Source organism: Micrococcaceae bacterium Sec5.1 (assembly GCA_039636795.1).
Classification (GTDB): domain Bacteria; phylum Actinomycetota; class Actinomycetes; order Actinomycetales; family Micrococcaceae; genus Arthrobacter.
Map to the genome: position 1 here is coordinate 452,840 of CP143430.1, position 230,686 is coordinate 683,525.

Annotated in this window: 213 protein-coding genes and 2 pseudogenes (2 of these 215 cut by a window edge); 118 read left to right on the top strand and 97 right to left on the bottom strand. The window is 61.3% G+C overall.

The features are described 5' to 3' along the window. Positions 1-674 carry the 3' portion of a fasciclin domain-containing protein gene (locus tag VUN82_02290; GenBank protein ID XAS72710.1) on the top strand. It extends 13 nt beyond the left edge of the window, so 674 of the gene's 687 nt are visible here — the last part of the coding sequence; its start codon lies off the left edge, out of view; the stop codon is at positions 672-674. A gap of 71 nt (positions 675-745) precedes the next feature. On the opposite strand, the gene VUN82_02295 is transcribed toward VUN82_02290, so the two are convergent. From VUN82_02295 to purU, 13 genes are all read right to left on the bottom strand, one after another. Continuing rightward, positions 746-931 (bottom strand): hypothetical protein, encoded by a 186-nt coding sequence (locus VUN82_02295; protein ID XAS72711.1) that lies wholly within the window; start codon positions 929-931, stop codon positions 746-748. Positions 932-943: 12 nt separating this feature from the next. Next, a complete protein-coding gene (locus VUN82_02300) occupies positions 944-2,965 on the bottom strand; it encodes a BCCT family transporter (protein ID XAS72712.1) in 2,022 nt (673 codons plus the stop codon). Positions 2,966-3,447: 482 nt separating this feature from the next. Then, complete coding sequence (locus VUN82_02305) at positions 3,448-4,254, bottom strand: IclR family transcriptional regulator (protein ID XAS72713.1); 807 nt, start codon at positions 4,252-4,254, stop codon at positions 3,448-3,450. A 128-nt stretch (positions 4,255-4,382) separates the two neighbouring features. Then, positions 4,383-5,264 carry a formate dehydrogenase accessory sulfurtransferase FdhD gene (fdhD, locus tag VUN82_02310; GenBank protein ID XAS72714.1) on the bottom strand — a complete coding sequence of 294 codons (882 nt, stop codon included), beginning with the start codon at positions 5,262-5,264 and terminating at the stop codon, positions 4,383-4,385. Further along, positions 5,252-6,514, bottom strand: coding sequence for a molybdopterin molybdotransferase MoeA (locus VUN82_02315; GenBank protein XAS74583.1), 1,263 nt, complete (start codon positions 6,512-6,514; stop codon positions 5,252-5,254). The genes fdhD and VUN82_02315 overlap by 13 nt, the downstream gene beginning before the upstream one ends. Positions 6,515-6,603: 89 nt before the next feature. Then, positions 6,604-7,821, bottom strand: coding sequence for a formaldehyde dehydrogenase, glutathione-independent (gene fdhA, locus VUN82_02320; protein ID XAS72715.1), 1,218 nt, complete (start codon positions 7,819-7,821; stop codon positions 6,604-6,606). A gap of 162 nt (positions 7,822-7,983) precedes the next feature. Further along, a complete protein-coding gene (locus VUN82_02325) occupies positions 7,984-8,406 on the bottom strand; it encodes a heme-binding protein (protein ID XAS72716.1) in 423 nt (140 codons plus the stop codon). A 152-nt stretch (positions 8,407-8,558) separates the two neighbouring features. Continuing rightward, positions 8,559-10,877 carry an FdhF/YdeP family oxidoreductase gene (locus tag VUN82_02330; protein XAS72717.1) on the bottom strand — a complete coding sequence of 773 codons (2,319 nt, stop codon included), beginning with the start codon at positions 10,875-10,877 and terminating at the stop codon, positions 8,559-8,561. Continuing rightward, on the bottom strand, positions 10,832-11,671 hold the full coding sequence (locus tag VUN82_02335; GenBank protein ID XAS72718.1) for a methylenetetrahydrofolate reductase: 840 nt from the start codon (positions 11,669-11,671) through the stop codon (positions 10,832-10,834). Before VUN82_02335 ends, VUN82_02330 begins: the two co-directional genes overlap by 46 nt. 2 nt (positions 11,672-11,673) lie before the next feature. Continuing rightward, positions 11,674-12,564, bottom strand: coding sequence for a bifunctional 5,10-methylenetetrahydrofolate dehydrogenase/5,10-methenyltetrahydrofolate cyclohydrolase (locus VUN82_02340; protein ID XAS72719.1), 891 nt, complete (start codon positions 12,562-12,564; stop codon positions 11,674-11,676). After that, positions 12,561-13,187, bottom strand: coding sequence for a cyclodeaminase/cyclohydrolase family protein (locus tag VUN82_02345; protein XAS72720.1), 627 nt, complete (start codon positions 13,185-13,187; stop codon positions 12,561-12,563). The genes VUN82_02340 and VUN82_02345 overlap by 4 nt, the downstream gene beginning before the upstream one ends. Positions 13,188-13,324: 137 nt before the next feature. Continuing rightward, complete coding sequence (locus VUN82_02350) at positions 13,325-15,817, bottom strand: FAD-dependent oxidoreductase (protein ID XAS72721.1); 2,493 nt, start codon at positions 15,815-15,817, stop codon at positions 13,325-13,327. A 49-nt stretch (positions 15,818-15,866) separates the two neighbouring features. Further along, complete coding sequence (purU, locus tag VUN82_02355) at positions 15,867-16,781, bottom strand: formyltetrahydrofolate deformylase (GenBank protein ID XAS72722.1); 915 nt, start codon at positions 16,779-16,781, stop codon at positions 15,867-15,869. A gap of 120 nt (positions 16,782-16,901) precedes the next feature. Here purU and VUN82_02360 point away from each other — a divergent pair, with 120 nt between their 5' ends. The 4 genes from VUN82_02360 (at position 16,902) to VUN82_02375 (ending at position 20,437) form a co-directional block, all read left to right on the top strand. After that, positions 16,902-17,582, top strand: coding sequence for a GntR family transcriptional regulator (locus VUN82_02360; protein XAS72723.1), 681 nt, complete (start codon positions 16,902-16,904; stop codon positions 17,580-17,582). Positions 17,583-17,744: 162 nt separating this feature from the next. Continuing rightward, positions 17,745-18,659 carry a pyridoxal 5'-phosphate synthase lyase subunit PdxS gene (gene pdxS, locus VUN82_02365; protein XAS72724.1) on the top strand — a complete coding sequence of 305 codons (915 nt, stop codon included), beginning with the start codon at positions 17,745-17,747 and terminating at the stop codon, positions 18,657-18,659. 51 nt (positions 18,660-18,710) lie between these two features. Further along, positions 18,711-19,814: an S-(hydroxymethyl)mycothiol dehydrogenase gene (locus tag VUN82_02370; GenBank protein ID XAS72725.1), complete on the top strand. Its 1,104-nt coding sequence runs from the start codon at positions 18,711-18,713 to the stop codon at positions 19,812-19,814. Beyond that, entirely contained in the window at positions 19,814-20,437 is a 624-nt protein-coding gene (locus VUN82_02375; protein ID XAS72726.1) for an MBL fold metallo-hydrolase, read from the top strand. The genes VUN82_02370 and VUN82_02375 overlap by 1 nt, the downstream gene beginning before the upstream one ends. A gap of 7 nt (positions 20,438-20,444) precedes the next feature. Here the strand turns inward: VUN82_02375 and VUN82_02380 are convergent, their stop codons facing one another. Beyond that, the gene (locus tag VUN82_02380; GenBank protein ID XAS72727.1) at positions 20,445-21,737 is read right to left on the bottom strand and encodes a LuxR C-terminal-related transcriptional regulator; all 1,293 of its coding nucleotides are present in this window, start codon (positions 21,735-21,737) and stop codon (positions 20,445-20,447) included. A 148-nt stretch (positions 21,738-21,885) separates the two neighbouring features. Here VUN82_02380 and hxlB point away from each other — a divergent pair, with 148 nt between their 5' ends. Further along, positions 21,886-22,476: a 6-phospho-3-hexuloisomerase gene (gene hxlB, locus VUN82_02385; protein ID XAS72728.1), complete on the top strand. Its 591-nt coding sequence runs from the start codon at positions 21,886-21,888 to the stop codon at positions 22,474-22,476. Positions 22,477-22,563: 87 nt separating this feature from the next. Further along, entirely contained in the window at positions 22,564-23,187 is a 624-nt protein-coding gene (gene hxlA, locus VUN82_02390) for a 3-hexulose-6-phosphate synthase (GenBank protein ID XAS72729.1), read from the top strand. A 107-nt stretch (positions 23,188-23,294) separates the two neighbouring features. Here hxlA and VUN82_02395 read toward each other — a convergent pair whose 3' ends face one another. Continuing rightward, entirely contained in the window at positions 23,295-25,448 is a 2,154-nt protein-coding gene (locus VUN82_02395; protein ID XAS72730.1) for a glycogen debranching N-terminal domain-containing protein, read from the bottom strand. Positions 25,449-25,735: 287 nt separating this feature from the next. Here VUN82_02395 and VUN82_02400 point away from each other — a divergent pair, with 287 nt between their 5' ends. The 7 genes from VUN82_02400 (at position 25,736) to VUN82_02430 (ending at position 32,469) form a co-directional block, all read left to right on the top strand. Beyond that, positions 25,736-26,077: a hypothetical protein gene (locus VUN82_02400; protein XAS72731.1), complete on the top strand. Its 342-nt coding sequence runs from the start codon at positions 25,736-25,738 to the stop codon at positions 26,075-26,077. A 93-nt stretch (positions 26,078-26,170) separates the two neighbouring features. After that, a complete protein-coding gene (locus tag VUN82_02405) occupies positions 26,171-27,541 on the top strand; it encodes a deoxyribodipyrimidine photo-lyase (GenBank protein XAS72732.1) in 1,371 nt (456 codons plus the stop codon). A gap of 168 nt (positions 27,542-27,709) precedes the next feature. Further along, positions 27,710-29,209 carry a CoA-acylating methylmalonate-semialdehyde dehydrogenase gene (locus VUN82_02410; GenBank protein ID XAS74584.1) on the top strand — a complete coding sequence of 500 codons (1,500 nt, stop codon included), beginning with the start codon at positions 27,710-27,712 and terminating at the stop codon, positions 29,207-29,209. Beyond that, positions 29,209-30,279, top strand: coding sequence for an enoyl-CoA hydratase/isomerase family protein (locus VUN82_02415; GenBank protein XAS72733.1), 1,071 nt, complete (start codon positions 29,209-29,211; stop codon positions 30,277-30,279). Before VUN82_02410 ends, VUN82_02415 begins: the two co-directional genes overlap by 1 nt. Before the next feature lie 71 nt (positions 30,280-30,350). Next, the gene (mmsB, locus tag VUN82_02420) at positions 30,351-31,292 is read left to right on the top strand and encodes a 3-hydroxyisobutyrate dehydrogenase (protein ID XAS72734.1); all 942 of its coding nucleotides are present in this window, start codon (positions 30,351-30,353) and stop codon (positions 31,290-31,292) included. Between the two features lie 35 nt (positions 31,293-31,327). Then, positions 31,328-32,107 carry an enoyl-CoA hydratase gene (locus tag VUN82_02425; GenBank protein XAS72735.1) on the top strand — a complete coding sequence of 260 codons (780 nt, stop codon included), beginning with the start codon at positions 31,328-31,330 and terminating at the stop codon, positions 32,105-32,107. A gap of 65 nt (positions 32,108-32,172) precedes the next feature. Further along, entirely contained in the window at positions 32,173-32,469 is a 297-nt protein-coding gene (locus VUN82_02430; protein XAS72736.1) for a DUF4190 domain-containing protein, read from the top strand. A 482-nt stretch (positions 32,470-32,951) separates the two neighbouring features. Here the strand turns inward: VUN82_02430 and VUN82_02435 are convergent, their stop codons facing one another. From VUN82_02435 to VUN82_02445, 3 genes are read right to left on the bottom strand one after another with little or no spacing between them, the layout of a single operon-like run. After that, positions 32,952-33,983, bottom strand: a complete 1,032-nt coding sequence (locus VUN82_02435) for a hypothetical protein (protein XAS72737.1) — start codon at positions 33,981-33,983, stop codon at positions 32,952-32,954. 55 nt (positions 33,984-34,038) lie between these two features. Then, positions 34,039-34,548 carry a MarR family transcriptional regulator gene (locus tag VUN82_02440; protein XAS72738.1) on the bottom strand — a complete coding sequence of 170 codons (510 nt, stop codon included), beginning with the start codon at positions 34,546-34,548 and terminating at the stop codon, positions 34,039-34,041. A gap of 24 nt (positions 34,549-34,572) precedes the next feature. Beyond that, positions 34,573-36,291 carry an AMP-binding protein gene (locus VUN82_02445; GenBank protein XAS72739.1) on the bottom strand — a complete coding sequence of 573 codons (1,719 nt, stop codon included), beginning with the start codon at positions 36,289-36,291 and terminating at the stop codon, positions 34,573-34,575. Positions 36,292-36,427: 136 nt separating this feature from the next. Between VUN82_02445 and VUN82_02450 the strand changes: the two genes are divergently transcribed. After that, complete coding sequence (locus VUN82_02450) at positions 36,428-37,648, top strand: acyl-CoA dehydrogenase family protein (protein ID XAS72740.1); 1,221 nt, start codon at positions 36,428-36,430, stop codon at positions 37,646-37,648. A 78-nt stretch (positions 37,649-37,726) separates the two neighbouring features. Here VUN82_02450 and VUN82_02455 read toward each other — a convergent pair whose 3' ends face one another. The 15 genes from VUN82_02455 to VUN82_02525 form a co-directional block, all read right to left on the bottom strand. Beyond that, the gene (locus tag VUN82_02455) at positions 37,727-39,364 is read right to left on the bottom strand and encodes an APC family permease (protein XAS72741.1); all 1,638 of its coding nucleotides are present in this window, start codon (positions 39,362-39,364) and stop codon (positions 37,727-37,729) included. A gap of 405 nt (positions 39,365-39,769) precedes the next feature. After that, positions 39,770-41,410, bottom strand: a complete 1,641-nt coding sequence (locus tag VUN82_02460) for a GMC oxidoreductase (GenBank protein XAS72742.1) — start codon at positions 41,408-41,410, stop codon at positions 39,770-39,772. Continuing rightward, positions 41,411-42,922, bottom strand: coding sequence for an aldehyde dehydrogenase family protein (locus tag VUN82_02465; GenBank protein XAS72743.1), 1,512 nt, complete (start codon positions 42,920-42,922; stop codon positions 41,411-41,413). It abuts the gene before it with no gap. 121 nt (positions 42,923-43,043) lie between these two features. Continuing rightward, positions 43,044-43,766: an NAD(P)H-binding protein gene (locus VUN82_02470; protein XAS72744.1), complete on the bottom strand. Its 723-nt coding sequence runs from the start codon at positions 43,764-43,766 to the stop codon at positions 43,044-43,046. After that, the gene (locus tag VUN82_02475) at positions 43,745-44,488 is read right to left on the bottom strand and encodes an SDR family oxidoreductase (protein ID XAS72745.1); all 744 of its coding nucleotides are present in this window, start codon (positions 44,486-44,488) and stop codon (positions 43,745-43,747) included. Before VUN82_02475 ends, VUN82_02470 begins: the two co-directional genes overlap by 22 nt. 89 nt (positions 44,489-44,577) lie before the next feature. Beyond that, entirely contained in the window at positions 44,578-45,474 is an 897-nt protein-coding gene (locus VUN82_02480) for an RNA polymerase sigma-70 factor (protein XAS72746.1), read from the bottom strand. Between the two features lie 117 nt (positions 45,475-45,591). Then, entirely contained in the window at positions 45,592-47,325 is a 1,734-nt protein-coding gene (locus VUN82_02485; GenBank protein XAS72747.1) for an FAD-dependent oxidoreductase, read from the bottom strand. A gap of 240 nt (positions 47,326-47,565) precedes the next feature. Continuing rightward, positions 47,566-47,724 carry a hypothetical protein gene (locus VUN82_02490; GenBank protein XAS72748.1) on the bottom strand — a complete coding sequence of 53 codons (159 nt, stop codon included), beginning with the start codon at positions 47,722-47,724 and terminating at the stop codon, positions 47,566-47,568. A gap of 83 nt (positions 47,725-47,807) precedes the next feature. Next, positions 47,808-48,647 (bottom strand): sulfurtransferase, encoded by an 840-nt coding sequence (locus VUN82_02495; protein ID XAS72749.1) that lies wholly within the window; start codon positions 48,645-48,647, stop codon positions 47,808-47,810. 60 nt (positions 48,648-48,707) lie between these two features. Beyond that, positions 48,708-50,384: a sodium:solute symporter gene (locus VUN82_02500; protein ID XAS72750.1), complete on the bottom strand. Its 1,677-nt coding sequence runs from the start codon at positions 50,382-50,384 to the stop codon at positions 48,708-48,710. Continuing rightward, positions 50,381-50,674, bottom strand: a complete 294-nt coding sequence (locus VUN82_02505; GenBank protein XAS72751.1) for a DUF3311 domain-containing protein — start codon at positions 50,672-50,674, stop codon at positions 50,381-50,383. Before VUN82_02505 ends, VUN82_02500 begins: the two co-directional genes overlap by 4 nt. 815 nt (positions 50,675-51,489) lie before the next feature. Further along, a complete protein-coding gene (locus VUN82_02510; GenBank protein XAS72752.1) occupies positions 51,490-52,290 on the bottom strand; it encodes a peptidase M56 family protein in 801 nt (266 codons plus the stop codon). Beyond that, positions 52,287-52,895, bottom strand: coding sequence for an RNA polymerase sigma factor (locus tag VUN82_02515; GenBank protein ID XAS72753.1), 609 nt, complete (start codon positions 52,893-52,895; stop codon positions 52,287-52,289). The genes VUN82_02510 and VUN82_02515 overlap by 4 nt, the downstream gene beginning before the upstream one ends. A 136-nt stretch (positions 52,896-53,031) precedes the next feature. After that, positions 53,032-54,048 (bottom strand): CU044_5270 family protein, encoded by a 1,017-nt coding sequence (locus tag VUN82_02520; GenBank protein ID XAS72754.1) that lies wholly within the window; start codon positions 54,046-54,048, stop codon positions 53,032-53,034. Beyond that, on the bottom strand, positions 54,014-54,610 hold the full coding sequence (locus VUN82_02525; GenBank protein ID XAS72755.1) for a sigma-70 family RNA polymerase sigma factor: 597 nt from the start codon (positions 54,608-54,610) through the stop codon (positions 54,014-54,016). Before VUN82_02525 ends, VUN82_02520 begins: the two co-directional genes overlap by 35 nt. Positions 54,611-54,922: 312 nt before the next feature. Here VUN82_02525 and VUN82_02530 point away from each other — a divergent pair, with 312 nt between their 5' ends. Beyond that, a complete protein-coding gene (locus VUN82_02530) occupies positions 54,923-55,291 on the top strand; it encodes a nuclear transport factor 2 family protein (protein ID XAS72756.1) in 369 nt (122 codons plus the stop codon). 206 nt (positions 55,292-55,497) lie between these two features. Next, positions 55,498-55,653: a hypothetical protein gene (locus VUN82_02535; protein ID XAS72757.1), complete on the top strand. Its 156-nt coding sequence runs from the start codon at positions 55,498-55,500 to the stop codon at positions 55,651-55,653. A 41-nt stretch (positions 55,654-55,694) separates the two neighbouring features. Here VUN82_02535 and VUN82_02540 read toward each other — a convergent pair whose 3' ends face one another. From VUN82_02540 to eat, 9 genes are all read right to left on the bottom strand, one after another. Further along, positions 55,695-56,246, bottom strand: coding sequence for a hypothetical protein (locus VUN82_02540; protein ID XAS72758.1), 552 nt, complete (start codon positions 56,244-56,246; stop codon positions 55,695-55,697). Positions 56,247-56,356: 110 nt separating this feature from the next. Further along, a complete protein-coding gene (locus tag VUN82_02545) occupies positions 56,357-56,962 on the bottom strand; it encodes a TetR/AcrR family transcriptional regulator (protein XAS72759.1) in 606 nt (201 codons plus the stop codon). Positions 56,963-57,006: 44 nt separating this feature from the next. Further along, on the bottom strand, positions 57,007-57,765 hold the full coding sequence (locus VUN82_02550; GenBank protein XAS72760.1) for a MerR family transcriptional regulator: 759 nt from the start codon (positions 57,763-57,765) through the stop codon (positions 57,007-57,009). A gap of 91 nt (positions 57,766-57,856) precedes the next feature. Continuing rightward, positions 57,857-58,513 carry a PadR family transcriptional regulator gene (locus VUN82_02555; protein XAS72761.1) on the bottom strand — a complete coding sequence of 219 codons (657 nt, stop codon included), beginning with the start codon at positions 58,511-58,513 and terminating at the stop codon, positions 57,857-57,859. A gap of 143 nt (positions 58,514-58,656) precedes the next feature. After that, positions 58,657-59,439: a 3-oxoacyl-ACP reductase gene (locus VUN82_02560; protein XAS72762.1), complete on the bottom strand. Its 783-nt coding sequence runs from the start codon at positions 59,437-59,439 to the stop codon at positions 58,657-58,659. Positions 59,440-59,469: 30 nt separating this feature from the next. Beyond that, a complete protein-coding gene (locus VUN82_02565; protein XAS72763.1) occupies positions 59,470-60,840 on the bottom strand; it encodes an aldehyde dehydrogenase family protein in 1,371 nt (456 codons plus the stop codon). Next, a complete protein-coding gene (locus VUN82_02570; GenBank protein ID XAS72764.1) occupies positions 60,837-61,607 on the bottom strand; it encodes a gamma-glutamyl-gamma-aminobutyrate hydrolase family protein in 771 nt (256 codons plus the stop codon). The genes VUN82_02565 and VUN82_02570 overlap by 4 nt, the downstream gene beginning before the upstream one ends. Then, positions 61,588-62,970 (bottom strand): glutamine synthetase family protein, encoded by a 1,383-nt coding sequence (locus VUN82_02575; GenBank protein ID XAS72765.1) that lies wholly within the window; start codon positions 62,968-62,970, stop codon positions 61,588-61,590. Before VUN82_02575 ends, VUN82_02570 begins: the two co-directional genes overlap by 20 nt. A 44-nt stretch (positions 62,971-63,014) precedes the next feature. Continuing rightward, complete coding sequence (gene eat / locus VUN82_02580; protein ID XAS72766.1) at positions 63,015-64,445, bottom strand: ethanolamine permease; 1,431 nt, start codon at positions 64,443-64,445, stop codon at positions 63,015-63,017. A gap of 305 nt (positions 64,446-64,750) precedes the next feature. Here eat and VUN82_02585 point away from each other — a divergent pair, with 305 nt between their 5' ends. Together VUN82_02585 and nadE are read left to right on the top strand one after the other, a co-directional pair. Then, complete coding sequence (locus VUN82_02585; protein XAS72767.1) at positions 64,751-65,467, top strand: GntR family transcriptional regulator; 717 nt, start codon at positions 64,751-64,753, stop codon at positions 65,465-65,467. 229 nt (positions 65,468-65,696) lie between these two features. After that, a complete protein-coding gene (nadE, locus tag VUN82_02590) occupies positions 65,697-66,518 on the top strand; it encodes an ammonia-dependent NAD(+) synthetase (GenBank protein ID XAS72768.1) in 822 nt (273 codons plus the stop codon). Between the two features lie 563 nt (positions 66,519-67,081). On the opposite strand, the gene VUN82_02595 is transcribed toward nadE, so the two are convergent. Next, positions 67,082-68,098, bottom strand: a complete 1,017-nt coding sequence (locus VUN82_02595) for a LacI family DNA-binding transcriptional regulator (protein XAS72769.1) — start codon at positions 68,096-68,098, stop codon at positions 67,082-67,084. Between the two features lie 212 nt (positions 68,099-68,310). Between VUN82_02595 and VUN82_02600 the strand changes: the two genes are divergently transcribed. The 19 genes from VUN82_02600 (at position 68,311) to VUN82_02690 (ending at position 91,080) form a co-directional block, all read left to right on the top strand. Further along, a complete protein-coding gene (locus VUN82_02600) occupies positions 68,311-69,156 on the top strand; it encodes a sugar phosphate isomerase/epimerase family protein (protein ID XAS72770.1) in 846 nt (281 codons plus the stop codon). A gap of 51 nt (positions 69,157-69,207) precedes the next feature. Then, complete coding sequence (locus VUN82_02605; protein ID XAS72771.1) at positions 69,208-70,215, top strand: Gfo/Idh/MocA family oxidoreductase; 1,008 nt, start codon at positions 69,208-69,210, stop codon at positions 70,213-70,215. A gap of 244 nt (positions 70,216-70,459) precedes the next feature. After that, entirely contained in the window at positions 70,460-71,995 is a 1,536-nt protein-coding gene (locus VUN82_02610; GenBank protein XAS72772.1) for an ABC transporter substrate-binding protein, read from the top strand. A gap of 6 nt (positions 71,996-72,001) precedes the next feature. Next, the gene (locus VUN82_02615; GenBank protein XAS72773.1) at positions 72,002-72,943 is read left to right on the top strand and encodes an ABC transporter permease; all 942 of its coding nucleotides are present in this window, start codon (positions 72,002-72,004) and stop codon (positions 72,941-72,943) included. Then, entirely contained in the window at positions 72,940-74,844 is a 1,905-nt protein-coding gene (locus VUN82_02620) for a dipeptide/oligopeptide/nickel ABC transporter permease/ATP-binding protein (GenBank protein XAS72774.1), read from the top strand. The genes VUN82_02615 and VUN82_02620 overlap by 4 nt, the downstream gene beginning before the upstream one ends. Continuing rightward, on the top strand, positions 74,841-75,728 hold the full coding sequence (locus VUN82_02625; protein ID XAS72775.1) for an ATP-binding cassette domain-containing protein: 888 nt from the start codon (positions 74,841-74,843) through the stop codon (positions 75,726-75,728). The genes VUN82_02620 and VUN82_02625 overlap by 4 nt, the downstream gene beginning before the upstream one ends. Before the next feature lie 62 nt (positions 75,729-75,790). Then, a complete protein-coding gene (locus VUN82_02630) occupies positions 75,791-76,651 on the top strand; it encodes a sugar phosphate isomerase/epimerase (protein XAS72776.1) in 861 nt (286 codons plus the stop codon). A 25-nt stretch (positions 76,652-76,676) separates the two neighbouring features. Then, positions 76,677-77,843 (top strand): Gfo/Idh/MocA family oxidoreductase, encoded by a 1,167-nt coding sequence (locus VUN82_02635; protein ID XAS72777.1) that lies wholly within the window; start codon positions 76,677-76,679, stop codon positions 77,841-77,843. A gap of 76 nt (positions 77,844-77,919) precedes the next feature. Continuing rightward, complete coding sequence (locus VUN82_02640) at positions 77,920-78,966, top strand: LacI family DNA-binding transcriptional regulator (protein ID XAS72778.1); 1,047 nt, start codon at positions 77,920-77,922, stop codon at positions 78,964-78,966. A 91-nt stretch (positions 78,967-79,057) separates the two neighbouring features. Continuing rightward, positions 79,058-80,464 carry a glucuronate isomerase gene (uxaC, locus tag VUN82_02645; GenBank protein XAS72779.1) on the top strand — a complete coding sequence of 469 codons (1,407 nt, stop codon included), beginning with the start codon at positions 79,058-79,060 and terminating at the stop codon, positions 80,462-80,464. Further along, entirely contained in the window at positions 80,461-81,825 is a 1,365-nt protein-coding gene (locus VUN82_02650) for a mannitol dehydrogenase family protein (protein XAS72780.1), read from the top strand. The genes uxaC and VUN82_02650 overlap by 4 nt, the downstream gene beginning before the upstream one ends. A 137-nt stretch (positions 81,826-81,962) precedes the next feature. Next, positions 81,963-83,192, top strand: a complete 1,230-nt coding sequence (gene manD / locus VUN82_02655) for a D-mannonate dehydratase ManD (protein XAS72781.1) — start codon at positions 81,963-81,965, stop codon at positions 83,190-83,192. A gap of 69 nt (positions 83,193-83,261) precedes the next feature. Next, positions 83,262-83,711, top strand: coding sequence for a gluconokinase (locus VUN82_02660; protein ID XAS72782.1), 450 nt, complete (start codon positions 83,262-83,264; stop codon positions 83,709-83,711). 322 nt (positions 83,712-84,033) lie between these two features. Beyond that, entirely contained in the window at positions 84,034-85,158 is a 1,125-nt protein-coding gene (chvE, locus tag VUN82_02665; protein XAS72783.1) for a multiple monosaccharide ABC transporter substrate-binding protein, read from the top strand. Between the two features lie 114 nt (positions 85,159-85,272). Beyond that, entirely contained in the window at positions 85,273-86,802 is a 1,530-nt protein-coding gene (gene mmsA, locus VUN82_02670; protein ID XAS72784.1) for a multiple monosaccharide ABC transporter ATP-binding protein, read from the top strand. Positions 86,803-86,807: 5 nt separating this feature from the next. Continuing rightward, on the top strand, positions 86,808-88,091 hold the full coding sequence (mmsB, locus tag VUN82_02675; GenBank protein XAS72785.1) for a multiple monosaccharide ABC transporter permease: 1,284 nt from the start codon (positions 86,808-86,810) through the stop codon (positions 88,089-88,091). A 158-nt stretch (positions 88,092-88,249) separates the two neighbouring features. After that, complete coding sequence (locus VUN82_02680) at positions 88,250-89,293, top strand: LacI family DNA-binding transcriptional regulator (GenBank protein ID XAS72786.1); 1,044 nt, start codon at positions 88,250-88,252, stop codon at positions 89,291-89,293. A 5-nt stretch (positions 89,294-89,298) separates the two neighbouring features. Then, positions 89,299-89,883, top strand: a complete 585-nt coding sequence (pyrE, locus tag VUN82_02685; GenBank protein XAS72787.1) for an orotate phosphoribosyltransferase — start codon at positions 89,299-89,301, stop codon at positions 89,881-89,883. Positions 89,884-89,943: 60 nt separating this feature from the next. Beyond that, entirely contained in the window at positions 89,944-91,080 is a 1,137-nt protein-coding gene (locus tag VUN82_02690) for an alpha/beta fold hydrolase (GenBank protein XAS72788.1), read from the top strand. A 38-nt stretch (positions 91,081-91,118) separates the two neighbouring features. Here VUN82_02690 and VUN82_02695 read toward each other — a convergent pair whose 3' ends face one another. Continuing rightward, complete coding sequence (locus VUN82_02695; protein XAS72789.1) at positions 91,119-91,856, bottom strand: tyrosine-protein phosphatase; 738 nt, start codon at positions 91,854-91,856, stop codon at positions 91,119-91,121. 17 nt (positions 91,857-91,873) lie between these two features. Further along, complete coding sequence (locus VUN82_02700; GenBank protein XAS72790.1) at positions 91,874-92,704, bottom strand: HAD-IIA family hydrolase; 831 nt, start codon at positions 92,702-92,704, stop codon at positions 91,874-91,876. Between the two features lie 116 nt (positions 92,705-92,820). Here VUN82_02700 and VUN82_02705 point away from each other — a divergent pair, with 116 nt between their 5' ends. From VUN82_02705 to VUN82_02740, 8 genes are all read left to right on the top strand, one after another. Beyond that, positions 92,821-93,348, top strand: a complete 528-nt coding sequence (locus VUN82_02705; GenBank protein XAS72791.1) for a PadR family transcriptional regulator — start codon at positions 92,821-92,823, stop codon at positions 93,346-93,348. Continuing rightward, positions 93,345-94,049, top strand: coding sequence for an ABC transporter ATP-binding protein (locus VUN82_02710; GenBank protein XAS72792.1), 705 nt, complete (start codon positions 93,345-93,347; stop codon positions 94,047-94,049). Before VUN82_02705 ends, VUN82_02710 begins: the two co-directional genes overlap by 4 nt. Continuing rightward, positions 94,046-96,265, top strand: coding sequence for an FtsX-like permease family protein (locus tag VUN82_02715; protein XAS72793.1), 2,220 nt, complete (start codon positions 94,046-94,048; stop codon positions 96,263-96,265). Before VUN82_02710 ends, VUN82_02715 begins: the two co-directional genes overlap by 4 nt. Positions 96,266-96,522: 257 nt before the next feature. Continuing rightward, complete coding sequence (locus tag VUN82_02720; protein ID XAS72794.1) at positions 96,523-97,806, top strand: hypothetical protein; 1,284 nt, start codon at positions 96,523-96,525, stop codon at positions 97,804-97,806. Positions 97,807-97,851: 45 nt separating this feature from the next. Then, positions 97,852-98,577 (top strand): TrmH family RNA methyltransferase, encoded by a 726-nt coding sequence (locus VUN82_02725; GenBank protein XAS72795.1) that lies wholly within the window; start codon positions 97,852-97,854, stop codon positions 98,575-98,577. Between the two features lie 113 nt (positions 98,578-98,690). Next, positions 98,691-99,644, top strand: a complete 954-nt coding sequence (locus tag VUN82_02730; GenBank protein XAS72796.1) for a hypothetical protein — start codon at positions 98,691-98,693, stop codon at positions 99,642-99,644. 178 nt (positions 99,645-99,822) lie between these two features. After that, on the top strand, positions 99,823-100,842 hold the full coding sequence (fbaA, locus tag VUN82_02735; GenBank protein XAS72797.1) for a class II fructose-bisphosphate aldolase: 1,020 nt from the start codon (positions 99,823-99,825) through the stop codon (positions 100,840-100,842). Then, on the top strand, positions 100,842-101,264 hold the full coding sequence (locus VUN82_02740) for a DUF3151 domain-containing protein (protein XAS72798.1): 423 nt from the start codon (positions 100,842-100,844) through the stop codon (positions 101,262-101,264). Before fbaA ends, VUN82_02740 begins: the two co-directional genes overlap by 1 nt. 95 nt (positions 101,265-101,359) lie before the next feature. Here the strand turns inward: VUN82_02740 and VUN82_02745 are convergent, their stop codons facing one another. Next, complete coding sequence (locus VUN82_02745) at positions 101,360-101,992, bottom strand: uracil-DNA glycosylase (protein ID XAS72799.1); 633 nt, start codon at positions 101,990-101,992, stop codon at positions 101,360-101,362. Positions 101,993-102,216: 224 nt separating this feature from the next. Between VUN82_02745 and VUN82_02750 the strand changes: the two genes are divergently transcribed. The 7 genes from VUN82_02750 (at position 102,217) to VUN82_02780 (ending at position 107,309) form a co-directional block, all read left to right on the top strand. Next, complete coding sequence (locus VUN82_02750) at positions 102,217-102,555, top strand: hypothetical protein (protein ID XAS72800.1); 339 nt, start codon at positions 102,217-102,219, stop codon at positions 102,553-102,555. 189 nt (positions 102,556-102,744) lie between these two features. Beyond that, positions 102,745-103,359, top strand: coding sequence for a SipW-dependent-type signal peptide-containing protein (locus VUN82_02755; GenBank protein ID XAS72801.1), 615 nt, complete (start codon positions 102,745-102,747; stop codon positions 103,357-103,359). A gap of 3 nt (positions 103,360-103,362) precedes the next feature. Next, positions 103,363-104,022 (top strand): SipW-dependent-type signal peptide-containing protein, encoded by a 660-nt coding sequence (locus VUN82_02760; protein ID XAS72802.1) that lies wholly within the window; start codon positions 103,363-103,365, stop codon positions 104,020-104,022. Further along, positions 104,019-104,594, top strand: a complete 576-nt coding sequence (locus VUN82_02765) for a signal peptidase I (GenBank protein ID XAS72803.1) — start codon at positions 104,019-104,021, stop codon at positions 104,592-104,594. Before VUN82_02760 ends, VUN82_02765 begins: the two co-directional genes overlap by 4 nt. Continuing rightward, complete coding sequence (locus tag VUN82_02770; protein XAS72804.1) at positions 104,581-105,279, top strand: hypothetical protein; 699 nt, start codon at positions 104,581-104,583, stop codon at positions 105,277-105,279. Before VUN82_02765 ends, VUN82_02770 begins: the two co-directional genes overlap by 14 nt. Next, positions 105,276-105,794, top strand: a complete 519-nt coding sequence (locus tag VUN82_02775; GenBank protein ID XAS72805.1) for a hypothetical protein — start codon at positions 105,276-105,278, stop codon at positions 105,792-105,794. Before VUN82_02770 ends, VUN82_02775 begins: the two co-directional genes overlap by 4 nt. A gap of 225 nt (positions 105,795-106,019) precedes the next feature. Then, on the top strand, positions 106,020-107,309 hold the full coding sequence (locus VUN82_02780; protein ID XAS72806.1) for an adenylosuccinate synthase: 1,290 nt from the start codon (positions 106,020-106,022) through the stop codon (positions 107,307-107,309). A 103-nt stretch (positions 107,310-107,412) separates the two neighbouring features. Here the strand turns inward: VUN82_02780 and VUN82_02785 are convergent, their stop codons facing one another. Further along, positions 107,413-108,654: an MFS transporter gene (locus tag VUN82_02785; GenBank protein XAS72807.1), complete on the bottom strand. Its 1,242-nt coding sequence runs from the start codon at positions 108,652-108,654 to the stop codon at positions 107,413-107,415. 97 nt (positions 108,655-108,751) lie between these two features. Between VUN82_02785 and VUN82_02790 the strand changes: the two genes are divergently transcribed. Further along, positions 108,752-109,327 carry a TetR/AcrR family transcriptional regulator gene (locus VUN82_02790; GenBank protein XAS72808.1) on the top strand — a complete coding sequence of 192 codons (576 nt, stop codon included), beginning with the start codon at positions 108,752-108,754 and terminating at the stop codon, positions 109,325-109,327. 28 nt (positions 109,328-109,355) lie between these two features. After that, on the top strand, positions 109,356-110,285 hold the full coding sequence (locus VUN82_02795) for an NADP-dependent oxidoreductase (protein ID XAS72809.1): 930 nt from the start codon (positions 109,356-109,358) through the stop codon (positions 110,283-110,285). 70 nt (positions 110,286-110,355) lie between these two features. On the opposite strand, the gene VUN82_02800 is transcribed toward VUN82_02795, so the two are convergent. From VUN82_02800 to VUN82_02810, 3 genes are all read right to left on the bottom strand, one after another. Further along, complete coding sequence (locus tag VUN82_02800) at positions 110,356-110,733, bottom strand: hypothetical protein (protein XAS72810.1); 378 nt, start codon at positions 110,731-110,733, stop codon at positions 110,356-110,358. Next, a complete protein-coding gene (locus VUN82_02805) occupies positions 110,733-111,326 on the bottom strand; it encodes a hypothetical protein (GenBank protein XAS72811.1) in 594 nt (197 codons plus the stop codon). The genes VUN82_02800 and VUN82_02805 overlap by 1 nt, the downstream gene beginning before the upstream one ends. 218 nt (positions 111,327-111,544) lie before the next feature. Beyond that, positions 111,545-112,573, bottom strand: a complete 1,029-nt coding sequence (locus VUN82_02810; protein XAS74585.1) for a LacI family DNA-binding transcriptional regulator — start codon at positions 112,571-112,573, stop codon at positions 111,545-111,547. A gap of 332 nt (positions 112,574-112,905) precedes the next feature. On the opposite strand from VUN82_02810, the gene VUN82_02815 reads away from it, so the two are divergent. The 8 genes from VUN82_02815 to VUN82_02850 all read left to right on the top strand — a co-directional run bounded on the left by VUN82_02815 (position 112,906) and on the right by VUN82_02850 (position 121,521). After that, entirely contained in the window at positions 112,906-114,282 is a 1,377-nt protein-coding gene (locus VUN82_02815) for an MFS transporter (GenBank protein XAS72812.1), read from the top strand. A gap of 10 nt (positions 114,283-114,292) precedes the next feature. Further along, positions 114,293-114,799, top strand: a complete 507-nt coding sequence (locus VUN82_02820; protein ID XAS72813.1) for a universal stress protein — start codon at positions 114,293-114,295, stop codon at positions 114,797-114,799. Positions 114,800-114,905: 106 nt separating this feature from the next. Next, positions 114,906-116,321: an NAD(P)H-quinone dehydrogenase gene (locus VUN82_02825; protein ID XAS72814.1), complete on the top strand. Its 1,416-nt coding sequence runs from the start codon at positions 114,906-114,908 to the stop codon at positions 116,319-116,321. A gap of 276 nt (positions 116,322-116,597) precedes the next feature. After that, positions 116,598-118,088: an amino acid permease gene (locus tag VUN82_02830; GenBank protein ID XAS74586.1), complete on the top strand. Its 1,491-nt coding sequence runs from the start codon at positions 116,598-116,600 to the stop codon at positions 118,086-118,088. Between the two features lie 137 nt (positions 118,089-118,225). After that, entirely contained in the window at positions 118,226-119,464 is a 1,239-nt protein-coding gene (locus VUN82_02835) for an ROK family protein (GenBank protein XAS72815.1), read from the top strand. Beyond that, positions 119,461-119,679, top strand: coding sequence for a hypothetical protein (locus tag VUN82_02840; GenBank protein ID XAS72816.1), 219 nt, complete (start codon positions 119,461-119,463; stop codon positions 119,677-119,679). Before VUN82_02835 ends, VUN82_02840 begins: the two co-directional genes overlap by 4 nt. A gap of 208 nt (positions 119,680-119,887) precedes the next feature. Continuing rightward, positions 119,888-120,262 carry a MarR family transcriptional regulator gene (locus VUN82_02845; protein XAS74587.1) on the top strand — a complete coding sequence of 125 codons (375 nt, stop codon included), beginning with the start codon at positions 119,888-119,890 and terminating at the stop codon, positions 120,260-120,262. Beyond that, on the top strand, positions 120,259-121,521 hold the full coding sequence (locus tag VUN82_02850; GenBank protein ID XAS72817.1) for an MFS transporter: 1,263 nt from the start codon (positions 120,259-120,261) through the stop codon (positions 121,519-121,521). Before VUN82_02845 ends, VUN82_02850 begins: the two co-directional genes overlap by 4 nt. Positions 121,522-121,523: 2 nt before the next feature. On the opposite strand, the gene VUN82_02855 is transcribed toward VUN82_02850, so the two are convergent. The 5 genes from VUN82_02855 to VUN82_02875 all read right to left on the bottom strand — a co-directional run bounded on the left by VUN82_02855 (position 121,524) and on the right by VUN82_02875 (position 127,265). After that, positions 121,524-122,873 carry an MFS transporter gene (locus VUN82_02855; protein ID XAS72818.1) on the bottom strand — a complete coding sequence of 450 codons (1,350 nt, stop codon included), beginning with the start codon at positions 122,871-122,873 and terminating at the stop codon, positions 121,524-121,526. A 350-nt stretch (positions 122,874-123,223) separates the two neighbouring features. Beyond that, complete coding sequence (locus VUN82_02860; GenBank protein XAS72819.1) at positions 123,224-124,183, bottom strand: carbohydrate kinase; 960 nt, start codon at positions 124,181-124,183, stop codon at positions 123,224-123,226. A gap of 113 nt (positions 124,184-124,296) precedes the next feature. Then, entirely contained in the window at positions 124,297-125,091 is a 795-nt protein-coding gene (locus VUN82_02865) for an ATP-binding cassette domain-containing protein (protein XAS72820.1), read from the bottom strand. Beyond that, positions 125,088-126,134, bottom strand: a complete 1,047-nt coding sequence (locus tag VUN82_02870; GenBank protein ID XAS72821.1) for an ABC transporter permease — start codon at positions 126,132-126,134, stop codon at positions 125,088-125,090. The genes VUN82_02865 and VUN82_02870 overlap by 4 nt, the downstream gene beginning before the upstream one ends. An 18-nt stretch (positions 126,135-126,152) precedes the next feature. Further along, positions 126,153-127,265 carry a substrate-binding domain-containing protein gene (locus tag VUN82_02875; protein ID XAS72822.1) on the bottom strand — a complete coding sequence of 371 codons (1,113 nt, stop codon included), beginning with the start codon at positions 127,263-127,265 and terminating at the stop codon, positions 126,153-126,155. A gap of 177 nt (positions 127,266-127,442) precedes the next feature. Between VUN82_02875 and VUN82_02880 the strand changes: the two genes are divergently transcribed. The 5 genes from VUN82_02880 to VUN82_02900 all read left to right on the top strand — a co-directional run bounded on the left by VUN82_02880 (position 127,443) and on the right by VUN82_02900 (position 132,095). Further along, complete coding sequence (locus tag VUN82_02880) at positions 127,443-128,441, top strand: LacI family DNA-binding transcriptional regulator (GenBank protein XAS72823.1); 999 nt, start codon at positions 127,443-127,445, stop codon at positions 128,439-128,441. A gap of 39 nt (positions 128,442-128,480) precedes the next feature. Further along, positions 128,481-128,774 carry a putative quinol monooxygenase gene (locus VUN82_02885; GenBank protein XAS72824.1) on the top strand — a complete coding sequence of 98 codons (294 nt, stop codon included), beginning with the start codon at positions 128,481-128,483 and terminating at the stop codon, positions 128,772-128,774. 30 nt (positions 128,775-128,804) lie between these two features. Next, positions 128,805-129,890, top strand: a complete 1,086-nt coding sequence (locus tag VUN82_02890; protein XAS72825.1) for a phosphatase domain-containing protein — start codon at positions 128,805-128,807, stop codon at positions 129,888-129,890. Between the two features lie 146 nt (positions 129,891-130,036). Next, positions 130,037-131,005 carry an alpha/beta hydrolase gene (locus tag VUN82_02895; protein XAS72826.1) on the top strand — a complete coding sequence of 323 codons (969 nt, stop codon included), beginning with the start codon at positions 130,037-130,039 and terminating at the stop codon, positions 131,003-131,005. 91 nt (positions 131,006-131,096) lie between these two features. Further along, complete coding sequence (locus VUN82_02900; protein XAS72827.1) at positions 131,097-132,095, top strand: helix-turn-helix domain-containing protein; 999 nt, start codon at positions 131,097-131,099, stop codon at positions 132,093-132,095. Between the two features lie 87 nt (positions 132,096-132,182). Here VUN82_02900 and VUN82_02905 read toward each other — a convergent pair whose 3' ends face one another. The 3 genes from VUN82_02905 to VUN82_02915 form a co-directional block, all read right to left on the bottom strand. After that, positions 132,183-132,614, bottom strand: coding sequence for an SRPBCC family protein (locus VUN82_02905; protein ID XAS72828.1), 432 nt, complete (start codon positions 132,612-132,614; stop codon positions 132,183-132,185). Then, positions 132,611-133,075, bottom strand: a complete 465-nt coding sequence (locus tag VUN82_02910; GenBank protein XAS72829.1) for a hypothetical protein — start codon at positions 133,073-133,075, stop codon at positions 132,611-132,613. The genes VUN82_02905 and VUN82_02910 overlap by 4 nt, the downstream gene beginning before the upstream one ends. 68 nt (positions 133,076-133,143) lie before the next feature. Next, positions 133,144-134,241, bottom strand: a complete 1,098-nt coding sequence (locus tag VUN82_02915) for a LacI family DNA-binding transcriptional regulator (GenBank protein XAS72830.1) — start codon at positions 134,239-134,241, stop codon at positions 133,144-133,146. A 180-nt stretch (positions 134,242-134,421) separates the two neighbouring features. Here VUN82_02915 and VUN82_02920 point away from each other — a divergent pair, with 180 nt between their 5' ends. The 6 genes and pseudogenes from VUN82_02920 (at position 134,422) to VUN82_02945 (ending at position 139,754) form a co-directional block, all read left to right on the top strand. Next, the gene (locus VUN82_02920; protein ID XAS72831.1) at positions 134,422-135,288 is read left to right on the top strand and encodes an ABC transporter substrate-binding protein; all 867 of its coding nucleotides are present in this window, start codon (positions 134,422-134,424) and stop codon (positions 135,286-135,288) included. 110 nt (positions 135,289-135,398) lie between these two features. Further along, positions 135,399-136,187, top strand: coding sequence for an amino acid ABC transporter permease (locus VUN82_02925; GenBank protein XAS72832.1), 789 nt, complete (start codon positions 135,399-135,401; stop codon positions 136,185-136,187). Between the two features lie 44 nt (positions 136,188-136,231). Next, entirely contained in the window at positions 136,232-137,017 is a 786-nt protein-coding gene (locus VUN82_02930) for an amino acid ABC transporter ATP-binding protein (GenBank protein ID XAS74588.1), read from the top strand. Further along, positions 137,017-138,060 (top strand): Gfo/Idh/MocA family oxidoreductase, encoded by a 1,044-nt coding sequence (locus VUN82_02935; protein XAS72833.1) that lies wholly within the window; start codon positions 137,017-137,019, stop codon positions 138,058-138,060. The genes VUN82_02930 and VUN82_02935 overlap by 1 nt, the downstream gene beginning before the upstream one ends. Positions 138,061-138,107: 47 nt before the next feature. Next, the gene (locus VUN82_02940) at positions 138,108-139,220 is read left to right on the top strand and encodes an FAD-binding oxidoreductase (protein XAS72834.1); all 1,113 of its coding nucleotides are present in this window, start codon (positions 138,108-138,110) and stop codon (positions 139,218-139,220) included. A gap of 93 nt (positions 139,221-139,313) precedes the next feature. Beyond that, positions 139,314-139,754: pseudogene (locus VUN82_02945) on the top strand (DUF1801 domain-containing protein). Positions 139,755-140,105: 351 nt separating this feature from the next. Here the strand turns inward: VUN82_02945 and VUN82_02950 are convergent. Continuing rightward, entirely contained in the window at positions 140,106-141,578 is a 1,473-nt protein-coding gene (locus tag VUN82_02950; GenBank protein XAS72835.1) for an ornithine decarboxylase, read from the bottom strand. A gap of 89 nt (positions 141,579-141,667) precedes the next feature. Here VUN82_02950 and VUN82_02955 point away from each other — a divergent pair, with 89 nt between their 5' ends. After that, positions 141,668-143,113, top strand: coding sequence for a M20/M25/M40 family metallo-hydrolase (locus tag VUN82_02955; GenBank protein XAS72836.1), 1,446 nt, complete (start codon positions 141,668-141,670; stop codon positions 143,111-143,113). 108 nt (positions 143,114-143,221) lie between these two features. Here the strand turns inward: VUN82_02955 and VUN82_02960 are convergent. Continuing rightward, a pseudogene (locus tag VUN82_02960) lies at positions 143,222-143,555 on the bottom strand (recombinase family protein). 206 nt (positions 143,556-143,761) lie between these two features. Here VUN82_02960 and VUN82_02965 point away from each other — a divergent pair. Next, positions 143,762-144,283: a hypothetical protein gene (locus VUN82_02965; protein ID XAS72837.1), complete on the top strand. Its 522-nt coding sequence runs from the start codon at positions 143,762-143,764 to the stop codon at positions 144,281-144,283. Beyond that, positions 144,280-144,681, top strand: coding sequence for a DUF6228 family protein (locus VUN82_02970; GenBank protein XAS72838.1), 402 nt, complete (start codon positions 144,280-144,282; stop codon positions 144,679-144,681). The genes VUN82_02965 and VUN82_02970 overlap by 4 nt, the downstream gene beginning before the upstream one ends. Positions 144,682-144,747: 66 nt before the next feature. On the opposite strand, the gene VUN82_02975 is transcribed toward VUN82_02970, so the two are convergent. From VUN82_02975 to VUN82_03025, 11 genes are all read right to left on the bottom strand, one after another. Then, positions 144,748-145,032: a hypothetical protein gene (locus tag VUN82_02975; GenBank protein ID XAS72839.1), complete on the bottom strand. Its 285-nt coding sequence runs from the start codon at positions 145,030-145,032 to the stop codon at positions 144,748-144,750. Positions 145,033-145,897: 865 nt separating this feature from the next. After that, positions 145,898-146,353: a hypothetical protein gene (locus VUN82_02980; GenBank protein XAS72840.1), complete on the bottom strand. Its 456-nt coding sequence runs from the start codon at positions 146,351-146,353 to the stop codon at positions 145,898-145,900. Between the two features lie 84 nt (positions 146,354-146,437). After that, entirely contained in the window at positions 146,438-146,929 is a 492-nt protein-coding gene (locus tag VUN82_02985) for an ankyrin repeat domain-containing protein (GenBank protein ID XAS72841.1), read from the bottom strand. A 209-nt stretch (positions 146,930-147,138) separates the two neighbouring features. Then, positions 147,139-147,321, bottom strand: a complete 183-nt coding sequence (locus tag VUN82_02990; GenBank protein ID XAS72842.1) for a hypothetical protein — start codon at positions 147,319-147,321, stop codon at positions 147,139-147,141. 176 nt (positions 147,322-147,497) lie between these two features. Next, positions 147,498-147,866, bottom strand: a complete 369-nt coding sequence (locus tag VUN82_02995; GenBank protein XAS72843.1) for an Imm10 family immunity protein — start codon at positions 147,864-147,866, stop codon at positions 147,498-147,500. 1,022 nt (positions 147,867-148,888) lie between these two features. Beyond that, positions 148,889-149,152 carry a hypothetical protein gene (locus VUN82_03000; GenBank protein ID XAS72844.1) on the bottom strand — a complete coding sequence of 88 codons (264 nt, stop codon included), beginning with the start codon at positions 149,150-149,152 and terminating at the stop codon, positions 148,889-148,891. Between the two features lie 95 nt (positions 149,153-149,247). Further along, positions 149,248-149,943: a hypothetical protein gene (locus tag VUN82_03005; GenBank protein ID XAS72845.1), complete on the bottom strand. Its 696-nt coding sequence runs from the start codon at positions 149,941-149,943 to the stop codon at positions 149,248-149,250. A 235-nt stretch (positions 149,944-150,178) separates the two neighbouring features. Next, on the bottom strand, positions 150,179-150,397 hold the full coding sequence (locus VUN82_03010) for a hypothetical protein (protein XAS72846.1): 219 nt from the start codon (positions 150,395-150,397) through the stop codon (positions 150,179-150,181). Positions 150,398-150,651: 254 nt separating this feature from the next. After that, positions 150,652-150,993, bottom strand: coding sequence for a hypothetical protein (locus VUN82_03015; GenBank protein XAS72847.1), 342 nt, complete (start codon positions 150,991-150,993; stop codon positions 150,652-150,654). A gap of 215 nt (positions 150,994-151,208) precedes the next feature. Further along, positions 151,209-151,601 carry an ankyrin repeat domain-containing protein gene (locus VUN82_03020; protein ID XAS72848.1) on the bottom strand — a complete coding sequence of 131 codons (393 nt, stop codon included), beginning with the start codon at positions 151,599-151,601 and terminating at the stop codon, positions 151,209-151,211. A gap of 281 nt (positions 151,602-151,882) precedes the next feature. After that, positions 151,883-152,908, bottom strand: a complete 1,026-nt coding sequence (locus tag VUN82_03025) for a DUF695 domain-containing protein (GenBank protein ID XAS72849.1) — start codon at positions 152,906-152,908, stop codon at positions 151,883-151,885. A 190-nt stretch (positions 152,909-153,098) separates the two neighbouring features. Here VUN82_03025 and VUN82_03030 point away from each other — a divergent pair, with 190 nt between their 5' ends. Beyond that, positions 153,099-153,557 carry a hypothetical protein gene (locus VUN82_03030; protein ID XAS72850.1) on the top strand — a complete coding sequence of 153 codons (459 nt, stop codon included), beginning with the start codon at positions 153,099-153,101 and terminating at the stop codon, positions 153,555-153,557. A 283-nt stretch (positions 153,558-153,840) separates the two neighbouring features. Then, a complete protein-coding gene (locus VUN82_03035; protein ID XAS72851.1) occupies positions 153,841-154,269 on the top strand; it encodes a DUF6188 family protein in 429 nt (142 codons plus the stop codon). Between the two features lie 46 nt (positions 154,270-154,315). On the opposite strand, the gene VUN82_03040 is transcribed toward VUN82_03035, so the two are convergent. Continuing rightward, a complete protein-coding gene (locus VUN82_03040; protein ID XAS72852.1) occupies positions 154,316-154,534 on the bottom strand; it encodes a hypothetical protein in 219 nt (72 codons plus the stop codon). Positions 154,535-154,963: 429 nt separating this feature from the next. On the opposite strand from VUN82_03040, the gene VUN82_03045 reads away from it, so the two are divergent. From VUN82_03045 to VUN82_03055, 3 genes are read left to right on the top strand one after another with little or no spacing between them, the layout of a single operon-like run. Then, entirely contained in the window at positions 154,964-155,518 is a 555-nt protein-coding gene (locus tag VUN82_03045) for a sigma-70 family RNA polymerase sigma factor (protein ID XAS72853.1), read from the top strand. Next, complete coding sequence (locus tag VUN82_03050) at positions 155,515-156,357, top strand: hypothetical protein (GenBank protein ID XAS72854.1); 843 nt, start codon at positions 155,515-155,517, stop codon at positions 156,355-156,357. The genes VUN82_03045 and VUN82_03050 overlap by 4 nt, the downstream gene beginning before the upstream one ends. Positions 156,358-156,366: 9 nt before the next feature. After that, a complete protein-coding gene (locus VUN82_03055) occupies positions 156,367-156,792 on the top strand; it encodes a CoA-binding protein (protein XAS72855.1) in 426 nt (141 codons plus the stop codon). Positions 156,793-156,836: 44 nt separating this feature from the next. Here the strand turns inward: VUN82_03055 and VUN82_03060 are convergent, their stop codons facing one another. Further along, positions 156,837-157,166, bottom strand: a complete 330-nt coding sequence (locus VUN82_03060; protein ID XAS72856.1) for a hypothetical protein — start codon at positions 157,164-157,166, stop codon at positions 156,837-156,839. Between the two features lie 43 nt (positions 157,167-157,209). On the opposite strand from VUN82_03060, the gene VUN82_03065 reads away from it, so the two are divergent. The 6 genes from VUN82_03065 to VUN82_03090 all read left to right on the top strand — a co-directional run bounded on the left by VUN82_03065 (position 157,210) and on the right by VUN82_03090 (position 162,564). Continuing rightward, entirely contained in the window at positions 157,210-157,782 is a 573-nt protein-coding gene (locus VUN82_03065) for a polysaccharide deacetylase family protein (protein ID XAS72857.1), read from the top strand. A 126-nt stretch (positions 157,783-157,908) separates the two neighbouring features. Further along, positions 157,909-158,319 carry an MmcQ/YjbR family DNA-binding protein gene (locus VUN82_03070; protein ID XAS72858.1) on the top strand — a complete coding sequence of 137 codons (411 nt, stop codon included), beginning with the start codon at positions 157,909-157,911 and terminating at the stop codon, positions 158,317-158,319. 117 nt (positions 158,320-158,436) lie between these two features. Beyond that, the gene (locus VUN82_03075) at positions 158,437-159,063 is read left to right on the top strand and encodes a hypothetical protein (protein ID XAS72859.1); all 627 of its coding nucleotides are present in this window, start codon (positions 158,437-158,439) and stop codon (positions 159,061-159,063) included. Between the two features lie 176 nt (positions 159,064-159,239). Next, on the top strand, positions 159,240-160,649 hold the full coding sequence (gene ngcE / locus VUN82_03080) for an N-acetylglucosamine/diacetylchitobiose ABC transporter substrate-binding protein (GenBank protein ID XAS72860.1): 1,410 nt from the start codon (positions 159,240-159,242) through the stop codon (positions 160,647-160,649). Next, on the top strand, positions 160,646-161,671 hold the full coding sequence (locus tag VUN82_03085; GenBank protein XAS72861.1) for a sugar ABC transporter permease: 1,026 nt from the start codon (positions 160,646-160,648) through the stop codon (positions 161,669-161,671). The genes ngcE and VUN82_03085 overlap by 4 nt, the downstream gene beginning before the upstream one ends. After that, positions 161,671-162,564, top strand: coding sequence for a carbohydrate ABC transporter permease (locus VUN82_03090; GenBank protein XAS72862.1), 894 nt, complete (start codon positions 161,671-161,673; stop codon positions 162,562-162,564). Before VUN82_03085 ends, VUN82_03090 begins: the two co-directional genes overlap by 1 nt. Positions 162,565-162,643: 79 nt before the next feature. Here the strand turns inward: VUN82_03090 and VUN82_03095 are convergent, their stop codons facing one another. The 6 genes from VUN82_03095 to VUN82_03120 form a co-directional block, all read right to left on the bottom strand. Continuing rightward, positions 162,644-163,168: a flavin reductase family protein gene (locus VUN82_03095; GenBank protein XAS72863.1), complete on the bottom strand. Its 525-nt coding sequence runs from the start codon at positions 163,166-163,168 to the stop codon at positions 162,644-162,646. Position 163,169: 1 nt separating this feature from the next. Next, complete coding sequence (locus VUN82_03100) at positions 163,170-163,541, bottom strand: cupin domain-containing protein (protein XAS72864.1); 372 nt, start codon at positions 163,539-163,541, stop codon at positions 163,170-163,172. 2 nt (positions 163,542-163,543) lie between these two features. Beyond that, positions 163,544-165,031, bottom strand: a complete 1,488-nt coding sequence (locus VUN82_03105) for a 4-hydroxyphenylacetate 3-hydroxylase N-terminal domain-containing protein (protein XAS72865.1) — start codon at positions 165,029-165,031, stop codon at positions 163,544-163,546. After that, complete coding sequence (locus VUN82_03110) at positions 165,028-165,714, bottom strand: DUF2848 family protein (protein ID XAS72866.1); 687 nt, start codon at positions 165,712-165,714, stop codon at positions 165,028-165,030. The genes VUN82_03105 and VUN82_03110 overlap by 4 nt, the downstream gene beginning before the upstream one ends. Before the next feature lie 71 nt (positions 165,715-165,785). Then, positions 165,786-166,580 carry a carbon-nitrogen family hydrolase gene (locus VUN82_03115; GenBank protein ID XAS72867.1) on the bottom strand — a complete coding sequence of 265 codons (795 nt, stop codon included), beginning with the start codon at positions 166,578-166,580 and terminating at the stop codon, positions 165,786-165,788. Positions 166,581-166,670: 90 nt separating this feature from the next. Beyond that, on the bottom strand, positions 166,671-168,014 hold the full coding sequence (locus VUN82_03120) for an MFS transporter (protein ID XAS72868.1): 1,344 nt from the start codon (positions 168,012-168,014) through the stop codon (positions 166,671-166,673). Between the two features lie 219 nt (positions 168,015-168,233). Here VUN82_03120 and VUN82_03125 point away from each other — a divergent pair, with 219 nt between their 5' ends. Beyond that, entirely contained in the window at positions 168,234-168,875 is a 642-nt protein-coding gene (locus tag VUN82_03125) for a GntR family transcriptional regulator (GenBank protein ID XAS72869.1), read from the top strand. 19 nt (positions 168,876-168,894) lie between these two features. Here VUN82_03125 and VUN82_03130 read toward each other — a convergent pair whose 3' ends face one another. Beyond that, complete coding sequence (locus VUN82_03130) at positions 168,895-169,188, bottom strand: DUF503 domain-containing protein (protein XAS72870.1); 294 nt, start codon at positions 169,186-169,188, stop codon at positions 168,895-168,897. Between the two features lie 129 nt (positions 169,189-169,317). On the opposite strand from VUN82_03130, the gene VUN82_03135 reads away from it, so the two are divergent. The 4 genes from VUN82_03135 to VUN82_03150 are packed head-to-tail and all read left to right on the top strand — an operon-like array spanning position 169,318 to position 172,946. Beyond that, entirely contained in the window at positions 169,318-169,752 is a 435-nt protein-coding gene (locus VUN82_03135) for a hypothetical protein (protein ID XAS72871.1), read from the top strand. A 34-nt stretch (positions 169,753-169,786) separates the two neighbouring features. Continuing rightward, on the top strand, positions 169,787-170,965 hold the full coding sequence (locus VUN82_03140) for a GGDEF domain-containing protein (GenBank protein XAS72872.1): 1,179 nt from the start codon (positions 169,787-169,789) through the stop codon (positions 170,963-170,965). Further along, positions 170,962-171,465: a hypothetical protein gene (locus VUN82_03145; protein ID XAS72873.1), complete on the top strand. Its 504-nt coding sequence runs from the start codon at positions 170,962-170,964 to the stop codon at positions 171,463-171,465. The genes VUN82_03140 and VUN82_03145 overlap by 4 nt, the downstream gene beginning before the upstream one ends. After that, positions 171,462-172,946: a bifunctional diguanylate cyclase/phosphodiesterase gene (locus VUN82_03150; protein XAS72874.1), complete on the top strand. Its 1,485-nt coding sequence runs from the start codon at positions 171,462-171,464 to the stop codon at positions 172,944-172,946. Before VUN82_03145 ends, VUN82_03150 begins: the two co-directional genes overlap by 4 nt. Positions 172,947-173,030: 84 nt before the next feature. Here the strand turns inward: VUN82_03150 and purL are convergent, their stop codons facing one another. From purL to purS, 3 genes are read right to left on the bottom strand one after another with little or no spacing between them, the layout of a single operon-like run. Continuing rightward, positions 173,031-175,340, bottom strand: coding sequence for a phosphoribosylformylglycinamidine synthase subunit PurL (gene purL / locus VUN82_03155; GenBank protein XAS72875.1), 2,310 nt, complete (start codon positions 175,338-175,340; stop codon positions 173,031-173,033). Beyond that, positions 175,337-176,110 (bottom strand): phosphoribosylformylglycinamidine synthase subunit PurQ, encoded by a 774-nt coding sequence (gene purQ, locus VUN82_03160; protein XAS72876.1) that lies wholly within the window; start codon positions 176,108-176,110, stop codon positions 175,337-175,339. Before purQ ends, purL begins: the two co-directional genes overlap by 4 nt. A gap of 1 nt (position 176,111) precedes the next feature. Continuing rightward, positions 176,112-176,363 carry a phosphoribosylformylglycinamidine synthase subunit PurS gene (gene purS / locus VUN82_03165; GenBank protein ID XAS72877.1) on the bottom strand — a complete coding sequence of 84 codons (252 nt, stop codon included), beginning with the start codon at positions 176,361-176,363 and terminating at the stop codon, positions 176,112-176,114. 256 nt (positions 176,364-176,619) lie between these two features. Between purS and VUN82_03170 the strand changes: the two genes are divergently transcribed. Together VUN82_03170 and VUN82_03175 are read left to right on the top strand one after the other, a co-directional pair. Continuing rightward, on the top strand, positions 176,620-176,805 hold the full coding sequence (locus tag VUN82_03170) for a hypothetical protein (GenBank protein XAS72878.1): 186 nt from the start codon (positions 176,620-176,622) through the stop codon (positions 176,803-176,805). A 126-nt stretch (positions 176,806-176,931) separates the two neighbouring features. After that, a complete protein-coding gene (locus tag VUN82_03175; GenBank protein ID XAS72879.1) occupies positions 176,932-177,222 on the top strand; it encodes a DUF1540 domain-containing protein in 291 nt (96 codons plus the stop codon). Positions 177,223-177,323: 101 nt separating this feature from the next. Here the strand turns inward: VUN82_03175 and VUN82_03180 are convergent, their stop codons facing one another. Continuing rightward, the gene (locus VUN82_03180; GenBank protein XAS72880.1) at positions 177,324-178,262 is read right to left on the bottom strand and encodes a phosphoglycerate dehydrogenase; all 939 of its coding nucleotides are present in this window, start codon (positions 178,260-178,262) and stop codon (positions 177,324-177,326) included. A 109-nt stretch (positions 178,263-178,371) separates the two neighbouring features. Here VUN82_03180 and VUN82_03185 point away from each other — a divergent pair, with 109 nt between their 5' ends. Both VUN82_03185 and VUN82_03190 read left to right on the top strand, forming a co-directional pair. Then, the gene (locus VUN82_03185) at positions 178,372-181,398 is read left to right on the top strand and encodes an exo-alpha-sialidase (protein ID XAS72881.1); all 3,027 of its coding nucleotides are present in this window, start codon (positions 178,372-178,374) and stop codon (positions 181,396-181,398) included. Positions 181,399-181,721: 323 nt separating this feature from the next. Next, a complete protein-coding gene (locus VUN82_03190; GenBank protein ID XAS74589.1) occupies positions 181,722-184,832 on the top strand; it encodes a S8 family serine peptidase in 3,111 nt (1,036 codons plus the stop codon). A 71-nt stretch (positions 184,833-184,903) separates the two neighbouring features. On the opposite strand, the gene VUN82_03195 is transcribed toward VUN82_03190, so the two are convergent. The 4 genes from VUN82_03195 to VUN82_03210 all read right to left on the bottom strand — a co-directional run bounded on the left by VUN82_03195 (position 184,904) and on the right by VUN82_03210 (position 187,190). Continuing rightward, on the bottom strand, positions 184,904-185,293 hold the full coding sequence (locus VUN82_03195) for a serine protease inhibitor (protein ID XAS72882.1): 390 nt from the start codon (positions 185,291-185,293) through the stop codon (positions 184,904-184,906). Positions 185,294-185,373: 80 nt separating this feature from the next. Next, complete coding sequence (locus VUN82_03200) at positions 185,374-186,240, bottom strand: 3-methyladenine DNA glycosylase (GenBank protein ID XAS74590.1); 867 nt, start codon at positions 186,238-186,240, stop codon at positions 185,374-185,376. A 34-nt stretch (positions 186,241-186,274) separates the two neighbouring features. After that, positions 186,275-186,901 (bottom strand): SSI family serine proteinase inhibitor, encoded by a 627-nt coding sequence (locus tag VUN82_03205; protein XAS72883.1) that lies wholly within the window; start codon positions 186,899-186,901, stop codon positions 186,275-186,277. Between the two features lie 22 nt (positions 186,902-186,923). Beyond that, positions 186,924-187,190: a helix-turn-helix transcriptional regulator gene (locus tag VUN82_03210; GenBank protein ID XAS72884.1), complete on the bottom strand. Its 267-nt coding sequence runs from the start codon at positions 187,188-187,190 to the stop codon at positions 186,924-186,926. Between the two features lie 66 nt (positions 187,191-187,256). On the opposite strand from VUN82_03210, the gene map reads away from it, so the two are divergent. Further along, a complete protein-coding gene (map, locus tag VUN82_03215) occupies positions 187,257-188,027 on the top strand; it encodes a type I methionyl aminopeptidase (protein XAS72885.1) in 771 nt (256 codons plus the stop codon). Between the two features lie 71 nt (positions 188,028-188,098). Here the strand turns inward: map and VUN82_03220 are convergent, their stop codons facing one another. Then, on the bottom strand, positions 188,099-188,587 hold the full coding sequence (locus VUN82_03220) for a MarR family transcriptional regulator (GenBank protein ID XAS72886.1): 489 nt from the start codon (positions 188,585-188,587) through the stop codon (positions 188,099-188,101). An 86-nt stretch (positions 188,588-188,673) separates the two neighbouring features. Between VUN82_03220 and VUN82_03225 the strand changes: the two genes are divergently transcribed. Then, positions 188,674-188,898, top strand: coding sequence for a hypothetical protein (locus tag VUN82_03225; protein XAS72887.1), 225 nt, complete (start codon positions 188,674-188,676; stop codon positions 188,896-188,898). 517 nt (positions 188,899-189,415) lie between these two features. On the opposite strand, the gene VUN82_03230 is transcribed toward VUN82_03225, so the two are convergent. Continuing rightward, positions 189,416-191,194, bottom strand: coding sequence for a hypothetical protein (locus VUN82_03230; GenBank protein XAS72888.1), 1,779 nt, complete (start codon positions 191,192-191,194; stop codon positions 189,416-189,418). Between the two features lie 1,761 nt (positions 191,195-192,955). Here VUN82_03230 and VUN82_03235 point away from each other — a divergent pair. Beyond that, positions 192,956-193,729, top strand: a complete 774-nt coding sequence (locus VUN82_03235) for an IclR family transcriptional regulator (GenBank protein ID XAS72889.1) — start codon at positions 192,956-192,958, stop codon at positions 193,727-193,729. Here VUN82_03235 and VUN82_03240 read toward each other — a convergent pair. Genes VUN82_03240 through VUN82_03255 form a run of 4 tightly spaced genes read right to left on the bottom strand, consistent with a single transcriptional unit; the run spans position 193,726 to position 197,401 of the window. Beyond that, complete coding sequence (locus tag VUN82_03240; GenBank protein XAS72890.1) at positions 193,726-194,664, bottom strand: SMP-30/gluconolactonase/LRE family protein; 939 nt, start codon at positions 194,662-194,664, stop codon at positions 193,726-193,728. The two genes, VUN82_03235 and VUN82_03240, sit on opposite strands and share 4 nt — an antisense overlap. 35 nt (positions 194,665-194,699) lie before the next feature. Further along, positions 194,700-195,716: an alcohol dehydrogenase catalytic domain-containing protein gene (locus VUN82_03245; GenBank protein XAS72891.1), complete on the bottom strand. Its 1,017-nt coding sequence runs from the start codon at positions 195,714-195,716 to the stop codon at positions 194,700-194,702. Positions 195,717-195,718: 2 nt separating this feature from the next. Continuing rightward, positions 195,719-196,579, bottom strand: a complete 861-nt coding sequence (locus VUN82_03250) for a fumarylacetoacetate hydrolase family protein (protein XAS72892.1) — start codon at positions 196,577-196,579, stop codon at positions 195,719-195,721. 48 nt (positions 196,580-196,627) lie between these two features. After that, the gene (locus VUN82_03255) at positions 196,628-197,401 is read right to left on the bottom strand and encodes an IclR family transcriptional regulator (GenBank protein XAS72893.1); all 774 of its coding nucleotides are present in this window, start codon (positions 197,399-197,401) and stop codon (positions 196,628-196,630) included. 166 nt (positions 197,402-197,567) lie between these two features. Between VUN82_03255 and VUN82_03260 the strand changes: the two genes are divergently transcribed. The 9 genes from VUN82_03260 (at position 197,568) to VUN82_03300 (ending at position 209,494) form a co-directional block, all read left to right on the top strand. Beyond that, positions 197,568-199,283 carry an IlvD/Edd family dehydratase gene (locus VUN82_03260; GenBank protein XAS72894.1) on the top strand — a complete coding sequence of 572 codons (1,716 nt, stop codon included), beginning with the start codon at positions 197,568-197,570 and terminating at the stop codon, positions 199,281-199,283. 40 nt (positions 199,284-199,323) lie between these two features. After that, positions 199,324-202,125 (top strand): FAD-binding and (Fe-S)-binding domain-containing protein, encoded by a 2,802-nt coding sequence (locus VUN82_03265; protein ID XAS74591.1) that lies wholly within the window; start codon positions 199,324-199,326, stop codon positions 202,123-202,125. A 38-nt stretch (positions 202,126-202,163) separates the two neighbouring features. Continuing rightward, the gene (locus VUN82_03270; GenBank protein XAS72895.1) at positions 202,164-202,841 is read left to right on the top strand and encodes an SDR family NAD(P)-dependent oxidoreductase; all 678 of its coding nucleotides are present in this window, start codon (positions 202,164-202,166) and stop codon (positions 202,839-202,841) included. A 522-nt stretch (positions 202,842-203,363) separates the two neighbouring features. After that, positions 203,364-204,326 carry a sugar ABC transporter permease gene (locus VUN82_03275; protein ID XAS72896.1) on the top strand — a complete coding sequence of 321 codons (963 nt, stop codon included), beginning with the start codon at positions 203,364-203,366 and terminating at the stop codon, positions 204,324-204,326. Further along, positions 204,323-205,150 carry a carbohydrate ABC transporter permease gene (locus VUN82_03280; GenBank protein ID XAS72897.1) on the top strand — a complete coding sequence of 276 codons (828 nt, stop codon included), beginning with the start codon at positions 204,323-204,325 and terminating at the stop codon, positions 205,148-205,150. Before VUN82_03275 ends, VUN82_03280 begins: the two co-directional genes overlap by 4 nt. A gap of 103 nt (positions 205,151-205,253) precedes the next feature. Then, positions 205,254-206,534 carry an extracellular solute-binding protein gene (locus VUN82_03285; GenBank protein ID XAS72898.1) on the top strand — a complete coding sequence of 427 codons (1,281 nt, stop codon included), beginning with the start codon at positions 205,254-205,256 and terminating at the stop codon, positions 206,532-206,534. Positions 206,535-206,719: 185 nt separating this feature from the next. Then, positions 206,720-207,862: a serine hydrolase domain-containing protein gene (locus tag VUN82_03290; GenBank protein XAS72899.1), complete on the top strand. Its 1,143-nt coding sequence runs from the start codon at positions 206,720-206,722 to the stop codon at positions 207,860-207,862. A gap of 142 nt (positions 207,863-208,004) precedes the next feature. Continuing rightward, entirely contained in the window at positions 208,005-208,994 is a 990-nt protein-coding gene (locus tag VUN82_03295; GenBank protein XAS72900.1) for an alpha/beta hydrolase fold domain-containing protein, read from the top strand. Beyond that, entirely contained in the window at positions 208,991-209,494 is a 504-nt protein-coding gene (locus VUN82_03300) for a LacI family DNA-binding transcriptional regulator (GenBank protein ID XAS72901.1), read from the top strand. The genes VUN82_03295 and VUN82_03300 overlap by 4 nt, the downstream gene beginning before the upstream one ends. A 444-nt stretch (positions 209,495-209,938) precedes the next feature. Here VUN82_03300 and VUN82_03305 read toward each other — a convergent pair whose 3' ends face one another. From VUN82_03305 to VUN82_03315, 3 genes are all read right to left on the bottom strand, one after another. Further along, positions 209,939-212,254: a hypothetical protein gene (locus VUN82_03305; protein XAS72902.1), complete on the bottom strand. Its 2,316-nt coding sequence runs from the start codon at positions 212,252-212,254 to the stop codon at positions 209,939-209,941. A gap of 202 nt (positions 212,255-212,456) precedes the next feature. Continuing rightward, positions 212,457-213,641 carry a glycoside hydrolase family 43 protein gene (locus tag VUN82_03310; protein XAS72903.1) on the bottom strand — a complete coding sequence of 395 codons (1,185 nt, stop codon included), beginning with the start codon at positions 213,639-213,641 and terminating at the stop codon, positions 212,457-212,459. A gap of 56 nt (positions 213,642-213,697) precedes the next feature. After that, positions 213,698-216,544, bottom strand: a complete 2,847-nt coding sequence (locus VUN82_03315) for a family 78 glycoside hydrolase catalytic domain (GenBank protein XAS72904.1) — start codon at positions 216,542-216,544, stop codon at positions 213,698-213,700. A gap of 465 nt (positions 216,545-217,009) precedes the next feature. Between VUN82_03315 and VUN82_03320 the strand changes: the two genes are divergently transcribed. The 9 genes from VUN82_03320 to VUN82_03360 all read left to right on the top strand — a co-directional run. Beyond that, positions 217,010-219,424 (top strand): glycoside hydrolase family 3 N-terminal domain-containing protein, encoded by a 2,415-nt coding sequence (locus VUN82_03320; protein ID XAS72905.1) that lies wholly within the window; start codon positions 217,010-217,012, stop codon positions 219,422-219,424. A gap of 89 nt (positions 219,425-219,513) precedes the next feature. Next, positions 219,514-220,578: a family 43 glycosylhydrolase gene (locus VUN82_03325; GenBank protein ID XAS72906.1), complete on the top strand. Its 1,065-nt coding sequence runs from the start codon at positions 219,514-219,516 to the stop codon at positions 220,576-220,578. A gap of 232 nt (positions 220,579-220,810) precedes the next feature. Further along, positions 220,811-221,938, top strand: a complete 1,128-nt coding sequence (locus VUN82_03330) for a serine hydrolase domain-containing protein (GenBank protein ID XAS72907.1) — start codon at positions 220,811-220,813, stop codon at positions 221,936-221,938. Positions 221,939-222,048: 110 nt separating this feature from the next. Further along, on the top strand, positions 222,049-222,924 hold the full coding sequence (locus VUN82_03335; protein XAS72908.1) for a 3-hydroxyacyl-CoA dehydrogenase NAD-binding domain-containing protein: 876 nt from the start codon (positions 222,049-222,051) through the stop codon (positions 222,922-222,924). 108 nt (positions 222,925-223,032) lie between these two features. Beyond that, positions 223,033-225,852 (top strand): family 78 glycoside hydrolase catalytic domain, encoded by a 2,820-nt coding sequence (locus VUN82_03340; GenBank protein XAS72909.1) that lies wholly within the window; start codon positions 223,033-223,035, stop codon positions 225,850-225,852. Positions 225,853-225,939: 87 nt separating this feature from the next. Further along, complete coding sequence (locus tag VUN82_03345) at positions 225,940-226,035, top strand: DUF5605 domain-containing protein (protein XAS72910.1); 96 nt, start codon at positions 225,940-225,942, stop codon at positions 226,033-226,035. Between the two features lie 98 nt (positions 226,036-226,133). After that, entirely contained in the window at positions 226,134-227,423 is a 1,290-nt protein-coding gene (locus VUN82_03350; protein ID XAS72911.1) for an MFS transporter, read from the top strand. Positions 227,424-227,845: 422 nt separating this feature from the next. Further along, entirely contained in the window at positions 227,846-229,096 is a 1,251-nt protein-coding gene (locus tag VUN82_03355; protein XAS72912.1) for a serine hydrolase domain-containing protein, read from the top strand. Positions 229,097-229,455: 359 nt separating this feature from the next. Beyond that, positions 229,456-230,686, top strand: partial view of a hypothetical protein gene (locus VUN82_03360; GenBank protein XAS72913.1) — the 5' portion only. It continues 533 nt past the right edge of the window; the window shows 1,231 of its 1,764 coding nt (coding positions 1-1,231); its start codon is at positions 229,456-229,458; its stop codon lies off the right edge, out of view.

The following is a 230,686-nucleotide window of genomic DNA, read 5'->3' on the forward strand; positions in this document are numbered from 1 at the left end:
AGCGCCCCGCCCTCGCCTTCGTTGGCCTCACTGCAGCCGCCCTTCTCGGACTCACGGCTTGTGGTGGTTCAAGCAGCTCCAGCACGCCTCCGTCGTCGGCGTCGTCGTCCCCTGCGCCGGAGATGACGTCCGCGGCACCGTCGCCGTCGGCTTCTGCCATGACCAGCGCCGCCATGGATCCCGCCCGTGATCTTGTTGGCCCCGGCTGTGCCGGTTACGCCGCCCAGGTTCCGGATGGTGCCGGCTCGGTAGTGGGAATGGCGCAGGACCCGGTTGCCGTTGCCGCTTCGAACAACCCGCTCCTGAAGACTTTGACTGCCGCTGTTTCGGGCAAGCTCAACCCGAAAGTGGACCTGGTCTCCACCCTCAACGGCAGCGAATTCACTGTCTTTGCACCTGTTGACGATGCTTTCGCAAAGATCGACCCCGCAACCATTGAGACTCTCAAGACGGACGATGCCCTGCTGAGCAAGATCCTCACTTACCACGTAGTCCCTGGCCAGCTGAGCCCGGACCAGATCGTCGGTACGCACAAAACAGTCCAGGGCGGCGAAGTGACCGTTGGCGGCAGCAAAGATGCACTCACAGTTGATGGCGCCAACGTGATTTGCGGCGGCGTCCACACGGCCAACGCAACGGTTTACCTGATCGACTCCGTGCTGATGCCCAAGTAACCTGCCAGTCCGCAAACAAAAAAGCAGGCGCCGGGATCCCGGCGCCTGCTTTTTGTGTTGGAAATTAGTAGTCAGCGCTTGCCCAAGTCGCTATTTACGTAGGAGCCCTGGACGGTGGCGGTGCTTCCACAAGTGCAACCACCGTCAACCTGGAGCTTGACCGTTACCGGTTTCGTTGCATCCAAGGTGAAGCTCACGGTGTCTCCGGAATCAGTGGAGACACGGAGAGTGCTTTCTTGTTCATGGGTCTGAGTCATGGCTGGGATACCTTACTTGTCGGTTGGGTCGGTCCGGGGAGACTGAACCCTGGGGATGCTTCCGGTCGGAGTTCCGCCGGGACAGTCGGAGTCAGGGCAGTCCTCCGCACACTCGTGCCTGGTCACCAGGTCAAATTGAACGCCCCGATGTTGTTCCACGCCCGTACGAATCGCGCGTTCAACAACGGATGTCGCCAAGCGCTTATGGAGTGACCGGGGATCACGGCGCAGGTCCTTCGTGAGGGCGAAACAGAGCAGCAGCATGACGATGACGAACGGTAGCGCGGCAACAATCGTGACTCTTTGAAGTCCGGCCAAAGCCTCGGATGGTTCGTCGCCGCCAGCCAGGAGCATGACCGCTGCTACTGCACCGGTAAGGCTTCCCCAGAAGATCACTACTCCACGCCGGGGGTGTTCTGCTCCGTTGGAGCTGAGCGATCCCATGACAATGGAGGCTGCGTCTGCACCAGTGATGAAGAAGATTGCCACCAGCACCATGGCCAGCACGATCACCGCTGCTGTGGCCCAGCCGGGCATGCCAAGGTTCTTGACGAGATCGAAGAGTGCGCCGTCGAAATTGACGGAGGGCACACCGTTGGTCATGGTCACCAAACCGGGTGTGCCGGCCTTGTCAGCTTCCTGCTGGACGTGGAAGGCAGCTCCACCGAAGATGCCGAACCAGATAACGCTGACGATGCTTGGCACCAGCAGAACGCCGGTGACGAACTGACGGATGGTTCGGCCGCGGCTGATGCGTGCAATGAACATGCCGACGAAGGGCGTCCAGGAGATCCACCAGGCCCAGTAGAAAATGGTCCAGCTGGTCATCCAGCTACGCAGTGCTTCGTCGCCGACCGCCTCTGTCCGGGACGACATTTCTGCCAGGTCCCGGGCGTAGTCGCCGATGGCTGAAGGGATCAGGTTGAGGATGAACAAGGTGGGGCCGGCAATAAACACGATGAGTGCCAGGACGACTGCCAGCACCATGTTGATGTTGGAAAGCCACTGGATGCCGCGGCTGATGCCGGAGACTGCTGACGCGACGAAGCAGAAGGTGAGGATGGCTACGATCACCACGAGTACCGGGGTGCCGATCTCACCCACCCAGCCGTTGGAGGTCATGCCGCTGCCGATCTGAAGGGCACCGAGGCCCAGGGAGGCGGCGGTGCCGAACAGGGTGGCAAAGATGGCCAGGATGTTGATGAATTTCCCGAGCGGGCCTTCCACCATCCTGATGCCGAACAGCGCCGTGAACGCTGCGGAGACCAGCTGCCTGCGACCCAAACGGTAGGTGCCGTAGGCCATGGCGATGCCCACTACTGCGTACATGGCCCATGGGTGCAGGGTCCAGTGGAAGATCGAGGTGGCCATGGCCGTCTGGATGGCAGCAGGGGTGCGGCCGTCCACAGTGCCCGGTGGTGGCGAGATGTAGTGGTAGAGCGGCTCAGCCACGCCATAGAACATGAGCCCGATGCCCATGCCGGCGGCGAACATCATCGCTACCCAGGAGACGGTACGGAATTCCGGCTTCTCGCCGTCCTTGCCAAGCGGGATGTTGCCGAACTTGCCCAGGGCGAGCCAGAGGACGAAGACGACGAACAAGGAGGCAAGAACCATGAAGAGCCAGCCGGTGTATTCCATGACCCAGTTCAGGGCGCCTTTGGAAGTTTCGGAAAGGCTGTCCCGGCCGACGAAGCCCCAGACCACGAAGGCGACGGCGATGGCGCCCGTGATTCCGAAGGTGACTTTATCCAGCGTAAGTTTCTGGTTCCGGCGGGCAGTAACTGCCTGCTCGGTCCTGGCATGGCGCAGTTCTTCAAGGATCTGTGCGTATTCCTCAGTATCCGGCAGTGTTTCTGCGCCTCCGTCCTCATCGTCGAGGACTGCGGGGTTGGTTTCCTCCGGGGAGACGCTGATGACGTCCCCGGAGTTTTCCAGGCGGTTGGTTCTATGTGATGAAGGAGTGTCGGCCAGGTTATCCGTGGCGGGCACTTCCTCGGGAGTTAGAGGCTTTAGATCACTATTTATAGCCATGAGCGGGTCCTTTGCTCGGCGAGTCATGGGCTTGGGTTTATACATGGCCCTGGAGGGTGGGAGCGGGTAGAGGGTTGGGGGCTTCGTCCGACTCCATGACCATCATTTGTGGAGCAGTATCAAGTCGGAGCGCCTGCCCCGAATCGAGCTCACTGATGGGGCAGGCCTTGTGCATGGTGCACCTCTTTTGGTCGGCGAACGGGATTTGTGGCGCTTAGGCTTAGTCGCCTTCTTGCGTCTCGCAAGGATCAACAGTTCTCGCGTTATGCAACAGAGTGCGCCCCGTCACAGGTCAATGTCAAGGTGTTTCTTTTCCACTTCAGGCATCTTGACACTCGCCCCGAGGCGCCTCAGGCAGTTGCGCATAGTGGTTACTGTTGCGTAAAAAGCGACATTCAAGGCGAAAAATGGGCACGCTAAGCGACGCCAGCTAGCTGTACTTAAAGGCGTGGATTACGCGGGCGGGCCCGGCGGGCATACACCTAGCGGCGTCGGTAGCCCATCTTGGCGCTGATGGCCAGGCCAGCCTCGCGGAGGGCCTCTATGAGCCCTGGCTGCTCCTCGGGAGCAAAACGGAAGGCAGGGCCGGAGATACTTACTGCGGCGATGACACTGCCCATGTGGTTGAAGATAGGCACGGCCACGGCCGTCAGACCGATTTCGAACTCTTCATGGACCACCGCGTAGCCGTTCCGCGCGACGTCGAGCAGCTGCTTCTCCAGCTCCCCGCGGTTGGTGATGGTTCGGGGTGTGCGGGCTGGGAGTCCGACGGTCTTAAGGACTTGGTTCCGTTCGTCAGCTGTCAGCGCGGCCAGGAGCACTTTGCCGCTGGACGTGGCATGCAGTGGCGTCAGGCTGCCCACCCAGTCGTAGGTGGCAAGCGTTGAGGGGCCCATGGCTTGATCCACGTTGACGGCATAGTTGGATCGAAGCACAGCAAGGTTGACAGTTTCCTTGAACTCAGCCGCGAGCGCTTCCAGTACTTCCCTTGCCTCGCGCACCACGCTCAGCCTGCCGGGGATGGATGTTGCCAGCCGGAGAATGCCGAAACCCAGCTGGTACTTGCCCCTCTCATTGTTCTGCCGGACAAGGTCGCGGTTAACCAGCGAGCCCACAAGCCTGGACACCGTGGATTTATGGACGCCCATCTCGTCAGCAATTTCACTGACACCGGCGTCGCCTTCGCGGGCGAGGATTTCCAGGATTTGGAGTGCGCGGTCCACCGACTGGACGCCTCCGCCCTGGGCGTCTGCGTCCTTCTCGATGTCCGGATTGTTAGCTGGGGCCATGATGCCTCGTGTCGTTGTCCCAAGCAGGTGGTCCGGGCCGTAAAGCCCTGCCTGGCCTGCTCCTCGTCTTTCCTCATCCTAGTCCGACACGGACACGGGCCCTGCACATAAACCCGCAGAAGGGGCGGTCAGATCCCGACCAAAGCCTCCTCCCTGGCCACCTTGCGGGGGCGGACCAGTCTGTCACGTCCGGCGTAGACGTTGAGGCTGTGTCCGCGGCTGAAGCCAACCAGTGTCACGCCGGTCTTAGTGGCGAGGTCGGCGGCAAGGCTGGACGGCGCGCTCACTGCGGAAAGGACAGGTATGCCGGCGAGGGCCGCCTTCTGGACAAGCTCGAACGATGCCCGCCCTGAAACCTGCAGGACCAATCCCGTCAGTGGCAGCAGATCCTGGCGCAAAGCCCAGCCCACCACTTTGTCCACGGCGTTGTGGCGGCCCACGTCCTCCCGCAGACAGAGGAGTTCCGGCGTTGCGCCGTCCACCCTGAAGAGCCCGGCCGCGTGGACGCCACCGGTCCTGTCGAACACTGCCTGGGCTTCCCGGAGGCGTTCGGGCAGTTCGGCCAAGATGTCAACGGGAACCCGCAGCCCGTCCTGGGCGGGGTCGAAGTGGAGGGTCTTGCGGACGGCCTCGATGGAGTCCGTCCCACAGATGCCGCATGAGCTGGAGGTGTACACGTGGCGCATGGTGTCCGGCATTTGTACGTCTGAGCGAAGCTGGGCCTCCACCACATTGAACGTCTGCGTCCCGTCCTTCTCGCCGGCGCAAAAACGCAGGGAGATCAGCTCGGACTGGCTGCGGATGATGCCTTCGGACACCAGGAACCCGGCCACCAGGTCAAAGTCGTCTCCCGGAGTCCTCATGGTCACGGCGAAGGAGCGGCCGCCGATCCTGATTTCCAGGGGCTCTTCGGCGGCCAGGACGTCTTCCTTGAACCGCACCGGATATTCGGTACCTGTCCCGTCGAGATGGAAGCGGTGGATCTTCCGGCGCTGTGTCATCCGTGCCATGGTGCGTACCTTCCTGGCTGGTGTGGGAATTCGTTGGTTGCTTGCGACTGCGACCAAGCGCTTGACCAGGCGCTGGTCCAGGGCAGCGGCATGACCGGGACGGGTTCGCCTGCCTCCACTCCGTCAGGGGGAACGGCCATGAAGCCGTCGGCCCAAGCCAGCCCGCGCATCATGCCGGGGCCTGTATGTGAAGCAGGAAACGCGAGGCCGTGGACAAAGGTGCACGGAATGAGTTGTGTCCGGCCTGGGCCCGGATCAATGTCCGCCCCGGACGTAAGGTGGCCGGCTGTTTGGAAAGGACGGTTTTGGAGGGCAGCCAGCAGTGGCTCACCAATGGTCATGAGGGCCATCATGGCGGCCAGGGGGTTGCCTGGTAGGCCGATGATGAAGTGGCCGTCCGGAAGTTCAGCCAGTACCGCAGGATGCCCCGGGCGCATAGCGACGCCGTCCAGCAGTAAGCGCCCACCGAGCGCGGCCACTGCAGTGCGGAAGTGGTCGGTTCCGGATTTCCCAGTGCCGCCGGTGGTGATCGTGACATCGGGGCGCTCACCTCCGGGCGGGCCCGCAAGTGCCGATAGCCACTCATCGTACGAGTCGCCAATCCGTTGCTGGCTGCCTGGGATTCCGCCCAGCTGGGAAATCACGGCACCCAGTTGCGGGCCGAAGGTGTCGCGCACCTGCCCCGCTGCCGGCACACCCGAGGTCACCACCTCGGAACCGGTAAGTACGACGGCGACCCGCGGCTTGCGTTGTACCTGCAGTTCGTCGTGGCCTGCTACGGCAGCAAGGGCAATGTGGGCAGGGTTGAGGAGTGTGCCGGCGGGTACGAGGACGTCGCCGGCTCGGGCTTCTTCACCGGCTGGCCGTATGTGGCGGCCGGGGAGCGTCTCGCCGGATTTCACATCTGGTTTCAGTGAGAGCTGCAGCCCGTATCCGGCGTCGAGGACCTGTCCGCTCTCTTTCCGAAGTACCGCTACGGCACCCTCAGGGACCAGGCCTCCGGTGGCAATGACGCTGGCTTCTCCCGGCGATAGCGGCAGCCCCGCCGTCGTGATCTTCCACGGTCCTCTGCCATGAATGGCCCAGCCATCCATGGCAGAGGACGCGTAGTGCGGAAGGTCCTGCTGCGCCGTCACTTCAGTGGTCAGCATGTATCCGATCGCGTCCGCCAAGGGTACAGACGCAGACGCAAGCGGAACAGCGCAATCGAAGGCCATCTGCCGGGCTTCAGACCACGTCGGGGCAGGCATCCGCTCGCACGGCACATGGGACGTTGGCGACGTGCCGTCGATGATTTCCTGTGCGAGCATGGATGCCCCCTTCCTGGTGTTTTTGTGTATTAAGCCTTCACGTAGCCGTTCGGGTTCAGTACGAACTTTGTTGCCGCTCCGGCGTCGAATTCGGCGTAGCCGCGGGGAGCGTCCTCAAGCGGGATGGCTTGGGCATTGACTGCCTTGGCGATCTGGACCTTGTCGTGGAGGATGGCCATCATCAATTGGCGGTTGTACTTCATCACCGGGCATTGGCCCGTGGTGAAGGACAAGGACTTTGCCCAGCCGGTGCCCAGCGAGAGCGACAGGGAACCGTGCTTGGCTGCTTCATCGATTCCGCCCGGATCGCCGGTGACGTAGAGGCCCGGGATGCCCAGGGAACCACCGGCTGCGGTGATGTCCATGAGGGAGTTCAGCACGGTGGCCGGAGCCTCGTGCGAGGCGTCCCGTCCGTGGCCGCGGGCTTCGAAGCCAACGGCGTCCACGCCGCAATCCACTTCCGGCACCCCGAGGATCTGCAGGATCTGCTCCTTCGGGTCTCCGTTGGAGACATTGACGGTTTCGCAGCCGAACGAGCGCGCTTGTGCCAGTCGGTCCTCGTTCATGTCGCCCACAATCACGACGGCGGCGCCAAGCAACTGGGCGCCGACGGCGGCAGCGAGACCCACAGGGCCGGCACCGGCGACGTACACCGTGGACCCTACGCCAACCCCGGCAGTAACGGCGCCGTGGAATCCGGTGGGGAAGATGTCCGAGAGCATGGTCAGGTCCATGATCTTTTCCAGGGCCTGGTCGCGGTCCGGGAAGCGCAGCAGGTTCCAGTCGGCGTAGGGAACCAGCACGTACTCGGCCTGTCCACCCACCCAACCGCCCATGTCCACATAGCCGTAAGCGCTGCCGGGGCGGTCAGGGTTGACGTTGAGGCAGATGCCGGTCTTCTGCTCTTTGCAGTTCCGGCAGCGGCCACAGGAAATGTTGAACGGCACCGAGACGATGTCGCCCACTTTGATGAACTCGACGTCGGGACCCACCTCCACCACCTCGCCGGTGATTTCGTGGCCGAGGACCAGGTCCTGCGGGGCTGTGGTGCGGCCACGGACCATGTGCTGATCGGAACCGCAGATGTTGGTTGTTACAGTGCGGAGGATCGCGCCATGCGGTACCTTCCGGCCGACGTTGGCCGGGTTGACGCCCGGTCCGTCCTTGAGTTCGAACGTCGGGTAGTCAGTGTTGATGATTTCGACTACGCCGGGTTCCTTGTAGGCGACTGCTCGGTTTCCAGACATGGACACTCCTCCTGGGGCGGGTTGTGGTACGGAAATTGGATCTGTCCAATTGCCCGAGAGCGGTGCTTCGATGAGGAAATACCTCCCCAGGTTTCAGGCCACCGAAGCACCATTCACGGGCAATTGGACAGTCTTGCCTAGTGTTTTTGACTAATGTTTTGGCTAAAGCCCAGCCGCGCCCTGGAGCTGGACTGCTGCTCCTGCGGATGCGATCGTGTGGTCGTTCTCCACAGTGCTGCCGCTGACGCCGATCGCACCGATCACAGTGCCGTCCTCGCTGCGCAGGGGGATGCCTCCCGGGAAGGTGATGAGTCCTCCGTTGGACACCTCGATGTTGTAGAGGGGTCCTCCAGGCTGCGAAAGCTCGCCGATTGCCCCCGTTGGCATGTCGAAGAAGCGGGCAGTGCGTGCCTTCTTGATGGAAATATCGATGCTGCCCAGCCATGCCCCGTCCATGCGGGTGAAGGCCTTGAGGTTGCCGCCGGCATCCACTACGGCGATGTTCATGGCGGTCGCGGTTTCGCTGGCAGCGTCGCGGGCTGCGGCAAGCACGGCATCTGCTTGGACTTGGGTGATGTCAGACATTGTTTCTCCGTTGATTGATGTCTTCTTGACGAGATGGCCCACTGGAGGGTTCGGAAGTCTGGTTACGCGTTGGCCATCTGATATCTCTGCGCAACTAGGAAAGATATATCAGTCACATACTATGGCACGCATCACACTGTGTCCAGAGCCTTTTAAGCCCGTTCGAGCCTGATGATGACGGATTTGGACGTCGGTGTGCCGCTGGTATCGGCTACAGAGTCCAGTGGTACAAGGACGTTTGTTTCCGGGTAGTAGGCAGCGGCGCACCCCTTTGGAGTGGAGTACGCGACGATGCGGAAGTCTTCTGCCCGGCGCTCGGTTCCCTGGAATTCAGAAACCAGGTGGACCATGTCACCGTCGGCAAAGCCCAGCTCGGCGATGTCGGACGCGTTGATGAGGACTACCCGCCGGCCGCCGTGGATGCCGCGATAGCGGTCGTCCTTGCCGTAGATGGTGGTGTTGTACTGGTCGTGTGAGCGCAGTGTTTGGAGCACCAGCCGGTCGGGCGGGACCTTGATGTATTCAAGCTCGTTGCCTGTGAAGTGTGCTTTGCCTGACGCGGTGTCGAACTTCCTGGCATCGCGGGGCGGGTGCGGCAGCACGAAGCCGCCCGGGTGCTGGATCCGCTCTTCGAAGTTCTCGAAGCCATCGAAGACGGCCTCGATGTGTTTGCGGATCAGTGAGTAGTCATCACGCATGGACAGCCACGCGGCCTTGGGGGCGTTGGGCAGGCGCACGTCGCCGTCGGTGAAGAGCCGGTGGGCAAGATTGCAGACAATGGCAACTTCCGAGTGGAGGTGCTCGCTCGCGGGCTTGAGGCGCCCGCGGGAGGCATGGACCGCGCTCATGGAGTCCTCCACCGTGACCCTCTGGTCACCGGTCCGCTGGGTGTCTTTCTCGGTGCGTCCGAGGGTGGGAAGAATCAACGCCCGACGACCCGTGGACAGGTGCGAGTGGTTCAGCTTGGTGGAGATCTGGACGCTCAATCCTGTGTTGGCCAGCGCTTGTTCCGTGACCTCCGAATCAGGGGCGGCCCGAACAAAGTTTCCGCCCATCCCCATGAAGAAGCGGACCTTTCCGTCCCTCATGGCACGGATGGCGGCAACAGTGTCGTAGCCGTGCTCCCGTGGTGAGAGGAACGCGAACTCGTTGTCCAGGCGGTCGTGGAATTTCTCCGGCATCTTCTCGAAGATGCCCATGGTGCGGTCGCCCTGGACATTTGAGTGGCCCCGCACCGGGCAAACTCCTGCGCCGGGCTTGCCGATGTTCCCCTGAAGCAGCAGGACGTTAACGACGTCGCGGAGGGTGGGTACCGAATGTTTGTGCTGGGTCAATCCCATGGCCCAGCACACGATGGTGGCGTTGGAGGCCAGGAGCCGTTCGCCTGTGGAGCGGATTTGCTCCAGGGTGAGGCCTGTTGCTTCCACGATGTCGTCCCACTGCACTTTTTCCAGGAAATGCAGGTATTCGTCGATGCCCACGGTGTGGTCCTCGATGAACCGGTGGTCCAGCACGGTTTCCAGGCCCGGGGTTTTGCGACCCGCGGCTTCGGCCTCCACAAGGTACTTACCCAGGCCCTGGAAGAGGGCTTGATCGCCGCCGGCACGGATCTGCAGGAAGTCATCCGTCAGCTGGGTCCCTTGAATCATGCCAGCCACGTGCTGGGGGTTTTCAAAGTGCAGGAGCCCGGCTTCGGGAAGGGGATTGACGGACACGATGACCGCGCCGTTCTTCTTGGCCTTCTCCAGGGCGCTGAGCATGCGCGGATGGTTGGTACCTGGATTCTGCCCGGCTACGAAGATCAGTGACGCCGTCTCCAAGTCGGTCAGGCTTACCGAACCCTTGCCGATGCCGATGGTTTCCACCAGCGCCGAGCCCGAGGACTCGTGGCACATGTTGGAGCAGTCCGGAAGGTTGTTGGTGCCAAGGCCGCGCACCAGGAGCTGGTACACGAAGGCTGCCTCGTTGGAGGTTCGGCCGGATGTATAGAAAACGGCCTGATCGGGATGGTCCATGCCCCGGAGTTCCTCGGCCATGAGGTCATAGGCCTTGTCCCATTCGATGGGCGTGTAGTGGGTGGCGCCTTCATCGAGGAACATCGGGTGGGTCAGCCGGCCTTGCTGGCCCAGCCAGTAGTCATCGCGCGTCTTCAATTCAGCTACGGAGTGCTGGGCAAAGAACTCAGGCGTGACGCGGCGCTTGGTAGCTTCCTCGGCGACGGCCTTGGCCCCGTTCTCGCAGAACTCTGCTGCATTGCGCTTCTCGTGCTCCGGCCAAGCGCAGCCCATGCAGTCGAATCCATCGATCTGGTTCACTGCCAGCAGCGTTTGCACGCTGCGCACCGGACCCATTTGTTCCAGGGAGATCTTCAGTGCGTTGGCAACGGCTGGAATGCCGACGGCCTTTGTCTTGGGTTTGGTGACGGTCAGCTTTGACTCGTCGATGTTTTCACGGGGGGCTTTGGAAGCCATGCGATCTTCCCTTCAAATCTGGGTAGGCGGCTGAGGTCGTTGAAGCTGTAGACGTGGATGCCGGCAAACAGCGGATGGCCGTCGAGGGCCTGATGAACGTCCCGGATCAGGCCGGAGCTGTCGTAGCGCAGCACGTCACCACCGCGCAGGAGTGCCTTGGCCATTCCTGTGCCGCGGGCCAGCTTGAGTGAGCGTCCCACGCCCAATCGTGCACCCATGGCCAGCAGCTTCTGCACGGAGACCGGCCCGGGAACGCCCACCCACACGGGAATCCGGGAACCGACCCGGTGCAGCTCCTGCAGGTAGGAGCTGATGGATTCAGCCGAAAAGCACATTTGCGTGACCATGGAGGACGCCATGGGTGACTTGCCGGCCAGGCTGCTCTGTAACTGTTCTGCGCTCAGTTGTGGGTGGCCTTCCGGGTAACCGGCGATGCCAAGGGAGAAATCTTCCGAGAAAGCCTTGATGTCCTCCATCAGATGGCCACTCCAGGAATACGGACCTGCAGGCGCACTGCGGTCCCCGGCAATGAGGAAAAGCTCCCGGACACCCTCATCGCGCAATTGATGCAGGAACAGGTGCAGCTCTGCCTGGCTGGCGATGCTCCGCGCTGCCAGGTGCGGGACCACGTGGTAGCCCAGCCGGGCAAGCTCAATCGACGCAGCAACCGTCCTGGCCGGACCGTGGTGCGGCAGGCAGGTCACGCTGACCTTCCCCGGCGCCTCATAAGCGGGAGGCAGTTGCCGGGCAAGGTCAGCGGAGGGACTGACCTCCAGGCGGATCGGCGTTTCCATGGTTAACCAGCGGTTCGCGAAACCAAGGCCGGCTTCTCCAAAAGCTGTGTTTGTGCCCGGGCTGCTTCTGCGGTGTGAAGCAGCAGCAATGCGGTGGTGACTGAGCCCACGCCGCCGGGCACCGGCGTCAGGGCAGCGGCCACTCCGGTGACGCTGGCCTCGTCCACATCTCCCACGAGGGTACCGTCGGGCCGGACGTTCGTACCGACGTCGATCACTACCGACGCCGGCGAAACGTGGCTGCCCGTCAGCAGTCCGGTCCGCCCCGCGGCAACAACCACGACGTCGGCGGGCCGGGTATAGCGCTCAAGGGCCCCTGATTTGGAGTGGCAGATGGTGACAGTGGCGTCCTTTGCGAGCAGCAGCAGGGACAGCGGCTTTCCCACCACAGCGGAACGCCCGACGACGGCGACGTTGCGTCCGGCGAGCGGAACCTGGAAATGCTCGAGGAGTTCCACCACGGCCTGTGCGGTCGCAGGGGCGAAGGCGGGCTGACCCACAGCGAGGCGGCCAAGGCTGAGCGGGTTGGCGCCGTCAATGTCCTTTTCCGGAGCGATAAGGCCCACGAGCCCGTCCGTTCGAACGCCCGCGGGAAGCGGAGTTTGAAGAATAATCCCGTTGACGGACGGTTCCGCACTGAGATCTTTCAACACACTCGCCAGCACCTGTTCCGTGGCGTCATGCCCAAGGTCCAGGATGCGGCAGCCTATTCCGGCGCGCTCCGCGGCGCGCTCAATGGACCGGACGTACCAGTGCGTGGACTCGTCGTCGGTTGCCACCACCACGGCCAAGGAGGGGCGCTGGCCCTCATATTCAAGGAGGCGGGACTCATCCTGCGCACGCTGCTGGATGAGGGCGGCCAACCCCTTTCCGGAAAGCACTTCAGTACTCACGCGAGGATCCTTTCGCGGACGCGCTTGACGAGGGAATCGGCCGCGAGGACCACCTTCTCCTCAAGGCCGTCGGTCTGTTCTGCCAAGCGCGAGCGGGCGTCGCCGTCTTTAATGGCCACCACATTGATGTCGATGTTGACACGGGCGGTTGTGGCGGCGGCACGGGCAGCATCTGCTGCTGCCGCGACGTCGCTGATGACATTGGGGTTGGCCATGTCAAAGAGTTCCGTGGCGAGTTCCACCACCTCACCGGCAAGCTTTATCAGCTGAGCCGGTGTATGGGCCGCCTGGACCAGGGCATCCTGGATGCCGGCAGCGCGCATGGCCTTGAGTTCCTCGGTCCCGGACGGGAGTTTGTACGAATCAATAACTCGTTGGAAGGCGTGCTCATCGGCGTCCGCGAGGCGCAGCGCTTCGACAATCAAATGGTCGGCAGCGCTGGTGATGCGGGCAACGGGTTCTGCGTGCTGCGCATACTTTTCACCCGTGGTGTACCTGGCCACCATGGCCACCAAGGCGGCGCCCTGGGCAGCGTGAAGGGCGGCTGCTGCACCTCCGCCGGGGGTGGGCTGCCGTGAAGCGAGCCGGGCAAGGTAGTCGTTGATGGTTTCTGAACTGATCATGTGTCTTCCTGGGCTGGTTGACGAAAAGAGGCTGGCTGACGAAGCGAGGCTGGGGTTGAACGGGTAAGACAGCGGCCCGGACCCCGTTGCGAGGGGATGAGTCCGGGCCGCTGGCCTACTGAAGCGTCCGTCAGGCCTTAGCCGCGGAGCCTGCTCATGGTGGGGTCGTACAGCGGGTCCTGGGTGACTGTCGCCTGGATGCGGCGTCCGAAGTACTCGATCTCTACGGAATCACCAATCGAAACAGCGGCAGGGAGGTAGGCGTAGGCAATGGGCTTCTTCACCGAATAGCCGTAAGCGGCGCTGGTGACGTAGCCAACTGCCTGGTCCTTGTAGAACACAGGTTCCTTGCCCAGCACCAGGCTGCGGCCGTCGTCGACCGTCAAGCAGCGCAAGCGCCGCGCGGAGCTTTCCTCAGTGCGACCCTCAAGGGCGGCCTTGCCGACAAAGTTTTCCTTGGTCATCTTTACGGCGAAACCAAGGCCTGCTTCGAAGGGGTCGTGCTCCGTGGTCATATCGGTGCCCCATGAGCGGTAGCCCTTTTCCAGGCGCAGCGAGCTGAAGGCGGCGCGCCCGGCAGCGATGACGCCGAACGGCTGGCCGGCCTTCCACAATGCATCCCACAGACGCTGTCCATTATCGGCGCTCGTGTAGAGCTCCCAGCCGAGTTCGCCCACGTAGGACAGCCGCATTGCGGTGACGGTGACGCCGCCGATGGTGACCTTCTTGGAACGGAAGTACTTCAGGCCGTCGTTGGAGAAGTCATCGCTGCTGACCGTGCTGATCAGATCACGGGCAAGCGGGCCCCACAAGCCGATGCAGCAGGTGCCACCGGTAGTGTCGCGGACCTGCACCCAGTCGCTGGCCGTACCGTTTTCGGTCTGGTGGCGGGCAGCCCGCTCGAAGTAGGCGGTGTCGATGTTGCCGTTCGCACCCAGCTGGAACGTGTCCTCGCTGAGGCGTGCAACGGTAATGTCGCTTCGGATTCCGCCAGCATGGTCCAGCAGGAGGGTGTAGGTTACGGCGCCGGGCTTCTTGGCCAGGTCTCCCGTGGTGAGTTCCTGCAGCAGTTTCAGGGCGCCCGGGCCGCTGACTTCAAGGCGCTTGAGCGGGGTCATGTCATACATCGCCACGGCCGTGCGCGTCTTCCAGGCCTCCGCCGCAGCAATGGGTGAGCTGAACATTCCGGACCAGGCGTCGCGTGCCGGCGGCTGCCACTCGTCCGGCATTTCCTTCAGCAGTTCCGCGTTGGCTTCGAACCAGTAGGGACGTTCCCATCCTGCGCCTTCCAGGAAGTAGCCTCCCAGCTGCTTATGGCGGGCGTGGAACGGGCTGACGCGAAGGTTGCGGGGGGAGAGCTTGGGCTGGAGCGGGTGCATCACGTCGTAGATTTCCACGAAGTTCTGCTGGGACGTTTCGCTGACATATTCAGGGGTCAGCTGGACCTCTTCGAAGCGGTGGATGTCGCAGTCACCAAGATCAATTTCGGACTTGCCCGTGGTCAGTAGTTCGGCCACGGCGCGGGCGATGCCAGCAGAGTGGGTGACCCAGACGGCCTCGGCAACGAAGAACCCGTCCACTTCCTTGGACTCGCCCACCAATGAGCCGCCGTCCGGGGTGAAGGAGAAGATGCCGTTGAAGCCATCCTCGATTTCGCTTTCCCGCAGTGCCGGCAGGATCTGCTTGGTGGCTTCCCATGCGGGCAGGAAGTCTTCCAAGGTGAAGTCCAGGCGCGAAGGCATGTTGTGTTCGGTGATGCTGCTCGGCTCGTAGCTTCCCAGTTCATCGAGGTCCACAGGCATGGGGCGGTGGGCGTAGGAGCCGATGCCGTAGCGCTCGCCGTGCTCGCGGTAGTAGAGGTCCTGGTCCTGGTGGCGCAGGATGGGCAGCTGGGCGCCGTTGGGCAGTTCGTTCTTGCCCTTCTGGGCGGGAACCGGGGTGGTCTTGACGTACTGGTGGGCCAGCGGGAGGAGCGGAACGGACATCCCGATCAGCTCGCCCACTTTGGCGCCCCAGAAGCCGGCGCAGGAGACCACAATGTCGGCGGGGATTACGCCGTCGGCGGTCTCGACGCCGGTCACGCGGCGGTTGGACTGCTCGATTCCGGTCACCTCGGTGTTGCCGACGTACTTCACGCCGGCGGCTTCGGTGCGCTTGATGAGCAACTGCACGGCGCGGGCTGCAAGTGCCAGGCCATCGGTGGGGACGTGGAGGCCACCAAGGATGTCTTCCTCGTTGATCAGGGGGTAGAGCTCCTTGCATTCCTCGCGGGAGAGGATCTTGCCGTCGATGCCCCACGACTGGGCGTAGCCGAGCTTGCGCTTGAGGTCAGCCAGGCGGGTCTCGGTAGTGGCAACTTCAAGGCCCCCCACCTGGTTGAAACAGCTCTGACCATCTTCGGTGAGGGAGAGCAGCTTTTCCACCGTGTACTTGGCGAACAGTGCCATGGACTTGGAAGGGTTCGTCTGGAAGACCAGGCCCGGGGCGTGGGACGTGGATCCTCCGGGCATGTTCAGCGGCCCCTGATCCAGGACGGTGATGTTGTTCCAACCGCGGGTGACCAGTTCGTCGGCGAGGTTGGTGCCGACAATCCCAGCGCCGATGATGACAATGCGAGGCGTCGATGTCATGAAAGTTTCTCCTGCTGAAGTTCGTGTGTGGACTGGTGGGATGGGTGGCTTAGCGGAAAACCACTGTGCTGGTCTGATCCAACAGCACGCGGTGTTCACAGTGCCAGCGGACAGCCCGGGACAACGCCAGGGCTTCGGCATCCTGGCCCACTGTTGAGAGTGCGTTGGGGCCGTAGCTGTGGTCCACGCGGATGACTTCCTGCTCGATGATCGGGCCCTCGTCAAGGTCTGCCGTCACGTAGTGCGCGGTTGCTCCAACGAGCTTCACGCCGCGGTCATAGGCCTGGTGGTAGGGGCGGGCGCCCTTGAAACCGGGCAGGAACGAGTGGTGGATGTTGATGGCCCGGCCCTCGAGGGAGCGGCACAGGTTGTCCGAGAGTACCTGCATGTAGCGGGCGAGCACCACCAGGTCAGCCTTGTATTCATCCACGAGTTCCAAGAGCTTTTGCTCCGCCTCGGCCTTGGTGTCAGGGGTGACAGGGACGTAGATGAAAGGCAGTCCGGCTGCCTCGGCCATGGCGCGGTGGGTCTCGTGGTTGGAAACGACAGCTACGAGGTCTCCGCCCAGGCTGCCGCCGCGCCAGCGGAAGATGAGATCGTTGAGGCAGTGTCCAAACTTGGACACCATGACCAGCACGCGCTTCTTGGTCTTGTCATGGAAGCTGAATTTCATGTCGAAGCGGTCAGCGATTGCACTGAACTCTTCCTCAAGCCGGTCCGCCGAGTATTCGGGGGAGCCGGAAAAGGCGGTGCGAAGGTGCAGCGTCTGGCGGATGCCGTCGTCGAACTGCTGGTGTTCGTCAATGTTGAAGCCGCGCTCAAACAGGAAGGTTGTGACCGCCTGCACGATTCCGGCGCGTTCGACGCACGACAATGTGAGTACGAACTTCTGTGCTTGCTCGTCATTGAGCGCTGCTGGCTGGGGCAGGGTGCTTGTTGGTGAGTCTGTCGCCACGAGGGTCATGTCTCCTCCTTTAGATATATTCTTGGGTCCCGTACTGATATATTAGGATTGGGAATCAGCGTATACTGGTCTCAAGGACAGGTCAATAGGTTTTCGGGAACTGCGGAAAGGGCTGGCACTGTGGCATTTGGAACTCTGGCAATCTCGGACGATACCAGCAGGAAATCCTTGGCCGACGTCGCGTATGAGCGTTTGCGCGACCGGCTCCTGATGCTGGACATCAAACCCGGGGACCTCCTCAACGATGACCAGTTGGCGAAGGATCTGGGGATCGGGCGCACTCCGGTGCGCGAAGCCTTGAAGCGGTTGGAACTGGACCGCCTGGTGGTCACCTATCCGCGCCGTGGAACATTTGCCACCCGCGTTGACGTGACGGACCTGGCCTTTATTTCAGAGATCCGCACGCAACTCGAGCCACTGGCTGCAGCACGCGCGGCACGGGTGGCTTCTCCGGCCACGAGGGAGCATCTGCGGAACGTCATGAAGGAGGTGGAGGCCTTTGATGTGGCCGCCGCCTCGGTTGTGGAGACCCTGCGACTGGATGCCAGCGTCCATCAGGGCATCTATGCGGCCGCGGCAAATCCTCATCTCGAGGACGTCCTGATCCGCTATGACAACCTGGCAACCCGAATTTGGTGCATGGTCCTGGATAGGCTGCCGGACCTTGAGCATCACGTGCGCGAACACCTGGACCTCCTGCGCGCGGTCATTGACGGTGATGAGGAAAAAGCGGCGGAGTTGGCAAAGGCCCACGTCACAGGCTTTGAGCACGCCGTCCGCACGGCCCTCTTCGCCGCGTAGTAATTGCCTCGCGGGAATTCTGGGATTGACTCCCCGCTTCGGCGATTGCATACTGAAACCAACTAATATATCACCCGGATATCAGTCTCCTGGCTCTTCGCCCGGCGTGCAGTACCGGGCGCTTGTGATGAAATCGCAGGCTTCAGTCCCTTGGAGTATCACGTGACCTTTACACCACGCCCTTTCGAACACATCACGCTTACTGGCTCCGGCCGTGTAAAGCGGGGCATGGCGGAGATGCTCAAGGGCGGCGTCATCATGGACGTCGTTAACGTCGAGCAGGCCCGAATCGCCGAGGACGCCGGTGCCGTCGCCGTCATGGCACTCGAGCGCGTACCCGCCGATATCCGCGCCCAGGGTGGCGTGTCCCGCATGTCAGATCCGGACATGATCGATGCGATCATCGCCGCCGTGTCCATCCCGGTCATGGCCAAGGCCCGCATCGGCCACTTCGTCGAAGCCCAGGTCCTGCAGTCCCTCGGCGTGGACTACATCGACGAGTCCGAGGTCCTGACCCCGGCCGACTACGTGAACCACATCGACAAGTGGAACTTCACCGTTCCCTTCGTCTGCGGCGCCACCAACCTCGGTGAGGCCCTGCGCCGCATCAACGAAGGCGCGGCGATGATCCGTTCCAAGGGCGAAGCCGGCACCGGCGATGTTTCCAACGCCACAGGCCACATGCGCAAGATCCGTTCCGAAATCGCCAAACTCGCAGCCCTTCCCGAAGACGAGCTGTATGTCGCGGCCAAGGAGCTGCAGGCCCCGTACGAGCTGGTCAAGGAAGTTGCCGCCACGGGCAAGCTCCCGGTGGTGCTGTTCACCGCTGGTGGCATCGCAACCCCGGCAGATGCTGCGATGATGATGCAGCTTGGCGCTGATGGCGTGTTCGTTGGTTCGGGTATCTTCAAGTCCGGCAACCCCGCAGAGCGCGCTGCCGCCGTCGTGAAGGCAACCGCCTATTACGATGATCCCGATGTCATAGCGAAGGTCTCCCGCGGACTGGGCGAAGCGATGGTCGGCATCAACGTCGATGAAATCCCGCAGCCCCACCGCCTCGCCGAGCGCGGCTGGTAAGTTTCGTAGGACGCCCACCGTTCCGTTTTGCGACTGAGAAAGGAACCGATCGTGGTTCACAAAGTAAAAGCTGTCATCGCCAAGGAAAAGAACGCTCCGGTCACTTTGGAAACCATCCTCGTGCCGGATCCAGGGCCGGGTGAGGCGTTGGTGGATATCCTCACCTGCGGGGTGTGCCACACCGATCTGCACTACCAGCAGGGTGGTATTTCCGACGATTTCCCGTTCCTTCTCGGCCACGAAGCCACAGGCGTGGTCAGCGCGGTGGGCCCGGATGTCACGGAAGTCGCCCCCGGCGACAGGGTCATCCTGAACTGGCGTGCGGTGTGCGGTCAATGCCGTGCCTGCGCAAAGGGCCAGCCGCAGTACTGCTTCAACACCCACAACGCCACCCAGAAGATGACGCTGGAAGATGGCACTGAGCTTTCGCCGGCACTGGGAATCGGTGCCTTCGCCGAGAAGACCCTCGTGGCTGCGGGTCAATGCACCAAGGTGGACGACTCGGTGGATCCCGCCGCAGTAGGTTTGCTGGGATGCGGCGTGATGGCGGGCATCGGTGCGGCGATCAATACCGGTGAGGTCAAGCGTGGCGAGTCCGTGGCCGTCATCGGGTGCGGCGGCGTCGGCATTGCCGCGATTGCCGGTGCCAAGCTGGCCGGTGCCACCACCATCATTGCCGTGGACATCGATGCAAACAAGGTGGACATGGCCAAGTCCCTGGGAGCCACCCACGGAGTGAACTCCAGCCTCGAGGATCCGATAGAAGCTATCCGGGCCCTGACGGGAGGCAACGGCGCCGACCTGGTGATTGACGCCGTCGGACGTCCCGAAACGTACAAGCAGGCTTTCTACGCCCGCGATCTCGCAGGCCGCGTTGTCCTGGTTGGCGTTCCTTCGCCCACCGCCACACTGGAGCTGCCGCTGCTGGATGTCTTCGGCCGCGGCGGATCCTTGAAGTCCTCCTGGTACGGCGACTGCCTGCCTTCCCGCGACTTCCCGATGCTGGTGGAGCACTACAAGCAAGGCAACCTGAACCTGGACGCCCTCGTGACAGAACGCATCACCATCGACCAGGTGGAGGAAGCCTTCGCCCGGATGCAGGAAGGCAAAGTCCTTCGCTCCGTGGTGGAAATCGAGCCGGCGGTGGCGCTCTGATGGCCGTCACCGTACAGAACCGGGTCACCTCCGGAACGTTTTCGCTCGACGGCGGCACCTGGGACGTGGACAACAACGTCTGGATTGTTGGTGACGAGCAGGAATGCGTCATCATCGATGCCCCGCACGATGCCCAGGCCATCATCGAGCAGGTGCAGGGCCGCAAAGTCCTGGCCATCCTGCTGACCCACGCCCACAACGACCATATTGGTGCCGTGCGGGAGGTTGCTGACGCCGTTCAAGCACCCATCTACCTGCATCCCGAGGACTTGGTGTTGTGGGAGCAGGTCTATCCGGACACCACACCGGACAAGTACCTCAGCGACGGCGACGTTTTCACCGTTGCGGGAGCCGAATTGCGGGCCATCCACACGCCGGGCCACTCGCCCGGATCCACGTGCTTCCTGCTTGAGGAACAGGACACGGTCTTCACGGGAGACACCCTGTTCAACGGTGGTCCGGGAGCAACCGGGCGATCCTACAGCGATTACCCCACCATCCTGACATCCATCCGGGAACGGCTCCTGACACTGCCGGCCAACACGTTGGTGCGCACCGGGCATGGGGACAACACCACCATCGGAGCCGAGCGCGAGACGCTCGCCCTTCTAAAGCAGGACTAGAGTTCGGCTACCTGAGTCCCGCACTGTGCGCCAAAGCGATGGCCTCAGTGCGGGACCGGACGTCGAGCTTCCGGAAGAGGTTCCGGATATGAAATTTCACAGTATTTTCGCTGACGTTGAGTTCAGCTGCGATGGCCCGGTTACGTTGTCCGGCCGCCAATAATTGAAGGACTTCCAGCTCCCTTGCCGCGAGGCCCCACGCCGCGACATCCCCTGCTGGCGCTGATGGCGGATCCAGCGGCAGCACCACCGAGATGTCGGCTCCCCAGCCCTGCATGACGTCCAGGCTCATCCTGCCGTTAACGGCCTGCACGCGTTGGCGCAAGCGTTCAATGTTCGGGGCTTCGGGGGATAGCTCGCCCCGGCCATCGTCACGAACATTGATGAGCAGGTTCTCGCCGTCGCAGTCCCACTGTGCCCGGACACGATGCACGTCGGGTTGCTCGGCGATGGCCAGGACGAGGCCTCGAACCACAGCGCGGGCGGCGTGGGCTACTTCGCCCGGCAATGCCCTGCCGTTCGCAGGCGGTTCAATGAACTGGATATCGATGTTGCTGAAGTGCATCAGCGGCCGAAGGTCCTCGCGAAGCCTTTCGAACGCCGTGCTGACCGGTTCCTCCACAAGATCGCTGGTGCGGTCGTTCAAAGTGCGCAGGCTGATCAGGGCCTTGACGGTCATGTCGGTCACGGCTGTACGGGCCGCGTGGTCGTCCAGGGAGTTGGATCTCAAGGCCGCGAGCACAGTTTCCAAGGTGGTGGAGTGCTGATCCACCAACTCGGCAGTTACGCGGATCCGCTCCGCTGATGCGGCGCGGGACTCCAGAAGGTACGACGGCGGCGCGTCAGAGACCTTCTCCTGGATACGCGCCGCTGTGAGCCGCCAAAGGTAGGAGAGGACACGCTCCGCATCTTCTGCCAAGCCTGCTGCAGGATCCGTGAGGACCAGGAGGGCGTTACTCGGTGCGTAGCCCAAGGCCAGTACATCCCGCTCCGTCCCCCCGACAACAGCCTTGCCCCGCCACGGTCCCTCGTCTGGAATCGCGGCACGTACACGGTCCAGTTCCGGAATGGAAACCCTGCTGACAATGCTTTCCTCGCCCGCCTTCTTTTGCGGCCGGCCCGTGCAGTCCTCGGTGAAAATCACCAAGGCGCTGGACTTGATGAACGGGGCCAGCGCACCACGCAGGCTCTCTGCAATACGCATCAGGGGTGCCTGCGCTATTTCCGCGACGGCGTCCAGAAGCTGCCACTGAAGGGCCCCGGTATCCGGGCGGCGTTTGCTATCGATCAGCTGGCTCATGGATGCAGCCTAAACGAAGATGAGTCACGTTAACTACCCAAAAGGGTGGTATGAACTGCTCGTTTTCGGCGTTCCCCCTACCCGAACTAGCCGGAAGACTTATCTATAGGCCCGAAAGGCTTGAGCACCTATCCACGAAGGAGTGAATGTGAACGTCACCGCAGAAACAGCAACTGCCACGAGTGCGGATGTAGCCGGCAATGTATCCCTGATCCTCGGCGAAGTCGCTGACACTACCTCGGGCATTGACTACGCTCAGTTGGCCCATCTTGCGGACAGGATCAAGGGGGCAGGCCGCGTATTCCTTGCAGGAGCCGGGCGCAGCGGCCTGGTCCTCAGGATGGCGGCCATGAGGCTGATGCACCTGGGACTGACGGTCCACGTCGCCGGTGACACCACCACCCCAGCCATCAGTTCCGGAGACCTCCTGGTGGTCGCGTCCGGTTCAGGCACGACGTCCGGTGTGGTCAAAGCTGCCCAAACCGCACTTGAAGCAGGCGCACAGGTTGCTGCCATCACCACCAATGCCTCCTCGCCCTTGGCGGGGCTGGCCGACGCTTTGGTGGTTATCCCGGCTGCCCAAAAGACGGATCACGGTTCCAACATTTCGCGCCAGTATTCCGGCAGCCTCTTCGAGCAGGCGCTGTTCCTCGCTACAGAGTCGGTTTTCCAGACACTCTGGGATGCCGCCGACGAACCCGCTGAACAGCTCTGGCTGCGTCACGCCAACCTCGAATAGGCCCCCACTGACTTAGCTGCGCAGTTGAGCTAGCCGCTTGGGGCCGACTCCAACTCACTAACAACCCACAAAGAAAGTAAGAACACTATGAAACTTCAAGTCGCACTGGACCTCCTCACCACCGAGGCCGCCCTGGAACTGGCCGGCAAAGTAGCCGAGCACGTTGACATCATCGAGCTGGGCACCCCGCTGATCAAGGCAGAGGGCCTCTCCGCAGTGACCGCGATCAAGGAAGCACACCCCACCAAGATCGTCTTCGCCGACATGAAGACGATGGACGCTGGAGAACTCGAAGCCGACATCGCCTTCAAGGCCGGCGCCGACCTCGTCTCAGTGCTCGGAACGGCAGACGACTCCACCATTGCAGGTGCCGTCAAGGCAGCCCAGACCCACAACAAGGGCATCGTGGTGGACCTGATCGGCGTTGCTGACAAGGTTTCCCGTGCAAAGGAAGCCCGCGCTCTCGGGGCCAAGTTCATCGAGTTCCACGCTGGCCTGGACGAGCAAGCCCAGCCTGGCTTCGACCTCCGCGGTCTCCTTAACGCCGGTGAAGAAGCCCGTGTACCGTTCTCGGTTGCAGGTGGCGTCAACCTGTCCACCATCCAGGCCGTGCAGTTGGCCGGTGCCGACGTAGCCGTGGCCGGCAGCGCCATCTACAGTGCCCTTGATCCGGAACTGGCTGCCAAGGAACTCAAAGCCGCTATCCAGTAAGGCCTGTTACTACCTCACTCAACCCGCTGGATGCCGCGGCCCGGAGAGTACCCTTTCAAAGGTACTTTCCGGGCTGCTCGCTTTTTTGGGACTCCCTTATTTGAGGCCTACTTTTCCGGGCTTGGAAGGTGCGCCTGTTCCAATAGCTCCGTGAGCCAGGGTCGTTGCGCATGGTGGAACGTCAACCCCTCCGGCAGGCCTTGGACCGAGGGTTTGGAACCGCTGATGTCGATGGTGATTCGGCCGCTTCCCATAGGGGCGTTGCCGATGTGGAGGTCTCCGAAGGACGGCGGCAAAACGGGGTCCAGCCAGACGCCGCCCAACGAAATGTGCGTGTCGTAGCGCATGAGGCCCATGACCAGTTGAATGGGCGTTGTGGCGGCCCATGCTTGGGGTGAGCAGGCAGTTGGATAGGGAACCGGTTCGCTGAACTGTTTCCGGTCGAAGCCGCAGAAGAGTTCCGGGAGCCGGCCACCTGAATACTCGGCGGCTTCCAGCAACGCTGTGGCAATCCGTTGTGCTTCTTCCACAAAGCCGTACCGCAGCAGCCCTTGGACAATCAACGCATTGTCGTGCGGCCAGACTGAGCCGTTGTGGTAGCTGGCCGGGTTGTAGGCGCCCATGTTGCTGGCCAACGTCCGGATTCCCCATCCACTGAACATTTCCGGGGACATCAGGTGCTCCACCACAGAGGGGGCCTTGTCCTCATCCATCAATCCAAACCACATGGTGTGGCCCATGTTGGAGGCGCATGCGTCAACAGGCCTCTTGTCGCGGTCCAACGCGACGGCGTAATAGCCCTTGTCCGGAAGCCAAAACTCTTCGTTGAACTTTTGTTTGAGGCGATCCGCGCGTTCCTGAAGCTCCGCGGCCAAGGTGAGGTCGCCGGCGTCGTACGCTATCCAGGCCCGGGACGTATAGGCGCCGTGCACGTACGCCTGGACTTCGCACAGCGCCAAGGGCGGTTCGGCAAGGGTGCCATCGGCAAAGTTGATGCCGTCCCAGGAGTCCTTCCATCCTTGGTTGATGAGCCCGTGCTCATTGGGGCGACCGTACTCCACAAAGCCATCGCCGTCCCGGTCGCCGTAATCGCGGATCCACTCAAGGGCGCGGTCCGCATTGGGAAGCAGGGCCGCAATGGTTTCCTTGCCGAAACCCCAGCGGCTGACCGATCCCAGGACAACCACGAAGAGCGGGGTGGCATCAACGCTGCCGTAGTAAGTGGACTTTCCGCCGAGAGCGAGGCCGCTGGAGACATCGAGCCTCACCTCATGCAGGATCTTGCCTGGTTCTTCCTCGCTGACCGGATCCACCACTGTTCCCTGGCGGTCGGCCAACGTTCGGAGCGTCCCCAAAGCGAGGGAGGGGTCAACGGCCAACGCCATCTCGGATGCCCAGAGGGAGTCGCGGCCGAACAACGTCATGAACCATGGGGCGCCGGCGGCCACAACCACCCTGTCCGGATGGTCCGGATCCTGGATCCTGAGGGCACCGAGGTCCTCGTAGCTGCGCCGCAGGGTCCGCTCAATGGATCGATTGCCAATATGCAGGACGGGGATCTTGTCCACCCAATCTTGCCGACGCCGATCGCTGGGCGACATTTCCCCGCGTGCTGGATGGACGAAGGGTGCCACGACGCCATCTGCGGTTGGCAAAACACTGACCCGAGTGCTCCATTCCCCGAAAGGTGGAATCGTGGTCCTGAAGCCCAATGCCTTTGCTCCCGCACCCGCACCTTCGGCCTGGATGACGACGCTTTTTCGGAAACCCTCCCACCGGCCACGGATTTCCAGGGAATTCCCCTCAGGAAGCCGGGTTTCGGTCCAGTGACGGGTGATCCTGGCCTCCTTCACTTCAAAGAGGTCCGCGAAGTCAGACTCGACCGTCAGCAGGATCCGGCAATCAGCTGCCTTGGTGGAGTAGTTCCGGACTGTGATCTTCTCCAGGATTCCGGCTCCGACCTCGCGCAGGCGCTCCACCAGCAGCGGACTGTCCGCATATCCATCCGAACGGGGCACCCGGCAGGCAAAGAGCGCCCGGTAAGGTTCCTTCGTCTCCGCGGCCAGTGGCTCAAGTGGTTGTCCGTTGACCGTCAATTCCCATTTGGACAGGATCCGGGTGTCCAAATGGAAGACTCCCTGCGGTAGCTCCGGACGGATGTCTCCGTTGGCAGCGGAAATGCAGAATGATGAGCCTTCCACCAGCGTGACCGTGCCGGAGCCAAGGGGCCCGGCGGCAGTATCGGCGTTCCATCCAGCCACGTCTGTGCCTCCAATCAGGGCGGAACGATGGCCCGCACAAGCGGTTTTGCTCGGCTTGTCTGGGAGTCGGCTCGGCCGTATGTGTAGACGTATCCGAAGCTACGCCGATGCGGCAGTGGGCACCAGAGGCAGGAAGGTTCGTTTAGCAGGGACGCCACGCCGATGCAATCCAGAGTTCACCTACTTTCCAGTACAGGCGAAGCTCAAGAGGACTATAGTGGGGGAACAGGACATTCGCTGATGCAGCCCGGCGGCCCGTTTTTACTTCCGCCACCGGAGGCCCCGCAATGACCGACACCCAAATCAGTAGTTTTCTGAGTGACTGTGTGGTGTTTGATGATGACACCGAGGAGGGGCTGGATTTTGACACCCTCTACGGCCTTTACATCAGTTGGTGCGTCCTCGGACGCAAAGTGCCCATTCCTGATTCCGCTTTCAGGACCGCCCTTGAACTTGAAGGATTGCGCGCCAGGAAAGATCATGGCCAGCGCGTCTACCCCGGCCTGAACATGGTGGGCGCCGCAGCCAGGGACTACGTGATGAACAGTGTCCCTGTCTGGACTGAAACCGACAACAGGGTACCCGTAGTGACCCAGTTAAGTGAGGACTCGGTTCCTTCCTTGAGGTAACCCCCTTTGAGTTCCCGAATTTGAGCACAGCTGATGCCCTTAGGATGCATTCCTGGGGGCATCAGCCATACACGAGCTCGGAAGAGGGTAATAGTGAAGCCGGCCATCGTCTGGTTCCGTGACGACCTGAGGGTCAGGGACAACCCTGCCCTGTGTGCCGCCGTCGATGATGGCGCGGCGGTTGCGCTCTACATCCTGGACGAAGAATCGCCCGGCATCCGCGCCCACGGCGGTGCCGCAAGCTGGTGGCTGCACCACTCGTTGAGAGCGCTGCGGGACGAGCTCGCAGCACTTGGAGTGCCGCTTCTGCTGCATCGGGGACCGGCCGCCCCGGTCGTTCAGGAAATCACGACGGCGATCGACGCGGGCGCGCTGTTCTGGAACCGCCGGTACGGCCCGGCGGAGCGGACGGTCGACGCCGGGATCAAGGCGTGGGCTCGTGACGCCGGTATTCATGTGGAGAGTTTTCAGGCGTCCCTGCTTCATGAGCCGTGGGAAGTCACCACCAAGACGGGCGGCCAGTACAAGGTTTTCACCCCTTTCTGGCGGACCGTTTCAGCGCGGGACTTCCGGGACCCGTTGGCTGTGCCGGAAGAAGGGCGAGGCTACGCTGGCCAACTCCCTGCGCTCGATTCGCTGGAGTCATGGCACCTGCTGCCCACCACCCCGGACTGGTCCGCAGGGTTGCGGGAGGCGTGGACGCCAGGATCGGTTGCCGGCCACCAACGGCTCAAGGAATTCGTGGCGGATGGACTCACCAATTACGACGAAGGCCGAAATCGCCCGGATATCGATGGCAGCAGTTGCCTCTCGCCGTATCTGCGGTGGGGTGAGCTCAGCCCGTTCGAGGTTTGGCAGGCGCTGGCTACCAACAGATCGGAAAGCACAAGTATTTTCGCTTCAGAACTCGGTTGGCGCGAATTCTGTTGGCACCAGTACTTCCACAACGCGGATCTCGCCACAGCGAACCTGTGCAAGGAGTTTGACCGCTTCCCCTGGGCGTGGCCGGATAGTGATGGTCACGAGTCTGCAGCCTGGGAGCTCCGCGCCTGGCAGCGGGGCTCCACCGGATTCCCCTTGGTGGACGCCGGGCAGCGGCAACTCTGGCAGACGGGGTGGATGCACAACCGCGTGAGGATGATCGCGGCGAGCTTCCTGGTGAAGAACCTTGGCATCCACTGGCAACTCGGCGAGCAGTGGTTCTGGGACACCCTGGTGGATGCTGACCCGGCCTCAAACCCTGCCAACTGGCAATGGGTGGCAGGCTCGGGGGCAGACGCTTCGCCGTTCTTCCGGATCTTCAATCCAGAAGCCCAACGCATCAAATTCGATCCCCACGGCAAGTACATAGCGCGCTGGATCCAAGAGTTCGGCACGCCGGATTACCCGGAAGAAATCGTGGATCTCAAGACCACCCGGCAGGATGCGCTGGACGCCTACAAGGGACTCAAAGAGGTTTACTAGCTAGTGCCCGCTGTCGAATAGGGCCGGAAAAACCTCCTCTGGAAATTAGTAGGAAGTCCGAGTATATTCGGTTCAGAGATGACTTGGCTCACAGTCGCTGAGGCGTTCCTGCCGAATACTGGAACCAGCCGCACGGCAGTCATTCACGATGCAAAGGAGCATTCCACCATGGTGCGCGAGCTTTCACACTACGTAGACGGCCAAAGGATCGATGGCACATCCGGTCGGTTCAGCGATGTCTACGATCCATGCACGGGCGAAGTGCAGGCGCGGCTTCCGCTGGCCAGCGCGGACGAGGTCCGCAACGCGATTGCAAATGCAGAAAAGGGCCAGCTCGAATGGGCGGCCATGAACCCACAGCGCAGGGGACGCATCCTGCTGAAGTTTGTGGACCTGGTCAACGAGAACATGGACGAGCTCGCCAAGCTCCTGTCCTCCGAACACGGCAAAACGTTTGCCGACGCCAAGGGCGACATCCAGCGCGGCATCGAGGTAGTCGAATTCTCCGCAGGGGCGCCGCACCTGCTCAAGGGTGAGTTCTCGGACAACGCGGGGCAGGGCATTGACGTGCATTCCCTGCGCCAACCGCTGGGCGTGGTTGCGGGCATTACGCCGTTCAACTTCCCGGCCATGATCCCCCTCTGGAAGTCTGGACCAGCGCTCGCAGCCGGCAACGCCTTCATCCTCAAGCCCTCCGAACGGGATCCCTCTGTTCCGCTTCGGCTCGCAGAGTTGTACAGCGAAGCCGGCGTTCCCAACGGCGTCTTCAACGTGATCAACGGTGACAAAGAAGCAGTGGATGCGCTGCTCGAAGATCCGCGCGTCAAGGCCATTGGCTTTGTTGGCTCCACGCCGATCGCGCAATACATCTACGCCACGGCTGCGGCGCACGGGAAGCGTGCCCAGTGCTTCGGCGGGGCGAAGAACCACATGGTGATTATGCCCGACGCCGATCTGGACATGGCTGCCGACGCCCTGATTGGTGCCGGCTACGGTTCCGCAGGCGAACGTTGCATGGCGATTTCCGTTGCAGTCCCGGTGGGCCAGGAAACAGCAGATGCCTTGGTGGCCAAGCTGACCGAGCGCGTCAAGGACCTCAAGGTTGGGCATAGCCTGGACAAGGACGCTGACTTTGGTCCCGTGGTTGCTGCCTCCGCGAAGGAACGGATCGAAGGCTACATCCAGTCCGGCGTTGACGAAGGCGCAACCCTTGTCACCGACGGCCGCGGGCTCACTGTGGACGGCTATGAGGGCGGCTTCTGGGTTGGGCCCACGCTCTTCGACAACGTCACGAAGGACATGAAGATCTACAAGGAAGAGATCTTCGGCCCGGTCCTCAGCGTGCTGCGCGCGGCTGACTATGACGAAGCGCTCAGGCTCTGCAGCGAGCACGAGTTTGGCAACGGCGTCGCAATTTTCACCCGCGACGGCGACTCCGCCCGCGACTTCGCCAGCCGGGTCGAAGTGGGCATGGTGGGCATCAACGTCCCCATTCCCGTGCCGATCGCGTATTACACGTTTGGCGGCTGGAAGGCCTCCGGCTTCGGCGACCTCAACCAGCACGGCGCCGACGCCTTCCGCTTCTACACCAAGACCAAGACCGTGACGTCGCGGTGGCCCTCCGGCATTCGACAGGGCGCCAGCTTCATCATGCCGGCAGGCAGCTGATGGGGGCTTTGGACACAGAAGACGTTCTTTTCCAGCGCCGCGGCCATCTTGGCATCGTGACGCTCAACCGGCCCCAGGCAGTCAACGCCCTCAGCGCGGGAATGGTGAAAGCCATGCTCCAGCAGTTGACTGCCTGGGCTGACGACGACGCCGTGGCAACCGTCCTGGTGCGCGGCGCCGGCGACCGTGGGCTGTGCGCCGGCGGGGACATCGTGGCCATCTATAAGGACATGTTGCAGGGCGGAACGGAAACGGCGGAGTTCTGGGCCGACGAGTACCGGCTGAACTCGCTCATTGCCCGTTACCCCAAGCCCTATGTCGCCTTCATGGACGGGTTGGTGCTGGGCGGCGGCGTTGGGGTTTCGGCGCACGGCTCGGTGCGCATCGTTACTGAGCGGACGCGCACCGGCATGCCTGAGACCACCATTGGGTTCGTGCCCGACGTCGGCGGCACCCTTTTGCTGTCCCGCTCACCCGGGGAGACGGGAACCCATGCGGCCCTGACCGGCGCCCACCTCACGGGGGCAGATGCCCTGTTCCTCGGCCTGGCGGATCACTTTGTGCCGTCCGAAAGCCTGCCCGCACTGGCGGAAGCGTTGGAAAGCTCGACGGCGGAGGTCGCCGTCGAGCGCTTTGCCCAAGCAGCGCCGGACTCGGCCCTGGCCGCCCAGCAGGAGTGGATCAACGCGGCCTATGCGCATGACGACGCTGAGGAGATCGTGCACAGTTTGCGCTCGCTGGGGGATTCTTCGCCCGACGCCGCTTCCGCGGCCGACACCATTGAGGCGAAGTCGCCCACATCTGTGAAGGTCACTTTGGCATCCTTGCGACGCGTCCGTGGGATGTCGCTGGAGGAAGCGCTGGACCAGGAGTACCGGGTGGGATTGCGCTGCCTGGCCGGGCCCGATTTTCGGGAGGGGATCCGCGCACAGGTAGTGGATAAGGATCGGAACCCGCAATGGAAGCCCCCCACGTTGGCCGAGGTACGCGAGTCCGACGTCGAGGGCTACTTTGCGCCGGTCGGTGAGCGGGAGTTGGGGCTCGCCGCTTTGGGTGCTGACGCTACGTGACACTCCGCTTGCACAGCCAGATTGTCCAGGAAGTTGCCCAGCCAGTTTGTTAGCCAGTTGAAGGAGACGACATGACAGAGAACGCAGCCGTGCCAGATATCCAAGCCCCGGCAACGGGACTCATCGCTTTCCTCGGACTCGGCCATATGGGCGGACCCATGGCGGCCAACCTGATCAAAGCCGGGCACGACGTGATCGGCTATGACCCCGTGCCGGCCGCCGTTGAGGCAGCCAAGGACCACGGGATTCCCATGGCGTCCACGGCGCAGGAAGCCGTGGACGGCGCGGCCGTGGTGTTGACCATGTTGCCCAGCGGCAAGCACGTGCTGGAGGCGTACCGCGGTGTTGACGGGCCCGGGCTGTTGTCGGTTGCCGCGCCGAACACGTTGTTCCTGGATTGCTCCACGATCAATGTTGACGAGGCCCGGGAGGCCGCTATCATTGCTTTGGAAGCGGGCCACCGTTCCGTGGACGCCCCGGTTTCCGGTGGCGTTGTGGGTGCCGAGGCCGGCACCCTGACCTTTATGGTGGGCGCATTGCCGGAGGACTTTGAGACCGTCAAACCCATCCTGGAACTCATGGGCAAGAGGATCGTGCACTGCGGGGATCACGGTGCCGGGCAAGCAGCCAAGGTTTGCAACAACATGATCCTGGGTGTGTCCATGATTGCTGTCGCCGAAGCCTTCGTGCTCGGGGAGAAACTTGGACTGACGCACCAGGCACTGTTCGACGTCGCTTCCAACGCTTCCGGGCAGTGTTGGGCCCTGACCACCAACTGTCCTGTTCCCGGTCCCGTGCCTACAAGCCCGGCCAACCGCGACTACCAGCCGGGCTTTGCGGGAGCACTGATGGCCAAGGATCTTCGGCTGGCCGTCAATGCGTTGGAAAGCACAGGAGTTGCAGCGGAGCTGGGACCGTTGGCATCCCGGATCTACGATGCCTACGCCGCCGGCGAGGGCGCCGGACGTGACTTCTCGGGCATCATCACGGACATTCGCGATAAGTCTGTGTGAGAGTTCTGTACATGACGTTGGGTGAGAGGGAGAGCATGACGGAGCAGTACGGGAACATCCTGGTGGAACGCCGGGGCCGCGTGGGTTTGGTGACGTTGAACCGGCCGCAGGCGTTGAACGCGCTGAACACGGCACTCATGAACGAACTTGTGGACGCCGTGACAGCGATGGACACCGATCCTGACATCGGCGCAGTGGTCATCACAGGATCCGCCAAGGCGTTCGCGGCAGGCGCCGACATCAAGGAGATGTCCTCCAAGAGCTACATGGAAATGTATGCGGCGGACTGGTTCCGTCGCTGGGAGGACCTGACCAGGCTCCGCATCCCCGTCATTGCCGCGGTCTCCGGCTTTGCCCTGGGCGGGGGCTGCGAATTGGCGATGATGGCGGACTTCATCATTGCCGGGGACAACGCCAAATTCGGCCAACCGGAAATCAACCTGGGTGTCATTCCGGGAATGGGCGGCTCCCAGCGGCTCACACGTGCCGTTGGCAAGGCCAAAGCGATGGACATGGTCCTTACGGGCCGTTTCATGGACGCCGAGGAAGCTGAACGCTCCGGACTTGTCTCCCGGATTGTCCCCGCAGCCGAAGTGATTGACGAGGCAGTGAAAGCCGCCGAGGTCATCGCTTCCAAATCCAAGCCCGCAGCCATGGTGGCCAAGGAAGCCGTCAACGCCGCGTTTGAAATGGGTCTGGCACAGGGCGTGCTTTTCGAACGGCGCGTGTTCCACTCGCTTTTCGCCACTGAGGACCAGAAGGAAGGCATGGCCGCGTTCAGCGAGAAGCGGCAGCCCGAGTTCAAACACCGGTAGTTGATTGGCCACGTTTTGGGATGCGCGAGGATAGACTCGTTGGCACCGACAAATGGGGAGAGAACATGTCAACGGAGATCGTTCAAACCGGCCAAACGGAAGCATCCGCCCAACCGATCAACCGCCAGGCCATCGTGGCGGCAGCGATGGCAGTGCTGGCCCTTGTTGGTCTGTTCTTCGCGGGGATGGCCGTCATCGCAATCTTCGTTGTGGGCGCAGGTCACGTGGCCCTCAACCAGATCCAGCAACGTGGAGAACGCGGACGTCCCTTCGCGATTGGTGCCCTGGTTGTTGGCTATGGCATCGGCCTGCTGTCCTTGGGCTCAGCCCTCATTTTCTCGTTTACCTCCGGTATTCACTAAGGCTTTCTCCGTCACGACCCGCTAGTTGCCCCCTCTTAAAGAAGGGATAGCCAGGCAACGAGGTGGGGGACGCGATGACGGCTCGGTTCTGCAATAACGATGACTGCTTGCAAGGCTGGCACTGGACACAGCTTGGGGAGTTTCCTGAGCCATGCCCGGAGAAGGTTGAGGACGAGCCGCTTGCTGTGGCTTCGGACAGCACGACGCCGGCCGGGCAGTCAGACTGACTATCCGGCCGGCGTCGTTATTTTCTTGGGCTATGTGGCCCATTCAGCAGATTGTCCGGCTCCTTTCCGCGTGCATCGGGTCCGGCCAGTTGCCGACGAAGTCGGGCCAAAAGCCGATATCCCGGCTGGCGGATACCCTTGCGTGGTTGCGGACGGGAATCTGGATCTTGCGAAGCATGAGTGCCTCCTGACTGATGAATATGCCTGCGGCGGTTGTCGCAGGTCGTGGTGCCTGCCAAAGCAGGAACCACCGCATCAGTCAGGTCGGGACCCTGGATCGTACGAAGGTTGTGGTGCTGCGCTTCGTTGCGGGTCCATGACAGGTCCAGCTCGAGGCGGGGGCAACGGTGAGAGGACGTCCGGAATGTCGGATGCTCCCGGGGCCGAGGCGCTTGAGCCCCGGGCTCCTGATGAGCCCGCAGCGCTTGGCGTCAAGGCTGGATGAAGGGGCGGGTCCGGAACGGGATTCACGGGACTGGGCATTGCCGCGGGCGGAATGCCCACAGGATCATGGATTGAAAAGGGCAGGGGCAGGCTGATGCCTCCGAGCAGAGGTGCCCCGGCTTGCGTGGATTGGAGTACGACGGCGAGGGGCAGCGTGGGAGCGCCTGCGGGCGAGGTAGTGGCGTCCCGGAGGGTCGGCACCGCAGGCGGGGCGACGTCTAGCGGGGTTGGTAACTGGTTTGGCACCGAACCCGGCAGCGGGTTTGGAACCGGGCCGGGCAGTGGAGGAAGCGGAGGGCCGGGCAGCCCGGGCAACTCCGGCACGTCGGGTAGGCCAGGCAGCGCGGGCACTGGAAGCGCGGGCACTGGGAGTATGTCAGGTACTTCGGGCAGGAGGCCGGGGACATCCTCCACTGGAAGTAGCCCCTGTACCTCGGGAACTTGGCCGACGAGCGGGATTTCGGGGACGGCCACCGACGGGAGTACAGGAACGGCGGGAACACTTGGGATCGCTGGTGCGGCGGGTAGCGCGGGAACTGCCGGAGCAGCAGGTAGTGCGGGAACTTCGGGAACCGCCGCGAGCGGGTCCAGCGTGGAAGCCACTGAGCCCACAGTGTCAGCCACGGACTTAAGGGACGGCGCCAGCGACGTCTTCGAAGTCTGCGTGACCGCCGCGGTACCGCCCGGCAGCGGAGGAATGACAGGCCCAATGTCCGTCGCTGCCGAGGAAGGCCCGGCCAGCCACATCATCCATGCGGTGGACCCCAGCACAGCCAGGAGGAAAGCGCGAAGAAGTGCGCTGCGGCGCTGTCCTCTTCGGCGTTGTCCCGGGTCCTTGGCCATGGCTCCCCCCAACTGCGGCAATGGAACTTTAGGATACGCTCGCGAGCGCCGTGAGTCACTCCTCCGTGAAGTCACCGGCATCCCGGCGGAAGGTGCCCAGGACGCGGATAAGGTGATCGACGTCGTCGTCTCCGAAGCCCGAGTTGCCGAAAACCTCAGAGTTGAGGGCCGCCGTCGCCTTCTTCGCGAGAGTGCGGCCTTCGGCGGTGAGTTCGATCAGCGTGGTCCGCCCGTCCGTTGGGTGCGGGGAACGGGCCACCAGGCCGGCTTTTTCCAAACGGTCGACGGCGTTGGTCACCGAGGTGGGGTGTACCTGCAGGAGCGCACTCGCCTTGTTCATGGGGAGCGCGCCGCTGCGGGCGAAACTCAGCAGCGCGAGGAGTTCGTAGCGTGCGAAGGTCAGTCCGAACGGTTTGAGGACGGTTTCGATGCGCGCAAGCAGGATCTGCTGTGTGCGCATGATCGCGGTAATGGCAGCCATGGGCGCGGCAACATCGCCCCAACCATGCCGTTCCCAGTTGCGTTGGGCGTCGGCGATGGGGTCGCGGGGGAGTGGGGTGCCCATGGGCCTCCTTCGGTGCTCGGGTGGCTAGTCTTTCAGATTCGGGAACTCTTCCTCGGTGTACTCCAGGCCGAGACCCGCCGGCAGGGGTCCGCTACCATGCCGGGCCACTTCTGTGCCGCGTAGTTCCACACGCCTGATCTTGCCCGAAATGGTCTTCGGAAGTTCGCCGAATTCGAGTCGCCTGATCCGTTTGAAGGGCGCCAAATGCTCGCGGCAGTATCGCAGGATGTCCTCGGCAACAGCGGGTCCGGGTTCGTAGCCGGCGGCGAGCACTACAAACGCTTTCGGCACCGACAGTTTCACGGGATCCGGTGAAGGCACGACGGCGGCCTCCGCCACTGCGGGGTGTTCGATGAGTACGCTTTCGAGTTCGAAAGGCGACAACCGGTAGTCGGAGGATTTGAAGACGTCGTCGTCCCGGCCCACATAAGTGATGACCCCTTCGGCGTCCCGGCTGGCCATGTCTCCGGTGTGGTAGTAACCGTCGCGGAACGCTTCTGCTGTTTTCGCTTCGTCGCCGAAGTAGCTCTTCATGAGCCCCACTGGGCGGGGGTCCAAGCGCAGGCAGAGTTCGCCGTCGTCGGATTCCTTCCCGGTGAGGGGATCGACCAAGACGACGTCGTAACCAGGCAGCGGCCTGCCCATGGAACCGATCTTCACCGGCTGCGCGGGGGTGTTTGCGATCTGGACGGTGGATTCGGTCTGGCCGAAACCGTCGCGGATGGTCACGCCCCACGCTTCCTCCACCTGGCCGATGACCTCGGCGTTCAGCGGTTCGCCGGCGGACACCACTTTCTGCGGCGGCGAGGTCAACTGTGTGAGGTCCGCCTGGATGAGCATGCGCCAGACAGTGGGGGGTGCACAGAAACTTGTGACTCCTTCGCGGCCCATTTGGTCCATGAGGGCGGCCGCATTGAAGCGTTCGTAGTTGTAGATGAAGACGCAGGCCTCGGCGATCCAAGGGGTGAAAACGTTGGACCAGGCGTGCTTGGCCCAGCCGGGAGAGGCGACGTTGAGGTGGACATCGCCGGGTTCAAGGCCGATCCAGTACATCGTGGACAGGTGGCCCACGGGGTAGGACGTGTGGGTGTGCTCCACGAGCTTGGCGCGCGAGGTGGTGCCGGACGTGAAGTAGAGCAGCATCGTCTCGTCCGCTTTGGTGGGGGCGTCAGGCGTGAACTCCTGCGGTGCGGAGAAGGAATCTCCATACTGTTTGGCTTCCGCGTTGGTGCGTTCCCCGCCGATCTCGATCAGCGTGTAATCGCCCTCCACAGCGGTGAACTTCCCGATGTTGGCGCTACCCACGGCCACCCAGTTGGCACCGCCGCGTTCCACGCGGTCCTGCAGATCGCGGGCACCCATAAGGGTGGTGGTGGGGATCATGACGATGCCCAGCTTTATGCCGGCCAGCATGAGCTCCCAGAGCTCTACTTGGTTGCCCAGCATGATGATCATGTGGTCCCCGCGCTTGACGCCCTCGTTGCGCAGCCAGTTGGCAAGTTGCGAGGACCGCTGCGAAAGGTCCGCAAACGTGCGCCGGGTGGAACTGCCGTCCTGCTCAACGATGACCAGTGCCGGCTTGTTTCCCCGTTCCGGATCGGCAGCGATCTGGTCGAACCAATCCAGGGCGAAGTTGAACTCGTCAAAATGTGGCCATTCGAATTCGCTGTGCGCCTGCTTGTAGTCCTCGCGCAGTTCCAGCAGCCGGTCCCGCGCCGCACGGAAGTCTTCTGTGACTGTCATAGTCCGCCTTTCGCTGGGGAATACTGCCTCGGCGCCGTCGCCGGAGCATCCCGCCTAGTGGTCCACATCACCTTGCAATATACTAGGACATCCAAGGGTTTGGAAGAGCCTGCGTTGGACATGACGAAGGGGTCAAATGCTCGACGAAAAAGCAGCTGCCGGCACCGTTACCAGCGGCGAACCGATACAGAAAGTCCTCCCTCCTTATCCGGAGGCGGACCTGATGCACGTGGTGGACCTGCTTCCTGCGGGGGAGCGTGAGCGGTACGCGGACGTGCGGGAGTTCCTCCAAACGCGGATCCGTGCCGCCAGCATCGAATACTGGAACCGCGAAGAGTTCCCGTTCGGGCTCCTGGCCGAGATGGCCAAATATGGACTCGGCGGGCTCCAGACCGACGGCTCCTCCAAGCTGTTCAAGGGCCTCATGTACACCGAGATTGCCCGGGCCGACGTGTCGCTTTCCGCACTGGTCGGCATCCACAACGAGCTCATTGTCGGCATGATCCACGAACTCGGCTCTCCCGAACAGAAGCGGAAATGGCTTCCAGGGCTGGAGGCCTTCACCCAGTTGGGCGCCTTCGCGCTCACGGAACCGGATCACGGTTCGGACATCGCCGGAGGACTCTCGACGACGGCGCGACGCGACGGCGACGAATGGGTCATCAACGGTGCCAAGCGCTGGATTGGGGCAGGCACGATTGCTGACTTCGCCTTGGTGTGGGCGCGCGACGTGTCCGATCATCAGATCAAGGGGTTCATTGTGGAGTCGGACCGGGCAGGCTACTCGGCCACAAAGATCACCAACAAGATCGGCCTCCGCATCATGCAGAATGCGGACATCACGCTGGACGACGTTCGGATTCCTGCGGATAACCTGCTGCCCGGCGCCACAGCGTTCTCGCGGGCCAATGACCTGTTGCGGGATTCGCGGGCCTGGGTGGGTTGGCAGGCTGCGGGCATCCAGCTCGCGGCCTTTGATATCGCCCGCTCCTACGCCCTGGAACGCAAGCAGTTTGGCAAGGAATTGGCCAGATTTCAGCTCATCCAGCAGCAACTGGCCGACATTCTGGGCAACGCCAACGCCTCACTGTCCTTGATGGTGGAACTGGCGCGCATCCAGCAGGCCGGGAAGCTGGAAATGGTGCAGGCCGCCATGTGCAAGGCGACCACAACGCGCTTGGCGCGTTCGTCGGTGGCCATGGGCCGATCCCTGATGGGTGGAAACGGCATCACCACGGATTACGAGATGGGCAAGCTCTTCGGCGACGCCGAAATCCTGTACACCTACGAGGGCAGCTACGAGATCAACTCCATGATCGTGGCCAGGGCGGTAACGGGAAAGTCAGCGTTCGTCTAAGCCGAAAACGAGAGCATCTCTTCGCCCATGGAACGCTGGCGAAGAGATGCTCTCGTTGGTGTGACTCTGAAGTAACGGCTAGGAACTTTGGGTTAGGACGTGGACAGGCTCCGATGCGGCTTGCTCAGGGGCTCCGGGTTCATGGGACGCTGACCCCGGCGAGGCTGGCTCCGGGGAGGGGGCCGCAGCGGCGTGCTCGGCCAGGACCCCTGTCCGGTGCCTGATACGGAGGCGGTAGAGGAGCGTTCCGCCGATGACTACGGCAGCAACGAACATGACGCCGCCCCACTGCAGGTACCACTCGAAGGGCGGTACTGAGTTGTAAATCTCCGGCCGTGGCCAAATCAGGTTCAGCGTCATCGCGCCGCCCCAGAGCACTGCGAGGATGTTCACGGGCAGCCCCCATTTACCGAGACTGAATCCTGGTTCTGAACCGTCGTCCTTCAGCGGCCACTTCTTGAGGAACCGGCGCCGCAGCATCGGCACCGTGACCAGCAGGTAGGAGAGGTAGATCAGGACGATGCTGATGCTGGAAAGGATGGTGAAGATAGCTGGCTGGGAGATGTTGACGATCAACGGAATCACAGCGACTACACCGATAACGATTGCAGCCACTGTCGGGGTTTTGCGGGTGGGATGCACTTTGCTGAGCTGGCGGCTGAAGGGAAGGTTGTTGTCCCTGGCCATGGCGAACATCATCCGGATAGCTGCTGCATGGACGGCCAGTGTGCAGACCACGACGGCCACCACGATGCAAACCAGGAAGGCTTTGCCGAAGGGGCCGCCCAGCACGGAAAGCACAATGTACTGAAGCCCGCCATCGGCAGCTCCAAGCTTGGGATCGGAAAGATCGGGCGCGGCCAGGATGCCGCCCAGGAGGAGCAGTCCTCCCAAGAGGAAGGACGCCGTAACGGCACGCAGGATGGCCTTGGGGGCAGTGCGCTTGGGGTCCTTGGTTTCCTCGCCCAGGGAACTGGCGGTATCGAACCCGTACATGACGTAGCCGGAGGCCATGGCAGCAATCATGAACACCCCGAAGAAGCCCAGAGGATGTCCTTCGCCGAAACCGGCCGTGTCCAGGAGGACTTCCGGTCCCCGCACGGAATGCCAAATCAGCGCAGCGATCAGCAGGACGGCCGCAACCAGTTCCACAAATACGCCAACGCTGTTGATCATGGTCATGAGCTTCACGCCGAAAGCGTTGATGAGCGTGGAAATGCCGATCATGATGCTGGCAAGGATGACGCCGTTGACGGCGAAGTCGTAAGGCCCTGTTCCATCGCCCACCAGTTGGAAGCCACTCCAGATCTGCGGCAAGGTGATTTGAAGGGCCAAGGCAACGGAACCCAGAGCCATGATCGAGGAAATGAGGAGTAACCAGCCTGCCAGCCAGGCCCACGTTCCGGTGGAGAGTCGTTTAGCCCAGTTGTAGACCGATCCAGCCACTGGGTAGCGGCCAGCAAGTTCCGCAAAGCACAGAGCGACCATTAGCTGGCCGACGAAGACGATTGGCCATGACCACGCATAGGCCGGACCGGCCGTGGAAAAGCCGAAGTAAAAGAGTTGAAAAACGCCGGTGAGGATAGAGATGTAACTGACGCCGGCGGCGAAGCTGGCGAACTTGCCGATGCTGCGGTCAAGGGTTTGGGCGTAGCCAAACTCGTCCATGCCACTGGCATCGCTCTTGCGGGGTCCTAATTTGCTGGGTTCTGACATTCGAACTCCTAACTCAGACGTGCACCGAATGGTGATGACCTGCGGCCGCCATTGGTCGCAGTCGAAATCAAAAGGCCGGGCACCACTGTGTGCCTCCGGCTGTTCCCCATTGTTGTAACGGGGCTGGCTGGGCCTTCGATGTGGTCGAAGGCCCAGGCCACGCCCGCCAAGCCGCAACCGAATAGGTGTGGCGTGGGTCATAAGAAGAGGTTAGTTCAGATTGAACAGGCGTTCAAGACTTGCGCATGAACAAATGTTCAAGAATAATGCGGGCGTCCTTTTCGGGCTTTGCGCTCGCGGGCCGGAAACGTGGGCCGGGAAACGTGGGGATGGAAACGTGTGCGCTGAAACGCCGGTGGGGCGCTGGGTGCGCCATCCACCGGTGTTTCAGCGCCAATCACCTGCTCAGGCGGGGGTCAAGCTGAAGTCCGCCTCCGCCGTCGTGGTTTCATCCGTCCGGCTTGCCTTGATGAGGTCTGCGCACCGCTCACCAATCATCATGACGGTGATGTTGGGGTTCACGGTGACGTGTTCCGGCATGACGGAGGCGTCGGCAACGCGCAGGCCGGTGACGCCCTTGACCCGCAGATCGGGATCCAGTGGTGACATGTCGTCCTCTACTGGTCCCATGCGGACGGTGCCGACCGGGTGGTAGACGGTGTTGTGCGTTTTGCGGATGTAATCCTGCAGTTCCTCGTCCGTCTGTGCCTCGATCCCAGGGGAGAGCTCCCGGCCGGCCCATTCAGCCATGGCCGGCTGAGCGGCGATTTCCCGGGCCTTGCGGATGCCGGCCACCATGACGCGCATGTCGTGGCCCTCTGGATCCGTGAAGTAGCGGGGGTCAACCATCGGCTTGTCGCGGAAGTCCCGGCTGCGAAGCCGGACGGTCCCGCGGGAACGGGCGTGGGTGACGTTCGGCGTGAGGCTGAAGCCATTCTCCGTGGTGGGGTAGCCGTACCGAAGGGTGTTCATGTCGAACGGGACAGAGCCGTAATGCATCATCAGGTCCGGGCGATCCAAACCCTCTTCGGTGGGAGTAAAGATGCCAATCTCCCACCACTGGGTGGAGGTCTGCACCATCGGCTGCTTGGCCTCGAACTGCACCACGCCTTCCGGGTGGTCCTGCAGGTGTTCGCCGACGCCGGGGGAGTCGACCACCACGTCGATGCCGTGTGCGGCGAGATGCGCGGCCGGGCCGATGCCGGAGAGCATGAGGAGCTTGGGGGAGTCGATGGCGCCGGTGGACAGGATGACTTCGCGCTGCGCTGTGAGACGGTGGGTCCGGCCGAAAGCTGAGTCAACGACGTCGACGCCGGTGCAGCGCTTGTCCGCATCGAACACCAGCTGGCGGGCACGCAGGCCAGTCAGCAGTGTGAAGTTTTCACGTTCGATGATGGGGTGGATGTAGGAGACCGAGCTGGAGGAACGCGTGCCGTCCGAACGGCGATTGATCTGGAAGAAGTTGGCCCCGTTAATCACTGTGTTGCCGTCATTGAACTTTGCGCGGGGGATGCCGGCCTGCTCGCAGGCGTCAAGGAGCGCGACGCCGGTGGGATCCGTCGGTGGCACGTTCATCAGGTGCACAGGCCCCGAGTCGCCATGGTGGGGAGCATCCGAGCCGGCGTCCTCGTTGGTTTCGAGGCGTTGGTACAACGGCCAGGCGGCAGCAGCGTTCCAGCCGGTGGCGCCGTACTTTGACTCCCACTCGTCCAGGTCTTCGCGAGGAGCCCAGAAAGCGATGCAGGAGTTGTGGCTGGAGCAGCCACCCATGACCTTGGCGCGGGCGTGGCGCATGAAGGAGTTGCCGTTCTCCTGCGGTTCCACCGGGTAGTCCCAGTCGTACCCCGACTCCAGCAGTTCCATCCAGCGGTCAAGCTGCAGGATCTCGGGGAGGCCGCGGTCATCCGGACCGGCTTCAACCAGCGCCACGGTAACGGAAGGATCCTCGCTCAGACGGGCCGCTACAGCGGCCCCGGCAGAGCCGCCGCCGATGACCACGTAGTCGAACCCTCGGTCATTGAGGTTCTCGATGTTGTCGGTGTGCATCTATTTCTCCTTGCTGCGCTCAGCGAACCAGCCGGTTACCTGCGGGTTGGTGTTCTGGTAAATGTGCTTGGCTTCCTGGTATTCAGCGAGTCCGGTGGGACCGAGCTCGCGGCCGACGCCGGACTGGCCAAAGCCGCCCCATTCGGCCTGCGGAAGGTAGGGGTGGTAGTCGTTGATCCAAACGGTGCCGTGCCGCAACCGGCCTGCTACCCGCTGCGCCTTGCCTGCATCCTGGGTCCAGACGGCGCCCGCCAGTCCGTAGATGGTGTCGTTCGCAGTGGCGACGGCTTCGTCTTCCGTGCGGAAGGTTTCCACAGTTACTACAGGGCCGAAGGCTTCGTCGATGACAACCGACATTCCCCGTTGGACGCGGTCCAGGATAGTCGGCTGGTAGTAGAAACCGGCGTCGTACTTCTCCCCTTCAGGCGCCGCGCCGCCACAACGCAGGCGTGCGCCCTCCGCCACGCCACGCTGGACGTAGGCATCGACCTTCTCGCGGTGGGCTGCGGAAATCAGCGGTCCGGTTTCGGCGGACTCATCGAACGGGCCGCCGAGGCGGATGTCCTGTGCCCTGCGGACCAGCTCGTCGACGAAGCGTTCGGCGATGGATTCCTCCACCACCAGCCGCGCCCCAGCGGAGCAGACCTGGCCTGAGTGCACAAAAGCGCCGTTCAGCGCATTGTCGACGGCGGCGTCGAAGTCAGCGTCCGCAAACACAACGTTGGGGTTCTTGCCGCCGAGCTCCAGGGCTATCTTTTTTACAGTGCCAGCGGCGGCCGCGGCAATGCGCTTGCCGGTTTCCAGGCCACCCGTAAAGGAGACCAAATCAATGTCAGGGTGCTCCGAAAGGGGTGCGCCCGCTTTGGCGCCCGGGCCCGTCACGAGGTTGGCGACGCCGTCCGGCAGACCGAGGTCCTTGAGCAACTGCATGGCCAGGATTGCCGTGGACGGGGTCAACTCGGCGGGCTTGAGGACGAAGGTGCAGCCAGCGGCCAGGGCGGGAGCGATCTTCCACGCAGCCTGCAGCAGCGGGTAGTTCCACGGCGTAATCAAGCCGCAGACGCCAACGGGCTCGTAGACAACTTTGCTGACGACGGCGTTGTCCCCGGCGTCGACTACCCGGCCCGCCGACTGCCCGGCGAGCCTTCCGAAGTATTCGAAGCAGGCAGCGATGTCGTCGATGTCGATGCGGCTTTCGATGATCCGCTTGCCGGTGTCCAGCGATTCGGCGCGAGCGAATTTCTCCCGGCGTTCGCGCAGTTCAGCGGCGACCTTCAGCAGGAACGCGCCGCGATCGGGCGCCGGTACAGAGGACCAGACGCCGGAGTCGAAGGCTGCACGAGCGGCAGAAATGGCGCGCTCGGCATCTTCGCGGCAAGCCTCGGACACCGTGGCGACCAGTTCGCCGTCGGCCGGGTTGTGGATTTGGCGGACCGCACCGGACGCAGCCGGCTCCCACGAGCCGTTGATGAAAAGCGTGGATGCGGAATCGGAGAATGTGGCTTGGGTCATACTGTGTAGATTAGTGGATCTTGAACATCTGTTCAAGGGTAATTATGAACAAATGTTCAAAGTGGTGCTGGCTGGCCTGGTGCGGAGCGTCCCTGTAAAGGACACCCCGCACACTGTCCGGCTACTGCTGGTTCAGCCACTCCTCAAAGCGGGTGTTATAGATGGTCGCTTCGCTGCCGGGAAGCAGCTCGCCATTCTGGAGCATGGCGTTGAAGTAGCGCGCGCTAGGGTCAGTGACAACCTCGCGGGGGTCGCCACGGAAGCTGAGGCCCTTGCGGATGAGCTCGTCGAGACCGAACTGCTCGGGACCGGCGACCTCAACGATGGCGTTTTGTGGACTTCCGACGGCGGTGCGTGCAACTGCGGTGGCCACGTCCTCAGCGGCCATTGGCTGGATCCGGGCGGGCGACAGACGAACAATGTTTCCCTCGGTCGCGGCCTGGGCGATGCTCTTGACGAACTCGAAGAACTGCGTCGCATGAACAATCGAATAGGGGACGCCCGATTCCTTGATGAGCTTCTCCTGAGCGATTTTCGCCCGGAAGTAGCCGCTCTCCAACAGTCGCTCGGTGCCCACGACCGACAGAGCGACATGGTGCCCGACGCCGGCCTCCTTCTCCGCGGCGAGCTGGTTGCGGGTGGAGGTTGTAAAGAAATCGAGCACAGCCGCATCTTCAAACGAGGGCGAGTTCGACACATCGACTACGGTGTCCGCTCCCTGCAAGACATCCGCGAGGCCCTCGCCCGTGAGCGTGTTCACGCCTGAGTCAGGGGAAGCGGCAACTGCTTCGTGTCCATGTTCGCGGAACTTGCTAGGCCGTGCTAGGACGTCACGTTCAGCCACTCTTTGAGGGTGATGTCCCCGATCCGGGATTCACCCACGGGAACGATGCTCGTCTCTTCGATCGGTATGCCGAAGTAGCCGGCCTGGGTGTCAACAACCACTGGGCGGGGATCATTGTGGGCCTCGAGAACCCGGGCTACGAATTCGTTAATTCCTGCGCGCTCAGGGCCTGCCATTTCCAGGACGCCGTCGATCGCTGGCGAGACGGCCGTCTCCGCCAGGATGCGGGCAACGTCGGCAGCAGCCATCGGCTGCATCAGGTAATTTGTCGCATAAATCGACCCATCGCGCATTCCTGCATTGGCGATGATCGGGATGAACTCGAAGAATTGAGTTGCCCGCAGAATGGTGTACGGCACTCCACCATCTCTAACAGCCTTCTCCTGCGCGGCTTTTCCGGCGAAGTAGCCGACGTCGATACGGTCAGTTCCAACGACCGACAGAGCCACGTGATGCTGCACGCCCGCCCTATTCCCGGCAGCGAGAAGATTGCGGGATGAAGTGGAGAAGAAGGGAACGACTACCTTCTCGTCGAAATCGGACGTGTTCGTCAAGTCGACAACGACGTCCGCCCCCACCATCGCCTCATCCAATCCATGGCCGGTCACGGAATCCACCCCGGTGGAAGGGGACGCCGCTTTCGCCTCATGACCCTGACTGCTGAGGATCTCCACAACTTGCTTGCCGATCAGGCCAGTGCCGCCGATTACAACGATCTTCATGATGATCTTTCCCTCCGATGTTGGCGTAGCGGAATGTAGGGCCATTCCGTCCACCAGCTATGACCGGATACCGGATCAATCTGTGACAGTCAGCCCCCAACCCTCGTCACGCCGGAGAGTTTGTCTGGATTCATCGTCCACAACAGCCGATCAATACCATCGGCAGACGCAGTGAGGGTCACCACCGCAAACACCACCCCGTCCCGGGCCAGGCGTGCGGAGGGCCGGCCGTTGGCCATGAAAGCCTGGGTATCGACACCAAGCCAGAACCGCGACGCGAACGCCTGATAGTACTTCGCGACCCGTTCCCGTCCGACAACAGGGAACTTCGAAGCCCGAACCTTCCCACCGCCGTCGGAGTAACTGACGACGTCGGCGGCGAACAGCGCCTCCAGCGCGGCCAGGTTGCCGGTTCGCGCAGCAGCCAGGAATGCCTCCAGCAGATTCCGCTGCTCGCTCACGCTTACCTCAGCACGTTTCTCCTCAGCAAGGCGTTTGCGTGCGCGGCTGACCAGCTGGCGGGCATTGCCTTCTGTCTGCTGAATGACCTCGGCGATCTGCTCATATGGGTAGTCGAATGCCTGCCGCAGCACGTAGGCTGCACGTTCGGTTGGCGACAACTTTTCCAGTATCAGCAACACCGCAAACTCGAGCGCTTCACCACGCAAGGCGCCCAGTTCGGGGTCGGCGCTTGTGTCCACCGGCTCGGGCAGCCAGGGACCCACATACGTCTCACGACGGACACGTGCCGACTGCCCGACATTGATGGCGAGACGGGTGGCGGTAGTCGCCAGGAATGCCGGCGCATGCCGAACCAGGCTGCGATCGCATGTCTGCCATCGGACCCACGTCTCCTGGACGATGTCTTCGGCCTCGCTGACACTTCCGAGCATGCGGTAGGCGATCCCGAACAATCGAGGACGGACTTCCGCGAAAATAGTCGATGCCGTTTCCAATTCGGCCGCTGACCCCGTGTCGGCATCCATGCGCCCAATGTTACTGCTCGAAGGATTGGACGCTGGCCGTGGAAGCCTGAGCCTGGGTGACCTACGACGGCGGGCGAATCTGGCCGCGTATTGGTATTCCAATTCTTACCCCCCCACTCACTCGACGAGTTTGTCAGCGGTCATGACCGGTCGACGCATGTGCTTCGCAATCTCGTGCGATACAGGCGCGATGGCTTCGTGCTCGATGCCACGAGCAGGAGACCAGACAAGATTCACCTGCAAGCTTGAATCAAGATCCGGATAGTCGCTGCGGTTATGACAGCCTCGTGTTTCACGGCGTTCACGGGCAGCTTCGAGCGTCGCACGGGCGGCAAGAGCGGCTGCCTTCAAGTCGAAAGCGTGTGCAAGATCCTGATATCCGGCAATGTCGGGATGCACGCCCACGTCGATGATGCGGGCCTCAATGTCGTCGAGCTCGGCCAAGCCCTGCTTAAGACCTTCTTCGTTACGCACAACACCCGCATGCTCGGTCATGGTGTCTCGGATGGCCCGCTGAAGTACGCGGACGTTCTCACGTCTCTTGGCGTTGAGCAGCTTATCTATCTCTTTCCGAGCTTCATCCACCGCTTCCGCTGACCGCACGTGTGCAGTTAGGGAGTCTGAATACTCAGCGGCGGCATTGCCGACGATCCTACCGAAGACCAGTAGCTCGATCAGCGAGTTGCCTCCCAATCGGTTGGCGCCATGCAGGCCGCTTGAGGCCTCCCCGATTGCGTAGAGACCCGCGACATCCGTGCTGTGATCGTCGGGACGGACCCAGACGCCGCCCATGGAGTAATGCGCTGTTGGTGCGATTTCCATTGGCGTCGTCGTGATATCGAGCATCTGCAATTCGAGCATGGTCTGATAAACACGCGGTAGGCGACGCATGATCGTCTCCCGAGGCAGGTGCGAAACGTCCAGCCACACACCACCATTGGGCGTGCCGCGGCCCTCTTGAATCTCCGTATAACAAGCCAAAGCCACCCGATCTCTGGTGGAGAGCTCCATGCGCTCTGGATCGTATTTGGCCATGAATCGTTCACCGAGGGCGTTGGTGAGGATACCGCCTTCGCCGCGCGCGGCTTCCGAGATGAGCGTTCCTGCAGCATTCTCTGGCTCAAGAATGCCTGAAGGGTGGAACTGGACCAGCTCGGGGTCGCGGATGCGGCCGCCTGCGAGCACTGCCAGGCGGAAGGAATCACCAGTGTTCTCGTCCCGCCGGCTGGACGTGCGTCGCCAGATGCGGGTATGCCCTCCGGCAGCGAGCACCACGGCGTCGGCATGGATCCGATAGCGCGTCCCGTCCGAGAGCCGGAAGCCATAGGCGCCGAAGACCCGGCCCTCGGTGACGAGGATGCGCGTGATGTAAACATCGTCCAATATCGGAACGTCGAGCTCGACGGCGCGATTGACAAGCGTGCGCTGAATTTCAAGCCCCGTATAGTCGCCGCTGAAAGCCGTCCGGCGGAACGTATGAGCACCGAAGAAACGCTGGCTGATCCGCCCGTCTTCCTCGCGGGCGAACGGCATGCCGTAACGTTCCAGGTCGCTGATTCCCTGCGCGGCACCTTTGGTGACAATCTCCACGATCTCAGGGTTCGCAAGATCGTAGCTCTCCAGGATTGTGTCGGCGGCGTGCTGCTGCCAACTGTCATCCGCATCCATTGTGCCGAGAGCGGCGTTGATGCCTCCCGCCGCGAGCGAAGTGTGCGCGTCGCTTCTGGGCCTTTTGCCGACAGCGAGCACATCGACACCCAGCTCGGCCAGTTCGATCGCGGCGCGGAGTCCGGCACCTCCCGTGCCAATGACGAGCACCGACGTCGACACGAGCAGTTCCTGAGACTTCATCGCTACATTCCATTCACTCGGGATATCTGAAGTTGAGATTCCTCGAGGAGCGCGCCGGTATGTCATCTTGGATTTCATTGGCGCAACAAGTCCTCCGGTCTCGTCACCAACTAAGACCGGACAGCCCTCAAATTTGTGACAGAAGAAACGACGGCCAAGGCCGCGCGTACCCGCGCGAATGGTATTGGTCGATCAGGGCGGGCACTCCGGAACACCGTATCCCGCAATTGCGCAGCGGCGTCAGCTGTCCTCGGCCCGTGCTGCCCTCTTCAACTCAGCGATCCTCAGCCGTAAGAAGATGATGGCCAAGACCAGGGCGTACACCGCCAGGACGGACACCGCGATCACAAAGACCGCGTAAAGGATCCCGAGGATTCCGAAGGCTGGACTTAAATTCACTACTACCCCCAATAGTTGTTGAGCCCCAATGCTACGCAAGCCACCAGCGATTCCCACGGAGGCTGGAAGGCGTGGGTCCGTTGTCAGCCAAGCTCGGCTCGGCGGTGAGGCTCGGCTCCGTACTCTGACCAACCGCCTGGGTAGAGTCGGCCGCGGCCGAGTCCTGCATACTCCAGGGCGAGAAGGTTGTGGCAGGCCGTGACGCCCGATCCACAGTAAGAGATGACGGCACTCGCGTCTTCAATCCCAACCTTCGCAAACGCTCGTCGGACCTCGGCGATCGGGCGCAGGCGTCCATCAGGGGCCAGGTTTCCACGGCACGGGACGTTCACTGCGCCGGGGATGTGCCCGGCTTGGGGATCGGTGGGCAGCTGGAGGCTTCCGTCGAAGCGGTCGGCATTGCGGGCGTCGACGATCATCCCGGCAACCCCTGCCCTGATGTCCTCAAGCTGGGCGAGATGCGTCTCCGGCCACGGAGACGGCGTGAAGGTCGCGGGCGTCGGCGTCACGGGCTTCATCTCCAGCGGTCCCGTCCACGCGGCAATCCCGCCGTCGAGCAATGCCGCCCGATGCCCGAGCGCACGCAGCATCCACACGAGCCGCGCGGCGATGACTCCTCCGGCGTCGTCATAGGCGACGACGGTCGTGTCGTCACCTATTCCCAAGGAGGACATTCCCTGTGCGAACACCTCATAGTCGGGAAGCGGGTTCAGCCCGTGTGGTCCCGAACTCCCAGACAGCCATGAATCCAGGTCCACAAACACCGCATCCGGAAGGTGCCCGCCGTCGTAGGCTGCACGGCCCGACGCGCCGTCGAGGTACCACCGAACATCAGCGGTAACAACGTTGCTTCGGTGCGCCGTAAGCCAGGCGGCATCAACAAAGGGCAGAAGGTCCTCTTGGGTTATCAGACTGTCATCCATACAGTGCAGGCTAAAGGATGTGTCCATTATTCGAGCAAAAACGTCTCATTATGCGGAACCTTAGCTGAGCGGGTATTCGCGCTGGAGCTTGGCGACTTTGGGGTCGTTCTCGTCCGCTCCGTAGTCGGAGTTTCGCGTAATGTCCTTTCCGTCGGGGAGCTTCATCGCACGGAAGAGCAGCGACAGGATAACGGCAACTATCAGGTTGATCGCGAAGGCCACTACGGCGATGTAGACCTGCACGTTGGTGCCGGGGATGGCGGCGATGGAGCCACCGAAATTGGCCTTTGTCACCGGATTCACCACGTTGTAAGCTGCAACGGTTCCGTAGATGATTCCGGCTACCCAGCCTCCGAAGAGCGCCCAGCGATGGAACCAGCGGGTGTAGAGTCCTGCCACGATCGCCGGGAATGTCTGCAGGATCCAGATACCGCCGAGAAGCTGCATGTTGATTGCGGCAGACTGGTCCATCGCGATGACGAAGATCAGTGCTCCGAACTTCACCACGAGCGACGCGATCTTGGAGACCCTCGCTTCCTGCCGCGGGTCGGCGTCGGGCTTTATCAGGTCGCGGTAGATGTTGCGGGTAAACAAGTTGGCAGCTGCGATCGACATGATGGCTGCTGGAACCAGGGCGCCGATCGCGATGGCGGCCAAGGCGATCCCTGCAAACCATGCGGGGAAGTTGTCCAAGAACAACTGCGGAACCACTAGTTGCGGATTTACGGCACCGTTGAGGTCAACGGGCTTGGTGCCGGCAGCGATGGCTGCGTAGCCCAGGAGGGCAAGGAATCCCAGCATCAGCGAGTACAACGGAAGCACTGCCGCATTCTTGCGGATCGTGTTCCTGCTCTTGGTCGCCAGGACCCCCGTCACCGAGTGCGGGTACATGAACAGCGCCATCGCCGAGCCAAGAGCGAGTGTCCAATACGCCGAGTAGCTGGCAGCGCCTGGGATAAAGATGCCAGCCGGTTTGCCTGTAGCGGGACTAGCGGCGTCGAGTTTCGTCTGGGCGGCGCCAAAGATGTTGTCCCAGCCCCCGAACTTGATCGGCATATAGATCACCGCGACGATGACGGCCAGATAGATCAAAAGATCCTTCACGACGGCGATAAGCGCCGGGGCCCGCAGGCCCGAGGTGTACGTGTAGGCGGCCAGGACCACGAAAGCGATGATCAGCGGCAAGTCTGTCAACAGTGCATTCTCGGCGCTGCCGAGGCCTAGCACCGTGAGCACGGCTTTGATGCCAACCAATTGCAGCGCGATGTACGGCATGGTCGCGACAATGCCGGTAAGTGCCACGGCAACGGTCAGCGCCCTGCTGCCATAGCGCCCGCCAACGAAGTCCGCCGGCGTGACGAACCCGTGCCGGTGCGAGACCGACCACAGCCGGCCCATCAACAGGAATACGATCGGGTAAAGCACGATCGTATATGGCACCGCGAAGAAGCCGCTCACTGCTCCCGTTGCCCACATTGCCGCCGGGACTGCCACGAACGTGTAGGCCGTGTAGAGGTCGCCACCGAGGAGGAACCACGTCACCCACGTTCCAAAACCACGGCCACCCAGCCCCCATTCATCGAGGCTGTGCAAACCGGTCTCTCTGTCCGCACGCCACCGTGCAGCGAAGAAACCCAAAACCGCCACGAGAATAAAGAGAGCGACAACGATGGCGAGCGCGATACCGTTGACGGGACGATCGCCTGTGGTCTCTACCGGTACGGCGAGCGCGTTCATTGTTCCTGCTCCTCGGCTTGTTCCTGCGAGCGTGTGCCCCGGACGGCTGCGCGGCGGCGGCGGTCCTCCTTGGTAACCAGCCAGTAGGAGACCCCGACCAGGCCCGCGGTGATCGGGACCCAGAGCATTTGGTACCAGTAGAAGAACGGCATACCGGCCAGCCGTGGCTTATCCATTGCGTACGCTGGGACGAACAAGGGAACCAGGACGGAGATAGCTAGCAGGATTCCGGCCACAATATACGGACCGGGCCTTGCTGGCCCGCGAGTCGGCAGATCGGGAGTTGACATCGACGCCTCCTTATAGAGACGGCCCCCGGATCGGGATGGGCTTCCCGGGGTGTGCCGGTGGCCTGATGGGCGCTAAACATACCCATAAACACAGAATAGATTCTGGACTAATTCTTTGATAGATAAGGCTCCTTATTTTCGTCTGTCCACTGCGGAAAAACGCGGCTCCCGGCCGTTGAGTTCAGTCCTTGGGGAGGTGGCGCGGGATTTATTGGTAGTCCAATACGTAGGGGCTGATTCAGTGAAAGGGAAGTTCTGACCCCTGGGGGAAAGACAGCACTCCCTGTGCGGGGGTTATGGTGAACCATTCGTCGCCCTGCTTGGTGGCGAAAATGATGACTCTTTCAGCAGTGTCCAGTGGGTCGCCATCAGGGTAGGACCCTCCTGCCGTGCAGGTCGGGGGTGTAGAGGTGATGCGCACGTTCCCGTGTCCGGGATTCCCTTTGAGTAACTGCTCGACTTCCACAATGTGGGTGGTGGCCTCCTGACCATAAATTGTGGTCCCTCCTGCCCGTCTTACAGACTTTCCGATGAGCACCAGGCCGGCTTTGTCGTATTGGTCCTGAGGGGTCGCAAACCTGACCCAGTCCACGCACGCAAAGGGTCCACCACTTGGAACGGGGCTACTGGTAGAACCAGGGATTGAGCCAGTGGCCTTCGTCGTGGGCTCAGTAGTTACCGGATCGCCCGCCAACTTGTTGCCGCACGATGTCAGCAGCATGGTGAGAAATAGGGGCAGGATCAGGCATCGCCATAACCGAACGGGTTTCATTGTGCTCCCTCAAAGGTGGATGCTGACCGAGCGACTAATCGGTTCATCCGGGCGGGCCGCTTCGCGTTGGGTAGGAGGGTATTCCTCCGCCGGAGCCGGAGGCCATGAAGACGCCGATTTGGGTTTCTCCATCGCTTTGGAAGACGGGGATCTCGCGCGGAGGGCGAGCGGTGTTGAAGTTCTTGATGGCGTCTTCAGGACTGCTCGGCATGGGACCGTCGTATAGGTCGCTGGCGTAGGCATAACCGGATTGCCCGTTGGTGGCCATCACAGCGATCAAGTCGGGGCTTCCGTTCTCCTGGCTTTCGACGCCGTAGGTTTCGCCCTTCGCATTGATGCCCAGCGGTGTTCGTTCCTGCTTCACATACTCGGCGGTGAGCTGCCAGCGGGCCTCGGGGTCGGCCTTGATCGTGATGCTGTCCTGGCCGGGAGTGAGTGCAATGGTGTAGCCGCTCCAGCCCACCCGGTCGCTTGCGGCATCCACATCTGAGCAGCTGCTCGAGGCACCGTCGGGAAACTCAAACCGGCCAGGGGTCAGGCACCTAAGTTCGATTTGAATCCCCGTGGTTCCCTCGGGCGGAGTGCCCAGCTCAACGGTTGCTGTGCCGGCGTAGGTTGTGGTCACAGGTGAAGCCAAGGGGGTCACTTTCTCGCTTCCAGGGATGAAGAAGAGTCCTGCTGCCGCCGCTCCAATGCCAAGCAGTCCCGCACCGGCCAGAGCGCCGGTACCAAGCCACACCCTGGTGCGCCTCCGCTTCGCAGACAGCGTTTCCTTCTTGACCTGGGAGACGAGTTCCGCCCGCAGGGCGTCACTGAAGTGATCGTCGACGTGGAGCTGCTTCATGGCCGTTCTCCTTCCAAGACCGGGGTTGGAGCCGTGGGCGTGTTTGTTGATGCATCACCGTTGAGGGCTGCTCTGAGCCGCTGGCGGGCTCGGTGCATCCTTGATTTCGCTGCAGCAGGGGTCAGATGCAGGACAGTGGCGGCGGCAACGATGGTGTGCTCCTCGAAAACGACCAGCGTGACCAGGTGCAGATCCTCAGGCGTCAGTGTCGCAAGAGCCTGGGCAAGGTCATGGTCAAGGTTGTCCTGGTAAGAGCGGTAAGAATCTGCCGTTGGGTCCGTCAGGTCGCCGCTGCGGGGAAGGGCTTTCAGGAGGCGTTGGTAGCGCAACGCCGTCCGGGCGCTGTTACGTGACATGTTCGTCGTCGTGACCAGCAACCACGGAAGGACCGATCCTTCCACGACCCGGACCTGCTTTCGCCGCCGCCAGAGCTCCAGAAAGGAGGCAGCCATGATGTCTTCAGCCTCGTGGTGATTCCCGCAGAGCCGGTACGCATGGCGGAAGACCCGGTCCCGATGCAGGTCATACAAGGCGCCAAAGGCATCGCCATGGCCCAGAAGACTCTGGTGCCACAACCCCTCTTCGCTGTCTGTGTTGTTCCCCATGCCCTTTAGTGTCCGGCAATGCCCAAAAGGTTTCACCGAATCAGAAAAAGTTAAAGAAGACCGGCACACGGTGCCGGTCTTCTTCTCTTGTTACTCTCGTCTCGCTGCCATCATCCATGAGGGAACAGGCGGAGCGTTACGGTGCGGTCTCCGAAATGGTCGTTTCGATCGCGGTCCAAGTCGTAGCTGTTCCCGCAGGGATAGATCCCCGGGGTTCGGTCAGCACTTCACGTTCGCCGATCAACAGACCTGTCTTGGGGTCGATGATGATGTCTTGACGGCGGTTGGAAGCTGTCTCCACTCGCCCGATGGCGATGCCTTTTCTTCCATCGAGCGTGGCCTGCTCGTCGGTGACGGTCACCCCTGGGATGAGCGCTGCAGACTTGTACAGTGCAGCGCGGAGATCGGCAGGGACTATGCCCGTCCTGAGCAGGTCGGCGATGAACACCAGCGCCTCGCCATCCTTGGACTGGCCCTTGCGGTTTGTTTGCCGCTGGATTTCAGCCAGGAGGGCGTTTGGATCGCGTGGGAAGGTGGCCAGGGCATCCTGCGAGGGAAAGCTGGACTGCTCAGATGGGGTGCCGTAGAAGCCTCCGTTATTGCCCCGGAGCACGTACGCTTCGGCAGGTTCCATACTGGAGGCGTATTCTTTCGATTTCTCATCAAAATACGTTGTGGGGATTCTTCCTGATCTTTCCCAGACCCACTCCTCCTCGCGGTTGGCTGGGATGTACATGGCGCTCTTTTCAGTGTCCAGCCACTCATACTCGCTGCCATCCGCCGTAACCGCGGCACTACCCCACATATTGGTGCTTTGGATCTTCAAGTACTGTCCAGGGCCCGGTACAAGGTCTGCTGTCTGGATGGTTGTCTCGGCAGCGGCGTTGAGCACCTCCGCGGCCTGCGCGGTGGCTGCTCCCCGCAGTGGGCCGGGCCCAAAGACGTCGCCACCGACCAGGAGGCCAGCGACTAAAGCCGTTGCCGCTGAAACAAGCCCCCACCTCATTGCCATGCGGCGACGCGGGTTCTTCTGAAGCTTTACCGCGTGGGGATCAATACCTTGCAGTAACTTGGTCCGACCCCTGTCGATAGCCGCATCGGTGGCAATGGGAGTCCTGTCACGCATTTCGCGCAGGAGTGATAGCTCGTCCATGCTCAATCTCCTCTTCATCCATGTTCAGCAGGCCGGCGGCACCTCGAATGATGCGCCGCGCCCTGTTAAGCCGTGACCGGACAGTGCCAACGGGAACGCCGGTTGCCAGTGCCATGCCCTCGTAAGTCAGGTCAGCCCACGCATAGAGCAGCAAGCATTCCCGATCTGCTGTCGAAAGCGTCCTGATCGCTGCGGCCAGATTGGAAGACTTCACGGCTGCGTCCAGCCGCTCAGCCACACGATCGGCACCGTCCTCGTAGCTGTCTCTGCCTGCAGCTTTCGCGAAGGCTCTTAGCCGCCTTGCTTCAGTACGGTGATGCCGGCGGAGAAGATTGGTCGCGATGCCGAATAGCCATGGCCTGGCATCATCCCACTCGTCATCAAAAGCCTCCCGGCTTTCATAGGCGACCAAGAACGTTTGCGACATGACGTCTTCAGCTACTGAGTCACCTGCCCGGGTAGCCGCGTAGCGGTACACCGCCCGCGAATACTTGTCATAAAGCGCAGCGAAGGCCTGCGGGTCCTTGCTGGATCGGCGAATCAAGTCGCTATCGGTAGTCACAAACTGTATTGCCCCTTGGCAGGAAAAGAGTTCACGGCAGTCTAGGTCGAAACCGCACCATCGCCGGACGACTCGATAAGTGGCACGGCAAAAACCCGATAAGTGGCAAGGAAAAATGACCGTTTCTTGATTAGTTCTCGGCACGTCCCCCAACAACGGCTCCAGCAGCCCTTCTTGTTGTGACTTTCGGCATTAAATGACTCTTTTTCAACGCGTGCTTGCCCCCATCCCGCCACCCTAGCCACTTTGAGTGCGTCCGTTGCCGGCAACTGACAGTTCCCAACACCAGCCATTGACTGACACACTCAATGAATGCTCACTCAGGACGAGGTGCTCAAAGCTGCTGTAGAAAGGGCCGACGCCCTTGCGCGACGTGACGGAGAATCTTTGATTCGTCTGCTGCACCCCAAGTTTTGCTGGATCTCGCATCAAGGCGAGCGATTCGACCGCGATACCTACGTTCGATCAAACATCGGCGGTCAGAACAATTGGCACTCGCAAACCCTCGAACAGCCCACGATCACGATCTTCTGTACAACAGCTGTCTTGACCTGCATCGCTTCTGACGATGTATCCACAGCCGCCGGCCGGAGGCAATATCGCATGCCCATGACCCAAGTCTGGATCCGGGAAGAGGGCAGTACGCTACTGGTCGCCGGACATGCAGGTCCGCTTCTCTAGCCACGCCCAGGGTTAACTATGTTCCGGGTGTAAACGGCATCTTCATCGAGCTCCGGATATGCGCCAAAAAAGGACGGTGCTGGGACGAACATCTGTTGAAGGTTCCTGTTCCACTCGATAACCCAGTGTGGTACGAATGAGACGAGGGCAAGCAACCCCCTTGCAACTTAGGGTTTGTCAGAATATTTGGAAAGGTAAGGACTGAAATGCTCATACTCGGAGTTGTTCTACTAATCCTTGGTTATATCTTCAACATTGGAATCCTGATAACTATTGGGTGGATTGTGGCTGTTATCGGCCTCATCCTCTTGGTGCTCGGTGCAATCGGACGCCCTCTTGCCGGAAGACGGTACTGGTACTAATCGCGGCCCGAGGCGCTACAGGGCATCCAGCCCCGTTCCCACTACTCGACGACGGACATGGGTAAGCCGCCCCCATGTACCGACGGCGTGATGCTGTCGAGCTGCCAGCCATCCGCGGATGCCCGGAACATCGCCGTCTGCGGCAGCGAGTAGCCTGACGGGACGTTGCTTGGCCCATTCGCTGTCGAGGCCTGGTGTTGCTCTGTGAATTCCTTGAAATGGACGCTCGCTTCCGAGCCGGCCACTTCGATTGACTCCACCGTGATCGTCGTCGAAAAGTCCGTGTACCAGAAACCCATCGACTTGAAGCCGGCCTTTGACCTCGCCACCACCGGAAGGTCCCTCGCGCGCTTCGCCCGGTAGGCCGCCGTCGACTGCGCGTCGCTGAGATGCGGCTCCGGGGGAACGTCCAGGGCAGTGCCGTTGCGGTCCTCAACGGCAGTCTGGATGATGGCCGAAAGCTCAGAGGACGACGGGCTGGGCACAGCTGCTGCGGGAGACCCGACCGTGCGCGGCCCGGCAACAGGCTGGCATCCGGAAAGGGCAAACCCAAGCAGCACCGCGGTAGCCGCCAACGAGCGTCGATAAGTCATCGTGGTCCCCTTGCCGGATGTCCTCACAGCCTGCCCGGAAGGCCCCAGCCAGTCAACTAGAGCCGGATGGCGGGCGTTAGAAGGTCCAGACGGCGTTGGCCGGCTTTCAATCAATGCCGGTCGGCGTGACGCGAAGGAGCGAAAGCGATCTGCTCCGTGCGGGCAATGCCTCGCTCGATGGCAGCCTTGTCTATACCCAGGAGCGTGGTGAGCCACATGCCGTTTTGCACGACGACGATGTCTGCTGCGCGCTCCTTACTCTCATCGGCGGAAAGCTCGGGTTTGGCATTCCCTATGAGTGTGGCTAGCCCGTCCAGATACCGGTCGAACGCCGCAGCGTTGATCCGTGCGAAGTCCTCATGCGCCTGGGCGAGAGCCCACAGGTGGAGGCGGAGGGACAGGTACGGCGTGGTCAGGAGATCGGGGTCCGCAACGCGCCGAAGTGACTCCCGAAGCTGCTCCTCAGGGGTTGAGGCCGGCTCCGGCTCCACAAGCATGAGGTCGTGCTCTTCAATCCGGTGAAGTACCGCACGGATCAAGCTCGACTTGTCTTCGTAGTAGTAGTTCACGAGCCCCAAGGCGACGCCGGCTTCACGCGCCACGGCCCGCATATTGATGCCCGAAATGCCGTGGCGGGACAGCAGTTCCAGGGCCGCTTCGAGAATGCGAGTCTGCCGGTCAACCTGTTCGCTGGACTTTACGGTGCTAGTACCCATTCGGCCAGACTATTGCCAAACCCCGGTCAACGCATCCCGGCTGCCTACAGGTTCTCCTCCGCGTAAACCCGCAGGGCATCCCGAACGAACGTGGCTCCTGACTCCCCGCCATAGTTCGCGGCAAATCGGGGGTCCGCAACGTACATCTCGCCGAGGCCTGTGACATAACCCTTCACGTCTCCGCCAGGTGCCGCCGTCGGGGTTCCAGGGATTCCGCGGAGCCATTCGACGTGGCGCCTTGCCAGTTCCTGTGCTTCAGCGCTGTCGGGTGCAATTCCGGACGTGGCGGCGGAGATCCAGTCGCTCCCGAGTTTGCGGGAGCGTTCCTTCCATTGCTGTTTTTCTTCGGCGCTCATACCGCGCCACCAAGCGTCACTTGTGGCGTAAGCGTCCTTGCCCCAGCGCTCCTCTACCTCGTCCTTGTACTGCGTGTGGTCGAAGCCATCAAACATGTCCTGTGCCATGTACTTTCCATCCCCTTTCAATGTGTCAATTGTTTGCCGGACCGACGCGATTTGCCGCGCCAGTCGGTCCTGCTCTTGCCCAAGCCATTCCAAGTGGCCGCTCAACGCCTTGACGGTATCGGTCTCCCGGGCAAGCACGTCGGCAATTGCAGGCAAACCCAGTCCAAGCTCCCTGAGCAGGAGGATCCGCTGGAGCTGCACCAAGGCCGGACCGTCGTAATAGCGGTAGCCGTTATGACCGGTCCGGCTTGGCTTGAGCAGCCCAATGTCGTCGTAGTGACGCAGCGTGCGGCTGGTGGTCCCTGCCATCTTGGCGATTTCCTGGATCGACCAGTCCATGAGTCCTCCGTCCTGGCCCTCTCGTTCCTGGCTTGTCCTTTGACAGTAATGGTTGACGTTACGTCAAGGTCAAGGGGGTGGATTGGAGGAATCAGTCGGCCAGGATCAGGTACAGCGCACGGCGGGTTTCATCGAGTTTCTCGATTGCTGCCCGGCGTTGTTCGTCGGTTGCCGCGGCGCGGAACTGGTGGACAACGCCCATGAGCTTCCCGATGCTCTGGTGGAACTCCTGCATGTTTCCGTCGGCCTCGGTGTTCCAGGCATTGGCGAGCTCTTCCTCATGCTCGGCAACGTAGGCGCGGCCGTCGTCCGTCAACGTGAATTCTGTCCGACGTCCCTCGCCCACGGCTGTGATGAGCTCTTCATCAACCAGCTGCTGCAACGTGGGGTAGACAGATCCGGGGCTGGGCCGCCATGTTCCGGACGTCTTTTCCGCAATCGTTCTGATCAGCCCATAGCCGTTGGATGGCGACTCGGCCAGCAAGGAAAGGATGGCTGCCCTGACGTCGCCGCGGTTTGCCCGGCGCCCGCCACCGGGACCGAAGCCCCTGGGCCCGAAGCCGCCCGGGCCAAAGCCGCCGGGCCCGAAACCAGTCCCGAAACCGCCGGGTCCAAAGCCGGGTCCGCCGTGTCCGTGGGGACCGCGGCGCCCCTTGCCCCGATTGAAGCGGCCTCTTCCCTGGCTGTGTTCGGGAACGCCGGAGCCATGCTCCGGGAAGGTGTTGTCGTGTTCGTGGATGCCCTTCATGACAGCATCGCCCTTTCGGTTTAAGTGTTCGCCGAAGGAGTATCGGCGATAGTTAACGATATATCGGTAACTATCGCGACGTCAAGAGGCTTAAACGCGAAAGCTGCCCCCGCCCAAAGAGGGCAGGGGCAGCCGGAGAGATGCTACGAGAGAGGAGTGACGTAAGCGCCCGAGATGCCGCCATCCACCAGGAATGTGGAGGCCGTGATGAAGGAAGCGTCATCGCTGGCAAGGAACGCGACGGCTGCAGCCAGCTCTTCCGGTTCCGCGAAGCGGCCCAGAGGAACATGCACCAAGCGGCGTGCTGCCTTCTCAGGATCCTTCGCGAAGAGTTCCTTCAGCAGGGGAGTGTTCACCGGTCCCGGGCAGAGGGCGTTGATGCGGATGCCCTGCCGCGCAAACTCGACGCCGAGTTCCCGGCTCATGGACAGGACGCCGCCCTTCGAGGCGCTGTAGGAAATCTGGGATGTTGCGGCTCCCATGACAGCCACGAACGACGCCGTGTTGATGATGGACCCCTTGCCCTGCTCCTGCATGTAAGGAATGGCGTACTTGCAGCAGTAGTAAACGGACGTCAGGTTCACTTCCTGCACCCGGCGCCAGGCGTCGATTCCGGTATCCAGGATCGAAGCGTCGTCGGCAGGAGAAATGCCCGCGTTGTTGAAGGCGATGTCAACGCTGCCGTACGTCTCCTTGGTCTGGGCGTAGAGGTTGCGGACTTCTTCTTCACTGGTCACGTCCACCTTGACGAACAGGCCGCCTACTTCGCTGGCGGCGGCAATCCCGGAGGTAGGTTCGATGTCGGCGATCACGACATTGGCGCCTTCGGCTGCCATTCGGCGTGCTGTGGCCAGACCGATCCCACTGGCACCGCCGGTGATGACTGCGCTGCGGCCGGCGAGACGGTTGGAAACTACTGCTTGCATTGGTGCTCTCCTTTGAAAAAGTGGAAAAGATCAGGCGGACTGAGTGGAAATGAAGACGTTCTTGACTTCGCTGAAGGCGTCAAGGGCGTCCGGGCCGAGCTCACGGCCGAGGCCGGACTGCTTGAAGCCGCCAAACGGGGTGGAGTACCGGACGGACGAATGGGAGTTCACGGAGAGGTTGCCCGATTCGACTCCCCGGGCAACGCGGAGTGCCCGGTCCACTTTGGACGTCCAGATGGAGCCGGACAAGCCGTACTCGGTGTTGTTGGCGATGCGTATAGCGTCTGCTTCGTCGTCGAATGGCACCACGGCAACGACCGGACCGAAGATTTCGTCGGTGAAGGACGGCGCCTTCAGATCCGGTGTGAGCACTGTGGGTGGGAACCAGAAGCCCGGTCCTTCCGGCGCCTTCCCCTGGAAGGCGACCGGGGCGCCGTCGGGCACGAAAGCGGAAACCGTGTCCAGCTGCTGGGCTGAAATCAGCGGACCCATGGTGGTAGCCGGATCTGCGGGGTTTCCGACACGCATGCCGAGGACCTCTGGTTCCAACAGTTCCAGGAAGCGTTCGTAGACGCTGCGCTGCACGAGGATCCTGGAGCGTGCGCAGCAGTCCTGCCCGGCGTTGTCGAAAGCACCGCCGGGGGCGGCGGCCGCAGCCATCTCAAGATCGGCGTCGTCGAAAATGATGTTGGCGCTCTTGCCTCCCAGTTCCAGCGTCACGCGTTTCACCTGGTCAGCGCAGCCTGCCATGATCTGCTTGCCAACGCCGGTTGAGCCGGTGAAGACCACCTTCCTGACCGCCGGATGCGTGACGAACCGCTGGCCCACCACGGAACCCTTGCCCGGAATCACTTGGAAGACGCCCTCAGGAAGGCCCGCTTCCAGAGCCAATTCACCAAGGCGGATCGCGGTCAGCGGTGTCACCTCCGCCGGTTTGAGCACCACGGTATTGCCGGCGGCCAGTGCGGGGGCGAATCCCCATCCTGCAATGGGCATCGGGAAGTTCCAGGGAACAATGATGCCAACAACGCCCAGCGGCTCGTGGAAGGTCATGTTGACGCCGCCTGCCACGGGAATTTGGCGGCCGAAATGACGTTCCGGGGCGGCGGAGTAATAATTGAGGACGTCGCGGACGTTGCCCGCTTCCCATCGGGCGTTTCCAATGGTGTGGCCCGCGTTGCGCACCTCGAGTTGCGCGAGGTTCTCCAGATCATTGTCGACGGCGGCAGCGAACCGTCGCAGCAGCAACGCCCGGTCCGCGGGGGCAACGGCCCGCCACGTTTCGTAGGCAGCGGCTGCCTGGGCAATGGCGGCGTCTGTTTCGGCCACGCCAGCGAGCGGAACGGTCTGGATGACCTCCTCGGTGGCCGGATTGATCACATCAAACACTGTTGCTGTCATGCGGGGGACATCGCTTTCATGGTTGCGGTCTGGACTGAGCGGTAGCCGGCGGCAGCCTCCACAAAGCCGCGGAACAGCCGGAGATCATGGGGGTTGTGTTCCGGATGGAACTGGACGCCAAGAACCCAGCCGCCCTCCGTGGTTTCAATGGCCTGCACCAGGCCATCGCCGGAGCGGGCTGTCACGCGCAGGGTTTCAGGCACGTCGTCCATGGCCTGGTGGTGGTAGCACGGCGAAGTGGCGGAATCACCCAGGAGGTGGTGGATGAGGCTGCCCGGCGTGGTGTCGAATGCCGCCTCACCATAGACCCCAGGTGCTGGCTGACTGTTGCTGCCGGGAAGGACGTCCGGGATGTGCTGGATCAGCGTCCCGCCCAAAACCACATTGAGGAGCTGCGCCCCCCGGCAGATCGCGAACAGCGGAAGCCCGCGTTCAAGCGCGGCGCGGATGAGCGCTGAGTCATGCTTGTCCCGCAGTGGTTGGGGCTTGGTGGTGGGATGCGGTGCCTGACCGTACAGGGAAGGATCGACGTCGGGACCTCCCACCACGATCAAGCCATCCACCAGGTCCAGCACGGATTCGTCGGTGCCCAGCGGAGGCAGCAGGATAGGTGTTGCTCCGGCTGCGACCACCGCCTCCACGTACGATCCGGGGAGAATCGCCGCCGTCGTATTCCACACTCCCCAGGAGGCGTCCTGAAGGTAACTGGTGAGCGCGATTCTGGGCTTGTACGGTTGCCCGTAGGATTTAGAGACGTTCGAAGCCACGGACCCGCTCCCAATCTGTGATGGCACTGTCGTAGGCGGTGAGCTCCACGTTGGCGGCGTGGACGTAGTGGTCCACTACGTCGTCGCCGAAAGCCTTGCGCGCAATACTGCTCTCGGCCAGGAGGTCCCGCGCGTCCCGCAAGGTTGTGGGCAGCCGTTCCGCGTCGGACTCGTAGGCATTGCCCTTGGTGATTGCCGGCAACTGGAGATCGTTCTCGATGCCATGGATGACAGCGGCGATCATTGCAGCCACGGCCAGGTAGGGGTTCACGTCGCCGCCGCCCACACGGTTCTCAGTGCGGAGGCCGCGGCCGTGGCCCACCACGCGGAGTGCGCAGCTGCGGTTGTCCAAACCCCAGGCGATCGCTGTTGGCGCGAAGCTGCCCTCCACGAAGCGTTTGTAGGAATTGATGTTGGGTGCCAGGAAATAGGCGAGTTCGCGCAGCGCCGCGAGTTGACCGGCCACGAACCGTTCCATCAGGGGGCTGAAGCCGTGTTCGCCGTCGCCCGCCAGCACGGGGTTCCCGTCCAGGTCGGTGAGGCTGAAGTGGATGTGGCAGGAGTTGCCTTCACGTTCGTTGAACTTGGACATGAACGTGATACTCTTGCCGTGCTGGTCCGCGATTTCCTTGGCGCCGTTCTTGTAGAACGTGTGCTTATCGCAGGCGGCGAGGGCTTCATCGAAGCGGAACGTGATTTCCTGCTGGCCGAGGTTGCACTCGCCCTTGGACGACTCGACCACCAGGCCTGCGGCTTCCATGTTGTTGCGGATGGAGCGGATCACTGGTTCCAAACGGGCCGTGGCAAGGAGCGAGTAGTCCACGTTGTACTGCGTCGACGGCGCGAGGCCCGTGTAGTTCTTCTGCCAGGCCTGGTTGTAGGAGTCATCGAACATCAGGAACTCCAGCTCGGTCCCTGCGTGGGCACGGTAGCCCAGCTTTTCGAGCCGCTCGATCTGGGCTTTCAGGATCTGCCGCGGTGATGCGGCTACCGGCGTCCTGTCCGTCCAGAGGACATCGCACTGCACAATGGCTGTGCCTTCGAGCCAAGGGACTCTCCGTAGGGTTGAAATGTCCGGCATCATTACCATGTCGCCGTACCCGGTCTCCCAGGACGACATCGCGTAACCGTCCACGGTTTGCATTTCGACATCCACGGCCAGCAGGTAGTTACAGCCCTCTGCGCCGTGGTCCAGAACGTCTTCGAGGAAGGAGCGTGCACCACAACGCTTACCCTGGAGGCGACCCAGTGCATCGGTGATGGCGACAATGACGGTATCAATTTCGCCGCTAGCTACGGATTCGCGCAGTTCGTCGACGGTGAGCTGCCGGTTCCGGCTGGACTCTTGGATGTGGGAATTCATGATGTCTCCGCAGTGTAGTTGTGGATGTCAGGTTCTGCTGGCTGTTATTTCAGCTCGGCCTCGGCCATGGCGAGTTGGGCGAACTCTTCTTCGGGTGCGCCCGCCACGATCCGGTGCCGGCTGTAGAGCCAGTAGTAAAGGAGGGCAGCGGCAAAAATCGCTGCCGTAATGGAAGCGGCAAAGACGTCGACGACGAACGTCGCCACGACTGCCACCGCGGACAGGACCAAGGCAATCGACGTCGTGACGATCCCGCCCGGCGTCCTGTAGCCGCGTTCCAGGTTGGGTTCCTTCTTGCGAAGGACGATGTGCGAGAGGTTCAGCAGGACGTAGGAAACTGTGGCGCCGAAGACTGCGATGTTGATGAGCAAAGCACCATCCTGCGTTAGGGCAGCCAGTAGGAAGCCGATGGTTCCCGGGACGATCAATGCCCAGTACGGGGTGCGCCGGGCGCCGGTCAGTGACAGCCAACGGGGCAGGTATCCCGCCCGGGACAGGGCAAACAGCTGCCGTGAGTAGGCGTAAATGATGGAGAAGAAGCTGGCTACCAGTCCGGCCAGGCCGGCGTAATTGATGAAGTCGGCCAGGAAAGTGTTGCCACCGTAGGCAATGCGTAGTGCCTCAGGGAGCGGGTTGTCGGATCCGCTCATGGCTTGCGAGCCGGCTGCCCCCGGGACCAGGACCAGCATGAGGGCGCCAAAGATGACCAGGATGATGACGGCCACAATGATTCCCCGGGGCATGTCCCGCTTGGGGTTGGACGTTTCCTCGGCCGCGAGGGGGACGCCCTCCACTGCCAGGAAGAACCAGATCCCGTAGACGAGCGCCGCCAGGATGCCGCCGATACCCATGGGCAGGAAGGCGCTGGAGCCGGCGGAACCATCGGGAACAATATCGAACAAGCGGGCGGAATCGAACTTGGGAAGCAGGCCGACGACGGCGGCGGCCAGGGCGATGGTTGCCACCGCGGTGATGGCGAACATGATCTTCAGGGCTTCGCCGACTCCGCGGATGTGGATGCCGATGAAGATGACGTACGTGACCAGGTAGACCGGCCACGAGTTGGTGAGGCCAAAGAGGCCAAGCGCTTCAACATAGCCGCCGATGAACGTGGCAATAGCTGCCGGGGCCACCGCGTATTCGATGAGGACCGCCATACCTGTCGCGAATCCACCGAGGGGTCCCAGAGCCCGGCGGGCGAACGCATAGCCAGCCCCCGCCGTCGGGAGCGTTGATGAGAGTTCAGCGAGCCCGAAAACCATGCAGGTGTACATAATGGCCATGAGCAGGAAGGCGATCAGCAGGCCGCCCCAACCTCCTTGGGCCAGGCCCAGGTTCCAGCCCGCGAAATCGCCGGAGATCACATAGGCCACCCCGAGCCCTGCGAGGAGAACCCATCCGGCGGCACCCCGTTTGAGGCGCCGGTGCTGCAAATACTCATCCTCGCCGCCGGGCGGCTGGTGCACTGTTTCCATGCGTGTTCCTATCGTCTGAGGAATGCTTCTGGGAAGAGTCGAGCGGGGGATCCTTCAGATCCTAAAGGACTGTTTTCAGTCCAAAGTGTGCTTCAAAGTCTGGATCGTGATTCGCCACGAGTCAAGACTTTTCTGAAAAACCTGATGACTTGGATCACAATTGAGGGCGTGTCCAATGGTTTTTTTGATGACCTTTACTGGTTGGCGTGGGTAGCATGGAGGCAGCAGCGCCCTGTGAACGGCCTCACTGATCGGTGAATGACCTCACTGATGGGCGCAGCCCGCATTCCGTGGAAGGAGATGCCGTGCCGGACTCACCGTTTGGCCCGTCGTTCTCGATGCTGCGCCCAGTCAGGGGCGGCAACGCGTTCGAAGAGACCATCGAACACATCCTGCAGACCATCAAGCTGGGGATCTTCGCTCCCGCCGAAAAACTGCCGCCTGAACGCGAACTGGCCGAACAATTAGGTGTCAGCCGCGCCACGCTTCGGGATGCGTTGGGGGAGTTGCAGAGCGCCGGCTATTTGGAAGTCCAGCGCGGCCGGTACGGCGGTACGTATGTCTCCACAACGGCAGTCCAGCGCCAGCCGGACCAAGGGCCGCTCGACCCCGCCGAGGTGGAGGACGTCCTGCTCTTCAGGTCCATCATCGAGCCTGCCGCTGCTTCTTTGGCCGCCAAAGCGGACCTATCCGCGGCTGCCCGGAGGCACCTGCAGGTTTGCCTCTCCGAAGTGAGCGCTTCCCCCGCCGTGGGCTACCGACCCCGCGATGCCCGGTTCCATATCGCCGTCGCCGAATTGTCCGGCTCCGCAAGCTTGGTGGGCGCCGTGGCCGAAACACGATCCAGGCTCAACGAACTCCTGGACCGGATCCCCTTGCTCAGCACCAACCTCGAGCACGCCAACGAACAACACGCCGAGATCGCCGAGGCTATCCTGCGCGGCGATGCCCCCGCCGCCGAACGGGCCACCATCGAACACCTGGAGGGAACGGCTTCACTGCTGCGCGGCTTCCTCGCCTGACGTTCTCTCACGTCCTGCTGCTTTTTGGCGATCGTTCTCTCACGTCCTGCTGCTTTTTGAGCATTGTTCTCTCACGTCCTGCTGCTTTTTGAGCATTGTTCTCTCGGGTCCTGCGGGTTCTTGGGGATTGTTCCTTCAGGTCCATGCCGCCGCGGCCGAATCACAGCGAGGCCGAATCACGGCGCAATATGGTTGAGCCTTTGTCATGGGGCTGACTAGTGTTGGACACATGCGCGAACTCCAGGCCAAGATCATCGAGGAAATGGGCGTCCAGCCCCGGATCAATCCCCAAGAGGAGGTCCGCAAACGGGTCACGTTCCTGAAAGAATATGTAAAAGCCACGGGCACGAACGGTTTTGTGCTCGGCATCTCCGGTGGGCTTGATTCCACTCTTGCCGGCCGGTTGGCGCAGCTGGCAGTCGAGGAACTGGAAGCTGAAGGCGTTAACGCGAACTTCGTCGCGATGCGTCTCCCCTACGGCATCCAGCACGACGAAGACGACGCCCAAGCCGCCTTGGACTTCATCAAGGCCAAAAACGAGCGGACCTTCAACATCTCCCGCGCAGTGGACGGATTCGAGGAAGAGTTCGAGAAAGCCACCGGCGCTGAAATCTCCGACTTCCACAAGGGCAACACCAAGGCCCGCGCACGCATGGTTGCCCAGTATGCACTGGCCGGCGAACACAATTACTTGGTCATCGGCACAGACCACGGCGCCGAGTCCGTCACAGGTTTCTTCACCAAATATGGCGACGGCGGTGCGGACATCCTGCCGCTGTTCGGCCTGAACAAGCGCCAGAACCGCGAACTTTTGGCCGAACTTGGCGCTTCCGCACGGCTTTGGCAGAAGGTGCCCACGGCTGACCTCCTGGACGACAAGCCGGGCCGCACCGACGAAGACGAGCTCGGAGTCACGTACGACCAAATCGACGACTACCTTGAAGGCCGCGAAGTTCCCGAGGGCGTCGCGGAAATCATCGAGCAGAAGTACCTCCGTACGCGCCACAAGCGCACGGTGCCGGTCACCCTCTTCGATACCTGGTGGAAATAACTCCCGGATCCTCTCGCGCATCCAAGGGTTTTTTGGCGATCGTTCTCTCACGTCCAACGGGATTTTGGCGATCGTTCTCTCATGTCCAAACGGCTTTTGGCCATCGGTCTCTCACCTCCCACAGGCTTCGACGCCCATCGCGGTGACCCTGGCCTACTCCGCTTAGTACTCGAAGAAGTCCTCTACTTTTGTTTGGTGGCAAGAAGACGTTGGCTTCACCCAGGAACTCGACCTCAACCTTCACCGCTCGTTTTCGGCCAGGGCCTTCTCATCCCAGGCCTACTACTCGCAGTGAGTGCCGACGTCGGACTTTACCGACGGCGGCCATCCCGCCGTCGAGCAGGACGTAACGAGCAACCGCCCGAAACGGGCAGGGCGTGAGAGAGCAACCGCCCGAAACGGGCAGGACGTGAGAGAGCAACCGCCCGAAACGGGCAGGACGTGAGAGAGCAACCGCCCGAAACGGGCAGGACGTGAGAGAGCAACCGCCCGAAACGGGCAGGACGTGAGAGCGCAACCGCCCGAAACCGGCAGGACGTGAGAGAGCAACCGCTGGGCAGGACCTAGGCCGAGACCGGACCCGTGGAGCCGCGGACCGTGAGGTGGGTGGGCATGACTGAGCGGCTGCGGTTACCGCCCCCCGCCAACGGGTTCAGCTGGGCCAGCAGCATGGACACGGACACGCGGCCTGCTTGCTCAATGGGTGAGCTCATGGTGGTGAGCGGGGGATTGCAGAAATCAGCCCCGAAGATATCGTCACAGCCCACTATGCTCATATCTTCGGGCACGCGCAGGCCGCGCTCGCGAAGCCGCTGCAGCATGCCGATCGCTATGAGGTCGTTGAACACAATGCAGGCAGTCACTCCACTGTGGACTGCCGCATCGGCAGCTGCGGCGCCAGATTGCGTCTTCGGCGCAAAAGGGCCGAGGCTGCGAACGTCCACCCCACGGTCCCCGGCGGCTTCGGACAATGCCACCCAGCGTCGGGCGCTCGATTGCGAGACTGCAGGTCCGGCTACGTAGGCCACGGATGTGTGCCCCAGCGAAATAAGGTGATCCAACGCCTGCGGCATGGCCGATGGAGTATCGATGATGACTGCAGGAACGCCGCCGACGTCCCGGTTCACCGTGACCATGGGCATCTTGGCGGCGGCAGCGGCGAGTGACTCGTCATTCAAGCGGGAGGCTGCAACGATCACGCCGTCAGCACTCTTGCGCAGCTGCTCGAGGGTGCTGGCCTCCACTTCGTCGGATTCCTCGGTGTCCACCAGTAACTGTGTGTACCCGGCAGCCTTGAGTTGCAACTGCGTGCCGCGAATGAGATCGAAGTAGAACGGGTTGGTGATATCCGGCACCAGCACGCCCACTGCTCCGGTCCGGCCTGAGCTCAGCGCCTTTGCCTGGGAGTTTGGCGTGTAGTTAAGTTCGACGGCGGCAGCTTGGATCCGCTGCCGGGTGCGGATATTGACGCGGTCCGGATTCGTGAGTGCCCGGGAGACAGTGGACGCCGCGACTCCGCAGAGGGCGGCAATGTCATGGATGGTGGCGGGCCGGTTTGATGCCACGGGTTGCGTCGCCATGGGTGTTCCTCTCTGAACAACGGGTCATCCGGCTGTGATTGCTGCCACACCGTTTATCAAGAATGCCACAGCATGGCAGATTATGGCAATCGGTTGTCATGAGGATGCCAAGTTGGCTAAACTCAGGGGACAACACCGCCTGTGAACTATGTCACCGCACCCCTGCGGCGGCGTCAGGAACAAGCCGCCACAGGCACTATCTAGGAGATTTCGTGACTCAACCCAATGCCGTGTGGAGCCTGTCCGGCTTCGGTGATGAGATAGACCCCGATCCCGCAGTCCAGGCCGCTGTACTCCTGGCCCTGGGCGCCAGCCACATCGAAGTCCGCAGCGCCTGGGACGTCAACGTGTCCGAACTCGAAAAGGAAGCAGTAGAGCGACTCAAGGGGATTTTTGACGAAAAAGGCCTCAAAATCTCAGCTGTTGCCAGCCCCATAGGCAAGGTGGACGTCAGCCTTCCCGTGGAGCATGAGGTCAACCGGCTCCGCCAGATCATCTCCGTGGCCAAGGGCCTTGACGCCAAGTACGTCCGGATCTTCTCCTTCTACCGCGCGGAAGGCCAGAGCCAGGAAGAAATCCGGGATGACGTAATAGAACGCATGAGGGCATTGGCCGCAGAGGCTGAAGCCAGTGGAATCGTCCTGCTCCACGAAAACGAAAAAGGCATCTACGGCGATACGCCCGAGCGGGTCCTGGACATCATGGAGACTGTGGCCTCCCCGGCACTCCGCGCGGCGTGGGATAACGCCAACTTCGTACAGGTAGGCGTCAAGCCCTACACCGAGGGCTATGCCATGCTGCGTCCGTACCTTGAGTACTTGCAGGTAAAGGATGCCCTGGCCGATACGGGTGAAGTGGTTCCTGCCGGGCAGGGCGACGGCGAACTTGATGCCACCATTGCCGCACTCCAGGCCGACGGCTTCACAGGCTTCGCCTCCCTGGAGCCGCACCTCGACAACGCACACGAGCTGGGCGGGTACTCCGGACCCGTAGCCTTCGGCATCGCCGCGCGGGCTTTCGCAGCCCTGGCAGCCAGGAATGGCGTCGACCTGGTCTGACCGCCGGATCGACCGCCAGCCCACCAGCACCATCCTTCAAAGGAGCAGGAAATGCCTACAGCGGCAGTCATCGGTTGCGGTGACATCTCAACGATCCACTTTTCGGCGCTCTCAACCTTGGACGACGTCCAACTGGTGGCGGTATGCGACACCGATCCGGAGCGGTTGCAAGCGGCGGCAGCCGCCCACAGCGTGCCGGGGTACACGGACTACCTGGACATGCTGGAGAAGGCGCGTCCCGACGTCGTACATATTTGTACCCCACACCACCTCCATGCGTCACTGGCAGCCGACTGCCTGGAGCGCGGCGTCAATGTAATCGTCGAGAAGCCCCTCGCGCACACGCTTGAAGAGGGAAAGCGGCTCATTGAAGCGGCTGAACGGAGCAAGGCGAAGATCGCCGTCTGCTTCCAGAACCGCTACAACGTGACATCGCAGGCAATGCGGAAAATGCTCGACGGCGGTGGGCTGGGTCGGGTAATCGGCGCATCGGCCACTGTTATGTGGCATAGGAACGGCGACTACTACCGTGATCGGCCTTGGCGCGGCACCTGGCTGGAGGGCGGGGGTGGCTTGATGATGAACCAGGCAATCCATACCGTCGATTTGCTCCAGTGGTTGGTGGGCGATGTTGCCAAGGTGGAAGGCCGGGCGTCGACCCGATCTCTGGGCGGCGTGATTGAGGTGGAAGACACGGCGGAGTTTGTTGCCGAGCACGTGAACGGTGCCCGCAGCGTCTTCTATGCAACTTTGGCTAATGCGGTCAATGCGCCCGTAGCGCTGGACATCGTGACCGAAAAGGCGACGCTCAGCCTGCGCGGGGACCTCACTGTGACTTACGACGACGGCACCGTGGATGTCATCCCGGAGCGGGTGGCGGAAACGGGCGGCAGGTCCTATTGGGGCGTCTCGCATGAGCTCCTGATCAAGGACTTTTACGCCGGACTCGAGAACGACGGACCTTTCTGGATAAGTCCTGCAGAGGCAGGAAAGTCGCTCCGGATCGTCAAGGACATCTATGCACAGAGCTATCCGGACCAGTTGGAGCGGGTGAGCTGAACGCAGCAGTGCCTGCCGGCGATTTCGGCCGGGAGCCATTGGGGGTTTCCGGCCGATTTCGTCTCCAATTCAGGGAACCCCGCCCAGCATCCTGGCAACTTGGCAACATTTTCAGAAACTTTTGACAATCGGTTGCCAAGCTCGGATTACTTCCGTAATGTAAGTCCCACACCCACAAAAATGTGGTTCACACCACACCCTTCGTTCTGATTCGCATCAGGCCAAGATTCAGTAGGAGCCGACAATGAAGTTAGGTCCAAAGGCGGCAGCAGCCGCCCTCGTACTCAGCGCCTCCCTAGCGCTCACCGCATGTGGCGGCGGAGGCGCCGGAGCCGGTTCAAACGCTGGTGGCGGAAAGACTGTCACAGCCTTGACGCTGGGCACGCTCCGTGACATTACTTCGTGGGATCCTGCCCAGGCTCACGTCGGCCACGCACTGCAGCCCTATCAAGCAGCCTATGACTCCCTGATCCTGCGCGAACCGGATGGCAAGCTCAGCCCCATGCTGGCCACGGCGTGGAAGTACAACACCACCAACACCAAGCTCACCGTGGACCTCCGGAAGGACGTCACGTTCAGCGACGGCGCCAAGTTCGACGCCACAGCAGCCAAGGCCAACCTTGACCACTTCAAGAAGGCCAACGGCCCGCAGATGGCCCAGCTCGGATCCGTATCGGACATCGCCGTGGTGGACGAGGACACCATCGACATCAACCTCAGCGCTCCAGAGCCGGCCTTGGAGTACTTCCTGAGCCAGGCCGCCGGCCTGATGGGCAGCCCCGCAGCGCTCGGCACTGATGCGATCAAGACCGTACCGGTTGGTTCGGGACCCTACGTGATGGACAAAGCGGCATCGGTGAAAGACTCCCAGACGGTCTTCACTGCCCGCGAGGGATACTGGAACAAGGACCTGCAGAAGTACAAGAAGCTCACCCTGAAGATCCTCACAGATCCAACGGCCCGCACCAATGCCCTGGTTTCCGGCCAGATTGATGCCACGCTCCTGGATCCCAAGAACGGCAAGCAGGCAGAGGGTGCCAAGATGAAGCTGGAAACCAACCAGGTTGACTGGTCCGGTTTGCTCCTTCTGGACCGGGACGGCACTAAGAACCCCGCACTTGCCAACGTCAAGGTCCGTCAGGCCATCAACTATGCGTTCGACCGCAAGACCATTCTGGACCAGGTCATGCTGGGCCAGGGAACGCCCACTTCGCAGCCGTTCGGCAAGGAAAGTGGCGCCTGGACGGAGGAGCTGGAGAACTACTACAGCTACGATCCCGCCAAGGCCAAGCAACTGTTGAAGGACTCCGGTTTCGAGGGCAAGGTAACCCTTGACGTTCCCACCCTGCCTGGAGCTGAAACCCTTATCTCAGTCATGCAGCAACAACTCGCAGACGTTGGGATCACCCTGAAACCGGGCGCCGCCATCACCAACACGTTCACCGCGGACGTCGCGGCACAGAAGTACCAGGCGCTCTTCTTCAACCTCTTCCAGGGTGAGCCCACAGTTGCGATCGACCAGATCGTCTCCACCAAGGCGTTGTACAACCCCTTCAAGAACACCACACCCGAGCTTGAGGCGAAGATCCAGGCTGTGCGCACCGGTGGCGACGAGGCCGGCAAGCTGGCCCAGGAAGTCAACAAGTATGTTGTGGAACAGGCATGGTTCGCCCCGCTCTTCCGCGTGAACCAGATGTACTACCACAACGACAAAGTGAACGTCACCCCGCAAGTACAGCAGGCCGTTCCGTCCATCTATAACTACTCGCCCGCCAAGTAGGAACCCATGATCAAGTTCATTGCGAAAAGGCTGGGCAGCGGACTGGTGGTGTTGTTCGTAGTCTCGGCTCTCACCTTCATCCTGCTGTACACCTCCAGCGGAAGCATCGCCCAAAATATCCTGGGTGACCAAGCCACACCTGAACAGGTGGCCATGAAGGAACAGGAGCTCGGTCTCGACCAGCCACTTGCAACGCGCTATTTCGCCTGGTTGGGCGATGCCTTGAGCGGAAACCTTGGAACCTCGTGGTTCACGTCGGAGCCGGTGGCCAACTCCTTGGCCACTCGGATCCCGGTGACCATGACCATGGTTTTCTCCGCAATGATCCTGATCGCCATCTGCGCAGCTCTGATCGGTGTTGCTGCAGCCGTCAAGCGCGGCTGGGTGGACAGGGCAGTCCAGGTGGGCGCCATCATCGGCGACTCCATCCCCGGATACGTGATCGGCGTGTTCCTTGTGACTATCCTTGCCATCCAGCTGGGCCTCTTCCCGGCCACCAGCACTATCTCGCCCGAGGTGGGACCTGAGGCCTGGGTGTACTCCATGACACTTCCGGTCATCGCCCTGCTCATCAACGGTGTGACCGGCGGGGCACAGCAAATCCGCAGTGCCGTGATCAAGCAGCTCGAGCGTGACTACGTCCGCACATTGCGCAGCCGGGGCATTGGAGAGCGTGAAATCCTCTTCAAGCATGTGCTCCGCAGCGCCGCTCCGGCAGGCCTCACAGTATTGAGCCTGCAACTGATCGGCATGCTGGGAGGCGTGGTGATCATCGAGCAGATCTTCGCCCTCCCCGGAATGGGTCCCCTCGCAGTTACTGCAACAGGCCAGTCCGATCTTCCCGTAGTCATGGGAGTGGTGATGTACACCGTAGTGGTGGTCATCGTGGTGAACCTCCTGGTGGACATTCTCAATGGCTGGCTCAACCCGAAAGTACGTGTGTCATGAGCGATTCCGTAGATTCAGCGGCAATTTCCGCAAGTCCCGACTCCATGGGTGTGGCAGCGAAGGTCCCCGATGGACAAAGCGGTACCGTGGTCCGTTCCGGCGTGATGCGCCGCCTCATCAGGAACCCCCTGGGTATCGCTTCGCTGGTCATCCTGGGCAGCATCGCCTTGTTGGCTATTTTCGCCCCGGTCCTGGCTCCCTTTGAGGAGAACTTCGCCAACATCTCCAAGACGTTGGCCGCTCCGGACTCGGTGAATATCCTGGGTACCGACAGCGCCGGACGCGATACCTGGAGCCGCCTGCTCTTCGGCTCCCAGCTCACCCTGGTGTCCGCCCTGCTGTGCGCAGGTGTGGCCATCGCCATCGGACTCCCCGCGGGCCTGATCGCCGGCTACTACGCAGGCAAGTTCGAAGCGGTCTCCAACTGGGTAGTGAGCATCCTGATGAGCCTGCCCGGCCTGATCGTTTTGCTTACCATCCGCGCAGCCTTCGGCCCGTCCGTGTGGATTTCCATGATCGCGTTCGGCGTCCTCATCAGCCCGTCCTACTTCCGGTTGACACGCACAGCAGTCCAGTCTGTCCGCAACGAGCTCTACGTCGATGCCGCGCGTGTCTCCGGCCTTTCGGACATGAGCATCATCGCCCGCCATATCTTCTCCGTGGTCCGCGCACCCATCATCATCCAGACCGCAGCAATCGCGGGCGTGGCCATCGCCATCCAGTCCGGCCTTGAATTCCTGGGACTTGGGGATCCCACCAAGGCAACCTGGGGCGTCATGCTCTCGGAAGGCTTCAAGAACGTCTATCTGACGCCGACCCTGCTTCTCTGGCCGGCACTTGCCATGGCACTCACCATCGGTGGACTCGTCCTGCTTGGCAACGCCATCCGCGACGCCCTGGAAGACGGCGAAAAGATCAAGCACCGCAAGAAGAAGGTCGCCAAAGCTGAACGTAATGCTGCAGAACGCACGACGGCGGAACCCGCCAAGGCGCGCCAGTCACGTAAGTCCGTGGCCGCCGTCGAGACCGGAACCGAACACCACCTGGTCAAGGTGACCAACCTCGGCGTCGGATATCCGCAGGCTGATGGTTCCATCAAAAAAGTAGTGGACGACGTCTCGTTCCACGTGGACCGCGGCGAAATCCTGGGCATCGTGGGTGAATCGGGTTCGGGCAAGTCCCAGACCGCGTTCTCCATCCTGGGCCTGCTGCCGGACAACGCCAGGATCGTGGGCGGCTCCATCCAGTTCGACGGCAACTACACCGTTGCCCCGGGCGAGGACCGCGTCAGCCAGGAGCGGTTGTCCAAGCTGCGCGGCAAGAGGATCTCCTACATTCCACAGGAACCCATGAGCAACCTGGACCCGGCCTTCACCATTGGCTACCAGCTGGTCACGCCCATGGTCCGTGTCTTGGGAATCTCGAAGTCCGAAGCCCGCCAGCGTGCGCTCAAGCTGCTCACCGACGTCGGTATTGCCAACCCGGAACTAACCTTCAACGCTTACCCGCATGAAGTTTCCGGTGGCATGGCCCAGCGCGTGCTCATCGCCGGTGCCATCAGCTGCGAACCGGACTTGGTGATTGCTGACGAACCCACCACGGCGCTGGACGTCACCGTCCAAGCGGATGTGCTGGACCTGCTGCGCGAGCTTCAGCAGCGACTGAACATCGGCGTGATCCTGGTGACCCACAACTTCGGCGTCGTCGCCGATCTCTGCGACCGTGTTGTGGTCATGCAGAACGGCCGGCTTGTTGAAGAAGGAACCGTCCGGGATATCCTCCGAAACCCGAAAGAGCCGTACACCCAGACCCTTCTTGGGTCCATGCTCGAAGGAAAGACCCCCATGACGATGCTGGTATCCAAGCCTGGATCAGCAGCACAGAAGGAGCCGGTGGCATGAGCATCTCAGTTACATCACCGCAAAGCGCCCCGTTGCTGTCCGTGGAGAACCTGGTGGTCGAGTACCCCAGCAAGAGGTTCCGGGCCAAGCCCTTCCGGGCGCTGACGGACATCAACATCACCATCGGCCAAGGCGAAACCCTTGGCCTGGTGGGGGAGTCCGGCTCGGGCAAGACCACCTTGGGCAGGGCCGTTCTGGGCCTCGCCCCCGTCACTTCCGGAAAGGTGATTTTCGAAGGCAACGACATCAGCAACGCCTCGCGCAAGGAACGCCGGACGCTGAGCCGGGACCTCCAAGTGGTGTTCCAGGACCCCTACACGTCGCTGAACCCTGCCTTGGAAATCGGCGACATCCTGGCTGAACCGCTGGGCGTGCAAGGAATGGAATCGGCAGCGGCCAAGAAGCGCGTCAAGGAACTGCTGGACCAGGTGGGCCTGCCGTCGGACGCGATCCACCGACTACCCCGTGAGTTCAGTGGCGGCCAGCGCCAGCGTGTTGCGATTGCCCGGGCTTTGGCGCTGTCACCCAAACTCATTGTCTGCGACGAACCGGTCAGTGCTTTGGACCTCTCCACCCAGGCCCGCGTTCTGGACCTCTTCCTGCAGATCCAGAAGGACACCGGGGTTTCGTACCTGTTCGTCTCCCACGACCTCGACGTCGTGCGGCACATCAGCCACCGCGTAGCCGTGATGTACCACGGCGAAATCGTGGAGCAAGGCCCCGCCGAGGTGGTCACCCGCGATCCCGATCACCCCTACACCCAGCGACTGTTGCTCGCCTCGCCCGTGCCCGATCCTGACCGCCAGGAACAACGGCGGGCAGACCGCCATCGTTTGCTCGCAAACCAACACAGCCAAATCGAACAGCAAGGTGCCGTGGCCTGAACGGCCAGGCATCCCATGACACATCCAGGGCCCGGAAGGGCCCGGAAACCCCGGAGGAAAAAGTGGCCACAATAGGCGTCCAAGCCATGATGCTGAAGGACAGTTTTGCTGATGTGGGAGCATTCGAAACGCTCCGCAAGGTCAGTGCGATCGGCTATAACGCCGTCGAAATTTCCCAGATCCCCATGACTGCGGAGAACGTGGGCGAGCTGGACCGCTCCCGCACGGAGCTGGGCATGGACATTGCCGCGCTTTCGGTCAATATTGAAGGCCGCAAGGGCATGCCCGTGGAATCACTGGCAGACGACTTCGACAAGATCGTGGACGATGCCAAGCGCCTGGATACCTCGTTGCTGCGCATTGGCATGCTTCCGTTCGGGGCAATGAAGTCTTTGGATTCGGTGGTTGAATTCGCCAAGCAAGCCAACGGCTACGCCGAACGGCTGCAGGAACAAGGCATCAGCCTTTACTACCACAACCACCACATTGAGTTCGCGAAGTTCGACGGCAAATACATGCTGGATATCATCGCCGAAAACTCCCCGGCCATGGGTATGGAGATTGATGTCCACTGGGTGCAGCGCGGCGGCCTGGATCCCGTCCGCACCCTCCAAAAGTACGCCGGCAAGACTGCCATGGTGCACCTCAAGGACTACAGGATCGGCCAGATGCCGGAATCGTCCTTCGGGCTTCTGGAGAAGGGCGACTTCCCCGGGTTCATGGCGGAGTTCCGGAATGTGGTGCAGTTCGCCGAAGTAGGCGAAGGCAACCTGGACTTCCCATCCATCATCCCTGCCGCCATGGCCGCTGGGGCCCGGTATCTCCTGGTGGAGCAGGACGAACTGTATGGACGGACCGTCTGGGATGCACTCCAGACCTCGTACGACAACCTGGTGGCCATGGGCCACGCCGACCTTTTCTAGATTTTCAATACAGGAGATTGCATTCATGAGCACGAAAGTACGCCTCGGCATCATCGGCCTGGGCCAGCAAGGCGGCGCCTACGCCAAGTTCATCACCGACGGCTTGGTCCCGAATATGGAGATCGGCGCCATTTGCGACGTCGATCCTGCCAAGAAGGAACTTGCCGCATCCCAGTACCCGGATGTCCCGTTCTACGACGACTACATAGCCCTGCTGGAAAGCGGTTCGGTTGATGCTGTTATCACCTGCGTGCCGCACTTCCTGCACCCTGAGATGGGCATCGAATCACTCAAGCGAGACATCCATGCGCTGGTGGAGAAGCCTGCCGGGGTCTACACCAAGCAGGTCAAGGAGCTGAACGAGTTCGCCGCTTCGAAGCCTGAGCTCTCCTTCGGCATCATGTTCAACCAGCGCAACAACCCGCTCTACAAGAAGCTCAAGGAAATCGTCGATAACGGCGAGATTGGCAAGATCCGCCGCTCCAACTGGATCATCACCAACTGGTGGCGGCCGCAGGGTTACTACAACTCCAGCGAGTGGCGGGCTACGTGGGGCGGCGAGGGTGGCGGCGTTCTGGTCAACCAGGCGCCGCACCAGCTGGATCTGTGGCAGTGGATCTGTGGCGTCCCGCAGTCCGTCTACTCCAAGGTGGCGTACGGCTTCCGCCGCGACATCGCCGTCGAGGATGAGGTCACCGCAGTGGTCGACTATGGCGACGGCGCGACGGGCGTTTTCGTGACGGCCACCCACGACATCGTGGGAACCGACAGATTCGAAATCCTGGGTGACCAGGGCAAGATCGTGGTGGAGGACAGCAAGGTGGCCACAGTCACCCGGCTGGTCAAGCCGGAGCGGGAAATCAGCGATTCCATGGGCATGGATGATGTCCGCAAGCTCTTTATGGGCCAGCTGAACCGCGAGGAGTTGTACAGCAGCGAGGTTATCGAGTTCGAGTCTGCGTGGGGCGGCCAGCACGCCGGGGTCCTGGAGAACTTTGCGGCCAACATTCTGGATGGCACTCCTCTGCTTGCTCCGGGTTCCGACGGAATCAACGGCGTCCGCCTGGCCAATGCCATCCACCTCTCCAGCTGGACCGGCAAGGAGGTCTCGCTGGACTTTGACGAGGATGAATTCCTCCGGGAACTCAACAAGCGCATCGCTGAAGAGGGCAAGTTCCCCGAGCGTTCTTAACCAGGCCGGGCCGGTTGCCACGATTAATGAATGGCAACCGGCCTGATTTTGTTGCCAAAAGGTCTACGATGGAGCGGTGACCGACGTGACGAACTCCGGAGCAGCCACTACCCCCACCAAACGCGGCCGGGGGGAGAAGTCCTCACCCACCATCTACGACATCGCCAAGCTTGCAGGCGTCAACCCCTCCACGGTGTCCCGTGCCTTGAGCAAGCCCGGGAGGGTGAGTGCCAAGACGCAGAAGATCATCGAGGATGCAGCCGAGCAACTGAATTACCAGGTGAACCCGTTCGCCCGCGCGCTTCCAACGGGAAGGACGCAGACCATTGGGTTGATCGTTGCAGATATCACCAATCCGACCTTCTTTGACATCATCCGCGGCGCTGAAACCACTGGCTCGGCCCGTGATTACACCCTGGTCCTGGCTGAATCCGCAGAGTCGCCAGAGACGGAAGTCACGGCAGGACGTCGCCTGCTGAATACTGTGGACGGCCTCATCCTGGCCAGCCCCCGCATGGATGACGACCACATCCGCGCGCTGGCTGAGGACAAGCCGGTAGTCGTTATCAACCGCGAGGTCCAGGGCGTCCCATGTGTGGTGCCGGACGTCAACAAGGGCATCAGCCAAGCGGTCAGAAGTCTCGCTGCCAATGGCCATGAGAACCTCGCCTACGTTGCGGGTCCAAAGCAGTCCTGGATGACGGCTCGCCGCTGGGAGGGCGTTAAAGCGGCATGCGATTGGTCAAAGCTGGGTGCAGTCCGCCTGGAATCGTCCAAACCCACGGTCGACGGCGGCCGGCAGGTAGCGCGCGACGTCCTGGAAAGCGGAGCGACCGCGGTCATCACGTACAACGACCTCCTTGCCATCGGTTTGATGCAGGAACTCCAAGCCGGTGGGATGCGGGTTCCAGACCAGATCAGCATCGTGGGCTTTGACGATATCTTCGGCGCGGACTTCACTACTCCAGCCTTAACCACAGTGCGCTCACCCCTTGGGGAGTGCGGAACCCGTGCAGTCACCATTCTGTTGGACATGCTGCAAGGCCACGATGCCCCCAGCGAAGCCGTGAGCGTGGAGACCGAGCTCGTGGTGCGAGGGTCCAGCGGAAGGCTGCTGAGCTAGTCCTCGGTGTTCAGGCAAGGGCTGTTGCACTGAATTGGCAATTTTTGGCAACCGGTTGACAAGATGGCAAGCTGAACCGCAAGATTGACCTATGTCACAGTCCATCGCAGCACACCCTGACAGGCTCCTGCCCGCAGATCCCGGGACGCGCAGCATCGCGCGATCCTTGCTGGAGCGCGTCCAGGACCTGCCCATCATTTCTCCGCACGGCCACGTTGACGCGGCTGTTATTGAACAGAACACGCCGTTCCCTGATCCTGCAGCGCTCCTGGTCAGCCCGGACCACTACGTCACCCGCCTGATCCACGCCAATGGTGTTCCGATGGATCAGTTGCTGACAGGTACGGCGTCCGCCCCCGAATCACGGGAGATCTGGAGGCGGTTCGTTCAGGCCTGGCCGCTGTTCGAGGGCACGGCCTCCGGGTACTGGCTAAGCACCCAGTTCCACGATGTGTTCAAACTCGGTGCAGACCTCAGTGAGATGCCGGCTGACGCCAGTTATGACGCCATCGCCGCGAAGCTGGTAGAGCCGGACTTCCGTCCTCGCCAGCTTTTCAAGGACTTCAACATTGAGGTCCTGGCCACCACGGATGATCCCCTGGACAACCTTTCCAGCCACAAGGCCCTCACCAATGACCCCAGCTTCAACGGCCGCGTGCTCCCCACGTTCCGACCGGATGCCTATCTGAATGCGGCGCATCCCAGCTGGAACGCCAACGTTGACCGTTTGATCGAAACTGCGGCCGACGGCGCAACAGGTTACGCCGGCTACATCGCGGCCCTGGAAAACCGCCGTCGCTACTTTGTGGAGCATGGCGCAGTATCGGCGGACCACGGCGTGCGCACCCCGGCCACCCTCAAACTGGATGCTGCCGAGGCGGAAGCGCTCTTTGAACGTGCCCGCACAGGCAAGGCCACCGTGCAGGATCGGGATGCGTTCGAGGCCCACATGATGTACCAAATGGCGCGCATGTCAGTGGAAGACGGACTGGTCATGACCATCCACCCTGGCTCGTACCGCAATCACCACGGGCCCACGTTTAACAAGTTCGGCCCAGACACCGGTCACGATATTCCGTTCGCAGTGAACTACACCGAGGCCATCCGTCCGTTGCTGCAGGATTTCGGCACGGCCAAGGATTTCCACCTGGTGCTCTTCACTCTCGATGAGACTGTTTTCTCCCGTGAACTCGCGCCGTTGGCTGGTTTCTACCCGTCCGTCTTCATCGGTGCGCCGTGGTGGTTCCTCGATGCCCCGGATGCCATGTTGCGCTTCCGTTCTGCAGTTACAGAAACCGCCGGTTTCTCGCGGTCCTCCGGCTTCATCGATGACACCCGCGCGTTCTGCTCCATTCCCGCACGGCACGATGCCTCCCGCAGGATCGAAGCGTCCTTCCTCGCGCGCCTTGTAGCCGAGCACCGCGTGACTGAAGACCGCGCGCACGAGCTGATTCTCGACGTCGTTGATTCCTCGCCACGCAGGGTGTTCAAACTATGAGCGTGGATGGGCTCCCTCGATTGAACCGCGAGGTCAAAGCAGTGGAAAAGGCTCCCGTGCGCATTGTGCACCTCGGACTCGGGGCCTTTCACCGTTCGCACCAGGCCTGGTACACGCAGCATGCTGGCGACGCAGGGGATTGGGGCATCGCCTCCTTCACGGGGCGTCGTCCGGATGCCGCAGCAGTTCTGGCGGAACAGGACGGCCTTTTTACCGTGGTGGAACGATCCGATGCAGGGGATTCCTTCGAGGTTGTAGTCAGCGTTGTAGAAGCCATCGATGGCGCCAACGTTGGACGATTGACCGAACTCGTCGCAGCACCGCAAACCGCTGTGATAACTCTGACCATCACGGAAGCAGCATATGCGCACGGCGCGGATGACCTGCCGCGGCTGGTGGCGGGGCAGCAACCCACGACGCCGTTGGGACGCTTGGTCCTTGGCCTCGGCGCCCGCAGGGACGCCGACGCCGGACCCCTCGCAGTGGTTTCCTGCGACAACCTCTCGGACAACGGAAACGTGGCCCGTGCGGGTGTAGCGGAAATCGCCCTGGGCTTCGACGCCGGACTTGCCGACTGGATCGAGCGCAACGTCAGCTTTGTCAGCACCTCGGTGGACCGCATCACGCCCCGAACCACAGCCGACGATGTTGCTCTGGTCAGTGAACAGTGCGGGTACCGGGACGAAGCTCCGGTAGTCACTGAACCGTTCCACAACTGGGTGCTGAGCGGACAATTCCCCTCAGGGCGTCCACGTTGGGAAGACGCCGGAGCCGTTTTTGTGGATGACATCGAACCTTACGAAAACCGCAAACTTTGGCTCCTTAATGGCGCGCATTCCATCCTGGCTTATGCCGGGCAGTTGCGCGGCCACACCACAGTGGCGCAGGCCTTGGGTGACGCCGTATGCCGTGAAGCTGTTGAGGAATTCTGGGACGAAGCTGCCAGGCACCTTTCCGGCGAGGAACTCCGCATCCCCGAATACCGGACTGCCTTGCTTGATCGCTTTGGGAACTCCCGGATCGCACACCATCTGGCCCAGATCGCCGTGGACGGCAGCACCAAGCTCCGAATGCGTGCACTGCCGGTGTTTCGTGCGGAGCGGGCCGCAGGGCGAAGCGGCACTGCCGCGGCGAGAATGATCGCGGTGTGGTCCGCCTACGCCGCCGTCAATCCTGAGCTGCAGGATCCCAAGGCTTCAGCCATTGCAGCTGCCAACGGGCTCTCTGGGAGTGCGCGGGTCGCAGCGTTGCTGGGGCTTTTGGATCCGGACCTTGCCACCGAACCAGGAGTGGCAGAGCTGGTGCAGGAGCTGAGCTCGGATTGGGCCACTGCCCGTGCCGGGACAGGAACTGCAGCGTAGGGTTTTCCAATCCGCCATGGCAACCGATTGCCAAAAATTGCAAACAATTCTAGACTCAATTTCAGTACCTGTGGTGAACATCGCATCGAGGCGAGTAGGAACCCTTTCAACCCAGCCCAATCCCGAAAGGAAAAGCTGTGAAAATCATTGCCGCTGAAGTCTTCGTGACCAGCCCCTCCCGGAACTTCGTCACCCTGCGCATCACTACGGAGGACGGGGTGACTGGCATTGGTGACGCGACGCTCAACGGCCGGGAACTCGCCGTCGCCGCGTACCTTAAGGAGCATGTGGCGCAGCTGTTGATCGGGAAGGATCCGCACCGCATCGAAGACACGTGGCAGTTCCTGTACCGCAGCTCGTACTGGCGCCGTGGGCCCGTGACCATGGCCGCGATTGCCGCCGTGGACATGGCGCTGTGGGACATCAAAGGCAAAGTTGCCGGCATGCCCGTCTACCAGTTGCTCGGTGGTGCATCCCGCAACGGGCTGCGTGCCTACGGCCACGCTTCGGGTTCGGACATTCCCTCGCTGTTCGACTCCGTTCGTGAGCACTTGGAACTGGGCTACAAGTCCATCCGAATCCAGACCGCGGTCCCAGGCATCAAGGCCGTCTATGGAGTTGCCGCCCAGGCCCAGGCATCCGGCGAACGCTACGACTATGAGCCTGCCGGCCGCGGCAACTTCCCGCTGGAAGAAGACTGGGACACCCGCGCCTACCTGCGGCACCTGCCTACGGTTTTCGAAGCGGTGCGCAATGAGTTCGGCCCGGAAATTCCGCTGCTTCACGATGGCCACCACCGTATGACGCCCATTCAGGCCGCCAAGCTTGGCAAGGCGCTGGAGCCCTATGACCTGTTCTGGTTGGAGGACTGCACCCCGGCCGAGAACCAGGAAGGCCTGCGCCTGGTCCGTCAGCACACCACCACGCCTTTGGCCATCGGCGAAATCTTCAACACGGTGTGGGATTACCAGACCCTCATCAAGGAACAGTTGATCGACTACGTCCGCGCAGCCTCCACGCACTTCGGCGGCATCTCCCCGCTGAAGAAGGTCATGGACTTCGCCGCCCAGTACCAGATCAAGTCAGGCTTCCACGGGCCCACGGACATCTCCCCGGTGGGCTTCGCCGCCCAGCTGCACGTTGGCCTGGCCATCCACAACTACGGCATCCAGGAATACATGCAGCACTCGGACAAGACCAACGAGGTCTTCCAGCAGTCCATGACGTTCAAGGACGGCTACCTGCACCCGGGGGACGAGCCCGGTATCGGCGTCGAGTTCAACGAGGAAGCAGCAGCCGCCTTCCCGTACCAGCAGGCTTACCTGCCCTACAACCGCCTCGTGGACGGAACCGTTCATGACTGGTGATTCCGGTTTTGCGGCCAACGCCCATCCGCACATTGTGGTGATGGGCGTGGCCGGCTGCGGCAAAGCACCGTGGGCGCAGCCGTCGCTGAGCGGCTCGGAGCCGAATTCCTCGACGGCGATTCGCTGCACCCTCAGCGGAACATCGACAAGATGGCCTCAGGTACTCCTCTCAATGACGAGGACCGCGCACCCTGGCTGGCCGAGATCGGGAGGCGATTCATGGCGTCGAACTCTGCTCTTGTCATAGCGTGCAGCGCGCTCAAGCGAGCCTATCGCGACATCATCCGCAGCGCCGATCCATCCGTGGTGTTCGTCCACCTGCAGGGCACACGTGAGTTGCTGAATGAGCGCATGAACGCCCGGCCCGGCCACTTCATGCCCGCGTCCTTGCTGGATTCGCAACTCGCAACGCTTGAGCCATTGCAATCCGATGAAGCCGGCTTGGTAGTGGACATCGATCAGCCCGTGGAGAAGATCGTGGATGACGCGTTCTCAGCACTCGAAGGAGCACTGTCCTAGCTCGCTGCATTGGAACGCCCGGCACTGCCCACAAGGCGGTGCCGGGCTCTTCTTTTTGGTGACGAAAGCATGAAATGGGAAAGTGTGAACGCTAACAACGTTGTAAATCAAGACTTCCGGACGAGGTTCCCACCTGCAATCATTTTGTGATCCAATCCACTTGACCGACGGTATTGTTAGCGTTCACAATGGCAGTCGTATCACCTTGAAGTAGCCTGTGCCGCCCCCAGCGCACAGGCCAACCCAGCTTCACCGTGCCGGACGCGCAGATGCTCCGGCTGCATCAGAGTTCGCGGCAAAGCTGCCGCGGAAGGAGAGCATCGTGAGATTAAAGAAACTCCTGGGCGCCGTAGCGGTTGTCCTTACCTTGACCGTGGGAGCCACGGGCTGCGGTAGCCGCGGAGGAGCTGCAGAATCCAGCAGCACCGCCAAGCCCAGCGATTCGCTGGTCGGCATTTCGATGCCGACTCAGACGTCCGAGCGTTGGATTGCCGATGGCGCCAACGTTGAGAAGTCCTTGAAGGACCTTGGTTACAAGACTGACCTTCAGTTCGCCAACGATGACATCCCTACGCAGGTTTCCCAGATTGAGAACATGCTGACCAAGGGCGCCAAGGCCCTGATCATCGCAGCAATTGATGGCACCACGCTGACCGACGTCCTGGCCAAGGCCAAGGAACAGAACGTCAAGGTCATCGCCTACGACCGCCTCATCAACGGAACCCCGAACGTTGATTACTACACCACCTTCGACAACTACACCGTGGGTGTCCAGCAGGCTACGTCACTGCTCACCGGCCTTGGCCTGGTGGACGCAAGTGGCAAGAAGGTTGATGGCAAGGGCCCGTTCAACGTGGAGCTCTTCGCCGGAAGCCCAGATGACAACAACGCCAACTTCTTCTGGACTGGCGCCATGGACACCCTCAAGCCGTACCTGGATGCAGGCACGCTGAAGGTTCCCAGTGGCCAGACCAAGTTCGAGCAGGCAGCGATCCTGCGCTGGCAGGCACCCGTTGCCCAGAAGCGCATGGAAGACATCCTCACCTCGGCTTACAGCTCCGGCACCAAGCTGGACGGCGTGCTCTCCCCGTATGACGGCCTTTCCATCGGCATCATCTCGGCGCTGACCAGCACCGGTGGCTACTCCACCGGAAAGCTGCCGGTAGTTACCGGCCAGGACGCCGAAAAGGGCTCCGTGAAGTCCATCATCGCCGGCGAGCAGTACTCCACGATCTTCAAAGACACCCGCCAGCTCGGCGCGCAGGCCGTGAAGATGGTTGACGCCGTGCTCAAGGGTACGGAACCGGAAACCAACGACACCAAGACCTACAACAACAAGGTCAAGGTTGTTCCGGCCTTCCTCCTGAAGTCCGTCATCATCACCAAGGACAACTACAAGAAGGAACTCATCGACTCGGGCTACTACAAGGAATCCGACGTCAAGTAAGCATTTCCTTCGGGTTGTGGTCCCGCTTCTGAAGCGGGGCGGGGCCACAACCCACCATGAGCCGGCCGAATCCCCGGCCAGGCAAAGTTTCCAACCAGTCAGTGGGAATTGACGATGAACGTACCCATTCTTCAAATGCGAGGAATAACCAAGACCTTCCCCGGGGTCAAGGCCCTTCAGGACGTCACCCTGGATGTAAACCGCGGCGAAGTCCACGCTATCTGTGGAGAGAACGGCGCCGGGAAATCCACCCTGATGAAGGTGTTGTCCGGGGTGTACCCGCACAACTCCTTTGACGGCGACATTCTTTTTGAGAACGAACCCTGCGAATTCAACAGCATCTCGGACAGCGAGAAGCGCGGGATCGTGATCATCCACCAGGAACTGGCCCTTAGCCCGTACCTTTCCATCGCAGAGAACATTTACCTCGGCAACGAACTGGCAAACAACGGCTGGGTGGATTGGCGGAAAACCAACCTCGAAGCCGCCAAGCTGCTTGCCCGCGTAGGTCTGAGCGAAAACCCCGTCACACCCATCCAGCACATCAGTGTTGGCAAGCAGCAGCTGGTGGAGATTGCCAAGGCGCTCTCCAAAGAGGTGAAGCTCCTCATCCTGGACGAGCCAACCGCTGCGCTGAACGATGAAGACTCGGACCACCTGCTGGACCTCATCCTGCACCTCAAGGGCCAGGGCGTCACCAGCATCATCATCAGCCACAAACTCAACGAGATCCGCAAGGTGGCCGATGCCGTCACCATCATCCGCGATGGCAAGTCCATCGAGACCCTGCGGCTGGACCAGGGCCAGATCACCCAGGAACGCATCATCCGCGGAATGGTGGGACGTGACCTTGAAAGCCTCTATCCGGACCGGACTCCGAACATCGGCGAGGAAGTCCTCCGCATTGAAGACTGGACCGTTCAGCATCCCCAGGACCACAGCCGCACCGTGGTGCACAATGCCAACATGAATGTCCGCAAGGGCGAAGTAGTGGGCTTGGCGGGCCTTATGGGCGCGGGCCGCACCGAGTTGGCCATGAGCGTTTTCGGCCGGACGTACGGACGCGCCGTTTCGGGCAAGGTCTATAAGTACGGCGAAGAGATCAACACTTCCACCGTTTCGGACGCGATCGATCACGGCATTGCCTACGCCACCGAGGACCGCAAGCACTATGGCCTGAACCTGATCGAGGACATCAAACGGAACATCTCCATGGCAGCGCTGAACAAGCTGGCCAAACGCGGATGGGTTGATGGCAACAAAGAAACCACCGTTGCCAACCACTACCGGAAGAGCATGAACATCAAGGCGCCGTCCGTTGCAGCCATCACCGGCAAGCTTTCCGGCGGTAATCAGCAGAAAGTGGTGCTGAGCAAGTGGATGTTCTCGGATCCGGACGTGCTGATCCTGGACGAACCAACCCGCGGTATCGACGTCGGCGCAAAGTTCGAGATCTACACGATCATCAATGAACTCGCGGCCGCCGGGAAAGCCGTAATCGTGATCTCCTCGGAGCTGCCTGAGCTCCTGGGCATTTGCGACAGGATCTACACGCTGTCCGCAGGGCACATCACCGGCGAGGTCCCCATCGCCGAGGCCACCCAGGAAACCCTCATGCACTTCATGACTCAAGAGAAGGAATAGCCAACATGTCCGCCCTACGAGAATCCCTTGGCTTCCTCACAAGCCGCCTCCGCCAGGTTGGCATCTTCGTCGCCCTGATCCTGATCGTTATCCTCTTCCAGGTCCTGACCAATGGCATCCTGCTTGAACCGCAGAACGTCAGCAACCTGGTGGTCCAGAACAGTTACATCCTGATCCTCGCCATAGGCATGGTGATGGTCATCATCGCCGGCCACATCGACCTCTCCGTCGGATCCATCGCCGGGTTCATCGGTGCTGTTGCCGGTGTGATGATCGTGCACTGGGGCTGGGCATGGTGGCTCGCCATCCCGGCTTGCCTCCTGGTAGGTGCCTTGGTGGGTGCCTGGCAGGGTTACTGGATTGCCTATGTGGGCATTCCCGCCTTCATCGTCACCCTGGCCGGCATGCTCATCTTCCGCGGCCTTACGCTCATCACCCTTAAGAACCAGCAGATCACCCCGTTCCCCAACGAGTTGCGGGCCCTCGGTGGAGGCTTCCTCCCCGATATCTCCGGCGGCACATCCGTACTTGAATGGTTGACGGTCATCCTGGGCGTTGGCGGCACCGCAGCAATCCTCTTCCAGGCCATCAAGGAACGCCGGGTTCGCCGCAAGTTCAACCTTGAGAATGAGCCGATGGCATGGTTTGCCGTCAAGAACGGCTTCATTGCCGTACTGATGCTCATCATCACGTTCCTGCTGGCCAGCTACCGAGGAACCCCGATTGTGCTGATCGTCCTGGCAGTCCTCGTGATCCTGTACTCGGCATTGATGAACAACAGCATTTTTGGGCGCCACACCTACGCCATTGGTGGCAACCTCCATGCAGCAGAGCTTTCCGGCATCAAGACCAAGAAGGTGACTTTCCGGCTGTTCGTCAACATGGGCGTCCTCGCCGCGTTGGCCGGCCTTGTGTTCACGGCACGACTGAACTCCGCCCAGCCTGCTGGCGGTACCGGCTTTGAACTGGACTCCATTGCTGCCGCATTCATCGGTGGCGCGGCCGTCCAAGGTGGTATCGGTACCGTTGCGGGAGCAATGATCGGTGGCCTCATCATGGGTGTCCTGAACAACGGTATGTCCATCCTTGGCTTGGGAACTGACTACCAGCAGCTCATCAAGGGCCTGGTTCTGCTCCTTGCGGTCGGCTTCGACATCTTCAACAAGAACCGGACCGGTGCTGGTGGAGGGTCCTCAATCAGCCGCCGCTTTAAGTGGAAGACAACGCCTCCGGCAACCGAATCTGCGCCACATGCCAAGACTGAACCTGTGCGGGTCGACGCCAAGTAGCAAATAACCCTTGGGATTGGCCTGCATCCTGCTCCCAGCTGAGCTGACCTGCTCGGTGTGAAGAGCCGGATGCGGGCCAATCCTGCCCAAGCCCGCCATACGAATCCATAAAGTGAGGTGCGATGTCTCCCGGTGCACCATCAAGCAGGCCACCCGTTATGGGGGATGTAGCCAAGTTGGCCGGGGTCTCGCACCAGACCGTTTCCCGTGTCTTGAACAACCACCCCAACGTCAGCGGGAAGACCAAGGAACGCGTGGAATCGGCCATCGCCAGCCTTGGCTACCGGCGTAACACCGCAGCCCGCAGCCTGGTGACGCGGCGCTCCCGGACCATAGGCGTGCTGGCCTGCGAAACTGGCCAGTACGGACCCGCGAATACGTTGCTGGGAGTCGAACAGGCAGGCCGGGAAGCAGGCTATTTCGTCAGCATCGCCAACCTCCGCGAAGTAACGGGCGACAGCATCAACGACGCCATCACCCATTTTCGCAACCAGTCCGTGGAGGGGGTGGTCATCCTTGTCCCGCATCCGGATGTCCTGGCAGCCCTCCGCGACGTCGCCGTCCCGTTTCCCATGGTGGCCGTGGGCGCCGGAACCGGGAACCAACTGACGGGTGCTTCACTGAACCAGCGGTTGGGAGCGCGGTTGGCGGTGGAACATCTCATCGGGCTCGGACACCGCCACATCGGACACATTTCCGGTCCGCCCCACTGGATCGACGCGGCTGAGCGCATCAAGGGATGGCAGGAGGCACTCGGCAACGCCGGCTTGGAGGCCGACGTTCTCCTCCAAGGGGGATGGGACGCCGCCTCGGGATACGAAGCAGGCCTGGCGCTCATTGAACAGCGCAAACCAGACGATCAGCGCAAACCAGACGATCAGCCCACTATCACCGCCGTCTTCGTCGCGAACGACCAAATGGCGGTGGGAGTCCTTCGCGCCCTGCAGGAAGCTGGGTTGCGAGTTCCGGAAGACATCAGCGTGGTGGGATACGACGATCAGCCTGAAGCTGCGTTCTTCCTGCCGCCACTGACCACCATCAAACAGGACTTTGAAGAACTCGGCCGCCGTTGCATGTCCGCGGTACTCCATCAGTTGGAAAACGAGCCAGGCAGTGAGGAACAGATCGTCAATCCCAAGTTGGTTGTCCGTTCCACCACCGCGGCACCTGCGCTTCGCCCGGCTCCGTCCCCACTAAACTAGAAGCCATGACTTCCACCAGTACCCCCGCAGCAGACACTGCAACTGCCCGTGCCCGCCTTCTCGAGCTCATCAGAGAGTTGGCGGTGGTCCGCGGAAAGGTGATCCTCTCCAGCGGCAAGGAAGCTGACTACTACATTGACCTCCGCCGCATCACCCTGCATCACGAGGCCTCCAAGCTGGTGGGCCAGGTCATGTTGGCAATGATCGACGACGCCGGGATCCCGGTTGAGTGCGCTGGCGGACTCACCATGGGTGCCGACCCCGTAGGTACGGCTGTCATGCACGCCGCTGCTGACGCCGGGCGCGCCGTGGACGCCTTCGTGGTCCGTAAGGCCCAGAAGTCGTACGGCATGGGCCGCCAGGTGGAAGGTCCCTCGGTTGAGGGCCGCAATGTGGTTGTCCTCGAGGACACGTCCACCACCGGCGGGTCCGCACTGACCGCCGTCGAGGGTGTCCGTAAGGCCGGCGGCAATGTGGTTGCCGTCGCCGTCATCGTGGACCGAGACACCGGCGCCAAAGAGAAGATCGAAGCCGAAACCGGCGTGCCCTACCTCTTTGCCTTCGGCAAGGACGAATTGGGCCTCAACTAGGGAGTTTGCAGGCAAACTACGGGGCTGTAAGGCAGTGCCCGCGAAGCCTATGCTAGCTGCGTGGACGTTCAAGTAGGGAAGCTCCAGGCTCCGCCGGAGGTGAACGAAAACCTCCCGGGCCGAGGCTCTGCCATGCCCGGATCCGGATCAGGGGATGCGGCCGATCTGGCAGACTGGGCGCGGATCCTGCCCCAGGTTTCCCGGATAAAGCGGATATCGCGCCGCGACTTCCTTGTCACTGCAGGGGTTTCCGTGGCGCTGGCCGGAGACATGCTGTTTACCCGGCGCGTGCAGGCGGAACGGCGGGCCACCAAGATCCTGCGCGTCCCGGACTCCTACTCGGATCTCTACTTTCCGAAGGCCAGCTGGATCCTGTTTCCCGGGTATAAAACCAGTTGGGAAGAGGCACAGTGGATCCTGAACTCACTGCGCCCTGCCCTGCACCAGCGCGGCCGCCTAGCCGCCGTCGGGTATTCCAACCTTGGCCTGGATGTTGATGAGGTGGTCCGCGAACTCGTTCTGCATGTGCGCGAATTGGGGCTGGAGAAGCTGTATTTCTACGGCCACAGCTTCGGTGGGATGCTCGCCACGCAAGTTGCCGCCCGTCTGCTGGAGCTGCATGGTGTGGAGACCCAGCTGATCGTCCTGGATTCCAGTCCCTTCAGCCGCGCTGATGTGCTGGATCAGAGCTGGTTCGACGGCGTGGTGTTCCTTTATGAGAATGGCTTCCGCATCCCTTCAGTCCTGCGTGGCGGCTATGAACTGGGGGAGCGGGTGGCGCACAAGGACGAACGCACTTGGCGGCAAATCCTGGACCAAAGCCTGGAGCAGCTCTCGCCCATCGCCCCCTCCAGCGTGCTGATCCAGACGGAGTCTGCGTACATTTACCACTTCGATGGCTTGCGTCTCGCCGGCAAAATCGGCTCGGCCAAAATGGCGTTCCTGGGCAACTCCGAGGACAAGACCGTCAACTACGAGTCTGCTCGGGCGGCGTGGAGCAAGGTCTTCGCGGCGAACATGAAGCTCCCGGTGCTTAGTACGGAGGGTGCCCGGCCCGCCCATGCCAGCCCGCAGTGGAGTGCCGACATTTATCGGCCCCTGTTGGAGCGCGTCCAGAATGAGCTGGAACCGCTGCCGCCTGCACCTGAGGAGCCGTCGTACCAGGAGCCGAATGGACGGGTTATCCGGCCGGCATAGGTTTTGTTGCGGCTTCCACTGCATCACCCCGCAGCGGTTCAGCCCCGCAGCGCTTCAACCTCGACGGCGGTTAGACCGGCCTCGCGCAGGAAGCTGCGAGCATCCCCGAATTCCCGCGCGAAGCCCACCAGGAAATGCCGGATCGCGGCTTCCGGGCTTTGCAGGATCATGAGGTCAGGGCTGAAATACTGCGCGGGCGTGGACGGGACGTGGAGCCGCCATGTCTCGGCCATGACCTGAAGCAGGTTCGGAAGGCTGCGCGTGGTGGCCGTGTAATCCTTCACCACGGCCTCGTCCGATTCGCCCGCGGCCATGAGCGCGATCGCCGACACTACTCCAGTCCGGTCCTTGCCCAGCGAACAATGAACCAGGGTGCGTTTGCCTTCCGCGACAGGACGCAGGGCATCGGCTACCCAATCGGGTCTGACGCGGATCCAGCCCAAATACAGGTTCCCCAGATCCTCCGGAGTCTCCACTGCCTGCAGAGACCCCGCCACCGTGTTGGGATCCAACGGATTGTGGATGAGCTCGACGGCGGGTCCGACGACGGCGGTACTCCCGCCACCGCCGTCGGGCTTGGACGCGTTCGAAGGAGAGGGGCCGCCCGGAACCAGCCACGGAACCAAAGACCGCTCGAGCTCGTTGCGCAGGTCCATGATGGCCTGGATGCCATGCTCCGCCAGGAACCCCGACGTCGCGGCAGCATCCAGACCAAACGGCTGGCTCCCCCTCAGTATCCGGCCACCGGCCAGAGGACGGAGGTTGAGCACAGCCATGACGGGACTCCTTTGGCTTAGATCTGGCTCTTGAGGTCGGCCACGGAGCTCAGGATCTGGTTGGGTCGGAACGGGAAGGACACGATTTCCTCGCGCTGGGTGATGCCGCTGAGCACCAGAACCGTGTGAAGGCCGGCTTCCATACCTGCCACGATGTCCGTGTCCATGCGGTCGCCAATCATGGCCGTGGTCTCCGAGTGGGCGTCGATCTGGTTCATGGCCGAGCGGAACATCATGGGGTTCGGCTTGCCCACGATGTACGGTTCGCGGCCCGTGGCCTTGGTGATCATTGCCGCGATTGCGCCCGTTGCCGGCATGGGGCCGTCCTTGGAAGGGCCAGTGGCATCAGGGTTGGTTGCGATGAAACGGGCGCCGGCAAGGATGTGCCGGACCGCCATGGTGATCGCTTCGAAAGAGTAAGTGCGGGTTTCGCCGAGAACCACGAAGTCAGGTTCCGTGTCCGTGAGGATGAAGCCGGCTTCGTGCAATGCAGTGGTGAGGCCGGCCTCGCCAATGGTGTAAGCGCGGTTGCCGGAATCAGAGGATTGGACCTGGTCCTTGAGGAACTGGGCTGTGGCCAGCGCGGACGTCCAGATGTTCTCTTCCGGAACTTCAAGACCGGAGGCCCGGAGGCGGGCTGCGAGGTCGCGCGGGGTAAAGATGGAATTGTTGGTCAGGACAAGGAAGCGCTTGGACGTATCCACCCAGCGCTGGATGAGCTCGGCTGCACCCGGGATCGCCTGGTTTTCATGAACCAGCACGCCGTCCATGTCCGTGAGCCAGCATTCGATTTCGTGGCCGTTCCGGTAAACCGATGCGGACGTGTGGGGCGTGGATTCTTCTGCCATATTTGCCTCCGGCTGGGATTGGTCATGCACTGCCTCCCAGTCTTTCATTATTCGCAGCTGGAGACATCCCGTGGTCTCGATGGCGTTAACTATAAACTCAGTGTATAGATGGAGCTGTGAACAACTCACTCACCCTTCTGGGCCTTTTGAATCGCGAGCCCAGCTACGGCTACGACCTCAAGCACTCTTACGACCGATACTTCGGAGCAGGCAAGGCGCTGGCCTACGGACAGGTGTATTCCACGCTGGCGCGGATGGTCCGTGATGAGTTGATCCGGGCTTTGGGCGAAGAGACCGGGGGAGGTCCTGATCGAAAAAAGTATGCGATTACCGACGCCGGAGAGGCCACGGTGCGCGATTGGCTCTTCACTCCCGACATTCCCTCGGAATCCCTGCAGAGCAACCTCTTTGCGAAAACCGTCATCGCACTGCTGCTGGATGACGACGCCGAGCGGCTCCTTGACGTGCAGCGCAGGCAACACATGGCCCGGATGCGGGAACTGACGCGCGCGAAGAAGGAAGCAGGCCTGCTGCAGGTACTGATGTGTGACCACGGTCTGTTCCACATCGAAGCGGACTTGAGATGGATCGACCTCACGGCCGCCCGCCTGTCCCAACTCAAAAAGGAGCTTCAGAGCGCATGAGCATCCAAACACCCATCCTCAGTGCCCGCGGGTTGCACCACTCCTTTGGCCCGACGGAGGCGCTCCGGGGAATAGACCTGGATGTCCATGTGGGGGAAGTGCTGGCCGTCATGGGGCCATCCGGATCCGGGAAGTCCACGCTGCTGCACTGTCTGGCCGGGGTCCTCGTGCCCGACCGCGGGACGGTGACGTACAACCCCGTTGACGAAGTGCCCTTGCACCTCAACGAACTCAAGGAGACCAAGCGGGCCCGGCTGCGGCTGACGGACTTTGGATTCGTCTTTCAATTCGGGCAGTTGCTGCCCGAACTCAGTGCGGTCGATAACGTCAGCATCCCGTTGCTGCTTAAGGGGATCAAACGACCTGAAGCGCTGGAGCGATCCAGAGACATGCTGCAACGTCTTGGCTTGGACGGACTGGGCGAAAAGCTGCCTGGCGAATTGTCTGGTGGTCAAGCCCAACGTGTCGCTGTTGGCCGTGCCTTGGTGACGTCCCCTGCGGTGTTGTTCGCAGATGAACCCACTGGCTCGTTGGACTCCCTCGCCTCGGAAAACGTACTGACCTTGATGCTCGATCTTGTCCGCGAAGCCGACACGACCGTGGTGATGATCACCCACGATGCCCGAACCGCTGCCTATGCCGATCGGGAAGTCATTGTGCGCGATGGTGCTCTGGGCGCCGGATACCGGGTGTCCACGTGAACTGGGGACTTTTCCGCCTGGCTGTGGCCGGCAGCCGCTCCGCCTATGGCAGGTTGACTGGAATCGCTGGAGGAGTCGCCGTCGGGGTCTGTCTTTTGTCGTTGCTCTGGGGTGGCGCCAACGGATTGCAAGCCCGGGACGACCGTGGCGCCTGGCTGCGCGAAACGGGGCATCCGTCCGTATCGGATTCGATCGATGCTTCGGGCGTTGCAGCTCCTATCCCCTTGACTCAGGAAACAGTGCTCATGCGGAGCAATGGGCTGGAGATCTTCCGGGACCAACTCATTGAGCGCCGCGATTTCGCTGCATTTCCCTCGACGACCGTGAGCATCCCGGGAATTGGTAGCCCGCCGGAATTCGGGAGCTATTACGCCTCGCCAGCGCTACAACGCCTGATCGAATCGACGCCCCGGGATCAGCTCGGAGACCGGTTTGGGGAGTTTGCCGGCGTGATCAACGACGCTGCCCTGCCGGGGCCCGATTCCCTGGTGGTCATCACGGGGGCCTCGGAGGCAGAGCTTCGAAAGAGCGGAAACGCCTCGTTGGTTTCGGACTTCACCAGCAACCCGTACGGAGGCAGCGCCGCCTCCTACACCACGGTGCTCCTTGTCGGAGCCATAGCAGTGTTCTTTCCGGTGTTGCTGTTGATCAGCATCGTCACAGATTTAGGAGCAGCGCAGCGACGCGAACGGTTTGCGACCCTGCGACTCATTGGGGCGTCACCCGGCACGGTCTCCCGCATTGCCGCCGTCGAAATTGCCATCCCCAGCCTGATCGGTGCCGCGATAGGCCTTGCCCTGGCGGTGATGTTGACGCCTGCCGCTGCCGAGATACCAATCAACGGCACCAGAATGTTTGACGCTGATCTGCACACAGGATGGCCGGCCAATGTTGCGGTGGTGGCTGTAGTCGTGGTGGCGTCTGCACTCGTCGCCGCCATTCGGACCGCACGCGCAGATGTTGGGCCTCTAGGGGTGACGAGGGTGGTTCACGAGAAGAAGCCAACAATTTGGCGAACAGTGCCGATGGTTATGGGGCTCGCCTTCATGACTTTGGCGGTTGTTCTCATCCGTGTTTTGAATTTTCGGCTGCCATGGCTTGAGTCCCCGCTCTTGGTGGTCGGATTCATGCTGGTTCTTGCAGGCATCGTTGTGATCGGCCCGTGGCTGACTCGAATGGTGAGCCGGATGGGCCAGCGACAGGCACGAAGCGCGGCCGCAATCGTTGCCGCAAGCCGTATTCAAAAGACTCCGGCGGCTACTTTCCGGTCCGTATCGGGGCTTGTGATTGCAGTGTTTGTTGTCTCGGTTTTCGCCGGCGCATCCAGCATCCTGGAATCCACCGAGAGTCCACAGCCGCGCCCCGGGTTGATGCAGCCCACCAGCCTCCACGCAACTGTGGGGTCTGGAGAAACACAGGTCGGGGTAGGGAAAGCGGCTTTAGCTGCGAAGGAATTGCCCGGAATTCTCAGCGCCACCATTGGCTATGGCTCGGCTGTGCTTTCGGACCGGGGCGCCGGACCCGAGCTCTACTTCCGGGCCTCAGAAGCTCGGGCCTTGGGGTTCGAGGACATTCCAGCAGCAGAAACGGTTGCTGTGGACAGCGCCTTCCTCTACTTCTGGACAGCTCAGCCGCTGGCCTTGACAGCGGCTCCCGATGGAATCCTGGAGGGTCTTGTTCCGGTTGTCATGGTGGTGGACACGGATGGCACTCCTGAGGCCATGGACCGGGCCAGGACAGCGTTGAGCCGCTCGGGCGTCACGGCCACGCCGGCGTCCTCCCCGTCCGACTTTCACTTGCAATCATCCAAACGCCTGATCCAAGGGCTTGCCGTGCTTGCATACCTCGGCATGTTCGTTGCAGTCGCCATCGCCGGGCTTTCCCTCGCTGTGGGGACGGCCTCGGCCATCCTGGACCGGCAAAGGGTTCTTGGGCTTATGCGCCTTATGGGGATGCCAGCATCAGTTCTGCGTCGAATCATTGCCCGGGAGGCTGCAGTTCCCCTCCTGAGCGTGCTGCTGCTTTCGATCGGCCTCGGATTCCTCACGGCCTGGCTCATGGTCACGGCAATTAACGACGCATACCAACTCTCGTGGCCGGAGCCCGGATATTTCATTGCCTTGGCGCTGAGCCTGCTCCTGGCGCTCAGCGCTGTCATCGCCACCTTTGGCCTGATCCGGCGAACTACTTCCGTTACGGCTACACGCTTCGAATAAAAAGGCGGTTCGAAGGGAGACATCCCATGGTGTGCCTCCGTGGGTAGTTCTGCCCATGCGGATATTCGGCTTTGACTTGCGTCGGGCGGCTCAGCCTCGACTACGCTTGTCCCGGCGCAGGCGTGCCACCACCGTGGGTCGGGGGATCGACATGGTGGATTTTTTGTGTCGCCGCACTTCAGCAGGTCCCCAGCACTGGATCGACAACCGGATATCCCCAGATACGCCGGTACTCAACACGTTTGAAAGGGCCTGTCATGAGCAACAACAATGGAGCGCCGCAGCCTCCGTACAATCCCGACGGCGTGCCGCAGCCCCGCTACGACACCGGCCAGGAGCAGTATCGGCAGTATCAGCCGGGCCAGACGCAGTCTATGTATCAGCCGGAAGCGCAGTACCAGCCGGAAGGGCAGTACCATCCGGAAGCGCAGGGGCAGGAGGGCCAAACTCAGGCTCTCCCCACACAGCCGGAAGTGACCCAGGCTTTCCCCGCGCAACAATTGCCGACCCAGCAGGGTTACCCTGACGGCGAGTTCGCCGAAACGGTCCACCGCTACCCACAGACGCAGCAGGGTCAGCCCGGTTTCACCTCACCGGGCAGCGGCTACCCCGGCCAGCCTGGTTACCCCGGTCAACCTGGTTACCCTGGCCAGCCCGGCGGACCCAGCCAGGGCCCGGGTGACCACAACAAAAAGGCGCTGTTCCTGATCCTCGGCGGGGTCGCCGTCGTCGTGATCATTGCGCTGGTAGTCGTGTTCGCATGGTTGATTCCTTCGGTGACCAAGCCTGTGGCCGTAGAGAGTCCCGTGCCTTCGGCCAGTGCCTCCGACGAAGGCTCTGATGCAGCGTCCGAACCGTCCGCAGAGCCGTCTACGGAGCCGTCTGGCAATGCAACGGCCTCCTCCGAGATTCCGGAGGGTGCTATCCCGCTCCCCAGCGTGTGGGAAGAATTCGCCGGCCCAACCAATGTCCCGGCCGACGGCGATCCGCTGTTCAGCAAGTGGGTCACGGGCGAATCTTCCTTCCAGTACCTGGCCGAGTGGACCCATGACGAATCCTTCGGGATAACCAAGGACCCCACCACGGGTGAAGAAATCCAGAAGAAGGCCCAAGGCACCGTGGAGGCGGACGGCGACGGCATTGCCCTCGCGTATGCGTTCTTCGCCGAGTCCGACGAAGGCAAGTTCGGCAAGGATCCGAAAGAGATCAAGGCCGCGATCGAGGACATCGAGGCCCGGTACAAGGGCATGACCGCCACGGAACTGCCCCAGAACCTGGTGGGCCACAAGTGCACCTCGGACTTCAAGACCTCGATGCCAGAAATCCGCGAGTTCCGCCGGGGCGCAGCAGTGGTCATTGGCTTCACCTGCACCAACGCGCGTGGCGAAGAAATCCAGGCAGTCAACCTGTTCTCGGTGACCCCGTGGGGAACGCCGCAGATGCTCGGCGTTAGCGGGCACAAGACCTACTGGGATGCCCACCCCGGCCTGATGGAGCAGCTCGCCAACTCGTACCGCATCAACAAGTGGAAGATGGTCTAGGCGCCCGGGCAAAGAGGCCAGGACGGGCAGGGCTAAAGTTGAGGGGTGACTGACCTTCCCCCCAACACAGCCCTGCCCACCCCTGCCCCCACGTCAGCAGAAGCTGACGGAACGGCGGAAGTTGACGGGACCACGGCAGAAGGCGGGGCTGAAGCAAAGCCGGAGGTCGGCGTCGGGCCTTGGGAAGGCGAGTGGCCGGTAGGCGAGCACTGGGACCCGGACCTGCTCAGGGACGGCGACCGCCGCAACGTGGTGGACCAGTACAGGTATTGGAAGCACGACGCGATCGTCGCAGACCTGGATTCCAAGCGGCACGAATTCCATATCGCCATCGAGAACTGGCAGCACGACCTCAACATCGGAACGGTTGTGCGCACAGCGAATGCGTTCCTCGCCAAAGAGGTCCATATCATCGGTCGACGGCGGTGGAACCGTCGCGGGGCTATGGTCACCGACCGCTACCAGCACGTCCGCCACCACCCCACTGTTGAGGAGTTTGTTCAGTGGGCGCAGGGGGAGGGGCTGGCCGTGATCGGCATCGATATCTTCCCGGATTCCGTGCCGCTGGAGACCTACGACCTCCCGGAAAAGTGCGTCCTGGTCTTCGGGCAGGAAGGCCCAGGCCTAACACCCGAGGTGCACGAGGCCGCTGTTGCTACGTTGTCCATTGAGCAGTTCGGCTCCACGCGTTCCATGAATGCTGCCTCCGCTGCGGCGATCGCGATGCACGCATGGGTTCGCCGGCACGTGTTCCAGCAGCCGGTCGCCTAGTCTCTCCGCCGAGGTGGCATTTAAACCCCATGTTTGTCTGCAACATCGGGTTTAAATGCCAACTCGCGCATGCTCCAACGGGAGGCCCTGTGGATAACTCCCAAGGCGGTCCGGTGAACAGGTCAGAATGGGGAATGCGCAGGACAAGTCTTCCGGAGTATCTGACCACGGGTTCGTTTTCCTTGCGCGCATCGGACAAAGCCGGAGTGCCCAGAAAGCGGGCAGCCGCAAAGGACTTGGTCACAGTCTCCCGTGGAATTAGGGTGCCGGTCGCGTCTGATGCTTCCGGCGCTTCGGCATTGCGCGCTTACACGGATTTGGATGATTCCTCCATCCTCGTCTCGCTCTCGGCCGCACGGATTTGGGGTGTGCCGTTGCCGTCCAGCCGTAGCGGAGATTGGCGCATTCACTTGGCGCGGCGGCGGGGGTTCAGCTTTCCCCGGAGAGTCAACGTGTCCGGACACCTCCTTACTTTCCTTCCGGAGGAGACGATTGAGTACGACGGCGTTAGGGTCACCTCGCCCGCACGAACGTGGTTGGACTTGGCGTCGATGATGACCATGGAAGACCTCGTTGCAGCAGGCGACGCCCTTGTGTGTTCCCACGATCCTCGGTTTCCAGTTCCGAAAGAAGCCCTATGCACCATTGACGAGTTGAGGGAGATTACCGATCGCCACCCTGGAATGCGTGGTGTGAGTACTGCCCGGGCTGCCCTGGACCTGATTCGTGTTGGTGCCGATTCCGCTCCGGAAACGTATATGCGACTGGCCCTGGTCAACGCCAACCTGCCAGAACCCGCGCTCAACCTCGTCGTCCCAGATTCTTTGGGACGCCCTGCCCTATGGCCCGACGCAGGATACGAGGACTGGAAGGTTTCCCTGCAGTACGACGGCCGGCACCATGGCGACGGTCAACAGCACCTGCGGGACATCGAGCGGCAAGAGAAGTCCCTTGCCCTGGGCTGGCTGGAAGTCCGGATTTCCAAGCACGACCTCCAAGGCGAGCGGCCCGGCGTCGTACATAAAGTCCGTCGTGCGCTCCAAAGCCGGGGGTGGACGCCGAGGTGACATTTGAAACCGATGTTGTGCAGCAACATGGGTGTTAAATGCCAACCCGGCGGAAGTGTTAAGAGCTCCAGTGACCCGAAACACGGCGTCCCGGCGGATATCGCTAGGATGGGAGCTAGCCGTAAGCGGTCTACTCCAGGGTTACCAACCCACAGACGAATTCAGCATAGGAGTCACCATGCCCATTGCAACCCCAGAGATTTACTCCGAGATGATCGACCGCGCAAAGGTTGGCGGATTCGCTTTCCCCGCGGTCAACGTGACGTCGTCGCAGACTCTGAACGCTGCGATCCGCGGTTTCGCCGAGGCCGAATCCGACGGCATCATCCAGGTTTCCACCGGTGGCGCAGCCTACTGGTCCGGCGCTTCGGTCAAGGACATGGTTGCCGGTTCGCTCGGTTTCGCCGCGTTCGCCCGCGAAGTTGCCAAGAACTACAACGTCAACATCGCCCTGCACACGGACCACTGCCCGCAGGACAAGCTGGCGGACTTCGTCCTTCCGCTGCTCTCTGCTTCCGAGGAAGCCGTCAAGGCCGGCAAGGACCCGATCTTCAACTCGCACATGTGGGACGGTTCGCACGAGACCCTCTCCGAGAACCTGCGCATCGGCCGCGAGCTGCTTGAGCGGGCAGCTGCTGCGAAGATCATCCTCGAAGTCGAAATCGGCACCGTTGGTGGCGAGGAAGACGGCGTTGAGAACGAAATCAACGAGAAGCTCTACACCACCACCGACGACGCTCTCGCTACCATCGAGGCCCTGGGTGCCGGCGAAAACGGCCGTTACCTCACCGCCCTGACCTTCGGCAACGTGCACGGCGTGTACAAGCCGGGCAACGTCAAGCTCCGCCCGGAACTGCTCAAGCAGATCCAGTCCGAGGTTGGCGCCAAGATCGGCAAGGATAACCCGTTCGATCTCGTGTTCCACGGCGGTTCGGGCTCCTCCGAGCAGGAAATCGCTGACGCCGTTTCCTACGGTGTCATCAAGATGAACATCGACACCGACACCCAGTACGCGTTCACCCGCCCGGTTGCCGGGCACATGTTCTCCAACTACGACGGCGTGCTGAAGGTCGACGGCGAAATGGGCAACAAGAAGACTTACGACCCCCGCGTCTGGGGCGCTTCCGCCGAAGCCGGCATGGCCGCGCGCATCGTCGAGGCAGCCCAGCAGCTCGGATCGGTCGGCAAGACTTTCTAATGTCCGACGAATTCCGGAAGAACCTGATGGGGCCGGAGCCCACGCTCCTGCCCGCCGAAACCGAGGTCTACCAGCACCTGGCTCTCGGCAAGGAAGCGCTGGACCTCGTGGAGAAGAACCCCACGTCGTCTCTTCTCTGGGCAATCCTCGCCGAGGAAGCCTGGGCCGAGGGCCGGACCATCGACTCCTACGCCTACGCCCGCGTGGGCTACCACCGGGGACTGGACTCACTGCGCCGCAACGGATGGCGCGGTGTGGGACCGATCCCGTGGGAGCACGAGCCCAACCAGGGCTTCCTGCGCGCGCTCTACGCACTGGGTCGTGCCGCCGCTGCCATCGGCGAACCCGAAGAGCCCGAGCGGATCGAGAAGTTCCTGAACGACTCAGACCCGAAGGCCAAGGCAGCGATCGAGGCCAGCTAAAGCCTGCGCTGCTAAAGCAAACGACGACGGCGGCCCTCACCAAAAGGTGGGGGCCGCCGTCGTTTGCTCGTTGCGGACTGCAACGAAGGGGGAGACTAAGCCTTGCGCGGGATGCCCGTGCGCGCCATTGCCTCGGCATAGGCGCCGTGGATGGCGTCCAGGTATTCCTGCTGGCGCGCGGGTGTGCCTGCGAAGGAGCGGCCACCCAGGGAACGGACCTTGAAGGTCTTGAAACCGCGGCGGGCGATGCTGGCAGGAGCGGCCTTCATCAATTGGTCAGCAAGGCGGTGTGCTTCATTGCCGTGTGCCACAAGGGCGGAGGTGCGCGGCAGGATCGCGAGCAAGCGCAGGAGCGGCTTCAGGCCTTCGGTGATGTTGGCCGGCGTCAGCTTGCCCGGTTCCTCGTTGGGCTCGATCCACGGGTACGCGTTCCACGGCATCATGAGCTCCGGGCGGAGACCCAGCTGCCACTGCATGCCGAGCATGCGGGTGGCTGCTTCTTCGTCACCCGGGTTGATGAAACCTTCGCCGGAGTTGGTGCGCTGATTGGAGAAAAGGCTGACGATGCGGCAGTCATCCATGCTGTGGGCGGGGTCGATGTAGAGGACCTCGCTGCCCGGCTTCTGCTCCTTGATGGAGTCGCACAGCTCGTTGACCTCGGCGATGTGCGGTTCGTAGCGGCGGTTCCAGAGGATTTCTTCGGGTGATTCAGTCGCCAGTTCTTGCATCAGGGGTTTGGTCTCCTAGGTGTTACTGCGCGCACCTTTCCAAGGGGCCGCGGGCATGCCGCTGCCGAACCTCAAAGGGTGCTGTTGGGGGCTAACTAACCTTACCGGACTATGGGCGCTGCAGCACCCTGTTTCGGCGCGCCCCCAAATGAGACGCGGCGTGTTGCCCGGCATCGTGGCGGACGTCTCCACGGTGGGGCGCGAATTCCGGCATGATTTGCGATATGGAGAGACGAGAATCATCCGCTGCCGCTATTTCCGCTTTCGAAGACTTGGGGGCCGATCTGGCCTCGGTGGGTGTGGTGATGGGCAAGATGTTCGGTGCCAGCTCACTGTTGCTGAACAAGAAGGCTCTGGCCTGCCTGAACGGGGACAAGGTTGCCTTCAAATTGGGTAAGGACACACCGGAACATGCGCGAGCCCTGGCCCTCCCTGGCGCTGAACTGTTCGATCCCTCGGGAATGAACCGCCCGTTCAAAGACTGGGTGGAGCTCCCGTTGTCCTCACAGTCACAGTGGCCTACCTTCGCCGAAGCGGCGCTGCAATCCGCCGCAGGCAAGTAAAGCACCTTCCGTGCTTCGCGCCGGCGTCGAGCCTGAACATTAACCCATTTGTGCAGGTCAAAGCCGTTGACTTTGATTTGCGCAGATGATGAATTGGGCTATTGGTTTTGGGGAACCTGTTCTGGAACCCCCGAATCCAGGCATCGGTCTTAGACAGCATCGTTCGCATCATCTACCTCGGGGGTAAACGTGGTTGCATCAACAGAAGCGTCACCAGAATCAGGGCAGCGTCCCGGCAAAGCTCCAAAAGTCCGCGCAATCCTGGCAGGTGGCCTGGTCCTCGGAGTGGGTGCGGCGATCACCTTGGCCGCATGGAACAGCTCCGAGTTTGCCAAAGGCACCTTCACAGCAGGCTCCTTCAATCTCCAGGGAAGCATCAACGGAACCACGTTTACTGATAATCCGGTGGACTCACCGGCCACGTTGGCGTTCACTACCAACCCCACAAACCTTTCGCCGGGCGACGTCGTAGCCGCTCCGTTCGCTGTCAGGTTGGACGCGGCGTCAAGCTACGACGCCACGGTGACCATCTCCACGCAAGGATCCACGGGGTCCGTGGCAGGCCTGACGTACGAGCTCACACAGACTGATGCTTTTGGTTGCACGGAAGCTGTCACGGACACGTTGGTGGCGGCCGGGCAAACGCTGGGGACGACGCCGACAAGCATCACCTTTCCCTTGACTCAAGGAGCCGGCACTGACCCCGGAGCCCCCGTAAACCTTTGCTTCGCGGTGACCGCCGGGGCAGTTGTCCAAGCCCAAACCGGGTCCACCACGTGGGAATTCGCCGCACAGTCGCAGTGATCCATGGGTCATCGACGAGCAAAAACCAAGCGCGGTGTAGTTTTCCTTCGGTTCCGTGCGCTCCTCGCAGGGGCATTGGCACTGGGGCTCGGCGGCTCCGTCACCCTCGCTTCCTGGACTGACAGCGACTTCGCCAGGGGGTCATTCGGAACCAGTTTTTTCCAGACTGAATCCAATGTCACCAAGCCCTATGACGCCTCGGGTGCCTGGAGCACCAACGACGTTTCACCCGGCGCCACGTTGGTGTTCGATGCTAGCGCCATGAGCCCGGGCACCGTGTTATATGCGCCGTTTGCCATCAGGACCAAGGCAACATCCGTTGCCGGCGAGGTGGTGCTCGGGATTCCCGTGGTGACCAGCAGCGGAACCGGGGTCTCAGATCTTGGTGCTGCCCTGCGGTATCGGGTAGTCCGATCGGCTACATGCCAGATGTCGTCGTTCGCGGGGAGCCCGAATTTTGTTGTGGGAAGCGATGGCGTTAAGCCCTTGACCGTGGGCCAGGCCGTCGGCGTCGTAAATCCGCTGGCGGCGGCCACGGCGACCCTGCCGGGGGCAGCAACGGAATTCTGCTTTGAAGTGTCGCTTCCGGCAGGGGCAAACAATGCGCTGCAGGGCCAGACGGCAACCGCGACCTGGCAGTTCACTGCCACCTCAAGCTCATGAGCACGCCCAGGATACGGAGTGGCCAGTTTCAGCGCCGCCTGCGGGAGACGCTGCTGAACATTGCTGCCGCGGGCGGCGCTGTCTGCCTCATCGCCGTCATTCTTGCGGTCGCATTCAACATCACCTTGATCCTGTTCAAAACCGGCTCCATGTCGCCCACCATCCCGGCAGGTTCGCTGGCCGTGGTTCGCGAGATTCCGGCGGCGGACATGAAGGTAGGCGATGTCGTCACCGTGGACCGACCAGGAAAGCTGCCCATCACGCACAGGATCCAGAGCATTGGACCCGCGGAGGGGACTGCCCGGACCATCACGATGAAAGGAGACGCCAACGCCGAGGCTGATCCGGCGCCCTACGTTGTGGAGCGGGTCCGGATTGTGCTCTGGTCCGTCCCCGGTCTTGCGTATCCCTTGGCCGCTGCCGCAAACCCGGTGGTGTTGGGGGCAACTACTGTGTGCGTAGCGGCGTTGGTGAGCTGGGTGCTCTGGCCCCGAAACGGATCCCGAAACGGGCCCGGAAACGGATCCGGGCGCCGCCAGCGTCGCAAAAGAGGGCAACATGCTGCTGCCTAGGTTGGGGGCCTTGGCCGGGCTGCTCGCTCTCTTTTTGTTGGGTGCCTTGTTGGGTGCCGTTCCGGCCCGCGCGGAAGAAGGACCTGCCGGTTGGTTGGAGCTCGACGCCGGTCCGGCCGGGGAGGTTCATCGTCTCACCCCTGGCGGGAGGGCGGATTGGGCGGTGGACGTGCACGCACGGGGCGAGGGCGCCGGTTTGTTGGAAGTGTGGATCCAGCCGACCGAAACTGCAGGTCCGGATAGTGAATCCAGGGGACTCCGGGACTTCCTCAGCGTGCAATTAAGGTCCTGTGAGCAGCCATGGGATGGCACCTTGTGCGCGAGCGGTGAACGGACGTTGCTTGAGCCCTCGGATCTAAACGTTGCCGAGGGCTTGAAGATCGACCTCATGAAGGACGGCAGCACCTGGTCCAACGGATCGTACGTCCTTGTGAGCGCGGCGCTCGCGGAGGACGTTCCCGCAGAGTTCCAGGGGAGTCGCACACAAATTGTGATCGGTGTCCATGGTTCGGGCGACGCGGCTGGAGATCCCAGCCCCGGTGCCGTCACCGCACGTCCGGGCGGGCCGCCGTCGTCGATTGGCTTGGCGGATACCGGCGCCAGGCTTGGTGGCGTCGCGATGCTGGGCGTGCTGGCGGTCGCCGCAGGGTTCGCTCTTGCCCGTTGGCGGGGTGCGCAGGCATGAAGAAGCGGATCGGCTGGTTGGGCTGCGTAGCGATGGCATTCGCCCTGCTCATCTCCGCCTCAAGCCCGCCAGAGGTGACCGAGGCTTCCTGGCAGCGGAGCGAATTCGGCGCGGGTAGCTTCGGGACGATCACGATTCCGCCTGCAACCCTCAATGGCGCCTGCCAGTACAACGCTGGGTTTCTCGGCACAGACGCTAACATCCGGGTCTTTTGGAAGCCGCCCGTCACGTACCCAAGGCTGACGGACGCCGTGATTGATGTTCACCTGCTCACGGCAGGATCTGTGGTGACCACACTCCAGGGATATCCAGGAACTGCGAATACCACCGGGTCATCATCCGCTGGCTACACCACAGAGATTCCGGCTACGCTTCTTGGTGGCGTTTTGGGGTTCAACACGCAGTTCCAAGTGGATATCTACATCACCGCGGCCGGGTGGAAGTCCATGCCTGTGTCGGTCAAGGCCAACGCGGGCTCGGTTGCCGGCCTCGGAGGGTCCTGCACCAATCTCTGAATCGTCATCCCGGGTACTCCAAAACTTCGACAAAACGTCCTTGGAAGGCTCCTTGACACCAGAGTTTGAGGCCCCATCGGCTAAACTTGGCTGGTAAGAGCCCCGAACTCTTGCGTACGCTGCCGTCCGCGGCAGGCTGCACCGGTAAGTCGGGGCATTCTCATGTACGGCGTCGAGTCCTGGCCATCCGGCCTGGTCTCGCCCGAAAGAATGGGGGAGGATCCCATGCCCGCTATCGTGATCGTCGGAGCCCAGTGGGGCGACGAAGGCAAAGGCAAAGCTACCGATCTGCTCGGTGGCCGTGTTGACTACGTGGTTAAGCCCAATGGCGGCAACAACGCCGGGCACACCGTGGTGGTTGGCGGTGAGAAGTATGAGCTGAAGCTCCTTCCCGCGGGCATTCTGAGCCCCAACGCAATTCCCATTATTGGCAACGGCTGCGTGGTGAACCTCGAGGCACTCTTCCAGGAAATCGACGGCCTTGAGGCCCGTGGCGCGGACACGTCCCGCCTGCGCGTTTCGGCCAATGCGCACCTTGTCGCCCCGTACCACCAGGTCCTGGATAAGGTCACGGAGCGCTTCCTCGGCAGCCGCGCCATCGGCACCACCGGACGCGGCATTGGCCCCGCCTACATGGACAAGGTGGCCCGCCTGGGCATCCGCGTCCAGGACGTCTTCGATGAATCGATCCTCCGCCAGAAGGTGGAGGGTTCGCTGCGCCAGAAGAACGAACTCCTGGTCAAGGTCTACAACCGCCGCGACATCGTGGTGGACGAGATCGTGGACTACTTCCTCTCCTTCGCTGAGCGACTGCGGCCGCTGGTTATCGACAGCACGCTGGAGCTGAACAACGCGTTGGACGAGGGCAAGGTTGTGCTCATGGAAGGCGGCCAGGCAACGTTCCTGGACGTTGACCACGGCACGTACCCGTTCGTCACCTCATCCAACCCGACGGCGGGTGGCGCGTCCGTCGGCTCGGGTATTGGCCCCACGCGTATTTCCCGTTCCATCGGCATCATCAAGGCTTACACCACACGTGTTGGCGCCGGTCCGTTCCCCACTGAACTGTTCGACGAAATGGGTATGTACCTGCAGAAGACCGGTGGCGAGTTCGGTGTAAACACCGGCCGTCCCCGCCGTTGCGGTTGGTACGACGCCGTCCTGGCCCGCCACGCTTCCCGCGTCAACGGCTTCACGGACTACTTCGTGACCAAGCTGGACGTCCTCACGGGCATCGAGCAGATCCCGGTCTGCGTTGCCTACGATGTGGATGGCGTCCGTCACGACGAAATGCCCATGACGCAGACCGAGTTCCACCACGCGGTGCCGATCTTCGAGTACTTCGACGGCTGGACCGAGGACATCACTGCGGCTCGCACCCTGGAGGACCTCCCGGAGAACGCCCGCAACTACGTGCTGGCCCTGGAAAAACTCTCCGGCACGCGCTTCTCGGCCATCGGCGTCGGCCCCGACCGGGACCAGACGATCGTGGTACACGACCTGATCAACGACTAAGTTTTACCGCAATTTACGACGACGGCGGGTCACCCCCGGTTCCATGTGGAACCTACGGGTGGCCCGCCGTTTTGGTCACGCCGTTTTGGTCACGCCGTTTTGGTCACGGGAGGACTGCGACCGCCTTCTGCGCAGCATCCGATCTCAACCTAGCTGCCTGGATGACGATGCCCACTGCGGCAGAAGCCATAATGACCACTCCGTAGGCCTGCAGTGTGGGCACAAGTCCCCAGATGGGCGCGAGTAGGCCAGCAATGATGACCGGCACGCTGAACGCCAGATACGCCGCCGTATAGATGGCGGAGAAGACTCCCGCGCGTTGATGGGGCTGGATATGGGGTGCGATCAGGCGAAGTTGCCCTCCAAAGGAGCCGCCGAATCCGAGACCGCCAAGTACGGCGCCGATCCAGACGGCGGCAAGCCATTTTTCACTGACTCCCAGGAGGACCGCCACTATCCCCACCAGGATGAGGGACACTCCAACAAGGGAGCCATGCCGGGCAGGGTGCCGGGCGAACAAGAGCCCTGCAATGGCGGCGGAGAATGGACCCAGAAATGCGGAGAAACCTGCCACGAGGCCCCCATCCAGTGCAAAGTGCAGCCGGAGCAGTGGTGGGAAGAGCCCAAGGAAGAAAGCAGGGAACATCCAGCCCGCAATGTGAACCGGGATGCCCGCTGCGAATTCTCGTCGGATGCCAGCTGGAAGACTGAGCCGGGGTGTGAGGGATCGAGCTGCCCCGGGGCGTTTTGGCGTTGTTTCTGCTGTAAAGCTGACAAAAACGATGGCCAGGATCATGACGCCCGTGAGAATGGCGAAAATGAGCAGGTTGGCGTCCGCTGTGAACTGAACTGCGGCGCCCGTTACGAGGGCTCCGATGCCAAGACCCCCAGCCACCGACGCACCCGCAAGGCCGCCAGCGAGTTTCTTAAGGTGTGACGGTGCTTGCTCGGCGATGGCTGCGTTGAAGGCGCTTGTTGCAATGCCGGTGGCGATTCCTTGCAGGGCCCGCGCGATGATCATCCAGGTAATGGTGGATGCAACCATGAACGCGATCATGGAAATCAGCTCGGTGTACAGGGCAATCAGCATGACTGGGCGCCTGCCCAGGTGATCCGAAAGTGAGCCTCCCACCAGCAGCGCTGCCAACAGGCCTATTGCGTAGATGGCGAAGGCGAGGCTAAGGGTGGCCGCCGAAAAGCCCCACTCCTGCTGCCGGAGCGAGAGCAAAGGCGTGGGTGCCCCTGCCGCGAAAAAGAATGCGGCGAAGACCACGGCTAACCCGGGAAAAGCCGCTTTGGCCGGGAACGTGCGGGGTGGTCGGGATGGTGACAAGGTACTGGACAAGTGAAGCTCCTTAGACAGAACGGTCTAATCCCAGTTAGACAGGTCGGTTCAATAAAGTCAAGAAATTTTAGACAGATCTGTCTGATATGCTTGATGCATGGCCTCCACCAAACTTCCGGCTCGTCAGCGGCTCCTCGATGCTGCAGACAAGTTGTTTTATGCCGAAGGTGTCCACACTGTTGGCATTGACCGCCTAATCGAAGAGGCAGGCGTAGCCAAGGGCTCGCTCTTCTACAACTTTTCGGGCAAGGAAGATCTCGTTGCCGCCTACCTGGAGGGTCGCGACCATCAACGGCGCGAACGCATTGCGAGGTTCCAGCAGGGTTTGGAGGATCCTGTCGACAAGCTCTTGGCCATCTTTGATGCCCTGCAGGAAACGGTCTCTTCTCCCGGATGGAGGGGATGTCCCTTCGCCAATGCCAGCGCAGAGGCACTTCCCGGAAGTGTGGAGGCCGAGGCGCTCCGGGCCTTCCGGGGCTGGCTTTCAAATGCGATGCTTTACCTCTGTGAAGAAGCAGGCTTTGTCGAACCGGCAGGCGTGGCCGCCCGGCTTCGGCTGCTCTACGACGGAGCTGTATCGAATTCAAATCTCGATGCGCAACCAGAAGCTGTGGGCTGGGCTAAAGAGCTGGCCGCGAAAGTTCTGCACGACTCACCTCGCGCGTCGGAATAGCCTCGCGGGGAGGGCAGTTGTCGTAAGCATGAAGGCAATTACCTATAGCGAGTATGGAAACCCGGACGTCCTTGAGCTGACCGAGCAGCCAATGCCGAAAGTTGGCCCGGGCATGGTCCTGGTGAAGGTGAAGGCGGCTTCGGTAAATCCTGTCGACTGGAAGATTATGGCCGGTTACCTGGACTCCTTCATGGATCTGCAGTTCCCGGCCATTCCGGGGTGGGATGTGGCGGGAGTGGTGGAGTCTGTGGGAATCGACGCCCCGCATTTCAAGCCCGGCGACGAAGTTATCTCCTATGGCCGCAAGGACTATGTTCACGGCGGAAGTTTTGCTGAATACATTGCGCTCCCGGAGCGGCTTCTTGCCAGGAAGCCGACCTCCCTGGATTGGAACCAGTCGGCCGGGCTTCCTTTGGCCGGTCTCACGGCTTTCCAGGTGCTCAATCGTCTAGGGCTCAAGGCGGGCGAGACGGTTTTGATCCATGGCGGTTCTGGCGGTGTCGGATCCCTCGGCGTTCAGATCGCCGTGGCGCTCGGCGCACGGGTCATCGCGACCGCGTCGGAAAGGAACCACCAATTCCTCAAGTCCCTCGGGGCCGAAGCGGTGGCATATGGTGAGGGGCTGTCCGATCGCGTGCGTGCGCTGAGTCCTACTGGGGTGGACGTTGTGGCGGACTTTGCAGGCGGAAACCTTGAGGCGACGCTGAAGGTCCTGTCCGACGGAGGTCGGCATGCGTCCATTGCGGACAGTGAGGTGGAGTCGCACGGCGGAACCTGGATGTGGGTGAACCCCGTTGGTGCCGAACTGCAGCAGCTCGCTGACCTGGTGGACGAACACAAGATCCGGGTAGAGGTGGCGGAGGCACTTCCCTTGGCTAAAGCAGCGGATGCCTTCCGGCTCAACATGGAAGGGCACACGCGCGGAAAGGTTGTGCTCACGGTGGACAGCGGGGCTTGATCAGTCTGGGCCGCACAGTCCAGAATCTGTGCCCGGACTGTGCGGCCCTGCGGCTGTCAAACCACTCGGGCTAAGCGGTTGCTTCGGGCCCGTCCTTATGGAAGCGTCCGTACCGTTGAAGGAACACATACATGGCTGCGAAGGTCAGAAGACCCAGAAGGGGGCCTGCCCAGAAGGCAATTGGCGTGCCGTGGATCAGAACCGCCGCGCCACCGAAGACAGCCGCGACAATGCCCGCTCCTGGATTGGCCGTAGCCAGTTTCCCCTGAATGTCGCGGCCAAGTTGCCGATAACGAATAGCCTGGAGCACCGCAAAGAGGATAAAGGCCGCCACCATGATCAACGACCATGGCGGGTCAGTCATCGCCACGACGCTGATGGTTATCCCGAACAAGCCTGACAGCGCCAGCCAGTAATTACGTACCGTTGAATCAGTTTTCGTGCTCATCAGCACCCCCTGTTGAAATCAATCACGGATCCGGCGATGGCCATGGCAGCCGAGCAGCCCAAGGCGGCCATGGGGCCGAAGAAGCCCATCGCACCACAGAAGGCCGCGTTTGTACCCCACCAAGCCCATAGGGCAGCCCATGCAGACGGGCACTGCGGAAACATCGGCTTCATGGCCATTGAACCCTTGCCGCCACCGATCATCCTCGGCTCAGCTTTACTGAGCTTGGCGACCTTGGCATTATTCTGACCATCCACCACTTCAAGGTTCAGGTACCCGGAATCAGTCAGCGACACCAGTGCCTCCAAGACGTCGGTGGGCACGGACGCCGCGAGGAATTGTTGCTGCAAGCCGCCGTCGAAACGGCTGTCCGACGACAAGTACCGCGTGAGCTCCTTCGAACCCCGAATTAATTCCAGCCGCTTCGCGAAGCCTGAAGGGTCTGTAAGGCGGGCTTGCTCCAGCCGCTTCATCGCCTCGGCCTTCTGCGCATTCGTCGGTTCCAATAAAATCGCGCCTTCGCTACTGCCCACGATAGTGCGATTCCCCGCAGCGTTGGCCGGAGTCACCGAAGCGAAAACAACAGCAATCACGGCAATGAGCGTCGTCAGGAGTCGTAAACTCCTGGACCAATGTGACACGTGAACCATCAAATCCCCCAAATCTAACGCTGGCCCATTAGTCGGGCCAGTCACTGAAGCCTCCTACCGAAACACCAACCCCCTCGGCTCGGCTAAAAGTATGACCAGAATCGAGAGACCGCAAGTCAAGAGCTGTGCGCCAAATGCTCTGACGTTGTCAACTAAGCCCGTTACAGAGATGGTCGGCCGGGTGGGACAGGCACTTTGCCGGCGCTGCCGCGTTCAGTTAGTTCGGGCCTGAGGAGCTTCTGAAGCGTGGCCGGCTCGTTGCCACGAAGCAGCCGAATCAGATAGCTGACCGCTTGCTTGGCCAACTCACTATGGTTTGGAGAAAAACTCGTCAAATTGGGATGGCTCGTCCGCGCGCCATCATCGCTGCTGTTCAGGCCTACCAATGACAAATCCCGTGGAATGCGGAGTCCATGTTCAGCCGCTGCGGCTATGAAACCGGGAACCGCAGGCTCATTGAACGTCAGGAGGGCGGTCATCCGCGGCGCCTTTTTCCGGATCTCCTCAAAAGCATTCCAACCGTCATTAAATGTTGGAGACACTGTGAATACAGGCATTCGGACGCCCCTTGCCTCGGCTGCCTCCAGCACTGCATCCCGCATTCGCACCATCGGTCCCTGACCGGCATCCAGTTCTTCCTGGGACCTCGTCAAGAAGGCTAATTCTGTGTGTCCAAGTCCCAGAACATAGTCGAGCGCCATGTTTCCGGCAGCGTCGAAGTCCGCGTCAACGAAAGCCTGCGGCTGTAGGCCGCCCGTGCGTCCGATTGTGGTGAAGGGAAGATGGGAATCCAGCAGGAACGACACCCGCTCGTCGACAGTTCTGACCTCCATCAGCACCACGCCCTCGACGATTCCCTGGTTGACCACCTTGTGCAGTTCATCCACATCATTCGCACTGTAAGGCCACAGCAGGAGGTGGTAGCCCTCGCTGCGGGCCTGCTCGGAAGCCGCTTGGATGTACTCAAAATCGGTGAGGTTAAAACCAACCTCACCGATGGGAAAGCTCAAGGCGATGATTCCGGTGCGTTTGCCGGCCAGACCCTGCGCCAAAGCGTTGGGTGTGTAATGAAGGTCCTTCATTGCCTGCAGCACCTGTTGGCGTGTCTCATCAGATATAGGGCGTGTGCCGCTCAAAACGTAGGAGACCGTGCTCCTGGATACACCAGCAAGACGGGCAACGTCCGCCATTGTGGCCAAGTGTGTCTCCTCCGGATCCGCAGTGGGCAAACGCTGCCGGAGTCCTGCCTCCGACCATGTCATCTTGCCCAAAACAGCATATCGCTGGACGATCTGGATGCTGTGCAGGGAAAGCGCCTGGGGGAGCCGACAGGAAACTACCAGGGGCGCGCCGCGTCCCGTCCCAAGGGCGTCACACTGCGTGTGACTGTTGACACCCTTTTGGATTGTCCTTACTGTTTGGGTTGACGCGCGTCGACGAAGCGCGTCGACGCCCTAGGCAACGTTGCCGTTTGGGTCCGGCGAATGGTCTCCGGGCCCTTGAGAGTGAGAAGGAATCGCGTATGAGTTCGACCAACGAGCAGTCCAGCGTGCAACAAATGGCAGTCGGCCGGCGGAAGCCGCTGATGAACATGCGGCAGATCCTGCTGATGAACGTCGGATTCTTCGGAATCCAGTACAGCTTCGGGATGCAGCAGACCGCCATAAACCCGGTTTACGAGTTCCTCGGTGCCAACCCCGCCGACCTGCCCATCCTCAACCTCGCCGGGCCGATCACCGGCCTCCTTATCCAGCCCCTCATCGGAGCCCTGTCCGACCGTACCTGGAGTCCGCGGTGGGGCCGCCGCAAGCCGTTCTTCCTGCTCGGGGCCATCGGCTGCAGCCTCTGTCTATTCCTGTTCCCCTTTGTCACCGCGGTCTGGCTGGCGGTGCTGCTGCTCTGGATTCTGGACGCAAGCAACAACACGGCGATGGAACCCTATCGAGCCTTCATAGCCGACAAGCTCCCTCCCTCGCAGCTGGGTAAGGGCTTCCTCGCCCAGGCATTCTTCACCGGCCTTGGCATCACCTTGGCCAACATTTCCCTGTTCGTCTTCCAGCAATTCATCCAAGGGGCCACCGAGGCCGGCATTCCGTACTGGGTAGTTGGCTCGTTTATGCTCGGTGCCGTTTGTTCGATCGGCACTGTACTCGTCTCGGTGCTGACCACGCCGGAGATAGCGCCATCCAAGGAAGAGCTCACAGCACTGCGCGCCAAGAAGGGCGGCTTCGTCCCCGCAGTGAAGGAGATCGGCGAGGCGATCCGCGAAATGCCATTCCAGCTGCGCAAACTCGCCGTCGTGTACCTGTTCCAGTGGTACGGAATGGTCTGCTACTGGCAGTTCGTGGCCCTGTCCATAGCCAAGTCAGCGTTCCCTGAGAATCTGGAGGGCAAGGAGGACGCGGTCGCTTGGACCGGCCTCGTTAACGGCTGGTACAACATCATCACGTTCAGTGTTGCTTTCGCCCTGGTCGCCTTCGCGCGGCGCCGGGGCGCCAAGATGGTTCACTGCGTCTGCCTTTTGCTGGCCGCGGTCGGGCTGACGATCTTCCCATTCATCGATAACAAGTACCTGCTTTTCATCCCGATCATCGGCCTTGGCATCGCCTGGGCCTCCATCATGGGAGTGCCCTACATTATGGCCGTCCGGATGATTCCCTCAACCCGTTACGGCGTCTACATGGGCATCATCAACATGATGATCGTAGTACCCATGCTCATCCAGTCCGTGACCTTCGGCTGGATATATGAACACCTCTTGGGAGCAAACCCAAACAACGCCATCGTGTTCGCCGGCGTGCTCCTCGGCCTGGCTGCGCTCGCCATGCTTTGGATCAAGGAACCCCCCACTATTCGCGACGTCGATGAAGTCAACTACGCGCCGTCGGCCGGACACTGAGGAGATAACCATGGCTATGAAGGACTACCGCACCATCGTCGTCGGGACGGATGGATCCGGGCTCGCCGGCCCCGTTGTCGCACGAGCCGCCTGGCTTGCAGTGCGGGACGACGCCGATCTGGTCATCGTCTGTGCATACGCCCGTGTTCCCCGTCGGGCCGAGGCAATCAACGTGCACACTCTTGGTGGCGATCCACGCAGCGGGCAGGTCCTCGGCCGCGAGTCGGCCGCCCTTGCCGTGGAGAGTGCCATGGCCACGGCCAGGGAAGAGGGCGCAACGGTCTCCGCCACCCTCCTGGTAGATGGCGAACCGGCCACCGCACTCATGACTACTGCTCAGGATCGGTCTGCTGACCTCATCGTCCTCGGGGCCATCCATGATCGCTCGCTGGCAGATCGTCTGCTCGGTACGGTGGCCACCGAGGTTGTGAAAAGGGCAACGTGCGATGTCCTGGTGGTTCGCCCAATGGATGACGATGGCGATCTTGAAGTGCCTGAGGACTCGACGGTGACATGAAAAATATGAATTACCGTGCTTAGTAATTTTCGAATCCTAATTCCGCAGTCACTAACCAGGTGAATCCGTTATGATTCACGCTGCGTCCACGAGAATTGAAGTTTTTATGACTACGCAACCTGTCATGAGTTCACCCCGTATTGCAATTCTCGGTGGAGGACCAGGTGGTTATGAAGCTGCTATGGTGGCTGCCTCCCTCGGCGCAATAGTCACCGTCATCGAACGCGCCGGCCTGGGTGGGGCGGCCGTACTCACAGACGTGGTTCCCTCCAAGACGCTGATTGCAACAGCAGACCTGATAACGCGCGTCGGAGAGGCTGAAGAGCTGGGGGTTAAATTCGACGTCGAAGGTAGTGCGTGCACTCCCACGCTGCGTGCGGACCTCAAGCACATCAACCACCGAGTGCTTTCACTGGCCCGCCAGCAGTCGGCTGACATCCGAAAGGGCCTTGAAAGCATGGGTGTCCGTGTTCTCATGGGTTCCGGCAAGCTTTTGGACAACCACACCATCGAAGTATGCGGAACGGACGGCATCGAAACTGTTGAAGCCGATGCCATCCTCCTTGCAGTCGGCGCCCATCCTCGAGAATTGTCCACCGCCCGTCCAGACGGTGAGCGCATCCTCAACTGGTCCCAGCTGTACAACCTTGAGGAACTGCCGGAAGAACTCATCGTGGTCGGCTCTGGTGTGACCGGCGCCGAGTTTGCCTCCGCCTACAACGGGCTGGGATCCAACGTGACCCTTATTTCCAGCGGGCAGCGTGTCCTGCCAAGGTCGGACAGTGACGCTGCAGAAGTTCTGGAAGGCGTCTTTGAGCGCCGTGGAGTCAAGGTACTCGCAAGGTCCCGAGCTGAGGCCGTGGAGCGTATCGGGGATGGGGTGGCCGTGGTGTTGGACGATGGCACCAAAGTAACAGGGAGCCACTGTCTGGTATGCGTCGGATCCATACCAAACACCAGTGGCATCGGGTTGGAAATGGCCGGAGTGGACCTGACAGAAAGCGGTCATATCAAGGTGGACGGCGTTTCCCGGACCACTGCCCCGAATATCTACGCGGCCGGTGACTGCACTGGAGTTTTCGCCTTGGCGTCAGTGGCCGCAATGCAGGGGCGCATCGCGATAGCTCACATCCTGGGAGACGGAGTAACCCCGCTCAAACTCCACCACGTGGCCTCTAACATCTTCACATCTCCCGAGATCGCCACAGTCGGTGTGACAGAGGAAGAAGTGGAAGCTGACAAATACCAGGGTGACGTCGTCAAGCTCCCGCTGAGCAGCAACGCCCGTGCGAAAATGCGCAACCACAAGGACGGTTTCATCAAGATTATCGCCCGCAAGGGATCAGGCACCGTGATCGGGGGAGTCGTCGTGGGACCGAACGCCTCTGAGTTGATCTTCCCGATCGCAGTTGCGGTTGCACGGAAACTGCACGTGGATGACCTGGCGAGCACTTTTACGGTATACCCATCCCTTACAGGATCAATCGCCGAGGCCGCGCGGCGATTACATGTGCACATGTAACAAGATCGTATTGGCAGTTGCGAATTATCCGGCCATTCCAGAATGAAGATTTAACGGCTGTAATTCCAACGCCCCCATATTGATTCAGTCGTAGCCCCGACACTTAACCGAAGTGAAATGTTTATGAAACAAACCGCACCTAACGTTGAGAGCGCCGGTTAGTCGAATTCTGGCACTACAAATCAATCAAAGGTTTTCAAATTGTCCAAAATAGTAACTCGACAGGATCACGATCCCGCCGAAGACTTTGAAAATGAGCGGGAACGCACCGGCGACTTGGCCCTTGCAACCCAGGATTTCTCCAATGAAGACGCGGGGTATCACAAGACCCTCAAGCCACGGCAGATCCAGATGATCGCAATCGGGGGTGCCATCGGGACCGGGCTCTTTATGGGGGCCGGCGGTCGCCTCCATGGCTCGGGACCAGCTTTGATCCTGGTCTACGCGGTCTGCGGCTTTTTCGCTTTCCTCATCCTGCGGGCGCTCGGTGAATTGGTCCTTCACCGGCCCTCATCAGGATCCTTCATTTCATACGCCCGCGAGTTCTACGGCGAAAAAATGGCCTTCGCCGCAGGCTGGTTGTACTTCCTCAACTGGGCGATGACCTCGGTGGTGGACGTGACCGCCGTCGCCCTCTACGTCAAGTTCTGGGCACCCTACTGGGCACCGCTTCAATCGGTCCCGCAATGGGCCATAGCGCTCGTGGCCCTGGTGGTGGTCCTGGCACTGAACCTTGTGTCGGTCAAGCTCTTCGGAGAAATGGAGTTCTGGTTCGCGCTGATCAAGGTCTCGGCGCTTGTGCTGTTCCTCATCATCGGAGTCTGCTTCCTGCTCTTCGGCGGCCACACCGACATCGGGCCGACCGGCTTCAACATCATGGCGGACAATGGCGGGATGTTCCCCATGGGCGCCGTTGCGCCCCTGCTGGCGGTTAGCGGCGTGGTGTTTGCCTACGCCGCCATAGAACTGGTGGGTACGGCCGCGGGTGAGACGGAAAAGCCCAAGGAAGTCATGCCCAAGGCCGTAAACACAGTGGTCTTCCGCATCGGCATATTCTACGTAGGTTCCGTCCTCCTGCTTTCACTGCTGCTGCCCTTCACCGCATACAAGGCGGGAGAATCGCCTTTTGTCACGTTCTTCACCCACATCGGTTCACAGGATGCAGGGGCAACTTCCGCGTCAATCATGAACTTCGTAGTACTTACTGCCGCACTTTCAAGCCTCAACGCTGGTCTTTACTCCACCGGCCGAATCCTTCGTTCCATGGCCGTGAACGGCTCTGCCCCCGCATTCACCGCCAAGATGAGCAGGCACGGGGTGCCCTACGGCGGCATCCTTCTCACGGCAGTCATCACGCTGCTCGGGGTCGGGCTCAATGCTGCATTCCCCTCAGAAGCCTTCGAAATCGTGCTGGAGATATCGGCCCTGGGCATCATCGGAGGATGGGCCACCATCATCCTTTGCCAAATGAAGCTCCAGAAATGGGCAAGCGAAGGGAAACTAGAACGTCCAGCCTTCAGGCTCATCGGCGCACCTTTCACGTCCTACCTGACTCTTGGATTCCTGCTCTTTGTTCTCGTGACGATGGGCTTCTCGGACACCGGACGCTGGGTCCTCTCGTCCTTGGTGGTCCTGGTTCCCGCCTTGGTGGTCGGCTGGTTCGCAGCACGCAAGAGCATCTATCGCGCAGCAAAGCAGCGCGGCGGCTATACAGGGGCGTTTCCGGTGGTGGCTGAACGCCCCGCCATCGACGCAGCCAGAAAGTAGCCTGGCCGCGCACCGTTAGGGCCCGACGGCGATGCTGAACCGATCGCCGTCGGGCCCTACAGGGAGTTCCCTTCTATTCATCACTAAGAATGCGTCGTTCAAGTCTGAGTGACGCATTCGTCAGAGAGGTCAACAGCATGCCTTCCGTGATCTCCGGACCGGAGCCGCAGCTGCTGCGCAGAGTAAGCGCCAGCGCTGTCCTTGGCTTCATGCGAACTTCTCGTGTTGTGACAGTTACCGAGATCATGAATTCGACTGGGCTGGCACGCGCTACCGCTATATCCGTTTGCGAGGAACTCATGGAACGGGGCTGGATCCGGGAGTTGGAGAATCAGCGGGTCTCTGGGCAGTATCAGAAAGGCCGTCCGGCCCGAAGGTTTGAATTTCTTGAAAGCGCCGGATTCGTCCTGGGCGTAGACGTGGGAATGGCAAAGGTCAACGCCCTTGTATCAAACCTCCGAGGGGAAACTGTAGGCCAATGCAGCCTGCCCTTCCCTGGAGTCCAGATCACCGCCGAAGAGCGCGTCCCGGACGTCCAGCTTACTGCCGGCGAACGTATTGAAGTCATCAACCAGGCGGCAATGACAGCGCTCGAAAGCGCAGCTGCTTCTGCTGGCGCCGTGCTCGCCGTGACGGTCGGAATAGCAGCACCCGTTGACCGAAATGGTGAGGTATTGGCCACGCAACGCTTTTGGAAGCTGTTCGATCTGGACATCAAATCTGTTTTCAAAGATCGCCATGGATGGACCGTGATGTTGGAAAATGATGCAAACCTTGCTGCCTTGGGTGAACGTTGGTGCGGTGAAGCTGCAGGAGTCGACGACGTCGTGGTGATCCTCTCCGGTGAACGATTCGGAGCTGGAGTGATTGACGGCGGGAAACTCCTTCACGGCAGGAATGGGGCGGCCGGAGAGCTGGCCTTCCTGAAAAGGGTCCAAGGCGTGGGCGACACCTTCGGGATCGCCCTCATGGCCAAGACCTGGGCCGCTGAAGCCCTTGCCGGCAACGCCACGACTTCACTCAGAGAGTACGCCTGCGCGGAGATCGATGCCGAGCATGTTTTTGCGGCGGCGGCAGACGGGGACGACCTCGCTCAAGGAATTTTGGACCGCCTCGCCGACAGGATGGCTAGAGTCATCGGAGCCGTGGCAACCATCCTTAACCCTGAACTTCTGGTCATTGGCGGAGCAGTGGCAAAATCGGCCGGAGTATTGCTCCAACCGATCGGGCAGCGACTCGGTGAATTCAGCGCGACCCCGCCCCGCCTCGCCGTGTCCCGCTTGGGCGAGGCCATAGTTGCGGTTGGTGCTATCAGAAGCGCTTTGGACTACGTCGAGAAAAATAGCCTGGATCTTCAACTGCGGGTGCGGACATGACCAAAACCGCATCCCCATCCGGATCCACCAAATTAGTAATCACCGTCTTCATAACGCAGGCTGCGGATGGGCAATTGACACTTGCCTTCGATAACTACCCGGGGCTCTCCGCCACGGCGGGAAGCTTCATCGACATCCCTGAAGTAGCCCGCCGTGCCGCAGCCGGCCACACGAGCAGACCTCAAGGCAACTTCACCGTCCACATTCGGTTCTGAACCGCTGCCCAAAGCAGCGTCTTCGAAGAGGCAGGCACCCCTGCGTGGACAGCCTGCCGGACGAGGAGCATAATAGTTAGCGGAGCTAATTAGCACTGCTAACTATTATGCCAATCTCAGGAGGCGCCTCCCAGTGACCGCAGCTATTAACGACGGACCGGCGGAGATTCAAGCTGACGTTCTTGCCATTGATCTTCGAACCGCGGTGATGCGGACATCCCGCAGGCTGCGCATCGAAGCCACTGGCGAGGTTATTACTCCCGGGCAGTACACGGTGCTCGCCCACCTTAATTCCGGTTCGCAGACGCTGCGGGAATTGGCCGAGCTGGAGCACGTCCAGGCACCGTCGATGACCCGGATCGTGAACGCCTTGTCCGGGCAAGGCTTCGTGTCACGGCAGGCCCACCCCGAAGACGGCAGGCAGGTCCACATCAGCATCACTGCCGCTGGCCAGAAAGTTCTGGCCGAGGCCCGCAGCCAACGGACTGCCTGGCTGGCCCAGCGGGTAGCAGGACTCAGCGAGGAGGATCGGCTGACACTCAGCCGGGCCGCACACATCATGCAGGAGATGAGCGCCAAGTGAGTGCCATGTTCCGTGCCCTCGAGAGTCCCAATTACCGGCTCTGGGCTGGTGGTGCACTGGTGTCCAACGTCGGCACTTGGATGCAGAGGGTGGCCCAGGACTGGCTGGTCCTGACGGTCCTCACAAATCACTCCGGAACGGCAGTGGGCATTACCACGGCACTGCAATTCCTGCCCATGCTCCTGCTTGGACCCTATGCGGGTGTCCTGGCTGATCGTTATCGCAAGCGCGTGATCCTCCTCTGGACCCAAACGGCCATGGGGATCTGCGGGCTGATCGTCGGCCTGCTGGTGGTGACAGGCGTGGCGCAGTTGTGGCACGTCTATCTAGCCGCCCTCGCCTTGGGGTTGGCTGCGGCCATAGATGGCCCGGCCCGTCAAGCGTTCGTGTCAGAACTTGTTGGCCCTGACAAGCTCTCCAACGCCGTCGCCCTGAACTCGGCGTCCTTCAACAGCGCCAGGCTGACCGGCCCGGCCATCGCCGGTGTGCTCATTGCATGGATCGGCACGGGCCCGGTGTTCCTTCTCAACGCCGCGAGTTTTGTGGCCGTCATCGTTTCCCTCTGCCGGGTTAAAGCCTCGGAGCTGGAGCCAGCAACGCCAGTGGCCCGCGGCAAGCACCAATTAACGGAGGGCCTCCGGTACGTGCGTCAGCGCCCGGACCTGGTCCTCATTTTGCTGATGGTGGGCCTCCTGGGCGCCTTTGGCATGAACTTCCAGGTAACGAATTCGTTGATGTCCACGGCGGAGTTTGGCATGGGGCCGGAGGCGTTTGGCCTCCTGGGATCCATCATGGCCGTGGGAACGCTCGCGGGTGCGTTGCTTGCCGCCCGCAGGTCCGGCCCGAGGCTCCGTTTCATGCTGGGCGGCGCGCTGAGCCTCGGCGCCTTTACCGTCCTGGCGAGCATCTCGCCGTCGTTCTGGATTTATTCAGCAGTCCTTGTTCCAGTAGGGCTGGCGTCCATCACGTTCCTGAACAGCTGCAACACCACCATCCAGTTGTCCGTTGAGCCCCAATTCCGTGGACGCGTCCTCGCGCTGTACCTGGCCATCCTGCAAGGCGGCACCGCCATAGGAGCACCCCTTATGGGCTGGATCGGCACGGAATTCGGAGCCCGCTGGGCTGTCGCATCAGGCGGGGTGGTGGTCTTGGTGACCGCCGTCGCTTGCGTGATCCTGGTCAGCCGCCGAAGCCAGAAGACGCTCCGTGAACATGTGCGCAGTGCATGGCTGCGGAGACGGGCAACCCAAGTGTCTTGAGGCTAACGCGCCTCAAGCTCCTCCAGCGTCTTTCCCTTCGTGTCCGAAGACAAAAGGGTGGCCAGCGCCGAGACAAGGCAGATGCCCAGAGTGGTCAGGCCGATGACCATGGGGATGTTCGCAGATCCTGGGGGAGCGACGGCCGTGAACAAGCTCGGGAAGAACGAGGCGATCATCAGGCCGATGTTTTGTGAAACTGCGAAGCCCGTCACCCGCATCCGCATAGGGAACTGCTCCTGGAAGAACGTGGCGAAAGTGGCGTTCCACATCTGGAACAGGATGCCCTGGACGATGACAACGCAGACGAAGATCAGCGGCAGGCTGCCCTGTTCGATCGCCCACAGGTACACCATGGTCAACAAACCGCCGGCAATTCCGCCTGCAACCATGAGCGTCCGCCGGCCAATCCGGTCTGACAATGCCCCGAACAACGGGATAGTCACCACTGCGGCTACGTTTGCTGCCATGGTCACCCAGAGGAATTCACTGCTTGAGAAGCCGTTGCCATAGCTCTTCTGGGCGGCGAAGGACACGCCGAAGATCAGGGTGGCCATGCCGATGACGTTCGTGAACGTCATCGCAACGCATCGGACCAGGACCCACGGGTGGGTGCGCAGGAGGTCTGCAAGGGGGAAGCGGCGTTTGGTGCTTGGCTCTTCCGACTGCGCCAGGTAGGCCGGTGGCTCCTGCACGCGGCGGCGAATGATGTACCCGGCCAAAATCACGACGGCGCTGAGGAGGAACGGCACCCGCCAGCCCCAGGAATGGAACTGATCATCAGGCAGGAGGGCGGCGAGCGGAATGAGGACAGCAGTGGCGAGGATCGAACCCACCTGCGTGCCTTGAAGGCTGAAGCTAGCGAAGAAGCCGCGCCTTGCATCGGGGGAGTGCTCTACGATCATCGCGCTGGCACCACCGAGTTCGCCAGCAACGGCGAAGCCCTGGATCAAGCGGAGAATCACCAGCAGGACGGGCGCAAGAAGCCCCACCTGCCCGTAGGTTGGCAGGAGTCCCACTGCGAAAGTAGCGAACCCCATGAGCAGCATCGCGAAGACGAGGACCCTCTTGCGTCCATGCCTGTCACCGTAAGCACCCAGGACCACTGCGCCGAGCGGGCGGGAAACGTATCCCACGGCATAGGTGGCCAGGGAAGCGATGATGCCTACGGTCGGGTTTTCCGTGGGGAAGAAGATCGTGGGGAAAAGCAGCGTCGCGGCCAGTGAATAGAGCGCGAAGTCGTAGTACTCCAGCGCGCTTCCGATCCAGCCGCTCATTGCGGCTTTCTTCGGGTCCTTCCGGCCGATGGTGTCGTCCTGGGTTGAAGGGGTATCCCTCCGGTGCGTGACGGTCATTCGCCGAACTCCTTTGTCATCGTTGGCAAGGAACAAAAACTCTTCCAATCCAGGACTGAACAATGCGGTGCTCATTCAGCATGAGGAAGGTTACGTTGGTTCGATCCCACTCTTGAATCGATTCATTAATCATACGATGTGACCTGCGATACGTCAAAGGTCACTGTGGTTAAAGGTCACCGTGGAGGGATTGTGCCGTGGAGGGATTGTCAGGGAGTAGCAACGGAAAACGCACGACGGCGGCAGGCCGCCCCGGTACCCAAAGAACCGTTAGTTCGTCGGAACCGAAAGGCGAGCTGCCGCCGTCGTGATTTGATCAGGCAATCAGGCCATTAGGAGAAAGGCCCTGGTTAAGGCGCAACAGCAAGTTTCGCGCTGAGGGACATGCCCAGCCGTGCCTGCAGTTCCGAAACGGTGGGCGGGTTGGCGCCGGAGCGGCTGACCGTGATGGCTGCGGCCATGGAGGCAGTTTTTCCGATGGTTTCCAGTGCTCCCGGCGCAAATCCTTCTTCGCCCTCTGCCAAAAGGCCGAAGATGAGGGCGGACATATAGGAATCGCCGGCGCCGATGGTGTCGGCAACCTCGGTTTTCACGGAGGGGATGCTGAACTTCGCACTTTGCGTGGCGAGGAGGGCGCCATCAGCACCCATCGTGATGACGGCCAGGCGTGCCCCCAGCGCGAGCAGGCGGGACGTGACCTCGTCCGGAGACGCCGTCGGGTAGAGCCAGTGAGCATCTTCGTCGCTGAGTTTAACGACGTCCGTGAGCGGGAGCAGGTCCTCGAAGACACTCTTTGCTTCAGCATGGCTGCCAAGCAGGGCAGGGCGAATATTGGGGTCATAAGTGACCAGGCACGACTTGTGGCCTTGCTCAAGAAGGGAGCGAACGGTGGAGGCTCCCGGGGCCAGGAATGTGGCGATGGATCCGGTGTGCAGGACTTTCGGGATCATGGCAGGCGCTACCGGAGGCAGTTCCCAGGCGATGTCGAACTCGTAGCTGGCCGAGCCGTCTGCCGCCAAGGTGGCAGTAGCGGTGGCCGTGCGTTCAAGGGATGTTGAACCCGGAAGAAGCCGGACACCTGCGGACTGGAGGTGGTTGGCGATAGCGGTACCGTGTTCGTCTTCGCCGATTGCTGTGAGCAGCCCCGTGGATACGCCGAGCCGGCCAAGGCCATAGGCGACGTTCGCCGGCGATCCCCCTGGATAGCTGATGGTTCCTTCGGGGGTGTTAACGATGTCGATCAGGGCTTCGCCGATAACAACAACATCCAGCTGGTCATGGGCGGAGGTGCCGGGGGGAGGCTTTTGCATCTCGGTTCTTTCGTCGGTACCGGCTGGACGGCCGGGTGTGGATCCGTCCGCGGACCTGTGGGCAGGTCCGCGGACGGAGAAGGGGGTTCCGTTGGCACGGAAGGTGCGGCCTGTCAGGCTTTGGCAGCACCTGTCATGATGGCGACGGCGTCGGTCATGGTGTGGGATTGCGGGGTGATGGTGGCCGCGCATTTGCCCAGGCGCTGGATGTGGATCCGGTCGGCCACGTCAAACACGTGGGGCATGTTGTGGCTGATCAGGATGACAGGCAGGCCGCGGTCACGAAGGTCGCGGACCAACTGCAGTACCTGGTTGGATTCACGAACGCCCAGTGCCGCCGTCGGTTCGTCAAGAACAACCACCTTGGATCCGAATGCCGCCGCACGGGCGACGGCGACTGCCTGGCGCTGGCCACCCGAAAGGTTTTCCACCGGAACAGTGACGTCCTGCAGGGTGGAAATGCCCAACCGGGTCAGCTCTTCCTTGGCCTTTTTGCGCATGCCCTTGCTATCGAGCATCCGGAAGATGCTCCCCAGGGGCCCGGGAAGACGCTCTTCACGGCCGAGGAACAGGTTCGAAGCGACATCGAGGGCCGGCGAGACGGCCAGGTTTTGGTAGACCGTTTCGATGCCGTGGACGCGGGCGTCCTGTGGCCGCTTGAAGTGGACCTGCTGTCCGGACACGAAGATTTCTCCTGTGTCCGGAACTTCGGCGCCGGTGAGGCACTTGATGAGCGTGGACTTACCGGCACCGTTATCGCCGATGATGGCCAGGACTTCGCCGGGGTAGAGATCCAGGTTGACGCCGTCGAGGCCAACCACGCGGCCGAAGGTCTTCACGAGGTTCCTGGCTTTGAGGATGGGCTCGCGGGTTTCGGTGTGTGAGGCTGTAAATTCAGTCATGGTCATGACTTGACCTTTCGGATCCACTGATCGACGGATACGGCGATGATGATCAGGATGCCCACCGCGAGGGTCTGGTAGAGCACGTCCAGGCCAGCGAGGGAGAGGCCATTGCGGAAGACGCCAACGATCAGCGCTCCGAGCAACGAACCCCAGATGGAGCCGCGGCCACCGAACAGGCTGGTTCCGCCAATCACGACGGCGGTGATGGAGTCCAGGTTCAGATCGACGCCGGCGTTGGGGCTGGCGGCGTTGGTACGGCCAATCTGGATCCAGGCGCCGACGGCAAGGACGGCTCCTGCGGCCAGGTAGACGCTCATGAGGACGCGGTTGACGGGAATACCGGCCAGGCGGGCTGCTTCCTTGTCATCGCCCACGGCGTAGAGGTGCCGTCCCCAGGCGGTTTTGCCCAGGATGAATGCGACGACGATGTAGAGCAGGAGCATCATGACGACGCCCGTGGAGATCCGGACGGGCCCGATCGGGAAGGTGCTTCCCAGCCAGGTGAGCACGCCAGGCATGGCGGATCCGCGGACGGTGCTGCCACCGGAGTAGAGCAGGGTCAGGGCGACGAAGATGTTCAGGGTTCCGAGCGTGACGATGAACGGCGGGAGCCGGAAACGTGTCACGAGGAAACCGTTCAGTGCACCTGACGCAAGTCCGACGATCAAACCTGCGATGAGTGCCAGTGGACCTGGGACGCCACTGCCGACAGCCATCTGCGCGATCACCATCGAGGACAGGATCATGACTGCGCCGACGGAAAGGTCGATTCCGGCGGTCAGGATGATGAGCGTCTGAGCGATGGCCAGGGTTCCGACGACGGCGACCTGCTGGGTAATCAGGGAAAGGTTCTCTACCCGAAGGAAGCGGTCGTTGAGGAGTCCGAAGACCACCACGGCGATCAGCAGGACAATGGCCGGGCTGAGGGCGGGGTAGCGGTGGAGAATGTTGCGAATTCTGCTGAGGGGTGTTTGGCGGTCGAGGAATTCCTCGGCCAGGTCAGCGTGCCCCGCGCTCGGGGGGCCGGCGGTCTGTTGCTGGGTCACTTTAGGTTGCTCCTGAACTTACTTGCCCCAGCAGATCTGGGAAGCGTCGGTGGTGGTGATGCTCTTCACGCCGTCTACGGGCTTGTCCGTGACGAGCTCCACTCCGGTGTTGAAGAAGTCCAGGCCCTCGGAGTTGGCAGGCTTCTTGCCGGTCTTTGCGAGGTCAACAATGGCCTTGACACCAAGCTCGGCCATCTTGACCGGGTACTGCTGTGCCGTGGCACCGATCACACCGGACTTGACGTTGTTTACGCCTGAGCAGCCACCGTCAACGGAGACGATCAGGGCGTCTTTTTCCTTGCCCGCGGATTTCAGTGCTTCGAACGCGCCGGCAGCAGCAGGCTCGTTGATCGTGTAAACGACGTTGATGTTCGGGTTCTTGGCCAGCAGGGTCTCCATGGCGGTACGTCCGCCATCTTCAGCGCCCTGGGAAGCCTGGCTGCCGACGATTTCGTACTCGCCACCCTTGCCGCCGGTGTACTTGCCCGTCTTGGCTTCGTCGCCGTTCTTCTTCTTATCGGCGGTGTCGATGCCCAGGCCGGTCAGGAAGCCTTGGTCACGGTTATAGTCAACGGACACCACCTTGTCATCGAAGAGGTCCACAAGTGCGATCACAGCTTTCTTGCCCGCCAACTGCTGGGCAGTCCACTTGCCGATCAGCTCGCCGGCGGCAAAGTTGTCCGTGGCAAAGGTGATGTCAGCGGCATCGGCCGGGTCCGGCGGGGTGTCAAGGGCAATAACGAACAGGCCAGCGTCCTTGGCCTTCTTCAGGGCATCCACTACGGACGGGCCGTTGGGGGTGATGAGAATTCCCTTGTCGCCCTTGGAGATCGCGTTTTCAATGGCCTGGATCTGGGTGTCTTCGTCGCCGTCGGCCTTGCCTGCGGCAAGCTTGAGATCAACGCCGTCCGCCGCGGCAGCCTTCTTGGCGCCATCCTGCATCGACACAAAGAACGGATTGGACGTGGTCTTCACGATCAGCGAAACGCCGATCTTTTCGTCACTGCTCGCGCTGGACGACGGCGAGGATCCGCCGCCGCAGGCAGTCAGGCTTAGTGCGCCCAGTGTCAGGACTGCGCCGGCGGCAAGAAGACGGGTCTTTGCCGACCTCGAGGCTTTGGAACTCAACATTGAAACTCCTGTTTTTTGTGGCTGCTCATGGCGACTGATTCCCCCATGACAACGTTGTCAGGTAACATGTAACCAAGCTCACACAGTGCAGTCAAGTGTTAAATGAAGTTGAGGAGCATTTCGTTGACAACGATGTCTAATCGTTACCAAGCCGATCCTGCGCGCAAGCCCCCCACGATGAAAAACGTCGCTGATCTTGCCGGGGTTGGCATCAAGACGGTCTCAAGGGTGGTGAACGACGAACCAGGTGTTTCGGAGGAAACCCGTCAACGGGTCCTGCGGGCAACGGAGCAACTTCAGTACCACCTGGACATCACAGCCGGCAGTCTGAAGCGGTCCGGCCGCAAGACCCAATCCATCGGACTGTTGCTTCCGAGCGTGTCCAACCCCTTCAGCGGTGAGATTCACCGCGCGATGGAGGATGCCCTCGGTGAGCGGGGAATTGCTGTCTTCGCCTCGAGCCTGGATGACGACCCGGACCGGGAAAGGAAGTTGATTTCGGCTTTCCTGGGGCGTCGCGTGGATGGTCTTGTGCTGACAACGATCGCGAAGAGCCAGGCCTACATGATCCCCGAACACTCCCGTGATCTGCCGTTGGTGTTCATCGACCGCGAGCCTGTGGGTATTGAGGCAGATGCGGTGGTCACGGACAATGAGGTGGGTGCCGCGGTGGCAGCCGCGCATCTCATCAAGCATGGCCACACCAAATTGGCTTACCTCGGGGACCGGACCGATATCCAGACCGCCGTGAAACGCCGCGCAGGTTTCCTGGACGAGGTCGGCAGGTCCGGGATCGCGACCTCCACCGTTGCGGTCCGGGAGAATCTTCACGACGAGGAAACGGCCCTCAAGGCTGCGCACGAATTGCTCACATCAGAGAACCCGCCTACCGCGATATTCTCCAGTCAGAACCTGGTAACTTTCGGTGCCATGCGGGCGCTGAAATCCCTCGGTGAGCAGCACAAAGTTGCTTTGGTCGGATTTGACGACTTCACCCTGGCCGACATGATGGAGCCGGGAGTAACCGTGGTTGCCCAGCACCCTGAACGCATCGGAAAGCTCGCTGCAGAACGGATCCTTGCAAGGATCGACGGCGACAATCGCTCACCACAGACGTATATCGTCCCGACGGAACTCATCCCCAGGGGCTCCGGCGAGATACTGCCCCAGAACTAACCAGAAGCAATCCCGATTCAATCGATCAAAGGACCGGACATGACCAAAACTTTGTACGCAGAATTCACCGTCAAGAAAGGCAGCGAAACCCGGGTGGCTGAAATGATGACAGAACTCGCAGGGCACGTGCGCCAGGAACCAGGCAACGTCATGTTCCTGCCCTACACGCGGGAAACCAATCCGCGGGAATATTTCGTGTTCGAGGTCTACCGCGACGAGGAAGCCTTCCAGGAGCACATTGGCGCAGAATACGGCCGAAAGTTCAACGCGGAGTTGGCTGATCACATCGAAGGCGACGGGTCCGTTCTCACCTGGCTCACGCCCGTATCGTAGCCTTCCGCCCGGCCATGCCAGACTGGACGCATGTTTCCCCGTCCTGAGAAACCGCGCACTTTGTCCAAGAGCGACCATCTGGCTGTCAGGCTCGACGACGCGTGGCTGAGGTTCCAGACGCGCCTCGCCATCCGGAGGGGTCGCGTGGAAACGGTCATCCCGTACACCGGATACGGCACTACTTCCTGGGTCCGGGTGCTGGCCAGAGTTGTTCGCAGCGACCCCCGCGATGCCGCCGGCCATGCCAACCCCTTGCAGGAGAGCATGCGCGGCTGGCGGAACTTCATTAGTGCGCCCGTCGCTCATGCAGCCGTACGGGTGACCATTGCAGGCACCGTCCATGACGTCGAAGCCGACCGTGGGGGCGTCGTCGATGTCCGCATTGAGGCAGCCCTGGATCCCGGCTGGCACACGATCACCCTGCAATCCGGGAGTTCCAGAATCGTCGAGGCTCCCGTGGAAGTCATGGCGGACGACGCAGACTTCGGTGTGGTTTCCGATATTGACGACACTGTCATGGTGACAGCCCTTCCCCGACCGTTCCTGGCGGCCTGGAACACGTTCGTTCTCAATGAGCATGCGAGGACACCGACGCCGGGCATGGCAGTCCTCTACGAGAGGATCGCCAGGACGGCACCCACGGCGCCGGTGCTCTACCTGTCCACCGGGGCCTGGAATGTGGCGCCCACACTGTCACGGTTCCTGTCCCGCAATCTGTACCCCGCAGGGCCCAAGCTGTTGACCGACTGGGGACCGACGCCGGATCGATGGTTCCGCAGCGGCAGGGAGCACAAGCGCACTTCGCTGGAGCGCCTGGCAGAGGAGTTCCCCCGCATCAAGTGGCTGCTCGTAGGCGACGACGGACAGCACGACGAAGCCATCTATTCCGAATTCGCACATCGCCACCCGGAGAACGTCAGGGCGATCGCCATCCGGCAGCTCTCCGTCGGTGAAGCGGTGCTCGCCGGCGGTAGGTCAAAGTCCGGGGGACAACCGACGCCGGGAATCCCCTGGATCTATGCTCCGGACGGTGCCGGGATGTCAGCGCAGCTCGAGGAACTCGGCATCATCCAGAGCAGTGTGCGCTCAGCGGACGAGCCGGAGCAGGGGGACTGAGGCAGCTGTGAAAACACATCGCTGAGGACCGCCACATGGCGGTCCTCGCCGTTCCTTTTGAGGGCTTTTGGCGGTTAGCTTCGTGGTCGGGCGCACCTAGGCTTGCTTCAGGTCACGACGAGGTGGCCGAATTAATGGAGGTCAAGATGAAATCGGTACATAAAGCGCCACCTTTTGATCCGGAGCTTGGGGCGACACTTGTGGCATTGGGTGATCTGATCACTCCCACGCTGACGGCTGACATGATCGAAGGCATGCGGCAGTCCTTCGTGGCGACTCCTATCGAGGATCTCTTGGCCGGTCGCCCAGTAGAACACTTTGAACGGACCATTCCAGGCCCCGTAGGGGCTCCAGATCTCATCGTGTCCATTTTTCGGCGGATAGACCACGAGCCTGGCGGACCCGGAATCTTCCACATTCACGGCGGCGGAATGGTCATGGGCGATCGGTTTCTTGGCGCGGATTGGCTCATTGAGTGGGTAGAGCTTTTGGATGCCGTGGCTGTCTCTGTCGAATATCGTCTTGCCCCTGAAAACCCGGACCCGGCGCCCGTGGAAGACTGCTACGCGGGCCTGGAATGGGTGGTCGCGAATGCTGCAGAGCTGGGCATTGATCCTGGTCGCCTCATTGTTGCCGGTGCGAGCGCAGGTGGAGGGCTTGCTGCCGGTGTTGCCCTGCTGTCACGCGATAGGGGTGGCCCTGAACTGGCCGGTCAGCTCCTGATCTATCCAATGCTCGATGACCGCAATGACACGATCTCCAGTCGCCAAATTGATGGCATCGGCGTGTGGGACAGGACGAGCAACGATACCGGCTGGGACGCGCTCCTCGGCGGCCGTCGGAAGACAGAGGACGTTTCCATCTACGCGGCGCCGGCCCGGGCTGAGGATCTTTCAAACCTTCCTCCCACTTTCATCGATGTGGCCTCCGCAGAGGTTTTCCGCGACGAAGACATTGCCTACGCTTCCACCATTTGGGCCTGCGGGGGTGACGCGGAGCTTCACGTGTGGCCCGGCGGTTTCCATGGGTTTGATATTTTCTTTCCCCAAGCAGCGCTCTCCGTCATGGCACGGGAGGCCCGCACCCAGTGGCTTCGACGCATTCTGGATGCCTGAACCCACGTCCGGCTGCCCGTCATGCATTGCCGCAGCAGCCGGACTGGGCCACCATTAACTTCTCGAAGACCAAAGGTGGCGCGCGTTAGTTATGCAAGGACTCGTGTGGCGCCTCAAAGCGCTCGATCCCCAGGCCTCGGAAAGCCTCAAGGTCATCACCTATTTCGACGCGCTGGTCAACAGCCGGGCGAATGCAGAAATGCTCATCCGCGGGGCGGCGGTACTGTGTGACTGTTCAGTTGGCTTTGCCATGGATGGCCGTTCCATGTGCGTTGATGCATCTGGACGGACGATGCCGGAACAACAAGGTGAGTGGCCTTCCAAGGAGTTTGGTGCCGACGGACGGGTATGGATTGAGCGCGCCAGCCCCGGGTTCGTCAATGATGAATTGATCCTGGAACGGCTCGCGATTGCACTGGGCATCTTTTGGGATCGAACGAGTCCCGTAGCAGCCACGCGACGCGCAATTGAGACGATGATCAGCAGCGAGTCCTCATTGGAAAGACGCATGGAGGCGGCAGCCCTTCTGCACTTGGAGCGCACTGGCTCATACAGGGTTCATACAGTCCCTGCGGTGATGCCAATGCCGGGATCGTCAGCGGTAGTTCACACGGAATTCGGTGCAATCCGGGCATTCATTCGCCCGTCCATGGCGACTGCGCCACAGGATACGAGGGCAGGAATCGGCTTGGCCACCGTCCCCCAGGAGCTGGACAGATCTTGGCAGACAGCACTCCTGGCCCTCAGACTCACTAGCCCACACCGCCCGATTCACAATGCCGACGATCTTGGGAGCCTCATTGTCCTTGCTGAAAGGGCAAGCGAGGCCACTCACGAACCGGCTGACGTTACGGCCTTGAAGCGGCTGATCGCAGAACAGCCCAAGGCATGGCGAATGCTCGAAGCCATTGCTGAATCGGGCAGCCTGCGCGCCGTGGCCGGTCAACTCAATCTGCATCACTCGAGCGTCCAGAATCGCGCAAGCGAGTTCACGTCGGCTCTGGGCTTCGACATCCGAACGCCCTCCGGCCGCGTGCGCCTTACGCTGGCGCTTACTCTGTTCCTGCTTGCCACCAACAGATTCGACTAAGGAAGTAAACCTCGACGGCGGTTGGCCGCCCCGGGTGGGTGACTAGCCGACGTCGTGGTTTTACGAAGCGGACCGCGAAAGCAGCCGTCAGGATTCCAGCACGCGCTTCAGGTTCTGGACAAAGACCTTGTTTCGCCGGGGAACCATGTACGCCATCATCGGGGTCATGAGAACCTTGAGTCCGCTTGGTTGCATCTCCACGCCTCGAGTGAAGCGGGCGCCTTCCCCGGCTGGCTCCACCGTGTAAGTGATGCGTGGCTGCAGTCCTGCGAAGTCGGCTCGATATTGCAAGCGCGAGCCGGGCCTGACATCCACGGCTGTGAATGTGCCGTCGGTCTTGCCCATGAAGGGTTTGAAGTTCAGCGGGTAGGTCTTGCCGACGATTGGGACAGGGTCGGTTTGGTCAGGCACGCTGGCAATGTCAACGTGCCAGTTCGGTTCGTTGCGAAGGTCCGCCACGTACTGGAAGACTTCTTCCGGTGTCCGGGCGATGACAACGCTCTCTGCAGATTTGATCATGGCTCCGTGGCGCCTTTCGCTTCCAACTTTTTCAGGCCCATTCGCAGGGAGCTTGCCACCGGCGCGCCCCGGGTCACGACGATCATGAACGCGGCCAGGCGACCCATGAAACTTGTGGGCTTACGGTTCCAGGTAACGTGAATGCGTGAACCGCCGGATTCGTTGGGTGTGATCCGCGCGCTCACGTAGCTTCCCGGGGCGCAGAAATTGCTCTCCTGGACAGTCCACTTCACTTCGTCGGGGTCTGCCCAGTTGTAGTGTTCCTTTGCCCAAATCACTCCTCGCGGAGCTTTGCTTCCTTCCCTGATCTCCGCGAAGGTATCGCCCACCTGGTAAACCTCGTACATGGGTGGGTAGATGCCTGGCCAGATCTCCGGCCGACGTGGGCTGAAGTCCAGCAAGGCCTCCCGTACCTTCGCCGGTGGGACGACGGAATCCAGATCCATTTCCACTTTTGGCATGTCAGCTTCCTCACCTGATGCTTCCAGTGTGGCCGTTTCTGTTGGGCGTGCAAGGGGTTTGGCAGGGGTTAACCGCCCGCCTGACTTAGGACGCCGACGTCCTTCGGCGATCCGATTGAGCCGCGGAGCACGAGTCGCGCCTTCAACGGCGGGCCAGCTGGTGAGGAAGGTTTCCTGCCCTCAATTTGCCGGATCAGCGCGGTGGCGGCAGCCATTCCCATGTCGTAGACGGGCTGCGCGATGACGGTGAGCGGGGGAGTGGTGAGACGGGTCCAGGCAAAATCGTCGTACATGAGGAGGGATACATCCGAGGGGACGGAGAGCCCCGATTCCTGGATGGCTTCCACAACGCTCAAGGCGATGAGGCCGTCAGAGGCAATGATGGCCGTGGCAGCATCCGGCCCCTTCAGCAGGTCACGGGTGATTCGCATAATGGAATCGGCGTCACCGGCATTGAGACGCACCAGGTCGATCGGCTGGCTGAGACCTTCCTCTTCGAAGGCGCGGCGGATTCCCTCCAAGCGGTCCGAGATTTGCGAGGAATCCAGCGTCATCCCCGCAACGTAGGGCCCGTCTGTCCGCACGGTGGAGACGAACGCGATGCGTCGATGGCCTGCTTCGATGAGGTACTTGGTGGACTCGTAGGAGATGGCGCCCATGTCCACGGCGAACGTCTCGACGTCGACTCCTTCGGCGGCGCGGTCCAGCAGGACCAGCGGCCGGCCGGAGTCGCGGACCTCCTTCAAGTGTGAGGTTTCCACGGATGAGGCGGGAGCTACGATCAGCCCGTCAACGCGCTTGTCCAAGAGCACCTGCACGGCGTCCACCTCCGCGGCCCGTTCTTCATCGGTGTTGATCAGGATGACGTTGTAGCCGCTCCTCTTCGCGGTGTCGGTAATGCCCCTGGTTGCCAAGCCGAAGTGCGGGTTTTCGATATCGCCCACCACTACGCCAATGGTGTTCGATTTGCCCGTGTTCATGCTGCGGGCAAGCTCGTTGGGGCGGTAGCCAAGCCCTTCGGCAGCGGCGAGGACCCGCTCCCGAACGTCCTCGCTGACGGCGCCATAGTTGCCCAGTGCGCGCGCGGCTTGGGCTTTGGAGACTTGCGCGGCTTTGGCGACGTCGGCAACCGTTACGTCCCGCCGTCGGGATCCATCAGTGCTCATGTTCACCTTTCAGGAGTGGTGTTGACGCGGCTTGTGACTTCCGCTACATTTTCAATCAATCGATGTGAGTCCGGTCTCAATCCTAGGGGCTGAGACCGGACTCAACAAGACCCAACATCGAGTAAGACCCAAAAGCGGCCCAGACAGCACCGCTGGCCCTCCCCACGATTGGACAACGCTGTGATCAAACTGAACTTCCGCCCGGCAGCGCTCGCAGCAGCAGCCTTGGCGGCCCTCCTCGCCCTCTCCGGCTGTGGTGGATCCTCTGCCGGGACCTCGAGCTCGGCCCAGAACCCCTACGGCCTGATAGAACCGGGCACTATCCGAGTCGCCAGCCTTGGCGACTCGAAGCCCTACACCTTCACGGACGGCTCGGGTAACTTCACCGGCTTCGATGTGGAGCTCTTCAAGGACGTGGCCCACCGCGCCGGCGTGGACAAGGTTGTCTTCACCGGACAGGACTTCTCCGGCCTGCTCGCGGCCGTGGCCAATGGCCAGTTCGACGTCGGCGTCGCGGCCATTGGCATCACGGACAAGCGCAAGGAAACCGTTGACTTCTCCGACGGCTACCTGGCCGGCTACCTGACGGTCATCACCACCAAGACCTCAGGCATCAAGGACGTCAACGGCCTCTCTGGTAAGCGCCTGGGCGTTGTCCAGGGCACGCTCCAGGAAGCCTACGCGGTCAAGAACTTCACCTCCGCCCAACTGGTCCGCTTCCCGGACAACAACACCGCAATCTCCGCCGTCAACAGCGGCGCAGTGGACGCCCACTTCCTGGACTACGAGGCAGCCAAGGCGTACCAGGAGCAGTTCGGACTGGTCAGTGCAGCTGACATCCCGTCCTTCGACGCCCCGGCAGGGTTCGCCATTGCCAAGAACAAGCCTGCCTTCAAGGAAGCCTTGAACAAGGGCCTTGCCGCGGCCATGGAAGACGGCACCTGGAAGAAGCTCTACCAGAAGTGGTTCCCGGGCTCGCCGATGCCTGAGCAGTACCTGCCCAAGGCGGAGCAGACCTCCAGCCCGTCGCCAACGGCTGCCAAGTAGGGCAACCGCCTAATCAACAACACCGCCTAATCAACAACACCGCCGGGCGGGCCACATCCCGTAGCCCGCCCGGCCATCCCGAAAAACCAACAAACGTCTGAGAGCACCAAATGGATTGGCTCAATACCATCAGCCGCACGTTCTTCGATGTCGATTCGATGATCGAAGTACTGCCCCAACTCCTGGGAGTTGGACTCCTCAACACCCTGATCATCTCCATCGCAGCAACCATCCTCGGCGTAGTGATGGGCATGGTGGTGGCAGTCATGGGGATCTCGCGGTCCAAGTGGCTGCGAATCCCGGCGCGGATCTACACGGACCTTTTCCGTGGCCTGCCCGCAATCCTCACCATCCTCCTGATCGGCCAGGGCTTTGCCCGGTTCAGCCAGTCAGTGTTTGGACCCTCGCCTTACCCGCTGGGAATCATCGCGTTGAGCCTGATCGCTAGCGCCTACATCGGAGAAATCTTCCGTGCCGGCATTCAGAGCGTGGACAAAGGCCAGGGCGAGGCGTGCCGTGCCCTCGGCATGAGCTACTCAAAGTCCATGGCCCTGGTAGTGGTACCGCAAGGCGTACGCCGTGTGCTGCCAGCCCTGGTGAACCAGTTCATTGCAATCGTCAAAGACTCTTCATTGGTCTACTTCCTGGGCCTGCTGGTCAGCGAGCGTGAACTGTTCCGTGTGGGCCAGGACGCCGCAGTGCTCTCAGGCAACCTCTCACCGCTGGTCATGGCAGGAATCTTCTACCTGGTGATCACCGTGCCACTGACCCACCTGGTCAACTACTTCGACAACAAGTTCCGCACCGGTCGCCGCCGTCCCACTGCCCCAACCAGTGGGCTGAAGGAAGTCAAGGAACTCGACGCGGCATCGCCGCTCATCACCGGGAGCAACACGTGAACCTCACAAGCAGCAGCAACACTGCCAGCAGCACCGGCACCAACATGTCAACGGCCAAGTCAACCGCCAAGGACAAGCCAGCCGCAGCCGACGTCCAGACGTTCCACGGCTCCAGCCTGGAACTGCGGGACCTGACCATGGCCTATGGCGACGTAGAGGTACTCCGCAACGTCAGCCTGAACGTGGCTCCGGGCACAACCACGTGCATCATCGGCCCGTCCGGTTCCGGCAAGTCCACCCTCCTACGCGGCGTCAACCGCCTGCACGAACCCAAGAGCGGCGACGTGCTTCTGGCCGGCGAAAGCGCCCTCAAGGTCAAGCCGGACATCCTCCGCGCCCGCATCGGCATGGTGTTCCAGCACTTCAACCTCTTCCCGGACCACACAGCCTTGGAGAACGTGGCCCTCGCTCTGTGGAGCGTCAAGGGAATGTCCAAGAAGGAGGCACGGGAACGCGCTCAGCGTCGGCTCGCCGAAGTGGGCCTCGCCGAACGCGCCGACCACCGGCCGCGCGACCTCTCCGGCGGTCAGCAGCAGCGTGTCGCTATCGCCCGGGCGCTCGCCATGGAACCGGAAGTCATGCTCTTCGACGAAGCCACCAGCGCGCTGGACCCGGAACTCGTCAAGGGTGTCCTGAACCTCATGGCAGGCCTCGGCCGCCGCGGCATGACCATGCTGGTGGTCACGCACGAGATGGGCTTTGCCCGCAAAGTTGCTGATCAAGTGGTCTTCATGGACGAAGGCGAAGTGGTGGAGGTCGGCACCCCTGCCGAGCTCTTCGACAACCCGCGCAGCGAACGCCTGCAGCGCTTCCTTTCGGAGGTCCTGTGATGCGTCAGGTAACAGCGGCACCCATCCGGACTGCCGTCGTCGGGTTTGGCGTCTCAGGCAAGGTCTTCCATGCCCCGCTGATCGCAGCAGATCCGAACTATTCGCTGGACGTCATCGTGACGGCGGACCCGGAGCGCGCCCGCGAGGCCGCGCGGCTCTATCCACAAGCGCGGATAGTGCCCACTCCGGAACACATGTTCGCCCTTGCCAGCGACCTCGATCTGGTGGTGCTGGGAACGCCGCCGCTCACGCACCTCGAGCTCGGTGCCACGGCAATCGCCTGCGGCTTGAACGTTGTGGTGGACAAACCTTTCGTCACCAGCGTGGCCCACGGTGAGGAGCTGGCCGCACGCGCGTCCGACGCCGGTGTGCAGCTCACGGTCTTCCAGAACCGCCGGTGGGACGCCGACTTCCTGACGCTGCGCAAACTGCTGCAGGAAGGGGCACTGGGCGAAGTACGGACTTTTGAGTCACGTTTTGAATGGTGGCGGCCCGAAGGCTTCGGGAACTGGCGCGATACATCCACGCTGGCCGAGGGCGGCGGAATCCTTCACGACCTGGGCGCCCACCTGATCGACCAAGCCATCCAGCTGTTCGGACCTGTGGAGGAGAGCTACGGCGAAACCGCAAATCATGGCCCGCATCCCGACGCGGCAGACACGGAGGCCTTCGTGTCCCTGCTCCACGAGTCAGGCGTACGGTCCCGGCTGTGGATGAACGGCATGGCGGCGCAGGTTGGCCCGCGGTTCCACGTCCTCGGATCAAAAGCCGGGTACACCAAGTGGGGACTCGACGGTCAGGAACCTGCGCTCGCAGCCGGTGTCACGCCGTCGGACGCTTCTTATGGAATCGAACCCCAGGAGTCTTGGGGGCTTCTGGGAGTTGACGGTTCAGCCACACCGGTACCTGCAGAAAAGGGCGCCTATCCGCAGTTCTACGCAGAACTGGCAGCCTGCCTCCGTGGCCAAGGGCGCCTTCCGGTAGCTCCGGCCGAGGCGCTTGAAACCCTCAAAATCATCGAAAGTATCCACGCCTTCGCGTAAGCGCAAGGGCGTCCCAGGCATCACAAACACGAAAGAAAGGGAGAGCTATGTCCTCCACCAAGCACGTCGCCGTCATCGGGGGCGGCATCCTGGGCGTTTCCACCGCCGTTCACCTGCTCCGCGGGGGAGCTTCCGTGACGCTCCTGACCGAGCAGGGCCTGGCCAGCGAGGCCACGGGCCGTTCACTGTCCTGGCTCAACTCAGCCGGCGAACGGTCCACCCCTTACCACCAGCTGCGGCTGGCCGGCGTCGATCGGTATCGCACACTGTTCGCGGCGGATCCCACCCGCGAATGGCTGCAGTTCGGCGGAGGCCTCATGTGGAACGCTGCAGGCCAGCGCGAGGTGACCGAAGCCCGCCACACGTACGAGCAGTCGATTGGCTACGACTCCAAGCTTCTCGCCCCTGAGGAGATCGCATCGGTGACGCCCGGCATCGACGCCAGCGCTGTTCCCGAGAACGCCATCTTCAACCCCGGCGAGGGCTGGGTCAGCCTGCCGGACCTGGTCAACTTCCTCATGGAGGAGTTCCACGCCCTCGGTGGTCAGCTCGTCCTTAACGCGGGCAAAGTCCAAGTGACGCTCGACGGCGGCCGGGCCAACGGCGTCGAGACTGCCTCCGGCGAGACCTATTCAGCCGACGCCGTCCTCGTCGCTTGCGGCGCGGCGACGCCCGCCGTCGTGAAGCCGCTCGGGGTGGAAATCCCCAATGGTTCCCCGGTCTCCATGCTGGTGGTCACCAAGCCTGTGGAGCACCAGGTGAAGGCAGTGATGAACACGCCGCGTGCCGCCGTTCGTCCCAACCCGGGTAACACTTTCGCGCTGGACCACGACTGGTATGAGGACCGGATCACCGAACACGCCGACGGCTCCTTCAGCATTCCTGATGACGTTGTCCAGGAACTGGCCGACGAATCCTCCAAGCTGATTGCAGGCAACCCGGAACTCAAGCCCGCCTCCTGGAAGATCGGCTACAAGCCCATCCCCGGCGATGGTGAGCCCGTCTTCGGTGAACTTGGCCAAGTGCCCGGCTGCTTTGTCGCATTTACGCACTCGGGTGCCACGCTCGGACTCATCGCAGGTGAACTGCTGTCCGGAGAGATCCTGACAGGCAAGAAGCACCCGATGCTGGCAACTTTCCGGCCCGGACGTTTCTCCTAGCTGCTGATTGAGCAGTATTGAAGAAGCCCGGCGATCGGCCCGGATCTATCGTTGAAATATCCGAAAGATTTTCAGCAGCGAGAGGGGCCTGCCATGACTGAGACCGGAACTACCAAGTCCTACGACGGATTCACGGAGGATGAGCGCGCCGCCATGAAGGAGCGTGCGCAGGAGCTCAAAAAGACGAAGAAGGCTTCCAAGCCCGACGGCGAGAGCGACGTCCTGGAGAAGATCGCCGAGATGCCGCCGGCAGATAAGGCCATTGCGCAGTGACTCCATGCGCTGATCAGGGAGCACGCGCCGGAGCTTTCCCCGAAGACCTGGTACGGAATGCCGGCGTATGCCAAAGACGGGAAGAACATCGTCTTCTTCAAGAGTGCCGACAAGTTCAAGAGCAGGTATGCCACCCTCGGCTTCGAAGAGAATGCCATGCTCGACGACGGCAGCATGTGGCCAACATCGTATGCCCTGACTGAGCTCACCCCGGAGCTTGAAGACAGGATCGTCGAGCTCATCAAGAGGGCGGTCGGTTAGCGGATCGGAACCGGCAACGACGGCGGCGCTCACCTTGTTAGGTGAGCGCCGCCGTCGTACTCGTTTGATCCAGAACCAGCCTAGCTTGGCGGCTGATCCGGCTGATGTGTTGGGTCAGGATGCGGTGGAACGGGACCAGGATCCGGAACCGGAAGCGGGCCGGGCGTCGGATTTGGAGATGGAATAGGGCTGGGCGGGAACGGGGTAGTGGGATCCGGCGGTGGCTGGACCGGTCCCGGTTCCGGCGGGAACGGCTCAGGTTCATGAGTTGGAGGAAGCGTCATCATCTCTCCTTTGGAACTCGGTGTTGGTCTTTTTCAGCCTAGTGATTATGTGGGCAGAGTCCAGAGCTCACTGGTCGCGCTGATGTGCCACTACCCTGATGGTTTTCATTGAAGGGTCCGCCGGATCCGGCAAAACCATTCCGGCGGCTACTCCGGTGCGGAGATAATCGACGACGGCCTGGTTGATCCGTTCGCCTGGAAGGATTGCCGGGATCCCAGGCGGATACGGCGTGATCTGCTCGGCAGCGATGCGGCCTGCAGCTTCTTCTGCCGGGACGTTTTCCAAGGGTCCGAAGAAGGCATCCCGCGGTAGCATCACCGTTGGCGTCTCCAGGTCCTCGGGATCCGGGAGCTGAACGGGCGTCGGTTCCGGCATCTCGGGTGCGGCCTCGACCAGCTGCTGCAGGCTTGTCCGCAAGCGGCCGGTTGTTTCCTCATCATCGGATTGAGACAACGTTGCCTCGATTCTCCGGTGATCATTGAGCCCAACGTCAAGGTGACAGTTGGCCCGCAACCAGTCCGCCGCCTGGTAGCCGCTGATGCCCAAACCCGCGACGTCGATCAGCACATGGAGGGGATCCAAATCATGGGAGGCCTCGGCATGGACCAGCTCCGGCCCCAGGACGTGGAGCCCAGTCATGGAATCGATATCGCTGCGGACGCTCTCGGCCAGGTTCAAGGTCTTTTCCAGCAGCACCTCGCCATCCTGGACCATGTGCCGCCGCCAACCATCGATCGCCGCATAGATCATGACGTTGGCGCTGGTGGTGGAGAGCAGATCGGCGCACTGGCTTAGCCGCACCGGATCCACCAGGCTGCCCTGGAGATGGTAGATGGATCCTTGCTCGAATCCCATTCCCATTTTGTGGACGCTGACGACGCAAATGTCTGCACCCGCATCCATGGCCCACGTAGGCAACCGCTTATTGAACGGCAGATGCGCGCCCCATGCTTCGTCGATGATCAGCGGCTTGCCCCTGGAGTGGCAGATCTCGGCGATTTTCTCGATATCTGCACACGTGCCATAGGGCGTTGGGCTGGTGATCAGGGCTGCGGCGGCATCAGGGTACCTTTGCCACATCTTCTCCACTTCTTCAGGGCTCGGCGGGTGGGCAATGTGCAGGTCCCGATCCCACTGCGGACTGATCCACCGGGGCTGGAGTCCGGACAGGATGACGCCGGCCACCACGGATTTGTGTGCATCCCGGCCAATCAGCAAATCGCCACTTCCGCGGGTGACGGCAAGGATGGAGGCCTTGACGGAGAGGGAACTGCCGCATGTCGAGAAGAAGGCTTTGTCGGCTCCAACGGCTTCGGCCATGAGCTCCTCGGCCTTGCTCAGGAAGCCGCCGGAGGACTTTCTGTCATCGAGTCCTGCCGTGGAAAGCACATCGGAGCGAAACGTGTCCGCCCCCAGCACCTCAAGGGTTCGCGGATCGGCACCCCTGCCTTGGCGATGGCCGGGAGGCGTGTACCCGTAGCGGTTCAGTCGGTGGTACTCGGCCAACGCATCGAGCAACGGTGCTTCATTTTGATCCACGAGGCTCTCCTTGATGGGTAAGTAAACTTACAATTCCTTACATCGATCCCGTCTTCCATGTACCCGTCAAGGCGCAAGGTGAATCACGCGTGAAGTTCAATGAGTATCTTCCACAAGCCCACCTTCCACCGGCCACCCTTGAGGCACTCGCCGCCGCGGTGGATGCAAACATGGCCCACTACGTGACCGTCCTGGCCGACTTGGTCAGCGTTCCCGGCGTCGCCTGGGCCGGATTTGATCCCCATGCTCTGGATCTCAGTGCCCGCCAGGTGCAAGACCTGTTCCGGGCGGGCGGCTTCGCCGATCTGTCAATCATCCGGACCGCGGATCAAACCGGGGCAGAAGGCGCACCGGGAGTGGTGGCGAAGCGGCCTGCTGCGGAGGGCTTTCCCACTGTCCTGCTCTACGCTCATCACGATGTTCAGCCAGCAGGACCGCTGGACGCCTGGGGTTCGGAGCCCTTCTCCGCAGTGGAGAAGGACGGACGTCTTTGGGGACGTGGTGTTGCGGATGACAAGGCCGGAATCGTCATGCACCTCGCTGCCATCCACGCCGTCGATTCGGTTCTTGGGCCGGATCACGGGCTGGGCCTCGCTGTGTTCGTTGAGGGAGAGGAAGAGGCCGGCTCACCCAGTCTTCAGGGCTTCATGGCGGATTACGGACAGGAACTCCTTGCTGACGCCGCCATTGTTGCGGATTCAGGCAGCTGGAAGATCGGGATCCCCGGCCTGACTACCAGCCTCCGCGGCCTGGTAGACGGGACCATCTGTGTCCGCGTCCTTGACCATGCACTGCATTCGGGGACCTACGGAGGGCCGGTCCTTGATGCGTTGGCCATCCTGGCCCGACTGATGGCAACCTTCCACAACGCTGACGGCTCGGTTGCTGTGGAGGGGCTGGTTGAGGGCCCGGTTGAGTGCCTTGATATGGACGAGGAGACATTCCGGCGGGACGCGGGTGTGCCGGAGGGCGTTCAGCTGGCTGGAACCGGGACAATCACTTCACGCCTATGGAGCAAGCCCGCACTCTCCTTCGTCGGGCTGGATTCCCAACCCATCGCGACAGCCGGGAACGTGTTGCTGCCCGAGGCCACCGTGAAGTTCAGCCTTCGCTTGCCGCCGGGGAACCACCCCGACCAGGCAATGGAAGCTGTGCGGCGCCATGCACTGAATAACGTTCCTTTCGGGGCGAAGGTCACCTTCACCCCAGGGTCCAAAAGCATGCCCTTCAGGGCTGACTCCAACCACCCGATGGTTCAGGCGGCACTCTGGTCCTTGGAGAAGGCATGGGGAGCGCAGCCAGTGTCCATGGGCGTTGGTGGTTCCATCCCGTTCGTTGCCGCACTCGCCGCTGCCCAACCGCAGTGTTCCATCATCATCACCGGCGCGGAGGATCCGGATTCCCGGGCTCACGGGGCCAATGAGTCCGTCCACCTTGGGGAACTAAGGAACGCGATCCTGGCCGAGGCGCTGTTCCTTACGGCACTTCAAGGCGGTGTACCAACCAGGACAAGATCGTTGGAGGGCCGTGGGTGACTGTCGTTGTCAGAAGCTGACTGCACTGAGATCTCTGCGGTTGCGGGATGAGTGCAGCCGGGTGTGGACAGACTGTGTCCGAAGTCCTCTGCACAAAGCGTCACTTTGGTTGAACAGCAGTTTTCCCACGGGGCGTGGGGGTCGTGGATGCTGCCACCCAACTTCAAAGCGACGCCTTTGCGGGTGAGCTCATCCGGGATGTTCCTGGCGTCCGGCAGTGGGTGAGTCGATCGAGCTTGGTCACAACGAGGGTGTCCTCGTTCTGGCAGGCGGCGAGGGCCTTGCCAAGGCCGGGCCTTTCGCGTTGGGTGCCGGTGAATCCGTGATCGATGTAGATAGCGTTGGGATCCACACCGGCGGGCCCGAGAGCGCCGCGTTGGGCGGCTAGGTCTTGAGTGTTGGTGGAGACACTGGCGTAGCCCCGATAAGCATGACGCCGAATGTAGCGTTTAGGGCACCTTCACCGGGCATTTTTGCGGGCGGGTCTTACGGGAATCCAGTAGCCCTTGAACGGCGGGGGCCTCGATGCCCGTTAGATCTGCCCGGTGTGGGACCGGTCGGCATGCAGAAACGGTCTCATTTGGCGTCCAGACCCATGCCCGTTTCTGCTTCGGACCATGGCACTATGTCTTTGTGATAATCGAGTCGATGAATGAGTCCATGCGACCCCTTCGTCTTTTGGCGCAGCCCCTCGTTGAGTCCGGCAGGCTGGATCCCCACATACAGGCTGAACTCGATAAAGGACTGATGATTCAGGACGGGTGCCTACTTCTCGTATCGCACCTGCACAACATCCGGCAGTCGAGTGTGGCAAGTCTCGGTGGGCCCACCGGATTCGAGGGCTACATTAACAAGCTTCCGCTAGATTGCCTGATCGACCGCGCCGATAGGTCGGCTTCTTGGCCGGCCTTCGTGGGCACGAGCGAATGGGCTGCCCGCTGTCTGACCCAGGGGATATTGCTGGGGCGCGGCGTTGCTTCAGCTGCCGCTGATCTAGCGGGCAAGCCGGTCGACGTCTGGATGTCCGTGGATTACGGTCCCGACGAAGAGTACCCCTCGGCTGCCTTCCGCTTCGTGACCTACAGGGCAGACGACCTCTGGGTCGTCGACTTGGCGGGCTTCGAGCAGCCTGTCCTTCGGATGACTTCCCAACCGGCGACCTTTCTATGAATGAGGTACTCATCGGTCACAAGGGAACACTCCGCCTCCGTACAGAGCCAGGGGAACGTAGTCCTGGCGCGACTTCCGATTACCTCTTGATCACAGCGAACTTCGGTGGGCTCTGCGCCCACAAAAGGGTCTACGACCTCGATGGGTGGTCGCTTCTTCTTTCCTTTTTCGAGGAGCTCGAAGCCTGTTGGCGGGGTTGGGATGGCGACAAACTGTTCGCTTCTTTGGAAGGAGAATTCCGACTCGTCGCGAAGCACGTCGGGCATATTCGTTTCTCCATCGAGCTGAACGACTTCGAGCGGCTGGATCCTTGGACGGCGAAAGGTGACTTCGATCTGGATCCCGGCGAAGAGCTAACGGCTGCGGTGGAGGCGCTCAGGGGTCTGCTGACTAGTTAGCGGAATGCCGGTCTGCCAGATTTGAGCGGTCCAAATTACCGGATCCGCACCAGGAGTCCGTTTCAGTTACTCACTCTGGGGGTCAGCATGCTCGAGCCAGTCTTGGTAGTCCTCAAGCAGGCTCTGAACACCAGAGCTTTCCTCAGGCCCTAATGTGCCTGCAGCGAGGCCCGCCTGCATGCACTTGATCATGACCTCGACTGTTGACCTATCAAAAGCATCAATGATGAACTTTTTTGGGTCAAACAGGACGACACCGTATCTAGACTCTGGAAGGAGTTTCTCCCGAACCTCGATAGCCTTGTCGCGGGTCAGGCCCGGTATAGCGATTCCCCAGGCATCAGTTCTCATTTTGTGCCGCTCCAGAAGTGGGTCATAAGGTCCTAGTCTAGTTTTGGCTCCAACCCCTCGAAGCGGCCATCTTCCATGCAACAGGTCGATAGGCCGCGACGCCCACCCTGAAAATGCTGTGCACGGTGATGGATCCCCATCCGAACATACAGGCTACTTTCGGTACGGTTCAGACATAGGTATTTGGTTAACGGAGGTCAAAGGGCGTGGCGCCCATCATGCGAAAGGCGCGCCGTGGTTAGCAAGAACGAAATCATTCGTAAGTTACTGGTATCGGGCCTAGCCGACTGGGTTTCCTTGCATAACGTCGTGTGGTGGGGCACTAGAGGCACAATTAACCCAAGTACCAAGCAGGTAGTCCTGGACATCCTTCACTCCGTTTATTCGGAGGGGCTCCTGATGCCTGGAGAGCTCGGGGAGACGGGCTTTGAGGATTGGGCGCCCCCGCCAGAAACATGGGTTATTCGATCCGAGATGGCACTCGACGCTCTAGAGTGGCGACCAATGGGTGAAGGCTTTTGGCTGCGGCTAACGCCGCGAGGAGAGACCTTCGCGCACCAATATGAAGACGAAGGAGAGGACCTCTCGGAGTAGTAGCCGGGTTCCTTGGTCGACTTGGTACCAGCCAGTAGCACCCTCTCGCCGTTCCTGCTCCGCGCGCAGGTAGCGAGTAGCAAAGGTGGCTGATCTCCACGTGCGGTCTGGGTGGAACTGATCACCCACCCTCCCGCAGCGCATCATGGGGTCGCGCACATGCCCTTGTCTCTAATGGCGTCCAAGACCTCACGGGCGACGTCTTTAGTGGATCCTCTGCCGGCGGGCTGAGGTCTGCTCGGGGCGCGACTTCTAAGGGATCGTTTTGCATCTAACTTATTGAAAACAGGTCTGTTGCAGTGGTGTAGCGAATGACTGGGGCGCCGCTCGAACCTTCGTCTCTAAGCTCGACATCTCGACGAAGCGTTGTTCCGAGCTTTCGCATCAAATGGACTAGGCCGTCCATTGCGGCTTGGTTTACGAGCTGCCTTAGGTCGATGTCGAAAAATACGCCATGCGGTCCAGGGAAGAAGTTGACGCGTACTCCGTCGACGGGCCAAACGGCGAAGGTCTCAAATTCGGCAAGACCGTGTCTATCGGGCGGGAGCGGCGAATGGCCATCACTGGTTGTCAGTTTCCAGCCGCTGTGGTGCAGCATCGCAAACAGCGCATCCCAGTCGTGTTCTGCACTCCCGGCCACCTCGCCATCAGGGAGCACGCCGGGGTCCTCCCCGAAAGCCTCATGGAAGCGGGCCCAATCAAGATCCGATGTCATGGGCATAATCATGGCGCAGATTATTTACGGGCAGTTAGTCTCTGCGTTGAGACGCTCAATAGCCGTGCCCGAATAGCCAGCGGCTACGGGCGCCGGCTAGGCGGACTCAAGCAGAAGATTCACGGCAGCGAGTTCCTCAGATGTGAACGCATCCTTGTTCTCAGGAAGTAAGTCGCCGGGTGTGCGTCCTGTACGGTCTCGAGCAGCCCAATTGGCGCCGCCGTGGCAGAGAGCTTCAATGGCTGAGACATTCCCGCGGACGATCGCTTCGTGTAGCGGTGTGGCCCCGTCGTCAGCAGCGGCGTTCACGTCCGCACCGGCCGCGAGAAGAACCTCGACCGCCATGACACCAGCCCCGATGGCATAGTGCAAAGCCGTGCGTCCGGTGTTGTCGCACCTCGCTACGTCAGCGCCCGCCGACAGGAGAAGCTGCGTCAGAACGAGTCTGGAATCGTCATAGAACGGCTCAAGCTCGTCGACTGACTCCATCAAGGGCGTGATGTCGGCTGCGGTGTCGGATCCGTAATGGTCAACAGGGGCACCGGCGTCCAGCAGTTCGCGGACAAGGGCGACGTTGTCGCTCTCCATACGGCGAATCCCAAGGTGCGTGGGGTGCTCGGCTTAGGGGGCATGTTCTAAGCATCCACCAAGAGTCACGGCTCGTTCGGAGGTGCGCCCCCAATCCGGCAAATAGATCTTGTTCCCATCGTCCGGGACTTCCGGAAAGGATCCTCCACAGGGCATTCCGCGTCTGTGGCTTCAAAACTCAAACATAATCTGATGGTCGTCACGGTCTGTCACACACCCACAACTAGCCGCCCCACGAAGTCCAGAAAATCAACAGGGCCCAACCCCAGGATCGATATGACGCCAAAGACGACGGCAAAGGTGAGACCGCGACGTTTACGACGGAAATTTTTTTCAATGCGGTAGTTGTTTATGTCTCTGCCGCCGTCGCGGTACTTCGGCAAGCCGGTCATTCATCGCGCCGCGCTGTGACTTGGAAATCCGAGATTAGGAGCGAAATGTCAGTAGCTGTCATGACTGGATCCTAGGTGCTTTGACCGGATTCTTGGTCCTCAGGCCAACTCCGTAATCCGCTGGATCTGCGCCCGTTAGCCGGTCGGCTTACGGCCGCTCTTAAGGGATCCAGTCGTCAATTGAGCACCGGCCGATTGCTGTCTCCGCCAAGAACGGACTGGAGCCCCCTCACCAATTCATGTACTTGATCGGCACCAAGATCAAGGGATAGCTCCAACTCTGGTGATTCAAGTCCCAATTTTTGGGCTCCATCCTCCAAGAAGACGACGCGCAGTCTGCCCTCCTCGACGAGGGCCGACGAAAGGCACCCATAGGCGCAGGCGCCGTTGGTCAAGGTTACGCAGTAGGAGCCCATTCCTAGGGCCACATCCTGCTCATCGGGATCCAGCGAACGCTGGAATTCCAACTGCCATGCCGGGGCAAGATTCTGATCGGCAAGCACCACGACTTCGAAGCCCATCTCTTCATCCCGAAAGTGACTCACGGCCCTAACTGTCATCATGGTCAACACGAAATCACCTATGTCCTCCCAAACCAAACTCGTCCGGTAAAGGATCCCTGAACGGACGCCTCAGCGTCCGATGATCGACCGGCTTACGGGCGCCACAGAGGTCTAGTGGCCATCAGCATTGGTTCGGATAGAACCCAAAGCCCGGAGGGTGAGCAGAAAAAAGTCACTCCTGGTCTCGGCTTTGTGACTGACTTGGCCTACCAACGAGGTTCTGACGGCCAGAAGGGAACACGCGTCGGCTACACAGGCAGTGTTGAGGAACTGCGACGTCATGGTGATTGACCAGGGCCTTCCGAGTATGTCGGCTGATTCCGGACCCATCGGGACCTCCGCTTCAGGGATGCCACGATTTGCGCCTATGCAGTATGAATGAAGACATGATCAGCAGCTCGCCAGAACCGACAGTGAAGCTAGCCGTTTCTTCGGGTATGAATTTCTGGTGGGCTATTCAGTCCGAGAACTTCGGAGCTGTTTTTCCTGACGGCACTCTCTGGGCCCCGTTGCGCGGCAGCAAAGGGCAGAAGGTCGCCTCATGGGAGACGTTGCATGGCGTGCGTCCGGGGGATATTGTCCTGCATTTTTCCACGCCCTTTGTATGTGGCATCAGCCGTGTGGCCACGTTGCCCTCGCCTGCCTACCCACCCCTACGCGGGTATAAAGAGCCCTCCGACACGGCCGGTGTGCTGGCCCTTACGGACCCTCTTCATGAAGTACTCATCCCGTGGGAAGACGTCAAGAACATCTTGCCTTGGGGGCAAGGTCCATTGACCGTCAACGGGACCTTGAACAGGGGCTACCTCTTTAGGTTGGACAACGAAGCTGCCTCGCGAGTGTTGCAGCAAGCAGGTCTCGAAGCTACGGCTGATCATGATGAAGGTAAGTCGTCTTTCGACGGGTACCAAGGTGGTCCAAGTGATAAGTGGACCCTCGGCGCGGTCCGAACTGAACAGCGTTTCCTACGGAGCCAGCAGCTTCAGCTCCGAGGCAGCTCCTGCTCACTTTGCGGACGCCCATTTCCGGAAGAATTCCTGGTCGCTGCCCACATCAAGCCCCGCTCGGCCTGCTCCGAGATGGAACGAGCGGACACCCGGAACGTTTCTATGCTCGCGTGCCTCTTCGGTTGCGACGCCCTCTTCGAGTTCGGTTACGTAGTGGTGGGCGATTCGGGCGTCATCGAACCTGGCAGGACAGCCCCTGAACAGATCCGGGAACGGATTGAGTCTATCGTTGATGAAAAGTGCAGAGCTTATGATGAACACTCGCGAGGATACTTCGATTGGCATCGGCAGACACACCTAAGAGAAAGGCCGATCGCGAAATGAGCGCCGGAGGTCGGCGGACGTAGTCCGACTACTCATCCGCGTCCTGTCGCCAGTCTGAAGATTTCGGTTTCGACTTGTGCTCTCGTTCGACCGTACGGCTCCCCCCAACCTGCGAGCAGGTCTAAATATTCGCCATAGGAATCGGTGCGGTTCTTCTCAAGAGGCACCCCGGCCCGGTCCTCGAGCCACCCAACTATCCGGTCATCGAAGATCGGGGCGGCATTCGGATCCTCAGTGCCACCGAGGGCTGACGTGAAGTATAACCACTTGGTGAAGTAGGAGGACCTGAGGTGGAGGATACGGCCCTCGTTGTTCATCAACCTGAAGGCCTCGAGCGCTCCATCTGCCCGCACGGACTTGGCACCTGCTTCCAGCCGGTCCGCGACAGAGTAATCCACAGGTTCAAAGACTGTACCGCCGCTTTTGGATTTGGTCTGGGTCAGTATCCAGCGTGTCCGCAGAGCACCCATACCAGCGGTGGTACCCCACCCCCACACCATCACCGCGATAAACGCGGAGAGCACCTTGCCCGTGCCCAGCTCTGCCGAGACCGTGTCAAGGGTTGACTCCCGGCTTACCCGCTCGGGAAGACCGTCGAGGAGCGCCAGAACGTCCGGAAGGTCGTGCATCTGGTCGTGCCACGGCTGCTTCGCCCAAGGGAATGGGCTCTGCGGCCGGGCTTCGCCATCGAGGGCTTCGGCTAGTACGGCTGGGATGCGCGTTGTCATGGGCCAATCCTCGCCCAGCCCATGGACATTTTCGCGGTTCGCGCTGGCATGTCGTTGGCGAACAAATCAGCGCCCCCCTTTTTCAGCCCCAAAGGCACCGCGACTGTCCCGGTGAGGGATCAGCTTACGGACGCAGGTCCACCGGATTATGGAGTTGGCTTTGACCCAGTAGGAATCTGGAGACCCCGGCCAGACAACCGACCCCTATCCATGCTCTCGAAATGGCCAGGGTTCTTTACTCTGGCACATAGGGAAGAGTGTTCATCGCTCGTGCTAGATCACCCTGCAGTCGGCGCACCTCCCGCCGATGAAAGCCGACACGAGTATGAAACTCATTTTCGTCGAGAGCTTCCAATGTCTCACGCAGGGACGACCAAAAAATTTGAAGCTCATCTACGGACAGCTTCAGCCTGACTTCCGCGACAGGTACCTCAGGATCAAATTCCAGCTGCATAGTTCACTTCCAAAACTTTGGCTACGAAGACGTGAAGTAATCCTAGCCATCCCGTTGCTACCGAGCCGCAGCCAGGGAGGCGGAGGAAGGTAAGTCATGGGCGTTCGGTGAAGGATCCTCTATCGAACGCTCTGGTCCTCTCCTCTGAGAGCGTCGTTGTTAGGTCAGCCGCAGCCTGAGGGCAACGGCCACCTCATCGGCGCGCCCACAAAGCGTGGGCGTGGACAGCGCATGTGAAGAATCAACTCCTGTGTTCAGCGGCGACTTCCCCACGTCTTGTGCCAGTACTCAGCGTTCTTGCTGCTGGAGCATAGGATGGCGTCCGGCTGCGGCGAAGCTGGCCACATCTCCAGCAGGTAATGATCGACCACCTCGTCGGAGAATTCTCCGTCATGGCCTTCGTCGCGGCCTCGGGCACTGGTCCGCAATCGGTAGCTGCCGGGCGTCACATCGCGTAGTTCGCCGCTGTTCTCGTCGCCCCAGGAAGTCCACCGTATGAAATGTCCCTCGGGAAGAGTGAAGGACACCTCGACGATGTCCTCCCACGGGGAATCGGGGTACAGCTCAGGTGCCTCATCCAGGAGCACGATGCGCACGTCAGACCGTCCCGATCGTCGGCCGAAATGGAGATAGATCCCATCCGCATGGACGCCCCGACCAGGCCATTGACCTGGTCGTCGAAGAAGCGTTCAAAGATTCCATCGAAGCCATAGCCGGCCCAATGCAGGTCGAACTGGCCGTAGTCGGTCATGATGACTTGGTCGAGCAGCACTCTTTCCATGGCATCAGGATAAAGGTGGCACCGAGAGGGTCATTCAGCTACGTCCGCGAAGTACTGTGCGACGTCGTAATTGCCGATCAGTCGTGCAAACCCAACGGGGGTCTTGCCACCTCCGTTGATGCAGAATGGATCAGCTCCGTACGAACGCAGGAGTTTGATCAGTTCGCCACGGCCGTTTGAATTACCGACAGCAGTAAAGAGCGCAGTGTTGCCCCAGCCGTTTTGCAGGTCAACAGTGGCGCCGGCACGGAGCAAAGCAGCAGCTGCGGCGACAGCATATTCCTGCGCAGCAAAATGTAGTGGCGTGAATCCGGCCTTGTCCTGGGCATCGGGCGAAGCACCGTCGGCCAAGAGCGCCTCTACGGTGGCAACATCATTTTCCAGGGCTGCGTGGTGGAGCGCTGTGCGGTTCATCCGGTCCATACGTGCAGTCTGCCATCCGGTAACCAGCGGCCGAGAGCGACGTGCGGGTCTACCACAGGCTTCGTTCAGGTCCCTTCAGAGCGGCCGTAAGCCGATCCCTTACCGGGCTGAGGGGTGTGCCAAATAGCGCTGTGAAAACATTCATCTCCAAAGGTCCCAAAGCGCGGCGTTCCACAAACAATTTCGACTGTGGGCAGGTGTCTCGAAAACCTGTACTTTACGAGGCACTATGCGGCAAAGGAAGTGCAGGGCCGGGTCTGTTGGACGGAGCACCCTGGCTCCTATGAGAATTGGCGCAGATCCGTCCATCCAGGATCGGGTACTTGTGTAGTGGCAGCGTCAACTAAGCGGGCAGCTGCTTCGATAGACGCATGTCCGTTCTGGTCGTCGGAATCAGTGTAATAGTGGAGCACTCTGGTTCCAGCCGCTGTTTCATGGGCCACTAGGATCCCCCGCGGCCCGAGTGCCGCAGTGATGTTGTCCTCGATTTGGCGGAGACGGTTCAAAGCGGTTTCGGTTGGCAAACCATCGTCCCGTTGGTCTGCATACGCGAGGCTCACCTCAGTATGGAGGTCGAAGACCGGGTAATCGATCCACCGTAGCGGCCTACGGGCCAGGACAACCATCCGCTCGCCTGCTGGCGTCGTGCCCTGCAGAAGGGCCCAGTTGTCCGGTTGTGCTTGTGCAGTCATCCTGTTGATGGCTTCGACGAGATCAGTTGCTGAAGCCGTGGCTACATCGGCGCTGGTGGTTGCGTTGATAGCTCCCACCCACCGTTCGACGCCATCTTCGCCCAGAAGCCAGTCAAGAAACAAGAAGGAGACCCGAAGAGGTTCATTCCCTGGCATTTGACCGAACAGAGGGTGGTAAACCTCGACGTCGATACTTTCACGCAGGTCATCCACGCTGAGGCCGAACCGGATATCCCGGAGTGGGAACTTAGTGCCCTCGATGTCCAAGACATTCTCGATAACGCCGGGCACCGGCTGACGGGCCGAGGCGAAGTCCCAAACCTCGTCAGCGGAAGGGGCTGCGCGCAGCCATTGTTCTGCGACTCTGCGTAACGCAGCATCACCCTCAGCACTGACGACCAGAAGATGGTCCGAGCGATGACCGCGACCGGTGTCCCACGCCAAGTCAGGATGCACCTTGGCGAGTTGCTGGGTCATGACGCTGGGAAGGTCGTCCCACTCTCCGGTCTGCACTGCGGTGCCGATGCGGTTTCTTCCCTCAGCGGTCCACCATTCCCAGAAAGCGCTAATCGGATGTACTGGGGCCGGAGTGACCTTGCGCCGAAAAATTCCCATGTCTACCTCTGCTTGGGCGGCACGATAAGCCGCAATGCAGAATCTACCGGAAAGTTCTGACGGAACTCCCCTTAAGGTCACACTCGTGTCTACGGCCGCCCGTAAGCCGGTACGTGCGTTCAAGCGCCCGTATGGGGACGGCTCACCGGGACACGGAACAAGATGCGTCCCGCCGGGATATATTTCCCTCGTGAATAGTAACGAAAGGGCGCGAGCAATCTTCCTTTGCGAGCAGACGGGGCTGATTCCGCCCCACGAGCTGCCTGACTTCGCCACTGAACTTCTCGTCCTGGGCTATGACACCCCTTCACTTCGTGAACTGGCAGGCCTCCCGACAGGTGACCGGGCCGACTCGGCAGATATGTGGAATGCAGTCCGCGATGAACTCAGCGTCCGGCACGAAGACGAAGCGGAAGCGGCGAGGTTTCTCCTGAAGTACTGGGCTCAGGAGACTGTCGAAGGACGGATCGACATCCTCGCCGGGTCGAGACTCATGAACCGGGTCGGCTGGTTCCCTCTGAGGCAGCCCGCGGAGCTGAACGAGCTCGTATACCTCTTGGACCTCTGGGACGAAATGCCCCAGCGCCGCGAGCAAACTACCGCGGAGCTTCTTGCCTTCGCGCGGAACCTGATGGGCAACGAAAGCTAACTTCGACCGAATCCCAAGCAGTCGATGCCTACTCCGTGACAATCTTCGACATGGAAGATGACTGACTTCGGTCCCGAGACTGAGGGGAAGCAATAACAAGACGCCCGTTCGGTAAAGGATCCCCTAATGGCACGGTTCTGAACGGAATCGTAATCCCCAGCGGAGGCAGTGTGCTGGCGTGACCCAGTTGAGCGGCGACCGGCAGATGTATGGCTAGAGGTCCGTTCTGCGGGCAATGGCCATTGGGGCACGTCTAGGGTTGAACGCAGGAGGAAGGTGGGCAGTGGTAGATGTTCCGGCATCCCTGAGCGGAGCTCAGAGATTCGAGGGTTACTGGCTTCTCGATGTCAGCGCCCAACTCATCCTGCAACTCGTCTTGGATTTCCAAGTAACTCTGGTTCTCGAACACTTCAGAATCACCATCGAAGAGAGCTTCGTTCTCGAGCACCCCGATGGCACTACACATGTAGTCGAACCCGGCGGCGATTTCGACCAGCTCGCCCCCGTTCTTCCGCTCTCACGCTCCAAGATTGTTGCTGAGGGAAGAGCGTTCGACGACGGACGTCTTGAAGTCGTCATGCAGGATGGCTGCCGGCTGACTGTGGTGCCGGATCCCGAGTCGGCGTACGAATCATGGAACCTCACGGGGCCAGACGGACTAAGGATCGTGTCCATGCCCGGAGGCGAGCTAGCCCTTTGGGGCAGCCCGTAAAAGGATCCCTCACTGCGATACGAGTCGAGTCAGACAGCGGCACCGGTCACTTCTTGGCGACGATCATAGCTAAAAGGTCGTCTAGACTTCCGTGGCACTTCTCCAACTCCGGTAGGTGGTAGAACGTGCTGGTGGTCTCAACGTTGTTGATGACTTCATCCTGCGAATGCAGGATTGTCCTTCTGCCTTGAGCAATCGCGGTGGCAAGCTCAACATGTGTGCCCTTCCCGCCTGGAAGCAGGATTAGGACAACGTCGGCACTCATCACTGTGTCTCTCTCATGCTGCCCGATAGAGCGCAGATCGCGGAGGGCGACGGTACCCGCATCGCGTGCACACGCGTTCTGGGTCCAGTCGTACGTGTTGACGTAGCCCTTGGATAGCTTCGGACGATGACAGTGACGACTCGGATCACCCGGAAACCGGCTCCCGAAAAAAGTTTCAAAAAAGTTCGTACCTTGCGTAACCCTTTGGCGTACCCCGACGATTACGTCTTTGAAAGGGCCGAGCTGGAATTTGTCCCCCATCATGTTCCAGCTCGGCTCTTCTCTTTCCTGAAGAGATTTTGAGGGACATGATGGGCCTTCCTTGGGGCCGCCCGGTTGAGCAGATACCCTTGGTGGGTTGCCCGTCGAGCAAAGGCGGACGACCTGGCTCCAAGCCCGGACCTGCCGCCGATCGAAAGTCTCTTAACTGTGACCGACGCATTGACCGACGAAGCGCTTCATGCACTCAAGGGCAATAACGCGGAACTGTTCAGCGCCGTCTACCAGGCATACGCTGGACCGGTTCTCGGCTACCTGACGGCTAAAGGCGTATCAGATCCCGAGGCCATAACACAGGACGTTTTCCTTGCTGTCCTGCCCCGATTGGATGACATCCAGGGAGGAGCGGGCGGATTACGGACCTTTGTTTTTTCGGTCGCCCATGCCCGCATGGTAGACGAGCACCGGAAACAAAGCAGGGCCCCGGAACACCACGAGTTCGAGCCCGAGCGCGATCCCCGCGAATCAGGTTCTGCAGAATCAGAGGCAATGGGCCTGCTGGCTCCCCACGAGGTCATGAAGCTCCTGGATTACCTCGGGGACGATCAACGGGAGGTGTTGGCCCTCCGGATCGTGGCAGGCCTGACCGTGGAGCAGGCAGCCGACATCATGGGGAAATCCGCCGGCGCAGTAAAGCAACTGCAGCGCAGGGCTTTGATGACGCTCCGTGAGCATTCGGCAGTAAAGGAATACGTGTCCTCATGACATACAGGGATATGGAACGCGAAGATATCGTCGACGAGCTCCTGCTCGACGCCGAGCCTACTGACGTGCCCGGCCTTCGGCAGGCACTGCTCTCCCTGCGTTCCTTCGCGGACCGCCCGGCACCTGCTCCGAGCGAGGCGCTGGCCGCGATGTTCGCTGGACCTCACGATGAACTCAGCAAGCGTCGTTGGCGACACAAGCACCGTACGGCTGTGGTGAGCGTTGCCGTGGTTGCGGCCATGGGACTCGGCGTGAGTGGTGTGGCTGCTGCCAGTTCCGGTTTCACGCGTACGCCCACGTTTGTCGATGAACTGCTGGGCAATTTCGCTCCGCAACCTTCATCCGCAGCGCCCGCGCTGCCCACGCCCGATGCTCCGAAGGTCAGCACCGAACCAGCGCCCTCAGTGGATCCCGCAGCAGTACCGCTGGTTACCGAATCCCCTGCGGCGCAGGGCGGGCAAGACGATGAGGCTTCTGGCACTGCCATGCCGCATGTCAAGGCACCGGCGCCCCAGTCAGCGCCTGAGGCGGAGGCGGCCGACGTCGGAAACGTCCCGGCTTCAGGCGCGGTCGGCGAGCCTCCCCGTACCGACCAAGCGAAGCCTGCCGAGCCTCGGGAGGCAAAGCTTGAGGCAAAACTTGGACAGTCCGGACTTGAGCCAACGCTCCCCGACGTTGTTAAACCAACCGCAGAACCGACTACAACGGCCAAACCCGCCCCCGCCCACGGAAATAAACCAAGCCAAGCACTCCCACTGCTGAACGAGAAGCCGGCTCACGATCCTTTCCAGTCCTTCATGGACAAGCTGAAGCAATGGTTGAGGAGCGAGGGACACTAAGCTTGCTTCATGATGCATGTCAACGATCCGGCCGTGGTGGAACGATTGATGCGAACAAAAGGATGCTGGGCAATCGTTGGCCTCAGCAACAATGAGTGGCGCTCCGCATACGACGTCTCCCTGTACGTTCGCGACCGCATGGGTATGGAGATTATCCCCATAAACCTCAAGGGCGAGGACGTCCATGGCGAAAAGGGATACAAGTCCCTGATGGATATTCCTGCGGAGAAACACCCCATCGACGTGGTCGACTGCTTCGTTAACTCCCAACGAGTGGGCGCTGTTATTGATCAGGCAATCGCCATCGGTGCCAAGGCTGTGTGGCTGCAGCTGGGCGTCTTTGACGACGACGCCGTCCAGCGGGCCAGGGATGCAGGTTTGGACGTCGTGGTCAATTCCTGCCCGGCGCGCGAAGGCTGGCATTACGGCTTGTAATCACCTGGTCGATTCCTTTGCTAATCTGCAGCTGACTCATTCTTTTAGCCATAGGGGACGGCCATGTGTGGCGACCATTCAGCGGTGCCCACTTCCACACCAGCTTCCACACCAGCCAGGCGGGCCGTCCTGGGCGTATTTGGAGCTTCGCTCGTTGCCGGTTTGAGCGCCTGTGCTGCATCTGAAACCACAGCACCTGAAAGCACAGCGCCTAAAAGCACGACGTCGGAGCTGCCGCCTGGTTCCGCGTCTGCCTCGCCCGAGGTGCCGGGCCCGAACGGTGGGCTGTCGGCCGGGGGTGAGGTGCCGTCGTCGTACAGTGCAACCCCAACGCCCACGCCCACCGCATCGAAACGGATACGGCGTACGTTCATCCCGGACTACCAGCTGCCGCCGATAGTTGGCGGCCTTGCCCCTGTGATCACCAAGATCGAGACCAAGCACCCGGTAGTGTTCCTGACGATCGACGACGGCAACATTAAGACCCCGGAATCGGTCAAGCTCATGACTGACTACGACTACCCGGCTTCCCTGTTCCTGACCAAGAACACCATCGCTGACAACCCCGCATTCTTCGACGCCTTCAAAGCGCAGGGCAGCCTCGTGGAGAACCACACCGTCACACACAACATCAACATGGTGCGGCAGTGGGGGTACCAGCAGCAGTTGAACGACATCGTGGGCATGCAGGACTACGCGTTTCAGCATTACGGCCGGCGTCCCGCACTGTTCCGGCCCCCGGGCGGAGCCTACTCCAACGTCATGCGCCAGGCGGTTGCCGCTGCTGGGATGAAGGCGATCATCACGTGGGAGGCTAAGGCGAACGCCGGGAAGATGGACTATCAGGTGGGTAACTCACTGCGTCCCGGCGACATCGTGCTGATGCATTTCCGCGCCGAGTTCGCCGCAGACTTCGCAGCATTCCGCGCCGCCCAGTTGGCCGCGGGCCTGGAAGTCGTGCTGCTGGAGGACTTCCTGGGGGTAGCGTAGGCCTGCCGTGGCCCCATTTAGACGAGTCGCCGCGCGTTAGACGACGCCTACCATCGAGTGTGCAGCGGGCCATCGAAACGGGGACGAAGACGGCGCCGAAATAGAGGGCCGGGTAAGCTCACCTCCATGGATGTTTCCCAGCTCCGCCAGATCTGCCTGGGCTTTCCCGGGGCCTTTGAAGACTTCCCGTTCGGACCTGAAACCTTCGTGTTCAAGGTGCGTGCCGCCGTCGCGGGTGGAGCGCGGCATGGGGCCAAGATGTTCGCGCTTTCCGCCATGGATCCTGACAACTGGTCGGTGAGCCTGAAGTGCGAGCCCGCCTTGGCCGAGCAACTTCGCGCAGCGCATCCTGAGATCACCGGTGCCTGGCACATGAACAAGACCCATTGGAACGGCGTCCGGCTGGATGGAGCCCTTCCCGACGACATGATCCGGGACATGGTGGAGGACTCCTATGATCTGGTGGTTGCTTCGCTAAGCCGCAAGCAGCAGGAACAGCTCGGTTGGGCGCGGCTCGTCAACCGCACTGGCATCTGAACCCGGCCTGCCCCGGCTCTGACACGGCACCGCACCCTCTCCCCACGCCGCTGACATGGGGCTAGATTGATAGTGCAAGCCAACGGGCGCAGCTAATGGCTGGTCAGGAGCGGGTTGATGCTGGATCAGGGAACTTTGGACCACTTATGGAACTTTGGCGATCCGGCAGCGTCCGAAGCCAGGTTTCGTGCAGCAATGCTGGAGGAAATCTACGACGCCGATGAGCGGGCCGAGCTGGCAACCCAGCTTGGGCGGGCCATCGGTCTGCAGGGCCGGTTGGAGGAAGCCGATGCCCTCCTGGACGGAATCGACGGAGACGAACCCACCGTTGGCGTGCGCGTGCTCCTGGAGCGCGGCCGGGTTTTGAACGCCGGAGGGCACCCTGAGATGGCAGTGCCGCTCCTCGAGCAGGCTGCGGAGTTGGCTGACCACCTTGGTGAGGAATTCCTGGCCGTGGACGCACTGCACATGCTCTCCATCGCGGACGTCGCCAACGCGGAATCCTGGATGCGCAGTGCCCTCGAATATGCCTCCACGGCCCGCCATGAGCGAACCAAGCGATGGATGATTGCTTTGCACGCAAGTCTCGGGTGGTTTCTGCACGGTAACGGGCGCTTCACCGAGGCCTTGGTGGAGTTCCAGTTGGCCGAACAATGGGCGGAACGACTGGGAACTGAGCGGCAAAAGCTGCTCGCGCGGGAAGCGATTACCGAGTGTGGAAAAGCCCTTGCAGAGGGTCCTTAGAAAGATCACGCTTTGACAAATGTTGATCGAAAGTGCCGAGAAATATTGATTTTCGATCATTCGTGGTGAAGTATGTCACACGAAGGTTGGCGCTGCAGAGTGGCCAACCCAGACTGTCCGACTTTCCGGCCGCCTGCCGCAACAGTCGACATTACGAGTCACTGGAGGGTTACGAAATGAACGTTCAGCACCAGTCCCTTGGCCGCCGCGGATTCCTCCGCGGGGCACTCGCAGCTGCGGTGCTCGTCCCCATGGGGGGAACCATTGCGTCCTGTGCAGCAGGTGGTGGCGGAACCACTGCCGGCCCCACGGGCGCCGTCTCCGACACCAACCCCTTTGGCATGGCGGACAAGTCCACCGTTGATGCCGTGATCTTCAAGGGTGGCTACGGCATCGACTACGTCGATTTCGCAGGCAAGGCCTTCGAAAAGGCCCACTCCGGTTCCACCGCCAAGATTGCCCCGTCCACGGATATCGCGCAGGAGCTCCAGCCGCGCTTCGTCGGTGGCAACCCACCGGACCTGATCGACAACTCCGGTGCGAAAGCCATTGGCTTCAGCACCATCCTGGCCCAGCTCGAGGACCTCACCAGCGTGGTGGAGGCCAAGAACCTCGAGGGCAAGGTTATTAAGGACACCCTGTACACCGGCGTGCTCGCTCCCGGGACGTTCGAGGGCAAACTTGCCGCCTTGAACTATGTCCTCACCGTCTACGCCATGTGGTACTCGGACTCCCTGCTCAAGGCAAATGGCTGGACCGTTCCCAAGACCTGGGACGAAATGTACGCGCTGGGCGAGCAGGCCAAGGCCAAGGGCAAGTACCTGTTCCTCTGGGGCAAGGAAGCTGCAACGTATTACCAGGAAATGGCGATCGCTTCCGCTATCAAGGAAGGTGGCGACGACGTTCGGCTGGCCTTGGAGAACCTCAAGGCAGACTGCTGGTCGCACCCGGCCATACAGTCCGTCTTCACAGCTTTGGACAAGATCGTCAAGGCAGGATACTTCAAGCCCGGCGGTTCCGGAACGCAGTTCACGGCAGCCCAGGCCCAATGGAGCAATGCCCAGGAAGCGGTGTTCTACCCGTCCGGTTCGTGGATCGAAAACGAGATGAAGGACCAGACGAAGGCGGACTTCAAGATGACGGGCGCCCCCGTGCCTTCAGTGAGCGCCAGCCCCAAGAAGCCGTACGCATCGCTGCACAGTGCAGCGGGCGAGCCTTACGTGGTTCCCTCCCAGGGCAAGAACGTTGCCGGCGGCAAGGAGTTGCTCCGCGTCATGCTCTCCAAGGAAGCTGCTACCAACTTCGCCAAGACCAAGCTTGCTCCCACCATCGTCAAGGACACCGTCCCGGCCGATGGCTTCGGTTCCACGGCCTTGGTCTCGCAGACAAAGCTGCTCAGCGATGCAGGCGAGAACATCTACACCTGGAACTTCATCGACCTTTACGGCACCAACAAGGACCAGCTCGTCGTCTGGAACACCTTCCTCGATGGCAAGTCGGATGTCGCCACGCTGACCTCCGCCCTCCAGAACATCACCGACAAGGTCCGCAACGACAGCTCGGTCAAGAAGATTGAAGTGAAGTGACAGTAGTGAAAACCAAGCAGAGCCGGAACGACGACGGCCTGGCCGCCGTCGTTCCGGCCATGGCACCACCGGTTGTGGTGAGGCGCCGGCGCAAGCCGCTGACATGGGACAAAGTCAGCTTTTTCGCGGTGTTCCTTGGCCTGCCGCTGGCGATCTATCTCTTGTTCGTGATCTGGCCGTTCATCCAGGCCTTTGGGTATTCCTTGACGGACTGGTCGGGTTTTTCGCCCACACAGAACTTCATCGGCTTTGATAACTACGCCAGGATCTTCTCGGACGACATCTTTATGAAGGCCATGGGGAACAACATCCTCCTGGTCATCGTGCTGCCCATCGTCACCATTATCCTGAGCCTGGTGCTGGCCACCATGGTGACCGTGGGCGGAAGCAGCAAGGGCCAGATCAAGGGCCTGCGCAACTCCAGCTTCTACCGCGTTGTCTCCTTCTTCCCTTACACGATCCCCGCCATCGCAATCGGCATCATGTGGGGTCAGATCTACGATCCTTCAGGGGGCTTGCTCAACGGGATCCTCACCAGCATGGGCCTTGACCAGTTCAAGAGCTTCGCGTGGCTGGGCGATAAGAACACGGCCATGACCGCCACCATGTTCGTGATTGTGTGGGGCTTCGTTGGCTTCTACATGGTCCTTTTCGTGGCCGGTATCAAGGGCATTCCTGCTGAGCTGTTCGAGGCCGCAAGGATCGACGGCGCCGGAAGGCTCCGTACCGCCGTCTCCATTACCATCCCGCTCATCAGGGACAACATCCAGACCGCTTACATCTATATGGGTATCCTGGCGCTCGATGCGTTCGTTTACATGGCGGCACTGAACTCCGGCGGTGGTCCGGACAACTCAACGCTTGTGATGGCACAGCAGTTGTTCTTCACAGCTTTCAGCAAGGGTCAATTCGGCCTGGCCAGCGCCATGGGCGTTGTCCTGGCTGTGGCCACGCTGATCTTCTCCGGCCTGGTGTTCGTGATTAATCGGCTCACTGGTGGCGACAAGGACGTGAGCATCTAATGACAACAAAAGTCTCAACCCCTGAAATGAAGTCGCTGCATTTCCAGCCGCGCAAACCCGCCACTACGCCCGGGGACAAACTGGTGGGGGCTGTCTCCCACACGGCACTGACCATTTGGTCACTCATCGTGATCCTGCCGTTGTTGTGGACGTTCATGTCGTCCTTCAAGACGTCCAGCGAGATCTTTGCCTCGCCGTTCGCGTTGCCTTCGGTGTGGCGGTTCGACAACTACGTGAAGGCCTGGAGTGAGGCCGGGATCGGGAACTACTTCCTGAACTCGGTGGTTGTGGTGGGTTCGGCACTGGTGATCGTTATGGTGCTCGGTGCAATGTGTGCCTACGTCCTGGCGAGGTACACATTCCCGGGTAGCCGAGCTATCTACTACCTCATGCTGGCCGGCCTGACGTTCCCGATCTTCCTCGCCATGGTCCCGCTGTTCTTCGTGCTGAAGAACATCGGACTGCTGAACACCCTGCCAGGCCTGATCATCGTATACGTGGGGTTCGCGCTGCCGTTCACAGTGTTCTTCCTGTTCTCCTTCTTCAAGTCGCTGCCGCACGAAATCACTGAAGCAGCAGCTCTGGACGGCGCAGGGGAGTGGCGTACGTTCTTCCAGGTCATGCTGCCGATGGCCAAGCCGGGCCTCGCCTCGGTTGCCATCTTCAACTTCCTGGGCCTGTGGAACCAGTTCCTCATCCCGGTATCCATCAACGCTGCCGGGCCGCGTGTTCTTTCCCAGGGCCTCGCGGCTTTCGCTGGACAGATGGGGTACGCCGTGGACTTCGGGGCACTCTTCGCCGCAGTCACTGTCACGGTGGTTCCCGTCCTGATCGTGTACGTCATCTTCCAGCGCCAGCTGCAGGGGTCGGTCTCGCAGGGCACCTCCAAGTAAAGGCAACGCGGGGTCACCTACGGCCCATCCCAAGGGGATTTATGGGCCGTAGGTGACCCCGCGTTGCTTTAAGAGGGGGTTAGAACATCCAGGGGATCTCCGCGTGGCCGAAGTCGGAGAACGAGCCGAAGCGGCCCGCCTTGAACGCGAGCACCTCACCGTCCCGGTCCCGGCACGTGGTGACCTGGCCGAAGAAGACCTGGTGATCTCCGACGTCGTACTGCTGCACAACGGTGCAATCCGCCTGGGCGAGGGCTCCCTTGATGACAGGAAGTCCATTCTCGGTCATGTCGAATTCGCCGTCACCGAAACGGTCACCGCCTCGCACCGCAAAGCGCCGCGCCATCGACTCTTGCTTGGCGCCAAGGATCGACACGGCGAACTTGCCGCTCTCGATCAATGCCTCGCCGGTCCGCGTTCCGAAGTTCAGCGAGATCATGAGGATGGGCGGTTCCAGGCTGATGGAGGTCAACGAGCTGATGGTCATCCCGTACAGCTCATCCTCGTGCTTGGTGGTGACCACGGCGACACCCGTGAGGAAGCGGCCCATGGCGCGGCGCATTCCCATGGCATCGGGAATAGTGAAGAGCGGTGCGAGGCTCATGTCAGTTGCTCCGTTCGGCTTGAACTGGATCGGCGTAGTAGCGGACCTCGAACATCTTGGCCCCCGTTTCGGAAACCCACGGCCCGTGTTCCATGCCCGGCGGGCGGGTGGCCCAGTCACCGGCTTTGAAGGTCTTGCCGAGGCGCTGGTCCACGAACGAGCCCTCGAAGATGAAGACCTCTTCCCAAAAATCGTGGGTCAGGACGCCGTTGGGCGAGGTATCGGTGCCCGGCTCGAACTTGAGAATGCGCGTGACACTGTCATTGTCTGAATCCCGGGCAAGGATGGCCTCGGACAGGCCCTCAATGTGCGGGTTGCAGGGTGCGAAGTCCACCGATGAGGTGGGGGTGAACTCGAATTCGGGCTTTGCCATGGCTATTCTCCTTCCAGGCCGTTGCCGGCGCCGTCCACTGCGCCGTTGATGCTGTAGGAACCAAGGTACTTGTCCAGCTCAGCCACCAGGGCATCGTAGCCGTAATTCCGGTAGGTGTAGGCTCCGCGGACCACGAACGGGGCGCCGGCGTAGAACATTTCGTACTGCTGGTGGCGGCCGGCGAATTCGGAGCCGATGATGTCCCAGGCCAACTTGAACAGCTTTACGCGCTCTTCACTGGCAACACCGGGGGACTGCACGTAGCGTTCCATGTCCGGGCGGGTCACACTGCTGGTCATGTCGGCGACGCTGGACGGCAGTTGCAGGACGCCACCACCAACAAGGTCGCGAAGGATCGAAATCACCCGCGGATACGTCTCGGACTGAAGACCCATGGCCCCGTAAAGGGCGCTCTTCCCGGGAACCACCATGCCGGCGTCGTCAACCGTTGCTGTGTATTCGGCCGCAAGAACCGCCGATTCAACAGACTGGACGATCGCGGCGAGCTCGCCAAGCTTCTCCTGGACTCCGGGGATCTTGTCCGTGCCGTTCACCTGGGTGACCTTGCGGGCAACAGAAGCAATGAACTTCAGCTTGGTGGAGAACCTGATCTGCGCCTGCCAGTTTCCCAGCGCGTGGGCACCGGTATCGAAGAACTGACGGCGGAGGGTATCGATGTTCCGGTTGATGAAGACGCGGTCCCAGGGGATGAGCACGTCATCGAAAACTACCAACGCGTCGGGCTCGTCGTAGTGGCTGGTCAGCGGGTAGTCGAAGTCGCTGGTGGCTGCCGGCGCGAACGGACGGCGGCAGTACAGCTTCAACCCGTCGGTCGCCACGGGAACGGCGAAGCTGACGGCAAAGTCCACGTCATCCGGGCCAAGCGGCTTGATGCAGGTGACGAACACTTCGTCTGCAATCGCTGCGCCCGTGGCAAGCATCTGCGAACCGCGGACGATGATGCCTTCCTCGGTTTCACGCACGACGCCGACCTGCAGGTATTCGCCTTCCCAACCTGACGCCGTGGTTGCGCGGGAAACCTGCGGCGGAATGATCGCGTAGGAAAGGTACAGGTTCTCGGAAAGGATCTTCTTGTAGTACCGCTCCACGTTGCCGGCGAAGTCGCGCTCGTCATTCTTGAACACGTCCGCGTGGGAGCCGAAAGCGGCGAAGAAGGTACCCACGTGGTCGGGGCTGCGGCCTACCCAGCCATGGGTGTGCTTGGCCCACTTTTCGATGGCGTGGCGACGGAGGACCAGCTCTTCCTGGGTGCGTGGAGCAGCGAAGGTGCGGTTCGCGGGTCCATTAATCTCTTCCGAGTGGAACTGCATGCCGTTGCTGGGATCGGCTGCGATGTCGAACAGCTCAGCCATGGTCTGGGCAACCTTCGCGAACGCCGGGTGTTCCAGGACGTTGCCAACTACCTCGCCATCGAGGATCACCGTCCGGCCATCGTTCAGGGACTTCAGGTATTGCTTTCCGGTTCTCATCGAAGTGAGCCTTTCTTGATTTTGTAGTTGTGTTCGATTCTCGTCCCATTGGGGAACGAGAGCTCTACTTTCCAAGAAGTTCCGTCAACGAACTTCCCCTTCAGCAGTGGCAAAGTGCCACCAAGACACATGAAGTCGGCGTCACCGATGTCCGTCCGCTCCAGGAGCTTTTCGACGACGTCCGCCGGCTTGCGCAGGCCCGCCAACGAGCCCTCTTGGTACAGTTCGCCGTCCACCCACGAGCGGGCGGTGCACTGGTCAAGGTCCAGGTCCTCGAGTGAGGGGACTTCGATGACCTCGGTTGCGATGGGCTTGGGGCATGCCCTTTTGGAATCGCCAATATCCTGGGCCTCGATGTCCCTGTCCGTGTGGTCGGACCCGATGCCGAGGTAGAACTTGCCGTTGTGGCGAATATAGAGAGGCTCAATCTCGCCGGAGGTCAGGTTGTTGCTGGTGTCGTGTTCGCCTGATGTATCGAACAGTTGCGAGTCCATCCGGTAGAACATGGGCACTTCCGGCGGTGGAGCTACGCCAATGGCTGCCAGCTCGTCGATGTGATGCTGCACGGCCTTGGGATCCCTGCCCGTATAGCCGGCCACTACTGCGTGGAAGTCCGAGACCGTGATGGTCTTGTCCGTGCCCACCACCCTGAACGTGAGTGGGACTTGCCTTGTTGTTTCCATTTACGTCTCCTTGAATGATGCCTAAATCGTTGTGGGTCAGTCTGGCCAAACTGGTCAGACGGCCGGATTCCTCAAACGGCAAGTGCGTCGTAGTCCGCGAGCCGATCGCCAATGACGGGGAATTCGGTACGCACTGCATTGACCTGGTCGGGATCGATGTCCACCATGAGCACCGATTCCCCGGCACCGGCTTCGGCGAGTACGTTGCCGGCCGGATCCACCACCCGGCTGTGTCCGCCAAGTTCCACGCCTTCCTGAGTGCCTGCGGCGTTGCAGGCAATCACGAAGATCTGGTGCTCCAGTGCCCGGGCAGTTGTGAGCAGCCGCCAGTGTTCGCGACGCGCTGCGGGCCAGGCTGCCGGGACGATGACGATTTCTGCGCCCCGCGTGCTCAGCTCCATCCACAATCCCGGGAACCGAAGGTCATAGCACGTGATCCCGGCCGTTGCTCCGAACGGCAACTCAACCACCGGCAGTGAGGATCCCGCCTTGAGGAGGCTGGCTTCCTTGGACTTGTAACCAAAGACGTGGATCTTCCGGTACGTGTGCAGGATTTTCCCGTCCGGTCCCAGCAGGATGGACGTGTTGCTGAGCCGTCCATCCTCGCCGGCCTCGATAATGCTCCCGACGTGAAGGTACACACCAAGCTCCGCCGCCACCCGTGAGCACATGGACATCGTGGGGCCACTGAGGGTCTCGGCCAGGGCCTGGTACTCATCAAAGTGGAAGTATCCGGCACTCCACAGTTCGGGGAGCACGATCAGCTCGGCACCGTCGATGCCGCGAAGAATCGCTTCAACGCGATCTATCCGCTGACCACGGGTTTCCGAATCCGGGCTGGCCACCTGGACGAGTGCGACTTTCATGGCTGTTTCCTTACTGTCAGTGGTTCCGAGATGGCACTTCGCGCCCATGATTGGGGCAAATATGGGTGTGAAGTGCCATCTCGCGGGTAGTTACTTGGCGGGTTCGTCCAGGTCGCTGAGCCGCAGGCCCTTGGTCTCCTTGGCGAACATGACCGAGACCATGGAGATCAGGCCCATCGCTGCAAGGTAGATGCCGATTGCGTAGCCGGTGCCGAAGGCGCTGTAGAGAGCCAGGGCGATGATGGGCGATAGCGAGCCGGCGATCAGCGAGGCGAGGTTGTACGCAACCGAGGTTCCGCTGTACCGGACATCCGTGGGGAAGAGTTCGGAGAAGAACGCACCGATCACGGAGCTGTAGGCGGCGAAGATCAACAGGCCACCGACGGCGGCAGCAATGATGCCCCACACCTGGCCAGTGTTCAGCAGGGCGAAGAACGCGAACGCCCAGATGACGGTGGCGATCGAAGCGCCGATCATGATGGGCTTGCGGCCCACTTTGTCCGCATAAAGCGCCAGGATGGGGATAGCGACGACGGCGACGCCCTGGCCGATCATGACGGCGGTGAGGCCGGTCTGCCGCTGCAAGCCCATGATCTGGGTGACGTAGGTGATGATGAACAGCGAGTAGATGTAGAAGCCTGCGTTCTCACCCATGCGGCTGCCGGTGGCGATGAGCAGTTGGCGCCAGTTGCGGCGGAACAGAATGGCCAGGGGCAATTTCCGTTCCTTGATGGCTTCGGCCTCGCGCTTCAGCTGTGCTTCCTTGAACAGCGGAGTCTCCTGAACGTAGAGACGCAGGACGAGGCCAATGATCACCAGCAGGGCGGAGAGCCCGAACGCGAGACGCCAGCCCCAGGCAAGGAATTCACTTTCGGGCATGGTCGCGGCGAGGATTGCCAGCACACCTGCGGCCATGAGGTTGCCCAGCGGCGGACCGATGTTGGGCCAGGATGCCCAGAACGCCCGCCTTGCACTGTCATTGCTGTGCTCGGAGACGAGGAGAACGGCCCCGCCCCATTCGCCACCCAGTGCGAATCCCTGGATCAGGCGCAGCAGCAAGAGCAGCAACGGTGCTGCGATGCCGATGGCTGCGTAGGAAGGGATGAACGCAATAAGCGTGGTGGCTACGCCCATGAGCATGAGGCTGGCCACCAGTGTGGCGCGACGGCCGTGCTTATCGCCGAGGTGCCCCAGAACGATGGCGCCCAGGGGACGGGCAAGGAAGCCGGCGGCAAATGTTCCGAGGGCCAGCATGGTGCCCACAAGCGGGTCAGAGGTTGGGAAAAAGAGCTTGTTGAAAACCAATGCGGCAGCGGTGCCGTAGAGAAAGAAGTCGTACCATTCGACGGCCGTGCCGGCAAGGCTCGAAGCAGCGACCACGGGCAGCCTGGAGTGCTTCTGCTGCCTCAGTTCTGCTTTCTTCAAATCGGTCATTGTGGGGATCCTTTTGCGGTTGGGAGCGTCCAGAGCTTCCTGTGAAGCGAGGCCGAACCCAAGAAATTGAGGGGTTCCAAATGCGTGAGCGGAGTCACTGAACAACACTGTAGACTAGTTGTATACAACCCGTCTACATTTGACGAAGAAGTTTTTTCGAGGGCGTCCGGTCCGTCCTGAATGCAACTCGTATACTGGGCTTCGCGAGAAAGGCTCTTCATGATCCAGATGACTCCCACTGCTCAATCCCAGCCCGAAGTGGCCTATCAGTGGATGAAAAGCTATATCGCTGCCCTGCCGCGGGACGAGGAGACCTTCCTCAACGAGGCGGTCCTCGCCAAGTCCACCGGTACGTCGCGCACACCAGTCCGTGAGGCATTGTTGCGCCTCGAAGCCGAGGGTTTCGTCAAACGGATCCCACACAAAGGCGCTTACGTTCCGCCAATCTCGGACCCCGATGTCCGAGCCATCCTGCAGGCCCGCTCTGTGGTGGAGAAGTGGGCCGTCTCAGCACTGGACAGCATGCCGGATGGGCAGATTGACGCGTTCCAGCGCATCATCGACCAGCAGCACGAAGCCAAGGACGACCCCGCCCGGTTCATTGAGCTGGACACCGAATTCCACACGCTCATGGTCCGTGCGGGAGGAAATCCAATCCTGGCCGATTTCTACGCTTCCCTTCGGCAGCGGCAACTCAGGATTGGTGTCCGCGCTGTCACTCAGGGGACAGACCGTGCCGGGGACGTGCTCCGCGAGCATCAGCTGATTGTCGATGCCCTTCGAAGCCGGAGCCTGGACGCTGCGCACCAAGCGATCGATGCCCACCTGGACTCAACGCGGCTGGCGGTCATCGGCTACTAACCCTCGGGCTGGAGTACGCCTAGTCTTCACTGTGCAGCTCGCGTTGCCTTGCGCTTAGAAGCTCAAGCTCGGGTCGGGCGGCAACGAACCGTTCAACGGCGTCGAGCACTTCCTTAAGGTGCGCGCGGTCAGGCGCCACCAGTGCCGCGCCGAGCAAGGTGCGGCGATATTGGTCCTGCAACCCGGTCTCGGCCGCGGACACCTCGAAGCGGCGTTTGAGTTCAGCAATGACGGGCCGCACGAGCGAGCGTTTCTCCTTCAGGCTATGGACATCGCCCAGGAGCACATCGAATTCAATCCAACCGATCCACATGGTTCATTATGAGCACGTCTCCGGCCCCCAATCCTGAGCCAATCTTGAGGAAATGTCGCACCGGGGTTGATCCAGCGCGGTCAGACTGGAACCACAGCAAGGCCAGAAGCAGCTAAGGGGGCGGGCGGCATGAGCAAGAACCATACCTGGCGCGCACTCGCGGGCGTAACCGCCGTCGCTGCTTCCATGATGGCCGGACCCGCCGCCGCACTTGCCGCATTCTCTGACACCGGGAATGCCACCCCGCAGTACTCGACCATGCGTCTCCTTGCCCCTGCGAGTGCCGACGTGATCATGACGTGTTCGGCGAATGGTGCCAAGGTTGCCGTTGATGTGAATTCGTTCTCGGAAGTTTCGGGCGCGAACTATCACGAGATCAAGCTGTACAACCCTTTGGGGACCCTGGAATTCACAGGCGACCTCAGCAAAAATGCCGGAAAGTCCTATAAATCGGGAATCCAAACCGTGGGCAACTGGACCTACGAGATCCGCGGGTATTACAAGGTTCCCGGCACGGCCAACATGTGGAGAGGCTCCGCTTTGACAGGAACCCTGACATGTTAGAAATTGGCGTGGGACCAATCGGCAGGAGCGAACAATGGTGCTCGACTCGTTTTCGGTGAGGATTGCCCTCGGAGTGGTCACGTTGACACTCTTTGCGCTGTTCCTCGCCTCCTACCGCCGCACGAGGTCACCGTACGCGGGCTGGTGGAGCCTGGCCTTGCTGCAGTTCATGCTGGGAAACACGGCGTTCCTCCTGAACGGCACACCCGCGCAGCACTGGGCCAACCCTTTCGGCAACGTCCTGGTGGTGGCCGGAGCGTTCAGCGTTTGGGCCGGCGCCCGTACTCTGCGGGACCTTAAAGCGGCACCATGGCAGCTCGCCGTTGCTCCTGTCATCACGGCGGTCGCCTCCGTCCTGGAAAGTCCCGGCTCCAATGTGTGGTCCGGCGGCTTCGTGTACCTGGCCATGATGACCCTTGGCATCGCATTGGCGGCCCGTGACTTGTGGTTCATCAAGGCGACCCACTCGCAAGTGCACAAAGCCCTTTCCCTGGCTGCCGGACTTCTGGCGATCTACTACCTGGGCCGGTGGGTAGTTTACGCATTGGAAGGCCCCGGCGGCGCAACATTCCGGGCGTATTTTGGTCCCGCGCCTTCCGGCCTGGTGTCCTTGGTGCTGCTGGTGACGGTGTCTTTCAGCATGACCACGTTAAGCAGTGACCAACTGATCAAGGGCCTGAAGGAACGGGCCACCAGGGACCATCTGACAGGTCTCCTCAACCGGGGAGCTTTCCTGGACCTGGCATCTACGGAACTCAAACGACTGCGGGCCGACGAGTCCGGTGCTGCAGTTGTCCTGGCTGATTTGGACCACTTCAAGCTGGTCAACGACGCCCACGGGCACCGCGCAGGGGACGTCGCTTTGAAGGCTTTCGCCGAAGCCTGCACGTCCTCGGTCAGGTCTACAGATCTCATTGGCAGGTACGGTGGGGAAGAATTTGTTCTCTTCCTGCCCGGAGCCACGCAGGAGCGGGCCCAAAGCATCGCGACCGAGATCAGCCGCCGCATGGCTTCCACTGAGGTTCCAGAGGGCGTCTCCTTCCCCACCATCAGTTACGGAGTTACGGCAAGCACCCACGCTGTCCCAGACCTCATTTCGATGATCGAGGTGGCAGACGCAGCCCTGTACAGCGCCAAAGCACAGGGAAGAAACCGGATTGTAGGAGCCGACCGCCTCCAGGCGGCCACTATCGCTGACGAGGCACGATCATGACAATCAATGAACTCACCACCCGCATCCAGATCCAGCACAACCAGGAAGTGAGCGCCTTCCGGCATGACATCACCAGCGCCCCGTACCAGGCTGGAACACCGTCAGCCTTGAATGTGGCCCGGCGTTCCGTGCGCATGCAACCCGTCCAGTCCGTAGGTGATGACAGCGCAAACCTGACCATTGTGGCCGATGTCGAGGGCCTTGCATGGTTCACCGCCGATAAGGGACTCCTGGGCAGTTGCATTACGGTCTCCATCGCCGGGCATCGGCGGAACACCGGAACACGTGTACCCCTTCCCTTGGCTGAATGTGATGCATGGATCGAAGCCATCCTGGGCGGTTCCTGGATTACCCACGTCTACCGCACAGGGACTCCGATTGAAGGAAATGGCAGGCTCGATGTCGCCTCGTACCGCCTTTTCCTCGACGAACGCCGCAATCCTGTCGCCAAACCGAATGCGGTAGCGGACAATACCCTGCGGCGCATGGAAGCGTCGTGAGCGGGGCCCAGCCCAGCGGAACTCCACCCAGCGGGACACCACCCAGCGCGACACAGCCCAGCCGAATCCAGCCCAGCCGCGCCTTTCCCTCCGACATTGACGCTCGGATCGGAAAACTGGAGCGGCACATCAGGGCGTTGATGGAGGAGCTGCACCACGCACGCCACGAGCAGCGTCGGGAAGCCTTCACAGATCCGCTCACCGGGCTCGGCAACCGTATGGCTTTGGTGGATGCCTTCATTGAAGCGCAGGACGCAGCAGCGGGCGGCGCCCCGCCAGCCGCACTCCTCCTCGTCACCCTGGATGGCTTCAAGGGACTCAAGAAGTCCGCCGGCTATGCTTCGGCGGACCAGATTCTGGTCATTGTCGGGATGCGGATCCGCTCGGCGGTGAGGCAGAACGACGTCGTTACCCGCCTTGGCGGCGACGAATTCGCCGTGCTGTTGCCCGCCACGCCACAAAACCGGGCGGCCGCCGTCGGAAACCGTATCCTTGCGGCGCTGGAACCCAACATCGACCTCGGGAACAGCAGTGTCCGCTGTGGTGCCAGCATGGGCCTTCGGATTGCGGAGCCGCACCATAGCGTCGAGGACCTTCTCCAGGAGGCCGATATGGCGATGGAGGAGTCCAAGAGCGAGGGCCGGAACAAGCTCAAGTTGTTCGATCCCTCCACGCTTCATGCCCGGCAACTCCAGCGCCAGATCGTGGGGGAGCTGCGGGAAGCCATCCGCTCGGATCAGTTGGTCCTCTTCTACCAGCCGATCGTTGACCTGGCTACCGGCCGGATTGAGGGCAGCGAGGCCTTGGTCCGCTGGGACCACCCTGTGCGTGGGCTCATCATGCCGGACAATTTCATCCCCGTCGCAGAGGCCACAGGCTTGATCGCCGAGCTGGGCCGCTGGGTCCTCCGGGCGGCCGTGGAGCAACTGCGCCAGTGGCGGGACAACCCCGTCACGGCACAACACGATTTCACGATGCGAATCAATGTCTCTGCTGCAGATCTGCAAAGCCTGGAGTTCGTGGACGACGTGCGGGACGCATTGGTCAAAACCGGACTGCCGCCGGAATCACTGGTTCTGGAACTCACGGAGAGTGCCATCATCCAGAACAACGAGCTGGACCGTTACACCTTGGCGAGCCTGCACCGCTTGGGCGTCGGGCTGGAGATCGACGACTTCGGCACGGGCTACTCGTCCATGGGATACCTGCGAAAACTCCCCGTGGACTGTGTGAAAGTGGACCGGCAGTTCGTCCAGGAACTGAGCAAGGACAGTACGCAGCTGGGTTTCCTCGCCGCGATCCAACAGGTTATCCGCTCCTGTGGACTGAAGGGCATCTGGGAGGGAATCGAAACGGCGGAACAGGCCGAAGCGCTGCGGAGCATCGGGTGCACGAGTGGACAGGGCTATTACTTCGGCCGGCCCTTGCCCGGACCGGAATTCACGGAGCAACTGTCCCGGCAGCAGACCTGGCCCGCTTAAAACAGCAACGCGGGGTCACTTCCGGCCCATCCCGAGGGGATTTATGGGCCGTAGGTGACCCCGCGTTGCTTAAGCGGGGGAGGGTCAGCCGAAGTACTTCGGCAGGGTGGCCTCGTGTGCTTCGCGGAGAGCGTCCAAGGACAGTTCGTCCACGCCATTGATCTCCAGCTTCCCGCCGGCAGCATCAACGACGCCGATGCGGAGGTGGGCGAAGCCGCGGGCAGTGCACATGTCCTTGAAGCGGACTTCCTCGGAACGCGGCACAGAGACGATTGCCCGGGCCTGGGACTCCGAGAACAGTGCGGTGAACAGGTCCACGCCGTCGCGCTCCATGAGTTCCTCAAGGGCGATACGGGCGCCGACGCCGTAGCGCAGCGAGGACTCAACCAGGGCAGCCGCGAGGCCACCTTCGGAGAGGTCGTGTGCTGCGTCAACCATGCCGTCACGGGAAGCGTTGATCAGGATTTCGCCCAATGCACGCTCCGCCGCGAGGTCGACCTTCGGCGGCAGGCCACCAAGGTGTCCACGCAGGTTGGACCATTCCGAACCATCCAGCTCTGCTGCAGTGGTGCCCAGCAGGTAGATGGCCTGGCCGTCCTCGCGCCAGCCCGACGGCGTGCGGCGGGCGACGTCGTCGAGCTTGCCTAAGACGGCCACCACAGGAGAGGGGTGGATCGGCGTGGTGCCGGTCTGGTTGTACAGGGAGACGTTGCCGCCGGTGACCGGAATGCCAAGCTCCATGCACGCATCCGAGAGGCCACGGATGGCTTCGGCCAGCTGCCACATGACGTCCGGGTCCTCGGGGGAACCGAAGTTCAGGCAGTCGCTGACGGCCATCGGAACAGCACCAGAGGTGGCCACATTGCGGTAGGCCTCGGCCAACGCGAGCTGGGCGCCCTGGTACGGCTCAAGGTAGGTGTAGCGGCCGTTGGCGTCCGTGGCCAGGGCAACGCCCAACCCGGTTTCCTCGTCAACGCGGACCACACCGGCATCATCCGGGAAGGCCATGGCAGTGTTGCCGCCAACGTAGCGGTCGTACTGGTTGGTGATCCAGTCCTTGCTGCACATGTTCGGCGAAGCGACCAGTTCAGTAACGGCAGCAGCCAGTTCCGTCGGAGCGGAAGGACGGTCGGCATCCTCAACGGAACCGGTGAAGGAGTTCGCCTGGACCGAGTCCTGCCATTCCGGGCGCGCGAACGGGCGGTCGTAGACCGGGCCGTCGTGCGCAACGGTGCGGGGATCGACGTCGACGATTACTTCGCCTTCCCAGGTGATGATGAGGCGACCGGTATCGGTGACCTCACCCAGCCAGGAGTACTCCACGGCCCACTTGTCCATCACAGCTTCGAAAGCTTCGATGTTCTCCGGGGTGACCACGGCCATCATGCGTTCCTGCGACTCGGACATGAGGATCTCGCCCGGGGTCAGCGTGGGATCGCGCAGCAGGACGGAGGTCAGTTCGACCTCCATGCCGCCGTCGCCGTTGGAGGCCAGCTCGGACGTGGCGCAGGAAATGCCGGCGGCGCCGAGGTCCTGGATGCCTTCAACCAGCGAGCCCTTGAAGAGCTCGAGGCAGCACTCGATGAGGACCTTCTCAGCGAAGGGGTCGCCCACCTGGACGGCGGGGCGCTTGGAGGGCTTGGTGTCGTCGAAGGACTCCGAGGCCAGCACCGAAGCACCGCCGATGCCGTCCCCACCGGTGCGCGCACCGAACAGGACAACCTTGTTGCCCTTGCCGGAGGCGTTGGCAAGGCGGATGTCCTCGTGGCGCATGACGCCCACAGCGAGTGCGTTTACCAAGGGGTTGCCCTGATACACGGAGTCGAAGACCATTTCCCCGCCGATGTTCGGCAGGCCGAGGCAGTTGCCGTAGCCACCGATTCCGGCCACGGCACCGTGCATGACGCGGGCGGTGTCCGGGTGGTCGATCGCGCCGAAGCGCAGCGGGTCCATCACGGCAACCGGGCGGGCGCCCATGGAGATGATGTCGCGGACGATGCCGCCGATGCCGGTAGCGGCACCCTGGTAAGGCTCAACGAACGACGGCGAGTTGTGGGACTCGATCTTGAACGTCACGGCCCAGCCGTCGCCAAGGTTGGTGACGCCGGCGTTTTCGCCGATGCCCACCAGCATGTCCTTCTTCATTTCCTCGGTGACCTTTTCGCCGAACTGGCGGAGGTGGTTCTTGGAGGACTTGTAGGAGCAGTGCTCGCTCCACATGACGGAGTACATGGCCAGTTCGGCGCCGGTGGGGCGGCGGCCAAGGACCTTGACGATTTCGTCGAACTCGTTTTGCTTCAGGCCGAGCTCGGCCCACGGGAGTTCCGTGTCCGGGGTCTTGGCAGCGTGCTCAACAGTATCGATGTTGAACTTCTTGGTGGTTTCCGTGGTCACTTGTCGCCTCCCACAATCTTGTTCAAAACGGAGGTGAAGAAGCCCAGGCCGTCGGTGTCGGATCCGCCGATGCCATCGAGGGATTCAGGTCCGAAACCGACCTCAACCGCGTGCTCGGGGTGCGGCATAAGGCCAACCACGTTGCCCGCGGCGTTCGAGATGCCGGCGATGTCCCGGCGCGAGCCGTTCGGGTTGAAGCCCACGTAGCGGAACACCACGCGGCCCTCAGCCTCAAGGGCGTCCAGGGTCTTCTCGTCAGCGATGTACTGGCCGTCCTGGTTCTTCAGCGGCACAGTGATTTCCTGGCCGTTCTGGTAGTCCAAGGTCCAGGCAGTGTTGGCGTTTTCCACGCGCAGGACCTGGTCCCGGCAGATGAACTTCAGGTGGTCGTTCTTGATCATGGAACCGGGCAGCAGGTGCGATTCGGTCAGGATCTGGAAGCCATTGCAAATACCCAGGACGGGAAGCTTTGCGTCGGAGTTGGCAGCATCGATGATCTTTGTCATCAGCGGTGCAAAACGCGAAATCGCGCCAGCGCGGAGGTAGTCACCGTAGGAGAAACCACCGGGGATGATGACCGAGTCAACATCGCCCAGTTCGGTGTCTGCATGCCAGAGCGGAACCGCAGTGGCGCCTGCAAGCCGAACCGCACGGGCGGCGTCGCGGTCGTCAAGGGTGCCGGGGAAGGTGACGACGCCGATCTTGGCACCGGCCAAGCGGGGCTCAGCGGCGAGGGCCACGGCCTCGCCAATCAGGGGGATCGATGTCATATCAGGCCTCGACGACCTCGACGTTGACAACATCCTCGATCACCGGGTTGGACAGGAGGGTCTCAGCGGCCTCGCGGGCCTGGGCCAGGATAGCGTCGGTCACCTCGCCGTCAACCGTCAGTTCGAAACGCTTGCCCTGACGGACTGCGCTGAAGCTGTTGAAGCCGAGGCGGGGCAGTGCACCCACGATGGCTTTCCCCTGGGGGTCCAGAATCTCGGGCTTGGGCATGACGTCAACGACGATCCGGGGCATCCGGTAACTCCTGTGCGTGAGTTGGGTGAACCTTAAATAAGGCTGCCGCGGAGGTTGCCGTCTCACGCCGTTCAACTGGGTTTCTACAGCGTGGGGGCGCTCCGCGAGCTTGCACACCTATCTTACCGGGACCGGAGCGCATACCCTATTCAGCCGGATTCCGCGAGGACCCCCCGCCGATCCCCATCAAATTCGGGGCAATGAAAGCCCGACGGCGGCACTCGCCGGGCGTGGCGCCCGTCACTAGGATTGTGGCATGGCGGAGAAACCGAGGTCGATGGTGCTGGGCGTCGTAGCCGCAGCTGTTTTTGCTGGTCTGGGACGAATGGTCATCCAGAAAATCAAGGCTGACAGGGTGGCAAGGGAGCATCACGTGACAGCCCCGTTGGATAAGGAAACGCGCGCGAAGATCAGCGACGCGCTCCGGACTCCGGGCAAATAGCTGCCTATTAGCGTACGTACAAATGCGCTATTCCTTCGGGTTAAATCCGGCTGTGGCGGCGTAGTTTAGGGACTACACGCGGGGTCCAGGCCCTGGGTTTAAGTCTGGATCCAACCAGGAGGAACAATGACCGAACACATTGCCGAAGTATCCGCCTGTAGCGTCGGCAGCTGCGGCTTCAACCACGACGGATGCACTGCTTTTGGAATCACCATTGGTGGAACGCAGGACCACGCTTCCTGCGCCACGTTCATCGACACCAACGCAATGGGCGGCCTTCCCAAGGTCCTTGCCCACGTCGGTGCTTGCCAACGGTCCGAATGCGTTCACAACAACAACCTCATGTGCGAGGCCCACGACGTCAAGGTCGGCCCTGGCCGCGAGGCTGCGGACTGCTTGACGTACGAGCACGCCTGACTTTTGTCTTTCACGAAAGTGGGTCCGTCCTGCCGGACGGGCCCACTTTTTGTCATTTTCCGGCTCGCGCCGCTTGGCTTCAAGCTAGCCGGAAACCTGCGCTAGCCGGAAACCTGGTTGGTCAATGCACGGCCTTCCCGGAGGGCTGAAAGGTTGGCAAGGACCAGCTTGGCTGAACCCTTGGGACGGTTGCCCGCCACGTGCGGGGTGATGATGACATTTGGCGCCGACCAGAGTTTGGAGTCCGCGGGCAAGGGCTCTTCCTTGGTGACGTCCAAGGCCGCAGCGCGCAGGCGACCCTCGTGCAAGGCGGCAACCAGGGCGTCTTCATCAACTGTTGCCCCGCGGCCAACGTTGACGAAAATTGCGTTCCTTGGAAGTGCGCGCAGGAGTTCATCGTTCAAAGCGTCAGTGGTTTCGGGAGTGGCGGGGAGTATCGAGATCAGGACGTGGGTGGTCCGTAGTACTTCGGGAAGTTCCTCCGCCGCGGCGACTGGGAAGCCGTAGCGCTCTCCCCGTGAGCTGGCCACGCCGGTGACATTTGCCCCCAGCGCGGCGAGCATGGGAGCGAGTCGTCCCGCGATGGAACCGAATCCCCAAACGGTGACGTTCGCGCCGTCGAGCGTGTAAAGCTGTTCCGTTTCCGCGCTGGCCTGCGCGGCGTTGTAGGCGTGGTCCCACGTCTTGGACTTTTGGGCTTCGAACAGAAGGTCCAGCCTCCGCACGGCGGCGAGCGTGAGAGTCAAGGCATGCTCGGCCACTGGGCCGTCGTGAAGTGAGCGGCCCGAGGCGATGGCCACATTGTCCGCAAATCCCGCTGCCAGCACGGAGTCAGGTCCTGCAGCGAGGGTTTGGACGAGCTTGAGCTGGCTCATCCGCTCGGCGGCATCGGCCAGATTCTCCGAGGTGTTCTGCCAGACCACCAGGACCTCGGCGTCAACGTGCTCGTCCGGAACGGGCTCATCCGCCTGGTAAACGAACACGTCCCCGCCTGAGTTGGAGAGGTCCAGGGCGATGGTGTGGGGGACAAGGATTTTCACTGCAACTCCATCGTTGAAAAGGTTTCCCGGTATGTGCACGAGGTTAGCCTTTCTCCTCGCGTAGGCGTGGCTCCAACTTCATCCCTAGCAATGTGAGGGCGAGCACTCTATGGTTGTAGGACGTTCGACGTCGCACGTAGCACAAGCGTCAAACGTTCCCTTCCGCAGCAATGAAAGGACGCCCGATTTGAGACCCTCAAGCGCCACCCCATCGCTCATTCGCACCGTAGTTACAGGCGCTCTGAGCCTGTGCCTCATGGCCGGACTCGGCCTCCCTGCCACAGCAGCGCCCATCCCGCCCAACGACCCCACGGCCGCCCCTGGCAGTTTCACCGATGCAAACATCGCCGCTGACCGGATGGCCGCAAACTTCTTTTATCGGATCCCGGCACTGACGTACCTGGGCAATAACGTGGTGCTCGCTGCCTGGGATGGGCGTCCGGGCTCAGCCGCAGACGCTCCCAATCCGAACTCGATCGTCCAGCGCCGCAGCACGGACGGCGGCCAGACGTGGGGACCGGTCCAAGTCATCGCCGCAGGGCACGTGGCCGATACAACCGGCCCGAAGTACGGCTACAGCGACCCCTCATACATTTATGACGCCGAAGCTGGCAAGGTCTTCGCCTTCTTCGTCTACTCGAAGGATCAAGGCTTCGGCGGCAGCCAGTTCGGCAGCGACGACGCCGATAGGACAGTGATTTCGTCAGCGGTCATCGAGTCCTCGGATGCGGGCGTTACCTGGAGCCAGCCCCGCCTCATCACGAACGTCACCAAGCCCGGCACCAGTAAGACCAACCCCGTGGCAGGCGATGTCCGCTCGAACTTCGCCTCTTCCGGTGAAGGCATCCAGCTCAAGTACGGTCCGCACAAGGGCAGGCTCATCCAGCAGTACGCCGGTGACGTCCGCCAGGCAGATGGCACCAACAAGATCCAGTCGTACAGCGTCTACTCCGATGACCACGGCGCCACGTGGCAAAAGGGCGCCAACGTGGGCGACAGGATGGACGAGAACAAAACCGTTGAACTCTCCGACGGCCGTGTCCTGCTCAACTCCCGTGACAACGCCAACCAGGGGTACCGCAAAGTAGCCATCTCCACCGATGGTGGCGCCAGTTACGGTCCGGTGGCCCAAGATACAGAGTTGCCGGATCCAGCAAACAACGGCGCCATCGCACGTATGTTCCCCGACGCAGCCCAGGGTTCGGCCGATGCCAAAAAGCTCATCTTCACCAACGCCAATTCCAAGACCGGCCGCGAAAACGTCTCCGCCCGGGTTTCCTGCGACGACGGCGCCACGTGGCCCGGCATTCGCACCATTCGGTCCGGCTTCTCCGCCTACTCCACTGTGACCCGCTTGGGGGATGGCAAGTTCGGCGTTCTCTACGAGGGCAACTACACGGATAACATGCCGTTCGCGAAGTTCGATGACGCCTGGCTGAACTACGTCTGCGCCCCGCTCTCCGTCCCCTCTATCACTACCGCACCCGGCGCCACCCAGCCGGTTGCCGTCACCATCACCAACCAGGAGGCCGTCACACTCACTGGAGCCAACGCGACGGTGTACACCCCGAGCGGCTGGTCCGCCACAACGGTGCCGGTGCCGGACGTGGCCCCCGGCGCCTCCGCTACTGTCAACGTAGCGCTGACCGCGCCACCGACCGCCAGTGGCCCGCAGAATCTGAACGCAGCATTTACGACGGCGGATGGCAGGGTTTCGCAATTCACTTTCACGGCAACAGTCCCGGCGGCACCGCAGGTGGGGCTCACCATCACCGGTACGGCACCGGCGCGTGATGTGAGCGCCAGTCCTTATCAGGTGGGCGACGTCTTGAACTATTCATTCAACGTGAAGAGCACGTCGAACGTCACTGCCAACGCTGTACCTGTTTCCGGCACCTTCGACTCCGGTTTCCTGCCGCCGTCGGCCCCCAACTGCCGGTTCAACAACCTGGCAGCCGGCGCCAGCTACACCTGCACCACCGCCAAGCATGTTGTGACATCCGCTGACTTGGACCGCGGCTACTTCCTGCCGCAGGCGAGCTTCACCATCACGGCCAGTTCGACGCCGTCGCTCACCAAGACGGTCCCGTTCACCGGCGCTGCAGTTGCCTTGCGCGATGGTTTGGTGGCAGCCGAGATCAGCGGGGCGCGTGCCGACGTCGGGCGTGACCTCGCGGCCCAGCCTTACGCGGCCGGTGACCTGGTCCCGTACACGTTCACCGTGAAGAACACGAGCCCGCTGGTGGAGAAGGTAGTCCCGACCACCGGCAACTTCAGCCCCTTCCTTCCGGAGGGGCCGGGCAACTGCAGGTACCTGTCGCTGCCAGCCGGCCAGAGTTACCAGTGCACTACGCCGCGGCACGCCGTGACTGCCGAGGAAGCCGACCAGGGCTTCTTCGTCCCCAAGACCACATGGGAAGTCAGCGCTGCGGGCCAGAGCGCCAAGAGCTATCAAGTGGATGGCGGAGAAGTGGACCTCAAGATCCGCGAAGCGAAACTTGAAGCCACTGTTTCGGCGGAGTGGAAAGACGCCGACGGCGACCGGTTCGCCAGTGCAGGCGATCCCGTCATCTATACCTACACGGTGGGCAATGCCGGAAACGTGTCTTTGACCGGGCTTGAAACTGAACAAGCTGGGATCTCCCAGGCCTCCCTGCCCGCCGGAGAAACGGCGACGGCAACCCGCAAGCGTGTGTTGACCGCTGCCGACGTCGCGGCCGGAAGTCTTGCCGCCGTAACTTTCGAGGCGACGGCGCACAACGGCGCCAGAGAAGTGGCAGTCACCACCGAAGGCGGCGCGTTGGCGCTCAAAGTCCAGCCCGCCAAGCCGGAGACCGAGCCCGCGCTGACTGTCCAGGACTTCGATGGCCAAACGCCGCCGTTTGATCTGGGCACGTGGGAGAAGTATCGCAATGGCCAGAAAGTGACCTTGAAGGGCTTGGAATACGGTCAGTGGTACTACCTGTATCTGAACAAGGACAGTTACCGGCTCGGATGGATCTTCCCCACCACGGATAACACCGTGGAATTCATTCTTCCCTCGGACGTGAAGAATGGCCGTGACGATGTTGTGGTCCTGGATACGGATGGTGCGCAGGTCTCGTTCGATCGCCTGCTGGTGACGCCGAAGGGCTGACGACAGCGCTCGAGTAAAAACAGCGGACCGCAGAATGTTTCCTGCGGTCCGCTGTTCGTCGTCATGTGACGGGAATTTGGTGCGGAGACAAGACAAATTCCCCGAAATGTGCTGTATGTCATATTTTGCTCTCAGTCTGTACTCTGTGACTCGACTGGTTGTGCATTTTTGACAAGAACTGTCACGAACGCAGCCATTCGCATGTTGACAGGCCTTGGCGACGGAGCCCGGGCCTCACTCAGTGAAAGGTGCTATCACTCGTGAAATCACAAGGAAAGAGCTTCGTCAGAAGCGGGGGGCTTCGAAAGGCAGCGGCTCTCGTCGTGGGCTTGCCGTTGCTGCTCTCTTCCGTGGCGTTGCCGGCCCAGGCAGCTCCCTCGCCGGAGACTGTGGCTGGAAATCTGGCAGGCGTGGCCAAGAAGAACCTTGACCCCAGCGCCTACAAGGACGGCCGCTACATGGTTGTCCTGGCAGAAAAGCCTGCGGCTACCTACGACGGCGGTACGCAGGGTCTTGCGCCGACCAAGCCGGAAGAGGGCAAGAAGCTCGATTCCGGCAGCGTCGAGGTGAAGAAATACCAGGAACACCTGCAACAGGCGCAGCAGGACGTTGCGCAGCAGGAAAAGGTCACCATTGAGCGTGACTTCACCACCGCGATTAACGGCTTCAGCGCCAAGCTGACTGCAGAGCAGGCCATCAACCTGGCCAAGGATCCCAAGGTCCTGATGGTCGCGCCGGACACCCAGTACGCGCCGGACTACTCCACCACCGATTTCCTGAAACTTAGCGGCCCCAACGGCACCTGGGCAACGCAATACGGAGGCCAGGAGAACGCCGGCAAGGGCACCGTCGTTGGCGTCATCGACACCGGATACACGCCCTCCAATCCATTTTTCGCAGGCGATCCCGTCGGCCCGCTGGTCGGCAACCCCCAAGTGGGCGTCCCTTACCGGACTGCCGACGGCAAAATCGCGATTCTGAAGGCAGACGGCGATACCTTCATCGGAGAATGCCAGCCCGGTACGGACACCGGCGCAAGCTACGACGGCAGCGCCTGCAACTCCAAGGTCCTCAGCACCCACTACTTCGCGGATGGCTTCCTGGGAAGTGTTCCCCCGGAAAACCGTGCCCCTCAGGAAGTCATCTCGCCCGTTGACGTGGACAGCCACGGCACCCATACCGCCAGCACTGCCGCGGGCAACGGGAACGTCGATGCCGTAGTGGACGGCCGTAGCTTCGGCATCACCAGCGGCATCGCACCTGCCGCCAAGCTCTCCATCTACAAGGTCTGCTGGGAAGACACGGATCCCACGACGGGCGGCTGCTACGGCTCGGCTTCCGTGGACGCCATTGAGCAGGCCATCCTGGACGGTGTGGATGTGCTGAACTACTCCATCTCCGGTTCCACCACATCCACCACCGATCCCGTATCGCTGGCTTTCCTTTCGGCTGCTTCGGCCGGAATCTTCGTGGCAACCTCAGCCGGAAACTCCGGACCAACCGCCAGCACCGTGAACCATGGAGCACCCTGGCTGACCACAGTCGCTGCCACCTCTTTCTCGCAGGAACTGCAGGGCACTGTTGAATTCTCCGATGGCAGCAAATTCCGCGGAGCGAGCATCATGAACCACGAGGTGAGCGGGGCCGGCGTCGTGCTTTCCACCAACGCTGCAAGCGGTGACGGTAACGCCGCGCTGTGCGCTCCCGGCTCGCTGGATCCTGCGAAGGTTTCCGGCAAGGTTGTTGTTTGTGACCGTGGCGTGGTTGACCGCACCGCGAAGAGCGCGGAGGTACTTCGAGGCGGTGGCGTCGGCATGGTCCTGGTGAACCTGACGGAATCGTCGCTTGACACGGACAAGCATGCTGTTCCCACTGTCCACGTGAACCCTCCTGCCACGCAGGCCATCAAGGACAAGGTGACGGCCAACCCCACCATCACCGTGTCCCTGCTGAACCACGACACCACCGGCCTGCCCGCCGAGGCGCAGCCGCAGATCGCCGGCTTCTCTTCCCGCGGGCCGTTGCTGGCAACGGATTCAGACCTGCTGAAGCCTGACGTATCCGCACCCGGCGTCGCTATCCTGGCAGGCGTTTCGCCCATCGGAACCGGCGGAGACAACTTCGGCTTCCTGTCGGGAACATCCATGGCTTCCCCGCACGTGGCCGGTTTCGGCGCCCTGATCCTGGCCAAGAATCCGAAGTGGTCCCCGGCAACCGTGAAGTCGGCCATGATGACCACTGCCGGTCCGGTGAAACTGGCCAACGGGGCGGTCAACAAGGATGTCTTTGCCACGGGCGCCGGACAGGTTGATCCCGCCAAGGTCCTCAGTCCCGGCTTGGTCTACGACGCCACCACGGAGGACTACCTCAAATTCATTCAGGGTACGGGGATGGACCTCGGCATTGAGGGACTGGGCACAACGCAGCCGCGGGACATGAACGTCCCCTCGTTTGCGCTGGGCAACCTGGCTGGAAAGATCGAGGTCACGCGGACAGTTACCGCGTTGACGCCGGGTCTGTATCGCGCGTCCGTCAACGTTCCCGGCGTCAACGTCAAGGTCACCCCGTCCGTGCTGAACTTTGGCGCTGCAGGTGAAAAGAAGACGTTCAAGGTGCAGTTTGAGAACAACAATGCAGCCTTGGGCAAGTTCGCCATGGGGTCGCTGAGCTGGCAGGGTGCAAACAAGACCGTCACCTCGCCCATTGCTGTCCGTCCGCAGTCTGTGATCGCGGATAAGACGATGGCCTTCACGGGAACGGGCCCCAACGGCTCAGCGGCCATCAACATCGTCTCCGGCACCAACGCACCGGTGGGAGTCACGGTTGATGGCCTGTCCAAGGCGGATTCTTCAGAAGTTGAACTGGTTCCGGGTCCCTTTACCGGTGAGACCGACGCCTCGAACTTCGTCAAGAAGGTAACTGTGGGTGAGAACAGCGCCTTGGCCAAGTTCTCTGTCATATCCTCAGACGAAGCCGCGGACTTCGACATGCTCGTCCTGACCCCCACCGGGCAGCAGCTCCCGTCCGCGACGGCCTCGGCCAGTGAATCCGTCACGGTGCCCAATCCCGAGCCAGGCGACTACTACGTTTTCGCCAACCTTTACGCGAGCCCCAACAACCAGCCCACCAAGGCAACAGTTGATGCCGCGGTCCTGGGGGCCAACGAGGGCAACGCCACCGTGACGCCCAACCCGATCCGCCTCGCCAACGGCAAGGCCGGGACCATCTCGCTGAACTGGACCAACCTGACACCAGGCTCCTACATCGGACGCCTGACATTCGAGGGCACCAGCGAACCCAGCTTCGTCACGGTAGTGGTGACTGCTGGCGGCGCCGCGGTTGTTCCGGACAACGAAAACCCGAAGAAGGGCACAGACAAGAAGGGCAACAAGATCCGCGGAGACGAGCCAACGCAAAGCAACAACGCAAGCTAGCTCGTTCACGAAATTTGTACAGCTGACGCCCTGAGGAGGCTCTCTCCTGAGGGCGTCAGCTGCACCCGGGCTCAGATGGCGCCGGTAGATCCTCCCGCGCCGCCCAGGAGTGGTGCCATGGCGCGCCAACGTGCGATCTCGCAGCCATCTGTCCGGCTGAGCTTGCTGTGGATCTTCCGCCCACGGAACCAACCAGTCACAAGGGCCACCTGCGGGCCCCCGTACTGCTGCGTGCAGATCCGGTCGGGTCGCGGAACCGGGAAGAACACTTCCTCACCAAACTGCTCGACGGCGGCAAGGGCCGCGGTCGCGTCCGGAAGGTTCGAGTCGATCGAGTCCGGCTCCGGAGACAGAATGCCTTTCGCGGACCGTAGGTAGAACTCAATGGGCGCGGCGCCAGGTGCCTCTGTCAGCGTGACGGTGAGGTCGACGTCGTACTCGCTGTTGTCGGGAGAAACCATGGTTACCTTTCGCTGGTGGCGGCGGGTGCTCGCGGCGTCGGGTGCTTATGGCAGGAGTCCCGGGGGACGATCAGACTCCTTTAAAGAAGCGGTTCGATTGCCTGAAGCACGCGGGCCCGCAGCGTCTGGGATTCGGCCGCAAAACCCCGCTGGTACTCAACGTACTCGGCCTTGCCCTGCGGTGTCTCGATCCTGATGGGTGGGTAGCCCCATTCTTCGAGGTCGTAAGGGGAAGCCTGCATGTCCATGGTCCGGATCCGCCACGACAGTTCGAAGCAGTCCATCACCAACTCGCTGGGCAGCGCAGGCGTCAATTTGTAGGTCCACTTATACAGGTCCATGTTGGCGTGCAGGCAGCCCGGTTGTTCCATGGTGCGCTGGTTTTCGCGCGTGGGCGTGAGCTCGTTGAGCGGGATGGCGTCCGGAGTGTAGAAGCGGAAGGCATCGAAGTGGGAACAGCGGATACGGTTCTCCTCCACCACGGTGTCGGTGCCCTCCCCGCCAAGCCGCAATTTCAAGTACTTGTGCCGCAGCTCGAATTTCTCCTGCCGGTACACCATGGCCCACTCATGGAGGCCGAAGCAGCCGAACTGGGCCGGGCGCTTCGCCGTGCTGTTGAGGATGATGCCGGCGAAACTGACGGCTTCGGCGCGTTGGGCCATGAAACTGCCCCGGTCAAAGGTGACCGCGGGCGTACCTAGTGGCAGTCCGACGGCGGCGAGGTCGCCGTCGTCGAGCAGGCGGTAGAACTTCCAGCTGGCACGCTCAAGGGCACGCGCGCCACTGAGCACCACTCCATCGCCGGGATGCCAGCGCAGCAATTGGCCAGGCTTCTGGGTGTAATACGTGAAGAGGAAGTCCTCCACGGGATGTTTCTTTCCTGCCGACCGGCGGGCCAAATAGGGGTCGGCGTACCGGGCGACGCGTGCATGATGGGCGGCCTCCATCCCGAGCCAGTGCTCTTGGGGGAGGTGCTGGGGCCTAAGCTGCTCCACCGCTGGAACCGATGATGGCGTTTGCCGCGTCCCACAAAGCGATTTGGCAACCGTCGGTGCGGCTGAAGGAAACCGAAACTTCCATGCCGTCAACGGCGCCGGTCACCTTGGCTGTTTGCGGACCGCCAAACTGTTGAGTGCACGCTTGGTCGCTCTTGATGGGTGCGTGGCTTAGCAGCGACGGATTGTTCTTCAGCGCCGCGCAGGCCGCGTTCGCTGTGGGGTGTTTGCTTTCGGCTGCCGGGGCGCCGTTGACGCAGACGAGCGTGTAGTTCTGCGGTGCTGCGCTGGCGGACTCCAGCACCGTGATGGAGAGTTCAGCGTTTCCCTGTCCCGGAGTGGGCTTCGCTCCCGGCAGGCTGGGGTCCGGTGTTGTGTCTTCGGGGCCGAGGGTTGTGGGCACCTGGGTGGGCGTGGGGTTCGATTGCGTAGGGCTGGGGGAGCCGTCGCTGGGACTGACGGACGACGGCGCGGAGGCAGCGCTGCTAGACCCAGCCGGGGCGGGGGTGCCCGAGCAGCCGGCCAGGCCAGCGAGGGCCAGGACGGCTATGAGGGGCCGGACTCCAACGAGGGGCCGGACTCCTACAAGGGCCCGGACGAGGCGCGAGCGCATGGGTTCTCCTTGGGCTGCCATTTTAAGCCGGTGCGGCAATGCTTTCGGGCTGGCTGATCCCTGCCCACACCTCATCGAGGGACAGCCCGAGGACATCGGCGATCGCTGCGATGGTCTGGAATGCCGGGGTTGCCACACGTCCGGACTCAATCTTCCGGAGTGTCTCCGGTGAAACCTGGGCCTCGAGCGCAATCTCCAGCATCGAGCGCGCTCCCCGGGCGCGACGCAACAGGGTGCCGAGACGCTGTCCGCGCTCGACCTCTTCAGCTGTGAGTGGCAATCTGACCATGGCTCCAATTCTAATACCGGGATAATATGGCCGGGATAGTTATTGGTTGAATGGGAAAGGCGCCGCATGATCGAGATTCTGAACCGCACCGAACTGCATCGGGCAAAGGAGGCTGGTGCCCTGGTTGCCGACATCCTTCAGGCAATGAAAGGCCGCAGCGCGGTGGGCGTTAACCTCCTGGAGATCGATCAGTGGGCCAAGGCCATGATCAACGATGCCGGGGCCCAGTCCTGTTACGTCGACTATTCGCCTTCCTTTGGGCGCGGTCCTTTTGGACACTACATCTGCACGTCCGTCAACGACGCCGTACTCCATGGACTGCCTCACGACTACACGCTTGCTGACGGCGACCTGGTGTCCCTGGACCTCGCCGTTTCCAAGAACGGGGTCGCTGCAGACTCTGCCATCAGCTTCACAGTGGGCGATTCAAAGCCCTCGGACAGCCTGGCAATGATCGACGCAACGGAGCGGGCCTTGAGCGCAGGGATAGCCGTGGCCGGACCCGGCGCCCGCATTGGTGATATCTCCCATGCCATAGGCTCGGTCCTCAGCGAAGCTGGCTACCCAATCAATACCCAGTTCGGCGGTCACGGCATCGGATCGACGATGCACCAGGATCCGCACATCGCCAACACCGGACGGCCGGGCCGTGGATACAAACTGCGTCCCGGTTTGTTGCTGGCTCTGGAGCCGTGGGTAATGGCGGACACTGCCGAGCTGGTCACCGATGCTGACGGGTGGACGCTGAGAAGCGCGACGGGTTGCCGTACAGCACACAGTGAGCACACGATCGCCATCACCGACGACGGGGCTGAGATTCTCACCCTGGCGCGTTGAGTGCTCGTGCGCTTATAGCTGGTGCTCAGTGGCACGTTGGGCTGGGTTGCCTTTCGCTGGGTGGCCGTCCGCTAGTTTGGCGTCCGCTGGGTTGCCTCGATGAGGCCGGTCATAGCCTGGTGGAGTTCGGCCACTTCCTCGCGACTGAGCTGCAGGCGCTCCCGGATTGCACCGGGAACCGCCGTCGCCTGATCCCGGAGCGCGGCTCCCTTTTCCGTCAGCTTGACGGCAAGCGCGCGCTCGTTTCCGGGCACACGCTCGCGGGTGATGAGCTGTGCCTCCTCAAGCCGGCGCAGGAGTGGGGACAAGGTGGCGGGCTCGTGGAGGAGGCTGTCGCTAATGTCCTTAAGTGTCCTGGGGCTCCGCTCCCAGAGTGCAAGCATCACAAGGTACTGCGGATGGGTTAGCCCGAGCTGTTCGAGGATGGGCTTGTAGATGCCCACCACGCTCCGGGAGGCAACGGTCAGCGCGAAGCACAGCTGGCGTTCCAAAAGGAGGTCGTCAGTTTCGCTGGTCTGGCTTATTTCACTGGTCTGCGTTGTCTCGCTGATCTGGGTCATGGCTGCCTTTCCGCCCGATTAGTTAGTGTACTAATTGTTAGCGTACTATGAACGTGTTGAACCGTCTAAAAGAGGAGTCGATCGGCGTGGCAAAGGAATCCTTTACCCAGAAGTTCATGCGCGCTACGGGAAAGCTGAGGGTCATCTTCGGCCCCGCACACAGCAGCTCCATTGATCACGAAATGACGGAGGACAACCGCAGGCTCCTGGCCCAACGCGAAGCGGAGACCCAGCAATGGGAAACCCTTCGCCGCCCCGACGGCAGCACGTATGTGGTGCCCCGTAATCCGGACGATAAGTCGCTGCGCTAGAGGGCCCCGCTTCGTCCGGATCGCTTTCTACTCCGGTGCAGCTGCCTTCAGCCGAGCCTTCGGGTGTTCGCGCAGCAGGTCCATCAGGCGCGCCCCGCGGACTTTTGGTCGACGAGGGAGCTTTCCTCAAACTCAGGGGTTTCATCCGAGCGCGGCCGCGTGGAAGAGTGGACGTCAGGACTATATATGGGCGAACTCTTCGGACGTCCCGATGTGAACGTTAGAGCGGTGCTTCTCACAGCGGGCAACGGATCGTTCCGACTGGAAGTCATACAAGTCGACGCTCCGCCACTGGCAGTCAATCCGTCCGGGGCGCCGCCCGGCACGGCTCATGTGGCCTTTACCGGTACCAGACAAATGACCAAGAAGAGCAGAGGCGCTGCCCGGAGCTGACTACTCTCCGCCCAGCGCCTCTACCTACCCGCATTGCATCCCCGCGGGATCAGCCCCAATCGGTCCCACGAGCCCGGCCGCGGCCCCTTCTCTGCCTATTTCAGTAACCTCCAAGTGTTACGTTTCAGCGTGCCGGGGTGACGACGACCCTCACTCGGTCTACGTTCTGAATGACGTCGAATTTGTCCGTTGCGTCCCCTTCACGCTGTGAGCCGACGCGGATACTTGGAAAGTAAGTTCCCGTTGTGTTGAACATATGGGTCGAGCGCACTACTAAGGTGTCCTTGTTTGCCTCAAATGGTGCTGGCTCAAAGGTGCCGTCTCCGTCAAAGTCCCACTCGACAGACACAATCTTTCCGGCGTGCTGGGGCACTTGGATCTTCGCCTGGAGGTCGAATTCGGAACCTTGGGTGACCTCAATGCGATCACTGCCCCCACGTCCCGAAAGTTCTACGACAGGCTGAATACCAGCACGGACAGCCGCGTTGTCCGGGAGCCCGATCTGGTTATCCGCGGTGACCTGATACTGGGTTGAGCGCGGGGGTGCGATGCCTTTCTCGGCCCAAGCCGAGACGTCTTCGAGCGCCTGATAGATGACTGGCATATAGCCGACCAGGCGGGTGGCCTGTCCAGCCCTGTTGAACGGACCGTGATCGGCGTTATCGGTGTACCAGAGACGATATGAATCTTTAGCTGCACTGCCCATGGCCGCTGCCACGCGGTTTGCGTACCAATCAGCATGTACCGGGAAGGCGTCCGAGTCGAGGGTCGAGTCGAGGGCGATGACCTTTCCAGTAATTTTCCCGCTGAACGAGGCACCGCCTGTCACAAGGTTCGCAAGGAAAGGGCCCGGAGAGAATGCTCGCTGGGGATACAAGGGGGCGCCGTCGGGATTCCGATACTGATCAAACCCTGGGATGGCGCTCTCCTGTGCAGGAAGAGTGTAGCGGTGGTTGGCAATGAGAGCGAGCTGACTCCGACGGGTCGGATCTTGGGCGAGAGCGGCGCGGAAAAGCTCTCCGAGCGAGGAATCCTCCGTCCCGAGGTAGCCGGGCTTCGTCCAGAAGTCTTCGACGTAAGAATTGTCGAAGCCTTGAATGAAGGCCGCGGTCGAGGGGAGGCCGCCGGGATTAGCGACATAGTCGAAGTCTTCCCACGACTCCAAGGGAAGACCCAGTCTCGTAACTTCTTCGAGCGCAGCTTTCTGGACCGCATCCAGTCCTGCGTAGGGGTCCCCGCTGCCACCCGGGCGGAGAGCGTCAACAATCTGGTCCTTTTTGTCCTGAAGAACGAAGGCCGCGAATGCCCTGCTGGTGAAGTTTGCTGCCGATGATGTCGGGATGCCCTGAACAATGGGAACAGCACCCTGCCAAACGTTGCGGGTATTCTCGATGGCGCCGACCGTTTGGTAGGAACCGCCGCTCCATCCATAGAGATACCCGTAGATACTCTCGGACTTCACGCCGTAATACTCTGCTGCCACTGTTCTGGCAAACTTGGCCGCTGCTGCACTGTGCCGGTAGCCGAGCGCCCCGTCAGTCTGGACGGTGTAGCCGCCGTGGGCGGCGCCGAATTGAACGTTGTCGGCGGGTTCTTGGCCGTTAATGGGATAAGTGAACTGAAAGAACCGCCCCTCCCACTGACGTTTCGGAGGCAGGAAGATCTTGAACGTTGTACCCGGTCCCTCGAAATGTCCCTCGACCAGTAGCAGGCCATCGCTACTTGTTCTCTTGTCGATGACGGGAGTGCTGTAAGTGGGGTCGACGCATGTAGCGTCGACGGCAAACGGGCCTCCTGGCCTACTTGCTGAGCACTGCACGACAGGCTCGGCCGCGGTGGCCAGCGGTGCGGCGGCGCCTAGAACCAGGGCGCCTGTCAGGGCGGCAGTGATGAGTGGCTTCATAGCTTCTCCAGCTTCATTGGTGGTTGCGTCCCGAAGATTCAGGGTGGTGCCGTTTCGCGGGCGTTCGCAGGAACGTCATTCCGCAATAACGTAGGTGTGGCACCTCAGGACGACCTTAACCAGTTCAGGTACTATCGTCAATGTATTTGGAAGAAGGTTTCGTTTATCGGAATACGCGATGACTCGCCAGGGTGCGCGGCTAGTGGCCTTGATGGTGGGACGAATGCCGGGTCGAGGGCAACTACCCAGACATGTCGGAAGGAAAGATTTATGCAGAGTGCAACGCCAACGCCTCGGACCTTCGAACTACATAGCGATGCCCTCAAGGTACGCGTCGAGGATGTCGGGGCCCGCATTTCCTCCATCTTTCACCGGCAATCAGGTCTCGAATTGCTCGCACTGGCGGATCGGACGGGTGCCCCAGAAGCCGACGCCGACGAGGACCGCAAGGAAGAAAAGTGGCTCCGCCGGTTCGCAAGCGGTTGGCACGTTATGATCCCTCACGCCGGGGAGCCGCTAGTGGTCGACGGTGTCACGCACCCATTCCACGGAGAGGCACCCCGAAGACGTTGGTCCCTCACATCTGACGGAACCGAGATTCAGGCGACGGTGGACCTGGAATCCGTACCTCTGCGGCTAACCCGGACAATCCGGATCGATGCATCAACCGTATCCGTGAGGCAGGAGGTAAAGAACCTGGTTGATACTCCGGTGCGATTTGGCTGGGTGGAACACCCCGTCCTGAATGGAAAATATCTAAGCGGCCAGGAACTCCGATTTGGGGCGACTTCAAGTCATCGACCCACGCCAGTACTGCCTTCGCACGAGTCAGGGTTTTCGGACATCGACAGGAGCGGCGGGCGATGTGTAGTCGCCCTGCCGCTTCTGCGCCAGACGCTTGAGCTGGCCTGGGATGCTTCAGTGCTGCCGCATGCCTATGTTTGGCAGGAACGACAACACGTGTCCGGCAGCCCTTGGTACGGGCGCGTTGACGGGGTAGGAATCGAACCCGCCTCACATCCTTCAGGCCACCCGCCCGTCGGTCTCGGGCCCCACATCCTCGGACCAGGTAGCAGTCTCATTTCAACCATTAGTTTGAAGCTAACCCACTATGACCCACTAGTGGACGCGCGAAAACCCAGTCCATGACCCGTTACCCACGCTCCGATCGGCACCCTCATGTGGAATGGGACGGCCAGGACGGATACGCCGCGCCGTGCTACTTCAACCCAGGGAGACAGATCACTCAACTCCGGATGCACCCCAGCCTCCGCCAAGGCCCAGGACGTGACCGAGAGCATCCCTGCGTCATCCGGGATGGTTGCCAAGTAAGTTCCTCGACCGGTGCCTGTGCCTGCTGGGTTACTGCTGGCGCTCCCTTCAGACGGCCATCGGTAAAGGTGCCGATAACGTCCGCACCTAGAACACGCAGCTCCTCGCAAAAGTACTCTCCGCGGAGAGTGCCGAACGGGCCCCTGACCGACGCATGCGATTGCCCTGGCCTCACGCATGAGTCGTACGTCTTCTTTCCAGACTTCCTCTGGCCATTGCTCAGGGTTGTAGACTCCGCCGTAATACATAAGGTTTCCCTGTCGCTAGGCACAGTCGCCGAAGTTACTTTAAGGGGCAGGCTCGGCCCCGGTCAATATATTTGGAATAAAGTTCCTATAATTGGAATCTTCACCCCCGTTCACCGCCTCCTCCCGGAACGAAGGGGCGGTAAACTGTTCCAATAAACGACAAAAGGCATGGAGAGCTGAAATGAGCGAACAAAACGAGGATGAGAAGCTGGTTGGTGCTGACCGGGTGCTTGCCGTACTCATCGATCTGGCAGGCCATCCTCAAGGGGTTACATTGGACGAAATGGCCAATCGGCTGCAGAGTTCAAAACCAACCGTTCATAGAGCGCTCTCCGCCCTTCGCCGCGCGCATCTGGCAGAGCAGGTATCCCGTGGTGTCTACGTGTTGGGGGATGAGTTTATCCGCTTGGCCTTCCGCCACCACTCTGCCAAACCGGATGCGATACGGATCGAACCTGCTCTCCAAAAGCTGGCCCAGCAGTATGGGGAGACAGCCCATTATGCAGTCCTGGCAGGAACCGAGGTCGTCTATCGTGCCAAAGTTGACCCACCTGTGGGTTCTGTCCGCCTGACTTCAGAAGTGGGGGGACGTAATCCAGCCCATCGAACGGCGGTGGGAAAGATGCTTCTCAGCCGCGAGCTCAATAGCGAGGCTGAACTGGTCGACTGGCTGGGAGGGCAGCCACTGGAAGCGCGAACGCCCAACTCCATCACGACAATTCCTGCACTCTGGGCGGAGCTGGAAGCGACCCGCGACCGAGGCTATGCCATAGACGATCAGGAAAATGAGATCGGGTTGAACTGCGTCGCAGTACTGGCCGACCTGGGAACCCCCCAAATTGGTGCAGTCAGCGTAAGTGCTCTCGCTTTCCGCCTTCCGCTCGAAAAATTGATCGATGAGGTTCCGACAATCCGGGCAATCATCGCCGAGACACAGGCGATCCCCGCGGCCTAGGAATGTCCCGGAGGCACACTGGCTGCAGCTGAGGATTGTTGAGAGCTCCAGTACGGGGAACGTGTCGACCCTTCCCATCGGGGTGTCTGGCAGCCCGTGGCGTCGGGGCGGGCCACGTGCAGGAAGCCGGATTCATCCCGCTCGGGATGGGCCAGCCCCGTGGTTGCTGACGTGATGGCAAGAACATCCAGGTCCGCTCCGACGAAGGCCGGACACGTCGTCTGAGGGGCGTTGACATTCACCGTTTGAAGGACGGTGCCGTCCGCCGTGTATTGACGCACGACGCCGGCGCCCCACTCGGCAATCCAAAGGTTGCCGTGGTCATCAACTGTCAGCCCATCGGGAGTGCCCTCAAAACCAGTAATTACCTCGGTCCATGCTTCCTCCTGGTCAAAATCGCCTGGCCCGTAGGAATGCGAGCTGACCGTTCCGACGAGGCTGTCAACGTGATAAACGGTTCCGCCGTCAGGGGAGAACCCTATTCCGTTGGACAGGGAGATACGCGATCGAAGAACCTGGCTTCGGCCATCGGGCTCAATCCGGAGAAGAATTTCCTTTTTTCCCGGATGGTTTAGGGACAGGGAGCCGATAATGAATCGGCCTTGAGGATCTACCGCGCCGTCGTTCCAGCGGACGTCAGTTCGGTCACCGAAAAGATCGGGTCCGGTCGAAACTTCTCCCTCAGGTGAAATTGACACCAATGAACGCGTTCCGGCAGCAAGCATACCGCCGTCCTCGGACAGGGCTACGGCCCCCACGAAGCCGCCTAAGGTTAGTGATGACGTCACTATGACTTCATCATTCGAAAGCATCCCCCGGTTAATTTTTCCGTTGAGGATGTCCACCCACACGATTTCCTGGGTGCGCTCGTCCCACAGGACACCTTCCCCGAGAAGGTCCCGGCTTGCGGTCGCTGCGCGCGCGTATAGTGTCATGGTTTCCTTCTTAGCGCTTGGCACTGGCGCCTCTGCTAGGGGAGGCGTGGATCGACCTGGAGTTTGGGGCCGGGGCCCGCCTGGGGAGTCTTCTTGCCGGCGAAGGCATCGGCGAGCCCTTCAAGTCCGACTGTGGAGTGCACCAGCGGCCGGGGGTCAACAGAGCCGTCAGCGAATCGCTGGATAGTTTCTGCAAGACCGCCGGATGCCCCAAGAATTCCGACGGCGGTGACGTCCTTCAGTGCCAGGTCCCGGGTGTCGATGAGGCTTGGGGTGCCGGACAAACCCACGTAAACCACGCGCTTGCCCGGTTCAACGAGCCTCAACGCCGCAGCGGGGAGTGAGGGCGCATTGGAGGCGTCGATGACCGCATCGAAGGGCAGGGCGGGAAGGTTCTCTCCTGACCAGACTCCGGCGAAGCCGAAGGTCCTGGCGAATTCGAGTGATGATGCAGACCGCCCCAGAAGGTGAACTTCTGCCTTCTCCGTCTTGGCAAACATCGCGGCCAGGAGGCCAATGGTGCCGGCGCCGGTGACAAGCACGCGGTCGCCGGGCTGAAGGTTGGCAGCCTGGACTGCACGCAGTGCGTTCCCGCCTGGTTCGACCATTGCCCCGGACACGTCGTCAACAGAATCAGGCAACAGATGCAGGGAGCTGGCAGGGACTACAAGCTGTTCCGCCAAGGCTCCCGGCCATCCGTTCCGGACTCCTACCTCGTACCGGAGGTCGCAGACGTGATGGCGTCCCGTCAGGCATCTGTGGCAGGAACCGCAGCCAAGCATGGTATCGCCGGTGGTTCTTTGGGCTAGGAGTTGTTTACTTACCCCGTCACCCACTGCAGAGATGGTTCCGCACCACTCATGGCCCAGCTGGATGGGGTAGGCTGCGAAGCCCTCTTTGAGATAGGCCATTTCGCCGGTGAAGAGCTCGATGTCGGTGCCGCAAACTCCGACACGGCTGACATCAACAACGACCTGGCCCGGCCGGGCCTTGGGCGGTGCAACGTCTTGGACTTCAGCTTCACCTGGCCCGGTGACGATAAATGCCCGCATTGTCAGCGTGCGCCGATGACTTGCTGGCGTTGCTGTCCAAGCTGACTGATACCGAGCTCCATGACATCATTGGGCTGGAGCCAGACCGGTGGCGTGAAGCCCATGCCCACACCTGGCGGAGTGCCGGTATTAATAAGGTCTCCAGGCTCGAGCACCATGAATTGGCTGAGGTGATGCACGATGAAGTGCGGATCGAAAATCATGGTGGATGTTGATCCGGTCTGGCGGCGAATTCCGTTGATGTCCAGCCACATGTCCAGATTCTTCACGTCGTGGATCTCGTCTGCCGTGGCTAGCCAAGGGCCGCAAGGATTGAATGTCTCTGCGGACTTCCCCTTTGCCCATTGACCGCCGCGTTCCATCTGAAACGCACGCTCACTGACGTCGTTCACCAGGACGTAGCCGGCGATAGCGTTCGCGGCGTCTTCGACTGAGTCGAGATAGCTCGTGCGCTGGCCGATGACGATCCCCAGCTCCACTTCCCAATCAGGTTTGGTCGAACCCCGCGGAATCCGGACATCATCGTAGGGTCCCACCAACGTATTGGGTGACTTGGTAAACAGGATGGGCTCGGCGGGAACTGCCTGGCCAGTTTCGGCTGCATGATCGCTGTAATTCAGGCCGATGCAGAGGATTTGATGCGGGCGGGCGATGGGGGACCCAATTCTTTCCCCGTCGAACGCAGCAATAGTGCCGGCTGCTGTCCTGTCGGCGACGAGGCGGGCCAACTCGGGCAGCCTGTTCTGACCGAAGAACTCCTCGTTGAAATCATCAACGACATCAGAGACATCTACATAAGTTTTCTCATCGACGCGGACAACGGGTTTCTCTCGGCCGGCCGGGCCGATGCGCATGAGGAACATGTCAACAAACTCCTGGTTTAGTGGGGCGAATTGGGGCTGGTTCAGTTATTAGGCGGCGGTGCCGGTCTGCGATCTGCCGGAAACAATCGCCCGGATGGCATCAATATCATCCACAAGACGCTTCAAGGGTGTCCGGTGAGCGAGAGCGCTGATACTGATGGCACCGCTTGGCCTCGTCGGTGACGAAAAATGCGCGGCCAGTGCTATGCAGTTCAGCCCCGGTTCGTTTTCCTGATCATCCACGGCGTAGCCCTGCTCACGAATCTGCTTGAAGGCTGCGTGCAGTTCCGTCGGCGTTGCCAGTGTCTTGCGCGTCGGCTTAGCCAAGGGGCGGTCACCTATCCATTGTGTAATGGAATCGACGTCCGGAAGGGCATAAGCCAGCAGCAGTTTTCCGACTCCGGTTGCATGTGCCGGATTGCGGCCTCCCACGACTGAAGTCAGTTTCATTGCGCCGCTTGGCGGGTCCACCTTTGAGCGGTATACAACGTCCCGTCCTTCCAGGACGGCATAATGAACGGTCTCGCCGAAGCGGTCCGAGAGCTGCTGCAGAATGGGTTGGGCGCGCAGATGATCAGGGCGTGCCTCGTGATGAGTGAACGCAATCCGCAGAAATTCGTCGCCCAAGAGGTAATGGCCGTGGAAATCCTGTGTAGCCAGGCCACTGCGGCGGAGGGATGCGAGCGCCCTGTGGATGGTTGGCTTGGGGCTGTCGATGAGACGCGACAGGTTTTCCAGACTTATCCCGTGAGGGTGGTTCCCCAGCTCAAGGAGCACAGCCAGTACCCTATCGGACCCTACGAGCCGCTTCTCTTCTCCCATGGGCGTCCTCTCTGCTCTAAGAGGCAGGCCCGCCCTGGCTCTTATTCAAAATATTAGACTGATGATCCACCAATTGGAAAGCTGAGGGTGTGGGTTGCCGTCACGAAGACTAGTCTCTAGTATTCAGACTAGTTGAACGCAGATCCATCAAGTGGAAAGTAGGCTCATGGGCGAGCTCCGCACCTCCCAGTGGTACGCCGGCAATGACCGGAATGCTTATATCCACCGCGCTTGGATGCGAAGAGGAACCCCTGAAGATTCGTTTGAGGGAAAACCTCAAATTGCCATCGCCAATACGGCGTCGGATCTAACTCCTTGCAACGCACATCTGGATGAAGTGGCACAGCACGTAAAGATGGGAATTTGGGAAGCCGGCGGCGTTCCCCTCAACATGCCTGTTGTGTCCCTGGGTGAGACCCAGGTCCGGCCAACTGCCATGCTGTGGCGGAACATGTCAGCGATGGCCACCGAAGAGATGCTTCGGGCCAACCCCGTTGACGGGGTTGTACTCCTGGGCGGCTGTGACAAGACCATCCCTGCGCTGCTTATGGCAGCCGCTTCGGTAGGGATCCCGGCTGTGGTCGTACCCGGGGGGCCGATGGCCACGGGCACGTTCCGGGGACAGGCCTTGGGTTGCGGCACGGACGTTTGGCGTCTCAGCGAGGAAGTCCGTGGCGGTGAACTTTCCAATAGGGACTTTATGAAGTCCGAGTCCTCCATGATCAGAAGCCGAGGACACTGCAACACCATGGGTACTGCCTCCACGATGGCGCTGGTGGCTGAGGCGCTGGGAATGGTACTTCCCGGCCTGGCCGGAACTCCGGCGGTGGACAGCAATCTGCTGTCCGGGTCCCATGAAACCGGCCGGTTGATTGTGGAAATGGTCGCCCATGGACGCACTCCGCAGGAACTGCTGACGAGGGAGTCATTCCTGAACGCAATCGTGGCACTTGCCGCCATTGGCGGTTCCACCAACGCCGTCGTGCACTTATTGGCGATTGCCGGAAGGCTGGGAGTTGAATTGTCCATTGATGATTTCGACCGTGTCGGCTCCTCAGTTCCTTTGCTGGTTAACCTGCAGCCGTCTGGACGCTATCTGATGGATGACCTGCACCGCGCCGGCGGATTCCTTTCCGTCTTGCGGGAGGTTAAGGACCTGCTGCACCCTGAAGCGCTGACTGTTACGGGAGAACCGCTGGTCAGTTACCTTGATGATGCCAGGATTTGGGACGAAGAGGTCATTCGCCCAAGGGAGAACCCGCTGTTGTCGGAGGCTGGCATCGCCATCCTTCGAGGCAACCTCGCCCCGGGCGGTGCTCTTATCAAACCAGCTGCCGCCTCGCCGCATCTGCTTGAGCACCGTGGGCCTGCAGTTGTGTTCGACAGCATTGAAGACTTGCATGCCCGCATCGATGACCCGGATCTTGACGTTGACGAGAACTCCGTGTTGATCCTGCGCGGTTGCGGTCCAAAGGGCTATCCGGGAATGCCTGAAGTTTCCAACATGCCGCTGCCCAAGAAGCTGCTGGCGAAGGGCGTTCGGGACATGGTCCGGATCTGTGATGGCCGGATGAGTGGAACCGCCTACGGGACTGTTGTGCTGCACGTGACACCGGAGGCCGCTGCCGGTGGCCCGCTGGCCATCGTGCGGACGGGTGACATGATCCGTCTTGACGTCGTGAACCGGACTTTGGACATTGAAGCCGAGCCGAAAGAACTGGCAGAGCGCCGCCCTAGCGATGCCGCAGCGGAGGGTTACGCCAAACCCGTTCGTGGCTGGGAACGGCTCTATGTGGATCACGTTCTTCAGGCTGACACCGGCGTCGACCTTGATTTCCTGACTGGCGCATCCGGCCCGGAGGTGTCCCGTGAATCCCACTAAGTCGGTGCTGGAACCCCCGTCCAGGGCGAACCGGGCCTTGATGGAATCGTTGAATCAGGCGGTCCAGGGAAAGGTGCGTGCACGGATATCGGACCGGCTGGCTTATGCACATGATGCGTCGCATTACCTTCTGACACCGCTTGCCGTGGTCACACCCACATCCGCCCGCGAGGTCGGAGACCTGTTTAAAGCCTCGTTGCACCACGGCGTGCCACTGACTTTCAGGTCAGGCGGCACCAGCCTTAGCGGCCAGTCCTCAACCGACGGCGTCCTTGTCGACACCCGGAGTAACTTCCGCGGTCTCTCGGTCCTCGAAGGCGGCGCGAGGATCAGGTGCGAACCCGGTGCGACCGTGCGGCAGGTGAACGCCAGGCTCGCCGTCCATGGACGGAAGTTGGGACCAGACCCAGCCAGCGAGTCTGCGTGCACCGTTGGCGGTATTGTGGCCAACAATTCCAGCGGCATGGCCTGCGGAACCGAGAACAACACCTACCACACTCTGGACTCCGCAGTCCTGGTGCTGGCGAGCGGGACGGTCGTGGATACGGCGGCTCCTGACGCCGGCATGGCGCTCCAGGATGCAGAACCTGAACTTCACTCCGGCCTTTTGCGCCTGCGGGACCAGATCAGAAGCGACCCTGGCCATGTCAGGCGGATCGAAGAGCTCTACGCCATCAAGAACACCATGGGATATGGGATGAATTCATTCCTGGACTTTGATGACCCGGTGGACATCCTCCTGCATCTGGCAGTGGGAAGTGAAGGGACCCTCGCCTTCATCGCAGAAGCGACGTTCCGCACCATTGCCCTGAAGCCGCACACAGCCACGGGCCTGCTGTATTTCCGAAGTTTGGCAGACGCTACCGCCTCGCTCCCGGCATTGGTCGAGTCTGGCTTCGCCACCATCGAATTGCTTGACTCCACATCACTGCTGGTAGCCCAGCAGGACCAGGGAGCAGATGAAGAGCTCCGGGACCTCCGGGTACAAGGTCATGCCGCCTTGCTGGTCGAGTTCCAGGAGGAAAGTCCGGCGGAACTCCAAGAAGCGATCATCGGCAGCGAAGCCGTACTTGCGGCCCTTCCCTTGGAAATCCCGGCCCGGCTGACGACTGACTCCCAGCGACGTGCCGCTCTGTGGAATATCCGTAAAGGCCTGTACGCGAGCGTGGCTGGAAACCGGCCATCAGGAACCACAGCGCTGTTGGAGGACATCGCCGTCCCAGTGGCCAAACTTCTGCCTACCTGTCAAGGGCTGGTGGCGCTCTTCGAAAAGTACGGCTACGACAGCGCCGTGATCTTCGGGCACGCAAAGGACGGCAACATCCACTTCCTGCTCAATGAAAGGCTCGAAGAGCACGGCGAAGGTTCAACCCTTCAGCGATACGCCGACTTCACCGAGGAAATGGTTGACCTGGTGCTGTCCAACGGGGGAACTTTAAAGGCCGAACACGGAACGGGCCGGATCATGGCTCCTTTCGTGCGCCGTCAGTATGGGGACCAGCTGTATCAATTCATGCGGGACATCAAAAGCCTGTTTGACCCAGAAGGAATCCTGAACCCGGGCATTCTTCTTAATGATGACCCGACGTTCCACCTCTCGCATCTAAAGACCTCCCCGCCGGTGGAAAAAGAAGTGGACCGCTGTGTCGAGTGTGGTTACTGCGAGCCCGTTTGTCCCAGCAAAGACATAACTCTTACACCACGACAACGGATAGTTCTGCGCCGCGAAATTGCCCGTGCAGAACTACAAGGCCAAAGCCAGCTGAAAGCACAGCTGGAAAAGGAATATGAGTACGACGGCATCGATACCTGCGCTGTGGATGGCATGTGCCAGACCGCCTGCCCCGTTCTCATCGACACAGGCGAGCTGGTTAAACGCCTGCGCTCCGAAAGCCGTTCCCGCGTTGAGCAGACAGCTTGGAAGGCGGCTGCCGGGAATTGGGGGGCTGTTTCCAAACTTGGCGGCTTGGCTCTGACAGCAGTCAAACATCTCCCGCCGCCGTTGGTAACGGGGGCTTCCGAAGCAGCAAGGATCGTCGTCGGCCGCGAGCAGATACCGAGGTGGGACGCGGACCTGCCCGCCGGCGGTTCTGTTCGCCGCCCTCTGGCTGCAACGGAACCGAAGGCGGTCTACCTGGCGGCATGCATCAGCACCATGTTTGGTCCAGCATCCGGAAGCCAAGGAGTGGCATCTGCATTCCTGGAGCTGTGCAGCCGTGCAGGGGTTGAAGTCACGGTTCCGGCGGGAATTACTGACTTATGCTGCGGCACGCCCTGGAAGTCCAAGGGCATGACAGACGGATACGACGTGATGCGCAGAAAAGTGTTGCCGGTGCTGCTCGAGGCAACCCGCAACGGGGAATTGCCCATCGTGTGTGACGCGGCATCCTGCACCGAGGGGCTCGAAAGGCTCCTGGCCGTCGTGGGAGAAGAGCCCCGCCTGCGCACCCTGGATGCGGTTGCCTTCGTCGATGAACACGTGCTCGCGCATTTGCCAAAGGGCAGCCCCTTCGCCAGCCTGTCATTACACCCGACGTGCTCCTCGACACGAATGGGCCTTAACCCTGCCTTGGCCCGTGTGGCAGCAGTAGTGGCTGACGAAGTAGTCATTTCCGAAGACTGGGGCTGCTGCGCCTTTGCCGGGGACAGGGGAATGCTCCGTCCTGAACTCACAGCCTCCGCGACCGCAAGGGAAGCGCGCTCGGTCAATGCACGCCCTTTTGATGCCTATGCATCTGTCAACAGAACCTGCGAGATGGGCATGACCCGGGCTACGGGGCACGAATACCGCCACATACTCGAACTTTTGGCATCAACAACCTCAAAAACAACAACCAAGTGATCCCTGCCCGGGCAGAGGGTCCAGACAAAGGACAAATCATGGCGCGCAAAGCGGTCATTACAGGAGGCATCAGCGGCCTCGGCGCAGCCTGCGCAGAACGCCTGGCAGCCGACGGCATCGAGATCATTACTGTCGACATCTGTGAGGGAGCCGACGTCGTTCTGGACATCGCCGATTCCGCAGCGGTTGGACATGCCGCAGATGCCATCGGGCCTGTGGACATACTCATCAACAGCGCCGGCATCGTGGGCCCAAACAAGCCCTTCTGGGAAGTAAGCGATGAGGACTGGAAACGCACCTTCGCCGTTAACGTGGACGGCACGTTTAACCTCTGCCGGGCATTCGCCCCCGCCATGGCAGAGAAGGGGTGGGGACGAATTGTTAACTTCGCCAGCATGGCAGGGAAAGACGGCAACCCAAACATGGTGGCGTACTCGGCTACGAAGGCCGCAGTAATAGGGTTGACCAAGACCATGGGCAAAGACCTGGCCAAACGCGGCGTACTGGTCAATGCCATCGCGCCGGCGGTCGTTGCGACCCCGATGAACTCGTCAACGGCCCCCGCCGTCCTTGAGCACATTACCAGCCTGATACCCATGAACCGCGTGGGCCGGCCCGAAGAGGTAGCTGAACTAGTAGCCTGGCTGGCTTCTGACAAGTGCAGCTTTTCAACGGGGGCTGTCTACGACATCTCGGGCGGCCGCGCCACGTATTAACAGACTGAGAGCCTGCCACCCATCCTGCCGATCCTGCCATCCGAGTGCTTCGAAGTCGACGAAGGTCCGTCCTGGGGGGTATGGGGGTCGTCGTGGCGCATCTTTCGCGGCGGAAGGAAGGAGACTACCTGCATGGTATGGATTAGCCGCCCCTGGGGCGCCCGGTTCGGACGCCCAATTGCGCCACCGGCTTGTCCATGGGGAAGCGGTGGCTGCGCGCAGGCTTGCACCCTGTCTGAGCGTCGGCTGCCTGAAAAAAGTACTCGCGCGGGGTGGTCATTTTCAGCTGGTTGGAACTATACTCCAATAAGCGGAACTGTTGTAAACTAAACCTGAAGCAGCGGGGAGCCCCGGTGGCAACACCTACCCCTTGGTTCGGGCAAGTCATTGCAAGTAATTGATACGTTCCACTTAATTTAGAAATCCGCGAAACATAGCTTTTTTACGCGAATCGCCAAAGCTACGCCGAAGCTCGTAACCCGGCAGCTTGTGCGAGATCGCACAGGAGCACGAAGGAGTGTCATGTCGTCCAGTGGTGTCGAAGTTCCCACACGTAGCGGGGTGCCCCCTGTGGCTAAGGAACTAGCGAAGTCTGCTCGCAAGCGCAGCCGTGTTCGTTCTGTGGGACGCGACCTTTGGTGGTTGATTCTGCCCGGCGCGGCTGTTTACCTCTACGTGGTTGTTGTGCCTACCGTTCAGGGTCTCCAAGCCGCTTTCACTGACTGGTCGTTCGCGACCGTGGGCGCACCGAATTTTACGGGACTTGAAAACTTCACCCGCATTTTCAACTCGGACGCAGGCCCCGCGGTGTTCCGCACCCTCCAGTTGGCCTTCGTCGTCGTGGTTGGACAGAACGTCATCGGTTTAGCCCTCGCGCTTCTGTTCAACGGGCGGGTGTTCGGACGCAACGTGCTGCGCACCATCGTTTTCGCCCCCATGGTCGTCTCGTCGCTGGTTGTTGGTTACCTGTTCAAGTACATATTCGGCCCACCTGGTGTAGGTGGAGTCAACCAGGTCCTGGCTGCTCTCGGTCAGGGGCCCGTCGACTTTCTCGGTAATCCAACGACGGCAATGGTTATCATCATCGTCACCATTCTTTGGCAGTCGATCGGTGGCAACATGGTGATCTACCTGGCTGGACTCCAAGGCGTGCCATCTGAACTCGAGGAGGCAGCTGCCCTTGACGGCGCAGGGTATTGGAAGAGGTTCTGGTTTGTCGTCCGTCCCCTGCTCGCCCCTGCTATCACCATCAACCTCATGCTCGGACTCATCGGCGGATTGAAGATTTTTGACCAGATCTTTGCGCTTACCAACGGCGGCCCCGGTAATCAGACGCAGACCATCGCGACGCTCATTTACGCCTATTTCTCCCAGTACGCCGACTACGGGCGTTCGGCCGCTCTCGCCCTTCTCCTCGCGGTCGGCATCGCGATCCTCTCCATCATTCAGTTCTCGGTCCTACGTCGCCAGGAGCGCAATTCATGAAAACAACAGGCCTTTGGAGCCGTTTCGGTGCCAACCTCACCGCCTACGGGTCGACGCTCCTTTTCCTTCTCCCGGTCTACGTCCTCATCAACCTGTCGATCCGGCCCACTGACGACCTAACACCGCCAGTCATCCCGAGTTCCCGCCCCACGTTCGAGAACTTCATCACCGCCTGGACCACTTCGCCACTGCCGGGATCAATCGTCACCAGCCTGATCGTCACGTCGATCTCGTGCCTCGTGGTGCTCGTGATCGGTACGATGGCGTCCTACCCGCTGGCCCGGTCAACCTCTCGCCTCTCAACCGGAACTTTCTACTTCTTCATGATCGGCTTACTGCTGCCTTTCCAGCTGGCGCTCATACCTCTCTATATCCAGATGCGGGATTTGGGACTTCTCGGCACGGTATGGGCACTCGTCATCGTCTACAGCGGCGTGCAGTTGCCGTTTACAGTCTTCCTGATAACCACGTTCTTAAGGGCAGGCGTCCCACTTGATTATGAGGAAGCCGCCCAGATCGACGGGTGCAGTCCGCTGATGGCCTTCTGGCACGTGGTCGTCCCGCTGCTTCGCCCGGCCCTGGGCACCTGTGTCATCCTCAACAGCGTTGGAGTGTGGAACGACTTCTTCACGCCCCTGATCTACCTCTCGGGCAGCGGTCAGGTGACCATTCCCATGGCGATTTTCCAGTTCGTCGGGCAATACACCACGAACTGGCCACTCATTTTCGCGTCCTTGCTGATCTCGATGGTCCCAGTTCTGACGCTCTACCTGCTATTCCAGCGGTACGTAATCCAGGGATTCGCTGGTGGGCTGAAGGGATGATCCCCAGCCCGCAAGCGCATGAAATCCGGTGCTATCACCGGGTCGTTCCACCAATCACTGCACCACTAGTCACAACACCCACTTCACAGGAAGAGAACGATCGATGAAGATCCACAACCGAATCGTGACCGCCGCCATAGCTACCCTCACGGCAATCAGCCTTGCAGGATGCGTCGGCGGGGGCTCCGCTAACCCCGGCACAAATAACCAGGCCAGCGGCGGTGAGCCCAGCGGCACCCTGACCGGTCTGTTCTCATCGATTTTCAAGGATACCTATGAACAGATCGCAGCGGACTTCAAGAAGAAGTATCCCAAGGTTGACGTGAAGTTCGACTACCAAGGTGGCGACATCGGCGCTCTCGCGATGACACAGCTACAGGGCGGCACGGCCCCTGACATCCTGACTTCGTTCCCAGGCGGCAACAAAAATGATGCCGCCGACACCGTCGCCTCGCTGGCCGCCTCCGGGCGCATCGCCCCACTCGAAGCGCCCTGGACGAAGGATGTCCCGGATGCCTGGAAGCAAGCAGTTAACTACGAAGACAAAACCTATGCCTACCCCGGAGCTCTTCAGCCGCTCGCTGCAGTCTTCAACAAGAGCAAACTCGACGAGCTCGGCTTGAAGATCCCGACGACCCTGGACGAGGTCTATCAACTCTGCACGGCCGCGAAGGGCGAAGGTGTCTACGCCTACTCGCTTGGCCTCGGAGATCCTGCCGGTCCGCAGATGTTGACCTACAGCCAGCTCGGGACTCTCGAACCAGACCCCGCAAAGTTTGATGCCGACATGGCCGCCGGGAAGACAAAGTACGCTGATTCCGTATGGGTCAAGCAGTTCGAAATTTACAAGAAAATGGGCGACCAGGGCTGCTTCGGTGACGGCGCGCTCGGCCGCTCCCGCGACCAGGCCGGTGAAGAAGTGGCAAAGGGCGCCGCGCTTGCCACAGTCGACGTCGGTGCGGCAATGGCACCGATACAGAAAAAAGCGCCCGGCAGCAGCTTCGAAGTGGCGCCTATGCCGGCGACGAATAATGCTGCGGACACGAAAGTTGTCGCGCTGCCAGGCTTTGTCAATACCGTCAACGCCAAGGCGAAGAACCCCACGGCCGCACAGGCGTTCCTCGCCTTCATGGGCGAGGCTCAGCCATCAGTAACCTACGCCAACGGCTTTGCCTCTGTGCCCGTGCTCCCGAACGATGCCTACAAAGCCCCGAAAGAGCTCACCGCGTTCGCTGACCTCATCAAACGCGGCGCCTACCAGCCGCTGGGCAGCGTACAGGCCGAAGTCCAGGCCCAACTTAATCAGACCATTCAGTCGCTGATCCTCGGTGAAAGCACGCCGCGCCAAGTCGCTGAAAAGCTGGATTCTGTATACAAGAAATAACTAAACCGCCGATCGGGCTCCGCATATGCGTGGCCCGATCGGTGCTTCCAGGATCCTTTTGAGAACGACTTGCCGGGGATTCCAATTAATTGAAATTGTCGGCTACCGAGGATTGCCTTTCATGCGCGGGTTGACCGGTCAGGGAGGGTGACCACGGCGGGTAGGCGGCTAGTGGAGGGTAACCCATGACAGAGCAAACGGGCATTGTGGACTTGGGCTACGAGACAGTGGCCGACGCGTTTTTCGCCACGGTACGGGACGACGAGCGAAGCGGCGCCGGATTATCCATCTGGAAAGACGGCCGGCAGGTAGTAGAACTCTGGGGCGGAGTTGCTGATTATCGCACCGGCCGCGAATTCGCTCCTGAAACGCTGTCGGTAGTTTTCTCTTGCACCAAGGGCCTTGCGTCCATCCTGATCGGAATGCTGATTGAACGCGGGCAGATTCCTTCGCTCGAAACCCCCGTGGCGCAGCTGTGGCCGGAGTTTGCACTCCATGGCAAAGAGCGTGTCAGCATTGGAGACGCCTTGGGGCACCGGGCTGGGCTTTCCGCGACGCGGGAGGATGTTCCGCCGCATGTCGCTTGGGACAGTCTGGCTCTTGCGGACATTCTTGCAGCCCAGAAGCCGCTGTGGAGCCCGGGCAAGAATCATCAGTACCACACCGTGAGCCACGGTGCACTCACCGCGAAGATGGCGCTGCTCGCAGCCGGACAGTCTATAGGAAAGACCTTTACTGAGCTGATTGCCCGGCCACTGGACGCTGATACCTGGATAGGTCTTCCGAAATCTGAAGAGGAACGCGTAAGCCATCTCATCGAAGATCCACAGGACGAACCGGACACGTCCGCCCTCACGGATCAACAGCGCCACGACACGTACTGGATAGAACGCGCGGCGAATCTTAACGGCCCAATAGGCCCGAACCAATACAACCGGCCAGAGGTCCATAAGCTCGAACTGCCGGGGGCCGGCGGCATATCCACTGCCCGCGGCCTGGCAAAGATCTGGTCCGCGACCGTAACGGAAACAGACGGAGTCCGCCTGATCAACCATGAAACGGTACGTGACCTCAGCGCCCCGAGGAGCGAAGGACCTCCATACTTCCTCGGCGACCCGCCTTATCAGGCCTGGGGGGCAGGCGTCATGATTCCCTCGGATTGGCAAAGATACCTTTCCCCCAAATCATTCGGTCATGACGGAGCAGGTGGTCAAACCGCTTTTGCCGACCCAACGGCAAAAATCGGCTTCGCCTATGTAACAAACCGCATGGGCGACTTCGAACGAGGGCAGTCAGTCATCCGGGCATTAGCGAAAACTCTGGAATAGCCGAGCCTCCATACGGCAACGGGCGGGCGGACTCTTTGCCAGCCTGCGGATAGACATAGAGCACGCTGTGGAGCAGCTCAAGCAGCCGAGCCTTTGAGCACGAATTATTGACCATTGCTAGGAATTAGACAGGAGCGATTTCATGCCACTTGATCCTTACTTCACTTCGGGGGTCGAATTTTTGCGGGGGCTGGCACCTGAGGAAGCGGCCGATCCCGCCGTGCCCTCACGCCTGGCTGAGCATTTTGTGGCAGCCAGGGAATGGGCAGTTCCGGACATTGAGGTCCAGGACACCACTGTTCCCGGCAGGGAAGGGCAAATACCTGTTCGCATCTATCGTCCGCGAGGGCCAATTCGTTCATGTGTGATGTGGTTGCACGGAGGTGGATTCGCCTATGGGGATCTGGACATGCCTGAAGCCCACATGGTCTCTGCCGAAATTGCCTACAGGGCTAATGCGTTCGTCGTCTCCGTTGACTACCGCCTTGCCAAGAACGGCATCCACTACCCGGCGCCGGTCGACGATGCTGAAGTGGTGTGGTCCTGGCTGAATGGACTGCCAGAAGCCGGCCTCGGGCCAATAGCGTTGGGCGGTGCAAGCGCGGGAGCGGCCATCGCGCTGTCTACTGCCTTGAGGCTCCGGCGATTGGGTTCGGTCCAGCCTTCCGAGCTGCTGCTCGCATACCCCTTCCTTCATTTCCCCGTCCCAGCTCTGGATGATGCTACGGCCTTGGAAATGCAGAGGTTGCCTGCCCTAATGCGGTTCACTCCTGAATCGATCGCAGCCATGGTTCGGAACTACGTCGGCCGGATCTCCGACTTGCCGCTTGAAGCGATGCCGGGTGCTGCCGATCTCAGCGGGCTGCCCCGTACAAGAGTCCTGGTTTCGGAACTCGACGATCTGCGACCGTCCGCCGAACTCATCGTCACACAACTTTCCGAAGCAGGCGTACCGGTCGAAACCTACCTGGCCGCAGGAATGCCGCACGGTCATCTCAACCAGGGCCCTTCCATAGACGAAGTCAGCCGCTCGCTCGATTTCTTCGTGCAAGCGCTTAAGGAGGGACAGCCCGCCCGGTGGGCCGAGCAGAAAAGTGCCAACCTGACCAAGCCAGCAGGGGGAGCGAAATGAAATTTCAGGCCAGGATGTCCGATGTCGCCTATGCCGCTGGTGTAGGAATCTCGACCGTTTCCAATGTGCTGAACCATCCCTACAAGGTCGCGGCCTCTACCTTGGAGAGGGTCGAACGGGCTATCGCTGATTTGGACTTCCAGCGTTCAGAAGAGGCGGTTAAGCTCAGGCTTGGAAAGCGCGCCAAACCAAACCGTTCCTGCGCCGGTGGCGTCGCCACTCTGACCGATTCTGGCCCCACTGCGACGCCGGGCGAGGCTCCAGGCGAGGTGCATGCCGCCACGCCGTCTCCCGTGGAATCTCTGAGCCTTGGAACCCGGGCCGAAATCGTGGAGGACGGGCGGGTAGTAGGAAGCGGCATTGTTGATGCGAGCATGCCAGATGGGTCCGCTGTTTGGCTTTGGATGGACTGCGGAGGCGGAAGGCGGCTGATCTCCAGTCACGATGGTCTTGAATTAAGGGCGTCACAGAATCACGGCAGTGGGCCTGGAGCTTCCTAAACAGGACCTGCAGCGGGATTTATCACCCTCGTGGCTGGTCCGAGGGTGCACCGGTAATTTGGTGCTGATGGCGTACAGGAATGTATCGATTTCCTGCTCAGCTCAGGTGGCATCAGCTGCTCGCGCACCCAGGGCCTGTTCTTTCTGCCAGCTAAAGGATGCCGTTTATACATGAGCAGGTCCAGATCAGGCTTATTACAGAGCAGACTCCCGGCGCCGTTTGCGCCGGGAGTCTTTCCGTCTGAACCACGCCGGGCAAGTCATCCTTGGCGACAACGGCGGTGCCGGCCGCGACTTCAAAACGCCTCGTATTCGGCGCCGGGATATGGCATAACTGACACCAACGGGCGAGGCAAATCTCCCTAAATCATTGGAATTACTCGTCTTAGGCCAAGAGATTGAACGTTTGGCGGGCGTCCGGTTAACCGAACGCCCGCCGTGCGGTTAGCGCACGACCACGCGGACGCGGTCGAGATTTTGCAGCGGTGTACTCGTTCCCGAGGTTCCGTTGCGGTCACCGGTGGTGTTCAGGCTGATGACGTATTCCCCCGGTATGGAAAAGGTCATGGGCCGGCTGACGATGACCTTTTCATTTGGATTGGCCAGCACTGTTGCCGGTTCGTTCACTGCGGGGACGCCTTGGCGCTCGATGGTCCAGTTGTACTGGAGGATTTTGCCGGTGGTGGGAGGCATCTCCATGGTGGCCGAGAGGTTCACTGGCTGAAGGAGGCCTACATCGGCACGGTCTCCTCCGTTGGCCGAGAGATGAATCACCGGTTGCAGGCCCTTGCGGTCAACGGCATTGAGTGGCTGGACGATCTGATTCATCGGATCGATGGTGTAGCTCGACGAAGGTTTGGGCACAATGCCTTTTTCCGCCCAGTCGACCAGGTCCAGGACCATCTGGTTGAAGATGCCCTGTACCAAGCCGCCATTGGAGTGCCCTGCGTGTTCCTGGTAGTAGACGCGGAACATCTCGTCAGCCTTCCGCTTGCCGAGGGTCTTCTGCACTTGCTGGTTGTAGAATCCGGCGACGTATGGGAAAGAATTCGCGTCCTCCAAATTCTCCATGACCATTACCTTGGTCTTAATGTTGCCGGTCTCGGTTATCCCTCCCATGGCACCCGCGTTGCTTAGAGAGGCAATCTGGACGGCCCGCTGGGGATATATCGGTTTCCCACCGGTGTCCTTGTACTGGTTGTAGGCAGGATTGCCGTTGTTCAGTATTGAGTAACGCGGGTAGTACACCTGTGCCAAGAAGAACCTGTTGTTGATCCGGATCTTGTCGCCCACATGCAGGGCGTTGAGCAGTACGGGGCTGTTCGGCGCGGTTGCGGAAAGCACGTTGGGGTTGACTGCCAGTGCCAGAGTGCTCGTTGTCGTGTCCAAAGTTCCCGTCAGTGAGAAGACAGGTTTGGCCGGGTCGGTTCTGTCAATGGTGCGCGTCTTTCCCTCGGCGTCGTAGACGTAATAGTCCAGGTTTCGGGCACCTATGGATCCGAGGGCCGGAACCGTTGCGGGATCGAATTTGAGCGCGGTGGGCACGCCCTGCGCGTCTCGAACTATGTCCGTGATTGTCGCATATCCGTCTACCTTGGCAGCCTGCAGATAGTTTGGGGGAGTGGCGCCGGCATACCCGGACTTCGACCAGAAATCGTCTTCGTATGTCGGGTCGAGCGCACGGATGTTTCCTGCGCCCGGACCATAAACCAAGCTGGGACCTGCAACCCCTGGAAATGGCCCAACGACTGTGCCGACGGTGGCATCGCCGACAGGTACTTCATCTCCGGTCGGGAGATCGGCGGTCAGGGCCGTCCCCAAGCCCGCGCGCGGAAAGCCGCTTTGGAGAAGTTCGTCGAGTACAGAGCGCTGCTCGCTATCGAGCCCGTCGTAGATGCTGCGGCCACTTCCGACTTCAGCTGCCTGACGAACTTCTGAGCGCTTTTCCAGAGGAACCGCCAGCGCATACAGGGCCTGCCATTGGAAGGAGTGCATGATCAGACCGTTGGTGGCGATAACGCATGGAACGACCCCAGCCCATACCCCGGTCGTGCCCTCAGCGGCGCCCAAGGCCTGCACAGATCCGCCGCTCTGGCCCCAAAGGTAGCTGTTGATGGGATTGGTGTTCCCGTAGAGCTGGTTGGCATAATTTTTGGCCAGCTTGGTCGCAGCCGCGTTCACGCGATAGCCACCGTTCGGATTCCCTGGGTTGACTTTCACGGTGAAGGCTCCATTGGAAAAAGCAAAACCAAGGTCGACCTCGTTAAGGTCGAGGGGGCCGGTGCCCGGAACAGGATAGGTCTGCTGGAAGGAACGGTTCCGCCAAAATTCCCTGGAAGGAAATCTCCATACAACGTCGTGCTGGTTGAGCGTGGCACTGGTGTACACACCTGGGGGGAGTGTGGCCGGGGTATGGGTGGCGGGAAAGTGGCTTTTCACCTCCGTGTAAGGAATCGCCCTCCCGCTGGTATCGGTATAGACAAGCTGCTGGCTGCTGTCGATCACCAACGTGCTCTCGTTGTAATCCGGATCGATGCAGGTTCCGTCCACGCCAAGAGGTGGCTCGACGTCCCCGACGGGATTTGTGCTCAGGTACTGGCATGTTTCTGGTGCGGCTGACGCTGGTGCCGCGGTCAGCAGGCCGCTTCCAACCGCAACAGCTCCGAGAGCTGCGATGAGTCGCAGCAGCCTGGCCTTTGTGACGAACTGCTTGGCAATTGCTTGTGGACCTACCGGCCCGACTGAAGTAGGTAAAGACATGGCACCTCTTTGTCCCTTGGTCTACGCGCCCCCAAAACGCCCTATTTTATTAATTGGAAATATTTTCCATCTATCATTTTAGACCTCAGGGAAACCTTCGACAATGGTCGGTGACCACTTGCTCGGCAGCGGCAAAAGCAGGCAGCCCGGAATGGAAGAGTGTCGTTTTCGCCGGGAGCTGTCAGTCCTGATGGCAGGTATGTTATCGACGCTTTTCGAGTGACACTGTTCCTTCATGCTCAGCCAGCATCCAGATGGTTGCCCTCTCATCGGGCGTGTTGTTGGGTTGATGCAGGGTTAGGGCCAGCCCGCCGTCGTGGGGCCTGAAAATCATGCCGTGACCCCCATCAGCGGACCACAGAGCGTCTTGTTCCTGTATCCATGGGCCCTCGATATTCCCCGATGTGGAGTGGGCGATGCCCATGGCGTAACCATGCTCCCCGAAGCTTGACCACAACATCATCAGGTGCCCGTTGTTCAATCGGAAAAGAGATGGTCCGTCGGTGACGTGAGCGGGAAAGTTGAAACTGGGGGAGAGGCCTTGCATGGGCCTTGACCAGTTAGCGTCCGATGCACTGAACAGGAACACCGGTGCGCCCTCCGGGCACCTTAAGTCAGCACTGAGACGCTGGGCGTACATTGCCCCGTCATGGATTTGAGTCCATTCGTGACAGTAGACGATCCAAGGCTGACCAGTGTCAAGGAAAAAAGTTCCATCAAGGCACTGCCATTTATGCGGCGTAACCGGGCCATCACTCCATGGCTCAAATGGGCCGAGAGGGTGGTCCGCTCTAAGAACTTGTGTTCCCCGATGGCCGTTCAGGGCAGTGAACGTGGCGAACATGTACCAGTGGTCCTGGTATTCATGGACCTCAGGTGCCCAGTACATGCCCCGACTCCAAAAAGCCGAAGGCGGCCGGAATGCTGCAAAGGGACCTTCCCAGTAGACCAGATCCCTGCTTCGATAGGTGTCAAAGCCCGTGCCGGGGCCGGACCACACGTTCTTGTCCGTACTTCCGTAGAGGTAGTAGGTGGAGGTTGTGCTGTCGCTGAGGATGAATGGGTCCCGTATCTGGATCTCGTCCAAGGTCATTTCCCTGCCTACCGGAACGGGAAGGAAGACACCTTCTTCACCTGGGGTGCCAAAACTTTCGGCTACCAACTTTTCAGTGGCAGCCTGGAGCAGGTCATCTATAGCCGACGCAGAAATTTTGCTGTTCGTCAGCTGCACAAGTTCAATCAGCGGACGGCCCAGATCCAGGCCCAGCTGCAAGGCTTCGAGGCCATGCTGTGCCAGCAGTTCCACGAACAGTGGGGCGCCGACCGGATGAACGAGCCATTCTCCCATCGCGGTTTGACCGGTCAAGGTGCTGTTCGTAGTTCGCACTGTGCCTTGGTCCTTCGTTGGGGAAGTCGGGAAGTCCGGAGCCCGAAGATCTAAAGTCACTGGGCGAATAGATCGGTGGGATTCGTTGGCGCGTGAGATGAGAGGGCAGGCGGGGTTTCATCAAATTCCAAGCTGTGGAAGCCCCCGGAGAGCTTGGTCCCGGCGGCTGTCCCGATTCCGATCGTGGCTGAGGCGCCCCACGGAACCGTGACATCCAGGTGCCAGCTTCCGGCCTCCCGCGTCCAGCTGAGAGCTGCTTGCCCCCGTGGCGTCAGGTGTGAAAATGCTCCCCTCGTTATCCGGGGATCGACTGCCGGTGCGACGGTGAATTCTTCCCACCCTGGCGTGGTGGACCAAATGCCTCCAACTTTTTGCTGTACCCAGGCTGCCGCGCTGCCCAGGAAGTAGTGGTTGTGTGACCTCGCTGAGGTGTCCCACGATTCAAGTAGCGTAGTCTCGCCGGCTGCGCGCCAGGCTCCCCAGCCTGGCCTGGTGTTTTGAGTGGCAACGCTGACCGCAATATCATCCCGACCCCCGTTCGAAAGCACGGGAAGCAGGTACTTTGCCCCAACCGCACCGCAGTCCAAGTGCCCTGCTGTCCGTTCAAGGATATCGGTGGAGAGTGAGCGAAAGACGGTAGCCCGGTGTTGTTGCGGCACGGCGTCGAAGGCCAGGGGCAGCACGTTCATGGTCTGGCGGTATCCAACGGCCGAATTGCCGTAAAAGCCGAGGTTTTCGTTGAAGAAGGACTGATGATAGGCGGTTCCTACTTGTGAGGATTGCTCGCTGAATCGCGCCGCAATCCCATGCTCGCCCAGCGCCGTCGAAATGTCGGCGGCAGTCGATAGAACCTTCATCAGCATCATGGTGGCAGTTGGCGCAGATCCCTCGGGGGCACGTTCATGACCCGGGGCGAGCCAGTCTCCGTAGCTGGGATGCCGCCAAATGCCCTCCTCGGCCAGGGCGTACATGGCGTCCGCGTACCTGATCACCATCTCGTGGTGTCGTTCCAGCAGCTTGAGGTCGCCGTATTCCCAGTAAAGGTTCCAAGGTATTAGAACAGCGGAGGCGCTCCACGCCGGGTCCGGGTTCCGTCCCCAGCCTGGAGTGGGAACGATGTTTGGCACGATCCCGGCGTCGTCCTGGGCATCGGCGTGGTCATCGAGCCATTTGCCGAAGGTCGTTTTCAGATCGAACTGGTGGATCAGGGCTTCGGCCGCCAGGTGGGCGTCTGCTGTCCAACCGTTCTTTTCGTAAACAGGAGTGTCCGTCGGGATGCCGTGCAGGTTGTTCAGGAAGGTCTTGCCCAAGGCTCGGTCAAGCCAAGAAAGCGTTTCTTCATTGCATTCAAAGGTGCCCACGCTCGGTACATCGGTGTGCATGGGAATCGCAACGATGTCGTGCACGGTCACTGGTCCATCGGCCTCGATCGACACGTATCGGAACCCCTTGTAGCTGAACTTCGCTTCCCAGCAGATATGGTCCGCAGCGGTGTCAAAAAGCAGGCGGTCGGTCTGTATTGGGCCAGCTGCGAGTATGTTCTCGCAAAATACTGCTCCCTTGTCATCAAGAGTTTCGCCGTACTTCACCCAGACTTCCGTCGGGCCTGGAACACTGAGCGTGCATCGGAACCGACCGGCTACCATGTCGGCGAAGTCGTATACCTCGGCCGTTCCTGCGGAGTCCATTGAGACTGCCGATTTTGGTGATCCCAGTGTGACGGGAGGTAGGGCTGCCGGGCGCAGGGTGCCGGTTGGCGGGTAGACCAGCACAGCGGGTTCCCAAGTGGGTTTCCTGTCAGTCTCCATCTGCCAAACTTCTCCGGAATAGAGGAGCTCACTCACCACCGGTCCTGTTGACGCTTCCCAGTGCGAACCTGAGGAAATAACCTGCCGCTGTCCTTCTTGGTCTACGTACTCCAACTGTGCGATTGCCATTGGTTCTCGAGACCACGGTGCTATGTGCCAGCCCCAGATGCTTGCACCCCGCGCGGAGAAGAAGCCACGTCCCAACTCCACTACGAGGGTGTTCTCTCCGGCTTTCAGATCGGCGGTGACGTCATAGGTTCTATAAAGAACCGTTTTCGTGAAGTCTGTCGTTGCGGGTTCTAGTTCATTGCCAAGGGATCTGCCATTAATGCTGAAGGAGCCGTAGCCAATCCCAACCGCATAAAGACGGGCTGTAGTCACCCCTGCCGGGATGCTAAAGCTGGTTCTCAGTACGGGGTTTGGGGCGGGGAGCGTTTCCACAGCCAAGGTCCGGACTCCGGGCACTAGGACGCCGTCCACCGTTGCTTGACCCAGCACCGGGAGGGGCGTTACGCCGTCATCATCAGGAAGACCCGGCGCTGCTGTGGCTCGACGCCAGCCAAGCCGTCCCCGCACGCATGTGATCGACAATGTGTACGTACCGGGAGGAGCCGGGGGGCTGACTTCCAGATAGCACATGAACCGCGCCCAGATGTTCCAGCTTCCGTCCACCTCCCGCTGAGCGACGACGTCACCTGTGCTGTTCCGCAGCTGCATGCGGGCAATGACATCGGAGGGAATGTCACCGTCCAGGTCGACGCTGACGGCCGCCACAGGACCTGTTGCTTGAAATGACTGATCCAGCGTGCTCCCCGGTCCCATCCAGTCGACCGTGTCCGAATGAATCGATGCGATGACACGCGTTTCCCTGGGCGTCCAACGCGACACCCACTTGGCCTGCCAGTCCGAATCGACAAGCAGCGGCGTTTCCCAATAGGCCCACGCGCTCCACGGAGACCAGTGCCCATCGGCATCGGCAATTCGGACCCTCCACTTATAGCTCGCCCGGCTCCGCAGCACCAGATCAACGCGCAGTTGCGGCGCTCTTGAGACCACAGTTCCCGAATCGCCGACAATGGCCCCCGTTTCGTCCATGACGACGATTCTGAGTTGCTCTTGACCTGAAGCTGGAGCCCATGAGAGCAGTGGAACCTCCCCCACTCCAAGAGGAAAAACGTCCCCGTCCGTTCGCAGGTCCTGAGGAGGGGAAAGTGGCATCAAGGAAAATCTCCGGAATCTTGAGACGATTTGGAAGGGGCACCTCGCTGCTACTGCGGCCGGCGACCAGACCCCATCAGCATATGGCGTTCCACTTATTGAAACGTTATTGCGATAGTTGTTGCATTCAGCCTAGGATTAGGGAACCGGTTCGTCAATAAGTCTTCCCAACGTTGTGAGACGTTCCGACGCTGCCACACGTCGTTGCCCGTGTGCTGCGTGCAGTGTGAACTCGAAGTCCGGCGCCCTGTCGTCCGGCGCGGCGGTACGCCCGCCGTTCCAGCCCTCAGTGGCGGAAGTGCGCCTTCCGGGTACAACCACTGGTAAATGAAGGACCCAGGCATGAACATGAGCACAAACGTGACGAAACCATGGATGGACGAGCGGTTGACTGCCGGCGAACGCGCCGACCTGCTGTTGGACAAGCTGAGCCTTGACGAGAAGATGGCCCAGGTCTCCTGCTACTTTCCGACCGACATAACGCAGACGGGCGACTTCTCGGAGCGTTTCCCGTTCGGCATCGGTGAAGTCTCGTGCCTCGAGGCCCGATCCGCCCTCACACGAGACGAGGTAACGGCGTTCCAGCGGACCGTTCAGGCGGAAGCCATGGCAGGTTCCGGGCACGGGATCCCTGCAATCTTCCACATGGAAGGACTCTGTGGCGCGTACATTCCGGGAGCCACGGCATTCCCCTCCGGGCTTGGACGCGCAGCGAGCTTTGACGTCGACCTGGAGTACGCCGTGGGTCAGATCGTGGGGAAGCAGGAACGGGCCCTGGGCATAACGCATACCTTGGCGCCCGTCCTCGATGTCTCCCGCGACCCGCGGATGGGACGGCAGGGTGAGACCTACGGCGAAGACTCAAGCCTCGCAGCCGCTCTCGGTGTCGCCTGCACCCTGGGGTTGCAGGGCGAGGACGCAGCTGGCCGGCGCACAGAAGCGGTGGCAAAGCACTTCCTCGGCTCGCACCACACCGAAGGCGGCATCCACGGAGCCCACTGCAATGTCCCTGATCGCCTGCTCGTGGAGGTGTACGGCAAACCCTTCCAGGCGGCGATTACCCTCGGAGGGCTGCGGGGCGTGATGCCTTCCTACAACTCCGTCGGCGGCGAGCCCATGTCCGCCTCCGTCCGGTTGTTGAAAACACTGCTTCGGGAACAGATGGGTTTCGACGGCTTGTTGGTCTCTGACTACGGCGCAGTGGGGAACCTGCACACCGTCCAGCACGTAGCGCAGTCCCCAGCCCATGCCGGTCTGGCCGCCCTGCGTGCGGGAATGGATGTCGAACTCCACATGCCGCAGGGCTTCGGGCGAGAACTGCGGGAGTGGTTCGTAGACGGACGCGCCGATGTGGCCCTCCTCGACCGGGCGGTGCATGAGGTGCTGGCCGCAAAGTTCCGCATGGGACTCTTCGAGCACCCCTTCGCCCCGGATCCGTCTGAGCGAGAGTCCGCATTCCAGCCTTCCGCCGACAGGGAAGTCGCTGTGCAGTCTGCCCGGGAATCTCTCGTGCTCTTGCACAATGACGGCGCGCTGCCTTTGCGGCTGGATCTTCAAACGCTCGCGGTTATCGGCTGCCATGCGGCGACAGCGCGGTACTTCTTCGGCGGCTACACCCACTACTCCATGGCGGAGGGAAAGCTCGCCGCAAACTCCTCAATGGCCGGCCTCACCACCAGCAGCGAAAACCATCAGACCGTGACCAACGCCGTTCCAGGCACCACCGTCGAGGCCTCCGACGGCCTCGCCTTCGAGGAACTGCTGCAGCACCAGCAGCCTGGCATCCGGAGCCTCCTCGACGAACTCCGCATCCAGCTCCCCGAAACGGAAGTGAGCTGGGCATACGGCTACCCAATCGCCGGCCACGACGACTCCGGACATGACGAAGCGATCGCCCTCGCCGCAAGGGCCGACGTCGTGCTCCTCACGTTGGGCGGCAAACACGGCACGGCATCCATCGCGTCGATGGGTGAGGGCATCGATGCGACGGACATCAACCTGCCGTCCTGCCAGGACGACCTGATCGTCAAGCTCGCCCGTTTGGGCAAGCCGATGATCGGCGTCCATCTGGATGGCAGGCCGATTTCCAGCGACGCTGCGGACACGCATCTAAACGCCCTCCTCGAGGCATGGAGTCCGGCCGAAGGCGGTGCCGAAGCCATCGTTGACGTCCTTACCGGGGCCCATGATCCCAGCGGCCGACTGCCGGTGAGCATAGCCCATAACGCTGGCCAGATCCCGGTCTACTACAACCACCCACATGGGTCGGCCTGGCACCAAGGCCAGAGCATCGGATTTTCCGACTACGTCGATGCGCCCCACACCCCCCGATATCCGTTCGGGCATGGGCTGTCCTACACCACCTTCGACTACGCTGATCTGACCCTGTCGAAACACGAGGTGGAAAGCGGGGATATGGTCGACATTTCCCTCACAGTGACGAACAGCGGCGACCGGTCCGGAACCGAGGTCGTGCAGCTGTACGTCAGCGATCGGTTCGCCATGGTCTCGAGGCCCGTTCTGGAGCTCGCCGGTTTCCGCCGACTCGACCTTGAGCCGGGGCAGGCAGCCCGGGTCGACTTCCATCTGGATATCAACCAACTGGCCTTCCTCGACGCCGACATGCACTGGCGGATTGAAGCCGGAGAAGTGGACATTATGGTGGGAAGCTCCTCGAGCGACCTACGGCTGACCGAGACCCTCTCCATCACCTCTGACGCTCTGATAGACGGGCGGACCCGAGGATTCTACGCCTGATCTCTCGAGCCGCGATTGGTGCGGCCAAGTGCCGCGCTTTGAGTCACCACCTAAGCCATGCCACGTCCCCTAGCACCCCTTGGGCTCAAATGAAAAGAACGGAAAAAGTTTCGATGACGACACATGACAGCATCCGCCCAGGTCAGCCGTGGCTTGACACAAACGGTAACCGCATCCAGGCGCACGGCGGATCGATGCATGTGGAGGACGGCGTCTTCTACTGGTACGGCGAGAACAAAGAGCGCACGCTGCCAGGGAGCGGCATCTGGCACTGGGGGGTTCGTGCCTACTCGTCCACCGATCTCTATAACTGGGAGGACAGAGGTCTGATCATCCCGCCTGTCGAGGACGATACGGGATCACCGCTGCATCCTGCGCGCTTCATGGACCGCCCCCACATCATCTACAACCAGTACTCCAAGAAGTACGTCTGCTGGCTGAAGATCATGGAAGACGGCGCCCAGCGGTCCACTATCTTAACGGCTGATTCCTTCCTGGGACCATACGCAATTGTGGAAAGCGGGGTCAGGCCCCTAGGCATGAACGCCGGCGATTTCGACCTAGTTGTTGAGCCGACCGATGGGAAAGCCTATTACTACTTTGAGCGTGTACACAGCGAGATGATATGTGCCGACCTTACCGAGGATTACACCGACGTCACGGGCTACTATTCAACGCATTTTCATCACCCGGCGCCACCGTTTGTTCGGGAGGCACCGGCTCACTTCAAGCGTGGGAACACACACTATCTAGTCACCTCAGGAACAACTGGATATTTTCCAAATCCCTCGGAGCTGGCCAGCGCTCCGTCCTATCACGGACCCTGGACAGTTCTCGGTAACCCCCATGTTGAGGACAAGAGTGAAACGTCCTTTCGGAGCCAGATCAGCTGCGTCTTCAAGCACCCCAACAAATCGGACCTTTACATTGCCATGGCCGACAGGTGGAGGCCGGATCTCAGTCCCGAAGATTCTGACGCCCGCGGAATGTTTGAACGGCAGTTTGCCGGTACTCCATCCCCCGATGACGTACAAGAAGATTTCAGCGTCATCGACACCTCGCAATCCGACTACGTTTGGCTGCCCTTTACGTTTGATGGAGATTTTCCCGAGCTGAGATGGCAGGACGAGTGGCGGATAGAGGACTTCGACTAATCAGAGAGTGGGGGAAGCTCGCCGTTTGGTTCCCGGATCAGGGCTGGACCCCGTTGGAAACTCACATGATTTCGTAGGCAAGACTCCCATCGCCGTCGCATCGTCAATCAGATCACATCCGGCGCAACCGACTCTGCGGCTGTTGACCGCCGCGGGGTATGGCCGGATATAATCTACATATTCCAATTAGTGATACTGCTTTTCAACTGCCGAAAGAATCCATAAGGGAGCCATGACCATCCCCGCAAACCTAATAGCGCCGGGCTTCGAAGGCGTTGCCGCAGCGTTTTTTGCCACTATTCCCGACGGTTGTCGCGCGGGTGCGGCCCTGTCAGTCTGGAAGGACGCAGTTCCTGTCATCTCGCTGGCAGCCGGCACGGCTGACGAGAGCCAACGCCTTTTCACAAGCGACACCCTCATTCCCGTTGCCTCTGTTACCAAGGGCCTGGCCTCTCTGGTGATTGGTCGACTGGTCGAGCAGGGGAAGATGCCTTCCTACGAGACGGAGATCGGCGAGTTCTGGCCGGAATTCGCCGCCCACGGCAAAGGCAGGCTATCAATCGGCGATGTTTTAGCTCACCGGTCCGGTCTTTCTGCACCACGGGAGGCCTTGCCCAAGGCCGTCTACCTGGACTCTATTGCCACTGCGGATGTCCTGGCCGCCCAGGAACCACTATGGACACCAGGCGAAGGCCATCAGTACCACAACATCACCCACGGCGCCCTCACCGCGAAGCTGGCACACCTTGCCACCGGACGCTCTCTTGGCAGCTTGTTTGCCGAAGAAATGGCGGGGCCACTGTCCGCCGACGCTTGGATCGGGCTTCCTGAGGAGTATGACGAAAGGGTTGCCTCGATTGTGCCCGAGCCATGTCCCCCTGCCGCCACTACATCCGACCCCAATTCCTACTGGTTGGAGCGGGCTGTAAATCTTGGCTCGGGAGTCGGTTTTCCCGGCGTTGTCGAGTCCGCCGAGGGCCGGCGCGCGGAGCTGCCTGGCGTCAATGGTTTTGCTTCTGCTGATGCCGTTGCGAAGATCTATTCTGCCGCGGTCGTGCCAACTGAGGGGGTCCGCTTACTTTCGGATGCGGGCGTGGACGAGCTCCGCAAGCCCCGCAGCAAGGGGATGCCGGTGTTTGGAGGACCGCCGCCGTACCAGGCCTTTGGTGCAGGAGTCATGATCCCGTCACATTGGGACCCCTACCTGACCGAATACTCCTTCGGTCACGACGGCGCCTTGGGACAAGTGGCCTTCGCGGACCCATACTTCAAAATCGGCTTCGCCTACGTCACCAACCAGGCTGGCGACTGGGAACGCGGTAAATCAGTGACGGAAGCGTTGCGGCGCGCCCTGACCTGACCAGGCGGCAGCCTTCCAGGTTCGACGTCTCACGAGCGACGCGCACGCAGGCCCTGACCCGAGTCGCACGCCCGGGATGATCCAAACGAAAAAGATCGAAAGAGGTTCGAATGGCAACGGAAGAACTGGCCCAAGCCCCCGTCAGCACGATTGCAGTAATCGGTGCCGGGACCATGGGCTTGGCCATCGCCCGGCTCTTCGCGGGCAACGGGCGCAACGTACGCATCTACGATGAGCGGGTTGCAGATTTGCCGGAACTTGCCGGCATCGAAGCCTGCACGGATCTGCCTTCCTCCGTGGTGGGCGCAGAGATCATCTTCGAGGCCATTTCCGAGCAACTGAGCGCCAAACAGGCGCTCCTCGGCCAAATACAGGAACTGGTGGGCCCGGTCCCCGTGGCATCCAACACGTCCACCTTCCGTCCAGGCCAGCTGGCGGAGGGATTGATTCACCCGGAGGCTATACTCGTCGCACATTTCTTCCACCCGGCGGACATCGTCCCGCTCGTGGAGTTGGTGCCCCATGCAACGACTGCTTCATCTGCACTGACGTTGACAAGGGCGCTTATTGAAGAGGCAGGCAAGGTGGTCGTGTCCCTGAGCCGCGAAGTTGACGGTTTCATCGCTAATCGGCTGCAGGCCGCACTCATCCGTGAGGCTGTGGGGCTGCTTCGACATGGGATCGCGTCCGCGGAAGAAATTGACGCAGTCGTTGTGCATGGCATCGGACCCCGGTGGGCGCTTGCAGGTCCCTTTGAGGTCATGGACAGGGGAGGACTCGACATATGGCAGGCGGTAACAGAGCGCCTCTTTCCGCTGCTCAGCGTCGAGACATCCGCTCCCGAGGAAATCACGTCCCGTGTTAATCAAGGCGAACTGGGCGCAAAATCGGGGCAGGGCTTCTACGCATATGACGCACACTCGGTATCGGCGCTAAACCGCTTGGGCGCCGTTTTGCATGCCGCCTCAACACCGGCCCCTTCTTAAGGCCCGGGCACCAGCTGGGTTCCGGCCAGCTTCCAAAATCCGGCTACCACCGTGGAACCTTTGACATCAAAGGTCTGCATTCGAAAACAACACACAATGGAGACTTATATGGCAATGGCTGCCGCTCCCGACGCCCCCCGCTTTGAGCACCGCACTGACCCAGGTCCTGTACTCGGACTTGGAACGGGGACACCCCGGCTCTCATGGTCGGTACCGAACGCCGACGCCGGTTACTCGCAGACAACCTACGAGATTGAAGTAAGCCGTGAAGGCGCCGCAGAGGTCTACACGATCGAAAGCCACGATCAGGTCCTGGTTCCATGGCCGGCGCCAGCCCTGGTCTCGCGTGAACAGGCGCGCGTCCGTGTCCGGGTCGCGCACGGCCAGGACTGGAGCGAATGGAGCGAGCCGTCTGTCGTGGAAGCCGGACTCCTCGACGCCAGGGACTGGACAGCCGATTTCATCAGCCCAGTTGGCATCGGAGGACAGGACATGCCCGCGCCCATCCTGACCGGGTCATTCGAAGTGCCAGCCGAAATCAGTAAAGCCCGCCTCTACGCAACTGCACACGGAATCTACGCCGGCACGTTGAACGGCCAGCCCATCGACGACAGCGTCCTGGCTCCCGGGTGGACCTCCTACGACAACCGCCTTCGCTACCACACTTACGACGTGACAGCCTTGATGCGCCAGGGCACCAATAACTTGGACATGCTGCTTGGTAACGGCTGGTACCGCGGGCGGCTCGGCTTTGAAAACAAGCGCGCCCTCTACGGGGACCGGCTTGCAGTGCTCGCCCAACTCGAAGTCACAACGGTCGACGGCGGTACTTATGTCCTGCTGTCCGACGGCTCCTGGACGGCGCGGGAGAGCAACATCCTGGCCGACGACTTGTACGACGGACAGCGGACCGATCTCAGGATCGCAACCCCCGGCGAGGCCCCGGCAGCCGGAACGGTCGAAGTGATCAATGCTGACCTTTCGCGGCTCGTAGCTCCCGAAGGGCCTACTATGCGCCCGACCGAAGTCATCCCGGCGCAGTCCGTGTTCACCTCACCCTCCGGACAGACGCTGGTGGACTTTGGCCAGAACCTTGTCGGCTGGATCAGATTGCGGGTACGCGACCTGCCGGCAGGAAGTGAAGTTGTCTTCCGCCATGCGGAGGTCCTGGAGAACAGCGAGCTCTGCACCGAACCACTGCGCTCGGCCAAGGCAACGGACTCCTACATCGTTGCCGGAACGGCTGAAGAAACACTTGAGCCTTCACTTACCCTTCATGGCTTCCGCTATGCCGAGGTTGCCGGTGTACCAGGTCTCAAGGCCACAGACATCGAAGCCGTTGTTATTGGATCGGACCTGCGACGCACCGGGTGGTTTTCCTCTTCGAACGAATTGCTCAACAGGCTCCACGAAAACGTTGTGTGGAGCATACGGGGCAACTTTGTGGATGTGCCCACTGACTGCCCCCAGCGTGACGAGCGCCTTGGTTGGACGGGGGATATCCAGATCTTCGCACCGACAGCGTCCTTCCTCTTCGATACCACCGGTTTCCTCAACTCCTGGCTGGCGGATCTCGCCGCCGAGCAGCTGCCGGACGGTTCAGTACCCCACGTCGTTCCCGACGTCATCCATTCGACGTACACCAACGCCCCCACCGCAGCTTGGGGTGACGCAGCAGTGCTCGTTCCTTGGACGCTCTACCAGCGGACAGGCGACCAGCAGGTTCTTGAACGGCAGTTTGCGAGCATGTGCGCATGGGTCGACAAGGTCGCCACGCTGGCAGGCGCTGACCACCTGTGGGCGGGCGGTTTCCAGTACGGCGACTGGCTGGATCCCAGCGCGCCACCCGAAGATCCCGCTCGCGCCCAAACAGATCCCGACGTCGTCGCAACGGCCCACTTCGCGCGCTCCGCAGAGGTGCTCAGCAAAGCAGCGGCCGTGCTTGGACGAGGCCAAGAAGCGGCACGGTACGCCAAACTGGCCGACGAAGTCCGGGCCGCCTTCGCCCGGACTTTCGTGACCCCTGCCGGCAGAATCCTTTCCGACAGCCAGACGGCTTATGCCATGTCGTTGGAATGGGCGTTGCTTCCGACTGAGGAACAGCGGGCGGAAGCCGGCCGCCGCTTGGCCGATCTAGTGCGCATGAGCGGATTCCGGATCAGCACCGGATTCGTCGGTACTCCTCTCGTCTGCGACGCCCTTACGTCTACGGGACACGTGGAGACTGCCTACCGGCTCCTTTTGCAGACAGGCTGCCCTTCATGGTTGTACCCGGTCACCATGGGGGCGACCACGATCTGGGAACGGTGGGACAGCATGCGGCCGGATGGCAGCGTCAACCCTGGCGGCATGACGTCCTTCAACCACTATGCCTTGGGCGCGGTCGCGGACTGGATGCACCGCAGCCTGGCCGGTCTGGCGCCTGCCGCAGCCGGCTATCGCGAATTGGTCGTTCATCCGTATCCGACGGCGGCACTCACGTCGGCGTCCGCCGTTCACCTGACGCCGTATGGGGAGGCTGTCGTGGCGTGGGAGCGTTCGGACGGACGGTTGAAGCTGGACGTGAAGGTGCCGGTGGGCGCGACAGCCCAGGTTCATGTCCCTGGTTTCCCGGAGCCGGAAACGGTTGCGCATGGCGAGCACGCGTGGGACGTTTCCGATCCAACGACAGCCTCGGATAGCCTGGCGGCCGAAACCATCCGCGACGTGCTTGACCATATGCCTGACGCGTGGTCGGCGGTGGTGGCTGCCGCCGTCGAAACCGGCATCACACCCGAGGGGGAAGCGCAGGCGGCAGACAAAATCAGCAGGTACCTCAATGAGCCGGCCAACACATTGGGAACCGTGCTAGCGCCCGAACCGTGGGTCGAAGCACGGATTCCGCTGCGGGCGCGCGTGGCCGAAATCCTCGCTGAGCCGCGATCATGACGGCCCTCACAAAAGCCGGGAACTCCTAGCTGGTCCGCCGTTGCTGGGAGGGCGCCGTCCGAGGCGGCCGTCATTGACACCTGGAACATGACAACTGATACATTGCCGGATGCCGTGCAAGGGCGGGTGGTGGTCGATCTGCCAGGGCGGGAGTACATCGCCATCCGAATCCGTCGCGCATGAATCATTTGCACAAAATTTCGAAATCCCGATAGCCCTCGTTGGGCTTCTGATCCGCACCACTTCGCGGCAGAAACATCAATCTGTTGTGAGGAACCAGCATGGCGCCAAAACTGAAACACGGCCCGGACGCAGGACAACTTCAGGCCCACCGCAGCAAGGACAACTTCCCGCTCGTCGGGCTTGTGGTCCTTTCTGCTGCCATCTTCATTTCGATGGCGACGGAGTTCCTGCCGGCCGGACTCATCCCACAGCTATCCGCGGATTTTGACCGCTCGGTATCCGAAGTCGGGAACCTCATCACTGTCTTCGCGTTGACGGTCATTGTGTCGGCCGCACCTCTGGCCATTCTCACCCGCCGGATTCCGCGCAAGGGAATGGTCCTGGGCTCGTTTGCCGTCATAGGCGTGGCCAATCTTATGACAGTAGTTTCGCCGACGTTTGAGGTGCTGCTTGTCGCGCGTGTGCTGGGTGCAGTAGCGCACGGTGCGTTCTGGTCCGTTGTGGCGGCCTATCCGGCGCATCTCGTTCGCCCCTCACAGTTGGGAAAGGCCACAGCGGTCACGGCGGCCGGGGGTTCTGTCTCCGGTGTAGTCGGGATCCCTCTCGGAAACGCCTTGGGACAGGCCTTCGGATGGCGCGTGTCCTTCGCCGTGCTCGCCGCTCTCGTGCTGATCGTTCTTGTGTTGATGATCCGCCTCCTGCCGGCAGTAGCCGGGCAATTGCCCGCCCCGGCCAGGAAAACAAAGGTCCGTGACGGGCAGGACAGCACATTGCCCGCCGTCCTCATGGTTTGCCTGCTCATCCTGCTTGTCGTTGCGGCGCAAAACGGATTCGGAACCTTTCAGGTGGTGTGGTTGCTGGACGTCGCTCATTTCGCCCCCGGTGCCATCCCGGTTGTTCTCCTGGCCGGAGGAATCGCAAGCGCGGTCGGAGTCGCCTTGGTAGGTGGCCTCTACGGCCGGTTCCCGCGGAGGTTGTTCCTCGGTGGGATGGCAGGCATGGTTGCCATACTTTGCGCTGTCCCGCTGGCCGCGGCCAGCGGTTCAAAGGCCGGCGTGTGGGTTCTCATCATCCTGATGGGGGCCGTTTTCGGAGGCATACCGGTCATGCTTCAAACCCGGATGATGTGGTCGGCTTCTCCGCGCAGCCGTAACCTGGCGGCGGCCCTTCAGACCACCGCATTCAATGTCGGCATCGGCGGAGGGGCATTCTTCGGTGGGCTCGCCTTGGAGGAAACTTCCTTGGCCTTTTTGCCTTACTGGGCTGCTGGCGGCATGTTCCTTGCCTTAGTAACGGCCGGTATCTGGGAGATCTACAGCGGGCCTGCTCGCAGGAAAGTTCACCCGAAGCCCACAAAGAACCGGATACGCCGCCGTGCCGAAGAATAGTCCGTCTCAGGCATGCCATCTCCGTGTCCGCTGCACCACTGTAGTGCAGTCAGTAAGCGTGTAAGACGCGTGGGGGTCTTTGAATGCCGATGTGTTCGATGGTGATCTATTAGGCGGTGCGCTCGGGCCTCGAGTTCCTGGTTGATGCGCTCGGCAGAACGTGAAATCAAAGAAATAATTTCATCTATTAGAACTAAATTCCGTTTATACTTAATTCGTTGCATGTAATGAATCAAGTGAGCAAGTGCCAATGTCGCGCGAGCGTCTCTACGCGCAAGTCCGGACGCGCAACAGGCTCACGATGACGCAGAGGAGCGCTATGGTCCAGGTCTCATTCAACGATGGATGGGGCGTGCGTTCGTGGGCGAGTATCTTCGCGGCTCTCGGCAGTGGCAGGTCGCCCGCTGTAGCCGTCATTGGCGGTGGCAGGCGAGGGACTCGAGGATGTCACCCTCGCCCTGTACGCCGTCTCCACATCAACCGCCATTGAAAGTGAAAGGGAAGTGCAGATGACGCACGGGACAACAGTGGACCTACTCGCGGAGAGCCGATTTTCACCGGTCATCGACGCGTTCGCCAATACGCTCGACGAAACAGATCGCAGCGGTGCCGCGTTGTCGGTGTGGCTGGACGGGCAACCAGTGATCGAGGCACGAGGTGGCACCGCCGATGCGCGCACCGGGGCGCCCTGGCAACCGGATACGCTGGCGGTCGTCTTCTCCTGCACGAAGGGGCTGGCGGCGATCGCCATCGGCCATCTACTGCAGTCGGGAGCCCTGAGCTCGCTCGACATGCCGCTCGCGGACATCTGGCCCGAGTTCGCCGCGCACGGCAAGGGCGAAGTCTCGGTCGGCGATGCACTCGCCCATCGCGCGGGGGTTCCAGCGCCCAGAGTCGACGTGACGCTCGACCAGTTGCTGGACGGCAATTCATTCGCTCGCATCATCGCGGAGCAGGAGCCGTTCTGGACTCCGGGAAGCGCCCACCAGTATCATGCAGTGACGGTTGGAGCGATCAGCCAACAGATCGTCTCTCGTATCGCCGGTCGTTCACTTGGTGACTACTTCGCTTCTGAAATAGCGCGTCCGCTAAAGGCCGATGTGTGGATCGGTCTTCCCGCCGAACACGAGCCCCGGGTGGCTCACATAATCGAAGGCCAGCCCGCCCCGCCTTCGCCGGACGCAGACGGGAATCCCGACCTGGAATGGCTGACGAGGGCGATCACCCTCGGCGGCGCGATCCCTCCGAACCTGCTAGGACCAGGGCTGGGATTCAACGAGCCTGAACTTCACGCCACAGAGATCGGAGGAGCAGGAGGGATCTCGAGCGCCACAGGACTCGCTCGCATCTGGTCGGCGACCGTGGTGGAGACCTGCGGAGTGCGGCTGTGGAACACGGAGACAGCTCGAGCCCTTGCTCGGCCTCGCAGCGTGGGAACCCCATTTTTCGATAGCGGTCCGCCGCCGTACCAGTCCTGGGGGGCGGGAGTGATGATCTCCTCGGGATGGGATCCTTACCTGACCCCGGCCTCGTTCGGACACGACGGCGCCGGTGGACAGGTGGCATTCGCCGACCCAGACTCCCGCATCGGGTTCGCGTATGTGACAAATCGGCTCGTCGACATGGAGCGTGGCATCAGCGTCGTCACTGCTCTTCGCGACGCACTCGGATAGCGCGACGTTCCCCGTGGGGTCGTTACGCGGGTGGGTTGGGATAGCAGAGCCACAACTGTCCTGTCCCATAAGCAGCTCTCGGTGTATCTCCCACCCCAGCGCGGATGACGCGGATCCCGCTCACCGATCTGGACTTCTGGAGCTCCCGTTCCCGGGCAATGGGTTCGGGCTGGCGGTACCTACAAGATAACTGGTCAACCGGTTGACGAGGGCATCAGCTGTCGCGCTAAAATTTGCCAATGCTGAGAGACAGCGCCGAAGGGTTCCGCCCGAAATGCGGACAAGTAGAAAGCAGTGACGTGTCCTTTGTGTCCTCATCAAAGTCGGGGGAGTTATCAGAGTCGCTGCAGCGGCGGCTCATGCCCCCTGTCCGACTGCTGACGGCAGGTCCTTGGTCAGCACGGCTCACAGGTGACGAACTAGGTCACATTGCTTATGCTGACCGACCTGTGTTGCGGGCGGTCAAGGCCGTGGTGCGGGACCAGGACTGGCGCACGCCCCAACCGCGGCTGAGCAACATCGAAGTAACGCACAACGACGACGGCCTTCGGGTGCGCTGGGAAGTTAGGTATGCGGGCTATGGGATCGATTATGGGGGGTTCTTGGCTGCTAGCTTTACGCCGGAAGCCCTGGACATTTCGTTTGAAGGTACTGCTATCCACACTTTCCGCAGCAACAGGATCGGTTTGGTGGTGCTTCACCCGCCCACTGACGCGGGCCGAGAGATTCGGGTGGAGCATCCCGATGGAACCAAAGAGCGTGCGCACTTTCCTGTCGCTATCAGCCCGCACCAGCCGTTCAGGGACATAGCAGCCCTTGAGTGGGTAGATGCAGGCACCGCTTTCCGCTTGTCATTTACCGGCGACATCTTCGAGACTGAGGATCAGCGGAACTGGACAGACGCGTCGTTCAAGACCTACAGCACGCCGCTTGCTCGGCCTTTCCCTGTTGTTGTTGCCCGCGGTGACACCGTACGCCAGGCCGTGCGCATGGCCGCAGCTCCCTTCGAGCCCAAGGAAACGCCGAACAGCGTTTCAGTTGCCCCCTTGCCCAGGAACGACGAGACAATCGTGATCGATGCCCGCCTCGGTCTGACTGCGGGACACGTTCCAGCGTTGGCTCTGGGAGCCGGATCACCTTCCCAGACCGTTCCTCCCCTCCCCGGACTTGAGGCGGTTCTGGTAGAACTCAGCGAAGGAGCAGATTCGAATTCCCGGTCGGGCTGGGCGAATCAGTTAACTGATGCTGCGAAACAGGCAGCAATCCATGGCGCCGCTCTCGATATCAGAGCAGTGACCCGCGACCCTGCAGGTGTTGTAGCGGACCTCGAACCGTACTTGTCCCGGACCCTCCGGCTGGGAGTGTTTGATCCGGTTAGCCACGTGACCGACCATAGCTCGTGGCCGAAATTCAGGTCGGCGGTGCGGGCTGCCGGGTTCAATGGCAGTCTCTTGGCCGGCGCGCGGTCGCAATTCACGGAATTGAATCGAAATAGCAGCCGCCTCCCGCTGGATGCAGACGCCGTAACCTTCAGTGTCACGCCCCAGACGCATACTTCCGAAGTTGCCCACATCATCGAGAGCGTGCCGA

What these genes read in the sequence shown, in the direction of transcription:
- VUN82_02295 (XAS72711.1), bottom strand. Translation starts at nt 931, where the DNA reads ATGACTCAGACCCATGAACAAGAAAGCACTCTCCGTGTCTCCACTGAT.
- VUN82_02300 (XAS72712.1), bottom strand. Translation starts at nt 2,965, where the DNA reads ATGGCTATAAATAGTGATCTAAAGCCTCTAACTCCCGAGGAAGTGCCC.
- VUN82_02305 (XAS72713.1), bottom strand. Translation starts at nt 4,254, where the DNA reads ATGGCCCCAGCTAACAATCCGGACATCGAGAAGGACGCAGACGCCCAG.
- fdhD (XAS72714.1), bottom strand. Translation starts at nt 5,264, where the DNA reads ATGGCACGGATGACACAGCGCCGGAAGATCCACCGCTTCCATCTCGAC.
- VUN82_02315 (XAS74583.1), bottom strand. Translation starts at nt 6,514, where the DNA reads ATGCCTGCCCCGACGTGGTCTGAAGCCCGGCAGATGGCCTTCGATTGC.
- fdhA (XAS72715.1), bottom strand. Translation starts at nt 7,821, where the DNA reads ATGTCTGGAAACCGAGCAGTCGCCTACAAGGAACCCGGCGTAGTCGAA.
- VUN82_02325 (XAS72716.1), bottom strand. Translation starts at nt 8,406, where the DNA reads ATGTCTGACATCACCCAAGTCCAAGCAGATGCCGTGCTTGCCGCAGCC.
- VUN82_02330 (XAS72717.1), bottom strand. Translation starts at nt 10,877, where the DNA reads ATGGCTTCCAAAGCCCCCCGTGAAAACATCGACGAGTCAAAGCTGACC.
- VUN82_02335 (XAS72718.1), bottom strand. Translation starts at nt 11,671, where the DNA reads ATGGAAACGCCGATCCGCCTGGAGGTCAGTCCCTCCGCTGACCTTGCC.
- VUN82_02345 (XAS72720.1), bottom strand. Translation starts at nt 13,187, where the DNA reads ATGATCAGTTCAGAAACCATCAACGACTACCTTGCCCGGCTCGCTTCA.
- VUN82_02350 (XAS72721.1), bottom strand. Translation starts at nt 15,817, where the DNA reads ATGACATCGACGCCTCGCATTGTCATCATCGGCGCTGGGATTGTCGGC.
- purU (XAS72722.1), bottom strand. Translation starts at nt 16,781, where the DNA reads ATGACCCTCGTGGCGACAGACTCACCAACAAGCACCCTGCCCCAGCCA.
- VUN82_02375 (XAS72726.1), top strand. Translation starts at nt 19,814, where the DNA reads ATGGCCGTCACCGTACAGAACCGGGTCACCTCCGGAACGTTTTCGCTC.
- VUN82_02380 (XAS72727.1), bottom strand. Translation starts at nt 21,737, where the DNA reads ATGAGCCAGCTGATCGATAGCAAACGCCGCCCGGATACCGGGGCCCTT.
- hxlA (XAS72729.1), top strand. Translation starts at nt 22,564, where the DNA reads ATGAAACTTCAAGTCGCACTGGACCTCCTCACCACCGAGGCCGCCCTG.
- VUN82_02400 (XAS72731.1), top strand. Translation starts at nt 25,736, where the DNA reads ATGACCGACACCCAAATCAGTAGTTTTCTGAGTGACTGTGTGGTGTTT.
- VUN82_02410 (XAS74584.1), top strand. Translation starts at nt 27,710, where the DNA reads ATGGTGCGCGAGCTTTCACACTACGTAGACGGCCAAAGGATCGATGGC.
- VUN82_02415 (XAS72733.1), top strand. Translation starts at nt 29,209, where the DNA reads ATGGGGGCTTTGGACACAGAAGACGTTCTTTTCCAGCGCCGCGGCCAT.
- mmsB (XAS72734.1), top strand. Translation starts at nt 30,351, where the DNA reads ATGACAGAGAACGCAGCCGTGCCAGATATCCAAGCCCCGGCAACGGGA.
- VUN82_02425 (XAS72735.1), top strand. Translation starts at nt 31,328, where the DNA reads ATGACGGAGCAGTACGGGAACATCCTGGTGGAACGCCGGGGCCGCGTG.
- VUN82_02430 (XAS72736.1), top strand. Translation starts at nt 32,173, where the DNA reads ATGTCAACGGAGATCGTTCAAACCGGCCAAACGGAAGCATCCGCCCAA.
- VUN82_02435 (XAS72737.1), bottom strand. Translation starts at nt 33,983, where the DNA reads ATGGCCAAGGACCCGGGACAACGCCGAAGAGGACAGCGCCGCAGCGCA.
- VUN82_02440 (XAS72738.1), bottom strand. Translation starts at nt 34,548, where the DNA reads ATGGGCACCCCACTCCCCCGCGACCCCATCGCCGACGCCCAACGCAAC.
- VUN82_02445 (XAS72739.1), bottom strand. Translation starts at nt 36,291, where the DNA reads ATGACAGTCACAGAAGACTTCCGTGCGGCGCGGGACCGGCTGCTGGAA.
- VUN82_02450 (XAS72740.1), top strand. Translation starts at nt 36,428, where the DNA reads ATGCTCGACGAAAAAGCAGCTGCCGGCACCGTTACCAGCGGCGAACCG.
- VUN82_02455 (XAS72741.1), bottom strand. Translation starts at nt 39,364, where the DNA reads ATGTCAGAACCCAGCAAATTAGGACCCCGCAAGAGCGATGCCAGTGGC.
- VUN82_02460 (XAS72742.1), bottom strand. Translation starts at nt 41,410, where the DNA reads ATGCACACCGACAACATCGAGAACCTCAATGACCGAGGGTTCGACTAC.
- VUN82_02465 (XAS72743.1), bottom strand. Translation starts at nt 42,922, where the DNA reads ATGACCCAAGCCACATTCTCCGATTCCGCATCCACGCTTTTCATCAAC.
- VUN82_02475 (XAS72745.1), bottom strand. Translation starts at nt 44,488, where the DNA reads ATGAAGATCGTTGTAATCGGCGGCACTGGCCTGATCGGCAAGCAAGTT.
- VUN82_02480 (XAS72746.1), bottom strand. Translation starts at nt 45,474, where the DNA reads ATGGATGCCGACACGGGGTCAGCGGCCGAATTGGAAACGGCATCGACT.
- VUN82_02485 (XAS72747.1), bottom strand. Translation starts at nt 47,325, where the DNA reads ATGAAGTCTCAGGAACTGCTCGTGTCGACGTCGGTGCTCGTCATTGGC.
- VUN82_02495 (XAS72749.1), bottom strand. Translation starts at nt 48,647, where the DNA reads ATGGATGACAGTCTGATAACCCAAGAGGACCTTCTGCCCTTTGTTGAT.
- VUN82_02500 (XAS72750.1), bottom strand. Translation starts at nt 50,384, where the DNA reads ATGAACGCGCTCGCCGTACCGGTAGAGACCACAGGCGATCGTCCCGTC.
- VUN82_02505 (XAS72751.1), bottom strand. Translation starts at nt 50,674, where the DNA reads ATGTCAACTCCCGATCTGCCGACTCGCGGGCCAGCAAGGCCCGGTCCG.
- VUN82_02510 (XAS72752.1), bottom strand. Translation starts at nt 52,290, where the DNA reads ATGAAGCAGCTCCACGTCGACGATCACTTCAGTGACGCCCTGCGGGCG.
- VUN82_02515 (XAS72753.1), bottom strand. Translation starts at nt 52,895, where the DNA reads ATGGGGAACAACACAGACAGCGAAGAGGGGTTGTGGCACCAGAGTCTT.
- VUN82_02520 (XAS72754.1), bottom strand. Translation starts at nt 54,048, where the DNA reads ATGGACGAGCTATCACTCCTGCGCGAAATGCGTGACAGGACTCCCATT.
- VUN82_02530 (XAS72756.1), top strand. Translation starts at nt 54,923, where the DNA reads ATGCTCACTCAGGACGAGGTGCTCAAAGCTGCTGTAGAAAGGGCCGAC.
- VUN82_02535 (XAS72757.1), top strand. Translation starts at nt 55,498, where the DNA reads ATGCTCATACTCGGAGTTGTTCTACTAATCCTTGGTTATATCTTCAAC.
- VUN82_02540 (XAS72758.1), bottom strand. Translation starts at nt 56,246, where the DNA reads ATGACTTATCGACGCTCGTTGGCGGCTACCGCGGTGCTGCTTGGGTTT.
- VUN82_02545 (XAS72759.1), bottom strand. Translation starts at nt 56,962, where the DNA reads ATGGGTACTAGCACCGTAAAGTCCAGCGAACAGGTTGACCGGCAGACT.
- VUN82_02550 (XAS72760.1), bottom strand. Translation starts at nt 57,765, where the DNA reads ATGGACTGGTCGATCCAGGAAATCGCCAAGATGGCAGGGACCACCAGC.
- VUN82_02555 (XAS72761.1), bottom strand. Translation starts at nt 58,513, where the DNA reads ATGAAGGGCATCCACGAACACGACAACACCTTCCCGGAGCATGGCTCC.
- VUN82_02560 (XAS72762.1), bottom strand. Translation starts at nt 59,439, where the DNA reads ATGCAAGCAGTAGTTTCCAACCGTCTCGCCGGCCGCAGCGCAGTCATC.
- VUN82_02565 (XAS72763.1), bottom strand. Translation starts at nt 60,840, where the DNA reads ATGACAGCAACAGTGTTTGATGTGATCAATCCGGCCACCGAGGAGGTC.
- VUN82_02575 (XAS72765.1), bottom strand. Translation starts at nt 62,970, where the DNA reads ATGAATTCCCACATCCAAGAGTCCAGCCGGAACCGGCAGCTCACCGTC.
- eat (XAS72766.1), bottom strand. Translation starts at nt 64,445, where the DNA reads ATGGAAACAGTGCACCAGCCGCCCGGCGGCGAGGATGAGTATTTGCAG.
- nadE (XAS72768.1), top strand. Translation starts at nt 65,697, where the DNA reads ATGCGCGAACTCCAGGCCAAGATCATCGAGGAAATGGGCGTCCAGCCC.
- VUN82_02595 (XAS72769.1), bottom strand. Translation starts at nt 68,098, where the DNA reads ATGGCGACGCAACCCGTGGCATCAAACCGGCCCGCCACCATCCATGAC.
- VUN82_02605 (XAS72771.1), top strand. Translation starts at nt 69,208, where the DNA reads ATGCCTACAGCGGCAGTCATCGGTTGCGGTGACATCTCAACGATCCAC.
- VUN82_02610 (XAS72772.1), top strand. Translation starts at nt 70,460, where the DNA reads ATGAAGTTAGGTCCAAAGGCGGCAGCAGCCGCCCTCGTACTCAGCGCC.
- VUN82_02615 (XAS72773.1), top strand. Translation starts at nt 72,002, where the DNA reads ATGATCAAGTTCATTGCGAAAAGGCTGGGCAGCGGACTGGTGGTGTTG.
- VUN82_02620 (XAS72774.1), top strand. Translation starts at nt 72,940, where the DNA reads ATGAGCGATTCCGTAGATTCAGCGGCAATTTCCGCAAGTCCCGACTCC.
- VUN82_02625 (XAS72775.1), top strand. Translation starts at nt 74,841, where the DNA reads ATGAGCATCTCAGTTACATCACCGCAAAGCGCCCCGTTGCTGTCCGTG.
- VUN82_02635 (XAS72777.1), top strand. Translation starts at nt 76,677, where the DNA reads ATGAGCACGAAAGTACGCCTCGGCATCATCGGCCTGGGCCAGCAAGGC.
- uxaC (XAS72779.1), top strand. Translation starts at nt 79,058, where the DNA reads ATGTCACAGTCCATCGCAGCACACCCTGACAGGCTCCTGCCCGCAGAT.
- VUN82_02650 (XAS72780.1), top strand. Translation starts at nt 80,461, where the DNA reads ATGAGCGTGGATGGGCTCCCTCGATTGAACCGCGAGGTCAAAGCAGTG.
- mmsA (XAS72784.1), top strand. Translation starts at nt 85,273, where the DNA reads ATGAACGTACCCATTCTTCAAATGCGAGGAATAACCAAGACCTTCCCC.
- mmsB (XAS72785.1), top strand. Translation starts at nt 86,808, where the DNA reads ATGTCCGCCCTACGAGAATCCCTTGGCTTCCTCACAAGCCGCCTCCGC.
- VUN82_02680 (XAS72786.1), top strand. Translation starts at nt 88,250, where the DNA reads ATGGGGGATGTAGCCAAGTTGGCCGGGGTCTCGCACCAGACCGTTTCC.
- pyrE (XAS72787.1), top strand. Translation starts at nt 89,299, where the DNA reads ATGACTTCCACCAGTACCCCCGCAGCAGACACTGCAACTGCCCGTGCC.
- VUN82_02695 (XAS72789.1), bottom strand. Translation starts at nt 91,856, where the DNA reads ATGGCTGTGCTCAACCTCCGTCCTCTGGCCGGTGGCCGGATACTGAGG.
- VUN82_02700 (XAS72790.1), bottom strand. Translation starts at nt 92,704, where the DNA reads ATGGCAGAAGAATCCACGCCCCACACGTCCGCATCGGTTTACCGGAAC.
- VUN82_02710 (XAS72792.1), top strand. Translation starts at nt 93,345, where the DNA reads ATGAGCATCCAAACACCCATCCTCAGTGCCCGCGGGTTGCACCACTCC.
- VUN82_02720 (XAS72794.1), top strand. Translation starts at nt 96,523, where the DNA reads ATGAGCAACAACAATGGAGCGCCGCAGCCTCCGTACAATCCCGACGGC.
- fbaA (XAS72797.1), top strand. Translation starts at nt 99,823, where the DNA reads ATGCCCATTGCAACCCCAGAGATTTACTCCGAGATGATCGACCGCGCA.
- VUN82_02740 (XAS72798.1), top strand. Translation starts at nt 100,842, where the DNA reads ATGTCCGACGAATTCCGGAAGAACCTGATGGGGCCGGAGCCCACGCTC.
- VUN82_02745 (XAS72799.1), bottom strand. Translation starts at nt 101,992, where the DNA reads ATGCAAGAACTGGCGACTGAATCACCCGAAGAAATCCTCTGGAACCGC.
- VUN82_02750 (XAS72800.1), top strand. Translation starts at nt 102,217, where the DNA reads ATGGAGAGACGAGAATCATCCGCTGCCGCTATTTCCGCTTTCGAAGAC.
- VUN82_02760 (XAS72802.1), top strand. Translation starts at nt 103,363, where the DNA reads ATGGGTCATCGACGAGCAAAAACCAAGCGCGGTGTAGTTTTCCTTCGG.
- VUN82_02765 (XAS72803.1), top strand. Translation starts at nt 104,019, where the DNA reads ATGAGCACGCCCAGGATACGGAGTGGCCAGTTTCAGCGCCGCCTGCGG.
- VUN82_02770 (XAS72804.1), top strand. Translation starts at nt 104,581, where the DNA reads ATGCTGCTGCCTAGGTTGGGGGCCTTGGCCGGGCTGCTCGCTCTCTTT.
- VUN82_02775 (XAS72805.1), top strand. Translation starts at nt 105,276, where the DNA reads ATGAAGAAGCGGATCGGCTGGTTGGGCTGCGTAGCGATGGCATTCGCC.
- VUN82_02780 (XAS72806.1), top strand. Translation starts at nt 106,020, where the DNA reads ATGCCCGCTATCGTGATCGTCGGAGCCCAGTGGGGCGACGAAGGCAAA.
- VUN82_02790 (XAS72808.1), top strand. Translation starts at nt 108,752, where the DNA reads ATGGCCTCCACCAAACTTCCGGCTCGTCAGCGGCTCCTCGATGCTGCA.
- VUN82_02795 (XAS72809.1), top strand. Translation starts at nt 109,356, where the DNA reads ATGAAGGCAATTACCTATAGCGAGTATGGAAACCCGGACGTCCTTGAG.
- VUN82_02800 (XAS72810.1), bottom strand. Translation starts at nt 110,733, where the DNA reads ATGAGCACGAAAACTGATTCAACGGTACGTAATTACTGGCTGGCGCTG.
- VUN82_02810 (XAS74585.1), bottom strand. Translation starts at nt 112,573, where the DNA reads ATGGCGGACGTTGCCCGTCTTGCTGGTGTATCCAGGAGCACGGTCTCC.
- VUN82_02815 (XAS72812.1), top strand. Translation starts at nt 112,906, where the DNA reads ATGAGTTCGACCAACGAGCAGTCCAGCGTGCAACAAATGGCAGTCGGC.
- VUN82_02820 (XAS72813.1), top strand. Translation starts at nt 114,293, where the DNA reads ATGGCTATGAAGGACTACCGCACCATCGTCGTCGGGACGGATGGATCC.
- VUN82_02825 (XAS72814.1), top strand. Translation starts at nt 114,906, where the DNA reads ATGACTACGCAACCTGTCATGAGTTCACCCCGTATTGCAATTCTCGGT.
- VUN82_02835 (XAS72815.1), top strand. Translation starts at nt 118,226, where the DNA reads ATGCCTTCCGTGATCTCCGGACCGGAGCCGCAGCTGCTGCGCAGAGTA.
- VUN82_02840 (XAS72816.1), top strand. Translation starts at nt 119,461, where the DNA reads ATGACCAAAACCGCATCCCCATCCGGATCCACCAAATTAGTAATCACC.
- VUN82_02845 (XAS74587.1), top strand. Translation starts at nt 119,888, where the DNA reads ATGCGGACATCCCGCAGGCTGCGCATCGAAGCCACTGGCGAGGTTATT.
- VUN82_02855 (XAS72818.1), bottom strand. Translation starts at nt 122,873, where the DNA reads ATGACCGTCACGCACCGGAGGGATACCCCTTCAACCCAGGACGACACC.
- VUN82_02860 (XAS72819.1), bottom strand. Translation starts at nt 124,183, where the DNA reads ATGCAAAAGCCTCCCCCCGGCACCTCCGCCCATGACCAGCTGGATGTT.
- VUN82_02865 (XAS72820.1), bottom strand. Translation starts at nt 125,091, where the DNA reads ATGACCATGACTGAATTTACAGCCTCACACACCGAAACCCGCGAGCCC.
- VUN82_02875 (XAS72822.1), bottom strand. Translation starts at nt 127,265, where the DNA reads ATGTTGAGTTCCAAAGCCTCGAGGTCGGCAAAGACCCGTCTTCTTGCC.
- VUN82_02880 (XAS72823.1), top strand. Translation starts at nt 127,443, where the DNA reads ATGAAAAACGTCGCTGATCTTGCCGGGGTTGGCATCAAGACGGTCTCA.
- VUN82_02885 (XAS72824.1), top strand. Translation starts at nt 128,481, where the DNA reads ATGACCAAAACTTTGTACGCAGAATTCACCGTCAAGAAAGGCAGCGAA.
- VUN82_02890 (XAS72825.1), top strand. Translation starts at nt 128,805, where the DNA reads ATGTTTCCCCGTCCTGAGAAACCGCGCACTTTGTCCAAGAGCGACCAT.
- VUN82_02895 (XAS72826.1), top strand. Translation starts at nt 130,037, where the DNA reads ATGAAATCGGTACATAAAGCGCCACCTTTTGATCCGGAGCTTGGGGCG.
- VUN82_02900 (XAS72827.1), top strand. Translation starts at nt 131,097, where the DNA reads ATGCAAGGACTCGTGTGGCGCCTCAAAGCGCTCGATCCCCAGGCCTCG.
- VUN82_02905 (XAS72828.1), bottom strand. Translation starts at nt 132,614, where the DNA reads ATGATCAAATCTGCAGAGAGCGTTGTCATCGCCCGGACACCGGAAGAA.
- VUN82_02910 (XAS72829.1), bottom strand. Translation starts at nt 133,075, where the DNA reads ATGCCAAAAGTGGAAATGGATCTGGATTCCGTCGTCCCACCGGCGAAG.
- VUN82_02915 (XAS72830.1), bottom strand. Translation starts at nt 134,241, where the DNA reads ATGAGCACTGATGGATCCCGACGGCGGGACGTAACGGTTGCCGACGTC.
- VUN82_02925 (XAS72832.1), top strand. Translation starts at nt 135,399, where the DNA reads ATGGATTGGCTCAATACCATCAGCCGCACGTTCTTCGATGTCGATTCG.
- VUN82_02930 (XAS74588.1), top strand. Translation starts at nt 136,232, where the DNA reads ATGTCAACGGCCAAGTCAACCGCCAAGGACAAGCCAGCCGCAGCCGAC.
- VUN82_02935 (XAS72833.1), top strand. Translation starts at nt 137,017, where the DNA reads ATGCGTCAGGTAACAGCGGCACCCATCCGGACTGCCGTCGTCGGGTTT.
- VUN82_02940 (XAS72834.1), top strand. Translation starts at nt 138,108, where the DNA reads ATGTCCTCCACCAAGCACGTCGCCGTCATCGGGGGCGGCATCCTGGGC.
- VUN82_02965 (XAS72837.1), top strand. Translation starts at nt 143,762, where the DNA reads ATGAATGAGTCCATGCGACCCCTTCGTCTTTTGGCGCAGCCCCTCGTT.
- VUN82_02970 (XAS72838.1), top strand. Translation starts at nt 144,280, where the DNA reads ATGAATGAGGTACTCATCGGTCACAAGGGAACACTCCGCCTCCGTACA.
- VUN82_02975 (XAS72839.1), bottom strand. Translation starts at nt 145,032, where the DNA reads ATGAGAACTGATGCCTGGGGAATCGCTATACCGGGCCTGACCCGCGAC.
- VUN82_02980 (XAS72840.1), bottom strand. Translation starts at nt 146,353, where the DNA reads ATGATTATGCCCATGACATCGGATCTTGATTGGGCCCGCTTCCATGAG.
- VUN82_02985 (XAS72841.1), bottom strand. Translation starts at nt 146,929, where the DNA reads ATGGAGAGCGACAACGTCGCCCTTGTCCGCGAACTGCTGGACGCCGGT.
- VUN82_02990 (XAS72842.1), bottom strand. Translation starts at nt 147,321, where the DNA reads ATGACCGGCTTGCCGAAGTACCGCGACGGCGGCAGAGACATAAACAAC.
- VUN82_03005 (XAS72845.1), bottom strand. Translation starts at nt 149,943, where the DNA reads ATGACAACGCGCATCCCAGCCGTACTAGCCGAAGCCCTCGATGGCGAA.
- VUN82_03010 (XAS72846.1), bottom strand. Translation starts at nt 150,397, where the DNA reads ATGCAGCTGGAATTTGATCCTGAGGTACCTGTCGCGGAAGTCAGGCTG.
- VUN82_03020 (XAS72848.1), bottom strand. Translation starts at nt 151,601, where the DNA reads ATGGACCGGATGAACCGCACAGCGCTCCACCACGCAGCCCTGGAAAAT.
- VUN82_03025 (XAS72849.1), bottom strand. Translation starts at nt 152,908, where the DNA reads ATGGGAATTTTTCGGCGCAAGGTCACTCCGGCCCCAGTACATCCGATT.
- VUN82_03040 (XAS72852.1), bottom strand. Translation starts at nt 154,534, where the DNA reads ATGAGTGCCGACGTTGTCCTAATCCTGCTTCCAGGCGGGAAGGGCACA.
- VUN82_03050 (XAS72854.1), top strand. Translation starts at nt 155,515, where the DNA reads ATGACATACAGGGATATGGAACGCGAAGATATCGTCGACGAGCTCCTG.
- VUN82_03055 (XAS72855.1), top strand. Translation starts at nt 156,367, where the DNA reads ATGATGCATGTCAACGATCCGGCCGTGGTGGAACGATTGATGCGAACA.
- VUN82_03060 (XAS72856.1), bottom strand. Translation starts at nt 157,166, where the DNA reads ATGAACGTACGCCGTATCCGTTTCGATGCGGTGGGCGTGGGCGTTGGG.
- VUN82_03070 (XAS72858.1), top strand. Translation starts at nt 157,909, where the DNA reads ATGGATGTTTCCCAGCTCCGCCAGATCTGCCTGGGCTTTCCCGGGGCC.
- VUN82_03075 (XAS72859.1), top strand. Translation starts at nt 158,437, where the DNA reads ATGCTGGATCAGGGAACTTTGGACCACTTATGGAACTTTGGCGATCCG.
- ngcE (XAS72860.1), top strand. Translation starts at nt 159,240, where the DNA reads ATGAACGTTCAGCACCAGTCCCTTGGCCGCCGCGGATTCCTCCGCGGG.
- VUN82_03090 (XAS72862.1), top strand. Translation starts at nt 161,671, where the DNA reads ATGACAACAAAAGTCTCAACCCCTGAAATGAAGTCGCTGCATTTCCAG.
- VUN82_03095 (XAS72863.1), bottom strand. Translation starts at nt 163,168, where the DNA reads ATGAGCCTCGCACCGCTCTTCACTATTCCCGATGCCATGGGAATGCGC.
- VUN82_03100 (XAS72864.1), bottom strand. Translation starts at nt 163,541, where the DNA reads ATGGCAAAGCCCGAATTCGAGTTCACCCCCACCTCATCGGTGGACTTC.
- VUN82_03105 (XAS72865.1), bottom strand. Translation starts at nt 165,031, where the DNA reads ATGAGAACCGGAAAGCAATACCTGAAGTCCCTGAACGATGGCCGGACG.
- VUN82_03110 (XAS72866.1), bottom strand. Translation starts at nt 165,714, where the DNA reads ATGGAAACAACAAGGCAAGTCCCACTCACGTTCAGGGTGGTGGGCACG.
- VUN82_03115 (XAS72867.1), bottom strand. Translation starts at nt 166,580, where the DNA reads ATGAAAGTCGCACTCGTCCAGGTGGCCAGCCCGGATTCGGAAACCCGT.
- VUN82_03120 (XAS72868.1), bottom strand. Translation starts at nt 168,014, where the DNA reads ATGACCGATTTGAAGAAAGCAGAACTGAGGCAGCAGAAGCACTCCAGG.
- VUN82_03125 (XAS72869.1), top strand. Translation starts at nt 168,234, where the DNA reads ATGATCCAGATGACTCCCACTGCTCAATCCCAGCCCGAAGTGGCCTAT.
- VUN82_03130 (XAS72870.1), bottom strand. Translation starts at nt 169,188, where the DNA reads ATGTGGATCGGTTGGATTGAATTCGATGTGCTCCTGGGCGATGTCCAT.
- VUN82_03135 (XAS72871.1), top strand. Translation starts at nt 169,318, where the DNA reads ATGAGCAAGAACCATACCTGGCGCGCACTCGCGGGCGTAACCGCCGTC.
- VUN82_03140 (XAS72872.1), top strand. Translation starts at nt 169,787, where the DNA reads ATGGTGCTCGACTCGTTTTCGGTGAGGATTGCCCTCGGAGTGGTCACG.
- VUN82_03145 (XAS72873.1), top strand. Translation starts at nt 170,962, where the DNA reads ATGACAATCAATGAACTCACCACCCGCATCCAGATCCAGCACAACCAG.
- purQ (XAS72876.1), bottom strand. Translation starts at nt 176,110, where the DNA reads ATGACATCGATCCCCCTGATTGGCGAGGCCGTGGCCCTCGCCGCTGAG.
- purS (XAS72877.1), bottom strand. Translation starts at nt 176,363, where the DNA reads ATGCCCCGGATCGTCGTTGACGTCATGCCCAAGCCCGAGATTCTGGAC.
- VUN82_03170 (XAS72878.1), top strand. Translation starts at nt 176,620, where the DNA reads ATGGCGGAGAAACCGAGGTCGATGGTGCTGGGCGTCGTAGCCGCAGCT.
- VUN82_03175 (XAS72879.1), top strand. Translation starts at nt 176,932, where the DNA reads ATGACCGAACACATTGCCGAAGTATCCGCCTGTAGCGTCGGCAGCTGC.
- VUN82_03185 (XAS72881.1), top strand. Translation starts at nt 178,372, where the DNA reads ATGGTTGTAGGACGTTCGACGTCGCACGTAGCACAAGCGTCAAACGTT.
- VUN82_03195 (XAS72882.1), bottom strand. Translation starts at nt 185,293, where the DNA reads ATGGTTTCTCCCGACAACAGCGAGTACGACGTCGACCTCACCGTCACG.
- VUN82_03200 (XAS74590.1), bottom strand. Translation starts at nt 186,240, where the DNA reads ATGGAGGCCGCCCATCATGCACGCGTCGCCCGGTACGCCGACCCCTAT.
- VUN82_03205 (XAS72883.1), bottom strand. Translation starts at nt 186,901, where the DNA reads ATGCGCTCGCGCCTCGTCCGGGCCCTTGTAGGAGTCCGGCCCCTCGTT.
- VUN82_03210 (XAS72884.1), bottom strand. Translation starts at nt 187,190, where the DNA reads ATGGTCAGATTGCCACTCACAGCTGAAGAGGTCGAGCGCGGACAGCGT.
- map (XAS72885.1), top strand. Translation starts at nt 187,257, where the DNA reads ATGATCGAGATTCTGAACCGCACCGAACTGCATCGGGCAAAGGAGGCT.
- VUN82_03220 (XAS72886.1), bottom strand. Translation starts at nt 188,587, where the DNA reads ATGACCCAGATCAGCGAGACAACGCAGACCAGTGAAATAAGCCAGACC.
- VUN82_03230 (XAS72888.1), bottom strand. Translation starts at nt 191,194, where the DNA reads ATGAAGCCACTCATCACTGCCGCCCTGACAGGCGCCCTGGTTCTAGGC.
- VUN82_03235 (XAS72889.1), top strand. Translation starts at nt 192,956, where the DNA reads ATGAGCGAACAAAACGAGGATGAGAAGCTGGTTGGTGCTGACCGGGTG.
- VUN82_03240 (XAS72890.1), bottom strand. Translation starts at nt 194,664, where the DNA reads ATGACACTATACGCGCGCGCAGCGACCGCAAGCCGGGACCTTCTCGGG.
- VUN82_03245 (XAS72891.1), bottom strand. Translation starts at nt 195,716, where the DNA reads ATGCGGGCATTTATCGTCACCGGGCCAGGTGAAGCTGAAGTCCAAGAC.
- VUN82_03250 (XAS72892.1), bottom strand. Translation starts at nt 196,579, where the DNA reads ATGTTCCTCATGCGCATCGGCCCGGCCGGCCGAGAGAAACCCGTTGTC.
- VUN82_03255 (XAS72893.1), bottom strand. Translation starts at nt 197,401, where the DNA reads ATGGGAGAAGAGAAGCGGCTCGTAGGGTCCGATAGGGTACTGGCTGTG.
- VUN82_03260 (XAS72894.1), top strand. Translation starts at nt 197,568, where the DNA reads ATGGGCGAGCTCCGCACCTCCCAGTGGTACGCCGGCAATGACCGGAAT.
- VUN82_03265 (XAS74591.1), top strand. Translation starts at nt 199,324, where the DNA reads ATGGAATCGTTGAATCAGGCGGTCCAGGGAAAGGTGCGTGCACGGATA.
- VUN82_03270 (XAS72895.1), top strand. Translation starts at nt 202,164, where the DNA reads ATGGCGCGCAAAGCGGTCATTACAGGAGGCATCAGCGGCCTCGGCGCA.
- VUN82_03275 (XAS72896.1), top strand. Translation starts at nt 203,364, where the DNA reads ATGTCGTCCAGTGGTGTCGAAGTTCCCACACGTAGCGGGGTGCCCCCT.
- VUN82_03280 (XAS72897.1), top strand. Translation starts at nt 204,323, where the DNA reads ATGAAAACAACAGGCCTTTGGAGCCGTTTCGGTGCCAACCTCACCGCC.
- VUN82_03285 (XAS72898.1), top strand. Translation starts at nt 205,254, where the DNA reads ATGAAGATCCACAACCGAATCGTGACCGCCGCCATAGCTACCCTCACG.
- VUN82_03290 (XAS72899.1), top strand. Translation starts at nt 206,720, where the DNA reads ATGACAGAGCAAACGGGCATTGTGGACTTGGGCTACGAGACAGTGGCC.
- VUN82_03295 (XAS72900.1), top strand. Translation starts at nt 208,005, where the DNA reads ATGCCACTTGATCCTTACTTCACTTCGGGGGTCGAATTTTTGCGGGGG.
- VUN82_03300 (XAS72901.1), top strand. Translation starts at nt 208,991, where the DNA reads ATGAAATTTCAGGCCAGGATGTCCGATGTCGCCTATGCCGCTGGTGTA.
- VUN82_03305 (XAS72902.1), bottom strand. Translation starts at nt 212,254, where the DNA reads ATGTCTTTACCTACTTCAGTCGGGCCGGTAGGTCCACAAGCAATTGCC.
- VUN82_03315 (XAS72904.1), bottom strand. Translation starts at nt 216,544, where the DNA reads ATGGACGAAACGGGGGCCATTGTCGGCGATTCGGGAACTGTGGTCTCA.
- VUN82_03320 (XAS72905.1), top strand. Translation starts at nt 217,010, where the DNA reads ATGAACATGAGCACAAACGTGACGAAACCATGGATGGACGAGCGGTTG.
- VUN82_03325 (XAS72906.1), top strand. Translation starts at nt 219,514, where the DNA reads ATGAAAAGAACGGAAAAAGTTTCGATGACGACACATGACAGCATCCGC.
- VUN82_03330 (XAS72907.1), top strand. Translation starts at nt 220,811, where the DNA reads ATGACCATCCCCGCAAACCTAATAGCGCCGGGCTTCGAAGGCGTTGCC.
- VUN82_03335 (XAS72908.1), top strand. Translation starts at nt 222,049, where the DNA reads ATGGCAACGGAAGAACTGGCCCAAGCCCCCGTCAGCACGATTGCAGTA.
- VUN82_03340 (XAS72909.1), top strand. Translation starts at nt 223,033, where the DNA reads ATGGCAATGGCTGCCGCTCCCGACGCCCCCCGCTTTGAGCACCGCACT.
- VUN82_03345 (XAS72910.1), top strand. Translation starts at nt 225,940, where the DNA reads ATGACAACTGATACATTGCCGGATGCCGTGCAAGGGCGGGTGGTGGTC.
- VUN82_03350 (XAS72911.1), top strand. Translation starts at nt 226,134, where the DNA reads ATGGCGCCAAAACTGAAACACGGCCCGGACGCAGGACAACTTCAGGCC.